Genomic DNA, 230,686 nt, shown 5'->3' with positions numbered 1-230,686 from the left:
GCATCAACACATAACAAGCATGTAACGAACGTACGTCGAAACGGCATCGGAAAGTCTCTACCAGCACAAACGCTAAAATTTTGGGTCGAGAGCAGACCAGACAGTCCGGAAAATTGCGAATCGACCCTCGTTCGACGCTCCCGTACGGTCGGTCCCGGCCCGAATCAACCGGGCGAACGCCGACCCGCCGCTGCTCCACTCTGCCCCGCGGGATCGGAACCCCCGAAACCTTCGAGGGGCAGAGACACGGAGAGACAAGCGCCCGGGAAAGTCAGCATCATCGCCGACCCGCAGGCCCGCCGATGTCAGCAAGCGCGGAGAGGATTTACCCCGACATGACGTACACCAGCATCAGCAAGCGTGCATTCGGCACATTGGCAGTAGCCGGCGCACTTGTCGCAGTGCCCCTCACCATGAGCACCGGCACCGCTTCCGCAGCCACCCACAACTGGGACGGCGTCGCACAGTGCGAGAGCGGTGGCGACTGGAACATCAACACCGGAAACGGCTACTACGGCGGCCTGCAGTTCTCGCAGAGCACCTGGACCGCCAACGGTGGCACCGGCTCGCCCGCCAACGCTTCCAAGGAAGAGCAGATCCGCGTCGCCGAGAACACCCTGCAGAGCCAGGGCCCCGGCGCATGGCCCGTCTGCGGCCAGCGTCTGACCGTCGCGAGCGAGCCTGCAGTCGAAGAAGCTCCCGCCGCAGCGCCGGCTCCCGTCGCCGAGGCACCCGCAGTTGCTCCCGCCATCGAGATCCCGGCCGAGCTCAAGCCCGCCGCACAGCAGGCTTACGACACCGCTCGTGACCTCGCCGGCCAGTACGGCTTCGCCGCACAGTTCCAGCAGCTCTCCGATGCCAACGCACCGATCGTTGCAGCACTGCGCTGATTCAGCTCGTACAGCTTCACCTGAGCACACAAGAAGGCCCACCATCCGATCGGATGGTGGGCCTTCTGCTATTCATGAACTGACGCCGCTTACCTCGGCAGCGCCTGGTACGCGTCAACAGCCTTCTGCAGGCGGTCGAGCGCAGCACCGTAGCTGGTGAAGTCACCGCTCTGTTGCGCCGACTTCAATGCCGCCATTGCCGAATTGACCTCGGCCAGCGCCTTCGTGACGTCATCCGAAGAAGCCGGCGGGGCCGGTGCCGTCGGAGTTGTCGGCGTTTCCGGTTGCGCTCCGGTATCCGGATCGGGTGCCGGCTGGGTGACCGTCGCTGCCGAACCTGCGCCCGGCCAAATCTGACTGATCGCCTCGGAGACGGTCGGTGCATAACCGATCCGAATGCCGTTGGTGTCGCTGAAGCTCACCAATACACGCGCCAACTGAGGGAACGCGTTCTGCGAGTTTCGCTGCGAGTACAAAGGCTCGACATAGAGGATTCCGCCCTCGGCAATCGGCAGAGTCAGCAAGTTTCCGTACTGAATCTTGTTCGACTGCTTGAGCAGGGACACTTCCGAAGCAACACGCGAATCCGACGTCATCGCAGACTGAGCCTGCTGTGGACCCTGAGTCTGCGTATCGGTCGGCAACTGCAGCACCGTGAACTTGCCGTAGTTCTCCTTGTCGTTCGCCACCGAGATGTAGGCCGACAGCAACTCACGACTGAACCCGACCATCGGACTGGTCAGACGGAAATCCGCCTTCGCGGTGTCCTTGTCGCCCACCAGCACGTAGTACGGCGGCTGGTTGGCCGACGTGTCGATCGTCGGATCGCTCGGAACCGACCAGAACGCGTTGTTGGTGAAGAACTCACTCGGATCGTCGACGTGGTACTTCGCCAGCATCTCTCGCTGAACCTTGAACATGTCTTCCGGGTAGCGGAAGTGTGCCTGCAAGTCGTCCGAGATTTCGCTCTTCGGCTTCACCGTGTTCGGGAAGACCCCCATCCACGCCTTCAGAACCGGATCCTGCTCGTCGACCTGGTACAGCGTGACAGTGCCGTCGTAGGCATCGACCGTGGCCTTCACTGAGTTACGGATGTACGAGAACTCCTGGCGCGGAATGAGGCGCCCGGTCGTCTGGTCGATACTGTCCTCGACCAACCCGTCGAGCGAACTGCGCTGCGCGTACGGGTAATCCTGGGCCGTGGTGTAGCCGTCGATGATCCACTGCATCTTGCCGTCGACCACTGCGGGGTAAGCAGCGCCGTCGGTCGTCAGCCAAGGCGCGACCTCCTCGACCCTTTCCTTCGGATCACGCTTGAAGATGATCTTCGAGTTCGAGCCGATTGCACTCGAGAACAGGATGTTGCGCTCGGTGTACTTCGCCGCGAATGCAAGACGGTTGAACCAGTTGCCGATCGAAACGCCACCCGAACCTGTGTAGGTGTACTTCGAGGTGTCGGTGTCGTACTCACGAGGTCCCTCGCCGTCGACAGAACCGACGATCGAGTAATCGGCGTCCGACTGACTGATCACCTCGCCGTAGTACGAACGAGGATTGTCCACCTTGAGATTCTCGTTCTCGGGCGTGGTCGTCAGGTCGCTCACCGAGTAGATCGGGTAGCCACCGGTGTTGTTCTGACTGTCGCCCTGCACGGCCGTGACTTCGTTGGCCTGGGCGGCGACGAAACCGTTGCCGTGCGTGTAGACCGTGTGCTTGTTGATCCAGTCCGTCTGGTTGCCGGAAAGGTTGTTCGGCGACAGCTCACGCGCGGCGACAACGAAGTCGCGCAACTGGCCGTCTTGTTCGTAACGATCGACGTTGAGCGTCTGCGGGAACCCGTAGAAGTTCTTGAGCTGACGCTGAGCGGTGAACGTCGGCGACAGAATGGTCGGATCCAACAGGCGTGTGTTCGCGATCGTGGTCCGGTCTGCCGGAACGTCCTGTGGCTGCTTGGTGCCAATTCCCGGATAGTCGACGTAGTCGACGTTTTCTTCCGTGATCCCGTACGCCTGACGGGTCGCTTCGATGTTTCGTTCGATGTACGTGCTCTCCTTCTGCGCCGCATTGGGCTTGACGGAGAACTGCTCGACGATCATCGGGTAGACGGCACCGACGAGGACCGACGAAAGAACCAGTAGAGCGACTGCCATGGCCGGTATCCGAAGATCCCGCGTGAAGATCGAGGCGAAGAACGCCAAGGCGCAGATGACCGCAATGGACAACAGAATGAGCTTCGCAGGCAGAACCGCATTGATGTCGGTGAAGCCCGGGCCGGTGAACGTCGGTTCCTTACGACTACTCGACATCAACGAGTACCGATCAAACCAGTACGCCACCGCCTTGAGAAGCACAAAGGTGCCGGCGATGACAGCCAGCTGAATACGAGCGGCCGTGGTGAACGTCCCATTGCGCCCGGCCAACTTGATCCCACCGAAAACGTAGTGGGTGACCAGGTTTGCCACGAAGGCAAGCAGAATCGAGACGAACAACCAATTCAGAACGAAACGGTAGAACGGCAGATCGAACGTGTAGAAGCCGACGTCCAAGTTGAACTGCGGATCGGTGATCCCGAAAGCCTGGCCGTTGAGGAACAACTGGATAGTGACCCAGTTGGCCTGTGCGATGAGACCGGACAGGATGCCGATCGCTACCGGAATGATCACGCCGAAAAGACGAAGACGCGACATAACGGTGGTGCGGTAGCGCGCGATCGGATCATTGGGCCCGGAGACCGGGACGAACACCGGGCGTGCGCGGTACGCGAGAAGCATCGCGAGCCACACGATGGCGCCGACGACAATTCCGACGACCAGGAAGAGCACGAATCGCGTCAGCAGAACCTTGGTGAAGACACCGCGGAAGCCGACTTCGCCGAACCACAACCAGTCCGTGTACATGCCGATCAGTCGCGGCCCCACGAGCAGCAAGGCCGCCACTACGACAGCCACCACCAACAAGATTCGACTGCGTCTGGACAGAGAGGGTAAACCTGCGGGGGGCCGCATGCCCACGTGCCACGCTCCAAGATTTGGCGACGCCGTGGCGTCGCAACCGATTGCATCGATCACTGCGGCCACGCCCGAGTGGACTTGGCCGTTTCCGACCACTCTACGTAACAACGGTCACGGGTTGACAACACGGAGAGCGGGGAGCCGGACAGAAGGTGGGAGGATGAACGTGTGAGTGAAGAGAATATGAGCAGATCACCGAGTGCCCTCGCCCGGTGCGTTCATGAAGTTGTCGACCACATCGACGCCGAAGGCTGGGATCAGCCGCCGAAGCTGTACGCGTTGGTACCCACCGAAATGCTCGCCGCGGCCGAACCCGGACTGCTCGACCAACTCGCCGAGGGCGCCGAATACACACCGATCGAACAGGAATCGCTTCCCGAGGACATCATCGGCGGTTCACGGGCACTCGACGAGTTCCTGGCGACGACGCATTGGCCCGAGTCCGTGCAGGGTTGCATCCTGGTGCAGGAGATCGTCGTCCTGCCGCCCGAGGCGGAATCGGATCTCGACCACGCCACGGCGCCGGTGTTGACCGATCAGCACGCGGCGGACGAGGTCGCGCGGCTGACGGCCAACGCGCATCCCGATCGACGCGAGGCTCGACTGTTCGTCGGCGTGCTCCGTGACGGTCCCTCGCTGTCGCTCCTACAGATGCGTCCCGACGAGGATGCGGATCCGTACGGTGACTTGGAACTGCTCACCTACGACGGTCTTGCACCTCACCTCGTGCACGCCCTGTACGCGACGCTCGACGAGGTCGAAGAAGACTGACAGAGTCGTCGGCGGCCAGGCAGCTTTCAGCAGCGGGGTGCGTCGCCGCCCGTGTTGAGGCTCTCGAGTGAGTCCACTGCGCCGGGCAGGTTGTCGACCTTGACGAGTCGAAGCCCGTCCGGCGCATTCTGTTTCGCCTCGTCACAGTTCTGGGCCGGCACGAGGAAGGTCTCAGCACCGGCTTGGGACGCGGCGATCAACTTGTACCTGATGCCGCCGATCGGACCGACCTCGCCGTCGGAGTCGATGGTGCCCGTTCCGGCTACGAACTTTCCGCCGTTGAGCTCCCCCGGAGTCAGCTTGTCGACCAAGGCCAGTGTGAACATCAGTCCGGCAGAAGGACCGCCGATGTCGGCGAGATTGAACTGCACGGTGAAGGGAACGTCCGGGACCTCGCTGGGTGTGACGCCGAGGTAACCCGATTCGGGCTTGTTGGGCCGCGCCCCGACGGTGACCGGCACAACGGTCTCCACACCCTCACGAAGGACGGTGACGTCGATCGCGGTGCCGGGCGCGATCGCACCGACCGTGTCCTGAACGCCGGTGATGGTGGTTACCGGAGTGTCGCCGATCTTGACCAGGACGTCGCCTTCTTGCAGGGCACCCGCAGCGGGACCGTCCGGAGTCACCTTCGAAACAGTCAGTGCCACCGGCTTGCCGAGAAAGTGCAGTGCCGCCAACTCGGCACTGTCCTCGGATTGCTGGAAGTCGGCCGTGTTGGCCTGCTGAATCTCTTCCTTCGACTTCTCGGGCGGATAGATCTCCGAGCGAGGGACGAGTCCGTTGCTGCCACTCGCCCACAGTCCGAACGCTTCGAAGATGTTGAGGCCGTCGCGAACCGACACCGTTGTCATGTTGAGGTTGCCGTCGGTGGGATCGACCTCGGTCCCCTGGATGTCCACGACGGGCTTACCGTCGACGTCGCCGAGCGTGTTGAAGGTGGGGCCCGGACCGAGTGCGACATAAGGAACAGTGACCATTGTTCCGACGACTCCCAACACGACGATGGGTGCGAGTGCGGCCAAGAGCGTCACTATCCGTCGATTCACCTGATCCAGAGTAAAGCGCGAAGGCTCCGGAGCACCGATCGCACCGCCTGAGCGCCGTGCGTGTTCGCCGTCAGCGTGACTCGGAGGGCGACTCCGACCGCTCGAGCCTTGTACCGTTGAGGTATGAGCAATATGCCGTTCGGCTTCTCCAACTCCGACGACGATCCCGATCGCGACAAGAACGCGGCGGGTGGCAATCCGTTCGGGGGTGGTGACATGCCGTTCGGGTTCGGCGCGGGCGGTGAGGGATTCGATCCGGCTCAGCTCGGCCAGATGCTCACCCAGTTCGGGCAGATGCTAAGCGGAATGGGCTCGTCGATGGGCCAGGGCGGTACGTCCGGCCCGGTCAACTACGACATCGCCAAGAAGCTGGCACGCCAACAGATCGGATCGGTCACACCGATCACCGAGGGCAACGTCAAGGCGATCGCCGACGCCGCGCACCTGGCCGAGATGTGGCTGGACGCCGCGACAACGCTCCCTGCCGGAGCGAGCCGCACTCTTGCGTGGACTCCGAACGACTGGCTCGACAACACGATCGACACCTGGAAGCGACTCTGTGATCCGGTGGCCGAGAAGGTAGCGGGCATGTGGGTCCAGGGTCTTCCGGCCGAAGCACAGCAGATGGCTGGCCCGATGCTGGGCATGCTCGGCCAGATGGGCGGACTCGCGTTCGGCTCGCAATTGGGCCAGGCACTCGGCCAACTGTCCACCGAGGTGCTCTCCTCCACTGACATCGGCCTGCCCCTCGGCCCCGAAGGCACCGCGGCCCTTCTCCCGGCTGCGGTTCAGGCTTTCAGTGAGGGTCTCGAACAGCCGCATCAGGAAGTTCTGGTCTTCCTCGCCGCGCGGGAAGCCGCTCATCAGCGCCTTTACAGTCACGTTCCGTGGCTGCGCCAGCGTGTTCTCGCGACAGTGGAGGAATACGCCCGCGGAATCACCATGGACTTCTCGGCGATGGAAGAATTCGCCAAGGACCTCGATCCATCCGCTCTCACCGATCCGAGCAAGCTCGAAGCGTTGATGCAGCAGGGCACGTTCGAGCCGCAGAACACACCGGAGCAGAAAGCCGCTCTCGAACGTCTCGAGACTCTGCTTGCGCTGGTCGAGGGCTGGGTGGAGACGGTCGTCACCGCCGCACTCGGCGAGCGACTGCCTGGTGTTGCCGCGATGAGCGAGACGTTGCGGCGTCGCCGTGCCACCGGCGGCCCCGCCGAACAGACCTTTGCGACGCTGGTCGGACTCGAACTTCGTCCTCGCAAGGTCCGTGAAGCGGCCGGTTTGTGGCAGAAGCTCACTGCGGAAGCCGGTATGGACGTTCGCGACGGCGTCTGGTCGCATCCCGACCTGATGCCCGATTCGAGCGATCTCGACGCACCGGACGGATTTGTCGCCCGTGTCCTCGGCGCCGGCGAAGCCGGTAATTTCGACGACCCGATAGCCCAGCTCGAAGCCGTCGAGGCAAAAGAGCGTGCGGCCGAGGCAGCGATGGACAAGACCCGCGAGGACGACGAAGAGAAGTAATCCCTTCTCGACCGATTTTCGCAGATCAGCCGCGATGACGGCCTGTGGATAACTGCCGCTGACGTGGACTCGCCGAGGGCCCGTCGTGCCAGCATCGAATGATGACCAGTCACACGCAAGACGACGCCAGACAAGACAGCACTTCACAACGATCCGCGGGACCCCGATGGGACCCGCGGATCGCTGTTCTGTCGCGCCCGGACGGTCGACTGCAGCTGGGATGGACCCCCGGACATGCCGTCCTGCTGACTCTGCCTGTCGGGGTCGACGATCGCGCGGTGAAGTCGATCCTGCGCAAAATGGACGGCTCGAGATCCCGCGCAAACATCCTCTGGGAAGCGTCGAGGCGCGGGATTCCCACGTCGGTGACGGAGGAGTTGCTCGAGCAACTCGCCGATTCCGGTTTCGTCCACACTGCCCGCAGAAGCACCGCGACGGTACGGATTCACGGTGTCGGTCCGCTCTCTGACGCCATCGAGCGCGCACTGGTCGCCGGCGGGGTCAGCACGCGTCGCTCGCGCGGGTATCGCAACACCGACGTCGTGCGCACGTGGAACGAACAACTGGTGGTCCTGGCCGACGACGTCGTAACTGATCCTCGTCTGGTCAGCGATCTCGTTCGCTGCGGACTCCCCCACCTTTCCGTCCGCATCCGCGACGGCAACGGTGTGGTCGGTCCTCTTGTCCTGCCTGGTCAGTCGAGTTGCCTGCGGTGCGCAGACATCCTCCGATCCGAACTCGACCCTCATTGGCTTCATCTGTCCGCGCAGCTACTCGGCAGCGCAGGCCACGCGGAATCGGCGATGATCCATGCAAGTGTCGCGCTGGCCCTGGCCGAGATCGACTCCGCATTATCGGAGACAGCGGCGACGCATGCGGCGAGTCTGTCGTCGACGCTCGAGATCGCGCTCCGTCCGTATCGGATCACAACCAGGCGCTGGCCTCGGCAAATATCCTGCAGTTGCCAATACCTGGCACCTGTTTCGGGCAAAGGACGCCCCAGTCAGACATGATGGTGTGGTGTCCGAGATCCCACGCAAGAGTTCTGCCCGTACTGCCAAACTCGCGAGCATCCCCCTGGGGATGGCCGGTCGCGCCGCCATGGGCTTCGGACGCAAGCTCGCCGGCGGCGACAAAGGCGAGATCGACGCGCAGTTGAGCGCGAAGGCGGCCGAGCAACTGTTCGCGGTGCTGGGCGAACTCAAGGGCGGCGCGATGAAGCTGGGCCAAGCGCTCAGCGTCATGGAGGCGGCAATTCCGGAGGAATTCGCCGAGCCGTACCGCGAGTCGCTGAACAAGCTCCAGGCCGCCGCCCCGCCGCTGCCGACCAAGCAAGTACACAAGATGCTCGACCAGCAACTCGGAACCAAGTGGCGCGACCGATTCCAGTCGTTCGACGATGAACCGACCGCGTCGGCAAGCATCGGGCAGGTTCACCGAGCCGTCTGGGCGGACGGCCGCGACGTAGCCGTGAAAGTTCAGTACCCCGGCGCCGACGAAGCTCTACGCGCCGATCTCAAGACCCTGGGCAGATTTGCCGGTCTCTTCGGTTCGGTCATGCCCGGTGTCGACGTACGGCCCGTGATCGAGGAGTTCACCGCGCGCACGGAGGAAGAACTCGACTATCGGATCGAGGCGAACAATCAGCGAGCTTTTGCCAAAGAGTTCGACGGAGATCCCCAATTCGTGATCCCGCACGTCGTGGCGAGCGCGCCGAAAGTGGTCGTGACCGAATGGATGACGGCAACCCCGTTGACCAGAATCATCGAGAGTGGAACGCCGGAGCAGCGCAACGCGGCCGGTGCACTACTCGCCGAATTCCACTTCGCGTCTCCGGCCCGTGTCGGATTGCTCCACTGTGACCCGCACCCCGGCAATTTCATGCTTCTCGAGGACGGCCGACTCGGCGTCATCGACTTCGGTGCTGCTGCGCCGTTCCCGAACGGACTGCCACGGGTTCTCGGCACTATGGTGCGCTTGGCTGTCGAGGAACAATTCGACGAGTTGACGGAGTTGTTGCGCGCCAACGGTTTCGTGATCCCCGGACGCACGGTGACCGACAAGGAGATCGCGGATTACCTGCGACCCTTCACCGACCCGATCCAGACCGAGTCATTTCACTTCACTCGGGCATGGCTGCAAAAGGCCGCCGGAACCGCCACTGACTTCAACAGTGCGCAGTTCCGAACGGCCCGTGCACTCAACCTTCCGGCCGAGTATTTGATGATCTTCCGTGTTCTTCTCGGTTCGGTCGGCATATGCGCCCAGTTGGACGCATATGCCCCGTACATGGAAATCCTGACTCGTTGGTTGCCAGGGTTCGCGGAGCCGGTTCTGGATGACACCGGCTCCGCCGACTAAGACACCGGCTCCGCCGAATAGGGCTCTCACGCGCACACGAGTTGCTTGCGTGGGCGCCCTCTCGGTCTCTTGCGCGCTATGACGGCCCCCTGATCGAGGATCTCGCCTCCCCACACCCCCCATGGCTCGGCGCGGTCGAGAGCCGCACTGAGACAACGGGAACGGATGGGGCACTGCGCGCACAGTGCCTTGGCCTGCTCGAGTTCGGCCGGAGCTTCGGCGAACCAGAGATCGGGGTTGGATGCCCGGCACGGCAGGTCGCGGCGGGTGGACGCGACCTCGATGAACGTGACTGCAGCCGAAGTGACGTCGGTGGAAGTTACTGCAGTGGTGGAGTTTTCGGATTCCACGCGGATTGTCTGGGCAGACAACTCGGTCTCCTAGTGCTCGGATGCGAAACTGTGTCGCACGATATGGGTTCGATGGGTGCGAACCTGAGCCGAGTCGGAAACCAGATGAAGAGGGCTATCCAACACAAAGGCCACGGTCCGCAGGGGCTGCGGGTCCGTGGCCGTAAGTGAACGGATGTGTCCTACCGAGAAATACCTCGATGGCTTAAGAACACGGACTCGACAGCTGCTTTCTTTGCTGCTGCTTGAGGGCGCAGGCGGAGCGCATGCTGCGCCCATCCCGCTGCACGCGGCAGCATGGGGGCGGCAACAGCGAACTTTGCGCTTGCGCACGCTTCGTAAGAGATCAAGTTCGTCATTTTTTTGCCACCTCCATTTCGTGTCGGTCCGGATAGTTTCTGCGCACAGGTTGCCCCGTAACACTGAAAACCAGAGTAGAGAATCTGCCGAATCTGCACAACCTATTTTTGACCTGCGGTTATGTAACTCACCGTTGTCGATTCGGATGTGTTGTCAGATATCGAGTGTTGCCGCTCGCAGTTCACCGCGAATGACAGCTAGTACGTCTTCCCCGAAGTTGTCGAGTTTCTTCGGCCCGATTCCAGGGATCGAAACCAGTCCACGATTATCTTGTGGTCGTTGTTCGGCAATAGCCATCAGTGTGTTGTCACTGAAGACGACATAGGCCGGAACTTTGAGTTCTCGGGACTTGTCCAGACGCCAGGCCTTGAGGTGCTCGAGCAATTCCAGGTCGACATTGGACGGGCATTTTTCGCAGCGCCCGAGCATGGTCGCCGACGTCCCGATCAACGGTTTGCCGCAGACGCGGCAGCGCGGACGCTTCTTGTTTCCCGACGACGGCGCGGCGACGCGCGAGGCCTGCGAGTCCTCCGGGATTAGTCCGTTGAGAAATCTCGACCGGCGACGGGACTTGCGTCCACCCTCATTGCGGGCCAATGCCCACGACAGCTGCAGATGCTCGCGGGCGCGAGTAACCCCCACGTAGAGAAGCCGACGCTCCTCCTCCACCGCGACGTCGTCGGCGCCCGAATTGGCGTCGCCGAGAACGTGTTGGATAGGCAGGGTGCCGTCGTTGAGGCCGACCAGGAACACCGCATCCCATTCGAGCCCCTTGGCCGCGTGGAGGGAGGCCAGCGTCACACCTTGCACGGTCGGTGGGTGCCGCGCCTCGGCTCGGGCCGTGAGCTCCTGTAGAAGCCCGGTGAGCGTCAGTTCAGGTTCGTGGACAAGTTGTTCTTCGGTGAGCGCCACGAGAGCCGAGAGCGACGCCCAGCGCTCGCGTGCCTGAGTACCCGAAGGCTCTTCGTTGGTCAGGCCGAGCGGCGCGAGCACAGCGCGGACGAGTGAGACCAGCGCTTCGCCGTTGTCTGCACCTTCGGGGAGGTCGTCGCGTCCAGCTGCCTGACGCAGCGCTGCCACCGCCTGACGTACCTCGGTGCGAGTGAAGAAGCCCTCTCCACCGCGCACCTGGAACGGGATGCCCAGCTTCGTCAGGGCCTGCTCGTGCGCCTCCGACTGAGCATTGATCCGGTACAGAACAGCGATCTCGGCCGCAGGGGTGCCTGCCGCGATCAGCCGTTTGATCGCCCGCGCAACGCCGAGTGCTTCGGCCGGCTCGTCGTCGAACTCCATGAACTCCGGCTCAGGCCCCGGAGCGCGCTGCCCGATCAGCTGCAGACGCGTCCCGGCGATCCGCCCGCGCGCGGCACCGATCACGCGGTTCGCCAACGACACGACCTCAGGGGTGGAGCGGTAATCCCGTTCGAGCCGAACGACGGTCGCTTCGGGGAATTTCCGGGAGAAGTCCAACAGATAGTTGGGGGTGGCTCCGGTGAAGGAGTAGATGGTCTGATTCGCATCGCCCACCACGGTCAGATCGTCTCGGTCGCCCAGCCAGGCGTCGAGCACACGCTGCTGCAGTGGGGTGACGTCCTGATACTCGTCCACGACGAAGCAGCGATACCGCTCGCGGAACTCGTCGGCGACTGTCGAATGCTCTTCGAGAGCTGCCGCCGTGTGCAGTAGGAGATCGTCGAAATCAAGCAGCATGCCGTCCTGGCCGCGTGCTTTCAGCTCTTCGTATGCGGCATACACCTGGGCCACCTTGGTGGCATCGACCGGTGCCTCACGGCGAATCTTGGCGATCGCGCGTGGGTAATCCTCCGGCGCGATCAGCGACGCCTTCGACCACTCGATTTCACTGGCGAGGTCGCGGACGCTTTCCGTGCTGGTGGACAATCCCACCCGGGCTGCGGCACTGCTGACAACCGCGAACTTTCGGTCCAGCAGACGCCACGGCGTGTCGCCGACAACCTGCGGCCAGAAGTACTTCAGTTGACGGAGAGCAGCAGCGTGAAAAGTTCGAGCCTGCACCTGCGGCCCACTCCCGCCGACGCCCAGCTCACGGAGACGTCCACGCATTTCCCCGGCCGCACGAGCGGTGAACGTCACGGCAAGCACCTGACCGGCCGACACGTGACCGTCGGCAACCAGATGAGCGATCCGGCGCGTGATGGTGCGGGTTTTGCCTGTTCCAGCGCCCGCGAGGACACATACCGGGCCGCGTGGCGCGAGCACGGCGGCCGATTGTTCTGGATCCAGTCCGGTGTCCGCAGGCATGGGGACCATCATGGCAGGACGTTCCGACACTCCATTCGCCGCGCCCGACGGTATGTGGGCAAGAGAACACGGGCCGATACGGAACAACGCTCTCGGTCGTGGTGTTATATCGGCCGTGACTTCTACCGAAAATGCGCCTGCCCTGACCATCTACTCGACCACGTGGTGCGGCTACTGCCGTCGCCTCAAGACGCAGCTCAACGCGTCGGGGATCGAGTACACCGAGATCGACATCGAGAACGATCCGGCAGCAGCCGATTTCGTCGGCAGCGTCAACGGTGGCAATCACGTCGTTCCGACCGTGAAGTACGGCGACGGCAGCGTTGCGACCAACCCGTCGCTCAACCAGGTCAAGCAGGCTCTGGGTCTGTAGACCTTCTCCGGCTGCTACTTGACCCAGCTCTCGAGCATTCCGCGAGCGATGGAGATCGACCCGGGCAGCAACAGTGGCGCGTCCGCTTCCGAACCCCAGTCGCCGAGTTCGAGAGCGGCGCGCACCTCGTCCTTCGTGAACCAGGTGCCCTCGGCGATCTCGCCGTCCGCGAACAGCAGCGGAGCGGCGGGGTCGCCGATTGCGGCGAAGCCCAACATCACCGAGCGAGGGAACGGCCAAGGCTGGCTCCCGAGGTATCGAACGCTGTGCACGTCGATACCGACTTCTTCCTTGATCTCGCGGACAACACACGTTTCGAGTGACTCCCCGGCCTCGACGAATCCCGCGAGAATCGAGAAACGGCGCTGCGGCCAGGTCGGCTGACGCGCGAGTAGAACTCGATCGCCGCCGTCGTGCACCAGGCAGATGACCGCCGGATCCGTTCGGGGAAACTCCTCGTGGCCGGTGGACGTGGAAATGCGTGACCAGCCGGACATCGTGGGTTCACTCGGTGCGCCGTCGATAGCGCTGAATCCGGCACTGTCGTGCCAGTTGAGAATCGCGACGGCACCGGTCAACAAACCGGCGTCCGCGTCGTCGAGTGTTCCGCCGAGCATCCGCAATTCAGACAAAGTGCCCGCCAGCAGCGACACCCGCACCGCCCAGACGTGGCGATTCTCCCGAATTCCCAGGAAGACCGCGCCGCGCACCGGTTCGGGCCCCAACTCGGTTGCCTCGGCGAAGACCAATTGACCTTCCGGCGACACCTTGACCTGACCCCGTGAATTCACACGGAGGAGCAGTGCGTCCGCCCAACCCGTCGTCAGTGCAGCGGCGTCCGACCGCAATTCCTCGGCGCGGCCGACGCTCGAGCGTGAGAGCAGAGGTGTTTCGGTCAGCTGGAAGTCGTTCACGCTCACGACATTACTGCGCGCACGAAGCTCGGTAACACTCAGTTCGTGACGCGGCGAATGTAGAGCAGTCGATCGTTCTCTTCGACGGCGTCCACCTCGGGTGAACCGACGCGAACCAGACGGCCGTCACGAACGACCCCGAGCACGATGTCGGAGAGATGACGCGGAGAGCCGCCGACCTCGTCGCGCTCGACGGCACGCTCGGCAATCGCGAATCCGGCCTCCGGAGTCAGCAGGTCTTCGATCATCTCCACGACGGTCGGCGTCGTGGTCGCGATGCCGAGGAGTCGACCCGCCGTCTCCGAGGACACGACGACGGAGTCTGCGCCGGACTGACGCAGAAGATGCGCGTTGTCGGCTTCACGGATGGCTGCGGCGATCTTGGCTTTCGGCGCGATTTCGCGGGCTGTCAGCGTCACGAGCACTGCGGTGTCGTCACGGTTGGTTGCCACGATGATCGACGACGCATTCTGCGCACCTGCCAACCGAAGTACGTCCGATTTCGTCGCCGAACCGAATACCGTCACCAGGCCTTTGCTCGCCGCCGAATCGAGGACGGTCTGATCGGTGTCCACGACCACGATCTCCGACGCCGGTACACCGTCACCGAGCATTGCTTCGATTGCCGTCCGCCCCTTGGTCCCGTATCCGACGACGACGGTGTGATTACGCACGTGCTGCCTCCAACGCTGAATTTTGAACGCCTGACGCGAACTCTCGGTCAGAGCTGAAAGTGTGGTTCCGACCAACACGATCAAGAAGAAGATCCGAAGTGGCGTGATCAACAGGACGTTGACCAGGCGCGCCGACGGCGTGAACGGAGTGATATCGCCGTAGCCGGTGGTCGAGAGCGAAACCGTCGCATAGTAAATGCAGTCGAGCAGCGACAGCTCGTTGTCCTGTGCGTCCCGGTATCCCGCGCGATCGATGTACACGATCAACACGGCGGCGCCGAGAGCACCCAACGCGATGAGAACTCGCTTGTAGATGGCCCGCGCCGGACTTGTCTGTAGCTGGGGAATGCGCAGCACCCCGACAAGGGCGAAGTCAGGCTGATCGGTCAATGCTTCCGACCTGGTCAAACGCGCCCGGAGCTTACCGGCCATACATCGACTCTCTCACTCGAACTTACGAAATACCTACACGGACATCGGCAGGCAGCGTAACCCTCGAAGATCGACTTCGGAACTCGGGCGCCGAATAGCGCGCGGGTCGTGGCGCCGGTAGTGGCAAGAAGGTCCACCGTGAGGCAGGCTGGGCAAATGCCTTTCACCGGTTCGACGTCCACTCCCAGCCAAGCGGCCGCTCTTCGTTTGTCGGCCCTCCTTCTCGGCGCCGGCACCATGCATTTCGTGGCGCCTTCCTTCTTCGACAGCACCGTTCCCCGCCAGCTTCCCGGACAGGCCCGCACCTACACCCAGGTGTCCGGCGTCGCGGAACTGGCGATCGGCGCTGCCTTGGCCGTGCCGAAGACCCGCAAGCTCGGCGCGGGCCTTGCCGCCGCGCTCTTTGTCGCCGTGTTCCCCGCCAACATCCAGATGGCGATCGACTGGTGCCGAAGCCCGAAGACGTCCACACCGCAGAAGATCGGTTCGATCGCACGTCTTCCCCTGCAGGTTCCGCTGGTGACCGAAGCACTCAAGGCTCGTCGAAACGCAAGCTAATCTTGCGCGCCTGCCGTTCGGATGAGGCGAGCGAGAGCCTCACCGTCCGGCAGGTTCTCGGGTGCGATGGTGCGACCCGATCGAACGTAGTGAAACGCCGCCCGGACCTTGTCGGCCGGAAACTGTTCGTTGCGCCCCGCCGAACGGGCTCTGGCTGACATCAATTCGGCCCAGGCCACCCGATACGCGGCCAACTGCATCACAACAGCGTCCTCGTTGGCGGCCGACGGTTCGGCACCGGTCTTCCAGTCGATCACCGTCCATCCGCCGTCGGGATCGGCGAACACAGCGTCGATGCGACCCCGCAGAACCGTTCCGGCAATGGATGTTTCGAAAGGAACTTCCACTTCGATCGGGCTGCGATTGGCCCACGGGGACCGCAGGAACGCATCCTGAAGTTTCACCAGATCGGTCTCGGGACCCGCGCCGGTATCCGCGGCGCCGGGTAGTTCGTCGAGATCCAACAGTCGGGTCGCACCGAACCTTCGCTCGATCCAGGCGTGAAAAGCCGTGCCGCGCCGAGCGAGCGGGTTCGGTGGGTACGGCAGTGGTCTACGCAGCCGTGCCGCGAGTTCATCCGGATCTGCCTTGAGGTCGACGAGCTGAGTCACCGAAAGCTGCGCCGGGAGAATCACTTCGGCACGCGCGTTTGCCCGGGCTTCGCGCTCGGCCAGGAGAACGTCGACGTCCGAGGCCCAGTTCTCCGGATCGTCCTCCGGTTCTTCCGTCTCTTTGCTGTCTTGCGGCAGCGATGCAAGTGCGGACAGGACGCTCGCGGCTCCGGCCTCGACCGCGCCGCGACGCGCACCCAGCGGGTCGGGCGGCCACTGCGCCGTACGGGGTGTGGAGGCCAACGGGTTCTCGGTGTCGGGTTCCGGTGCAGGCGCCCATTCCTCCACGACGCCGATCGCACCGCGTGAGTCTTCTTCACCGGCATCGTTTTCGGCCGTGACCATCTGATGCAGCTCGTCCAGGAACTCCGAAGGCCCCTTCGGTTCCGAACCGGATTCCGCCCAGTGATGCGCCGAGATGAACAGCGCCCGTTCGGTTCTGGTCAGCGCGACGTAGAACAGTCGCCGGTCCTCGTCCAGTCGACGGTTGGACAAGGCCTTCTTGTGCGCCGTGATCGCGTTCTCGAGGTCCTTGCGGTTGTACAGCTCCTCGAGGTCGAGCACCGGAACTCCGTCGGCCGAATCCGCGTCGACCGCCCGGTCACCACGCAACGACGGTGGCAGTTCGGCGAGCGCCCCGAGCCACGATCCGGACGCGGTGGACGAGGGGAACACCCCGTCGCTGACATGCGGGATCGCCACTACTTCCCATTCGAGCCCCTTCGCCGAGTGCACGGTCAAGATCTGCACGCGATCCGGCGCCACCTCCACTTCGCCCGGAGTGAGGCCCTTTTCGATCTGTTCGGCGGCCGCGAAGAATGCGAGCATCCCGGGCAGATTGGCTGTTGGACGCGTCGCGTAATTGGCGACGACGTCGGCAAATGCGTCGAGATGCTCGCGGCCCGCGGTCCCGACGACACCGACTCGAGTTCGCGCGCCTGCCTCGATTCCGATACCGAGCACCCGCTCGACCTCCGCCACCAGTTCGGTGAGCGGCTGGCCGATACGTTCGCGCAACGACGCCAATTCTGCCGCTATCGCGTTGATGCGTGTGTACCCGAGAGCTGAATAGCGTTCTGCCGGGCCTGGATCGGAGATCGAATCGACCAATCCTGCTTGCTCGGCGTTCTCCCCCGGCAGCGCGTCCTGAACTGCCGAGGTGAGCGCCTCGGCGTCGGTGACCGCACCCGCTGTTCCGTATCCGGCGGAGATGGCAAGTTCGCGAGAGCGTTGCGAGAGTGCGGCGAGGTCCTTCGCGCCGATCTGCCATCTCGCTCCGGTGAGCAGCCGAACGGCGGCGCTACCCGCCAGCGGATCGGCGACCACTCGGAGCATGGCGATCACGTCCGCCACCTCGGGTGTGTGCAGGAGCCCACCGAGTCCGACCACTTCGACTGGCAGACCCTTGGACCGCAAAGCCTCGGCCAGCGGGGCAGCATCGGCGTTGCGGCGGATCAACACCGCTGCCGTGGGCGTCGGGCGGTCTTCGGCACGTGCCGCCTCGTACTCTTCGGCGATCTTCTCCGCAACCCACTGACGTTCCTGTTCGACGTATCCCAGCAGCGCCAGTCGAACGTCTCCGGCGACGGCTCCCGGCCGCGCACGAAGTGTGCTGACGGCCACACCGCGTCGGCGCAACGGTGCGGACGACAGGTTTGCCAATTCGAGAGCCTCCGGCGGGTTACGCCAACTGGTGAGCAGTTCGAGTGTCGGAGCCGGCTTTCCGTTGGCAAGCGGGAAGTCGGTTGCAAACCGTGGCAGGTTGGCCGCCGACGCGCCTCGCCAACCGTAGATCGACTGCATCGGATCGCCGACGGCTGTCAGCGCCAACCGGCCGTCGGCTCCCCCACCGAACAACGAGGACAACAACACTCGCTGAGCGTGACCGGTGTCCTGGTACTCGTCGAGAAGAACTACCCGAAAGCGCTCACGCTCGGTTTGCCCGACCTCGGGATGTTCGGAGGCGACACGGGCCGACAGCGACATCTGGCTGCCGAAATCCAATGCGCCTTCACGCCGCAGCGTCTCACCCAGCCGGGCAACGAGGGGCAGTAGCTCGATGCGTTTGTGTTGCACATCAAGGTAATTCAACAGCTCTTTGCTCGGCCCACCCCGCTGTTTCGGACCGGCGGGCAGAGTATGAATCAGCTTGTCCAACTCGGTGTGAGCCTCGAGCAACTGCTCGGGGTCGACCAGGTGCTCCGCCAACTGACCGGCAAGGGCCAGAACGGTTTCGGTGATGGACCCCGGATTCTTGTCGGTGTCCAGATCACTGTCCCAGCCGCTCACGACGCGGTGCGCAACCTGCCACAGTTCGGTCTCGGACAACAGCGTCGCCGAGGGTTCGATCGGCAACAGCAGTCCGTGCTCGGACAGCAACCGTCCCGCGTAAGCATGGTAGGTACTGACTTCGGGTTCCCCGGCCAGAATCCGGGAACGCACTCCGCCGGTCGGGTCGAGTGCCCGCAAAACGTCCGAACCCGCCAGTCGCGCCAAGCGCTTGCGGATTCGCGACGTGAGCTGTTGTGCCGCTTTGCGCGTGAAGGTCAATCCGAGAACGGCCTCGGGATCGACGAAGCCGTTGGCCACCAGCCACACGACGCGAGCAGCCATCGTCTCGGTCTTACCGGCACCGGCACCGGCGACGACCAATGTCGGACCGAGCGGTGCGGCGATGACTGCCGCCTGTTCCGGCGTCGGCGGGTGTTGACCGAGCGCGACCGCCAGGTCGACAGGATCGATCTTCGGTCGGCGTGCCTTCTGCGTCGCGGCAGCCACTTAGTTACTCACCTGTCGTCCCTCGTCGTGTGCCGGGCAACTCGAGCGCACCGGGCAATGTCTACATCCGTCGTTGACCCTGGCCAGATACTGCGGCCCTTGGGTCGCTGCCGCTGCGTTATGGATGACGTCTCGCCACATCTCGACGGCTTCGGCCGTCAGCGGCGGCTGAACTCGCTGCGCCGCACCGTCTTTCTTGTTGGACTTGGCCACGAATACCAGGCGTGCACCGCCGGGTTGTGTGGCCGGTTCGCCGGCAATCGCACCTTCGGCCGCTGCGACCTGGTACGCCGCCAACTGCGCGTGAGATTGCGCGGCCTCGTTGCTGACAGGGTTTCGCGCAGTCTTGACGTCGACAACCACCGGACGGCCTTCGGTGTCGCGCTCGAGCCGGTCGATCCGGCCACGAAGCTTGACCGCAGGCGCTCCCTCCTCACGTGGTTCGAGGACCCCCTCGACCGCGACCTCGACGCCGACTTCGGTCAGTTCACCGCGAGTTGCGTTCATCCAGGCGGTGAACGTCGCCAGCATCTCCCGAGTTCGATTGAGTTCGCGGCGCGAGTACCACTGCGATCCCAGATCGATGGATTCCCAGGCATTTTCGAGTGCCTTCTCGACCTGATCCGGTGGAATCCGGCCGGCCAATGCCTGCACCAAAGTATGGACCAGCGTACCGGCGATCGCATGAGTGTTGTCTCCGTCGCTGCCGCCATGACGCTCGAACACCCATCGGAGAGGGCATGTTTCGAGAAGCTCGATGGTGGACGGCGATAGTGAAACCGGTCCGTCCTCGGGCTGCCACATGGGAGCAGCGGTACTCGGCTCGGCTGTGCCGTACCACTGATCCGGGTGCGCGCCGCGTACCCCGGCAGCAGCCAGACGTGCCAACTGGCGAGCGGCCCGGGAATGCTTCTCGGGGTCGAAATGCGCGATGTCGGGATCACACACGACGCTGCGAAGCTGTGCGACCAGTGCAGGCAGCGACAGAACCCGGGTATCCCCGGTCTCGGGTGCAACGACGTCGAGATCGGAGGACGGATCGTCCGAGTACGCGTCACCACGGATCAATTCGTCCACGAACCGCGAAGGCACCAAGTCGGTGTCCCCCGAAGCCGATTCGACTGCGGTGATCAGCAGACGGCGACGAGCACGGCTACAGGCAACCAGGAACAACCTGCGTTCTTCGGCCAGAAGCGGTGCGGTTCGCGAGAGTCGTTCGGCAGCCGAGTCACTGCCGTCGGAGACTCCGTTGACCAGGTCGATCAGCGCTTCGGTACGCAGTAGCGATCCGCGTGCCCGCAAACTCGGCCAGAGCCCCTCCTGCACACCCGCCACCGCCACGACCGCCCATTCGCGACCCGCCGCGGCGTGAGCGCTGACCACGGTGACGGCGTCGGGAGTGATGACCGACCGGCTCCGCGAGTCGGTCGGTATCTCCTGGCTGGTCAAGTAGTCGACGAAACCGGCGAGTTGCGAACGCGGCAACCGGTCGACGTAGTTGGCGGCCGCGTCGAAAAGTGCGACGACTGCGTCGAGGTCTCGATCGGCCTGTGAGCCGATAGGTCCGCCGCGCGCCGACGCAGCCGCCCAGCGTCGTTCCAGCCCCGTCGCCTGCCATGCTGCCCACAGAACTTCTTCGACCCCGAGACCTCGCTCGAGAGGCACTCGGGCCTTGCGAAGGACCGACAGCACGCGATTGAGTGCCGCAGCTTCGACGTCTGTCAACTTGCCCATGAGGCGCTTGGACTGCGCACGATCCTCGTCGATCAGAATGAGCCGCAACAACTCCGAGGAGTCCCGATCACTTCCCGATGCCAACTCGACCCGGCGCAGGCCACGACGCAACCGGCGCAGGGTGACCGGCTCGGCGCCGCCGATGGGACCGGCTATCAGGGCAAGCGCGTCGTCGCCGGTGAACTGATCGCCGCCGAGCGCCCGAAGGACCAGCAGCAGGCCGGACACTCCGTGTTGCCTGGCCAGCGGCAATTCGGTGGCAGCGGTCGTGACGGGTACCCCGGCCGCGAGCAGGGCTCGCCGGAGAGGGGCGAGAGTACGCGGCACCGACCGCACGATGACGGCCATCTCGGACCAAGCAATCCCGTCCAGCAGATGCGCCCGGCGCAAGGTATCTGCGACGACTGCCGCTTCTTTGGCCGTCGTACCGAGAACCCGCACCGACGCCCGCCCCGGGTCCTCATCGGTGAGATCGGATGGAACCGCGATGCGATGAGCAAGGTTGCCGGGCAGCCGCGCAGCGATCTTGGCCGCGATCGACGCGACGTCGGCGTTGTTGCGAAACGTGGTGGGCAGGACGATCTGGCGCTCGTCTCCGCGCTCGGCGAGTCCGAGTAGGAACGCCGAATCCGCACCGCGGAACCCGAAGACCGACTGATCGGGATCACCGGCGATGACCGTGCCCGCAGTTGCGGTTCCGATCAGCCGAACCAGCTGCGCCGCCTGCGGATCCAGATGTTGTGCGTCGTCGACGAGTAGGTGCCGGATCCGAGCGCGCTCGGAGCGAAGCAATTCGGGATCGGTGGCGAACGCGGTCAATGCCGCACCGATCAACTCGGCCGCGTCGAGTGCCGGCGCCGTCGCCTCCGGAGCCTCGACACCGACACTGCCGCGTAGCAGCACGCCTTGCTCGTAGGCCTCGGCGAACCGCCCGGCCGCCACCCACTCCGGACGGCCACGCTTCTTGCCGAGCTTGACCAGATCTTCGGGACCGAGTCCGCGCTCGTTCGCTCGCAGCATCAGATCTCGAAGTTCGACGGCAAAGCCGTTCAAACCCAATGCGGGTCGCAGGCGCTCCGGCCACCGGAGCGCACCGTCTTCTATGTCGCCGCGCAACATCTCTCGGAGCACCGAGTCCTGCTCGGCGCCGGTGATCAGGCGTGGCGGCGCGTTGCCGTGCGCTGCGGCTTGAAGCCGGAGTACGGCAAAGGCGTACGAGTGAACGGTGCGGACCAACGGCTCACGAGTTGCCTGCGGTCCGCGTTCTTGTTCGTACCCGAGCAACCCGGCCGTGATCTGCTCGCGGACCTGCGTCGCTGCCCGGCGCGACTCGGTGAGCACCAGGACCGATTCAGGATCTTCGCCACCGGAGATCTTCTGCACTGCCAGATCCACCAGAAGGGACGTCTTGCCGGTTCCGGGGCTGCCGAGTACCTGCCAGGGACTCCAGGCGGCCCCCGAGCCGAATGAAACAGGGCCGAACGCGAGTTGGAACGGATCCTCGGACGGCGGCGCGAACAGCCGGGCCGTCCCTTCGTCCCACGTTCGGGGTATCGGAGACGGCGCAGTTCGGTGCACCAACCGCGCCCGCGGGATGGTGACCTTGCTGCGTGTTGCCGTCTCACTCACCCAGGCATTCCACCAGAGCGCACCGACAACTCACACATCGCCTGCATCCGGCATGATTGACCTCGTGTCTGCACTCCATACGTATCTCTACGGACCCGTCGGGGCACCGGAGATCCTTTCGCTGCACGGTCTGACCGGTCACGGCCGACGTTGGCAGTCGATGGCCGAGAACCAACTGCCCGAAGCGCGCTGGATCTCGCCGGATCTACGCGGTCACGGGCGTTCCACCTGGGCTCCTCCGTGGAACATCGAATCCCACGTGGCGAGCCTGCTGGAGACGCTCGACGAACATGCCACCGGACCGGTGGTGATCGTCGCGCATTCTTTCGGCGGAATGCTGGCGCTGCACCTCGCGGCCACCGCACCGGAACGCGTTCGTGGGCTCGTCCTGCTCGACCCGGCGATCGGGTTGGATCCGACTTTCATGCAGGAAGTGGCCGAACTCACAATCGGCTCACCGGATTACACCGATGCGGCAGAGGCATACTCCGAGAAGATTCACGGCTCGTGGGGTGAGGTTCCCACCCAGGACCTCGACGTCGAGATGGCTGAACACCTGATCGAACTGGGCAACGGACGCGTCAACTGGCGCCTGTCCACGCCCGCGATCGTGACCGGGTGGGGCGAACTCGCTCGCCCGATCGTGCTGCCTCCGTCGTCGATGCCCACCGTGCTGGTTCAGGCGATGAAGGTCCAACCGCCGTACGTCACCGCCGAGCTCCGGGCAGCACTCACCGAGCACCTCGGTGAAAATCTGACCGGTGTCGAATTCGACTGTGACCACATGGTCCCGCACGTACGGGCCGACGAAGTCGCCGCCCTCGTTCGCAGCATGCTCTGAAGGAACAGACATGGCAGCCACCACCGAAGAGCAGATCGAAGAGGTACGGCGCCTCATCGCGTCGATTCCGGCCGGTTTCGTGGCGACGTACGGCGATATCGCTGATGCTGCAGGACTTTCCAGTGCTCGCACGGTCGGTTGGATCATGCGAACGGACTCTGCCGACCTGCCGTGGCATCGGGTTCTCGGCGCCTCCGGCAAACCGTCGGCGCACCTGGCTCATCGTCAGATCGCCAAGCTCGAACTCGAAGGCGTGCCGATCAAGGACGGTCGGATCGACCTGAAGAAAGCTCGGTATCACTTCTGATTCACGTGTCACCGGTCGTCGTGACGCGGGCGATGGGGCAGCATGGAGGTATGACCGTCACGCCGCCGACAGCCGCCCTCATTCTGGCGGGTGGTCGCGGGACCCGAATGGGTGGTGTCGACAAACCCGGCCTGCTCGTTCACGGCCGCAGGCTCCTCGACATCGCGCTTTCAGCGACGGCGCATCTGGACGCCGTCGTCGTGGTCGGTCCACATCGCCCTGAACTTGATCCTGGCATCACTCAAACTCAGGAAACTCCGGCCGGAGCCGGCCCTGTCGAGGCGATCTGGGCCGGATTGTCTGCGACCCGGTTACCCGACGACGCCGTGGTGGTGGTCCTGGCGTCCGATCTGCCGCACATCGAGGCCGTATCAGTCGACGCTTTGATAGCTGCCACGTCGACGGACAGTCCGGTGACGTGTGCCGTGGACGAGAACAACCGAACCCAATTCCTGCTCTCCGCGTGGACATTTCGCGAGCTCCGGCAACGCCTGTCCACATTGCGGGAGAGTTCGGGGTTGGAGAATCAACCTATGAAAGCGATTGTCACCGAACCGTTCTCGACGCTGCGTGTCACTGGTACCACTGACTGCGACACACCGGCGGACATCGACCGCGCGCGAAACCATCCGCGCCTGACGATCGAGCAAGCCCGCGCCGCCGTCAGGAACTCACTGACAGCATTGTCACCACACCGGGCCGCCCTCGCCGACAGTCTCGGAGCAACGCTCGCGCAGCCTCTCGTCGCCCTGGGTGATCTTCCTCGATCCGATGTCTCGGCGATGGACGGGTACGCCGTCTCCGGCGAGGGTCCCTGGCGAATCCGCACCGAGATCCGTATCGCGGGCGCCGACGGGCAACTCGAACTCGGTGAAGGCGAAGCGATTCGCATTGCCACGGGAGCACACCTGCCCCTCGGCGCCACCTCGGTGATTCGTGACGAGTATCTGTCCGTCGACGAGCCATCTCGGATGGTACGGAGACTGCCGGATGCGCCGCACCGCAACGACGCTCGACCACGAGGGGAAGATTGGACCACCGGATTCACGATCGCCCCGACTGGTACCGCGGTGACTCCGGCGGTGGTCTCCGCAGCTGCCAGCGGTGAAGTGTTCGACGCCCTCGTCCGTGGTCCGGTACGGGCACGCGTGATAGTCACCGGCGACGAGATCCGGCGGACCGGTCCACTGCGTGAAGGTCAGACCCGCGACTCCGTCGGTGGGATTCTCCCCTACCTACTGGAAAGCAACGGCCTACGGTGCGTGGCGGATTCGCACCTGAGGGACACGGCCGACAGTTTCGAGCGTGTACTGGCGGATGCGACTGAACAGGACCTGCTTGTTGTCATTGGTGCCACGGGCGGCGGCGCTGCCGACGAAATGCGCAGTGCGCTCGATCGACTCGGCGCTCGCACGATTGTCGGGCGAGTCGCCTCGCGCCCGGGCGGATCTCAGATAACGGCTGTCCTGCCCAGTGGTCGGGTGGTTCTCGGCCTCCCCGGCAACCCGTACGCCGCAGTGACCACCCTGTTGACGATGCTGCCCACCGTCGTGGCCGCCTTGACGGGAAGCGACACCCCACCGCCACTGCTCGGCATCATCGAGAACGCCGCTGCGGTGACTTCCGATGCGGTACGCCTACTGCCGGTCACACAATCCGCCGACGGTCGCTGGCGCGCCGAACCGTCTGTACGTACCGCACACCTGGCGGGGTTGATCGGGCGCTCCGCGTTTGCACTCGTTCCGCCACACGCGGAAGACGATGCCGTCGCCGAAGTGGTTGTCCTCCCACGCTGATCGGGTCAGTCGTTTGGGCGCCTACGCCGGTTGACCCCGACCACGCCGACCACTATCGCAAGCACCAGCGAATACACGCCCCACAGCACCAAGAACGGCAGCAGCCACCCGGCATCAACGGTCTGACCGCGCGGTCCGACGCAATACAGCGTGAAATTGGTGGACGTACCGTCGCCGTCGGAAAAGGTATCCGAGACGACCATCGCGCTCGATGTGGGAGCTTCACAGAAAATCGGCGCCAAATGAGCGACCTGTCCTGGCCAGATCACCGAAGACAGTAGTGCAGCAAAGATTCCCACGACCACGATCACCACTACGGAGATCAGCAACGGAGCGATACGGCGGCTCACAGCGGGTGCACCAGGAAGGGAGTTCCGTCAGGCTCGAAGACCACCAGCGCCCGCGAGCGTGGAGATTCCACCATCACGGATGCGCGAATCGCCTCGGTGCGACTGACCGAGATCCCGGTGACTTCGCCGTCGTCGACACCGCTGTTCTCCAGCGCGTCGTCGACCAACTTCTCGAGGTTCGTCAATGCCGGCACTTGATCCAGCGTGAACGATCGTGCATCGAGATCGTCGGTGACACTGACTTGCACGGGGATGGGCTCGCCGAGAATGACTCCGTCGAAAGAGAATCTGTCGAGCTGGGTCGGCTTCCCGGGGTCTCGAACGGTGACTCCGAGCGTCTCGATCGGGCTGATGTCGATGCTGGTCACCGATACCGCGTCGACGCCGTATCTATGTGCGAGGCTGTCGAACCCGCCTCGCACCAACTCCGACGTCATCCCACCGCCACGTTCGCGCATCTGATTGTCGAAATCCATCCGATCGACGGCACCGATACATCCGCTCAGACTCGTGGCCGCCAAAGCGATGGCTACCGTCCACAGCGCCGACCGCACCTGCGAGGACGCGAATTTCATGAGCGGAGCGTACCGCGAGTGTCCGGTTCCATCACGGTGGACTGCGCGTCGCACGAATTACTGTCGGCGACTCGTGGGATCATCGCGCCATGAATCGTGTCGACGAAGGATTCGAACCGCCGGACGCATTGGTCGAGTGGTGCCGCTCCCGCACCTTTCCACTGCACGTCCTCGACGACGAAGCCACCGTCGACCTGGATTGGTGGAACGCACACCTGAAGGACGCCGGCCACACCATCAGCCTGCGCGGGCGTGATCTCGACGGCAAAGTGATCACCGAAGGTCGAGCCATCGTTCAACGCAACGACCTTCGCCCGTCGAGCGATCTCGTTGTCGCCCAGCACGACGGCCTCGGACTACTGTTTCTCTGCGCGGCCTGGCAGGGCTCGCACGAGAGCCGACGTTTCACACGGCGGTTCCCCAACGTCTTCAATCCCCATCACCGCGAGGACGAGGATCCGCTGACCCAGATCACAGCCATTCTCGATCACTGCTCGAAAAACAAGTCGATGCCCGTCGTCCGGCGCGACACCTGGTCCGGGTGGCCACTCACCCCCGGTGTCGGGGTATCGCTGATGGCCGCTTTCATGTGGGCAGTGGGCGTACAGGACGAAGGCCGACGCGCTCAGATGATCGACCAGTACGGAGTCTCGACGCTCATCCACGAGGGCTGGCTCGAGGATCCTTCCGTCACCGGCTTCACGACGCGTCGCTACCGCCGGTACTGCGAACTTCTCGACAGCTGGGCCTATGCCGCCGGCACCCAACCCGAGATCGTCGAGATGTGGTTGGTGAAAAGGTGGAGTGCGCGGTTGGCCCAAGCACGCAACGACGTGAGCGCCCCCACCCTGTTCTAACTCTCAGAACGGCTGCATCTCAGAACGGCCAGGCAGGGAGAGTCGGCAGCCCCACCCTCGTCGGCCTCCCAACCAACCAGGCCAAGGTCTCCGCGTCGGACAGTGACGGCACTCGTACACCCGGGACCGCCGTCTCGAGTGCGCCCAACTGACTGGCGAGAGTGAATTCCACGAACTCGGCAGGCCAGTCGTGGCAGGTGTAACCGATGTCGAGGTCCATCAGGTGAATCTCGATCTCGTTCCAGCGCAGGATCGGTAGATCGAATGCCGTCACAGGTTTGCGCCACGGCACCGGTGTGTCCAGTCGATCTGTCGGGATCTCGCACAACGCGTCGACCAGCCTCGTTCCCGAGAAGCGGTAGTCGAGGGCCAACAATTCAGCCGGGCGATCTGCGCCCTCTTCGATTGCAGCATTGCGCGCATCCGGCCCCCCTGGATACATCTCCCCCGATTCGCCGCCCTGCACGCCGGCAACAAATCTGCCCAGCGCGTCGGCGTTGCGCGACATGTGCGTCACGACGTGTCCCCGACTCCACCCGGGGAGCCCGGAGGGCTCCCGCGCCTGCTCTTCGGTCAGTGCACCGATGAGAGCCTGTGCCTTGACGTCGGATTCACAAACTGCTGCGACCAGGTCGGCATACGTCGGCGTTACGGAGTGAGACGTCATGCAGCGATACTAGTTCCCTTCGCGCACTCTCATACCGATTCACGACAAGGTCCACCACTCCCGGATCGACGCCGAGCGGTTCGGTCACACCATCGGCTCCTGCAGCGTGCAACCTTTCGTGGAACAGCCCGTGCGCGAGGAGGTACGAGGCGACAAAAACTCGCTTCGCGCCGCGAACGCGTGCTGCTGCAACAACATCGGCTACCTTCGGCTCCCCGGTCGCGATGTACCCGATGTCGACACGAGTCCCCGCCGCTTCGGCAAGCATCAGCGCAGCACGCTCGACGTCTCGCAGCGCCCGCGCATCGGACGACCCGGCGGCAGCAAGCACTGTCGCGTCACCCGGATTCCACCCCGCTTCGGTCAAGCGCCGAAGCAACACGCGTGCAAGCGCCGGATCGGGTCCGAGTGCGGGCGTCACACTCACAGCCGAGTGCTCACTGAGCGTCACTTCGCGTCGAACATCGGTGTGAACGTGGTAGCCGGACGCCAGGAACGCCGGTACGAGAATCGCTCGCCCCGGAGTGTCCCGGAGGACTTCCGAAGGTGACGGACCGAGCACATCGACAAAGGCAACGCGCGTGCGTCCGACGCGCGTGCCGACGGCTTCGGCCAGGGCGGCAACCATTTCCACGCCACGTGCACTACGCGTGCCGTGAGCTACCAGTACGAGTACATCGTCATCGCGTTGCATAGTCACCGGGATTCTGTACGTAGTCGCCGGGGTCGAGGGCAAGTCGATAGCCCCGCTTGACCACCGTCTGAACGGCTTTGGGCGCACCGAGGCACGCGCGCAATCGGGCGACGGCGGTCTCGACGGCGTGGGTGTCGCCGCCGCCGCCGGGAAGAGAAGCCAGAAGTTCGTCGCGGGAGACGACTCGACCGGGACTCGCACCGAGAGTGCGGATCAACGACATCGCAGCCGGCGGCAATTGCTTCACTTCACCGTCCACGACTACGCAACCGCCGCGAATGCTGATTTCGTGTTCGCCGGCTTGAATCTTGTTGGCTCGCTGCGGGAGTTCGTCGACGATGTGTCTCGCGAGCGCGCCCAGACGTGCCCGCGCCGGGGCTGTGGTCGGTACATTCAAGGCTTCGAGCGGCGCCGAGGTGACCGGGCCGACGCACATGGCCGCCACCGGACCCCGCATCGCGTCGAGAATGTCTCCGAGATCCCCGGTCTTGTCGGCGCGCATCAACATCGAGGCTACGGCCGGTGCACTGGTGAAACTGACGGCGTCGATTCCGGCTGACGCTATGGCGTCGATCATCCGGTCGAGCAGCGTCGGATCCTCCGGCGGTTCCCATCGATAGACGGGCACCGCGATGACCTCGGCGCCGGCCTCGCGCAACACCTGACAGAAGTCGGGAATCGGCTCCCACTCGGTGGTCGCACCATGCAGTTGTACAGCGATCCGCTTTCCCGAGACACCCTCTGCCAGAAGATGTTCGAGCACCTCGGCGGAAGACTCGGATGCCGGTGACCATTCCTCACGAAGGTCGGCCGCGCGGATTGCTCCCTTGGCCTTCGGTCCTCGCGCGAGTAGACGAGCCGAACCGAGCGCAGAACCGAGACTTTCGGCTTCGCCCCATCCGTCGGCGGCTTCCAGCCAACCCCGGAATCCGATCCCGGTGGTGGCGACAACCACCTCGGGAGGATCCGAGATGATCTGCTGTGTCACCCTTTCGAGCTCACGGTCGTCGGCCAACGGAATGATTCGAATCGCCGGAGCGTGAACGACATCCGCTCCCCGACGAGTCAGCAAGGTCGCGAACTCCTCGGCGCGGCGCGAAGCAGTGATACCTACCGTGAATCCAGCCAACGGCATGTCGTCACTCACGAGACTGCATCGGAGACAGTCGAGCGAACGCCCTGCATCTGCAAGCTGTGTACCTGAACGACTCCAGCCCACACGCGAACGCCGTACACCGGCAGCGCAACCGACAAGTCGTCCAGCGCCCGGCCGTCGACCAGCGAGAACGCCTGCTTGAGCAGTGGCGAGACCACGATCGGTTCACCGTCCCGGTCGCCGACGAGTCCGCGAGACATCACCGCGGCGCGGCCGTACGGATCGAAGTTGCTGACAGCCCGGAGTGTGCCGTCCTCGAGTAGGAACAGTGCCACCTGCTCGCCGCCGCGAAGAAGCACGGCAACTCCGCGCCCAGGGATCAGATGGCTCAGCGGGCAGGCCGACGTCCATTCGAGTCGATCCGAATCCAGCTTGGCGATCTGCGCATCGATGACACTCATCGAAGTCCTCCTGTCGATCCGGCGACAACGTCGCGCGGGTTCTTGTCTACGTTTCTACGGATCCCGTGTTTCCCACGGGTTACGCGACTATTACCGGCGCGTGGGGATGCTCGGCATGCCCATCAGGACCGGAACCTTGCGCACTCCGGTCTCGTCGAACACAACCGTCGGGTCGGCTTCTTCCGGTGCGTTGACGAACGAGACGAACCTCGACAATTTCTCCGGATCACCCAGCACACCGGCCCATTCGTCCTGGTAACCCTCGACGTGCTTGGCCATCAGTGCCTCGAGTTCCTCGCCGATACCCAGGCTGTCTTCACAAATCACGGCCTTGAGGTGATCGAGTCCGCCTTCGAGTGATTCGACCCACGGCGCCGTGCGCTGGAGGCGATCGGCAGTACGGATGTAGAACATGAGGTAGCGGTCGATGTACTTGACCAAGGTCGCGTCGTCGAGGCCTCCGGCAAGCAACTGAGCGTGTTTGGGCGACTGTCCGCCGTTACCGCCCACATACAGATTCCAACCGTTCTCCGTCGCGATGACGCCGACGTCCTTGCCTCGCGCTTCGGCACATTCACGGGCGCAACCCGAGACGCCGAACTTGATCTTGTGCGGCGAACGCAGACCGCGGTAGCGATTCTCGAGGTCGACGGCCATACCCACCGAATCCTGGACACCGTAGCGGCACCAACTCGAACCGACGCAACTCTTGACCGTCCGGAGGGACTTGCCGTACGCCTGACCCGATTCCATCCCGGCGTCGACGAGGCGCTTCCAGATCGCGGGCAACTGTTCGACGCGGGCACCGAACAAGTCGATGCGCTGACCGCCGGTCACCTTCGTGTACAAGCCGAAGTCTCGCGCGACTTCTCCGATGACGATGAGTTGCTCACCCGTGACCTCGCCGCCCGGCATCCGAGGTACCACGGAGTACGTACCGTTCTTCTGGATGTTCGCGAGGAAGTGATCGTTGGTGTCCTGCAACGACGCCTGCTGGCGGTGCAGGATGTGATCGGAGTCCGTCGAGGCCAGAATCGAAGCGACTACGGGCTTGCAGATGTCGCAACCGGCGCCCTTGCCGTACTTGGCGATCAGCGCCGAGAAAGTTCTGGTCTGCGTCGACTGGACGATCTGGAACAACTCGGCCCGCGACTGCGCGAAATGTTCGCACAGTGCCTTCGACATCACGACGCCGGAATCGGCCAGCAGCTGCTTCACGGTGGGAAGGCAACCGCCACAAGTGGTTCCGGCGCTGGTGCACGCCTTCACAGAAGCGATGTCGCATGCGCCGGCTGCGATTGCACCGCAGATGGCTCCCTTCGTCACGGCGTTGCACGAGCACACCTCGGCGTCGTCGGGCAGCGAGCCTGCACCCGGCTTCTCCCCCGCAGGCGAGATCAATGTCGCCGGGTCACCGGGTAGTTCGCGACCGACCAGCGGGCGCAGCGACGCGTAGGCCGATGCGTCACCGACAAGAATGCCGCCGAGCAGGGTCTTCGCGTCGTCGGAGACCACGAGCTTTGCGTACGTCCCCTTGGACGCGTCGCTGAGGACGACTTCGAGGGCGCCCGGTGAGGTCGCCATCGCGTCACCGAAACTGGCGACGTCGACGCCCATGAGCTTGAGCTTGGTGGACATGTCCGCGCCCGGGAAATCCGCGGCGCCGCCGAGCAGACGATCGGCCACGATCTCGGCCGTCGTGTAACCGGGAGCGACCAGACCGTAGCAACGGCCTTCCACCGCAGCACATTCGCCGACTGCGTAGACGTTCTCGTCCGAAGTCACGCAGCCGAGGTCGGTCAGGATGCCACCGCGCTCCCCCACTGCGATCCCGGCGTCGCGGGCCAGCTGATCACGCGGACGTACTCCGGCGGAGAAGACGAGCAGCGCGGCGTCGATGGTGGAGCCGTCGGAGAGTTCGACCACGATTCCGTTGTCGGCCTGCGAAATTCCCGCCGTCCCGACACCGGTGTGGACAGTGAGCCCGAGTTCGGTGACGAGGCGAGCGAGCAGTGCGCCGCCACCCTCGTCGACCTGCATCGGCATCAATCGCGCATTGTGCTCGACGACGTGTGCCGTCATCCCCATGAGCGAGAGAGCATTTGCGGCCTCGAGTCCAAGCAAACCTCCGCCCACCACGACGCCGACAGCGCCAGGACCAGCCTTCTCGGCGGCGGCCCGGATACCGTCGAGGTCGTCGAGGGTGCGGTAGACAAAACATCCGTCGCCGTCGTGCCCCGGTACGGGAGGCACGAACGGATACGAACCGGTCGCCATCACCAGAGCGTCGTAGGAGATCGTCTCGCCGGTTGTCGTCGTGACCGTGCGTGCATCTTTGTCGATCGCGAGCGCGCCCTCCCCCACACGGAGGTCGACCAGGCTGTCGCCGACGTAATCGTTGCCGGCCAGTGCCAGTTCCTTGGGGTCCCACGCTCCGACGTACGAGGACAGCCCGACTCGGTCGTACGCTGCGTACTGCTCGTCGCAGAGTACGGTCACCGACCAGTTGTTCGCTTCGTCGCGCGAACGCAGTGCCTCGACGAATCGGTGTCCGACCATTCCGTGTCCGATGACAACAACCGACTTGCTCATGACGCCTACTTCCTGAGGTACGAGATAGTTCTGAGATTCTGCGGACCGCTCACGCCGTGACTGCGACCTTCGCCTCGTCGACGTCTGTGGTCAGCGTCGACGGCTTGCGCAGGAAGACGAACCAGGTGACTGCGATGCAGGCGATGTAGAAGGCCAGGAACACCCAGAAGGCCATGGTCGCCGACTTCGCGGGGCTGCTGTACGACGCGCGCAGCACCAGGTTGATACCGACGCCGCCCAAACCGCCTACCGCACCGGCAAATCCGATGAGAGCGCCGGAGATACTGCGCGACCACGTTGCCTTCTCGCTTCGATCCATGTGATCGAAGCTCTGAGCCTTCGCCTCGAAGATCGCCGGGATCATCTTGTAGACGGATCCGTTTCCGATGCCCGAGAGCAGGAACAGGGCGATGAAGCCGAGAACGAATGTCACCATGATCCCGGCGCTGGCGACGCCGGCGGTGTTGTCGTCCATCGTTCCGGCCGTCACGAGTATCGATGCCGCGAATGCCATGGCGACAAACGTCCACATGGTGATCTTGCCGCCGCCGATGCGGTCGGCCAGTTTGCCACCGAGCGGCCGGGCGATCGAACCGAGGAGTGGTCCGATGAAGGCGATCTGTGCTGCATGCAGCGCCGCCGCGGCCGGAGTGGCACCGCCGGCGAGGAAGTTGATCTGCAGAACCTGACCGAAGGCGAAGCTGAATCCGATGAAGGAACCGAACGTACCGATGTACAGGAAGCTGATCACCCACGACTCGGAGAACTTGAGTGCCTTGGCCATCGAGCGCAGGTCCGACTTCTGGTTGCCCAGGTTGTCCATGAACAGCGCGGCACCGACGGCGGCGGCCGCAATGAACACGAGATAGACGGCGCAGACGATCCACGGAGCGCGGTTACCGACGGTGGCGATCACCAGCAGACCGATCAGCTGAATCATCGGCACACCGATGTTGCCGCCGCCGGCATTGAGACCGAGCGCCCACCCCTTGAGGCGTTGCGGGTAGAAGGCATTGATGTTGGTCATCGACGACGCGAAGTTGCCGCCGCCGATACCTGCAGTGGCCGCTACCAACATGAACGTGGTGTACGACGCACCCGGGTTCATCATCAGGTAGAGCGTGAGAAGTGTTGGCACGAAGAGGAACAGCGCACTCATGACGGTCCAGTTACGACCGCCGAACCGTGCGGTGGCAACCGTGTAGGGAATGCGGAGGACCGACCCGACAAGTGTGGGCACTGCGACGAGGAAGAACTTTCCGGCCGCGTCGATGCCGTAGATATCCGTCGGCATGAACAACACCATCACGGACCAGATCGACCAGATCGAGAAGCCGACGTGTTCGGCTACCACTGACCAGATCAGGTTCCGCTTCGCGATGTCCTTGCCGCCGGATTCCCAGGCGTCGACGTCCTCTGCATCCCAATGCTCGATGTAATGACTCACCAGGGCCTCCTGAATATGTTGGAGACCCAAAGGTAGAAAATGGTTATTGCGCCGGTGCTGCGTGCGATGACCACGAAGTCAATTGATCCTCACCCGGTAACAAGACCGGGTGTGAGCTAGTTTTTCGCAGGTGCGTGCCAGGAATCCTCGAGCATCCGAGGCTTGCATGCCTGGTAGGCGCCCAGGAGCACCACGATCACAGCGACGACGAGCAGGCCGAACGGCGCAGCGTATCCACCGGACACGTCGTGGAAAACGCCGAACAGGAGCGGACCGAGGCAGGCAACGGAGTAGCCGATGCCCTGGGTGAAGCCGGACAGTGCCGAGGAACCGATGTGCGAACGAGTACGCAGGTTGATCAGTGTGAGCGACATCGGGAACGTGCTCGGACCGAGGCCCAGGACGACAACCCACACGACCGGCGCCGCCATCGGGGCAAAGTACAGCCCGCCCATGCCGACCAGGTAGCAGACGGCACACGCGATCACGACAGGGAAGGGATTGGCCATGCGGGCGCACAGCGTCGGTGCACCGAAAGCTGCGACGAGCCCGATCACCGAGAACATTCCGACCATCGTTCCGCCGAAGGCGTCACTGGCTCCGGCGTCACGAAGGATCGAGGGAATCCACGTGAACATCGAATACGTGATCAGTGAGGTCATGCCGAACATGCCGGCCATCCCCCAGGCCACGGGAGAACGCCAGACCTGACCGCGTGGCTGTTCTGCCACTGCCGCAACCGAATCCGATGCATTCTCGACGGACCCGGCTTCGTTCGCGCGAGCCTTGCGCGAGCGAGCGAGGGTGATCAACCACGGCACTGCTGCGGCGAAGCCGAAGGCGGACCACCAGCCGATCGAGAACCGCCACCCGAAGGCGTCGGCAACGGGGACTGCGACGAACGCCGGAACGATGGTGCCGATCTGCACGGCCACGATGTAGACCGAACTCATGGTGGCGAGGCGATCCGAGAAGTACCGCTTGACCAACGGCGGGATCACGACATTGCCGATTCCCATGCCTGCCAGTGCCAGAGCCGAGAGGGCCAGCAACGACCATGTCTGAGACATCATGGCGCGCAACAGCATTCCGACGCCGGCCATGAGCATCGCGACGAGGGCCGTCCGCTCGAGCCCGATACGTTTCGCGATGGCGGGAGTGACGAGACCGAAGATGGCGAACATGGCGGTCGGAACCATGCCGAAGACACCGACGATCGAGGCGGAGAAGCCGATCTCGTCGCGAATCTCGGCCGCCAAGGGCGAGAACGAGGTCACCGCAAGTCGAAGTACGAGCGCAGACATCGCAATCGCTGCGAAGACGAGCACACGGCCTTGTACCAACGAGCGGGTTTCGGTTCTCTCCAGTTGAGCAGTCACCGGGAAATCATAGGATGACCGGACGAACTCGCACAAGCGCGGTAATCTAACGTCACATTCACACCACTTACCCGGACCCGAGGAAACAACCACGTGCAACCCGTTCGACGCGCAAGTCTCATCTCGCAGGTCACCGAACAACTCCGCAACGAGATCCGGAGCGGAACCTGGCCGATCGGTTCCAAAATCCCCACCGAATCGGAACTGTCGGAGCTGACCGGGACCGGTCGCAATACCGTGCGCGAGGCAGTCCAGGCGCTCGTACACGCCGGAATGCTGGAACGTCGTCAGGGATCGGGCACCTACGTCGTTGCTGTCTCCGACCTCGGTGGCACTCTCGGCAACTACTTTGCCGGTGCCCACCAGCGGGATGTACTCGAACTTCGGCGCGCACTCGACATCACTGCAGCCACCCTCGCCGCCGCACGGCGAACCGAAGACGACATCGCCGAACTGACGCGGCTACTCGAGCTTCGCACCGCGTCATGGGAGGGTCAGGACGTCGACGCTGCCACCACCGCGGACGTCGCCCTGCACCGAGCAATCGTCGCGGCCAGCCACAACGAGGTCTACCTGGAGTTCTACGACTCCCTGCTCCCGGTCATCGAGACCACGATCCAACAGCACATCGATGCAACCGGCGAAGGATTCCACTCGCAGCACGCGAACCTCGTCAACGCTGTCGTCGACGGGAACACCGTGGCCGCCTCGAACGCCGCACGCGAGCTGTTCGAGGGCCTGGTCTCGGACTTCGGTACCGGCGCCCCGATCTAGAGCAGCAAGCGCACGATGTCGGACGTACGGGCCAACCCCGGGAACGCGTCCGCCGTCGAGCGAGGATGCAGAACATGAACCGCCAAGCGGAACATCACCGCACGTAGAAGCATCTGCGGCCACTCGGGGAGATCTTCCCACCGGCCGACCAGTGCCTCGTCGGCACCGCCCCACGAGATCGCGTCGACCACAGCGACGGCGGCGGCCCACGCAGCCGGCCGCCAATACGGCGTGATGTCGGTGATTCCGGGCGCCATACTGCCCGAGAACAGCACTGTCCCGAACAGATCGCCGTGCACGAGCTGGTCCGGGCTCTGCACCGGCTTACGCAAAGTAGCGAGCCCGGCGATCAGTTCCAGACTTTTGCGACCGTCAGGAGTGGGCGTCTCGAGTTGCTCGACGCCCTTCGCGATCCTCAGCGGAACCGTTTCCCATGCCGCGCGATCAGCGGCGACGAATACGTCGACCTCGGCCCACGGCGGCACGGGCGGTTGCGCAAGGAAGCGCGGGCGCTCGAGCGAGGCCGTCGCCGCATGCAGTCGGCAGGACATCGAGACCACTTCGTCGTGACGTGGTTCCGGCGATCCGACGATGAAGGTGTCGGCACGCCAGCCCGAGACGACGTAACGACCGTCGGTCGAACGCACCGGTCGAGCCAGCCGAACGCCGTCGACTTCGAGGTTCTCTCGCACCTTCGCCGACCACGCTGCGCGGGCATGATCCGCGACTGCTGAAAGGACAACGTCTCCACACAGCCACCCGCCGTCCCAATCCGCACCGAGTGGGATGGGATCGACTTCACGGAGGCCGAAGGTGGAGCACACGTGCTGGGGAGGTTGGCCTGTGCTCACACCCCAACGCTACCGGTGCGCGGCGCCGCCTCCCGCGAGGCGCGCCTAGTAGACCGGCAGACTCGCATCCACCTGGTTCGCCCAGGCGATCGCGCCGCCTTGAACGTGGACCGCGTCGGAGAAACCGGCGTTCTTGAGAAATGCGAGTGCCTCGGCGGAACGAATGCCGGTTTTGCAGTACAGCACTATCTGCTTGTTCTGCGGCAACGTCGCCAGAGCTTCACCGGACAGGATGCGGTCCTTCGGGATCAGCACGGCCCCCGGCAGATGCATGATGTCCCATTCAACCGGTTCTCGTACGTCGACCAGCTCGATCGACCGTCCCTCGCCGATCATGGCCTCCAGTTCGGGCGCCGTGATCGTCGAACCGACAGCAGCGGCACTCGCCTCTTCGGACACGACACCGCAGAACGCGTCGTAGTCGATCAAGGCGGTGACCGGCACGCGGGTCGGATCACGCTGAAGGCGGATCGTCCGGAACGTCATCGCAAGTGCGTCGTAGATCATCAGGCGTCCGAGAAGCGGTTCGCCGATCCCCGTGATGAGCTTGACCGCCTCGGTCGCCATGATCGAACCGACGGTCGCGGGCAGGACTCCGAGCACACCACCCTCGGCGCACGAGGGGACCATGCCTGGCGGCGGCGCCTCCGGGTAAAGATCGCGATAGTTCAGTCCCGCGCCGTCCGGGGCGTCTTCCCAGAAGACCGAGACCTGCCCTTCGAAGCGGTAGATCGAGCCCCACACGTACGGCTTTCCCGCGATGACGGCAGCATCGTTGACGAGGTACCGCGTCGCGAAGTTGTCCGTACCGTCCAGGATCAGGTCGTACTCGGAGAACAGTTCGACCGCGTTGGAGTTGTCGAGGCGGAACTCGTGCAACCGGACGTCGACGTGCTCGTTGATTTCGAGAATCGACTCCTTCGCGCTGAGCGCCTTCGGGCGTCCGACGTCGGAGCGTCCGTGAATCACCTGACGCTGCAGGTTCGACATGTCGACCTCGTCGAACTCGACGATCCCGATGGTGCCCACTCCTGCGGCCGCGAGGTAGAGCAGTGCCGGTGAACCCAATCCACCGGCGCCGATGAACAGGACTCGTGCATTCTTGAGCCGCTTCTGACCGGTCATGCCTACGTTCGGGATGATCAGGTGCCGGCTGTATCGGGCAACTTCCTCCCGGCTCAACTCGGCTGCCGGCTCCACCAGTGGTGGCAATACGACGGGTGTTGCAGACACCGCGAAACACTCCTAGTTCAAGACGAGATCAGGGATTCTCGATCCGGTCACGCTCGGGGGTACGGCCACGGATTGAAGCGGCACGTGAGTCCGTTCATCGGAACGACGCCCTCGGGATCAAGCCTAGCGATGTCGTTGTTCGCGGTTCCGAAGGTCTGCTGCATCATGATCGGTGCGAGTCCGCCTTCGGTCTCGCACGGCTGATGAGCGGCGTATCCGATGGCATGGCCGACCTCGTGATTGATCTGATACTGCCGATACGAGCCGATGTCGCCCTGGAACGAAATGGCGCCTCGCACCCATCGCGGTTCGTTGAGCAGGACTCGGTCCATGCTCGGGTTGTAGCAGGATCCTTCGAGTTCGATTTCGTATCCACAGCCTTCGCGGATCGTCATCTGTGAGGTCAAGGAGATCCGGAAGTCCGGCTCGCCGGCGTCGACGCGCCGGAACGCGACCTTGGGATCGTTGGTCCAACTCTTCGGATTGGCCAGTGTCTGGTCGACCATGCGTCCGTACGATTCGTCTCCGCCGAAGCCGGTCGTGTCGACGCCGTCCTCGATCTCGACCGTGTACGTGAACTCGCGTTCGGTTCCCTGTCCGACCTTGCCCGTCGTACCTGGTACGACGTGCCACGTTCCACCCCCCGCGACGGTGAAGGGACCACCGTCGGGAAGGGCACCGGACGGTATCGACGAGGCAAAAGTTCCGTCTCCGGCCGGTGGGGCGCCGATGACGTCGGTTCCGTCGGTGCTGTGCGCGAGGTCGGCGGTGGCCGACGTCTTGCTCGCGGAGTCTGTGGCGTCCGGCCGTACCGCATCGACGATCACAAGAATGGTGAGCACCACGAGAACCGGAATCGCGTAGGCCCGCCAACCGTAGGTCGAGACGAAGCGCCCGAGCTTGCTCTGCTTTCGCGCTGCCCGGTCCGGTCGCGGATTACGCGGGGTTCGGCCCACTTCTCGTTTGGTCGGATCCCATTGGGCGCGCAAAGGCTGATGGGAGGAAATGCCGCGATAGTCGCGTTCGCCGTAGGCACGATCATCCGGCACCTCCGGCCGACGTTCGTCGCGAGGCGCTCCAGTTCCGCTACGCATTCGACGTTCCTCACGTTCAGGGTTCTGCGTAGTTCGTCCACGCATGCGCGGTCCCCCTGGGTCAGTCACGTCGTCCAGAATCTCACACACGGCAAGTCGCTCGCCCGGGCTGACCGAAACTTGCTGGTCCTGGCGTGTCATGGCAGCCCGTCCTGTAACGAGAAAGACCGCTGGTCTCGCTCACCGAGGCACGCGCGACTCGCCCGGGCGACACACGGTATCGTTCATTCGGCTACGACCGGTGTGACGGAGGATACTGGCGGGTACGCACACGCGACTCGCGGATCCGCGCGCCGACCGAATTACTTTTGCTCAGATTGGAAGCGACATGACAGAACTCGCGGATCGGACTGACTCCGATCGCGGTACAACGGCTGGCAAGCCTGCCGGAACACGTCGCAGCACCCGCCTCCCCCGCGATGCGCGCCGCCTCCAGCTCCTCGCAGCTGCAAGTGAGGTATTCGTTGCGAACGGGTACCACTCGGCCGGCATGGACGAGATCGCCGAATGTGCCGGTGTCAGCAAGCCAGTTCTGTACCAACATTTCCCAGGCAAACTCGAACTGTACGTCGCAGTCCTGCAGAGTTACGTCGACAGCCTCATCTCGGGTGTACGCCAGGCCCTGCGATCGACGACGGACAACAAACAGCGTGTCCGCGCCGCGGTCCAGGCGTTCTTCGACTTCGTCGACAACGACTCCCAGGGCTTCCGCCTGGTGTTCGAGTCCGACATCATGGGCGAACCTCAGGTCCAGACACGCGTCGAACAAGCCACCGAAGCCTGCGTCGACGCCGTGTTCGACCTGGTGAGTCAGGATTCCGGACTCGATCCGTACCGTGCGCGCATCCTTGCGGTCGGTCTTGTCGGTGCCAGCCAGTTCACTGCGCGGTACTGGCTCGAGGCCGCGCGGCCGATCCCGAAGGAAGAAGCCGTGGAAATCACCGTGACCCTCGCGTGGGGCGGTCTCTCACACGTGCCGCTGCAAGCCGAAACGAAGTAACCGGAACCCGAACGAGAATGGGCGGGCAGTCTCACGACTGCCCGCCCATTCTGCTGTTACAGCTACGCGTCAGACGGTAGGCGCGAATCCGACCTTGCGGATATCGGACGGACCGATCTCCACGTACGCCACACGAGAAGCCTGCACCAGGAACTTGCGGCCCTTGTCGTCGACGAGAGCCAGAACCGGCTCGCGGCCACCGAGGACAGCCGCGACCAGTGTCTCGACCTCGTCAGGGGTCTGTTCGCTGTTGACGATGAGCTCACGCGGGCTGTCGATTACACCGATCTTGACCTCCACGGTCAACCTCCGAACTGTTCGTGAATTACATCCGTTGTCGACGCAAGGCTAATGCAGCAACGACCGCCCACGCTCCTCTGCACGCTGTGCCCAGAGCGAACAGGCACCTAGACGAGTCCGAGAATCGCCATCCGCTCGGCATGCTTCGCCTGCATGCCGTCGAACAACGCGACAACTCCGTTGAGGTCGCCGGAGGCGGAGATCACCAGATCGGTGAGATCTTCACGCTGCGCCAGCACGAACTGTGCCTGCGTGATTGCTTCGCCCAGAAGACGGCGTCCCCACAGCATCAACCGGTCCTTGGCCCGAGTACTGGCCTCCACTGCTGCCTTCACCTCGAGCACCACGAACTCCGAGTGGCCCGTCTGGGACAGCACGTCCTCGACGATTTCCGCGACATCCGCCGGGAGGGAGTGCCCGATCTCGCGATAGAAGTCGGCAGCGATTCCGTCGCCGACGTACGCCTTCACGAGCGATTCCAGCCACGTCGACGGTGTCGTCGACGCGTGGTAGTTGTCGAGAGCTCGAACGAACGGGTCCACGACGGCGAAGATCTCGTGGCCACGTTCCGTCAACGCCGTTTCCAGAGTCTCGAAGTGGTCCATCTCGGCGGCGGCCATGCTGGCGAACGCCACCTTGCCTCGCAGGTCCGGTGCCATTTGTGCGTCCTCCGCCAAACGGTAGAACGCCGAAATCTCGCCATACGCGAGAACGGCAAACAAATCGATCACGCCAGGGTGATCGGAAGCGACTCGGCCTCCGGTTCCAGCGTCCGTCGAAGCATCAAGATCGTGTGCGCCCATGACTACGAACTGTAGTGCTTCGACGGCCGACGCGACCGGCAAGGACCGCATGTCCGATTCGGTGATCTTCGACATGTCATCGCGAGGGACGGACAACGTGCAGCTACAATGGTCTTGGGAGTTCGCCAGTTCCCCCGGGCCAATTGGTTAGCCGGGACGGCTGTATTCACACGAACCCCACCGATAATGTGCGCGCACCTGCATCGACGGTTGTCGCCCGCTTCGCCGAGATCTCCGGACGGTTCGAATTCGTCCGAGGGGAATTCAGTGCTGAGGCGTAGGCATGACCGAAGAAAAAGAGGGCATCGACATCGGCCGACTTACGGCCTGGCCCCTTACCTTGTGCGTGCGTACCGCCACGAGGAAAGGCTAGTCCCCTGAGCAAGATCACTGTCGACCACGAAGACGAAGCAACCGAGAACACCGTTTCCGTCCAGCTCGACGACACCCATGTACCCCCGAGCTTCGCCGAACTCGGTGTCCGCGACGAAATCGTCCGCGCACTGAACGAGATCGGCATCGAGCGCACCTTCGCCATCCAGGAACTCACCCTTCCGTTGGCTCTCGCCGGTGACGACCTCATCGGTCAGGCCCGCACCGGAATGGGCAAGACCTTCGGTTTCGGCGTCCCGCTCCTGCATCGCATCGTCACCGCCGAGAACGGCACAGCTGTTCTCGACGGCACGCCCCGCGCTCTGATCATCGTTCCCACCCGCGAGCTGTGCATCCAGGTTGCCCGCGACCTCGAGAACGCCAGCAAGTACCTCCGGGTCGGCGACCGCGGTCTCCAGGTTCTGCCCATCTACGGCGGCCGTCCGTACGAGGCGCAGATCTCGGCACTCCAGAAGGGCGTCGACGTTGTCGTCGGCACCCCGGGTCGCCTGCTCGACCTCGCCAACCAGTCGCACCTGATCCTGGGCAAGGTGGGCGTTCTCGTCCTCGACGAGGCCGACGAAATGCTCGACCTGGGATTCCTCCCCGACATCGAACGCCTCATGGGCATGGTCCCCGACAAGCGTCAGACGATGCTCTTCTCCGCGACGATGCCCGGCCCGATCATCACCCTGGCGCGTACCTTCCTGACGCAGCCGACGCACATCCGCGCCGAAGAGGCCGAATCCTCCGCGGTGCACGATCGCACCAGCCAGCACATCTACCGTGCACACGCGCTCGACAAGGCCGAGATGGTCGCCCGCGTCCTGCAGGCCGAAGGCCGCGGCGCGACGATGATCTTCACCCGCACCAAGCGCACAGCCCAGAAGGTGGCCGACGATCTCGCGGAACGCGGCTTCTCCGTCGGTGCCGTCCACGGTGACCTCGGACAGATCGCCCGTGAAAAGGCGCTGAAGGGCTTCCGTAACGGCAAGGTCGACGTTCTGGTCGCCACCGACGTCGCTGCCCGCGGTATCGACATCGACGACGTCACCCACGTCATCAACTACCAGTGCCCCGAGGACGAGAAGACCTACGTCCACCGCATCGGTCGTACCGGCCGCGCCGGACGCACCGGCATCGCCGTCACGCTGGTCGACTGGGACGACATCCCTCGCTGGCAGCTCATCGACAAGGCACTGAGCCTCGGAATCCCCGACCCGGTCGAGACCTACTCCAGCTCGCCGCACCTCTACGAAGAGTTGTCCATTCCGGCCGATGCCAAGGGCACTGTTCGCAAGGCCAAGGCCGCACCTGAGAAGGCAGCAACGGACAAGGCAGCAACGGAAAAAGCAGACGCGCCGAAGTCGACCGACTCGGACGGCAACGAAGAGAAGGCCGCTCCCCGCCGCAACCGGACCCGTCGCCGCACCCGCGCCGGCGCTTCGACCGACGCCCCGACGTCCACCACCGCCGGCGCCACCACAGCTCCCCCTTCGGCACCCGCGGCAACCGCTGCCGAGAACTCGGACGAAGACGGAGCGGCCAAGCCGCGTCGCCGTCGGCGTCGTCGCCCCGCGGCTTCCGCGACGGCAGGCGCCGCAGAGTAAGCTGCCGATGTGCTGGCTCCCGAAAGGCGTACTCGCTCAGATGTGATCGGTGCGCTGGCAATCGCGCTGGCCGTAATCGTGGCGGTGACCGTTGTGTGGTTGCGCAGTGATGCGCGCGGAACCACCTCGGTCACCGCTGAATCTCCACTCCCACCTCTGTCGACGTCGGTGTTGTTACCCGACATCCTGAAGCAGACGTGGGAATCTCCCAGTGCCGACTCGACGGCACCGATCACCGTCGGAAATGCCGTCGTCACCGCCGACGGCTCCGAGGTGATCGGCCGCGATCCGGCAACGGGCGAAGAAGTGTGGCGATACGCGCGCAACATTCCGCTGTGCGGCGCGATCGGTTCGTGGGATCGCGTCGTCAGCGTCTATCAGGACGATCGCGGTTGCTCTCAGGTCACGTCGCTGGTCGCCGACACCGGCGCCCGAAAGGACCAGCGCAACAGCGACGCCGATTCTGCGGTCAGCCTTTCAGCGGACGGCACCTACCTGATTTCGCGCGGCAGTGAGCGAATGGAGCTGTGGCGCTCGGACCTCGTCCGAACCCTCGAGTACGGCCGGGTCGACGCGAAGGTCAACCCCAACAAGCAACCCCGCACCGGATGCACGCTGCTCGACGCTGCGTCGAGCGCCAACCGAGTCTCGGTACTCGAGCGCTGCCCCGGTGAAGCCTCCAACAGGTTGACGGTGATGAATCCCGCACCCAAGGACGCCCAGGAACCCGAAGAGTACGGATCCGCGATTCTCCTCGACTCCGAGGGCGCCCGCCTGCTTGCCGTGGCCGGCGAAAAGACGGCCGTCTACCTCCCTGCCGCCAACGGAACCGTTTCTCGCATCACCATTTTCGACGGATCCGGCAATCCGATCGTCGACTATCCGATCGAGGGAACGGTGACCGAAGGCGCCCGCACCCACGCCGACAAGGCTTCGATCACGTGGTGGACCGGCTCGCAGACCGTCAACCTGCGCCTGAGCGATCTGGCTCCGACGTGGATCGTCAACGGAACGTCCGGACCCGGAAGCATGGTTGCCGGTCAGATGCTCATCCCCGTTCCGGGCGGCATTGCAGCCGTCAGTCCGTCGGACGGAGCGGTGCAGCGCATGATCGCAGTCGACCGCGGTGAGACGGCGACACCGATCGTGCTCGCCAGTGCGGGCGAGACGATTCTGGAACAGCGCGGCGATACCTTGTTCGCGCTGCGCTAGAAGCTCACCTTCCTCAGATCGCCAGCTCCGGCGCGAAAGTCACGACTTCGTTTCCAGCCCAATGCTTTACGAGATTGTCCGCGAGTTCACGATAGGCATCCGCACCCTTGTTCTTTCGTCCGGCGAGGACCGTCGCGCCCGACGCGGACGCCTCGGCGAACTTGACGGTGCGTGGGATCGGAGGCGCCAGAACGGCCAGGGAGTAGCGGTCGCTGACGTCGGCGAGCACGTCGCGACTGTGCGTGGTTCGAGCGTCGTACAGAGTCGGAAGTGCGCCGAGCAGAACAAGATCCGGGTTGGTGATGGCTTGGACTTCACGAACCGTACGCAGCAGCTGTCCGACGCCGCGGTGTGCGAGGGTTTCGCATTGCAGTGGAACCAGAACCGACTGCGCCGCAGTCAATCCGTTGAGTGTGAGCACACCCAACGACGGTGGGCAGTCGATGATGATGACGTCGTAAGAGCCCAGGAGCGGAGACAGCGCCCGCTTGAGCGCGAACTCTCGACCGGGTCGCATCAGGAGCAGCGCTTCGGCGCCCGCGAGATCGATCGTGGCCGGCAGGAGATCCATACCGTCGTCCGTCTTCAGCACGGCGTCGACCGCGTCGAGATCACCCGCCAGGACCTCGTTGACCGAACGCTCGAGGCGATCCGGGTTGTGTCCGAGCGAGAACGTCAGGCAGCCCTGCGGGTCGAGATCCACCACCAAGACTCGTTGTCCGAGCGCGGACAAAGCCGCACCGAGAGAAGCGACGGTAGTGGTTTTAGCCACGCCGCCCTTTTGATTCGCCACTGCGAGAACCGTCGTCACACGTAGATCCTTGCGCACTTCGCGCCAGGAGGCGAGCTACACACGCGAGGCAGCCTGCAATGATGGTCGACATGACGTCCCAGTCCGCCCCCTCGTCGATCCCCCTCGGTGCTCGCGTCGTACTCATGCGACACGGTGAAACCGAGTGGGCACGCACCGGGAAACACACGGGCCGGACCGAGGTTCCGCTGACTCCGCTCGGCGAGATGCAGGCAACCGCGACCGGAAATCGCTTGCGAACCCTCGACCTCCGGAACCCCATGATTCTGACGAGTCCGCGGCTGCGCGCACAGTTGACGGGCGATCTCGCCGGCCTGCCGGAAGAGCGAACCTGGGATGCACTGTCCGAATGGGACTACGGCGATTACGAAGGCCTCACGACGCCCGAGATCCGCGCAACGGTGCCCGATTGGACCGTCTGGACGCACCCGTGCCCCGGCGGCGAGCAGGCCGATCAGATCCACGCCCGGACCGACATGGTGCTGTCGATGGTGCGTTCGCAACTACCCGAACGCGACGTGATCCTGATCGGGCACGGCCACTTCTCACGCGCACTCATCGCCCGCTGGCTCGAGCTCCCGGTGACGGAAGGAAAGCGTTTCGCCTTGTCCCCCGGCGCTTACTCGGTTCTCGGTTACGAGCACGGCGCCACCCACCTCGTCCATCACAACGTGCCGCCGCTCGTCGAGGCTTGAGGCCTAAGATTCTCCCTATGATCCGACGCGCCACGCCCGCAGACGTCCAGCCGATCACCGACATGATCTACGAGTTGGCCGACTACCAGAAGGCCCTCGACGAGTGCACCGTGAAGGCGGAACAGATCGGCGAGGCGTTGTTCGGGCCGGCCGCGACGGCCTTCGCGCACGTCGCTGTGAATTCGGCCGACGACGTCGTCGGCATGGCGTTGTGGTTTCGCAATTTCTCGACGTGGGACGGCGCTCACGGCATCTACCTCGAAGACCTGTACGTCAAGCCCAGTCAGCGCGGATCAGGCCACGGGAAGGCTCTTCTAGCCGCGCTCGCCAAGGAGTGCACCGACAACGACTACACCCGGCTGTCCTGGTCGGTGCTCAACTGGAACACCCCCTCGATCAAGTTCTACGAGTCACTCGGTGCCGACGCGAAGACGGAGTGGACCACGTATCGCCTGACCGGTACTCACCTCGGAGCTCTCGCCGCCGAAGCTGAGTAGGACCGAAGCAGGGTAGGCGTTCCGTCCTACTTGTCCCGCGGCTCTTCGGTCTCGTCCGGGCGTCCCTCTTCCGGCGACACCTCGTCTGCGTACGCTCCGTACTCCGCTGCCATCCATCGAGACGTCGGAGCCGAGAACAGGCAGCCCAGAGCGCCGAGAACGACGACACCCAGAACGATGCCGAGCGGCACCTGATGCGAATCGGTCAGGAGCGACCAGGCGACCGGCAGGAGCAGCAACTGTGCGACGACGGCGATTGCCCGGCCCCACCGGCGGCCCGTCAGCAAAGCGATACCGGCAGCCAACACCGCGCCGCCGAGGATCGCGACCCAGGCGGCAAATCCGTATCCGTTGGTGACGCTCTGATCGTGGCCGGTTGCACCGCGAATCACTGCGACGATCGCGAACCCGGCGGCAACCAGCCCTTGAAGCGTCACGAGGGCACCCGCCCATGTGACTGTCTTGGGCAGGGCGTTCGGACTGGCGGTATTCGGCACGAGGCCAGCCTAGAACACGACACCGGATAGGCTCATGCCCCGTGCGCGCACTGCTGATCGTCAACCCCAATGCCACCTCCACCACCGCTGCCGGTCGTGACCTGTTGGCACACGCCCTCGAGAGTCGGGTGCGACTTACTGTGGCGCACACCACACATCGGGGTCATGCTGCCGAACTGGCGCGCGAAGCCCACGAAGACGGCTTCGGCTCGGTGATCGTCCACGGTGGCGACGGAACGGTCAACGAAGTGGTCAACGGACTGCTCGGGTCACCGCATCCCGCGTCGATGAAATCGGTTCCGGTCGGTCCGATCCCGACGATCGCTGTCGTCCCGGGAGGCTCGGCAAACGTTTTCGCGCGCTCACTCGGTATTGCCGCCGACCCGATCGACGCTACGAACCAACTCGTCGACCTCCTCACCGAACGGACCAGGCGCCGAATCGGGCTCGCACACTGCGACAACCGTTGGTTCACGTTCAATGCCGGAATGGGCCTCGACGCCGATGTGTGCGAGGCCGTCGACGCCAGCCGTAAGAACGGTGACGCCGCCACACCCGCCCGGTATGTCCGAACCGCGATCGCGGCGTTCTTCCGTGCCAAGCGAGCCGAACCAGCGCTGACCGTCCACCTTCCCGATCAGGATCCCGTCTCCGGAGTCCACTACGCATTCGTCTCGAACTCGAGTCCGTGGACATATCTGGAAGAGCGTCCCGTCCACACCAATCCGGGAACGACCTTCGACAGTGGACTCGGCATCTTCGCCATGACGAGCACCAAAGTTCTGCCGTCCCTGCGGGTTGTGCGGCAACTACTCGCACGCGGCGCGGAGCCGAAATCGAAGGTCCTCTTACGCACCGACGACGTCCCGACAATCACCATCGAATCGTCGCGACCGATCGGACTCCAGATGGACGGCGACTACATCGGACTTCGTGAAAAGGTCGAATTCACCTCGGTCCCGGATGCACTGGAAGTGTTCGCACCGATTACGACGTGAGTCAGGCAACACGTTTGACCTGCAAAAACTCTGGTGCCAAAAGGTCGAAATCGGGTAAAATGCCGGTGACGCCCAGGTGGCCGTCAGGTGTGTCACAAATTAGTGAGTTGGCCCACGAACCCGTTCAAACCTATTGACATACCGCGAGTTCGTGAAAGCATTCACAAGTAACAGTGCGGAAACATTGATGACGCACACACAAACTCATTGGTACCAAATGGTGTGAATACACACCCAATTAAGGAGCGAAAAAAGATGGACTGGCGCCACAACGCAATCTGTCGCGACGAGGATCCCGAACTGTTCTTCCCTGTGGGAAACAGTGGACCGGCCCTCGCTCAGATCGCTGATGCCAAGGTTGTCTGCAACCGCTGCCCCGTCACCGCCGAGTGCCTGTCGTGGGCTCTCGAGTCCGGCCAGGATGCAGGCGTCTGGGGCGGAATGAGCGAAGACGAGCGTCGCGCACTCAAGCGTCGTAACGCACGTACCCGTGCACGCACTTCCGTCTAGGTAGAACCGAGACGTTCGACTCGCTGCGGAGAACAGCCCCTCTGCACAGTCGAAGACGACAGCCCGGCACCACATGGTGCCGGGCTTTTTGTCTGCTCGAATCGCTAACGCGGCTCGAATCAGTAACGCGCAGAACGTCTACCGAGCGGCACACGCAGAACCGCGTCGGTACCGCCTCCGCTTCCCGGGTGCAGTCCGAGCGAGCCACCGAGTTCGGCGCCCAGCAAAGTCCGCACGATCTGGAGTCCGAGGCGATCGGATTTCTCGAGGTCGAAGTTCTCCGGCAGGCCGCGCCCGTTGTCGTGGATGATCACGTCCAACCAGCGTGCAGAACGCTCGGCACTGAGTGTGACCGTGCCGGTCACACCCGGATCGAAAGCGTGCTCGATCGCGTTCTGCACCAACTCCGTCAGCACCATGACCAGCGGGGTGGCGCGCTCGGCGGAGAACACTCCGAAACTGCCCTCACGCCGAATCGTCACCGGCACACCTACTCCCGCGACATCGGAGAGCATGGGAACCAACCGGTCGATCACCTCGTCGAGATCCACCTCTTCGTCCACCGACATCGACAAGGTGTCGTGAACGAGGGCGATGGACGTCACGCGTCTCACCGACTCTGTCAACGCTTGTCGCGCTTCGTCGTTGCCGGTTCGCCTGGCCTGTAGACGCAGAAGCGCCGCGACGGTTTGCAGATTGTTCTTCACTCGATGGTGAATCTCGCGGATGGTTGCGTCCTTGCTCAGGAGAGCGCGATCACGACGCTTGACCTCGGTGACGTCGCGGACGACGACCGCAGCACCGACATGCCGGCCGCCAGGCTTGAGAACCAGGGCCCGCAGCAGAACGGTCGCCCCGCGCGCCTCGATCTCCATACGGCGACCGGGCTTGTCCGCCAACGTATCTCGGATGTATCCCGCAGCTTCCTGAGACTCGAACGGGTCGGTGACCAACGAACGGGTCAGCGCTGCGAGGTCTTGGCCCACCAGATCCGAACTCAGACCCATCCGGTGATAGGCCGAGAGCGCGTTCGGGCTGGCATAGACGACTGTGCCTTCGGTATCGAGACGGATGAAGCCGTCGCCCGCACGTGGGCTCGAGTTCGTGTCGGAGCGCGATTCTCGGATCGGGAAGGTTCCGTCGCTGATCATCTGACACAGGTCTTCGGCGCAATCGAGATACGCGAGTTCGAGCGGACTCTGCGCTCGCTGGTGCGACAGGTTGGTGTCGCGGCTCAGAACAGCGATGACTCGCCCGTCCAGACGCACCGGAACGGCTTCCCGACGCGGCGGCATTCCTTCACGCCACGTCTCGTCTTCCCCGCGCACGACGCGGCCCTCCACGAGAGCGCGAAGAACCTGCGGGTGCTCGGACTCGGAAACGACCGTTCCGACCGCATCCTCCGGAAAAGCCGTCGATGCCGTTGTCGGCCGGCAATGCGCGACGCAGATGACCGTCCCCTCGGATCGGTTCTTCTCCGATTCGGTGCCCACCCACAAGAGAACGTCGGCAAAGGAGAGGTCGGCGAGCAGTTGCCACTCCCCCACGACGCGCTGGAGATGGTCGACCGCCGCACCGGGAAGATCGGTGTGTTCGGCGAGGAGGTCACTGAGAGTGGACATCGTGCGGCTTAGGAGATCACGGCGATCAGATCGCCTTGCTGAATCACGTCGCCGACCTTGACGCCCACCGTCGTCACCGTTCCCGGAACCTCGGCCAGGACGGGAATCTCCATCTTCATGGATTCGAGGATGACCAGGGTGTCGCCGTCCGCAACGACGTCTCCCTCGCTCACGACGACCTGGTAGACCGTCGAAACCATCTCGGCGCGCACGTCTTCTGCCATCGTGAACCTCACTTCTGTCGGAACTGCACTCTGACCACGAAAATACGTCGACGGATCACTCGATCGACCTGCCAATGGAACCACACCGGCATCGGCGTGAAACAATGACGCGAAAGAAACAGAAGGGAGACCAATCATGGGTAAGCGTGGTCGTAAGAAGCGCAGCCGTAAGGGCAACGCCGCTAACCATGGCAAGCGTCCAAACGCCTGACATGTAGCGCAACAAAACGTCCGAGGGGCGGGGAAGCATTGCTTCCCCGCCCCTCGGCGTTACTGCCTTCCGACTGCTGCCGCTCAGATCTTCGCTGACGGGCTAGCTGTCGGTTTCGGTAGTCGTTATGACGATGGTCCGACGCAACTCGACGGTGAGCCTCTGACGCAGGCTTTCCGGCGCATGGTCTCCGCCGCACTTACGGTTGATTAGGCTCTTGACCTTCTCTTCGATCCCGTAGGCCTCGAGGCACGATCCACAATCGTCGATATGACGCTGCAGGCGAGCACGACTTGAATCGTCGCATTCACCGTCGAGCATCAACCAGACGTCGGCGATGACTGCCGAGCAGTCGAGCCTTTCGAATTCGTCCTGCTCACTCATCGTGTGACACCTTCCGTCTCGGTGGCTGCGACTGTGGCTGTGTCGACCGCGCCGTCCCGATTGAATCCCCGGTCTTTTGCGACATCGGCCAAAAGACCACGCAATTGCTTGCGACCACGGTGCAGTCGCGACATCACCGTTCCGATGGGTGTGCCCATGATCTCCGCGATCTCCTTGTACGGGAATCCTTCGACATCGGCGTAGTACACGGCCATACGGAATTCCTCGGGAAGCGACTGCAGCGCCGCCTTGATGTCGTCGTCAGGCAACGCGTCGAGCGCCTCCACCTCGGCCGATCGCAGCCCCGTCGAAGTGTGCTCGGCGGTGGCGGCCAACTGCCAGTCGGTGATCTCGTCCGTCGGATACTGCGCGGGTTGGCGCTGCTTCTTGCGGTACGAGTTGATGTAGGTGTTCGTGAGAATCCGGTACAGCCAGGCTTTCAGGTTGGTACCGGCACGGAACGAACGGAAAGCGGTGTACGCCTTGACGTACGTCTCCTGCACGAGATCCTCGGCATCAGCCGGATTCCGCGTCATGCGCAGGGCAGCGCCGTACAACTGGTCGAGCAGCGGGAGCGCGTCGCGCTCGAACCGGGCAATCAACTCATCCGCAGTTTCGGGCGTTTCGGACACTGCGCCGTCGATAGGTTCAGCTACCCCTGACGGTTCGTCCTTGGGCCGGTCGTGTTCCAGCACTCTGATCCCTTCACTAGCCGTAGGGATCAAGGTTACCGCCAACTGAAGATCCGACCCACGGGCCGGTGGTGGCTCACACACAGCCAGCACGGTCGCTCCTTCGCTTCTCGGGACAAGTTTCATCAACTGGTACCAACACGGGAGTCAGCGACTCTGTTCCCGGCCTGGTCGAATGCACCTGTCGGCGATCCACATAGGGTGTTCCACATGGCCGGAACAGCGACCCCTGCGACCGTACTTCTCGACAAGTCGAAGACACCGCACCGCGTCCACAGCTACGACCACGATCCTCGCGCCGAATCTTTCGGCGACGAGGCGGTCACTGCACTGGCAGAGTCGACAGGCGTCGAGGCCGCCCAGATCTTCAAGACCTTGGTCGTCAAACTCGACACCGGCAAGCTCGCCGTCGCGGTCCTGCCGGTCCCGGACAAGCTCTCGCTCAAAGCTGCAGCCGCTGCCCTCGGTGCGAGCAAAGCCGTCATGGCCGATCGCGCCGAAGCCGAGCGCTCGAGCGGCTACGTCTTCGGCGGTATCTCACCGCTCGGCCAGCGCAAGAAACTGCCGACAGTGATCGATGCGTCGGCGCTCGACTGGGACCGCATTCTCTGCAGCGCCGGCCGACGCGGGCTCGAAATCGAGCTGGCTCCGACGGACCTCACGCAGCTCAGTGGCGCGGTCACGGCGCAAATCACGGCGGGCTGAGTATCCGGTCGCTACGGTCTCACCATGCGACCACACCTGAAAACTCTTGCACTGACCGCTGCAGCGGCAGCCCTCACCGTCTCGCTGACGGCCTGCGGGAGTTCGGACAATGCCGCCAAGGAAGTCACGGTAGTCGGATCAGGGCAGGTCCGCGGGGCGCCGGACATCCTTAATGCCGACATCGGCATCGAGGTGGTTGCCCCGGATGTATCGGGAGCGGTCTCGGAGGCGAATGACAAGGCCCGTCAGATGATCGACGCGATAGTCGCCGCCGGGGTTGCCCCCGAGGACGTGCAGACAAGCGATCTGTCCGTCCAGCCGCAGTACGACGCCAGCGGCGGACCGTTCGTCGGCGGCAACGTGACCGGCTACCGGGCGACCAACTCGGTACGAATCGTCGTCCGCGATCTCGACAAGGCCTCTTCTGTCCTGGACGCCGGCATCGCGGCGGGCGGAAACGCGGCACGGCTCGGTAACGTCGCCTTCGCCATCGACGACGACTCTCAGCTTCTGGCCGACGCTCGCACCCGTGCCTTCGAGGACGCGAAGAACCGTGCCGAGCAGTACGCGGATCTGTCCGGTACGTCGCTCGAGAACGTCGTGACCATCACCGAGGCACACGACACGAGTGGCGGTCAGACCATGCGCGCTCCCGACGCCTCGATGTCCGACATGGTTCTCGCCCCGGGAACCCAGCAGGTCTCGTTCGAAGTGACCGTCACCTGGGCTCTCGGCTGACTGCTAGAGCAGGCTGATCTGCTCGCCGGCACGGTCGACGTCCGGCTCGATCAACTCGTGTCCGTTGTTCTTGACACTGTTGACCAGCGGCCGGACTCGATCGACGTCGATCCGCTCGAAGAGGTCCGGTACCGGCTCGAGCAGGGCCGAATCGACGGTGTTGTCGGGATCGAGCCACGCCTCCCAGCGGTCACGAGGCAGGGCGAGGGGCATGCGGTCGTGAACCTGCTCGAGGTGACCGAGAGAGTCGACCGTGACGATCGAGCAGCTCAGGACGGGGCTCGCGTTCTCGACCCTCGGGTCCCGCCAGGCAGACCACACGCCCGCCATGAACAGCCGTGATCCGTCGTCGGGGTGCATGTAGTAAGGAATCTTCGCTGCCTTTTTCCCGCCGGTGGCCTCGGTCTGCCACTCGTACCACCCGTCCATGGGGACCAGGCAACGCTTGAACTTGAAGGCGGTCCGAAACGCCGGCTTCTCCGCCAGCGAGTCGGCGCGGGCGTTGAACAGGACCGGGCCTTTGCCCAGTTCCTTGGTCCACGACGGCACCAATCCCCACCGCATCCGCCGAATCCTCTTGGTCGGATCGCTGTCGGGGTTCTCCCGATCGTGGCGTTCGACGACGGTCAACACCTCGGTCGTGGGGGCCACGTTGTAATCGGCTTCGACGGGCGCCGAGTGGTCGGTCTCGTCGAGCGCGTCGAGTTCCACCGCCAGGGTGGCCGGGTCCGCTGTGGTCGCATACCTTCCGCACATGACACCCAGGGTGGCACGGTTTCGACCATTCCCCCACCGATGAGAGAAGATGGACCATGTGAGTCTGAGTCTGTGGAGCGCCCCGAGGGCCCAAACACCCGTCGATGCAGTGGTGATGCTGCCCGGATCCAAGTCCATCACCAATCGAGCTCTGATTCTGGCCGCACTTGCGGATGGCCCGTCCACGATCACCGGTGCACTCCGCAGCCGTGACGCCGACCTGATGATCGCAGCTCTGCGTGACCTCGGCATCGGCGTCGAGGAAGCCGGTGATGCGACCACGCTTCGCATCACCCCTGGACCCCTGCGCGGCGGCGAGGTCGACTGCGGCCTGGCCGGCACCGTGATGCGCTTCCTGCCGCCACTCGCCGCGATGGCCGACGGCATCGTCCACTTCGACGGCGACGAGCAAGCACGCACACGACCGCTCGGCACCATCTTGGAAGCACTGCGCGGTCTCGGCGCTCGGATCGAGGGTGACGCACTCCCGTTCACCGTCACCGGAACCGGATCCCTACGCGGCGGGACGGTCACCATCGATGCATCCGGTTCGTCGCAGTTCGTCTCCGGTCTCCTGCTCTCGGCTGCTGCGTTCGAAGAGGGTGTCACCGTTCACCACGACGGCAAGCCTGTCCCGTCCATGCCACACATCGACATGACCGTCGAGATGCTCCGCGAGGCCGGAGTTTCCGTGACGACGCCAGCCACGGGCGGTGACGCGGATACCTGGCGTGTGGCACCGGGGCCGGTGCGCGCCGTGGACTGGGCGATCGAACCCGATCTCTCCAACGCCACACCGTTCCTGGCCGCTGCCGCAGTGACCGGCGGAACCGTCAGCGTCCCGATGTGGCCGTCGTCGACGACGCAACCCGGCGACGCGATCCGCGGGATCCTCGCCTCGATGGGGGCCGACGTCACTCTCGCCGATGGTGTCCTGACCGTCCGCGGCCCGGAGAAACTGCGCGGCATCGACATCGACCTCCACGACGTGGGAGAGCTGACCCCCACCGTGGCGGCCCTGGCGGCCCTCGCCGAGGGCACCTCGCATCTACGAGGAATCGCGCACCTGCGCGGGCACGAGACAGACCGTCTCGCCGCCCTCGCCGACGAGATCAACAAACTCGGCGGCTCCGTCACCGAAACCGATGACGGCCTGACGATCGTTCCCGCGGAACTCCATGGCGGACAATGGCTCTCGTATGCCGACCACCGCATGGCAACAGCCGGCGCCATCATCGGCCTGGTCGTCGACGGTGTCGAGGTCGACGATGTCGGAACCACGGCCAAGACACTGCCGGGCTTCGAGAACATGTGGATCGACATGCTCGAGAGTTCGCCGGCGACACCGAAGGCAAGCTTCTGAGTCCGCGGCAGTACGACGAGTCCGACGTCCGGGTACGCCCGGGGCGCGGATCCCGCCCCCGTACGAAGACTCGGCCCGAACATCTCTCGGCCGAATCGGGGATGGTGGTGTCGAAGGATCGTGGCCGTTGGGGTTGCGTCCTCGGCGGCGATCCCGACCGGCTGATCGTCACGATGCGCGCCCGCGAACTTGGCCGAACCCCCATCGTCGTCGGCGATCAGGTGGACATAGTCGGCGATCTGTCGGGCAAAACCGACACCCTGGCGCGCATCGTCCGGGTCTCCGAGCGTTCGACGGTTCTGCGACGGACCGCCGACGACACCGATCCCTTCGAACGTATCGTCGTCGCGAACGCGGAGCAGCTTCTCATCGTCGTGGCACTCGCTGATCCCCCACCGCGCACCGGCTTCGTCGAGCGCGCACTGGTCGCCGCCTACGTGGGTGGCCTGACGCCGATCGTCTGCCTGACCAAGAGCGACCTCGAACCGCCGGAGGAATTCGCGAGCACGTTCGCCGACCTCGACATCCAAGTGGTCGTCGCCGGTCGCGACGATCCCCTGGACGAACTGACGCAGATCCTCGAGCACAAGTTGACCGCCCTGATCGGACATTCCGGCGTCGGAAAGTCGACACTGGTCAATCGCCTTGTCCCCGATGCCAATCGAGCGGTCGGCATCGTATCCGGCGTCGGCAAGGGCCGGCACACGTCGACGCAATCGGTGGCACTCCCGCTCGCCGGTGGCGGCTGGGTGATCGACACCCCGGGCATCCGTTCGTTCGGTCTGGCGCACATCTCGCCCGAGAACGTGGTGGCGGCGTTCTCGGATCTCGCTGCGGCGATCGAGGATTGCCCGCGCGGATGCACGCACCTCGGACCGCCGGCAGATCCCGAATGCAAGCTCGACCTGCTGGAGGGCAAATCAGCTCGACGCGTCGTCGCTGTGCGACAACTGCTGGAAGCGATCAAGTCCAACGATCAGTACTGAGCGCCCCCGAGCGACGTTCCGGGCGAGAACAGCAAGCGGCCCGACACCATCGAATGGTGTCGGGCCGCTTGCTGTCTACGGTCAGCGCAGTCGACGATCAGCGCAGGCCGAGGAGGCTGCGCAGCTTTCCGCTCTTGCGCTTACGTGCGATGGCGCTCTTGAGGCCACTGCGACGCCCGGTCACGGGATCGACAGTCGAGGTCAGTTCGCCGTCGAACATCCGCTCCGACGCCGTCTCGGGCGCATTGTCGACGGTGTCCTTGAGGTACTTGTTGGGCAGCGACAGCTTGGCGATGGTTCGCCAGGACTTGGCGTACTGCACGGCAAGCGGGCCGGTCGTGTACGGCAAGTCGTACTTGTCCGCGAGCTGACGCACCGTGACCGCGATGTCCTTGTAGCGGTTGCTGGGCAGATCGGGGAACAGGTGGTGCTCGATCTGGTAGCTCAGGTTGCCCGTCATGAAGTCCATGAGCGCGCTGCCCTCGATGTTGGCGCTGCCGAGCATCTGACGCAGGTACCACTGAGCCTGCGTTTCCTTGTCGATGTCTTCCTTGGTGAACTTCTCGGCACCGTCCGGGAAGTGGCCGCAGAAGATGACCGCGTTGGTCCACACGTTCCGCAGAGTGTTGGCGGTGAAGTTGGCCGACAACGTGCTCTTCCACGCCGGGCCGGTGATGGCCGGGTAGATGACGTAGTCGCGCAGGACCTGCTTGCCGATCTTCTCGCCGACCTCACGGAGCTTGCGCTGCGTCTCTTCCTTGTCGGCGCGGCCCTTGGCCACCTTGCCGAGCTCGAGGTGCTGTGCGGCGATGCCGTACTCGAAGAACAGCGCGAGCAGCGTGTTGTAGACCAGGTTGCCGGCGTTGAAGGGCTTCCAGCGCTGATCGCGGGTGACGCGGAGGAGTCCGTATCCGACGTCGTCGTCCATTCCGAGGACGTTGGTGTACTTGTGATGCAGGTAGTTGTGGGTCTGCTTCCAGTGCGCAGACGGGCCGGTGACGTCCCACTCCCACGAGGTGGAGTGGATCTCCGGGTCGTTCATCCAGTCCCACTGCCCGTGCATCACGTTGTGCCCGAGTTCCATGTTCTCGATGATCTTCGAGAGCGTCAGCAGGCCAACTCCGGCGAGCCACGCCGGACGACGACGGCTGGCGAAAAGCACTGCGCGGCCGCCGATTTCGAGCGAACGCTGCAGACGAATGACGTTGCGCACGTATCGCGCATCCTTCTCGCCGCGCGACTCCTCGATGTCGCGACGAATCGCGTCGAGTTCGCGGCCGAGCGCTTCGATGTCGGCGTCCGTGAGATGTGCGTATTCCTTGACATCTGCAATCGCCATGGAAAGCCTCCTAGCAGTGAGTTAGGCGCAAAGTAGTAAGTGCAGAACGATCATCGATTCGAATCGTTCAGATCAACTGCACCTACTGTAGCGTAACTTACGGCACCGTAGGTTAGGTTTTTCCCGATGTAACCTATATCACTTCCGGCGCTTCGGCATGCGGGAACGGGCCTGCGACTTGAGTGCGGTCAACAAACCGAGACGCTTACCGGTGATCGGATCGGTACGAAGGTCCTCGACCATCGCCATGGCTGCGTCCCGGAATCCCGAGTCGCGGAACCGCAGTTCCGAAGACGTTTCCGGAGCATTGTCCGAGGTTGCGGTCAGCCACTTGTCCGGCAAAGCCAACTTGTGGATGGTGCGCAGAGCCAGAAGATACTGCTTGAAGAGCGAACCGGTGGTGTACGGGAGATCGAACTTCTCGCACAATGCACGCATCTTCACAGCGATTTCGGGATAGCGGTTGCTCGGCAGATCGGGAAACACGTGGTGCTCGATCTGGTAGCTCAGATTGCCGCTCATGAGTCCCATGAGCTTGCCGGAATTGAAGTTCGCGCTACCGAGCATCTGGCGCAGGTACCACTCGTGACGAGTCTCCTGCTCGAATTCGGCAACCGTGAACTTCTCGGCACCGTCCGGGAAGTGGCCACAGAAGATGACGACGTACGCCCACAGGTTGCGCACGAGGTTCGCGGTCGCATTGGCCGACATGGTCGACTTCCACGCCGGCCCCGTCAGCGCCGGGAACAAGATGAAGTCCTTGCCCACCTGACGAAAGATCTTGCGCGCGAAGTCTTTGTTCGCCTGCGAGTTCAGCTGCCCCTTTTCCGCGCCCTCCAACTCGGCTGCCGCCGTGAGGTCGTGCAGCGCGATGCCCCACTCGAACGTGGCCGCCAAGATCACGTTGGCGATCGGCTGGAAGAGGTTGATCGGCTTCCACGGCTCGTCACGAGTCATACGCAGAATCCCGAAACCGAGATCCTCGTCCATGCCGACGACGTTGGTGTACGTGTGGTGCTGGTAGTTGTGGGCGCGCTTCCAATGCTCGGAAGGACCGGTCTGATCCCACTCCCACGAGACGGAGTGAATCTCGGGATCGTTCATCCAGTCCCATTGCCCGTGCATGACGTTATGCCCGAGCTCCATGTTCTCGATGATCTTCGACAGGCTCAGCAGGGTCGTGCCGACCAACCATGCCGGTCGGTACCGACTGCCGAACAATGCGATACGCCCGCCGAGCTCCAACGCCCGCTGGACGCGAATGACGCGACGAATGTAGCGGGCGTCCCGGATCCCACGAGAGTCTTCGATGTCGAGTCGAATCTGATCGAGTTCACGTCCGAGAGCTTCGACATCGGCCTCGGTGAGGTGCGAAAACTCTTTGATATCGGTGATGGCCACCGTGGTCCTCCGTGTGCCTAGAAGCTATGCGTCCAGCGTACAGTCGCCGGCGGCGGCGGAGATGCACGTCTGGATGCGCTCGCCCTCCGCGTGCTGTTTCCCCGAGCGTAGGTCGATCGCGTGGCCGGCAACGAGAGGTACGACACACGTCTGGCAGATGCCCATGCGGCAACCGAACGGCATCAAGGCACCGGACTGCTCGCCTGCCTCCAGAAGCGTCGTCGCACCGTCGACGGTGATCGTCTTACCCGACTTCTCGAACGTGACCGTGCCACCGTCGGCCGAAGCATCGATGCGCGATACGGCGAACCGCTCCATGTGGAGTCGATCCTCGATGCCTTCCGCCTTCCAGACGTCTTCGAGCTCGTCGAGCAACGGAAGGGGTCCGCACGCCCAGGCGTGGCGCTCGCGCCAGTCGGGGCAGACCGTGTCGAGAGAACTGAGTTTGAACTTTCCGTCACGGCGCGTGAGTTGAACGTGGCTCACGAAGTCCTCGTGCTCGGCGTGCAGTGCTGTGAGTTCGTCGGCGAACATCACGTCGGATTCCGTCGGCGCCGAGTGGATGTGCATGACGTCGGGCAATTGACCGCGCCGGTTCATCGTCCGCAACATGCCCATGACCGGAGTGATGCCACTGCCGGCGGTGATGAACAGGATCTTCTCCGGTGGCGGATCCGGCAACGCGAAGTTGCCCGAAGGCGTGGCCAGTCGAACGATGGTTCCCGACGGCACGGCCCCGCTGACGAGGTGGCTCGAGAGAAAGCCCTCGGGCATGGCCTTGACCGCGATGGAAATGCGCTTGTTCTCCCAGTTGGGAGGCGAGGTAAGTGAGTACGACCGCCAATGCCAACGGCCGTCGATATGCAGACCGATGCCGATGTACTGCCCCGGCTGGTAGTTGAAGTCGAATCCCCAACCCGGCTTGATGACGATGGTCGCCGAGTCCGTGGTCTCGGGCCGGACTTCGACGATCTGGCCGCGCAGCTCGCGGGCGGACCACAACGGATTCGCGAGGTGCAGGTAGTCGTCGGGAAGCAATGGTGTGGTCAGCCGAGCCGCCGCACCGCGAAGCAGATTGAGCTTCGACCGCGCTGCCGGAACTACCGACGCTGCCGGTGCCTCGATCCAGTCCTTCAGACCCATCAGACCTCCACCTCTCACCTTCCGAACCCACTGCCTACGGTACCGTAGGTTATCAGGTTACGGTACCGTAGGTTACTTCACGGTAAGCACATTCACAGCAGGTCGAGCAAGAACGGCAACTCTTGCGCGGCGTACCACGCCAACTCGTGGTCCTCCGCGTCACCGAGCGTGAACTCGGCATCGGCGTCACCGAGATCCGCCGCGTCGACTATGCCAGCAGCGCGCTCGATGTCCGATTCTGCCTGTTCGAGGTCGACATGCACAGATGCAACCTGAGCCATCGTGACAGGACCCGCCAATCGGACTACCGAATCGTCGAGATCTGGCCGTAACTTCACATCGGCATCGTCGACGTCGGCAGCGACGACAGCACGCCGGAAGGTGACGTCACCCTCGGTTCCGGCGATCAGCCGCAGCGACGCACGCGCAGCCTCACCCATGGCGACCTCGGCCAACTCGTCGTCGTCCCCCGCCGCGTACGACTCACGCAGAGTCGGGGTGACCGCAAAAGCCGTCCGGCTCATCGGGTCGAACTCCTGATCTGCGACCAACTGCTGCAAAATCTCGACCGTCGCCGGTACGTACACCCTCATGAGACCACCTTCATGCTCGTTCGTCACCGACTCGCATCCGTCAATTCCTCGAGTGACTCGAAGATCAGCGAACGAACGACGTCGACGTCCGACATCGCGTCACGGTCGGCATTCAAACCGTAGTAGACATTTCCGTCGTACGACGTCAGCGCGATGCTGAGTGTCTGATTCTTGAGTAGTGGCGACACGGGATACATCTCGAGCATCCGAGCCCCACCGAGGTAGAGCGGAAATTGCGGCCCTGGCGCATTGGTGATCATCAAGTTGAACATTCGCTGCGACAGACTACTGGCCGCGCGGGAGCTCATCGCATGCAGCGTCGCCGGCGCAAACCCGGACATTCGCACCATCGTCTGCGCGGTGACCCGCCGACCCTGACGCGCGAATGCCTCCGTCGCATGGGCCACGTGCGAGAGCCGAACCACCGCGTTGGGTTCACCGACAGGCAGGTCGATGAGGAACGAGGAAACATGTCCGGGCGCTTGCGGATCGTCGACGTCAGGACTCTCCGGGCCGTCGGTGTAGACCGACATGGGCACCATCGCTCGCACGATGGTCGCCTCGGTCACCGGTTCACCGCGCGAGAGCAACCAGTTCCGCATCGCACCTGCGATGACGGTCAGAATCACGTCGTTGATCTCGCACCCGTACCGCGCACGAATGCGTCGATAGTCCTCCAGAGACGTCTTGGCCACCGCAAGGCGTCGATTGCGCGAAATGGTGGCGTTGAGCGGGCTCGACGGGGCTACCTGAGTCGCCGTTCGAACCACTTCCGCGAGTTTCCCGAGTGCACTCACAGCCTCGGTGACGGATGTGGTCACGTCGTTGAACGCTGCACGCGCCCGTGCGATCCCCTCCCCCGGGCTCGTCACGAGATCTGCCAGTGCACTGACCAACAAGCTGGTATCGCTCGGCGGCCTGGCGGGCATCCACAATTCTTCGGGGCCTGGCGCTCGATTCTTCTCCGGATCGAAGATCACCTGACTGATCTCTGGAGCCGCCTCGCCGTCCACCAACGACGAATGAGACTTCGTGAAGATGGCAAATCTGTTTCTGGTCAGCCCCTCGACCAGGTACATCTCCCACAACGGCCTCGTGCTGTCGAGTGGTCTCGACGTCAGCCGCGCGATCAGATCCATCAGCTGTTCGTCGGAACCCGGTTTGGGCAGAGCAGATCGGCGAACGTGATAAGTGATGTCGAAATCCGAGTCGTCCACCCATACCGGGCGGGCCAGACCGAACGCCACCTCGCGAACTCTCTGTCGGTACCGCGGAACCGATCCGAGCCGCTCTTCGACAAGTCGAAGCAACTCCTCGTGATCGATCCCGTTTCGCAGTTGCCTGAAGATCCCCAACGAGCCGACATGCATCGGCGTCGTCCCGGCTTCGAGGAAGTAGAAAGCGGCATCCTGAGTCGTCAGTCTGTTCACCATGGCTTCGTGTCCCCTCCTTCGCCGAGATCGAACAGAATCGACAACTCCTCGATGGTCGATTCCGAGCCGACGTGATGGACCCCGACCATCCCGACGGCCACAGCCGCCCGGACGTTGATTTCGAGATCATCCACGAAAACGAAATCCTCCGGCTCGACGCCCAAACGACTCGCTGCCAACAGATAGATCTCGGCGTCGGGCTTTGCCATCTCGACATCACCGGACAAGATCACGTCGTCGACCAAGACCCCGTCGCCGAGATCCCGCAACCACTGAGCACTGGCGCCGCCGGGATCGTTGCTGACGATTCCCGTCACGATTCCGCGGGCCTTCACCGCGCGCACGACCGCGCTCAAGCCGTCGAGATCCGATCCCGGACCGAACAGCACGCCACCGACATCCAACAGAAGTCCCCGCACGCCATCACCCTAAGTCGCGATGGTGATCACGGCGACATCTCGAGCGATTCGTGTCATGCTTCTCACCATCGCTCGGGGGAGCGAAGTCCGAGACAGCTGTCTCGGACGCAGGATCATCCGGGGGGATGTCATGGAGCAGGACTGCAAGATCGTTCTCGAGCCGGCGCCGCAATTCGAGCCTCACCCGCATACCGTCGTGCTGTCGCGGCCACAGTGCCGGCCAGACCGAACGCAGTGCCGAACAGACCGGATGCTGCGTCGCCCGCGAAAGACGCCACACAACGGAACGTCGCCCAGTACCGGGTTCACTCACGCTCCGGAACCGCGGCTGGTAGGTGCCGACATCTTCTGGAACCGATCACTACGTCTGGTTCTCGAAACCGTCGACCGACGACGAAATCCACGGCAACTCAAGGGCGTGTTGACGCCGTCCGTCCTGGAAGTTGTTGCGAGACTTTACACTTCGGATTTCTCGGCCCGGAAGCTGGGCGGCGCGGCCGTTCACCGCACCCACGTTCAAGCAGTGTCGGAGAGTACCGCCGAAGTCTGTGCGACGTACACACGAGGCACGCAGACTTTTGCCGTCGCAGGCCGGATCGACCACACAGACGAAACAGGCTGGACGGTCACCGCACTACACGTGGTGTGACCGTCCAGCCTGCCGAGTACTGACTGCGCTAATACCTCAGCGCTTGCGCTTGGACTTCGGAGCTCGATTGCTCTTCGACTGCGTCCGTGCTGCTTCACGACGTTCGCGACGAGAGGCGGCACCGTCGCCGGTGTCGGCAGCCGAGTCACGTGTTGCCTTTGCCTTGCCGTCCTCGTCCGGGCCGGTGTACGTCAAACGCGACGGACCTTCGTCGTCAAGTCCCTTGGCGCGCAACGCCGTCGGGGCAGCAGTTCCGGCAGTCCTGGCCGCAGCTTCCTGCGTGGGGAGCGGCTTGGGCGCCGTGGCGGACGCCGCGGCGGCAGAGCCCGCGGTGACGGAAATTCCACTTGCGGGCTGCGCCGGAGCTGCTTCGACCTGCAGGTTGAAGAGGAATCCGACGGACTCTTCCTTCAATCCGTCGAGCATGCCGATGAACATGTCGTAACCCTCGCGCTGGTACTCGACCAGCGGATCGCGCTGGGCCATCGCACGCAGACCGATTCCCTCCTTGAGGTAATCCATCTCGTAGAGATGCTCACGCCACTTACGGTCCAGGACCGAGAGGAAGACACGACGCTCGAGTTCACGCATACCGTTTTCGCCGGCGATCGCATCGATCTCGGCTTCGCGCTTCTTGTACGCCGCGTGGGCGTCTTCGAGCAAAGCGGTTCGCAGGTCGTCACGGCTCAGGTCACTGTTGATGCCTGCGCCGTCCTCCCCGGCCAACGTCTTGTGATCGATGCCGACCGGGTACAGCGTCTTCAGCGCAGTCCACAGCTGCTCGAGATCCCAGTCCTCGACGTATCCCTCGGCGGTGGCACCGTCGACGTAGGCGGTGACCACGTCAGTGATCATCTGCTCGACCTGGCCTTCCATGTCCTCACCCTCGAGGATCTGGCGGCGCTCCTTGTAGATGACCGTTCGCTGCTGGTTCATGACCTCGTCGTACTTGAGGACATTCTTGCGAATTTCGAAGTTCTGCTGCTCCACCTGGGTCTGAGCGCTCTTGATGGCCTTCGAGACCATTTTGGCTTCGATCGGGACGTCGTCGGGCAGGTTCAGGCGCGTCATGATCGACTCGAGTGCCGAACCGTTGAAACGGCGCATGAGCTCGTCACCGAGCGAGAGGTAGAACCGCGATTCGCCGGGATCACCCTGACGTCCGGAACGACCACGCAACTGGTTGTCGATTCGGCGCGATTCGTGACGCTCGGTGCCCAGGACGTACAGGCCGCCGGCATCGCGGACCTTCTCGGCGTCTGCCTTGACCTCAGCCTTGACCTCGTCCAGGACTGCGTCCCAAGCTGCCTCGTACTCGTCCGGCGTCGTGACCGGGTCGAGGCCCTTCTTGCGCAGCGCGATGTCCGCGATGATGTCCGGGTTACCACCGAGCACGACGTCGGTACCGCGGCCGGCCATGTTGGTCGCGACGGTGACCGCGCCGGAGCGACCGGCCTCGGCGATGATGGTCGCTTCCTTCTCGTGGAACTTGGCGTTGAGGACGTTGTGGGCAACGCCGCGCTTGGTGAACTGCTTGGACAGGTACTCCGAGCGCTCGACGCTGGTGGTACCGATCAGGACGGGCTGGCCGTTCTCGTGGCGCTCGACGACGTCGTCGACCACCGCGTCGAACTTGGCTTCCTCGGTCTTGTAGATGAGGTCGCCGTTGTCGACTCGGACCATCGGACGGTTGGTCGGGATCGGGATCACACCGAGCGTGTAAGTCTGGTGAAGCTCGGCAGCTTCCGTCTCGGCGGTACCCGTCATGCCCGACAACTTGTCGTACAGACGGAAGTAGTTCTGCAGGGTGATGGTGGCAAGGGTCTGGTTCTCCGCCTTGATCTCCACCTTCTCCTTGGCCTCGATCGCCTGGTGCATGCCCTCGTTGTAGCGGCGGCCGACCAGCACGCGGCCGGTGAACTCGTCGACGATGATGACCTCACCGTCGCGGACGATGTAGTCCTTGTCCTTGGTGTAGAGCTCCTTGGCCTTGATCGCGTTGTTCAAGTAGCTCACCAGCGGCGAATTCGCGGCTTCGTACAGGTTGTCGATACCGAGCTGGTCCTCGACCAGTTCGACGCCCGCCTCGTGCACACCGATGGTGCGCTTGCGGATGTCGACCTCGTAGTGAACGTCCTTCTTGAGCAGCGGCGCGATGCGCGCGAACTCGCTGTACCACTTGCTGGAGCCGTCGGCCGGGCCCGAGATGATGAGGGGGGTTCGGGCTTCGTCGATGAGGATCGAGTCGACCTCGTCCACGATGGCAAACGCATGGCCACGCTGGACCAGGTCGTCCAACGAATGCGTCATGTTGTCGCGCAGGTAGTCGAAGCCGAACTCGTTGTTGGTGCCGTAGGTGATGTCGGCTGCGTAGGCGACGCGGCGCTCGGCCGGCGTCATGCCCGAGAGGATCACGCTGGTCTCGAGGCCGAGGGCGCGGTGAACGCGGCCCATCCACTCGGAGTCGCGCTTGGCAAGGTAGTCGTTGACCGTCACCACGTGGACGCCGTCACCCGCGATCGCGTTCAGGTATGCCGGAAGAACACAGGTCAGGGTCTTGCCCTCACCGGTCTTCATCTCGGCGACGTTGCCGAAGTGCAGGGCCGCGCCGCCCATGATCTGCACGTGGAAGTGCTTCTGGTCGATCACGCGCCACGACGCCTCGCGGGCAACCGAGAATGCCTCGGGCAGCAACTCGTCGAGAGTTTCCCCGGCGGCATAGCGCTCACGGAACTCGGTGGTCTTGGCTTTGAGTTGCTCGTCTGTCAGGCCTTCGACATCGGGCGACAGAGATTCCACATGCTCGGCGATGTGCTTGAGCCGCTTGACCATGCGACCTTCACCAACACGGAGCAGCTTCGATAGCGACAGCGACGGCACAGTCTTCTTCGTCCTCAATCTTCGGCGACAGGGGGTCACACACTGAAAATCCGGCCGGGGTCCGAAAACTCCGGCCGGATTCCATGGTAGGCGCTACCGGCGGCGAGCGAGCAAACCCACCACCGATTGGGTCATGTCAGGCGGATCAATCCGTAGTCGAAAGCGTGACGACGGTAGACGACGGACGGCTTGTCCGACTCCTTGTCATGGAAGAGAAAGAAGTCGTGTCCGACCAGTTCCATCTCGTAGAGAGCGTCGTCGATGGTCATCGGCTCGGCCGGGTGATCCTTCGTGCGGACCACGCGTCCCGGGCCGTCGTACTCGTCCGGCTCTTGACCGTTCAGCGAAATGTCCGGTGTGACTCCGAGTGAGTCTGCGTCGACGAGGGAGGCGGTTGCCTCCGCGACGGACACCGGTCGCTTGTCGCCGTAATGGACCTTCTTGCGGTCCTTGGTTCGACGGAGGCGACTCTCGAGCTTGTCGATCACCGATTCGAAGGCGGCGTAGAAGCTGTCTGCGGACGCTTCGGCTCGGGCCACCGGGCCTTTACCTCGAGCGGTGATCTCGACGCGCTGGCAACTCTTGGCCTGTCGTCGGTTGCGTTCATGTTGGAGTTCCACGTCGAAGTGGAATATGGAGGGGTCGAAGTGTTCGAGTCGCGCCAGCTTTTCCGAAACGTAGATTCGGAAGTGATCGGGGATCTCGACATTTCGTCCCTTGACTACGACGTCGGATCTCGGAGCTGCGGCATTCTCGGAACGCTCGATGGTGGCGTCCTCGATGAAAAACGAGGCTTGCGAAGGGGTCGTCACTCGTACCTCCCAATTACGGCCCCGCCCCACGGTGGGCGGCGGCAAATTCTGCAAGTACCGAGAGGGGATCCGCCCGGCACCAGTATCGAAGTACCACCTCCTACCAGTATTTTCGGGTGTGCCGCCGACGCTAGTACGTAACGCGCGCGAGTGCCACTGTTCCAACGAAATTCATCTAAGCCCCTGCAAGGACAAGCACGAGAGTTGTCCGAATCCCACTGAGCGAGAGGGCCCGAACCGACTCTGCCGCAGTCGCTCCCGTGGTGAGGACGTCGTCGAGCAGGACGATGTCACTGTCCCCGGCAATCGAAGAGATCGCAGTGGTGTCGAGAGACACATGACCGTTCACGTTGGTCACCCGGTCGGCCGCGGACAGTCCCACCGAGTCACGTACACCTCGCGTCATCCGGAGAATCGGACAGACACGTACCGGACGACCCGCGACATAACCAATTTCCCGCTTTCCGCGCATACTTTCGGCTATCCGGCGAACCGGATCACCCCCGCGAGATCGCGCCGCTCGGGCGCGCGTGGGAGCCGGCACCAGCACGATCGGCGGACGACCCCCGCTGCCGAGCTCGCCCCACCGTTCCAGAGTGGCCAACGCGTCGGCCACAGCGATCCCCAGAGGCATCGCGAGGTCCCGACGACCCCGTTCCTTCATCTCGATCACACTGCGCCGCCTGGGGCCGTCGTAGCGGCCGAGTGCCCAGACGGGCACGCCCGGATCCACGCGCGGACTCAGTTGAAGCGGATGATCGCGCAGCAGTTCCGCGCACTCACCGCACCACAGAGTCCCCGAGCGGCCACACCCACCACACTCGCGTGGCAACAGCAGGTCGAGCAGACCGGCACCGAATTTCTTGTCCCCCATGGCCGAATCATGAACCTGAGCACCGACATGCATCAGAGCGCAGACATTCACCAGAGCGCAGAGGCGTCAGCCAGGCAGAACCGGAATCGCCTTCTGTCCGGTCAGCACGGTCACCTCACGCCAGCGGCGATCCCCGGCGGGGTCGTTGTTGTTCAGTTGGAACACCGCACGCGCGTCGGCGACGTACTCGGTGGTCGGCGATGCATCCACGGAGGTGACGGGAGCGGTCAGGTTTCCACTCGGCAGCGCGTCCATTCGTGAGCCGTCGATCGCGACCTGGACGACCGGTATGTCGGCTCCACTGCGCGCGATCACGATGGTGTCGCTGTTGCTCCAGTCGAGTGAGAGCGCTGTACTGCCCAAGCCGGACGCCACTGCGCGTGGACTCGTCAGGGCGTAGACCCCGCTGGCGGTGCGCACGACCACAGCCAGGTAGACCTTGCCGTCGATGATCATCGCCGCTCGCACGCCGTCCCGCGACAGACGCAGTTCCGAGATCGTCGAACCGACCGACGTCAGGGCCCCGACATCGACGTTGGTGACCGACACCCGGCCAGTGCCTGGTTCACGGACGACCCGAACGACGGTATTGCCGTTCACAGCCGTCCAGACCGCGTTGTTGTCCAACTCCCACGAAGGCCTGGTGATGGCGCTGCCTTCGAGTACCGGAACGGACCCTTCGCCGTATGTCCCGAGCGACAAGTCGAATCTTGTGCCGGGATCCGGCCGAGCGGTGTCCGCGACGGCTGCCACCAACTTGCCGTCCCGTGAGAGAGCAGCCGCCGTGAGGTTGCCCGCATTGCCCGCGAAACCGGGCACCGGAGTCGCCTCTTGCTCGGTGACACTCACCAGTGAACCGTTGCGCAGTGCGTGCAGTCCGACGGTTGCACTCGTGGTGGCCAGTGGGTTGGTGGATGCGACGTCGGCGGTGGTCCAGCCGTCGGCATGAGCCGCGTCCAGCGGTTCGCCGTCGATCTCCAGAACGTACGGCCCTGCCACATCGGCGTTGGCGAGCGTCCAAATGACCTGTGCTGCAAACAAACCGCGAGTAGCAGCATCCATCGGGTTGTCAAGGCGGAAGTTGATGCGCACACCACCGAGACCGACTCCGACCTGCCCCGGCTTACCGTCGGCCTTGGTGATCGGACCGATCACCGACACGCCATTGCCCAGTTCGTTTCGCACAGCCGGCGCCAGCGCTGCCTTCGGTCCGTCGATCATCAGACCGATCAGCTGAGCCGCCACCTGGTCCTGCCCGCCGGAGATCCAGCGAAGATCGGGGACGACCGTCTGGCTGGTGGGGTCGAGGAAGAACAACGACTTCCGCTGGTAAGCGCCGAGGAACTGCGGACGCTCCATGATCACGCCGGGAGGCAGATCACTGATCCGCCATTCGCCGTCGGTCAACGCCAGGGTCATCCTCGCTTCGAAGCTGCCCTCTTCGGGAACGTACAGTCCTCCCGGGTCGAGGCGACCGACCTTGTTCACACGAATCGTGTAGACGGCTTCGGTGCTGGTTCGAGAAACCGAGAGCACATCGACCTTGTCGACGATGACAGCACTTGCCGCGTCGTCCCAACGCGCCGAAGCGTCCTTGGTCAGGTACTGACGGGCTGCGGCGTGCCGGTTGGACGGATCGGTACTCGCCTTGACGAAGTCACGTACCAGCAGGTCCGGCTCTCGCCCCGATGCCGGTGATTCGACGGAGGTTCCGGGCACGGCTGTCGCCAGAGTTCCGATTGCTTGTGGCGACGAGGACTCCGGCAAACTCGCGCATGCACCGGTCAGCAACAGAACGCTCAGGGTTGTTGCGAGAAGTCCCAGACGACGGCGGGTTCCGATCATGATCGATCCCCACCGTTGGACTCGTTCCGTGAGTCAGTTTCGCGCGGAGTCGGCAAGGACGATGTGACCTCGCCGACGGTATCGGCGACGATGTCGGCTTCGCTCGGCGTGCGGACGAATTTGGTGGTCGTCGGCTTGAGTGGCAGCGGACTCGACACGACTTTCTTGCCACGGGTGCGCGAGAGCGTCAGCCGGAAGCAGGCTCCGACTCCCGGTTCGCCCCAGGCCTCGAGCTTGCCGTCGTGCAGATTCGCGTCTTCGACGCTGATCGCGAGGCCGAGTCCGGTGCCGCCACTGCGGCGCACGCGGGACGGGTCCGATCGCCAGAACCGGTTGAAGACCAACTTCTCCTCGCCCGGACGCAACCCGACGCCACTGTCGCGGACGATGAAGGCGAGGGCATTGTCGTCGGCGCGAAGGCGAAGCAGAATCGGCTTCCCCTCACCGTGGTCGATGGCGTTGGCCAGGAGATTTCGCAGGATGCGTTCGACGCGGCGCGGATCGACATCTGCCATGACGGGCTCGTCGGGCATGTCCACGATCAGTTCGGTGCCGGATTCGCGGGCGAGATGGCGAACTGTGGAAACGGCCGCTCGCGCACACATACGCACGTCGAGTTGTTCGGATGCGAGTTCCGCGACACCGGCGTCGTGACGGGAGATCTCGAGGAGGTCCGCCAGTAGCCCTTCGAACCTGTCCAGTTCGGCGACAAGCAGTTCCGACGACCGACGCAGCATGGGGTCGAGGTTCTCGCTGCCGTCGTAGATCAGGTCGGCTGCCATCCGGACCGTGGTCAGTGGTGTGCGCAGTTCATGGCTGACATCGGAGGTGAAGCGCTTCTGGAGGCTGCCGAACTCCTCCAGCTGGGTGATCTGTTTGGACAGACTCTCGGCCATCTCGTTGAAGGACATGGCCAGGCGCGCCATGTCGTCCTCGCCGCGGACCGGCATTCGTTCCTTGAGTCGGCCGTCTGCGAAACGCACCGCGATTCGCGAGGCCGATCGGATGGGAAGCACGACCTGTCTGGCAACCAACAGCGAAATCGCCGCCAAGAGCACCAGCAACACGGCTCCACCGATCAGCAGGGTGCTTCGAACAAGAGACAGACTTCGGTCTTCGCTGGCGAGCGGGAAGATCAGATACAGCTCGAGTCCCGATATCGACGACGCGGTGGGGCTACCGATGATCAGCGCGGGTCCGGAGTAACCGTTCGGGTTGGACACCGTCGCGAATTGGTAACTGATCTGGCCGCGTTTGACGAACTCGCGAAGGTTGTCGGGGATCTGATCGACCGGTCCCGAACTCGTCGGCTGGCGCGGCCCGTCCCCTGGCACGATGAGCACCGGGTCGAAGGTTCCGGCCGACCCGGAGGCCTGGCCCGAGGTCTGGTTTCGACGGCTGGTCAGTCCGGATGCAGCGCTTTCCAATTGAACGTTGAGCGCCGTCGAATCGTCGACGCCCGCGAGTTGGTCTTCGACGATGCCGCGGGCTCGGTCCATTTCCTCGGTCGCCGCGGTGATCTTCGTTTCCAACAGCCGATCGGTGATCTGGCTGGTCAGCACGACACCGAGAATGACGATGACGATCAAGGACAACGTCAAAGTCGAGACGACCACTCGCAATTGGAGCGAGCGTCGCCACGTGTGCGCGAGGGTGTTGCTCATCGAGTGACACCACCGCAGAAATGGCGTCAGCCGTCGGTTGAGACGACGACGCCACCTGGAAACTCCGCTCACGGCGGTCCGGCCTTGTAGCCGACCCCCCTGACCGTCAGAACCACTTCGGGATTCTCGGGATCAGTTTCGACCTTGGCGCGCAAACGCTGAACGTGCACGTTCACCAGGCGGGTGTCGGCGGCGTGGCGGTATCCCCACACCTGCTCGAGGAGGACTTCACGGGTGAACACCTGGCGCGGCTTGCGCGCCAATGCGACCAGCAGGTCGAATTCGAGTGGTGTGAGCGAGATCTGCTCGCTGCCGCGGCTGACCTTGTGTGCCGGAACGTCGATCACGATGTCGGCGATGCTCAGCAGTTCGGCCGGCTCCTCTTCCGTACGGCGCAGGCGAGCACGCACCCGCGCCACCAGCTCCTTCGGCTTGAACGGCTTCATGATGTAGTCGTCCGCGCCGGATTCGAGGCCGAGTACGACGTCGACGGTGTCGGTCTTGGCCGTCAACATCACGATGGGCACGCCGGAATCCGCACGCAGAACTCGGCATACGTCGATCCCGTTCATTCCGGGAAGCATGAGATCGAGCAGGACGAGGTCGGGCCGGGTCTCACGCACTGCCGCGAGCGCCAGGGTTCCGTCGCCTACCACGTAGGGATCGAAACCCTCACCACGCAGCACGATCGTGAGCATCTCGGCGAGTGCCGTGTCGTCGTCGACAACCAGAATCCTTGGTTTCATATCCCTATCGTTGCATCTCGGAGCGATGAATCAGACCGTTACGAGGCCGTGCGGCGTGCCGCGTCTTTCCCTCTACTGTGCCGGAAAGTTCGAATCCCGGCCGCAAGGGTGACCGATCACGCGAAATCCGCGAGCCTGCGCGCCAGTTCGCCCGGGTCCGTCTCCGGCCCCACGATCCACCAGGGCGAGACCCAGTCCGTCGCTGCCAACTGCTTGTAGAGCTCACCGGTTCTGGCCTGCAGGCCGCCGTCGCGCTCGTAGGCGTCGAGCTGACGCGACGCGTCCTCGGCCTCACGCGAGCGAGCACGCTGCTCGGCCAGAGCTACCGGTACGTCTAGGTACAACTGCAGATCGGGAGCGGGAAGAGCGAGTCGACCCAACTCCAATTCACGGACCCAGGCGACCATCTCGCCGTCCACGCCCTGATGCGCGCGCGCCGCGTTGTAGGCGGCGTTGGACGCCACGTAGCGATCGAGGAGAACAATGTCGTTGGCGGACAACAGGTCCGAGATCCGATCCGCCGCACCCGCGCGGTCCAGGGCGAACAGGACTGCCATCGCGTTCACGGATTCAGCCAGGTCTCCGTGCGATCCTTTGAGTGCCTCGGCAGCAAGATCCGCGTGGATCGACTTCCCGTACCGCGGAAAATCCAGAGTCGCGATCGATGTGCCGCCGCGGCGGAGTTCGCTCTCCACTTTGCCGATCAACGTTCGCTTTCCAGCGCCGTCGAGGCCTTCCAATGCCACCAGTGTTCCCACGGCGGACAAGCCTATCCCCCGGCCTGCTTGCGCAGACCGGGGGACGGCGGACACTACATCCTCAGCGACGAATCACCGGGTCAGTAGCGGTAGTGCTCGGGCTTGTACGGGCCTTCGACGTCGACGCCGATGTACTCTGCCTGATCCTTCGTGAGCTTGGTCAGCGTGCCACCGAGTGCCTCGACGTGGATCTTGGCGACCTTCTCGTCGAGGTGCTTCGGGAGGCGGTAGACCTCGTTGTCGTACTCGTCCGGCTTCGTCCACAGTTCGATCTGCGCGATGACCTGGTTGGAGAAGCTGTTGCTCATCACGAACGACGGGTGGCCCGTCGCGTTGCCGAGGTTGAGCAGGCGGCCCTCGGACAGCACGATGATCGAGTGGCCGTCGGCGAACGTGAACTCGTCGACCTGCGGCTTGATGTTGATCCGCGTGACGTCGCCGGACTTCTCGAGGCCGGCCATGTCGATCTCGTTGTCGAAGTGACCGATGTTGCCCAGGATGGCCTGATGCTTCATGGCCTTCATGTGCTCGAACGTGATGATGTCCTTGTTACCGGTGGACGTGATCACGATGTCGGCCCAGCCGATGGCCTGCTCGACTGTCTTGACCTCGAAGCCGTCCATGAGCGCCTGCAGGGCGTTGATGGGGTCGACCTCGGTGACCGCGACGCGAGCGCCCTGGCCGCGAAGTGCCTCGGCACAACCCTTGCCGACGTCTCCGTAACCGCAGACCAGCGCAGCCTTGCCGCCGATCAGAACGTCGGTGCCGCGGTTGATGCCGTCGAGCAGCGAGTGGCGCGTGCCGTACTTGTTGTCGAACTTGCTCTTGGTGACCGAGTCGTTGACGTTGATAGCGGGGAACGTGAGTTCACCGGCAGCGGCAACCTGGTACAGGCGCAGAACGCCCGTGGTGGTCTCCTCGGTGACGCCCTGGACGGACTCGGCGATTGCCGTCCACTTGCCCTTGTCGGACTCGAGGGACTGACGCAGAAGTGCAAGGAAGACCTTGTACTCGTCGGAATCCTGGTCGTCGTCCGTCGGCGGGACGACGCCGGCCTTCTCGAACTGTGCGCCCTTGAGCACCAGCATGGTGGCGTCGCCGCCATCGTCGAGAATCATGTTGGCAGGCTCACCCGGCCAGGTCAGCATCTGCTCGGCTGCCCACCAGTACTCTTCGAGGGTTTCACCCTTCCAGGCGAAAACCGGAACGCCCTTGGGCTCTTCCGGGGTGCCGTGCGGACCGACGACGATGGCGGCGGCAGCGTGATCCTGCGTGGAGAAGATGTTGCATGAAGCCCAGCGGACCTCGGCGCCGAGCGCGGTCAGCGTCTCGATCAGCACCGCGGTCTGAATGGTCATGTGCAGCGAGCCGGAAACGCGAGCGCCCTTGAGCGGCAACACCTCTGCGTATTCGCGACGAAGCGCCATGAGGCCGGGCATCTCGTGCTCTGCCAGACGGATTTCCTTGCGACCGAACTCCGCGAGCGAAAGATCTGCAACTTTGAAGTCGATGCCGTTACGGCTCTCGGCCACGGGCGTTGTTGAAACTGAGGTCGTCATCTGCCTCTCCTGGTTGACGTGCATACTCTGCACAAGCCTATCGGTGTACCAGGCTATCGGTTAGACGCCCTCTCCCGCCCGCCCCTCTACTGCGCGGCCCTCGCGCGCCACGTCGATGAACGGCCCGAGCAGTATGCCCAGATCCTCCGCCACCGAAGCCTCGGACTCCGGCGGCATCGAAATGTAGCTCAGCCCGAGACGCGCAATCGCCCTGGCCAGAATTCCGGCGTCGGCGGGTGACGCCTGAATCCACCCTCGCTGGAAACTCTCCGCAAGCCGCGACGACGCGCGCTCGATGATGACCGCACTGTCGGTGGTGATCAGGCGAAGCAGGTCCGGCTTGGCCTCACCGGTGAGCAGAGAGATCACCAACGGGTCGGTTGCACTGGAGGCGAAAAACGATCCGAAACCCGCCGTCAATGCCTCGACTGCACGTCCGTCGTTCGCCACCATGGCCTCGTCCACCGCGTCGACGAAGCGGTCAGCAAGGCGAAGCGCGTACGCCTCGGCAAGCCCTTGCCTCGAGCCGAACTCGTTGTAGAGCGTCTGACGACTCACACCGGCATGCTTGGCCAGAACCGTCAGCGTCACCTCGGACCAGTCGCGCTCGGTCAACAACTCACGCATCGAATCGAGCACCGACGTACGCAGCAGCAGGCGCGACGCTTCTTTCTGCGGCAGACGAGTGGGCGTCGAAGTCATGGTGACGACACTACCGCCGCACCTAGGTCCGTTCGACGCCGACGCATCTCACCGTCGTTCGACCTCAACCATGAAGAAGTCGCTCTTCGCCGCCCCGCAGTCCGGGCAACTCCAGTCTTCGGGAATGTCGTCCCAGCGAGTGCCCGGTTCGATACCGTCCTCCGGCCAGCCGACTGCCTCGTCGTACTCGAAGCCGCATTGCGCGCACTGATACAGCTTGTAGTCGTTCATGATTCACTCCCCGCCGTTGCCGGCTTCGGCTCGAAGTCCAGCTTTTCCCTCACGCCGCAGTCCGGACAGCACCAGTCGTCCGGCACGGCATCCCACGGCGTGCCCGCCGGAAACCCTTCTCGTGGTGCACCCTTCGATTCGTCGTAGACGTATTCACAGACCGGGCATCGATAGCTGCTCATCACGCTGCTCCGTACCGAGCAAGGATGCGATCACGCTTGGACGGCTGAACATTGACGCGGGTGATGTCGCCGCCGTAGTGCGCAAGGACTTTGGGATCCATCACTTTTCGCCACAGCGGTGGAACGTAGGCGAGGATGATCATGCTCGCGTACCCACTGGGCAGGTTGGGCGCACCGTCCATGCTTCGAAGCGTCTGATAACGACGCGTCGGGTTCGCGTGATGATCGCTGTGACGCTGGAGGTGATACAGGAAGATGTTGGTGCAGATGTGATCACTGTTCCAACTGTGCTCCGGTGCTGCACGCTCGTACCGCCCGCTGTCCAGACGACGACGCTTCAGTCCGTAATGTTCGAGGTAGTTGACGGTTTCGAGCAGACAGAATCCGAACACGGCCTGCAGCACCAGGAACGGCAGTACCGAGAGGCCGAAGACGGCGACGAGGACACCGAACAGTACGACGGACATCAACCACGAATGCAGGACGTCGTTGCGAATTGTCCACGGCTTCTTACCCAGTCGATCGAGTCTGGCCTTTTCCAGGGACCACGACGAGCGCAGAGATCCCCACACACTGCGCGGCAGGAAGGTCCAGAAGCTCTCACCGAAGCGAGACGACGCCGGATCCTCGGGCGTGGCGACGCGCACGTGGTGTCCACGATTGTGCTCGATGTAGAAGTGGCCGTAAAACGACTGCGCCAGAGTGATCTTCGACAACCAGCGTTCGAGATCGTCCTTCTTGTGACCGAGCTCGTGTGCGGTGTTGATCCCGATTCCTGCGACACAACCGATACTGATCGCCAGACCGATCTTGGAGATCAGCCCAAGTCCCCCGTCGATTCCGAGCCAGGACAGATCGGTCGCCGACCAGAGGTAGCAGGCCAGGACCAGGCTGACCAACTGGAACGGTATGTAGATGTACGTGCAATACCGGTAGTACTTGTCGTTCTCGAGGCGCTCCATCACTTCGTCCGGCGGATTCTCGCCATCCGGGCCGAAGAAGACGTCGAGGATCGGGAGCAGGATGTAGACGAGAAGCGGCCCGATCCACCACCACACCGGCGAGACCGCATTCCATCCGAGACTGTTGAACAACGCGACCAATCCGACGGCGATGAAGACCGCCGTCGGCGGCACGAGGCCGAGCAGCCAGAGGTATCTCTTCTTGTCACGCCACTGCTCGGGCGGGAGCGTCTGGCCGGATTGCGAGTCCACGTGCGTCGACACGGTCTACCTCCTCGATTCGGACCGACCCGAAAACTGTGAGTCAGTTCACTATGAGGTAGACAGTACTACTGATTTTGTACAAGTGATAGACAAATCATAAACTTTGTACATTTACTCGATTTCGCCGCGTTCACGCTTCCCGATCATCGAATGCTGCCTGCTGTAGGCAAAATAGATGACAACGCCGAGGGCCATCCAGACCACGAACCTCATCCAGGTCTCCACCGACAGGTTGAACATCAGCCACAGACACGCGAGGACGGCCAGAATCGGGACCAGCGGGACCAGCGGCACCCTGAATCCGCGAGGTAGGTCGGGACGCGTCCGACGGAGCACGAGAACCCCGATCGAGACGAGAACAAAAGCGAACAGTGTGCCGATGTTGACCATTTCCTCGAGGGTGCCGATCGGAAAAACGCCGGCGAGCACCGCGACCACGACGCCGACCAAGATCGTGATCCGCACAGGGGTTCCGTGCTTGCCGGTCGGTGCCAGGCGTCGTGGCATCAGACCGTCGCGTGCCATCGCGAAGAGCACCCTGGTCTGCCCGAGCATCAGCACCATCACCACTGTCGTGAGACCGGCCAAAGCGCCGAACGAGATGACGTTTTTCGCCCACGTGATGTCGTGGAAAGCGAATGCCGTTGCCAGGTTGGAGGTATCGCCCTCGAGCTCGGTGTATTTCACCATCCCCGTCAGCACCAGTGTCACCGCCACGTACAGAACCGTGACGATCAGGAGAGAACCCAGGATGCCGCGTGGCAGCGCCTTCTGCGGCTCCTTCGCCTCCTCCGCCGTCGTGGCGACGACGTCGAAGCCGATGAACGCGAAGAACACCAGACTGGCTGCCGCGAGCAATCCGTACCACCCGAACGTGCTGCCACCGGCCCCGGTCACGTACGAGAACAACGACTGGTGGATGCCCTCTCCCGTCGAGCCCGGCTCCGACGGCGGAATGTACGGCGAGTAGTTGTCGGTGTCGATGTAGAACAGACCGACGATGATCACCAGCAACACCACCGCGACCTTGATCGCCGTGATCACCAGTGACACCCTCGACGAGAGTTTTGTGCCGGTCGCGAGCAGGATCGTGATGACAGCGATCACCAGCACCGCACCCCAGTCGAAGGATATCGGCCCCAACTCGACGATCGGGCTGCGTGAGCCCATCACTTCGCCGAGGTACAGCGACCAGCCTTTGGCGACCACCGAAGACGCCAAGGCGAATTCGAGGATGAGATCCCAGCCGATGATCCAGGCGACGAATTCGCCGAACGTCGCGTACGAGAACGTGTACGCGCTACCGGCAACCGGGACCGTCGACGCGAATTCGGCGTAACACAGCGCTGCCAGTCCGCAGGCGATGGCGGCAATGACGAACGCGAGCGAGACCGACGGCCCGGCGACATTTCCCGCCGTCCGAGCCGTGAGTGTGAAGATGCCCGCACCGATGACGACTGCGACACCGAACACCGTGAGATCCCACGAGTTCAGTTCTTTCCGGAGTTTGGTTTCCGGCTCGTCGGTGTCCTTGATGGACTGCTCGATCGATTTGGTTCGAAACAGCTTCGACCGTCCAGATCCGGCCTGCTCGTCCTTGACAGCCATTGCCGCCTCCTTGCTGGGGACCAGCAGGTCCCACCATGGGCAAGTAGAGAGATGGCATCAGCCTAAGCCTGCAGGCGCAGCTTTGTCCAGGGTTTGTCGGGAGCCTGTAGATCTGTTTCAGGGCGATCTCCTGCGCTGAGACGATCCAGGTCCGGCTCGAGGTAGATCACCCGCGCCGCAGGCACTGCAGCGCGCACGCGAGACTCGGCCTCGTCGATCGCCGTCGCCACGTCCGAGATCGTCGATCCGATCGGCACCGCAACCTTGGCAGCAACAAGGATCTCCTCGGGACCGAGGTACTGCGTCTTGCAATGAATGACGCGTTCGATACGAGTTCCGTCGACCAGGGCGTTGAGGATCAGTTCGGTCTCCACCGCCGTTGCGCCCTCACCGATCAGCAGCGACTGCATTTCGATGATCAGAATGACCGCGATGATGCCGAGCAGGACACCGATGCACAGAGTTCCGATGCCGTCGAAGACCGGATTTCCGGTCACCATCGTGAGACCGACGCCGCCGAGTGCAAGGACGAGACCGATCAATGCGCCGGTGTCCTCGAGCAGCACAACCGGGAGTTCCGGGCTACGAGAGGTTCGGATGAAGTTCCAGCACGACGCATTTCCCTTGAGCGGTCGTGATTCCTTCGCTGCGGTCCGGAAGCTGTAGCCCTCCAGACAAATCGCTATGACAAGAATAGCGATTGCCACGAAAGCCGAATTGAGTTCTTCCGGATGCTGAATCTTGTGAATACCCTCGTAAATCGCGAACAGCGAACCGAGGGTGAAGAGCACCAGTGCAACGACGAACGAATAGAAGTATCGGTTGCGCCCGTAGCCGAACGGGTGCAGTTGATCCGCGTCACGTTCTGCCTTCTTCTGCCCCAGGAGCAGCAAACCCTGATTGGACGTGTCGGCCACCGAGTGCACCGATTCGGCGAGCATCGACGACGATCCGGTGATCAAGAATCCGGCGAACTTGGCTACGGCAATTCCGGCATTGGCTCCGAGGGCCGCCAGAATTGCCTTCTTGCCACCATGAGCCGACACAATGTCTCCTAGTTTCCGACTACGGCACTGAAAACCTGCGCAGTCGGGGTCCGTGTGCTCAGGTGTATCGCGGGCTCGTCGGCAGCGATCCACGCCGCTCGGCCTCGATCGAGGTCGAGAGTGTCGGCGCCGCACGTCGCAGTGACCGCGCCGTCGGTGCAGATCAGAATCCGCGGGCCTGAAGCGTCGACGACGATGTCCGTGGAATTCGCGTCGAACTCCAGACGCGTCAAACGAAATTCGGGCGCCGGCGTGACGTACTCGTATCTACCTGATCCTGACTGACCTGATCCAGATGACGGGGCCGGATCGAGCACTTCGATATCGGCCCCGACGAAGTCCAGAACCCTCAGCAATTCGGGCACGTCGACGTGCTTCGGTGTCAGCCCACCGCGCAGCACGTTGTCGGAGTTGGCCATGATCTCGACCGCGAGTCCATGGAGATACGCGTGGAGATTGCCGGCAGCGAGAAACAGTCCTTGGCCGGGCTCGAGGGTGACGCGGTTGAGCAGCAGTGCCGCCAGAACACCGGCGTCGCCGGGGTACGCCTCGCTCAATTCCAGCGCGGTGCGGATCTCGGTCACGAATTCGGCGTCGTGGTGCGCGACGTAGGTGATGCACCCGGCAAGTACGGCAGGGAGCAAGGTCCCGAGCACCGTGGACGGCAGCGTGATCCACGTCGTGAACAACGCCCGCAGTCCGTCGGAATCGGGTTGGCCTTCGAGCAGACCGATGTACGGCTCCAACTCGTCGACGGCCAGAGCGCGCAGCAGTTTGACAGTCCGCGTCGGCTCGCGGAATCCGGCAAGCGCTTCGAATCTGCTGAGCGCGACAACGAGTTCGGGCTTGTGGCTGCCGTCCTTGTAGTTGCGAATCGGCGATTCCATGGGAACGCCGAGTGCGTTCTCACGACGAAATCCCTCGTCGGCTTGAACGGCGCTGGGGTGCGCTTGAAGCGACAGCGGTTCTTCCGCCGCAAGCAGCTTGAGCAGGAATGGGAGTCGCTCACCGAATGCCTCGAGGTTCTCACGGCCGAGTTCGCGTTCGGGTTCGCGGTGCAGGACTTCGAGCAACGACTCGCTTCCGGATTCGGTGATCACGCGCGCCGGGTCACCCGGGTGCGCGCCCAACCACAATTCCGCTTCGGGATGATTCGACGGAGTCGAAAGACCGCGTAGTTCGGCAATTGCCGTTCGCGAGCCCCACGCGTAAGAACGAAGTGCACCTTCGAGTTCACGCACTTACTTCGCACCGCCCGTCAACTGCACGTACGCCGCGGCCATGTCTACTCGAGACGCCAACACGAATACCTGCTCCATCTCCGATATGACCACGTTGGTCTGGTCTTCGTCTGCCGCAACCACCAGGTCGGCGTCAGCCAGTGCGTCCATCCGGCGCCTCGCCTCCCCGCGCGTGGATTCGGTCGCGAAGACGAACGCGCGCGCCGGCGGGGTCGGCAGCGCGCCGTCGAGTTGCGGATCGTGAAAGAAGGGGTCGTGGAACACCGAATCACGTGAAGCTGCGTCCGGCGCGAACAGTGCTCGCGCCGAACGAATCACCTCGGACATCTCGGCGGCAGCGGCGTTCAGGCCGGAGCTCATCAGCGCAACGCTCGAGAACTCTGCGAGTGCTGTTGTCACGGAACCACTTCCACACAGAACGACTCGCCGGCCGCTCATCCTGGTGGCCAACGACTTGGCCGGGTTGTGGAATACCTCGTTGGCCGGTCCGTCCCGCAGCGCCTCCGCATCAACTGCGTCGGCGATTCGACCGAGCACCGCCGAACGGTCCTCGATCGATCCCTTGCCCTCGATCTCGGCGGCAACCGCGAGGAAGACGGCGAGGAACCGCGTCATCGTGTGCCGGGGCGAAGCGTAGAGCCGCGGCGGCAAGGGCATGGTGCGCCCGGCCGCCACGGCTCGCATGGGCCCCTCGTCGGGAACGGCGACAACAACCTCGGCGCCGCGGCGTACGGCACTGTCAACGGATTCGACGAGGCGTGGATCACCGGCATCGTCACCGGCGACGACGATCACATCCAACGGCCCGGCCCACGACGGCGTCCGGTCGAGAACGAGGAGCGGGCAACCGACCGAATCTCCGACGAGAGCAAGCGCGATCCTGGCTCCATGCCGGGCGCCACCCGCGCCGGCGATCAGTACGACGCTGCGCGGACGCAGACCGGCCAATCGGGAGATCACACCCTCACCGACGGCCGACGCGGTGGCCCGAATCTGTGCGCCGCCCATGGCTACAGACCGCAGTAGCCCTTCCGAATCGGCAGCTGACAAACCCTCGCTGTCGTCGAGGTCGAGAAGCGGCATCGGCGCTGTCATCTCACCGCACCCCCTTCTCCGTTAGCAGTTCCCGCACCATCCAGCATTCCAGCTCCACGCGGTCCGTGGTGGCAAAGCCCTCGTTCCCGAGGCCGTCGTTCCTGAGATAGTCCCCCAACTATCCCAGGGCTTCGGCTCACCGACAAACCGATCAGACTCGGATTCAAGCCCGGACGATCGCCAGAATTTCGTTCACCAATGCGTCGACATCGGCGGACGTGGGTGCTTCGACGTTGAGTCGCAGCAGTGGTTCGGTGTTGGACGCGCGCAAGTTGAACCAGGCATTTCCCTCGAGACTGACCGTGACACCGTCGAGGCGATCCACCGACTCGGTGCGGTCGGCAAATGCCGCCAGTACAGCGGCCGTACGATCTGCCGCGTCAGCCACGGTGGAGTTGATCTCGCCCGAGGCCGCGTAGCGGGTGTACTCCGCCATCAACTCGGAGAGCGGACGATCCTGCTCGCCCAGTGCGGCGAGTACGTGCAGCGCCGCGAGCATGCCGGAGTCGGCGCCCCAGAAGTCGCGGAAGTAGTAGTGAGCGGAGTGCTCGCCGCCGAACACCGCACCGGTCTCGGCCATCTCCTGCTTGATGAACGAGTGGCCGACTCGGGTACGAATAGCGACGCCGCCGAGTTCTTCGACCAGTTCGGGCACTGCCCGTGACGTGATCAGGTTGTGGATGATCGACGCGCCCGGTTCCTTCGCGAGTTCGCGCTTGGCGACAAGTGCCGTCACCGCGGACGGCGAGACCGGGTCGCCCTTCTCGTCTACGACGAAGCAACGGTCCGCGTCACCGTCGAACGCCAAGCCGATGTCCGCTCCGGTTTCGCGCACGTAGGCCTGCAGGTCGACGAGGTTGGCCGGATCGAGCGGATTGGCTTCGTGGTTGGGGAACGTGCCGTCGAGCTCGAAGTACAGCGGCAGGACGTCGAGGGGCATCGGCCCGAATACGGCCGGCGCGGTATGGCCACCCATACCGTTGCCTGCATCGACTGCGACCTTCAGCGGGCGCAACGCAGCCAGGTCGACCAATCCGCGGAGGTAGCTCGCGTATTCCTCGAGGACGTCCTTGGTGCTGGCGGTGCCTGCCGGTCCGTCGTACGCGGGAACACCCGAGACGACCTCGGCGGAGATGACTGCGAGGCCGGTGTCCTGACCGACCGGCTTGGCGCCGGCCCGACACATCTTGATGCCGTTGTACTTGGCGGGATTGTGGCTCGCCGTGAACATCGCGCCCGGGCAGTTCAGCAAACCGGATGCAAAGTAGAGCTCGTCGGTCGACGCCAATCCGATGTAGACGACGTCGAGCCCTTGAGCAAGCACGCCGTCACCGAAAGCCGAAGACAGTGTGGGCGACGATGCGCGCATGTCGTAGCCGATCACAACCGTCGTGGCGGCGCCGGCCTCGTCGCGGACCAGGCGGGCGAACGACGCACCGACGTCGCGGACAAAATCTTCGTCGATCTGCTCACCGACCACACCGCGTACGTCGTACGCCTTGATGATTGCAGCAACCGACTCGGCTGTTCGCCCCACTGAAAACTCTCCTTGTGCATGCACCCTCACAGACGGGAACATCCGGGCGCATGGCGTCCGGAGATTCGCAGTACTCGGGTGTGGAAGTACTCGGTCGAGCCTAGCGTCTACGGCGACGAATCTCGCGTCAGTTGGACGGGTCGGGCAGAACGCGTAGGTGTCCACGACGCCCTGTACGGGCAGTACTCGGAGCTGCGGGACGTATGTCCTCATCTGCATCGACGTTGGACTTGCTGCGATCTCCGAGACCGGCCTCCCGTACAGCTTCGGCCAAAGCGGTCAGATCGTCTTCGTCGGGAGTACTCGACGCGAATCCGCCTTCGTGGCGGACGAGTTCCCACCCCTTGGGGGCGGTGATTCGAGAGCCGTGAGTGTCACACAAATCCCATGAATGGGGCTCGGCGACGGTTGCCAGCGGCCCGACAACCGCAGTGGAGTCCGAGTAGACATACGTAAGCGTCGCGACGGCGGGGTTCTTGCACCCGGGGCGGCAGCAGCGACGCAGAGATCTCACAGGTACGGAGCCTAGCCCTCCCCACGTCCGGAACCTACTCGGACACACCGAGCAGTTTCTCCTGTCGTAATCTGGCGCCATGCCACAAGCCCGCCGCCGACGCTCGGTCACCACTCGTTCCATCGAGCGACACGGCCGTGGCCTGCGCGGACCGCTACTTCCCCCGGAGGTGCCCGCCAGGCGTACCCGCGCGGAGAAGTTCGATCTCCTGGTGCTCGACGCCTTCTCTCCCGTCGACCTCGCATGGCACGACCGGCTGACGAAACTCGACATCGCAGTGGACGAAGTTCCGAAGATTCACGCGCACGATCCGGAGTCCGTCACATGGCCGCCGGAGGTCATCGCAGACGGCCCGGTTCCACTGTCACGACTGATTCCGGCCGGAATCGACCGTCACGGAAATACGACTCGCGCAAGAATTGTGCTGTTTCGCCGCCCATTGGAGCAGCGAGCGAAGGATCCGGAAGAACTCACGGATCTGGTGCACGACGTGTTGGTCCATCAAGTCGGCACGTATCTGGGCGTCGACCCACAGGTCATCGACCCCACGCTGCCCGACGAGGACTGATACTGCCCGACGAGGACTGACGCACTGTCAGACGAAAAAACTGATGTCACACGAAGAAGTAAATCCACACGAAGAACAAAACAGTCGTTGCTTGACCTGCAATTCCCCGTTGCAGGTCAGACTTTCGAAGACCGCCCGTCAGCCCCGACGCTGACAGAACCGATTCAGCAGCAGATCAGATGATCCCCCGCTTGAGTCGCCGACGCTCGCGCTCGGACAACCCTCCCCAGATTCCGAACCGTTCGTCGTTCGCGAGCGCGTACTCGAGGCACTCGTCACGAACTTCACAACCGAGGCAGATCCGTTTTGCTTCCCTCGTCGATCCTCCCTTTTCAGGAAAGAACGCTTCGGGATCGGTCTGCGCGCAGAGAGCACGCTCCTGCCACTGATCCTCGATGGTGTCGAACAATTCTTCGAAGCCGGTGACGAGACTCAGCACTGGCCGAGTACTCATACCGTCGAACTCACTGCTGCAGGCACCTTCTGCTGCGCCTGCTCGGGAATCGGTCTGCGGTTCGTCGCTTACTGTCATTGCGAGAGAACTGATCTCGACATTTTCATTGGGCATCGTTCCGCCTCCTCACCTGTAATAGCGCAGAATTTTCACTCCATCTTCAACCCCACCCCGTCGACCGTTCGAAACTGTGTTCGAAACCGGCCCCGCTGCAAGTGAACTCACAAGTAGCGGTTGGAATGACACATTTGAGATTACACACGTCCAGCGTGTCGCGGTCAAGCTAAACGAGATGAATCCATTAGTATTCCGGCCCTCAATTGACGGGACCTTCTGCCCGCCAGACACGACGACGCGCCGACCGCCTAGGCTCTGTTGTCGTGAACGTGACTGTATTGGTTGGCGGCGTCGGCGGGGCCCGTTTCCTTCAAGGTGTTCAAAACGCGCTCGGAATCGCCGGTGGTGAATCCCTCGAGAAATACGAAGGCCCACATCGCATCACGGCCGTCGTCAACGTCGGGGACGACGTGTGGATGCACGGTCTGCGCATCTGCCCCGATCTGGACACTTGTATGTACACACTCGGCGGCGGCATCGACACCGAACGCGGGTGGGGGCACGCCGGCGAAACCTGGAATGCGAAAGAAGAACTCGCCGCGTACGGCGCGAAGCCGGACTGGTTCGGCCTCGGAGATCGCGATATCGCAACGCATTTGATTCGCAGCCAGATGCTCCGCACGGGATATCCGTTGTCCGCGATCACCGAAGCGTTGTGCAATCGCTGGAATCCCGGTGTCGCACTGCTTCCCGTGAGCGACGACCGCAGCGAAACACACGTCGTGATCACCGATCCGGAAGACGGTGAGCAGAAGGCGATTCATTTCCAGGAGTGGTGGGTACGCCATCGGGCACAGGTGGAAACGCACAGCTTCGCTCACGTCGGCGCCGAGCAGGCCAAGCCTGCGCCAGGGGTAGTCGAGGCGATCGACGGTGCCGACATCGTGCTGATCGCACCGTCCAATCCCGTCGTGAGCGTCGGCGCGATCCTCGCGGTGCCCGGCATTCGCGGTGCCCTGCGAACAACCGCGGCCAAGGTTGTCGGCCTCTCCCCCGTCATCGGCGGAAAACCGTTGCGCGGCATGGCTGACGAGTGCCTCGAGGTGATCGGGGTCGAGACGACTTCGGAGGCGATCGGTCGCCACTACGGAGCTCGTTCGATCAACGGTATTCTCGACGGCTGGCTCGTCGACGAAGGTGACACGGCCGACATCGACGGGGTGGACGTGCGAAGCATCCCACTTTTGATGACGTCCCCCGAAGAGACCGCCAAAATGGTTCGCACGGCTTTCGAGATCGCCGGAGTCGAACTGTGACCGAGCCCGGAACCGAAGCAAGCCGCGACAGAAATCACTCTCCCGGTGATCACTCCCCCGGCGCCGCAATCGAAGTCATTCCCGTGCTCGGGCTTCCCGAGTTCCGGCCCGGGGACGACTTGGCCACCGCTGTCGTCGACGCGACGCCGTGGCTCGAAAGCGGCGACGTCGTTGTCGTCACGAGCAAGGTGTTCTCCAAAGTCGAGGGTCGCGTCGTTTCCTCACCGACCGATCCGGAAGAGCGCGACGCGGCACGACGCCTCCTGGTGGATCAGGAAGCCGTCCGCGTCGTGGCACGCAAGGGCCGCACTCTGATCACCGAGAACAAACTCGGAATCGTGCAGGCCGCATCGGGCATCGACGGCTCCAACGTCGACGGTGCCGAATTGGCGCTACTCCCCGTGGATCCGGATGCGAGCGCTGCGGGTCTGCGCGCCCGAATTCTCGAGAGCACGGGCAAGTCCGTCGCCGTCGTCGTCACCGACACGATGGGTCGTGCGTGGCGCAACGGGCAGACCGACGCCGCAATCGGTTCGTCCGGCATTCCGGTCCTGCACGGCTACCTCGGAGCACAGGACAGTCAGGGCAACGATCTGATCGTCACCGAGATCGCGATCGCGGACGAAATCGCCGCTGCGGGCGACTTGGTCAAGGGCAAGCTGGGCGGCGTTCCCGTCGCCGTCGTTCGTGGGCTTCGGTTCGAGGACGACGGTTCGAGTGGCCAGGATCTGATTCGCCGCGGCCCGGACGATCTGTTCTGGCTGGGCACCGAGGAAGCTACGGCGATGGGCCGTGGCCAGGCGCTGCTGTTGCGTCGATCGGTCCGACAGTTCGCAAGTGATCCCGTCGACGCGGAGATCATTCGCAGCTCGATCGCCGAGGCACTCACCGCTCCCGCACCGCACCACACGAGACCGGTTCGATTCGTGTGGCTACGCACGGAGTCGGTCCGCACGGCTCTCCTCGCGCAGATGCGCGAGAAGTGGGCCGCCGATCTTCGCGCCGACGGTCGCAGTGACGAATCCGTCGAGGCCCGGGTTGCCCGCGGAAACATCCTGTTCGACGCCCCCGAGGTCGTCATTCCCTTCTGCGTGCCCGATGGCGCACACAGTTATCCGGATGCCGGACGAACCGCGGCGGAGTCGACGATGTTCACGGTCGCCGCCGGCGCGGCAGTGCAGGGACTGCTGGTCTCGTTGGCCACCCGCGGCGTGGGAAGCTGCTGGATCGGATCGACGATCTTCGCCGCCGATCTCGTACGCGAACAACTCGATCTCCCGGCGGATTGGCAGCCACTCGGTGCCATCGCAATCGGGCACCCCCTCGAACCACTGACTCCGCGCTCTGTCTCCGCCCCCGGGGACGCGTTGGTGGAGCTGTAGGTCCATGTCAGCCGAATCGCTGCACGCCTCCGCCAAGGGCGTCCTGGAGGGCTGGGAGACGTCCTCCGAAGCGGACGAATCGTTGCGGCACACGATGCTCGCGTTCCTCGATTCGGCTCCGGACGGCTGCCTTCGTCGCCACGCACCGGGACACATCACCGCGTCGTCTCTCGTTCTCGACGAGAGTGGCTGCCACGTCTTGCTGACCCTGCATCCCAAGGTGGGCAGGTGGATTCAGCTCGGCGGCCACTGCGAGCCCGACGACGAGACGGTGGTAGATGCGGCATTGCGGGAAGCTCGCGAGGAGTCCGGAATTCACGACGTTCAGATAGACGCGGACCTACTCTCCGCCCACACGCATCCGATCACGTGCTCACTCGGAGTACCGACTCGACATCTCGATCTACGGTTTCTTGTTGTGGCGCCGGACAATTCACATATCGTCCGCAGCGCAGAGTCCACCGACCTCAGATGGTGGCCGGTGGACGCGCTCCCACCTACAGCGGAACGCGAGACCATCGACCACCTGGTCGCGCTCGCCCGTCAGCGCAAGAATCAGGACTGAATCGGAGAAAGCTGGGGCTGCTTGGCGCTCACGCCGTCGCCCGACGATGTTCCCTTCACGCGCCGAGCTACCCACGGCACCAAGAACTCTCGCGCCCATTGACGATCCTCGCGACGAGTTTCGGCTTTCGTGAGGACCGGCGCAGGCCCGAGATCGGGCGGGGTCAATCCGTGTTCGACGCCGAGCACGTCGAGCACACGCGTCGCCATGTTCTCGTGCCCGGAGGGCGACATGTGGAGGCGATCCCAGTCCCACATCCGAAGGTCCTGATATTCGGAGAATCGCCAGAAGTCGACGAGGGTCGCGTCGTGGCGGTCGGCCACCTCGCGAACAAGCTCGTTGTAGATCGCCAGACGTCCGCGGAGCTTGCCGAAGAAGGCGGACCATCCGGTGTCGTACGCGGTGAACATCAGAACCCGAGCGCCGGATGCAGTGAGCTGACCGATTGCCGAATCGTAGCGGGCGACCATCGCATCGATGTCGAGCTTCGGACGCATCATGTCGTTTCCGCCGGCGTAGATGGTCACCAGATCGGGCTTCAACGCCAGAGCGGGTTCCAACTGCTCGTCGATGATCGGTCCGAGTAGGCGACCACGAATCGCCAGGTTGGCGTAGCGGAAGTCGGGATTGTTCACCGCCAGCTGCTCGGCCACTCGGTCTGCCCACCCGCGCAGACCGTTGGGGAATCGTTCGTCGGCGTCGCCGACGCCCTCGGTGAACGAGTCACCGAGGGCAACGTAACGGCTCGGAAGAGAAGTCATACCCGCCAGTATTCCAGTAGGTCAGCTAACGATCACACATCTGTGCTGAAGCGCACGCCACCGTCCGGCAGCGTCACCCCCGGCCACACGCGTGCGCCGCGCAACAATTCACACCGCGCACCGATGTCCGCACCGTCTCCGATGACAGCGTCGCGGACCAGCGCTCGGGGTCCGATACGGACGCCGAATCCGAGGATCGATCGTTCGACCACCGCCCCGGCTTCCACAACGGCGCCGTCGAAGAGAATTGCACCGTCGAGGCGAGCGCCTGCACCAACTTCTGCGCCTCGACCGACAACCGTGCCGCCGATCAGAACAGCGCCCGGCGCGATTCCGGCTCCGGGGTGAACCAGCGACTCGCCGCGCGGACCTTCGAGAGCCGGCGAAGGTGCGATACCTCGCACCAGGTCGGCGGAACCGCGAACGAAGTCCTCGGGGGTTCCCATGTCACGCCAGTACGACGAGTCGACGTGGCCGAACACCCGCTTGCCCTCGGCCAGCAGATTCGGGAACACCTCGCGCTCGACCGACACCGGTCGTCCTTCGGGGATCTGTTCGATGATCTCGCGCTTGAAGACGTAGCAGCCGGCGTTGATCTGATCCGTCGGCGGATCCTGGGTCTTCTCCAGGAATGCCGAGACTCGTCCGTCCTCGTCGGTCGGAACACAACCGAATGCTCGCGGGTCTCCCACACGAACCAGATGCAGGGTCACGTCGGCGTCCGTCTTCTCGTGGGTCTCGAGAATGCCGTTCAGATCGGTGCCACCGAGCACGTCGCCGTTGAACACCATGACGTTGTCACCGCGCAACTTCGGCAGAACGTTGCGGATTCCGCCACCGGTGCCCAGCGGTTCGGTCTCGAAGACGTAGTCGATCTCGAGGCCCATCTTGGAGCCGTCGCCGAAGTAGTCCTCGAATACCTCTGCCTTGAAGGACGTTCCGAGCACGACGTGCTTGATTCCGGCTGCCTCGATGCGGGCGAGCAGGTGCGTCAGGAACGGCAGGCCGGCGGTCGGAAGCATCGGCTTGGGTGCCGACAGCGTCAGCGGACGCAGCCGAGTGCCTTTGCCGCCTACCAGGATTACGGCGTCGGTCGGATTCGGATCGGACATCATTTTCCCCCGTGGTTCGAAACTGATGGGTTGTCGGTCGAGTTGTCGGTGCGAGCGCGCTCGCGAACTGCAGAAGCTACGGCGATCTTGGATCGCACCGCGAGGCCACCGCGCAAGGCAAGTCGTAGCGGAGCCTGCCACCAGTGCGGATGGCGATCAGCCTGGAACTGGTACGCACTGCGATGATGGGCAGGCAACATCAGTTCCGGATGACGTCCTGCCGCATGGCCTTTGGCATGGGTGACGACGGCCGAGGGGACGAATACGTTGAGCCACCCGGCTTTTCCGAGGCGGTCACCGAAGTCCACGTCCTCCATGTACATGAAGTAACGAGAGTCGAAACCTGAGATGGTGTCGAAGGCGTCGCGTCGCACCAGCAGGCACGACCCGGAAAGCCACCCCACTGCACGCTCGGTGACGGCCTCGTTCTCCTGACGGTAACGAGCAGTCCACGGGTTCTTCGGCCATACGGTACCGAGCAACGCGTGCCCGACGCCCGAGGTGATGTCGGGCACCGTTCGCGCCGACGGATAGACACTGCCGTCCGGTTCGAGGACCTTCGGCCCCAGTGCACCGGCCCTTGGCCACCGATTTGCCGCAGCCACCAATTCGTCGAGTGAACCGGGTGCCCATTGGACGTCCGGGTTGGAAATCACGACGAATTCGATCGACGAATCGATCTCCGCTACAGCCCGATTTATCGCTCCCCCGTACCCGATGTTTCCGCCGGTTCGAAGCAGACGGACATGCTCGTACTTGGCATCGGCGGCCTCGGGGGCACCATCGGTCGACCCATTGTCGGCCATGATGACCTGGGGTTTTTCTGTCGTCGCCACAGCGAGCGTGCTCAAGAAATTCTCGAGATGCTCGCCTGGCGAGTAGGTCACCGTTACCACGGCCAGCTTGGGACTCACGCCGGTCAGCCTAGCCGTCCGCGGCCACTGTCCCGAACAATGCTCACGCCAGAGCGGCGTGCAGAGCCTCTCGCCACGGACGCAGCGGCGTCATTCCCGCGGTAACCCACGCGCGCTCGGACAAGACCGAATATGCCGGGCGCGGGGCAGGGCGTACGAACTCCGCACTACTGCACGGGCGCACCCGAGCAGGGTCTGCTCCGATCTCCTCGAAAACAGCTCGCGCCAACTCGTACCAACTTGCTTGCCCGCCATTGGTCACGTGGAATGTCGACGCACCCGTGAAGTCCAGCAGCGCGAGTTCGACGATGCCGCCGGCCAGATCGACGCTGTACGTGGGTGACCCGATCTGGTCGTCCACGACGTTCACGAATTCGCGTTCGGCTTCGAGCCTTCTCATCGTGGCGACAAAATCCGTGCCGACACCGGAATACACCCACGCGGTGCGGACAACGGCCGCGTCAGCCCCCGACTCTCGAACAGCGATCTCGCCGTCCAGTTTGGTTCGGCCGTAGACCGTCGCGGGACCGGTCGGTGCATCGACGTCGTATGGCGAGCTTGCATCGCCTGGAAAGACGTAGTCTGTCGAAACGTGGATCAACCGCGAACCCGCCCGCGCACAGGCTTGCGCGAGATTCCGCGGTCCGATCTCGTTGACCGCGCTCGCCGCCTCCTGGTCGGTCTCGGCAGCATCGACGGCCGTGTACGCAGCGCAGTTGATCAGCACCGAATCAGGCGAGACGAAGTCGTCAACCGCGCGGCTGTCGGTGATGTCGAGCTCGCGGGAACCGACGGCCGTCACAGTGTGACCCGCCGACGTTGCGAGAGCATCGATACGTGTTCCGAGCTGCCCTCGGGCGCCGGTGAGCAGGATATTCGTCACACGGTTGAGTCTGGCACGCCGCGTCGAGGTACCCGCGGCCGAGCATCGGACCAGTAACCTGAAGGGGTGTCCCACCAGCAACCGCAGCGCCGCGCGCGTCCACGACCTGCGCCGATTCGGACCAAGACGAGCCCGGCTCGCATAGCGGTCGCGGTGCTGTCCGTGCTCGTACTGCTGGTCACCGGGTTCGCATGGCGGGGTGTGGACTCGTTGAGAAACAGCCTTGCCACTGCCAGCGGACTCGGCCTCGGTGGCGGCAAGGACGGAGCAATCGACATTCTGATGGTGGGAACGGACAGTCGAACCGACGCGCACGGCAACCCGCTCTCACAAAGCGAGCTCGACTCGTTGCGCGCAGGTGAGGAAGTTGCGTCCAATACCGACACCATCATCTTGATCCGCGTCCCCAACGACGGGAGTTCCGCGACCGCGATCTCGATTCCCCGCGACGCGTACGTCAACGTCCCGGGTATCGGTATGTCGAAGATCAACGCCGCGTTCGGTGCCACCAAGGAAACCGAGCGGCTGAAGTTGGTCAACAACGGGTCGTCCGACAGCGACGCAGACAAGAAGTCGACGGAAGCCGGCCGGACCGCGCTCATCGGAGCGGTGGCGAATCTGACCGGCATCACCGTCGATCACTACGCCGAAGTCGGACTACTCGGATTCGTCCTGCTGACCAACGCAGTGGGCGGAGTCGACGTGTGCCTCAACGCGCCGGTAGACGAACCGATGTCCGGAGCCAATTTCGCGGCCGGGAAACAGACACTCGACGGCGCCGACGCGCTGAGCTTCGTGCGACAACGACACGACCTTCCTCGCGGCGACCTGGACCGGATCGTTCGCCAGCAGGTGTTCATGGCTTCTCTCGTCAGCAAGGTACTCAGCGCAAAAACCCTCAGTGACCCCGGCAAGCTCAGTCAGCTGACCTCGGCTGTCCAGCGTTCCGTCGTGATCGACGACGACTGGGACATCATCGAGTTCGCCAAGCAGTTGCAGAATCTGGCCGGCGGCAAGGTGCAATTCGAGACAATTCCCGTTCTCGACATCAACGGCATGACCGATTACGGCGAGTCCATCGTCAAGGTCGATCCCAAGGCCGTCAAGAAGTACATCGCGGGATTGGTCGGCGCCGACAGCGAGGACTCGGAGGAGACCTCCGAAGCACCGACCACGGTGAATGCGTCCTCGATCACGGTCGACGTCGCAAACGCCAGTGACATCGCAGGGTTGGCCAGCGGTGTTTCCGAAGCGTTGAGTGCCCTCGGGTACAAGCAGGGTCAGGTCGGCAACAACACCGGCTCCGACGTCACCGAATCGACGGTGTTCGCAAAGTCCGCGGACGACGACGCTGCACTCGCGGTCGCCGAGGCACTCGGCGGTCTGACGGTCAAGGAGGATTCGTCATTGTCCTCGGGCAAGGTTCGGGTTGTCATTGCCGAGGACTACAGCGGCCCGCAGTCCGCGGACGCGGTATCCCCGTCCGAAGGAGCGACAAGCACGACTGAATCGTCGAGCACCACCGAGACCAGCCCCACTCCCGCCCCTCCCGGTCCGCCGATCGACGCGGCCTCCAACGGCCCGCGCTGTGTCAACTGAAAAATTGTGTGAACTGAGCGGCTGCGTAAGCTGACGACGTGCCTTCGCCTGTAGACAACCTGACCGACGCCCTCCTCGGACCGATCCTGGCTGCCGACCCGGCCGGCCCTCGCGTGACCTACTACGACGACGCCACCGGCGAGCGCATCGAATTGTCTGCGAGCACTCTGGCCAACTGGGCGGCAAAGACAGCGAACATGGTTCGCGACGAGTTCGCTCTCGAGCCCGGCGGCAAAGTTGCCGTGCTGCTTCCCGCGCACTGGCAGAGCGTCGCCGTCTTGCTGGGTGTGTGGTGGGCAGGCGGTGAGGTGGTCCTCTCCCCCGACGCCGACGCCGAACTGGCTTTTGTCACTGCCGACCGACTGGACGATGTTGCGGACGTACCGGAGGTAGCCGCACTCTCCCTCGACGCGTTCGGCAAAGGTTTGAGCGATCTTCCGCTCGGCGTCGCCGACTACGCAACCTCCATCCGTGTGCACGGCGACCAGTTCCGTAGCGCCGGAACCGGTTCGGCGCTCGAAGGCCGGTCCGTAGCGGACACGATCGACGCGGCACGGGCATCGGCGAAGAACGTCGAATTGGTGTCGACGGATCGTGTCCTCTCCAGTCGCACGTGGGACACGGCAGACGAATTGATCGACGGGCTTCTGGCAGTTCTCGCCGCGGGCGCCTCACTCGTGCAGGTGGCCCACCCGGACGCGGAAGCTACCGCGCGCCGAGTGGGCACCGAGAAGGTCACGAAACAGTTCTGAACGCTAGCTCGCGAGAGCTGTCACCGGTGACACCAGCCCCGCCCGCCTAGCGGGGAGCAGTGACGCGATCACACCGCAGATTCCGCCGATCAACACGATGGCTACCAACTGCACCCACGGCACTGCGCTGAGGGCGACGTCCTCGATCCCGAAAACCGATGCGGTACCGGCTACACCGAACACCATCCCGAACAGCACTCCGATCACCGATGCGACTCCTGCCACCAGCAGTGCTTCCCAGATCAACATGGCTCGAATTCCCTTCTTGGTCAGTCCGAGTGCGCGAAGCAGTCCGGATTCGCGGCGCCGTTCGAGAACGGACAGTGCCATGGTGTTTCCGACGCCGATCAAAGCGATCAACACCGCTACCGACAGCAATCCGGCAACCACCATGAGCATGGTGTCGAGGATCGAATCGAGAGCTGAACGCATCTCGGTCATGCCCTGAACATCGCTGCCCGGCGCTTCCTGGCGTGCCAGTTCCGTGATGCGGTCGGTGGCGGCCAAAGCCTGTTCGTCAGTATCCGTCCCCAGCCTTACCCAGTACGAATCGGTGGTCGGCGCGGTGGCCGCTGCACCGAGATCGCCTCGATCCAGTAGTGCTGGTTGACCTTTCACGCCCTCGACCACGCTGACGTTCACGACGCCGCGATCCCCACGCACCGTCGCCGTATCGCCCGCCGAGAGCTTGTATTCGGTCAGGTCAGCGGGCGAGAGCACCAACTGACCGGCCGCGGGTACCGAGATCTCGGTACGCAGAACATCTTTCACCCGAGCAGCGTCGACGCCGAATCCGGCCAACGAACCGCGCCCGTCGATCGTCAGTTCGGCCTTGTCCAGACCGCTCACCGCGCCGACACCGTTGACCGCGGCGATGTCTGTGCCCAACCCTGCGGGAAGCGGTGCCGAACCTGAACTGCTCACCATGACGTCGACGGGGAATTGACTGTCCATCGCCGCGGGTGCGGCTTCCTTGACCGTCGCGATTCCCACGACGAGCGTGCTCGTCAAGGCCACACCGATCAACAATGCGGTGGCTGTCGCCGAGGTGCGGCGTGGGTTCCTACCGGCGTTGCCTGCTGCCAGGCTTCCCACCGGACCGATCAGTCTCGCCAACACTCCGCCGGCCGCATTGATCAGTGCAGGCACGATTCGACCGGACAGCGCCGCGATCCCCAGGAACGAGAACAGTCCACCGGCGGTTGCGGCCGGCACCTGCTGATTCGTCACTCCCAGGACGGTCATCGCGATGCCCGCGAGCAGGGTCACGACGCCGAGAACCCGGCGCACCACCGATACCTGAACGCTCTCAGGCTTGGACTCCATCGGCTGCAGTGCTGCCAGCGGGGAGAGCCTCGTTGCCGCCCGCCCGGGCGCAGATGCAGCGAGCATCGTCATCACGATGCCGACGGCAAGACCGACGAGCACGGTCACCGGGGTGACGCTCAGTGACGAAAGAGGAACCGGCACATCTGCGGCCGTTGCTACGCGACCGATTGCCCAGGCAAGTCCGACACCGAGTCCGACGCCGATCACCGAGGCGATCACGCCGACCGCCGCGGCTTCACTGCGAATGCTCCGGCGAACCTGTTTGGCCGTGGCGCCGACGCATCGCAGCAACGCAAGTTCCTGAGTGCGCGCCGCGAGCAGCACGGCAAATGTATTGGCGATCACCAGCGCGGCAACAACAACGGCGATGGCGCCGAAGGCGAGCAACACCGTGCTGAGGATCTTGGTGCCGCCCATGTATTCGGCTGCGGCGTTGTCTGTGGCTTCTTCGCCGGTCAGCACGGTGGAGTCCGCGGGCAACGCGCTCGCGATCGAATCCACGAGTTGTTGCTGAGAGCGTGAACCGTCACCGGCGACACGGAACTCACGTTCGGCACTGTCACCGGCCCACGCGCTCACCTGCTCGGCGGTGGTGAATATCTTGATCCCGCCCAGTCGTTGCGCCGAACCGGAGAGGTCGACCAGTCCGACTACCTCCGCGGTGGGTGCGGCGGCACCGACCGTCGAATCCCGTGCCGTGACTGTGATTCGGGCACCGATCGGTATCCCGGAGTCCGCGCTCACCAACACCTGCCCCAGACCGGCCGGAATCGATCCCTCCGACACCTTCTCCCAACGCAATTCGGGATTGTCGGCAATCGAGAGCGCATCCCCGTAGGACGCGCCCTTTGCCTCGGAGTCGACACGAACATAGGTCGACACGTCGTCGGCCACCGCCGAGACGCCCGGCACCGCGCTCAGCAGTGCTTCTGTCACGCCTGGACCGGACGCGACGACATCTGCGGTTTCGTATTGCGTCGCAAGTGATTTGCTCACACTCGCGTCGACCGTCGAGCTCAAGGTCAAAGTCGCGACGATGTATCCGACGGCGATCACCACCGCGAGTATCGACGCCACATAGCGCCCGGCATGTGCCCGCGCCTGCGCAAAGGCCAGACCTCTCATCGCAGTGCACCCGAAACTGCAGGAACATCGGCCAGGTCGTCGGCACCGAGAGCTCGCATGGCACCGATCACCGAGTCGACGGTGGGATGGTCGATCTCTCCGGCAATACGCCCGTCCGCGATCAACACGACTCGATCCGCGTACGACGCCGCCACCGGATCGTGTGTCACCATCACGACCGTCTGACCGGTCTCCCGGACACTGGTGCGCAAGAGTCCCAGAACCTCTGTCCCGGAACGGGAATCCAGGTTGCCGGTAGGCTCGTCGGCAAAGATCACGTCGGGCTGGGGCAGTAATGCACGGGCGACAGCTACACGTTGCTGCTGACCGCCGGACAACTCGTGCGGCAGGTGGTCGAGGCGCTGCGACAGGCCCAGCTTTCCGATCACCTCGTCCATCCACTCGGGCGAGGGTTCACTACCTGCCAGCTTCATCGGCAGCAGCATGTTCTCCCGAGCAGTGAGCACCGGTAGCAGGTTGAACGCTTGGAAGACGAATCCGATCCGCTCGCGTCGCAGTTCGGTGAGCTCCGTGTCGCCGAGTTTCGTGACTTCGGTGTCGCCCAGGAAAACCTGCCCACCCGAGACCGTGTCGAGTCCGGCCAGGCAGTGCATGAGCGTCGACTTTCCGGAGCCGGACGGGCCCATGATCGCGGTGAACCGCTCGCGACCGAAGTCCACGTCGACTCCGCCGAGCGCGTGAACCGTGGTCTCACCGGTGCCGTACACCTTGGTGACACCGCGGGCAGTGATCGCCGGCACTGCGGCTGGTTCCGTCGTGGTGTGCGCATGCATTTTTTGCCCTCCGTAAAGCTTCTCGCTATGACGGAATCGACGGTATTGCAGCGCAAGTGGTCTCCGCGTCGGAGTGCGGGGCGATCTTGGACAGCCCGGTGTCATCCCGGGGTAGGACTGGACAGGGCGGCGTGTCAGCCCTCGGTGCCGAGGAGATCTGCGCGCCGGACAAGTCCGATCTGGAAGGCGAAGACGACTGCCTGTACACGATCACGAGAATGAGTCTTCGAAAGAACCCGTCCGACATGGGTTTTCACTGTCGTCTCGGAGACGTGGAATTTCGCAGCGATCTCCGAATTCGACAGCCCGTACGCCATGGCTTCGAGCACCTCGACCTCGCGCGGCGTCAACTCTTCGGGCAACTGCGCTTCGGGCGCCGAGCCTTCCAGGAGTGGCCCGACGTGCTGAAGCAGTCGCCGAGTGGCCCGGGCTTCGATCACCGCGTCCCCGCGGTGCACGGTGCGGATGGCGTCGAGCAACTGCTCCGGTGGCACGTCCTTGAGCAGGAAACCACTGGCGCCCGCCCGGATAGCCGACATCACGTACTCGTCGTTGTCGAAGGTGGTGAGCACCACGACCTTCGGCGCATCGGGGTCGGCCAGGAGCCGACGAGTCGCCTCGATGCCGTCCATCTTCGGCATCTGGACATCCATCAGAACGACGTCGACATGACGGGCGGCCAACTCGGTCAACGCCTGCTGACCGTCCGAAGCCTCGACAACCACCGACAGATCCGGCTGTGAGTCGATGACCATTCGAAAGCCTGCGCGGACCAGCTGCTGATCGTCGATCAGTGCCACTGCGATCGGAGCCACGTGTTCGTCCATGCCACTCACCTTAAGACCTTCAGACGTTTCAAGACCTACCCAGACGTTCGTTCATATGGCAGGACGGCCCGGACACTGTATCCGCCGCCTGATTTCGGCCCGGCGGTTACTTTGCCTCCGTGCAGCTTGGCTCGCTCGGCCATTCCGATCAGTCCCTGTCCGCCTGGTGACGATTCGACCAGCGCGGCGCTGCCGCCTCGTCCGTCGTCGGTGATACCGAGAACGAGTTCGGTTTCAGCCCACGTCATCTCGACGCTCGCCTGTGCTCCAGGCCCTGCATGTTTGAGAACGTTCGTCAGCGATTCCTGCACGATGCGATACGCCGTCAACCCCGCACCCGCAGAGAGTTCGCGTGGTTCCCCGGTCACACTGACGGCGATGTCGAGTCCGCTGCTGCGTAACTCGTGGAAGAGACTGTCGATGTCGCCGGCGCCCGGGATCACCGAGAAATCACGGGGCGTGTCCTCACGCAGGACGGACAGCAGCGATCGCATGTCGGTCAACGCTTGGCGGCCGGTGGAGGCAATTGTTTCGAGTGCCTGAATTGCAGCCTGAGGATCCTTGGCCGCGCTGTAGCGTCCACCGTCGGCCTGAGCGATGACAACGGTCAACGAATGCGCGACGATGTCGTGCATCTCGCGCGCAATCCTCGAGCGTTCGCTGATCGTCGCGATTTCCGCTTCCTGCGCACGCTCGAGTTCGAGCAACCGTGCGCGCTCGGTCAGACCTTCCAATTGTTTGGTACGAACTCGACGCAAATCACCGAACGCCCAGACCGCGAGCATGAAGATCATGACGGCCACGGACTGCATGACCTGCGAGGACATCGGGATTCCGTCGTAGCCGAAGTATCGAACAGTCCCGGCAATCGAGCCGAGCAACGCGAGCACCAGCCCGGTGAGCGAACTCCACCGAGCGCCGTAGGCGGCCAGCGCGTACAGGGAGATGGGTACGACAACGGCCGATGCGAGCAGTGTGTTGCCGATGAAGATCACGTGTAGAACTGCGAACCCTGCGATCACCATGCCGGAGAGTTCGGGGCGCGAGCGTCGCCACGCCAACGGAACGGTCATACCCAGCGAGATGAACACCGCCAGCGGACTCGCCTCGACCGCCACGACAACGCTGAACAGTGCGGCAACCGTCGCAATGCAGATGTCCACACCGCGAGCATGTTCCGCGCTCCAGCGGACGAAGCGTTCACTAGTCGGAAAACGAGCCATGCCGCCAAGGGTAGCTTTTACTGACGAGCTTTCACTCAGGTGCGGTAACCGCCGTCTTCGAGACCGGCCTCGATTTCGAAGCGGTTGCGCGGCCCGCGATGACGCAGTTCCTCACGCAGGTACAACAAGCCGAATATGATTCCGTACCTGGCCCATTGGTCTGCATGAACGGCCTCGTGACGAAGGACGGATCGAGTCGTGTTCCGCCGCGTGAGATACACACCACCGAGAGTTGTTCCGCCTCTGGCGAACCCGCAGCGCAGTCCGGAGGCGACAAAGATTCCGGACTCGTCGTCGAAGCGGATGTCCGCGCCGAGAATCCTGGCGTACAGCAGGGCGACGCGGGTGACGAACGCGGACTGCGCGCTGCCCCGACTCGCTCGGATCAGCGGCAGCCCGCGTCGTGCACACACGAGAGGTTCAGCCCAGCAGTTTTTCGCGGAGCGCCTTGTCCTTGTCGAGCACCATCGACTCGAGGCTCTCCTGGAACGCCACCATCCGCTGCTGCAGTGTGGGATCCGAAGCACCGAGAATCCGAGCAGCCAGCAGACCGGCGTTGCGAGCGCCACCGATCGACACTGTCGCCACCGGGACGCCGGCCGGCATCTGGACGATCGAAAGCAGCGAATCCATACCGTCGAGGTACTTGAGCGGCACCGGAACACCGATGACGGGCAACGGCGTGGCCGAGGCAACCATGCCCGGAAGATGCGCGGCGCCACCGGCACCGGCGATGATGACCTTGATTCCGCGGCCGGAAGCTTCCTTGGCGTAGTCGAGCATCCGCTGAGGCGTGCGGTGCGCCGAGACGACACCGACCTCGAAGCGGATACCGAACTCGGCCAAAGCTTCGGCTGCAGCTTCCATGGTCGGCCAATCCGAATCGCTGCCCATGATCAGGCCGACCTGCGCGCTCTCACTCACCGTGTACATCCCATCCGTCGGTCCAAACTGCGTACGAAAGCCAATGTGCTGCGCGCTCGGCGCGTTCCCGAACTGCGGCAACGTAATTCGGATCGTCGATGGATCCGGCGCCGCCCACGATGTTGACGTGTCCGATCTTGCGATCCTTGCGCTCACCCTTGCCGTACAGGTGGATCTTCGCGTCAGGCATCCGCGCGAACAGGTGATGGACGCGCTCGTCCATCGTCATCTCGGGAGCTTCCGGCGCACCGAGAACGTTTGCCATCACCGTGACCGGTGCGATCGGCGAGGTGTCGCCGAGCGGGTAGTCGAGAACTGCACGCAGATGCTGTTCGAACTGAGAGGTGCGTGCGCCGTCCATCGTCCAGTGACCGGAGTTGTGCGGGCGCATGGCCAGCTCGTTGACCACGAGAGTGCCGTCAGTCGTCTCGAAGAGTTCGACGGCCATCGAGCCGACAACACCGAGCTCGGACGCGATGCGCAACGCCAATTGTTCGGCTTCCTCGGCAACGGCACTCGAAAGGGCGGGAGCAGGTGCGATCACGACGGCGCACTGGCCGTTGCGCTGAACGGTCTCTACGACCGGCCACGTAGCGCCCTGGCCGAACGGCGACCGCGCGACCATGGCGGACAGTTCCCGACGCATCGAGACCATTTCCTCGACGATCAGCGGAACACCCTTGTCCAGCTGCTCGGTGACAATGGCTTCTGCTTCGTCCTGATCGTCGGTGATCCAGACTCCGCGGCCGTCGTAGCCTCCGCGTGTTGCCTTGATGACAAGCGGCCAACCGTGTTGGGCACCGAAACGCACGACGTCTTCTGCCCACGTCACTTCGGCGTACGCAGGTACGGGTGCGCCCAGTTCGGCAAGTTTGCGACGCATGAGCAGTTTGTCCTGAGCGAAGATCAGAGCCTGCGGCGGCGGCTGAACGTTCACGCCTTCGGCAACAAGAACCTCGAGGTGCTCGGTCGGCACGTGCTCGTGGTCGAAGGTCAGTGCATTGGAACCGACCGCTGCACGGCGGAGAGCATCGAGGTCGGTGTGGCTGCCGAGCACGACGTCGGGGCTGACCTGAGCTGCCGGCTCGTCCGAAGTCCCGGAGAGCACTCGGAGCGTCTGGCCCAGGGCCACCGCCGCCTGGTGAGTCATCCTGGCCAACTGTCCGCCACCGATCATGGTGACGACGGGCATGGATGCTTTTGCCTGTCGAGGGGTGGTCGGGCGGGCGGGGATCTGCGCGGGATCGTTGTTGCCGGTCACGGCTCTCTATGTTGTCATGTGCCGCGTTCGCCCGTTCATTCAGCGTTCCCAATCTGTGATTCTGCTGATGAATCCGCGGCAAATTGGTGGTAACGCGGTTTCGTTTCGTAAACTCGTCTGTTGTGCCATTTGTCGACGGGGTCATTGCCCGCATACCCCAACCGTTTCGTGACATCGCTCTGCGTCACAGCGAGCTGATCAAATTCGCGATCGTCGGCGGAACGACCTTCCTCATCGACTCGGGCATCTTCTACACACTCAAGCTGTCGATCCTCGAATCCAAGCCGATCACGGCCAAGATCATCGCCGGCGTCGTCGCGGTGATCGCGTCGTACATTCTCAACCGCGAGTGGTCGTTCAAGAACCGTGGTGGCCGTGAACCAGCGCACGAAGCTGCGCTGTTCTTCATCATCAGCGCCATCGGTGTCGTCATCAGCTTCATCCCGCTGTACATCTCCAGTTACGTCTTCAACCTGCGCGTACCCGAAGTCAGCCTGGCGACGGAGAACATCGCCGACTTCATCAGTGCATATGTCATCGGCAACCTGCTGCAGATGGCGTTCCGATTCTGGGCCTTCCGCAAGTTCGTGTTTCCCGACGAGAATCCGGAACCGCTCGAGCTGTCCGACACCACAGGATTGTCCGAAACCACAGCGTTATCCGGAACCACAGCGCCTGAGCCGGTAATTCCTGACGCCGAAGAGGAGCTCGGGCACTCCTGAGTTTTCCGTCTGCGCCGACCTTTCGGTCAGCGCGGTTCGCGGTGCGGAACGACGTCCGCGGTCGGCGCCGTGTTGGCCACCGGCAGGAAGACGGCGAACAAGGCAGGCTTACGCCTCTGCAGTTCCAGGCGGCCCCCGTCGGCTTCGATCAGTGCACGTGCGAGCGCCAACCCGACGCCGGTGGACCCCGCCCCCGAAAATCCTCTGTCGAAGATGTGCGGCGCCAGATCGTTCTCCACACCGGAGCCTTCGTCGGTGACCTCGACGCACACCATCGAGTCACGGCGAGACGAACTGCGACCCGTACCGTCGATCAAACGCACCGACACCGTGCACGTGCCTTCACCGTGTTCGAACGAATTGTCGACCAGAACGGAAACAGCTTCACGCAGACGCGAACCTGTGGTCGCAGCCATCACCGTGCGATCGCCGCGTAGTCGCAGCCTGCGTCCCTCTCCGTCGAACTGAGCCTGCCAGTCGCGAGTCACCTGTTCCAGCTCGCCGACTACCGACACCAGACTCGCCGATGACCCACTGGTGCGCGACGAGCGAATCAGGTCGTCAATTCCGTCGGTGAGCCTGTCCACTTGCGCCATGGCTTCCTCGGCCTCGTTCACGACGTCAGGATCTTCGTGAACGGACAACTCGTCCAGGCGCAGCCGCACTGCAGTCAGTCGACTGCGCAGTTGATGCGAGACGTCCGCAACCAGCGCGCGCTCTCGTTGCAGCCGCACCGAAATCTCCACGGTTGCCGCATCGAGGACGTCGGACACGCGGTCGAGTTCGGGGATGTCGTGCCGACGAGGATCCGGCCGGAAGTCGCCTTCGGCGAGGCGCGCCGCCCGGTCGGCCACATCCTGCAGCGGATCGGCCAGCCGACGCGCAGTGACCACAGCAACCACGGTGCCTGCCGTGATGGACAGAAGCACGAGCACGCCGACAGCCATCACCGCCTGCTTCTGCTGGGTGCGCAGGTTCTCCGACGGCACCTCGAGACGCAACGAGCCGGACGTTCCCATCGCGAGCGATTCGACGAGTGCGTTCTTGACCGTCGCCTCACCGACGTCGACGCGTGCGGCGCCGTCGACGACGGTCGGATACACGACGACGAGGCGCCCGTCGTTCGGGGTGAGAACCTTGAGCGAATCGGTGTTCAACGCACCTTCGACGAGTCCGTTCGTCCCCTCTTGCGCGATGACCTCAGCGGCCATCCGGTCGAGGCGCACCCGGAGATCACTTCGCGTCACGTCCTCCACCCAGAGCCACGCCGTGTAGATCAGCGGAACCCCCAGCAGCAACGCCGTCATGATCACGACAGCGAGAATCGACTGCAATATGCGACGCCGCATGCCGGCAGTTCCTGATTCTCGAGAAGTTAGTCGGTGTTGATTCGGAAACCGACACCGCGGACGGTGGCAATCCTGCGTTCCACGGCGGGGCCCTCGTCGCCGATCTTGCGGCGCAGCCACGACATGTGCATGTCGAGCGTCTTCGATCCACGAAGCTCGACGTCGCCCCACACCTCACGAAGGATCGTATCGCGCGAGACCACTTCCCCGGCGTGCTCGAGGAGGACCCGCAGAAGCTCGTATTCCTTGTTGGCCAAGGCGATTTCGGAGCCGTTGACGAGTACGCGTCGTGCCGCGGGCTCGAGCCTGATGCCACCGACCTCGACGATCGTGTCCTCGCGGCCACCGTGGCGACGCAGGAGTGCTCGCACACGTGCCATCAACTCGGCGAGACGAAACGGCTTGCTGACGTAGTCGTCGGCGCCCGCGTCCAACCCGACCACGAAGTCGACTTCGTCGGTCCTGGCGGTCAACATCAGCACGGCGAGCGAGGTGCGATGCGCACGAATCTGTCGGCAGACCTCGAGGCCGTCCATGCCCGGAAGGCCGAGATCGAGAATCAACAGGTCGAAATCACCTTCGAGCGCCTGCTGCAACGCAGCGGGTCCGGTCGGTTCGACCGTCACCGAATACCCTTCACGCCCCAAGGCGCGGGAAAGGGGTGCAGCAATGGCCTCGTCGTCTTCGGCTAGCAATACGGCAGTCACACGAACAGACTACGGACAACACGCCTTTGCACGTTGATTACCAGCCATTTCGATCATTCGGGTCGTCGTTTTCACCTGACGGCCACTGCGGTGCCTGCGATGGTGGCTGCTGCATGGAATCGAAAACCTGGTGATACAGCAGGGCGTGAACGTGCTCGACGTCAGGAATGTCGTCGAACTCGAGCGGATCGTCACTGGCAGATGCGATGACCAGAGTTCCGGTCTTGAGCATTCGATCGATCAGGCCGTGACGGAACTGAACATTGCTGATCCGTCCCATGGGAATGTCGATACCCGTGTGCGTGAGCACTCCGTGGCGGATGAGCACTCGCCGATCGGTGACGATGAAATGCGTGAACTTCCAAACCGTGAAGGGCGCAACCGACCGCCAGGCCACGACACCGAGCCAGATGATTCCGACGGCAATGGACGACACGGTGCGAGCCGTGCCGTCCAATCTCGTCTGTGCGAGGCCCAACAAGAACCCGGCGACGGCCGTCGCAAGCACGAACGTCAGCGCCGGAAGCACCAACATCTTCCAATGAGGATGGCGATGCAGTATCAGTTCCTCGTCCTGAGCGAGGGCGTCTTCGGGATATCCCATGACGGGAAGTCTGCCACCCCGCACCGACTTTCAGGCATACCGACTTTCAGGCACACCCGCCTTCAGGGCAACGCTCAGGGCTGCGCGAGCTTTCGCAGCACCAACGGGGTCACGACGATGATGATGCCGTACAGCACCATCCACACGCCGACCACGATGCGGAAGACGTCGAGTGAAAGTTCGGGCTGCAGAAGGACGATTGCACCCGCGACGATGCTGATGACTCCGAGCACGATCGATAGACCGCGATCAACGGTGTGCCCGGACGCCGCGTCGACCAGATCGAGAACGCCACGGAATACCCACCAGGCACCGATCACCAATGCGATCAGAACCACCGTCTGCAGAGGGCTACGGAGAACCAGGAATCCGAGGAGCACTGCCAACGCGCCGGAGATCGCGACGAGCGTGCGAGTTCCACCCGAAGCCGTCACGTCCGCGAACGAACGGATGATCTGGACGATTCCGAATCCGAACAGCTGGATCGCAATGACAACCGCGACCACGAACAGGGTGGCATCCGGCCACGCGAGTACCGCGATACCCAGGCCCAATGTGAGGACACCGAGCAGCACCGTCACGCCGGTGAGTACGCGGCGAGCGCTCTCGGCCGTCTCGGCTTCGGTCGGAACAACGATCGGTGTGGTCATGACGCCCCTAGGCAGCTCGGTAAATCCCGCAGTTGAGTGAAATGAAGGACGGACGGTTGGTTCGAAAACCGGTCCGGGCCAAAAATTAGCACTTTGGTGCCAGAAAATCCGGCAACGTTCACGATTCGGTGACCGGGGCGGCGCGAAGGTGCGTGATATCACCTGCTGCGACCGCAAAGGTCTCCCCATCTGTTCCCTCGATTTCGATGACGACGCGTCCGGAAGTGTCGACGTCGGTCGCGATACCGAACACCTCCTTGTCGCCCGGCAAGACCGCGCGGACTCGTTTGCCCAGCGTCCCGCAGCGCTGCCGGTATTCGGCAGCCAACACAGATGTATCCCATTTCGACGATTCCCAAGCACGGAATTGCGTCGCCAATTCACGGGCGATTGCGCGAACGAGAGTGTCGCGGTCGACAGTCGATGCTTCTTCGATCAGCAGTGACGTAGCGGTCGGGACGGGCAGCTCCTCGACGCCGAGGCTCACGTTCAGCCCGATCCCCACCACCACCGCGGGATCGGGCGCCGTCCTCGCCACCTCGGCCAGAATGCCGGCGACCTTCTTGTCACCGATGAGAACGTCGTTCGGCCACTTGAGTTCTGCGGGCACTTCGGCCACGTTGCGCAGCGCGTCGACGACCGCGATTCCCGACAATAGCGGGAGCCAACCCATGTCCGCGAGATTCATTCCGGGCATCGACAGCAGAACCGACATCGAGATCTGCGCTTGCGGCGGACTCACCCACGTGCGCGAATGACGGCCACGGGCACTCGCCTGATATTCGGCGATCAGAACGTGACGGTCGGCATCCGGATCTGCCGCTCGCGCAAGGAGATCCGCGTTCGTCGAACCGGTCTCCTCGACAACGTCGAGGCGGTTCCAGAAAACGCGCGCGTCGTCGTTGTCACTGCGCACGAGTGCGCGTCGTAGGGCATTGCCGTCGAGGGGCGGTCGGTTCAAGTCGGTCCACATAGCCCCAGCCTATGACGACGGCGAGAATGTACTGGTCAGTAGCTTGAGCCTGCAAGACAGCGACAATCGGACCTGCCTTCGAAGCCCCCCACGCACTCTCGTTAAGCTCACGTCCATGACCACTGTCCAAGAGCCGAACGCGCCGGAGGCGGCGGCCGCACCCGATATCCACACGACCGCGGGAAAGCTCGCGGACCTGCGGAATCGCCAAGCCCAGGCGCAGGCACCGAGCGGCGAAGCCGCCATCGACAAGGTGCACGCCAAAGGCAAGCTGACCGCCCGCGAGCGCATCACCGCCCTCCTCGACGAGGGCTCCTTCGTCGAACTCGACGCACTGGCACGGCACCGAAGTGTGAACTTCGGTCTCGCTGACAACCGCCCGGTCGGCGACGGCGTCGTCACCGGTTACGGCACCATCGACGGCCGCGACGTCTGTGTCTTCTCACAGGACGCCACCGTTTTCGGCGGATCGCTCGGCGAAATCTACGGTGAGAAGATCGTCAAGGTCATGGACCTCGCGATCCGCACCGGACGGCCCCTCGTCGGCATCAACGAAGGTGCAGGCGCGCGCATTCAGGAAGGCGTCGTCTCGCTCGGCCTCTACGGCGAGATCTTCCACCGCAACGTCCAGGCCTCGGGTGTCATCCCCCAGATCTCACTGATCATGGGACCCGCCGCCGGCGGCCACGTGTACTCCCCCGCACTGACCGACTTCGTCGTGATGGTCGACGAGACCTCCCAGATGTTCGTCACCGGCCCCGACGTCATCAAGACGGTCACCGGTGAAGACGTCACGATGGAAGACCTCGGTGGTGCTCGCACCCACATGGTCAAGTCCGGCGTCGCCCACTACGTCGCTTCCGGCGAGCAGGATGCCCTCGACTACGTCAAGGACCTGCTCAGCTACCTGCCGTCCAACAACCAGGCAGCGGCTCCCCGCGGCGAGATCACCGACCCCATCGTCGGTTCGATCGAAGACAGCCTGACCGCCGAGGACATCGAACTCGACACCCTCATCCCGGACTCGGCCAACCAGCCGTACGACATGCACGAGGTCATCCGTCGCATCCTCGACGACGACGAGTTCCTCGAGGTCCAGGCCGAGCGCGCGATGAACATCATCGTCGGTTTCGGTCGCGTCGACGGACGCTCGGTCGGCATCGTCGCCAACCAGCCCACCCAGTTCGCGGGCTGCCTCGACATCGACGCCTCGGAGAAGGCCGCTCGCTTCGTGCGTACCTGCGACGCGTTCAACGTCCCGATCATCACCCTCGTCGACGTTCCCGGTTTCCTCCCCGGAACCGAGCAGGAATACAACGGCATCATCCGTCGCGGCGCGAAGCTCCTCTACGCGTACGGAGAAGCAACGGTCGGCAAGATCACGGTCATCACCCGCAAGGCTTACGGCGGAGCGTACGACGTCATGGGCTCCAAGCACATGGGCGCCGATGTGAACCTGGCATGGCCGACCGCTCAGATCGCCGTCATGGGTGCATCCGGAGCTGTCGGATTCGTCTACCGCAAGCAGCTTCTCGAAGCCGCGAAGAACGGCGAAGACGTCGATGCACTGCGCCTCAAGCTGCAGAACGAGTACGAGGACACACTCGTCAACCCGTACGTCGCCGCTGAGCGCGGATACGTCGACGCTGTCATTCCTCCGTCGCACACCCGCGGGCAGATCGTTTCCGCATTGCGACTGCTCGAGCGCAAGGCCGTTTCCCTTCCGCCCAAGAAGCATGGGAACATTCCCCTATGACCGCAACCACCGAGGACATTCTCAGCGAAGATGTCGCACTGGCGGAGACTGCACCGACCAACGGTGCGGTCGTAGAGGGAACCGCGACGGATGCTTCGCTCACGGAGCTGACCGAGACGTCGACCTCCGACGCGTCGGTCATCAAGATCGTCAAGGGTTCGCCCACGGACGTCGAGATCGCGGCACTGGTCAGCGTGCTTGCTGCGGCTGCCGGCAGCGGTCAAGCTCCCGAGTCGAACGTTCCCGCGGAGACCTGGGGCGATCCGACTCAGTTCCACCGCACGCGTGCGCCGTTCTCGCCGTACGCGTACCTGAACCCCGCGATCCGTCGCAGCTGACGATCACTCTGCTGACGTGACTCAACTGGTTCTAGCTTCAGCGTCCCCGGCTCGCCTCGCAGTTCTGCGGGCGGCCGGGGTTTCGCCGCTTGTGCGTGTCTCCGGCGTCGACGAGGACAAGATCGCCGACAACCTCGGACCCGACGCCGCCCCCGAAAAAGTCGTGACGGTACTGGCGGAGGCCAAGGCCGCCGAGATCGTTCCCGGTCTTGCCGCCGACAATCTCACCGACGTAGTCGTTGTCGGGTGCGATTCGATGCTCCTGATCGACGGGCAACTTCAAGGCAAGCCGGGCAGCGTCGATATCGCCCGTAAGCGATGGGCCGCAATGGCCGGACGCAGCGCCACTCTCTTGACCGGGCACTGTGTCCTACGCGTCGCCGACGGCCGCATCGTCCGCATGGCCTCGGATCACAGCGCAACAGTGGTTCATTTCGCGCAACCGTCCACCGAGGATCTCGAGGCATACCTGGCAACGGGCGAGCCGCTCCAAGTCGCCGGAGCATTCACGCTCGACAGTCTCGGCGGCTGGTTCGTGGAGAGGATCGAGGGTGATCCCTCGAGTGTCATCGGTATCGGATTACCTTTGGTACGAACACTTCTCGAGCGTGTCGGGGTTTCCGTCTCGGATCTCTGGCGCACGCAGAGCATCTTCTGACGCGTTTTCTCCAAGCACGTTTTCTCCAAGCACCACTGACCAGCCCCGCATCGGGTCCATGCCGATGCGAAGCTGGTCGTTTTTGTTGTCACCGAAAAGGTTTGACCCTTCAGGTTTTGAAGGTGGTGTTCGCCGGCCTGGGTTGCTGTCCGGGGTCGATCGAGGGCGGCGGAATGAACCAGGGCTTGTTGTCGACACCGATCCGAATCGCCCACTTCCCGACGAACCCTGATTTCCGGTGCATCAACCGGTGGTGCGAACGGCACAGCAGGACCAGATTGTTCATCACCGTCGGGCCGCCGTTGGCCCAGTGCCGGATATGGTGCGCATCGGTCCACGCCGGTACACATGTGCAACCCGGGAACGCACAGCCTCTGTCTCGGGCAATCAACGCCACTCGCTGTTCGGCGGTGACCAACCTCTTCCCTGGTTTCGCATCGAGCGGCGCGCCGTGATCGTCGAGCAGGACGGTGGAGAGGAAACAATCACACCCGAGAAGCCTGGTCTGCGACACCGACAGCGGTCCCAGCCAGGGCATGTGCCCGACATCAAGATCGGACAGCTCCAGTGAGCCGTCATCACCCGAATCCGAAGACTGTGCGGCGCAATCCCGATGCTCCGCCAGATCACGAGCATTGATGTGCACGTTCACATGCGGACGCTGACCACCATCGGTACCAGTCTTGGCGCAATCGAGATAACGCCGGATCAGTTCGGTGAACCCATCCGCGGTCCGTTTCGCCGCCGACCGAGAATCCGGCGTCCCGTCCGGTGCCGGGGTCGGCATCGTCAAATTCGACAACGCCGACAACAACATCTCACCGGTCAGGGCATCGAAATCGCCGCGCACCACCACCCGACCGTTCAACGTCGACGCGATCCGCAACTCATTGAGATCGACATCTTCAGCGGGCGGGATCTCATCCGATTCGAACAACCGCTCCAACGTCGCGATCACGTTCCGCACCTTCGTCGTCGTCGCCTCCACACCCGACGCAGCAGCCAACAACAAATCGATACAGCGAGGGAGCGCGTCCTCCGGCATCCCCTTCGGCGGTGACTCGCAGAACGCCACGATCAACACCGCGTGCTCGAACGAGCAATCCCCGCAATCGAACCGAGCCGCCACCGCCGGAAACGGCCGCAACGCTGCACCGAGAGCGGCGATCTTCTTCCCGTCCCGAACCTGCAGCATCGTGTTGGCCGCCAACCACGCACCCACCCCGCGACTGGCAATCACCTGATCATCCGGGCGCAACGACAACTCGTCCACCACCGCCACACGCACAGCTTCGAGGCGCAGAATCTCCGCACTCGCCGACACCGCAGCAGCGCGCAACTCTGCAGCAGACAACTGCCACAACCGTCCGCGTAACCCCACCGCAGAACCCGACACCACATCCGACAACAAGACACTCATTGAATCCCCCGATCCCCTGCACACAGGGTACTCGAACACCCGTTCGAGTCAAGGGCAATTTTCAGACCGGCGAATTGACCCGCGGCAGAGCAGTCGACGCCAATCCGATACCGAGCGCAATTGCTGCGATGATCGCGAGCACACGGCGCTGCGCTTCGAGAAATGCTTCGCCGGCCGCCGCGCGAGTCGATGCGTACGCGGCATCAACTGCCACCTGAACGGATTGACCCCCGGCACCGGCGGAGCCGTCCCGGCGACATTCCGGCGCCACCTCCATCGGTGTTCCGGATGCCAATTGGCTTGTCGCGCAATCGACAAAGGCCTTTTCGGCGATGTCGATCAGGCCGGGACCAACGCCGGCAGCTTCAAGGTTCGCAACGTACTCGGGCCGCTCCCCCTGCACTGCTTGCGGAGCTTGCCCCGCGACGAGCGAGAAGAACACCACTCCGATCAAGGCCAGTCCGATGGAGCTGCCAACCTGCTGAACGGTAGGAAGCAATCCCGACACCGAACCCGCGTGCGCGGGTTCGACCGTCGCAAGGATCGCGGTTTGCAGTGGTGCCACGAACAGTCCGAGACCTGCGCCACCGAGAAGCAGCGGACCGGCGAGCGCGAGCCAGCGTGGATCGGTTCCTTCGCGTTCGAGGATGATCGACAGCGCGATCAGCGAGCCGGCAAAGACGACCATCCCCAGGATCAGAACACGGTTTCCGAGCATCCGGTACACCGCCGATGAGAGAACCGCCGCCACGCCCATTCCGACGGCCCACGGCAGCGTCATGACGCCCGCTCGCAATGCGGAGAACCCGAAGCCGAACTGAAGGGTGAGACTGATGGTGAAGATCAAGGAAGTCAGGGTTCCGAAGAAAACGAACGCAAGAACCGCGCCGATTGTGAAGGCTCGGTCGCGGAAAAGCTCGAGACGAAGGACCGGATCGCCGCCTCGTTTCGCCAAACGCGATTCGTAGAGCACAAACGCCACTGCCACCGGCGCCGACATCGCGAGCATTACGACAAGACCTGTGGGCCATCCGCGCGCCCTTCCCTCGGCCAGGGGAAGGATCAGCAGGAACAGCGCCAGTGATGACAGTGCGGCGCCGATGAGGTCCAGTGAGCGCACATGCTCAGCGCGAGCATCGACGAGATGGAAATATCCGAGAATCAAGGCGGCGATGCCGATCGGGATGTTGACGAAGAAGATCAGGCGCCAGCCCCAGTCGAACAGATTCCACTCGATCAGCAGCCCACCGATCAGAGGCCCGCTGACCGTTGCGAGCCCGATGGTCGCACCGTAGATCCCGAAGACTCGCGGATGCCTGGCCTTCGGAAACAGGCCCGAGATGATGGCAAACGTCTGGGCGGACATCGAACCGGCCGCCAATCCTTGCAGACCCCGGAAGACGATCAACATCGTCGCGCTCTGCGCGAGTCCGCACAGCAACGAGGCAACCACGAATACGGACAGGGCGGTCAGAAAAACAACTCTACGGCCGAACAGGTCCCCCAGCCGCGCTGCAGTGATCAACGAACACGCGAAAGCCAGGATGTACACGCTGACCATGAGCAACTGCGCCGATACGCCTGCTTGAAGATCGACGGCGATACTCGGAAGCGCGACGTTGACGATGGTCGCGTCGAGCAATTGCATGAATGCCGCCGCCAGACTCGTCGCCAACCCGAGCCAGGGCGTCAGAGAACCAGCTCGCCGCCCGCCCTTGTGGTCGGCGCCGACAGCGTCACCTAAAGGGTCCGGAAGCACCGAATGATCCTAATCGAACACAACGCTTCTAGAACCTGTTCTTGTTTAGATTGTAGTATTTCGGACAATTCAGTCCCCCAGATGGGATAGTTCGTCGTCTGCCCATTTTCAGAGCAGGCTTCTCGACGACACACGCAGGAGTTCTACTCGATGGATCTGAACTTGATCACCCATTGGCACCCGCTTCCTGGGCGGGTAATCGAATGGGGCGTCACGCATGCTTCCGCTCAACGAGCCGCCGAAGCCGAGATCGACCGAGAACTACCCCCGACCACGATGCAGGATCGCCACCTGCGACGCGCCCGCGTCACCGCGGAGAAGGGCGATCCGCAGTCTCCGTGGATCGGTATCGCCTTCGATTTTGCAGGAACACTGGACCGCGACGCCATGACGCGAGCCCTTCAGCGCTACATCCGTCGCCACGACACGCTGCACAGCTGGTTCTCGTTCGACGAAGCAACCACCGACGCTGCGGACACCTCGTTCGAGGTCCGTCGACACGTGGTGCCGGTCGAAAGCATCGAACTCGAGTACCGCGTCGGCGACGACGTCTCCGAATCCGAGGCGATCCGCGCGCTCGTCGCGACCAAGTTCGCCACCGAAACCAGCGCGCTGCAGTGGCCGGCCTTCGTGTTCGGTGCCGTCGAGCACCACCATGCCGACCTCGAAGCCGATCCGAGCTTCACCCTGTTCCATGCAGTCGACCACGCCCATTCGGACATGAACTCGATGGTGCTGATGTACGCAGAATTGCGTCAGCTCTACGCCGCGGAAACGACCGGATCGCATCCCGAGCTCGGGCCGGCCGGAAGTTACGCACAGTTCGGTCGCGTCGAACGCGAGCGAACAACCGAACTGACGATGCAGTCACCCGAAGTGCACCAGTGGCTCGGTTACCTCATGCGCAGCGGCGGCTCGTTCCCCGGATTTCCGCTCCCGCTCGGGGCCGAAGACGCACCCAAACCGGCTATCGGTTCACGCTTCGACCTGGCCGACGACATCGAGTGCGAGAAGTTCGGTGCGGTTTGTAAAGCCAACGGCGCCAACTTCATCGGCGGAATGTTCACCGCGCTCGCGATTGCGGAATTCGAACTCGCCGGACGCGACAAGTACATCGCCCTCTCGCCGGTCAGCACACGAACCGAGGCCGACTCGTTTGCGCAGGGCTGGTACATCAACCTGATCCCGGTCGGCATCGACGTCGACGACAAGCGACGCTTCACCGAGTTGGCAAAGCTCGGGCAGCAGGGGTACCACGACGGCAAGGCACTCCTCGATGTCTCTGTGCAGCAGGTCATCGATCTGGTTCTGTCGAGCTTGGCCGAGTCGGATTCCGCACCCGGCGGACTGTCGAAGACGCTCACCCCGCCGCCGATCGTCTCGTACATCGACGGCCGACGCATGCCGGATCCATACAGTTACGCCGAGACGAAGGCAACGGGAATCGTCGGCGGCAAAGAGACTCAAATCGCGTCGATGTGGATCAACCGGATGCACACCGGAACCTGGATCGCCGTGTCTCACCCCGACACCCCCATTGCCCACGAATCGGCCACCCGCTTCGCCGAGCATGTCTCGAAGATCATCAAAACTGTTGCAGCTCAGGGCGACTACTCGTTCGCGGCACCAGAGGGAGCGGCCTGATGCATGTCACCTCGATCGATCGATACGGACTCGAGCCCGGAATCGTCACCGAATGGTCGCTCCAGCCCGCGGACGGCGCCGTCACCGAGTCGGAAGTACCACCGTCGTACAACCAGCATTTTCACCTCGAGACTGCGCGAACACACGGCATGGGCCGGAGTGTGTGGATGGCAGCCGCATTCGACCTTCCCGGAGAACTGAATCGGCCTGCACTCGATCTCGCGCTGCGCCTGTTCATCAGTCGCCATGACACTCTGCACACAGGATTCGAGGTGGGCGAGTTCACCACCACCCGAATGGGACTCGATCCCGACGGCACACACATCGAGACTTCGGAACCTCTGAAATTCGATTCGACCGAAGACCTCCGAGCGCATCTCAAGAAGCGATTCACGACGGTATGCGATCCACTGACCTTCCCTGCATACACGTTTGCCACGGTCGAACGCGAAGAGCACTACACGGTCCTGAGCGCGTTCGATCACACACTCGTCGACGGCTACTCGTTGGTCATCGCTCTCGGGGAACTGCGACAGATCTACGAGGGACTGATCGCCCTACCCGATCTGACCGACCACGAGGCCGTCGACGCAGTGATGAGCCGACTGGGTGACCCGGGAAGTTTCGTGCGGTACTGCGAACTGGAGGCAGACGCTCTGCTTCCCGTCGACAACGACCCTCGAATCCGAGAGTGGGCAAGGTTCTACGAGATCTGCGGTGGCACATCACCGAGTTTCCCCTTGGATCTCGGCGTCGAGGGCGGAAAGCCCGCGCCGCAGGGCGCCGATGTGCGCGTGCTGCTCGACGAGGAGTTGACGGCGACGTTCGACGAGATCTGCCTATCCGCCGGCGGTAGCGTGTTCACCGGAATCCTCACTGCGATGGGACTTTCCGTCCACTCGTACACCGGGCAGTCGACGCTTCCGCTGCAATTTCCGCTTCACATTCGCAAAGATCCGCGGTGGGCCGACGCGATCGGCTGGCTCACCACCAGCGCGCCGATCACGGTCCAGATCACTCCCGACGCGGATTTCGGTGCATCCCTTGCACATACGCACGCGTCGTTCCGAGTTGCGTTGACGCTCGAGGGCGTCACCATGGCCCAGGTTCGAGATGCTTTGGGCGACAAGATTCGACGCACGCGCACCGACGTCTTCATGGTGTCGTACATCGATTACCGCAAACTACCCGGCACAGACGATCATGATCTCCTCAACGCCCATCACATCAGCAATGTGACGGTCGCCGACGATGCCCAGTTCTGGATTTCGCGAACGAACCGTGGTCTCTCGCTGCGTTCACGCTTTCCCGATACCGAGACGGCAAACGAAACCATGGTGAATTTCCTCACCGAACTCGACCGGATTCTGAGAGAAGTCTGCGCCCGGGGCGTGACGCCGATCGGAAGTGTCACCGAACAATTGAGAGATTCGAGCGTCGGAGCAGGAACACCGAGGATTTAGGGTCGGCAACGGGCACGAGCAGGCAGAACCTGCTTCCGGGCGTCTCACCTTGCGCACAGCGCATAGAATCGATCAAGTCCGTGTTCGAACCGAACGATTCGTCTTCAGGAGTACGCCCGTGCCCGTTGCCCCCGATCCCTCAACCGCGTTTGCCGAGTTCGCGCATCCCGACCGGTTGGTCTCGACGGAATGGCTCTCGGCGAATCTCGGTGCGCCGGGCCTCAAGGTTGTCGAATCCGACGAAGACGTGTTGTTGTACGACGTCGGCCACATCCCCGGAGCCGTGAAGATCGACTGGCATCTCGACCTCAACGATCCGGTCACCCGCGACTACATCGACGGTGCGAAGTTCGCAGAGTTGATGAACCGCAAGGGCATCGGCCGCGACGACACCGTGGTCATCTACGGCGACAAGAGCAACTGGTGGGCGGCCTACGCACTGTGGGTCTTCACTCTGTTCGGCCACGAGGACGTCCGTCTTCTCGACGGTGGCCGCGATGCGTGGATCGCCGAGAACCGCGACACCGCTTTCGACGTTCCCGACATCACGTCAACGGATTACCCGGTCGTCGAGCGCAACGACGCTCCCATTCGCGCATTCAAGGACGACGTTCTCGCGCACTTGGGCGACGGGCCGCTCATCGACGTGCGATCTCCGCAGGAGTACACCGGCGAGCGCACCCACATGCCCGACTACCCCGAAGAGGGTGCGTTGCGTGGTGGACACATTCCCAGCGCGCTCAGCATCCCGTGGGCGAAGGCAGCGGCACCGGACAGCCGCTTCCGCACCCGTACCGAACTCGGCGAGATCTACGGCGACCTGTCGGCCGACGACAACATCGTCGCGTACTGCCGCATCGGTGAGCGTTCCAGTCACACCTGGTTCGTGTTGACTCATCTTCTCGGCTACCCGAACGTTCGTAACTACGACGGTTCATGGACCGAGTGGGGCAATGCCGTGCGCGTCCCGATCGTCCAGGGCGAAGAGCCCGGCGCCGTTCCGTCCTCTGTATCGGCGTCATGAGCGCTCTTCCTTCGGCTCTGGCCGAGATCGTCGACGACTTCGCGGCCGTCGGCGCCTCGGACAAGCTCACCCTTCTTCTCGAGTTCAGCCGAGAGCTGCCGCCGTTGCCGGCGGAGCTCGAGCAGAGCGCGATGGAGCCGGTCCCCGAATGTCAGTCGCCGCTCTTCCTCTCGGTCGACGATTCGGATCGCGACAACGTCCGTCTGTACTTCAGCGCTCCCCCCGAGGCTCCCACGACGCGTGGTTTCGCATCGATCCTCGCGCAGGGGCTCGACGGCCACAGCGCCGACGAGATCCTCGGTGTACCCGACGACTTCTATTCGGCGCTCGGTCTCGCAGAAGCCGTGAGCCCGCTCCGTCTGCGCGGAATGTCGGCCATGCTCGCGCGCATCAAGCGGCACTTGCGGGGCTGAAAACATGGAGTTCACCGAACTGGCCGACTATGCGATTCCGGCCGGCGCACTCGTCGAATGGTTGCCGTGCGCAACCGGGCCCTGGGTTCCGGATCCGCGGCCCGTCTCCTACATTCACGAGGCACATCTCAACCGTTCCGCTGCAGGCGCAGGCGACAAGTCTTGGCTGGGAACAGCTTTCGAGATTTCCGGCCCGCTCGACGTCGATGCGTTCCGAGTCGCTCTCGGCCGGTGGATCGACCGTCACGAAGTTCTGCGCTCACATACCGTCCTCGAACCCTCGAGCGGCGAGATCACCCGGCACACGGTCCCGCTCGGCGGAATCGACATCGGGGTCGTCAGCCACGGCTACGACGCGTCCAGCCAGGACAACTTCGACCACCTTCACCGCCTGTTCGACGATTACGCGTCCCCGCACAGTTGGCCGTCGTACGTCTTCGCGACGTTGACGCCCCGCGGTGGCGACGGTCCGTTCACCGTGTTCTTCGCGGCGGACCACTCGATCATCGACGGGTTCTCGATCGTGCTGGTCGCTCACGAGATCGCTGCTCTGTACCGCGAGGCCTCGACCGGTGGTGCTGCAAATCTGTTTCCGGTGGGCAGCTACGTCGAATTCGGTGCCGTCGAACGCGAGCAGATGGCCGACATGGAAGCCGAGAAGGCTGCGGTCGAGATCTGGCGAAAGGCTCTCGGCACGGACGGTCTACCCCAGTTCCCGCTACCGATCGGTGACCGTGGAACCGATTCTCAGAACGGCCTGTCGACCTGGCTGCTCGACGCCGACCAGTCCAAGGCCTTCAGTTCGACGTGTGCAGCCACCGGCGTGGGGTACTTCGCCGGACTTCTCGGCGGACTTGCCGCTGTAGGTCGCGAAGTCGCGGGATCCGATCGATTCGAGGTCGTGACGCCAGTTCACACCCGCAGCGCTCAGGAGTGGGCGGGTGCGCTCGGCTGGTTCGTCGGACTGTGCCCGGTCGAGTTCGCCGTTGGATCGGACTGTTCGTTCGGCGACCTCGCGACACGCGCCGCCGAATCCATCGCTTCGGTCAAGCCTGCCGCAGCTGTCCCGTTCGATCGGATCGGTGAGCACCTCGAAACCCCGATCCGACCGCGATTCGTCGTGTCCTACATGGACGTTCGCTTCGTGCCCGAAGCCGCACAGTGGCCCGAATGGAACGCCAGAGCACTTCGAAGCAAGGCATATACGCACGACGTCTACATCTGGATCAACCGCACACCCCAGGGACTCAACCTCGCGGTCAGGTACCCAGGCAACGAGACGGCGAACGCCGCGGTTCACGCCTACGTGGCCGCACTGCGCCGGACCATCGAAGAAATCGTCACCGAACCGGACGCCGCCGCCTCCGACAGCTACTCATCGGTAGTTTTCGAAACCGTTTCCTAAGCCGGAGTGGGCTTTAGCGATCCGGTTACAACCAGCGCCGAAGCGATGCATACACTCCGAAGTGATGCCAATCCCCCGATGGTGAAATCCCAGAGGAATACACCGCGGAGACAGACTATGCGAACCACAGGAGGCTCAGTGCCCAGTCATGCCAGCGCGCACATTACGAAGGTGCTTGTCGCGAACCGCGGTGAAATCGCGGTACGGGTCATCCGGGCGGCCAAGGATGCCGGCTACGGCAGCGTTGCCGTTTACGCCGAGCCCGATGCAGACGCGCAGTTCGTGAAGCTCGCAGACGAGGCATTTGCCCTCGGTGGACAGACGTCCGCCGAGTCCTACCTCGTGTTCGACAAGATCCTCGACGCAGCCAAGAAGTCCGGCGCCGACGCCATCCACCCCGGCTACGGTTTCCTCTCCGAGAACGCCGACTTCGCCCAGGCCGTCATCGACGCGAACCTCATCTGGATCGGTCCGTCACCGCAGTCCATCCGCGACCTCGGCGACAAGGTCACAGCACGCCATATCGCAGAACGCGCGAAGGCGCCGATGGCAGCAGGCACCAAGGATCCCGTCAAGGGCGCCGACGAGGTCGTCGCATTCGCCAAGGAATACGGCGTCCCGGTTGCGATCAAGGCTGCCTTCGGTGGCGGTGGACGCGGCATGAAGGTCGCCCAGACCATCGAGGAAATCCCCGAGCTGTTCGAGTCGGCCACCCGTGAGGCCATCGCAGCCTTCGGTCGCGGCGAGTGCTTCGTCGAGCAGTACCTGGACAAGGCCCGCCACGTCGAGGCTCAGGTCATCGCCGACCAGCACGGCAACGTCGTCGTCGCCGGTACCCGCGACTGCTCGCTGCAGCGTCGCTTCCAGAAGCTCGTCGAAGAGGCTCCGGCTCCCTTCCTGACGGACGACCAGCGTGCACGCATCCACGCATCCGCCAAGGCCATCTGCAAGGAAGCCGGCTACTACGGCGCCGGAACGGTCGAGTACCTGGTTCAGGGCGACACCATCTCCTTCCTCGAGGTCAACACCCGCCTGCAGGTCGAGCACCCCGTCACGGAAGAGACCGCGGGCATCGACCTCGTGCGTCAGCAGTTCCTCATCGCCAACGGCGAAGAACTCTCCATCAAGGAAGATCCCACCCCGCGTGGACACTCCTTCGAGTTCCGCATCAACGGCGAAGACGCCGGCCGCGGCTTCATGCCTGCCCCCGGCCCGGTCTCCGTCTACCGTGAGCCCACGGGCCCCGGCGTTCGCGTCGATTCCGGTGTCGTTGCCGGCGACGTCATCGGCGGACAGTTCGACTCCATGCTCGCCAAGCTCATCGTCACCGGCGCCACCCGCGAAGAAGCCCTCCAGCGGGCATCGCGCGCTCTGGCCGAGTTCGAGATCGACGGCCTCGCGACCGTTCTCCCGTTCCACCGCCACATCGTCGAGAACCCGGCGTTCATCGGTGACGGCGAGAAGTTCGACATCTACACCAAGTGGATCGAAACCGACTGGGTCAACCCCATCGAGCCGTACGCAGGCGCCGGTGCTCCCGTAGACGACGAGGACGAGGCTCTGCCGCGTCAGAACGTCGTCGTCGAGGTCGGTGGACGTCGCGTCGAGGTTTCCCTCCCGGGCCAGTTCTCGCTCGGCAACGGCGGCGGCGCTGCCTCCGGTGCGATCCGCAAGAAGCCGAAGGCGCGCAAGCGCGGCGGCGCCGGCGGAGGTGCAGCATCGGGTGACGCTGTCACGGCTCCGATGCAGGGCACCGTCGTCAAGGTTGCAGTGACCGAAGGCCAGGAAGTCGCAGAAGGCGATCTGATCGCCGTTCTCGAAGCCATGAAGATGGAAAACCCCGTCAACGCGCACAAGGCCGGTGTCGTCACCGGACTGTCCGTCGAGCCGGGTGCAGCAATCACGCAGGGAACGGTTCTCGCAGAACTGAAGTAGGGCCTCCGGCCCCCTGCGCCTTTCCGGTAGTCCCCACTACCGGAAAGGCGCACAGTCGTTTGAGTAGGCTGTAACGATGGCTGACGTCCCCGACATTCGCATCGGCACTGCAGAACGCGAGCAGGCACTCGATCTCCTGAGCGAGCACTTCGCCGCAGGCCGCCTCACCGTCACCGAGTTCGACGAGAGAAGCGGAATCATCAGTGCCGCAACAACTCGCAGTGAACTCGTTCCGGTGTTCGCCGATCTTCCGGGCAACTACCAAGCCCCCGGCACCGCTCCCCTGTCGATGGTGACGCCTCCCGACGCACCGGCGGAGCGAGGCTTCAACCCCGACTGGTCCGGTCGCGTCATGGCCGTCGTCCCGATTCTCGCGGTGATCCTGTTCTTCGTCACCGGTACCTGGTTGTGGTTCCTCGCGATTCCCCTGGCCGGTGCACTGCTGTTCGGTACCGACCGGGAACGCAAAGCCAAGCGCCGCCGCGAGCGGGACTCCGACTGATGGAGCCGATCGAGATCAACGCAGGCGGCTGGTATCTACGCGCACTACGCGCAGACGAGCGTGTGGACGACCGCCCCGCCCTTGCCGATGGTGGTATCACCGACCCCGATTACGTGAGTCAGCGAAGCGCTCAGTGGCACGAAAACAGCGTCTACTCCTGGGCAGTGTGCCAACCCAACACCGGTGAGCTTCTCGCCGAGGTCGTTCTGACGCCTCTCGACTCCACCGCCCTGCTCACCGGCTGGGCCCGCGACGGGCACACCGAGGCGCTCACGACGGCCGCCGACGCCGTCACCAGGTTCGCCGAAGGTGCACTCGGACTCGTCGTCGTCGAGGGGCAGACGAATTGAAGAACAACCGATACTGTCCGTTGGCGATCGCCGTGGTCATTGCCCTGATCATGCTCTTCTCCCCGGGTTCCACCGTCCCGTCGAGCCCGGAGAACACCGACAAGATCACTCACACATTGATGTTCGCGGTATTGGCGATCACCTCGTTGCACGCCCGGATCCCTGCGTGGCTCACCGCGGTGTGGCTCGTGATTTTTGCTGCGACGTCCGAGGTTCTTCAAGCAGCGCTGCCCATTTCGCGTTCCGGTTCGATCTGGGACGGCAGCGCCGACCTGCTCGGCATCGCCATCGGGATCGGTATCGTCAGCCTCGTGACGAGGCGACGAACTTCCCGCCGAGACGAGCCGAGCAGGTCCTGATCAGCTGAGCAGGTTGCTCCGCAATTGGTCCTGGGTCGACGCGTCGATCTTCAAGCCGTCGGTGAAGTAGGCCTCGATGGATCCGTGTACCTGCGCGAGCTCTGCCATCGACGCCTCCAGGTACTCGCGCCTGACACCGAGGACACCCTCGAGCAGGGTCGGGTCGATCCCCTTGGCCTCGAATCGCTCGAGGAGCGGCGCGAACATCGGCAACAAAATCTTGTTGGTTTCGAGGTAGTCCGCGAAGACCGCGTCCTCGGAGGCACCCAGGAACAGCAGTAACGCGGCCGCTGCCCAACCCGTGCGATCCTTGCCCGTGGTGCAGTGAATGAGTGCCGGCGAGCTGGGCGGCTGCGCCAAGTCGACGAACAGTTGCCGGTACGACGCGACCGCACTCGGCAAGGTCACGAAATCGCGGTAACTTCCCTGAAAGTACTCGAGCGCCTGGCCGCTGCCCAACGCTTCGGCAGCAAACGCCGGGTCGGCGATCATCTGCTGCATCTGAGCCGGAATGGCGCGATACTGCTTGTCCGCCAATACGTCCAGGCCGATTTCTCGGATACCGTCCGGCGTCAGATCCGGTGCCGTCTCGCGTTCGGATTCGGTGCGCAGATCGTAGATCGTGACGATGCCCAGATCGGCGAGGGTCTGTGCGCCGTCCGCACTGAGCGATGCCAGATCGGTGGAACGAAACACGCTCCCGGTGCGGACGGTGCCACCGAAGCTCGATTCGGGGCCACCGATGTCTCGGAGGTTCGCCAGGGACGGTACGACGGAAGACAGCTTCGGAGTATCGGTCATACCTGAGAATGTATCGGTCGCCGAGAAACCGTGATCGGGGAAGAGCAGCCGGAGAAATAAGATCGAGACACATCATCTCCCGTAATTGCTGCGCTACAGATCCGTAACATGCTCAAGTAATCCTGTGGACATGCCTACAACGAATTCCAGTGGTCTCGGAGCCTTCGATGCGCTCGGTGACCACCAGGCAGTCGCGGCGCTGCTCGAGTGTTGCCATTCCGCCGTGTGGGCACAGGAAATCGCCTCGTCTCGCCCGTTCGCCGATCTGGAAGCTCTGTTCGACAAAGCAGATGCGGTGCTGGCCGAGCTTCCCGAGTCCGAGATCGACGACGCTCTCTCCGGCCACCCACGAATCGGTGAGCGAAGCGAGAGCGCGGCCTCTACCCGTGAACAGTCGGGAGTCTCGTCGGCGACAGAAGACGTACTCGCGGAACTTCGACGGAAGAACGCCGAGTACGAAGAGACATTCGGCCATGTTTACCTGGTCTGCGCGTCGGGGAAATCTGGAACGGAGCTCCTCGACATCCTTCGAGGTCGTCTCCGAAACGACCCGGCGACCGAGCGTTCCATGCTTCGAACCGAATTGGCCGCCATCAATCGGATCAGACTCGCCCGTCTGATCGATGCACTCGCCGGAGGCACAGCATGAGCAAGACCCTCAGCACGCACGTTCTCGACGCGACGACGGGCAACCCCGCGGCGGGGATTCGCGTCGAACTTCGCGATCGAGACGGCGCCTCCGTCACCACTGCGGAGACCGACTCCGACGGCCGCATCCCCGAACTTGCTCCCGGTGGCCTGACCGCCGGTCACTACACCCTGACTTTCGACACCGGAACGTATTTCGAGACCAACGGACAAGAAAACTTCTACCCGGAAGTGACAGTGACCTTCCGGGTGGACGACACGGCACGGGGCTATCACGTCCCACTGTTGCTGTCGCCCTTTGCTTATTCCACCTATCGCGGGAGCTGAACACGTGACTACCGAAAACATCACGACCGGCGACATCACAACCGGCAGTACGAACACCGAACGGTTGAGCGGATCGATCGAACTATCGGGTCACCAGTACGGCAAAGCGGAAAATCGAGTAGTCCGAATCTATCGAGACACCCCCCGTCACGAAATTCACGACATCAACGTCTCCACCTGCCTGCGTGGAGATTTCGCCGACGCATACCTCACCGGTGATCAATCGAAGGTTCTGCCGACCGACACGCAGAAACAAACGGCCTACTCCTACGCCAAGGAAAAGGGTCTGATCTCGATCGAGACGTACGGACTCGAACTCGCCCGTCATTTCGTCGACGACATCGAACCGGTCAGTGGCGCGCGGATCGAGATCGAGGAATACGCCTGGGAGCGTGCGATTGTCGACGGCAGCGAGCACGACTACACCTGGATTCGGAAGGGTCAGGAAGTTCGGACGGCGTCGATCACCATCGCCGATACCGGGACATGGGTGATCGGCGGTCTGAAGGACCTCGTGATCCTCAAATCGACCGGTAGTGAGTTCTCGGGTTTTCTCGAAGATCCGTACACCGTTCTCGAGCCGACCGACGACCGCGTCATGGCGACGACGTTGGTCGCCCAGTGGCGATTCGTCACCACCGACGTCGACTGGGAATCGGTCTACGCGGGCATCAAGGCACAGATCGTCAAGCAGTTCGCACAGGTACATTCACTTGCCCTGCAGCAGACGCTCTTCCACATCGGCAAGGCAATCCTCGAGGAATTCCCGATCATCGCGGAGGTTCGACTGTCCGCACCCAACAAGCATCATTTCGAATATGCACTCGGCCGCTTCGGAGTGGAGAACGACAACGAGGTGTTCCACGCTGCGGATCGTCCGTACGGCCTGATCCAAGCTGCGGTCAGCCGATCCGACGCACCAGACGCGGGACCGTCGTGGACCACCTACGCCGGTTGGTTGTCGTGACCGAATCAGCTCTCGGGGCAACACTCGTCGTGGCGGGCGCTCATGTGGTCACGATGGACGGCGACCGCTCCGAGTACTCCGACGGATATGTGGTGATCTCGGGCAACAAGATCGTCGACGTCGGCGCCGGAACGCTACCCGAATACCCGGGTGCGCAAGTGATCGACGGGAGTGGTTGCCTGATCACGCCGGGTCTGGTCAACACACATCATCATCTCTACCAATGGATCACCCGAGGCCTGGCCGCGGACTCGACGCTTTTCGAGTGGCTGACCACCCTGTACCCCGTCTGGGCGGGTATCGACGCCGACGCCGTCCACGTGGCGGCCACCGGCGGCCTCACGTGGTTGGCGAAAACCGGATGTACGACCACCACCGACCACCACTACGTCGTTCCCCGCGACGCCGGCGACGTTTTCGAGGCCGAGATCACCGCGGCTGCGCAGGTCGGCCTTCGATTCCACCCCTGTCGTGGGTCGATGGATCTCGGCCAGAGTTCCGGCGGCCTGCCACCGGATCACGTCGTGGAAAAACTCGATGACATCCTGACCGGCACGCAGTCGGTGATCGACCGTTGGCACGACCCGAATCCCGGATCGATGCTGCAGATCGCGGTAGCTCCCTGCTCACCCTTCTCGGTGACGGAGGCATTGCTCCGCGAGTCCGCGACGCTGGCCCGCGAAAACGGCGTGCGTATGCACACGCATCTGGCCGAGACACTGGACGAGGAGAGATTCTGCCGCGAGCATTTCGGTTGCACGCCGGTCGAATACATGGAACGAGTCGGCTGGGTGGGCCCGGACGTCTGGTACGCCCACGCAGTCCATCTCGACGACGCCGGTATCGAGACGATGGCGCGAACCGGAACTGCGGCGGCGCACTGCCCGACCTCCAACGCGCGCCTGGGAGCCGGTATCGCCCGTGCCGCCGATCTGGTGAACGGCGGGGTCACCGTGGGGCTCGGCGTGGACGGCGCGGCGAGCAATGAAGCTTGCAGCCTGATCGAGGAGTCTCGTCATGCACTTCTGTTTGCTCGCGCGAAGGGCGGACCGCAGACGATGACGGTGCGAAAAGCCTTGGAATTGGGAACGATCGCCGGCGCACGAGTTCTGGGCCGCGAGGGCGAAATCGGATCGATCGAGGTCGGAAAACTTGCCGACCTGGCGGTGTGGAAACTCGACACCGTCGCGCATGCCGGCATCACCGATCCGGTGGCGGCGCTCGTACTCGGCTCGACTCCCCCGCTGAAGTTACTGCTCGTCAACGGGCGAATCGTAGTTGCCGACGGACGAGTCACCACCGTCGACGAGGACGTCGTGGCCTCGGATGTCGCACGCGCACACCGCGATCTACTCGGAAAGGCTTGAGGTCGCGATGGACCTGCACAGCGTCGACGAAGTTCTGGTGCCGCGGACCCGCGCCGAACTCCCCTGTGCGTCACCCGGCATCGGGTTCATCGGTGGCGGCACCTGGCTGTACTCGGAACCGCAGCCGCACCTGACCACCCTTGTCGACCTTGCGGGCTTCGACTGGGAAGCTGTGGCGGTCGGCGATCTCGGTCTCGAGATCGCGGCCACCTGCACCATCGAGGAACTGTGCCGCGCCGAACTTCCCGCATCCTGGCGCGCCGCAGCGCTGTTCCAACACTGCGCTGACGCACTACTCGCATCGTGGAAGGTGTTGCGATACGCGACAGTCGGCGGCAACATCGCGCTCTCCTTCCCGGCCGGAGCGATGACGACTCTGTGTACCGCTCTCGATGCCGAACTGACGATCTGGCGTCCGGACGGTACCGAATACTCGTTCCCGGTAGTCGATTTCGTTATCGACGATTCTCGAAACGTACTCAGGTCCGGCGAGATCATCCGCAGTATCCGGATTCCCGTGCATGCATTGACTGCACGTACCGCGATGCGAAAGCTGGCTCAGACGTCACTCGGGCGATCGGCCGTAGCCGTGGCCGGACGCTGCGGCGCCGACGGTTTCACGCTGGCGATCACCGCCGCGACCCGCCGTCCGTACGCTCTCAAATTCGACGAACTCCCCGACGCCACAGCACTTGCGGATGCGTTGCGCAGCAGGATTCCGGAAGACGCCTACTTCACCGATGTCCATGGAACTGCGCCGTGGCGGAAGGCGATGACCGAGCTTCTTGCCGAAGAAATCCGAGGTGAACTGGAATGAAGTACTCGGTGGACGGAGTTCCGCGCGACGACCAGCCCCGCCCAGGACAGTGCCTGCGAACTTTCCTCCGCGAGCACGGAGCGAACTCCGTCAAGAAGGGGTGCGATGCCGGAGACTGCGGCGCCTGCTCGGTGCTGGTCGACGGACACCCCACCCATTCGTGCATATTTCCCGCCCATCGCATCGACGGCCGCGACGTCGTCACCGCCTCCGGTCTCGGAACCCCGGAGAAACTTCACCCCATTCAACAGGCATTCGTGGACGCGGGCGGATTCCAATGCGGTTTCTGTACAGCGGGAATGGTAGTCACCGCATCAGCGTTGTCGGTCGAGCAAAAATCCGATCTCGCGTGCTCGATGAAAGGTAACCTGTGCCGCTGCACCGGTTATCGGTCCATTCGTGACGCTCTCGCCGGTACATCCAATACGGAGACTGTCAAAATAGGTGGAGCACAAGGGCGTTCGATCGCAGCACCGGCGTCCGCGCGCATCGTCACGGGAACCGAGCAGTACACCATGGACTTCTCCCCGGGTGAGAAGCCGGTCGACCTGCTTCACGTCGCAGTACTCGGCAGTCCGCACGCACACGCACACATAACGCGGATAGACACGGCAGCAGCCGAAGCGGCGCCGGGCGTCGCCGCGGTCCTCACTTTTCATGACAGTCCGGACGTGCTGTTCTCGACCGCCCGGCACGAGGACCGCAACGACGATCCGGACGACACGCGGGTGTTCGACAGGACCGTCCGTTTCCGCGGCCAGCGCGTCGCCGCGGTCATCGCCGAAACCCCGACGCAGGCGGAACGTGCACTCTCGCTGATCGAAGTCGACTACGAGGTACACGACGCGGTATTCGAACCAGATCTGGCGCGTTCCCCCGGCGCTCCGCTCCTACACGGCGACAAAGACGAGAGCTCGCGGATCGCCGAAGTCCCTCGCAACGTGGTTGCCGCGCTTCACGATGGTGTCGGCGATCTGGACCGTGCGCTCGCGGATGCCACTGCAGTCGTCGAAGGTACGTGGAAAACTGCGCGAGTCCAGCACGTGGCCTTGGAAACTCACGGCGCAGTGGGGTGGCTCGACGAGGACGGCCGTCTCGTCATCAGAAGCAGCACACAGGTGCCGTTTCTGGTTCGGGACGAATTGGCGCACATCTTCGATCTCGATCGCAGCCGAATCCGGGTGTTCGCCAAGCGGGTCGGTGGAGGCTTCGGCGGGAAGCAGGAACTACTCACCGAAGATCTGGTCGCACTCGCCGTCCTGCGAACGGGTAGGCCCGTTGCTTACGAGTTCAGCCGCAGCGATCAGTTCACCATCGCACCGTCACGGCACCCGATGCGAGTTTCGGTTCGCGCCGGCGCCGATGCCGACGGAACTCTCACTGCACTGGCCATCGACGTCCTTTCCGACGCCGGGGCGTACGGGAACCATTCGATCGGAGTCATGTTCCACGGTTGCGCCGAATCCATGGCGGTCTATCGCGCTGCAACCAAACGCGTCGACGCCGAAGCGGTCTACACGAACAACGTTCCGTCCGGCGCCTTCCGTGGTTACGGGCTCGGCCAGATCATCTTCGCCGTCGAATCGGCCATGGATCAGCTCGCTGATCGTCTCGGCATGGACCCCTTCGAGTTTCGGCGGCGAAACGTCGTCGTACCCGGAGACGATTTTGTCGACTGGCACGTCGAGGACGGTGATCTCGAATTCGGCAGCTACGGACTGGACCAGTGCATCGACCTCGTCGACAGTGCACTGTCGAGCGGACGCGGAGAGGCTGCACCGGCAGGGTCGCGTTGGCAGATCGGTCGGGGCATGGCAATTGCCATGATCGCGACGATCCCGCCGCGTGGTCACTTCTCCGACACCACCGTCGCACTCGAGGCCGACGGTCGGTACGTCGTGAACATCGGCACCGCTGAGTTCGGCAACGGAACCACTACGATTCACCAACAGATCGCGGCCACCGAATTGCGGACGACAGTCGATCGCATCACGATTGTTCAATCCGACACCGATGCCGGCGGATACGACACCGGAGCATTCGGGTCGACAGGAACGGTGGTCGCCGGAAAGGCGCTCCTGATCGCCTGCGAGCGCCTTCGCGAGCGGATACTGACCCGTGCGGTGCGATCGAGCGGTCGCGGCGCGCAGATCGACGACCTTTCGCCGGACGGTGTCGAAACGTCCCACGGTTGCCTCGATTTCGCGACGCTACTCGAAGGTGGCCCGCTCGCCGCTGACGGTCGCCACGACGGGACACCGCGCTCGGTCTCGTTCAACGTTCACGGTTTTCGCGTTGCCGTCGACACGAACACCGGCCGGGTGAAGATCCTGCAGTCGGTTCAGGCCGCCGATGCCGGCACCGTCATGAACCCGGCACAACTGCGCGGGCAGGTGGAAGGCGGTGTGGGACAAGCGCTCGGCGCTGCGCTGTCGGAGGAGATCGTCATCGAAGAAGGTCGGGTGATCAATCCGCAGTTGCGCAATTATCACGTTCCCCAGATCGGGGATCTGCCGATCACCGAAGTACTGTTTGCCGACACGTACGACAAGCTCGGGCCTTTCGGCGCGAAATCGATGAGTGAGGCCCCCTTCAATCCTGTAGCACCGGCGTTGGCAAACGCGATTGCCAACGCGTGTGGAGTGCGTATGTACTCCACACCGATGACACCGGATCGAGTGTGGGAACAGCTACAGAGGCCCTAGGTCTCGCGTGCGAGCACGCGCTCGACCGCGTCGACCGCGTCGTCCAGCTCACTGGTGGTCACCGTCAGCGCGGGCCGGAATCTGATTCCCCTCTTCCCGGTGGGCAGTATCATCACGTGCTCGTCTTCACGCAGTCGCTGTACGACGCGATCGCGAAGGTCACTGTCTTCCAGAGTGATCGCGCACATGAGGCCACGACCGCGCGGCTCGGTTGCCGCCGCGTACCGCCCGCAGACTTCGGTCAACCGGGCAAGGAGATGCGCACCCGTGAATCGCACGCGGTCGATCAGTCGGTCCTGCTCGACGACTTCGAGTATCCGCCGGGCACGAACCATGTCGGTGAGGTTGCCACCCCACGTCGAATTGATCCGAGAACTGACGTGAAACACGTTGTCATGCACTTCATCCACGCGCCCGCCGGCCATGATTCCGCACACCTGCGTTTTCTTGCCGAACGCCACCACATCCGGACTCAGACCCAATTGTTGGTAGGCCCAGGCAGTTCCGGTGATTCCGCAACCGGTCTGTACTTCGTCGAGAATGAAGAGGGCGTCGTTTTCGTGGCACAACTCCTGCATCGCCTGCAGAAATTCCGGCCTGAGGTGATGGTCGCCGCCCTCGCCCTGGATCGGCTCGGCGATGAAACAGGCAATGTCGTCGGGGTTGTCGGCGAAAGCTCGGCGCGCTTGATCGAGAGCTTGCCTCTCCGCAGCTTCGACATCGCGGCCGTCTGCCAGGTACGGCGAGTCGATACGTGGCCAGTCGAACTTGGGGAATCGCGCGACCTTGCCCGGTTCGGTGTTGGTGAGCGACATCGTGTAGCCACTGCGGCCGTGAAAAGCCTCGGTCAGGTGCAGGACCTTTGTCCCCAGATCTGCTGACAACCCACGGCTTTCGTTCCACCGACTCTTCCAGTCGAAGGCAACCTTGAGTGCATTTTCCACCGCCAGGGCTCCGCCGTCGACGAAGAACAAGTGTGGGAGTGCCGAATCCCCCAGTACCCGAGCGAAAGCCGCCACGAAGCGCGCCATGGGTTCGGTGTAGATGTCGGAGTTACTCGGCTTGTTGGAGGCCACGACAGCCAACTCCTGTTGAAACTCCTCGTCGCCTGTGATCGCAGGGTGATTCATACCCAGGGCCGAAGAGCCGAAGAAACCGAACATGTCCAGATACTCGGTTCCGTCTCGCAGGTCACGGAGATAGGAACCCCGCGACCCTTCGACGTCGAGAATCAGATCGAATCCGTCGACGAGGATGCTGGCCTTCAACACGTCGTAGACCGGAAAGAGCGCACTGTCACCGAAGTCTCGCATCGCAGTACTCATACGCGAAGGCTATGTCAATTTTCCGGGAGTGTCGATAGAGGACCGTAAAAGTTATTGAACAAGCGTCATTCGTCGTAAAAAGTTTGTAGGATGATGGTGCTTCGTGTGTTGACGTTGGCTGCCGTACGGATCTCCTGCAGCAATCGCTCCAACGCCCGAGGTGACGCCACCCGGACCAGGAGGACGTAGCTTTCGCTCCCGGCCACCGAGTGACACGAGACGACCGCCGGCAGATGACGCAAGCGGGCAGGCGCATCGTCGGGCTGCGAGGGATCGAGAGGAGTGATGGCGACAAATGCGGACAGATTGTGACCGAGTGCCTCCGGATCGATCTTCGCGGAGTACCCACGGATCACCTTGCGAGATTCCAAACGACGCACTCGCGACTGGACTGCGGAGATCGAGAGTCCAGCCTTTTCAGCAAGACTCGCGAGAGTGGCACGGCCGTCCAAGACCAATTCACGCATCAAGAGTCGATCGGTTTCGTCGACCGGAACACCGGCAACGTCACTGGTTTCTGTTTCTCGCACCTGCGCAGGCTAACGCAATCGGACATTCGTATGGTTGAAACCTGGGAGCTACGTGCACGGTTCGCAGCGGCCCTCGCCAAGATGTATGGCGACGAGGTCCCCGCTTACAACACCTTGGTAGATGTAACGATGCAGGTGAACCGTGATTTTGCCGCCGAACATCCGGATTCTGCGGAGCGCCTGGGCAGCCTGGCGAGAGTCAGCGCCGAGCGTCACGGCGCCATCAGACTGGGGACTCTCGACGAACTACGTGACGTAGCCACCGTCTTCGGCGGATTCGGTATGTTTCCGGTCGGCTATTACGACCTCCGGCTCACCGACTCCCCCATTCCCGTTGTCTCGACGGCATTTCGCCCCACCGATCCCGCCGAACTCGCCCAGAACCCGTTCCGCGTTTTCACCTCGGTGCTGACCAGTTCCGATTCCAGGTTCTTCGACACCGACCTCGAGCGTCGGATCACCAGGTTCCTGCGTCGCCGGACCCTGTTCTCTCCCGAACTTCTGCAGTGGGCACGGCAATCGAGTCGCGAGGGCGGGCTGACGGAGCCCGCGGCGACACAGTTCGTCGATGCAGCGACCTCGGCGTTTCGGCTCGGCACCGATCCCATCGACGCGGGCTGGTACCGCGAACTCGCCGCAATCTCGCCGGTCGCTGCAGACATTGCGGGGCAGGGCTCGACCCACGTCAATCACCTCACCCCGCGAGTGCTCGACATCGACGAGTTGTACCGCCGCATGACCGAGCGCGGTATCACCATGATCGACCGCATCCAAGGCCCGCCGAGATGGAGCGGACCACCACTACTTCTGCGGCAGACGTCGTTTCGTGCATTGGCCGAAGACAGACTCTTCCGTCAGTACGACGGATCGGTCACCACTGAGCCCGTCCGCGTCAGATTCGGCGAGGTGGAGGCACGCGGAATCGCGTTGACCCGCAGCGGGCGAGCGATCTACGACCGACTGATCGCCACGCCCGAGGACGCCGATTGGGACAGCGAATTTCCGCACTCCGAAAGCGAACTCGATGCCGCGGGGTTGGCGTACTTCACGTACCGAAACGAAGGAACTGTTGTCGTCCGCGACCCGATCGTCTACGAGGACTTCCTACCTGCCTCCGCGGCCGGGATCTTCGCATCCAATCTCGATTCCGTGACCGGATTCGTTTCCGATGCGCCCGGCGCCGAATACGGGCAGGATCGATTGGAGGGCGCCATCGACCGCACCATCGAAGATCCGTTCGAGCTGTACCGCGCACAACAAGAGGCGTCACGTGCCGTGCTGCCTCCCGCCCACAACAACAGAGGACTCCCCAGTGAACCTGCCTGATTCTTCGAGCCTCGCCGATCGCGCCGAAAGCGCCCTTGCCGCGTGCGGTGTCGAGTGGCCCGCCGGCGACCTGAGCGCACGAACCCCCATCACCGGTACACAACTGCGTACCGTTCGGCAGCACTCCGGCCGAGAGGTCGACGACGCCGTCGAGGCGGCTCATCGTGCGTTCCTCACCTGGCGAACCGTTCCCGCTCCGGCGCGCGGCGCGGTCGTACGCCGGCTGGGCAGCTTACTGACCGAGCACAAGGATGACCTCGCGGAAATCGTGACGTTGGAGGCCGGGAAGGTCACCTCGGAGGCTCTCGGCGAGGTACAGGAGATGATCGACATCTGCGAGTTCGCCGTCGGTCTCTCCCGGCAGCTCTACGGACGCACCATGCCGTCCGAGCGTCCCGGACACCGGTTGACGGAAACGTGGCACCCTCTCGGCGTTGTCGGGGTCATCTCCGCGTTCAACTTTCCCGTCGCGGTGTGGTCGTGGAATACCGCCATCGCTCTCGTGTGCGGCGACGCCGTCGTCTGGAAGCCTTCGGAGACCACGCCGCTGACTGCGCTGGCATGTGACGCCCTCCTCCGACGCGCCCTCGCCGACTGTGATGCACCGATCGACGTGCACCAGTTGATCATCGGCGGACGCGATGTCGGTGAGGCCTTGGTGGTCAACCCACTGGTGGCCTTGGTCAGCGCCACCGGTTCCGTGCGAATGGGCCGCGCGGTGGCTCCGCGGGTCGCCGAACGCTTCGGGCGAAGCCTCCTCGAGTTGGGTGGCAACAACGCCGCAGTCGTCACACCGTCGGCAGATCTCGAGCTTGCCGTACGCGGAATCGTGTTCTCCGCCGCCGGAACTGCGGGGCAGCGGTGCACCTCACTTCGTCGGCTCATCGTGCACGAGTCGATCGCCGATCACGTCGTCGAGCGCGTTGCGGCCGCGTACGCACAGCTCGAGGTCGGCAGTCCCTTCGATTCCGGTGTTCTGGTCGGGCCGCTGATCAACGAAGCCGCGTTCGAGACGATGCAGAAATCGCTCTCGGCCGCACGCGCGGACGGCGGAACTGTGGTGTGTGGCGGGGACCGCGTCGGCGATTCCGGGTTCTACGTGACACCTGCCCTCGTTCGTATGCCCGCACAGACCGAGGTGGTGCGGGCGGAGACTTTTGCACCCATCCTCTACGTCTTGACCTACACCGACTTCGACGACGCCATTGCGCTGCACAACGGCGTACCTCAAGGACTCTCGTCCTCGATCTTCACACTCGACCAGCGAGAAGCAGAGCGCTTCCTCGCCGCCGACGGCTCCGATTGCGGCATCGCGAACGTGAACATCGGAACGTCCGGTGCGGAGATCGGCGGCGCATTCGGCGGGGAGAAGGAGACTGGCGGCGGACGCGAATCGGGTTCGGATTCGTGGAAGGCATACATGCGCCGAGCCACCAATACCGTCAATTACTCGGACCAGCTTCCGCTGGCTCAAGGGGTCGAGTTCGGCTGAACACCTGCCGGGCGAAATCGGTGATCGCGTCGATCAACTCCGGGAGCGCCGACAACTGCGGTGCATGGTCGGTGCCCAGGCTGACCACCTGGGCACCGGGGACAAGTCTCTGCATGGCGCGTTGAGCCTCGATCGGCACGGTTCGATCCAGCGTGCATTCGACATACAACCTCGGCACGGTTCCGAATCGCTCTTCCGTCCAGACCGGTGCCATCAGGCGGGCTGACTCCAGTTGTGGAACGAGCATGCGCGCGGCGAAGATCGCATCAGCCACCGGCGCTTCGTGGAAGAACACAGCGGCACCGGCTTCGGGCGGTACCACCGTCGCATCCCCGTCGTCGGCGGGGACCAACCAACGTGAGATCCCGACCGGACTTTCCAGACCGAGTTCGATGCAGAGCATCCCGAAGTCCGTCTGCGATGGAAGCATCATCCCTGCGACGTACACAAGACCCGTTACCCGCGAAGGCAGCAACTCAGCCACCTGTGAGGTCACGATGCCACCGCCGGAGTGACCAACGAGGGCGCACTGCCCGTCCAAGGACTCGACAACTGCCACAACATGTTCGGCAACGACATCGAGATCGATCATGTCGTCTGAGTTCCAACTTCCCGAGCCGGGAAGCTCCACCACAACAGGATTGAAGCCGGCCGATTTCAGTGGGCCACACACACGATCCCAGACCCAACCGCCGGCCCATGCTCCGTGGATCAGGACGATGTTCCGTGCACTCACTGCTTGACCTCGAGCTCTGCAGCCGAAAGTACCCGAGCCGCCTCACGACCTGCGGCGGCGTTGGACTTCCCCTGCCTCGACCCGGCCAATTTGGCCTTGATGTGATCGCGAACCGTAATGGGTTCGTACTCCAAGCCGGAGTCGTCCTGAAAACTCGGCAAGGTCGCAATCACCGCGTCGACGTTTCCGTCATGGAAGAAGGCCGCCGATCGCCGGCGCTTGATGGTGCCGTTCACCACCGGAGGCGCAACTCGGTGCAGCGTGGACATCCACCTGTCGTTGGTCAGTCGCGCGGTGAGATCCCCGAGGTTGACCAGTAGCGCGCCGTCGTGCGGCCAGACATCGTGCCAGCGTCGGTCGGTCCCGAGCACTTGCAAACCTTCGACCTGATCCGCCCACAGCACGGTGACCAGCCCGAAATCGGTATGTTCGCCCATCCCCTTCAACTCACCGTCCAACGTCACTGTCCCTTCGGGTAACGCGTAGTTGTTCATCCGCAGTACGTCGATGGAGTGGTCGGTGATCGACTCGAAGAATCCTGGGGTCAGCCCGAGCGCGTCTTCGAAAATGGTGGTCAGTGTGCGTGCCACCCGCTCGCCATGGGCGTAGTAATTCTCCACCCGCTCCGTGAAACCAGACACTGCGGGCCACAGGTTGATTCCGTAATCGTCCTCCGACAGTTCGAGTTCGGTGAATGATCGGGCTTCGGTTCCGACGTTGAAGGCCTCGAAAAAGTCGTTCATTCTGGTCGCGGATTCGACGCCGAGGCTCAGGCTCAGCGACTCACTCTTGGGCGGGCTGTACCCACGATTCGCGCCCTCGATTCGGTAGCCCGACTTCGTCTCCATCGGCAGCCCGAAGAAGTCGTCCATCGCTTCGGCGAGGCCGGAAGAAACAGCGGCCGGAACACCGTGGCCCCGAATCTGCATGAAACCTACAGTCCGACAAGCATGGTCGACTTCGGCAGCCACTCGCGCCTTGTCTTGGTCGGCACCACCGAGCACGTAAGGCGAGATGTCGACGACGGGCACTTCGAAGGGATCAGACTGGGACTGTGACACTGGCGTCTCCTGCAGAGCTGGTGGCGGGTTCAGATTTTGCAGTAGCATGGAGGCTCTCTCGCGATCGCCTCGCGAGTTCACCGAGTCGGGTGTGATTGAACAGCAGATTGAGCGAAAAGGCCGAGGCCGCAGCCAAGGTGATGCCGCTACCGAGGAGGATCTGAGCCGAGGAGGGGAATCGCTCGAACATCCCCTCCGCAAATTCCGGAAGAATACCGATCCCCACCGATACAGCGGCGATCGTGGTGTTGATCGGGTCGCTGAGATCGACCTTGCGCAGCGTGTTGATTCCGACCACGGCGACAGTGGAGAACAAGATGATTCCGACGCCGCCGACCACCGGATCAGGCAGGGCTGCAACCACTTCACCCATTCGCGGGATGAGGCCGAGGACGATCAGAATGGCACCGCTGGTAGCGGTCACGTACCGGCTGTACACCCGGGTCGTGGCAACGGCGCCGACATTCTGCGAGAAGACGGTGTCGACAAAGGCATTGAAGATTCCGCCCAGAACTCCCGACATCCCGTCGGCCACCAGCCCTCGTGCGAGATCTGCTTTCTTCAAAGGCTTTCCGGTGATCTCGCTGACTGCCAGCATGCTCGCCGTCGATTCTGCGAAGACGACTGCCATGACGATACTCATCGCCACCACGGCGGTGACGGGAAACTCCGGAGCGCCGAAGTGGAACGGCATCGGGAAGCCCACCCAGGCCGAGCCGCCGACGCCACTCAGATCGATCAGGCCCATCGGGATGGCGATCACGGTGCCGATCACTAGTGCCATCAGTACACCGAGCTGCGTCCACATCCCGCGGCCGAGGCAGATGAAGGCCACCGCGACCACAACGACTGCGGCAGCCAGCGCCAGATTCTTCGGGTCGGCGAACGACGGGGAGGTGGGGTCGTTTCCGACGATCAGTCCTCCTGCGACACCGATCAACGAGATGCCGATGACTGTGAGGACGACGCCGGTAACCAGGGGTGGGAAGTATCGGACGATCTTGGCGAACGGCACGGCCAAGGCAATGCCGACTACGCCACCGACCAGCATGGACCCGTACACCGCCTGCAGGCCGTACTCCTTGGCGATCAGAATCATCGGCGTCAGCCCGGCGAAGGTCGCCCCGCAGACGATCGGCAGCCGGACACCGGCGACCTTCCCGACGCCCAGGCTCTGAATGATCGTGATGATGCCTGCAACGAGCAAGTCCGCGCTGATCAGCATCGCGACTGTGCTGCGGTCCAGCCCTACGGCGGCACCGAAAACCAGCGGAACCGTGATGCAGCCGGTGTACATGATGAGGACGTGCTGAAGAGCAAAAGCAGACTGGCGGGCAAATGGGAGCCGCTGGTCGACAGGATGGATGGCCATGCGCCGATCTCCGTCCGAAGCTGGAAGTGTTTCGTGTACGGGACTATTCAGCACGTCGATAATTTCTTACCGTGGTCGAATTTGTTTCGTCTGTGTAATCAAAACTTTCACCAGAGCACTGCTATCTTCGGCACATGGACGACGACCAGAAGGCGATAGCGACCGCAATCGGGGCTGCCGTGCGGACGGCGCGAAAAGAAGCCGGACTGACGTTGCGCGAGGTTGCCGTGAAGTCGGGCTTGTCCCAGCCCTTCCTGAGCCAGACCGAAAACGGCCACGCAGTACCCAGTGTCATGAACCTTCATCGCCTCGCGCAATCGCTCGGCACCACGGCGCACGCACTCTTGGCACAGGGTGAGCGAACTCCGTCCAGCCTCGTCCGCGCCGGCGAGGGGCGAACCTTCGAACTGGCACACGATTCGGTGATTCGATTCTGCTCCACCGGCTCACGGACCATGGAACCCAACGAGATCACGGCAGCACCTCATTCCGAGGCAGGTGAGCACACCGAGCACGCCGGCGAAGAGTTCATTCATGTTCTCGAAGGATCTGTCGAGGTCGAGGTGGGACTGGACGAGCATCACGTTCTTCACGTAGGCGACACCCTCCTCTACACCTCGACCATCCCGCACCGGTGGTTCAATCGCACCGATGCGGTCGCGAGGTTCCTCATCGTGAGTTCGCCGCCCTCGTTCTAGATGCGCGGCTGAGGTTCCACACCACAACCCCCCGCTCACGGCTTACCCTGACAGCGTGACCATGTGGCCGGAACTTGCGCGCGAAATCGCCGATACCGTTCTGTTTCCCGTCGCCGACAGCGTCGACGCCGACGGAGAAATCCCCAGCAGCCATTTCGACGCGCTCGCCGCCGACGGCTTCTACGGCATCGCCGCCCTCGGTGAGGGTGGCCCCAGCAGCGAAGAACTGGTCGAGGTCCTCGAAACCTTGTGCGGCGGTTGCCTCGCGACGACGTTCACCTGGATGCAGCATCACGGCGTCGTCGGAGCCCTGGCGGCGAGTCCCAATGCACCTCTGCGCGAACAATACTGGGACGGTCTGGTTTCCGGCACGATTCGCGGTGGGGTTGCCTATGCCGGCGCCATCCCCCGCCCACCGCTCCTGTGGGCGAAGCGGGTGAACGACGGCTACGTCCTCGACGGGATCGCCCCCTTCGTCACCGGTTGGGGCATCGTCGATGTTCTCTTGGTGTCGGCGCGCGACGAGTTCGACAATTCCATCGTTCATTCCGTCGTACCGGTGGGCGAGGCCCCGGGTCTGACGATCGAGGAGCTTCCACTGATCGCGGCGCGCGGAAGCAACACCGTCCGAATCGTGTTCGACGCTTTCGAAATTCCCGATACCGACGTCTGTGCTGTCGTCAGCGACGAACAATTCCAGAGCACCCAGCTCCCCGGCTTGTGGCTCAACGGCGCGATGGCCATGGGCATCACCCGCCGCGCTGTCACCGAACTTGCGGATCTGGGAGTCGACACCGACGCGTTCGAGGAACAAGCCACCCGGGCGCGCGCCGATCTCGATGCAGCACTGCGCGACGGCGGCGACATGTCGGCCGCCCGCGCCCGAGCGTCGGAACTTGCGATACGCGCGTCGGCCGCACTCGTGGCTGCGACCGGAAGCCGCGCTCTGGTCGGCAGCAACACCCCCGAGCGGCTCATGCGTGAAGCCACCTTCACTCTTGTCGCGGCTGGTCGCCCGGAGATCAAAACGGCTCTCGTGGAACGACTCACCGGATACTGAGTACGCAAGGTTGTACTCGATTACGCTGGGATTCATGACCAGTGGAGAACCAGTACTCATCCCGGCCGGAACCGTGTTCACGGCGGAGGACCTGACGTTCTATGCCGATCGTGACTCCCGCAGTCTCGACGACGCCATCGCCGACGCCGACCTTCTTGTCAGTTGCCCACACTCGGGTTCCGCGATTCCAGCAGAACTCTCACGCTTTCTCGCACCCGAGTTCACACAGCGGCTGCAGTTCGACTTCACCGACATGTCCACCAGTCCCATCGTGCGCCGTTGGGCCGAAATCGATTCGCGCATCGTGTACGTCGAGAATCCGCACCCTCGCATGATTCGCGATCCCAACCGTGCGAAGCCCGAAAACCTGGAAGCGTCACTGCGCGAGGCCTTCGCCCGCGTCCACGAGGCCGGTGCCGGCAACAAAGCGGACCTCGCCGGTGTCGACGCAGTTCGCCCTGTCACCTTCTCGTTCTACCCCCTGCTGCTCGAGCCTACCGACGACGCGGGTTGGAAGGACCTCGCCGAGACCTTCACCGAGACAGCTGAACACGGTTTGGGCGTCTACGAGAGAACTCGCGACGCACTGATCGAAGCCATGGTGGCGAAGAGCTTCGAACTCGGTCGATCGTTCACGACCTTGTCGTTCCACGACACGATGAACCACACCACCCGGCAGGACGGCGCCGTCAATGTCGAACGGCCGGAAGCAGATCGGCTCCCCGACGTCGTCGCGCTCTCCAATCGTGGCGACCACGACGGCAATCGACGCGGCGACAATCCCGTGACGATGGATCCGGAGCTCATACGCACACTTGCGATCTCACATCGCAAGGGATTTCAGGTCGACGATCCGGATGCCGTCGCTCTCAATCAGCCGTACCTCGGCAGTTTCGAAATCATCCGAGCCGGAGCGAGATTCGCCGAATTGAGCGCCCGCGCCGCCGAAGCCGGGATCACGTTGAGCGCGGTTCAGGCCGAATTCAAACGAGAATTCCTACTGGGAGACGAACTGGCCGCCTACATCATGGAACCCGGCGTCGACTGGCCGACACCCGATGCCGAGCGGGTGGACCAACTCGCCCACGCGTGCAAGGCGAGCTGGGACCACTACCGCAACAGCTGACTCAGCGCTGTTACTCAGGGCTGACTCAGCCGCAATACTCAACCGAGCACCACTCCGAACAACGCGCCGGCCGCAATCGTCGTGACGGCCAAGATGATGGTCGGCAGGAAGAACGAGTGGTCGACGAGCTTGGAACCGAGCTTCGTGCTGCCCGAGAGGTCGAAGTTCGCAGCCGCGATCTGCGAACCGTTTGTCGGCAACAGATAGACGCCGGCAAACGCTCCGGCCCACATTCCGCTCACCAGACCGGGTGCAATCCCGGCAGCGAGACCGATCGGCACGATGGTCCTCGTAGCGGTCGACTGACTGGTCGTCAGTACACAGACCAGGAAGACACCGAGCGCGAAGATCCACGGCGCGGCGTTGACCCAGTCGCCGACGGTGCTCGTGATCAGCTCGGAATGGGCGCTGATGAACGTGTCCGTCAGCCATGCCAGACCGAACAGCGCGATGGCCGAGACCATACCGGCACGGAACACCGTCGACGACGGCACGTCGGCGACATTCGGGCGGCACACCAGCAGGATCAACGTACCCACGACGAACATCAGCATTTCGATGATCGGTGTCATCCCCATCGGAGTACCGTCGGCAGCTTCGGGACGAATCCCCTTGAACAGGCCGAAGATCACGATAGCCAGGACGCCGGCCAGGAAGATCAGTGCCGCGTTTCGTCCGGTCTTCGTCGAGACGAGTTCGGTCTTGGAAGCTGCACCAGGTCCGGCCAATTCGCCCGACTTCATCTTCGCCTGTATCTCCGGGTCGTCGTCGAGATCTTTGCCGAGTCGGTTGACCGCGATGGAGGAAAGGACGATGCCGACAACAGCAGCCGGGAAGGTGATCTTGATGATGTCGATGAGTTCGAAATCGTAGGGCGGCACGTCGGTCAGCGTGACCATTGCCGCCATTGCCGCGGACACCGGACTACACGCCAGCGCCACACCGGTCGAGACAACTGACAGCGACAGCGGTCGTGACGGCCGCACACCGTTCTTGTACGAGACGTCGTAGATGACGGGGAGCAGTGGGTAGAGGATGTTGGACGTGCCGGCACCGACCGAGAACAGGAATGACACCAACGGCGCGATCAGCGTGATCTGTTTCGGGCGAGATTCGATCAACTTGGCCGCGATGGTGACCATCCAGTCGATACCACCGGCCGCCTGCATCATCGACGACGCGAGGACGACGGACAGGACGATGAGGAGAGCGTCGACCGGCGGACTGCCGACGTCCTCTCCGAAGACGAACACGAGGACGGCAACACCTGCGCCGCCCCACAGACCGAGAGCGACACCGCTCGATCTGGTACCCATGACAATCGCCCCGAGCACTACCGCCAGCTCGAGGACAATCTTGACTGCTTCCATCAGGCACTCGCCTTCTCGATAACAAGAGAATCGCTATAACAGGGCAAATAGTATGCTCTGCACTTCGGCTGCAGGCACGAACACGCTGTCGGTGGGAAGGGGCAATATGGTGGTCGTGACCAACGTCCTCGGTAGGTTCTCGCCCGCCACACGCGAGTGGTTCGGCGGGGCTTTCAGCGCGCCGACTGCTGCGCAGCTCGGTGCCTGGGAATCCATCGCGAGTGGCTCTCACACTCTTGTCGTCGCACCCACCGGCTCCGGCAAGACATTGTCGGCGTTCCTGTGGGCGCTCGATCAACTCGCCGCCAAGGACGAAGGCGAACGCGCCACCAAAGTCCTCTACATTTCGCCGCTCAAAGCGCTGGGTGTGGACGTCGAGCGGAACCTTCGCGCGCCGCTGGTCGGCATCACGCAGACGGCGAAGCGTCTGGGCCTCACCCCGCCCGAGATCACCGTCGGTGTCCGTTCCGGCGATACGTCCCAGGCCGATCGACGCTCGTTGATCAAACGTCCTCCGGACATCCTGATCACCACGCCTGAGTCGTTGTTCCTGATGCTCACCTCCGCTGCCCGGGAAACACTGGTCGGTGTCGACACCGTGATCGTCGACGAGGTTCACGCGGTGGCGGGTACCAAGCGTGGCTCGCACCTTGCGCTCTCACTGGAACGCCTGGACGGCTTGCTCGAGCGTCCGGCGCAACGCATCGGATTGTCGGCCACTGTCCGTCCGCACGAGGAGATCGGGCGGTTCCTCGCCGGTTCGGCACCGATCCGAATCGTGGCACCGCCTGCCGCCAAGACATTCGACCTCACGGTCCGTGTTCCCGTCGAGGACATGACCGAACTGGGGATCGCGACGCCGGACGACGGCTCCGAATCTCCCACCCCGCAAGCCGGTTCGATCTGGCCCCACGTCGAGGAACAGATCGTCGACCTCGTTCTCGACCACCGATCGTCCATCGTGTTCGCCAACTCTCGCCGCCTCGCCGAACGATTGACAGCCAGGCTCAACGAGATTCATGCAGAACGCATCGGTCTGGCCGTCGAGAAAACATCTCGCCCGCCCGCGCAGATCGGGGCTCCCACCGAGGTCAACTACGGCGCAGAACCCCTCCTTGCTCGCGCCCACCACGGATCGGTCAGCAAAGACCAGCGAGCCCTCATCGAAGACGACCTCAAATCGGGTCGATTGCGATGCGTCGTCGCCACCAGCAGTCTCGAACTCGGAATCGACATGGGCGCCGTCGACTTGGTCATCCAGGTGGAGGCACCGCCTTCTGTTGCCAGCGGCCTGCAACGTGTCGGTCGCGCCGGCCACCAGGTCGGCGAGATATCGCGAGGCGTCGTCTTCCCCAAGCATCGCACCGACCTGATTCATTGCGCGGTGACCGTCGAGCGCATGGTCGAAGGCAAGATCGAAGCGATGGCCGTTCCGGCCAATCCCCTCGACATCCTCGCTCAGCAAACTGTTGCGGCCACCGCTCTCGAACCGATCGACGTCGACGACTGGTTCGAGACGGTGCGCCGAAGCGGTTCCTTTGCAACGCTTCCCCGTTCGGCGTACGAATCGACTCTGGACTTGCTGGCGGGGCGGTACCCCTCGGACGAGTTCGCCGAGTTACGTCCTCGCCTTGTCTGGGATCGTGAGTCCAACACGCTCACGGGCCGCCCGGGTTCGCAGCGTTTGGCCGTCACTTCCGGCGGCGCAATCCCCGACCGCGGCCTCTTCACCGTCTACATGGTTGGCGAGAAAGCGTCCCGCGTCGGCGAACTCGACGAGGAAATGGTCTACGAATCCCGGGTCGGCGACGTCTTCGCGCTCGGCGCCACCAGTTGGCGGATCGAGGAGATCACCTTCGATCGGGTTCTGGTCAGCCCCGCCTACGGCATGCCGGGTCGTTTGCCCTTCTGGCACGGCGACGGACTCGGTCGCCCCGCCGAACTCGGACAGGCGTTGGGGCAGTTCGTCCGCGAAACGGCTCTCGGCAACGAAGCCGACGTCGTCGAGCGTTGCCGCGTGGGCGGGCTCGATCACAACGCCACAACCAATCTGATCCAACTCGTCGGTGAGCAGAAAAATGCCACCGGGCAGGTGCCGTCGGATCGAACCCTGGTGGTTGAACGCTTCCGCGACGAACTCGGTGACTGGCGTCTGGTGCTGCATTCCCCGTACGGCCAACGGGTTCACGCACCGTGGGCCCTCGCCATCGGGGCGCGCCTGCAGGAACGATACGGCGTCGATTCCAGCCCGACGGCCTCCGACGACGGCATCATCATCCGACTCCCCGACACCGAGAACGAACCTCCCGGCGCCGAACTGTTCGCCTTCGACGTCGAGGACATCGAAGATCTGGTCACCCAAGAGGTGGGCGGCTCCGCGCTCTTCGCTTCCCGATTCCGCGAATGTGCCGCCCGCGCACTGCTTCTCCCCCGCCGCAATCCCGGAAAACGTGCACCGCTGTGGCAGCAGCGTCAGCGGTCGGCGCAACTGCTGGACGTCGCCCGCAAGTTCCCGACCTTCCCGATCCTGCTCGAGACCGTACGCGAGTGCTTGCAGGACGTTTACGACCTGCCTGCACTGAAGGAATTGTTCGGCAAGATCGAGAAAAGGCAGATTCGAATCGTCGAGGTGGAGACGGCCTCTCCGTCTCCGTTCGCCAGTGCGCTCCTGTTCAACTACGTGGGTGCGTTCATGTACGAGGGCGACAGCCCCCTCGCCGAGCGACGCGCCGCCGCTTTGTCCTTGGACTCCACGCTGTTGGCCGAACTCCTCGGCCGCGTCGAACTGCGCGAGCTCCTCGACGCCGGAGTGATCGAGCAGGCCGAACGTGAACTGCAACGGCTCGTCCCTGACCGAAAGGCCAAGGACCTCGAGGGTGTTGCCGATCTCCTCCGCATGCTCGGCCCGCTGACCACCGAAGAAGTCACCGAACGCTGTCTCGAGGACCCGGTCTCATGGCTCGAGAAGTTGGTTACGGACAAACGCGCCCTCCACGTCTCGTATGCGGGCGAGAGCTGGTGGACCGTCGTCGAAGATGCAGCGCGGCTTCGCGATGGACTCGGCGTTCCCCTACCCATCGGCGTTCCGGCCGCGTTCATCGAGCCGGTCGATCAACCACTCGACGACCTCCTGAGCCGGTACGCCCGCACCCACGGTCCCTTCACTCTCGCCGACGCGGCTGCACGCTTCGGTCTCGGAGTATCAGTCGCGCGTGACGTTCTCGGTCGGCTCGCGCTCGAAAAGCGGGTCCTGGAAGGTGAATTCCGCCCGTCTGCAACCGGGAGCGAATGGTGCGACGCCGAGGTCCTGCGTCGCTTGCGGCGTCGCTCGCTCGCCGCGGCACGGCAGGAGGTCGAGCCGGTCAGCACCGCGACCCTCGGGCGATTCCTTCCCAGTTGGCAGCACGTGGGCGGCACGCTGCGAGGAATCGACGGTGTTGCAACGGTGGTCGATCAACTTGCCGGCGTTCCGATTCCGGCGTCCGCTCTCGAATCGTTGATCCTGCCGAGCCGAGTTGCCGACTACTCTCCCGCGATGTTGGACGAACTCACGTCGACGGGTGAAGTCCTGTGGTCCGGATCGGGAGCTATCTCGGGCAAAGACGGGTGGGTAGTGCTGCACCCCGCCGACCTGGCACCGATCACGCTCAATTCGCCCGCCGACACCGACGTCTCGGAATTGCAGAAGCGCATCCTCGACCTGCTGTCCGGCGGCGGTGCCTACTTCTTCCGCCAGTTGGTCGACGCGTTGCGAACTACGGAGTCGGCTGCGGACACGGTCGACAGTGCGGTGACAACGGCACTGTGGGAGTTGGTGTGGCTCGGACACATCGGTAACGACACCGTTGCGCCGCTGCGCGCACTTCTCTCCGACACCACCAGAACAACAACCAGTCACCGATCACCTCGCCGTGTTCCGCGGGCCCGTCCGTACCGCGGAATGGCCCGCGCTTCCACGCCCGCGCGCACGGGACCGGCAACCGCCTCCGGTCGGTGGTTCCAGCTGCCAGGTATCGAACCTGACCCCACTATCCGGGCGCACGCCACGGCTGATCTGCTGCTCGAACGATACGGCGTCGTCACCCGCGGTTCGGTGATGAGCGAGAACGTGCCGGGCGGTTTCGCGTTGATCTACAAGGTACTGAGCACGTTCGAGGACAACGGGCGCGCTCGACGCGGATACTTCGTGGACACCCTGGGCGGCGCTCAATTCTCGACGCCTCCCGTGGTGGACCGCTTGCGGACGTTCGGTGATTCCATCGAGGGGCGCCACACCTCCTCGGCTGCAGTCACTCTCGCGGCGTGCGATCCGGCAAACCCGTACGGCGCGGCGCTGCCGTGGCCGGCGTCGGGGGGCGAAGAGTCACCAGGACACCGACCCGGGCGCAAAGCCGGCGCATTGGTAGTTCTGGTGGAGGGTGAGTTGGTTCTGTTCGTCGAGCGCGGCGGTCGCACGATCCTGACATTCACCGACGACGGCGGAACGTTGCGCCTGGCAGCACTGTCACTTGCTCAGAAGGTGACTTCTCGCGCCATCGACAAGTTGGTAGTGGAGAAGGTCGACGGAGAGACCATCCACGGCAACGATTTTGCTCCGGTCCTGGTCGAAGCCGGCTTCGCGGCCACCCCTCGCGGATTCCGGTTGCGGTCATGAGGATTGGGGTCATGATGATTGAGGTCATGATGATTGAGATCGTGGAAGTTGAGATCCTGAAGTGTGGGTGCGGCGACCATGCCTGAGGGCGATACCGTGTGGCGGGCCGCCAATGAACTGCGCGCTGCCCTGGCCGAGAAGGTACTCACCACCTGCGACGTCCGCGTTCCTCGTTACGCCACGGTTGATCTGTCGGGCCATCGCGTGGATTCCGTCGCCAGCCGCGGAAAACATCTCCTGATCCGAGTGGGCGATGCGTCCATTCACACGCATCTGAAGATGGAAGGTCAGTGGCAGATTTATCGCCCCGGCGAGCGCTGGCGCCGACCCGCCCATCAAGCGCGCATCATCTTGGCCACCGAAGACTCTGTAGCAGTTGGCTTTTCACTGGGAATCACCGAGATCCTCGAACTCGGGCAGGAACAGGAGGCCGTCGGACATCTCGGACCGGATCTGCTCGGGACCGATTGGGACAGTTCCGTGGCCGCCCGAAATCTACGGGCCGCCGACTCCGTACCGATCGGAATCGCGCTCCTGGATCAGCGGGTGATGGCCGGACTGGGCAACGTGTACCGAAACGAGATCTGCTTCCTACGAGGTATTCACCCGAAAACGCCGACACATCTCGCGGGGAATCTCGACGCGATAGTGGATCTGTCTTTTCGCACCATCAACGTCAACAAGTCACGTCGCATCCGGGTCACCACCGGCGACACCCGCCCCGGTAGGCAGACATGGGTGTACGGCAGACGCGGAAAACCATGCCGCCGTTGCGGAACTCGCATCAGAGAAGACACCCTCGGACCGGATCAGCTCACCGAGCGAAATATCTTCTTCTGCCCGGCCTGCCAGCCCTTCACGCCTGGTTAGCGTTGATCAGCAGCCTGACGCAGTGGCGGACAAATCGATCACGGTCCACGACGATCGTGCCGTCCAGATAACCGATGAACAGTGTGAACAACGCCCCGACCAGTCCGACTGCCACCAGTTGCTTGTCCACGGGATCAGCGATCTCGGACAACTGGTCGTACACCAGGTCGACGAACGCCGGCATCGATTCGATACCGCGGCCGCTCAGAACGGGTTCCGAGAGCGGGGCGATCAGGAGCACTCTCCCCATCGCCGGATCGTCGACCATCAGCTTGACGAAAGCGTCGACCGCAGCGGTGGCGACGGCCTCGGATGTCGTCTCCGACTCCACTGCCGACGCAAGCGCCGACTGCGCGCGCTCGGCGACAAACGTGTGGACCGCGACAACGTACTGATCGCGATCGGTGAAGCTTTCGTAGAAGTACCGCTCGGTCAGACCGGCAGCCTTGCAGACCGCACGCACGTTGACGGCCGGACCGTCGACCGCACCGAGCAGTGTCACTCCGACGTCGAACAACGTCGCCTTTCGAGTGGCCCTGCGTTCTTCGATGCTCACAACTTCCCCACTTCGCCGACACTTGATCTTCAATGCACCCGGTATTCGATCCTTGACTACCGCTGTTGTCGATCCTAATCTGACAACATGCGTAGTCAACTTGACGACAGCAGCACCCCGGTTCCCCTCGGTCCGGATTCCCTGACGTGGAAGTATTTCGGCGACTGGCGCGGGATGCTGCAAGGCGTCTGGGCCGGTTCGATGCAGAACATGCACCCCGGCCTCGGCGCCGGAGTCGAGGAGCATTCACAATTCTTCGACGAGCGGTGGGAACGGCTGTACCGCTCGCTGTATCCCATTGCAGGCGTGGTCTTCGACGGCGATCGCGCGCAGCAGACAGCCGAAGAAGTCCGCGGCTATCACACACGAATCAAGGGCGTCGACAAGTTGGGGCGTCGGTATCACGCACTCGATCCCGATACTTTCTACTGGGCGCACGCAACGTTCTTCATGGGCACCATCGTCACTGCCGAGAACTTCTCCGGTGGCTTGACCGAGGCCCAGAAACGTCAGCTCTTCACCGAGCACATTCAGTGGTACCGCCTGTACGGGATGAGCATGCGCCCTGTTCCCGAGACCTGGGAAGCATTTCAGGAGTACTGGGACCACATGTGCCGCAACGTACTCGAAGACAACAAGGCGACCCGCGACGTCCTCGACCTGTCGGGACTCGGCAAGCCCCCGTACATGACGTGGCTACCCGATCCGTTGTGGCGGCTCGCCCGAATCCCCCTCGCCCGCGGATTCGTGTGGCTGACGGTCGGAATGTACGACCAACCGGTTCGAGACCTACTCGGCTACTCGTGGACCAGTCGCGATCAGAAAATTCACAACGCTGTCGGCCGCACCGTCAACGCCGTCTTCCGTCTGGTGCCGTGGCGATACCGGTATCAGCCACGTGCTCGCGCGGGATGGGATCGAGCTGACGGCCGAATCCCCGCCGATGCACCACTGGTCCACACACCGGCGCGCAACCTGCCCCCGCTCGAGCAGCGAGATAACCCGATGCACTACAGCCCCAGGGTCTGATCTGCCATGCTCTGAACATGGAGTGGGACCTGCGAACCCTGCTGAACCGTCCGATCACGTCTCACGGTGCGCCGCTGGGACAAGAACGTGTGGCGGCGAGGACCACCGCGTACATCTACGGCAACATTCTTGTCCTCGCCGCACTCATACCGGTGACGAAATCTCAGGAATCGCTCGGCGCCGCGATTGTGGTCGGCACGGCATTGTCGACATACATCGCCCACACATTTGCCGAGGGAGTCGGCGAGAGCATTCGCAACGATCGCCGACTGACGACCGCGGAGAGAATCGACTCGCTTCGCGATTCCGTCCCGATCCTCACCTCTGCGGTTGTTCCTGTCGTCATTCTCGCGACGGCGTGGTTCAACTTCCTGGAACCACGGACGGCGCAGTTGATCGCGGAAATCGTCTTGATCCTGCGGATCGGTTCCACCAGTTACGTGATCAGCCGACTGCACGGCGAGAAAGTCAGTACGAACACCCATCTGGCAGCCTTCGGCCTCGCTGCCGTCGCCACCCTCATAGTCGGCTTGAAGATAGTGCTCACTCATTGACGAGTCCCCCGATCGCGAATCCCCAGGCCTGAAGGGGTACTGCCGTTACCCGGCTGAGCAGTCACTCCCGCCGAACCCCCGGCCGCCGCTACCGTGGACGACATGAGCATCCCGAGTCTGAAACTGAACAACGGCGTCGACATCCCCGCGCTTGGCTTCGGCGTGTACCAGACGCCGCCGGACGAAACACTCGCCGCCGTCGAGTCCGCGCTGTCGACGGGTTATCGCCATATCGACACTGCCGCGGCCTACGGCAACGAGAAGGGCGTCGGTGAGGCGATCCGGCGATCCGGACTCGATCGCGCGGACATCTTCGTCGAGTCGAAGGTCTGGATCACCGACTACGGATACGACGAGACTCTGCATGCCTTCGACAAGAGCGCAGGCAAACTCGGTGTCGAACAACTCGACCTCCTGATCCTCCATCAGGCGTTGCCGAGCGAGTTCGAGCGCACGATCGACGCGTACAGGGCATTGGAAACGCTTCTGGCCGACGGCAAGGTCCGCGCCATCGGAGTCAGTAACTTCATGCCGGATCACCTCACCCGACTCCTGGACGCAACGTCCGTGGTGCCGGCGGTCAACCAGATCGAGGTTCATCCGTACTTCAGGCAGTCGACTTTGCTCGAGGCCGACGCCGATCACGGGATTCTGTCTCAGGCATGGTCACCGATCGGCGGAATCACGTTCTACCGCGACGGCTCCCACGGCTCGACCCTCGAGGACGCCACCATCGGCGCCATCGCGACCGCTCACGGCAAGTCGCCTGCACAGGTGATGCTACGCTGGCACCTCCAGCAGGGCCGCCAGGTGATCCCCAAGTCGGTGACTCCCTCGCGGATCGCGGAGAACTTCGACGTGTTCGACTTCGAACTCACCGCCGAAGAACTCTCCGCAATCGACGCACTCGACACCGGAGTTCGCGGCGGTCCCGAACCCGAGGTCATCACCCGCGAGAAGTTCGGAATCGAGATTCCCGAAGCCTGAACCCGGCAGCTTGAACAACACAGCAGCCCCAGTGATCTAGCTGGCGCTCCACCCGCCGTCGATGGTGTACGAAGCCCCCGTCACCATCGACGCCTCGGTCGATGCCAGCCACCCCACCAGCGATGCCACTTCTGCGGGCTCGACCATCCGTTTGATCGCGCTCTCGGTGAGCATCACCTTCTCGACAACCTCGGATTCACTGATTCCGTGAACCTTTGCCTGGTCGGAGATCTGGGATCGCACGAGTGGTGTCAGGACGTAGCCCGGATTGACACAGTTACTGGTGACACCGTGTGGGGCACCTTCGAGCGCAACAACTTTCGACAGGCCTTCGAGTCCGTGCTTTGCCGTGACGTACGCACTCTTGAATGCCGAAGCGCGGAGCCCGTGGACCGAGGAAATGTTGACGATGCGCCCGAATCCTTTGCGGTACATGTACGGCAGGGCCGCTCTGACCAGGAGGAACGGCGCTTCGACCATGAGGCGTTGAATCTTCCGGAAGTCCTCGACGTCGAAATCCTCGATGGGACTGACCCGTTGAATGCCGGCGTTGTTGACAAGTATGTCCGTCTCGAGTGCCAGATCCACGAGTTGGTCGGTGTCGAGGAGATCGACGGCCCACGCAGTGCCGTCGATCTCGTCGGCCAGCGCCTTCGCGGCGACGTCGTCGAGATCAGCGACGGTGACGTGGGCGCCGCGGGCGGCAAGGAGTCGAGCACACGCCTCGCCGATACCGCTGGCACCACCGGTGACCAGTGCCGTTTTGCCGGAGAGCGTCATGCGGAAACACCGGCCCGCTCGTCGGCGAGCACTCGTGCGTCGGCGGCATCGACGGACTCGAGCGAGATTCCCTTGGTCTCCCGCGCGAAAACGACTGCGACGATGGTGACCAGGGATGCCAACAGGAGATAGATCGCGATGGGGACCGAGGAGTCGAACTTGCTCAGCAGTCCGGTCGCGATGATCGGAGCCAGTGAACCTGCCACGATCGACGTGACCTGATATCCCAGGGAGACACCGGAATAGCGCATCCGGGTCGGGAACATCTCGGCCATGATCGCGGGTTGGCCGGCGTACATGAACGCGTGGAACACAAGCCCGATGATGATTGCCGACAAGATGACTGCATTGTGCCCGCTGTTCATCATCGGAAAGGCGAAGAATCCCCATGTTCCGGCGGTGACGGCGCCGATCATGTACACCGGGCGTCGACCGATCGTGTCGGACAGTTTGCCCACCAACGGAATCACTGCGAAGTGCACGGCATGTGCCATCAGCATCCACCAGAGGATGTGCGCCGTGTCCGCATGAACGACGACCTTGAGGTAGGTGATCGAGAAGGTCACCACGAGGTAGTACATGACGTTTTCGGCGAAACGCAGGCCCATCGCGGTCAACACTCCGCGCGGGTAACGCTTGACCACCTCGAAAACGCTGTACGAGGTTGCCTTGACCAGTTCTGCTTCCTTCTGCGCCGCAATGAAAATGGGAGCGTCGGTGACCTTGGTCCGAACGTAGTACCCGACCAGAACGATCACCGCGGAGAGCCAGAAGGCAACGCGCCAGCCCCAACTCATGAAGGATTCGTCCGAGAGCGTCGACGTCAGGATCAACAGCACGACAGTGGCCACCAGGTTGCCCATCGGTACGCCGGCCTGAGGCCAGGACGACCAGAACCCGCGAGATCGATTCGGGCTGTGCTCGGCGACAAGGAGTACCGCCCCTCCCCATTCGCCGCCGACAGCAAATCCTTGGATGAAGCGCAGCGTGACCAGCAGTGCCGGCGCCCAGTAGCCGATCTGACCGTAGGTCGGTAGGCAGCCCATCAAGAACGTTGCGGCGCCGACCAGCAGCAAACTGAACTGCAACAACTGCTTCCGGCCGAACTTGTCTCCGAAATATCCGAAGACGATTCCGCCGAGTGGCCGGGCGGCGAATCCGACGGCGTAGGTGATGAAAGCCGCGATGATCGCATCCAGCTCGTTGCCGCCGCCAGGAAAGAAGACTTTGCTGAAGACCAGAGTGGCCGCCGTGCCGTACAGAAAGAACTCGTACCACTCGACCACGGTGCCCGCCATCGAGGCGCCGACCACCTTCTTCAGCCCCGATGGTGGGGCTTGGCTCTCGGGTTTCGGCATGTTGTCGACACTCATCGTGGACTCCCTCGTCTTCAGTTCGCGATTCGCCTGCTCTTCACGATCAGGAATGTGACCGCTCGCACATTTTTTGTGACTCGATGAGTATCGGTGCAGATTCTTGGCACGACAATGACAAATCTCGCACCATACAGGTGCAAAAATGCAGATATGACACTCGGACTGAGCCCGGACGACCTACTGGTGCTTCTCGCGGTCGGTCGCACCGGCCGCTTCAACACCGCCGCCGACGACCTGGGCCTCAACCACACCACCATTTCGCGCCGCATCGCCTCGCTCGAGAAGAGCCTCGGCGGCCGTGTACTGGTCCGCTCGTCCGGCGGCTGGGAGTTGACCGACCTGGGCAGACAAGCCCTCAGCGCGGCCGAGCGCATCGAGGCCGCGGTGAACGAACTGGCACTCGACTCCACCGGTCAGCAGCAACTCGACGGCGTCGTGCGGGTCTCGGCCACCGACGGCTTCAGCGCATACATCGCGGCCCCCGCCGGCGCAGCGGTTCGCAGACGCCATCCTCGCGTGAGCGTGGAGATAGTCGTCGCGACCAGAAAGGCGTCGCAGATACGCTCGGGGCTCGACATCGAGGTTGTTGTCGGCAAACCTCAAGTTCACCGCGCCGAGGCCGTCCATCTGGCCGACTACGCGCTGGGTTTGTACGCCTCCCGAGAGTATCTACGTCAGAATGCAGTGCCCGAAAGTGCCGAAGAGCTGGCCGAACACTCGCTCGTGTATTTCATCGACTCGATGCTGCAGGTCGACGAACTCGATCTGGCCCGCAAGCTCACGGTTTCCATGCGCGAGGCCGTCACGTCCACCAACGTGTTCGTCCACATCGAGGCAACGCGCGCGGGTGCCGGCATCGGCCTGCTCCCCTGCTTCATGGCCGAGCAGCACGACGATCTGATTCGCGTGCTGCCGACTCACATCGAAGTCAGACTTTCGTACTGGTTGGTGGCTCGTTCTGAATCCTTGCGCCGACCGGAAGTCGCAGCGGTGGTGACGGCACTTCGAGAGACGGTGGATCGCAAGCGATCTCAACTCCTCGGCTCTCCCGGGGCGAACGAAGCGCTCAGTCCAGAGTCGAACGATGCTGGACGATGACCTTGCGCGCCAACTCGGCGATCTTGACATTCATGTTCTGCGAGGTTCGCACCAGAATGTCGAAGGCCTCGTCGTCGGACACCCGATGCAATGCCATCAGCAGACCGACGGCCTGACCGATTTCGCGACTGCTCGCCAGACCTCGCCGCAGCGAGTCGGCATCCTCTCCTCGGTTCAGCGCGGTGACGGCCACAGATGCAAACGATGCCAACATGATCGCGTGGTCGGCAACAGTTTCCGTGAATGCTCCCGGAGTGTCGGAGAAGAGGTTGAGGGCACCGAACTTCTGACGATCGACCATCAGTCGGAACCCCATCGAGCCACGAATGGGTGTCTCTGCCACTACTTTCCGAGCGAACTCGGGCCACTGATTCGGAGTGCGAAGATCTGACTCGAGCTGCGGCGCCTCCGTGTCGAGGGCGTCGATGCACGGCCCCTCGCCAGTCGCACGTTCGAGATCGTCTGCATGCTCGGCGATCTCGTCGCTTGCCGCTACCGTGACGTTGGTGTTTCCCCGTCGCAGCATCAGGCTTGCGTGATCGCAACCGGGAATCAACTCGACAGCCGCCGAACAGATCGCGGAGTACACCTCGGCGCTGTCTGCGGCGGAGTAGAGGATCTCCGCCAACGCCGCGAACACTGCCGTGGGTTCTGTCAGTGCTTGGTCGCGCTCAGCCATCTCCATACACCTCGGGGTCTACCGTTCATCGAATTCTTCACCGAACGGTACAAACCTTACTTACTCGAGCGGATGGGGTCGCCGCCGCTCGCCGATTCCCGCCCGTCCGTCCCCTGAAAAGCTTCCGTGGCCGCGCGGTGATGCAGAGCCGTGACGGTGGTGATCTGCTTGGACACCAGGTCGTTGAGCTCGCGGTACTGCTCCTCCGTCTCCCCGGCCGGAATGTCTCTCAGGACCTCCCACATCGCACTCTTGCCGCACAGAGCGGTCCGCATGATCTCGAGAGTTGCCAGCTTCACGAGACGGTTGCGCCAGATGGCGTCGACATGGACGAGGCGCCTGATCCGATTGACCGTCGCGTCGATCTTGGAGTACCGCGGCAGAGATATGCCCTGGGTGTCCTCGATCAGTTGCAGCAGCTGCTCGATCTCGTACTCGAGCTCACCCGGCAACGAGTCCAGCTCACCGTCGGCCCAAGCGCCGTACGAGTCCGAGAGTGACCGCGAGAGTTGCAGCCCTACCATCGCTCCGCACAGGTGAGTGACCAGATAAGCAGTGGCTATGTGTTCCTCAGCAGATCTCGACCGACTACCGAACATTGGGATCCTCCTGGGCGACGCTCGACCGGTCTGTGCTGACACGGGTGGTGATTCGACATCCGCCTACCCGCGACAGACCGAGAACAAACGACGGGCGACTCAGACCCGATCCGGCACCACGACGACGGGTTCGAGGATCTCGGCCCGAGACTCCGGCGCTGCGGCGCGCAAGGCGTCGGCCGACTCGTCGTCCGGCTGGGTCTGCGACTCGATCTCCGCTTCGACGCGCGCTCGGTACGTGTCGACCTCGCGCTCGACGGTGGCGGCATCCCAACCGAGAATCGGGGCAACCAATCCGGCAACCTGTTGCGCACAGTTGACACCACGATGCGGGTACTCGATTGCGATGCGCATGCGGCGAGCCAGGATGTCGTCGAGGTGCAATGCACCCTCGGCCGCGGCGGCGTACACAGCCTCGACCTGAAGGTAATCGGGGGCATCTGTGATGGGCTGCAACAACTCCGGCGTCTGTCGGCCGAGTTCGAGGACCTCCGTGATGAGTGAACCGTAGCGGTCGAGCAAGTGCTTGACGCGATACGGATGCAAGCCGTACTGCTCGCCCAGTTGCACAGTCTGATTGATCAACGCGAAGTATCCGTCGGCGCCGACGAGCGGCACCTTCTCCGTGATCGACGATGCCACTCGCGCCGGAATGTCTTCTGCTGCGACGTCGACGGCGTCTTCCGCCATGACCCGATACGTCGTGTACTTTCCACCGGCGATGGCGACCAGGCCTGGAGCCACACGGGCAACGGCGTGCTCGCGCGAGAGCTTCGACGTCTCGTCGCTCTCACCGGCAAGCAGCGGACGCAGGCCTGCGTAGACACCGTCGATGTCGGCGTGCGTCAGCGGCGTGACCAGAACGGAGTTCACGTGGCCGAGGATGTAGTCGATATCTGCTTTGGTTGCCGCTGGGTGAGCGAGATCCAAGTTCCAGTCGGTGTCCGTGGTGCCGATGATCCAGTGACTGCCCCACGGAATGACGAACAGCACCGATTTCTCGGTACGCAGGATGATGGCGGCTTCACTGACGATGCGATCGCGCGGGACGACGATGTGTACGCCCTTCGACGCTCGCACCCGGAACCGTCCGCGCTGACGTGAGAGGGCCTGGATTTCGTCCGTCCAGACACCGGTTGCATTGATGACGACGTGACCCTTGACCTCCGCGGTACGGCCGTCTTCGCAGTCGCGAACACGAACTCCCGAGACCCGGTCCGCTTCACGCAGAAATCCCACGACCTGCGTCGACGTTCGGACGACCGCGCCGTAGTGGGCGGCGGTCCGTGCAACGGTCATGGTGTGCCGAGCGTCGTCGACGACGGTGTCGTAGTACTGGATGCCACCGGTCAGTGAACTGCGCTTGAGGCTCGGCGACATGCGCAGTGCGCCCGCCCGCGTCAAGTGCTTCTGGGAGGGGACCGACTTGGCGCCGCCCATTCGGTCGTAGAGGAAGATTCCCGCGGCCATGTACGGGCGCTCCCACACGCGGTGAGCCAGAGGGAACAGGAACTTCAGCGGCTTGACCAGGTGCGGAGCGAGCGTGGTCAGCGAGAGCTCGCGCTCACGCAATGCTTCACGAACGAGGCCGAATTCGAGTTGCTCGAGATAGCGGAGACCGCCGTGGAACATCTTCGACGAGCGACTGGACGTACCGGATGCGTAGTCACGGGCCTCGACCAACGCAACCTTCAGCCCGCGGGTGGCCGCATCGAGGGCCGCTCCGACACCGACGACACCACCGCCCACCACGACGACGTCGAATTGCTCGGTCTGAAGTTGTTCCCAAGCAGCTTCGCGCTGCTGCGGGCCGAGAAACTGCGCACCTTGCTGCTTACTCAACCCGGTCTCCTGTAAGTCGACGACGAATCCGTTTACAGGCTAGTAGCTTGATCCACATACTGCGACAGCGCACGGATTACTGCGAACACGCCCGAACCTAGGAGCACAGTGAATCAATACATCGCCGCCATCGACCAAGGCACGACGTCGAGCCGCTGCATGATCTTCGATCACGACGGCGCCGTGGTGAGCGTTGCGCAGAAAGAACACGAGCAGATTTTCCCGCGAGCAGGTTGGGTCGAGCACGATCCGGCGGCGCTGTGGATCAACACTCGGGAGGTGGTGGCCGGCGCTCTCGCGAAGGTCGATCTCACGCGGGCCGACATCGCTGCCGTCGGAATCACGAATCAGCGTGAGACGACCGTCGTTTGGGAGCGTTCGACGGGTGAGCCGATCTACAACGCGATCGTGTGGCAGGACACGCGCACGGATCAACTGTGTGTCGAACTGGGCGGCGACGAGGGTCCGGACAAGTATCGAGACAAGACCGGACTACCACTCTCGACCTACTTCGCCGGGCCGAAGATCCGCTGGATTCTCGACAACGTCGACGGTGCGAAAGCAAAAGCGGAGGCCGGCGAATTGTGCTTCGGCACTGTCGACACGTGGATCGTGTGGAACCTGACCGAGGGCGTCCACGTGACAGATGTCACCAATGCGTCACGCACGATGCTGATGGATCTCGAGACCCTCCAGTGGGACGAATCGATCTGTGCGGACTTCGGAATCCCGATGTCGATGCTCCCGGAAATCCGTAGTTCCTCAGAGGTCTACGGCACAGGACGTCCACGCGGCAATCTCGCCGGTGTGCCGGTCGCCGGAATCCTCGGTGACCAGCAGGCAGCCACATTCGGCCAGGCCTGCCTCTCCGAGGGTGAAGCCAAGAACACCTACGGCACCGGCAATTTCATGCTTCTCAATACGGGCACGAAGCCGGTGCACAGCAAGCACGGACTACTGACGACCGTCTGCTACAAACTCGGCGAAGCCCCAGCCGTGTACGCACTCGAAGGTTCCGTCGCCGTGACGGGTTCCTTGGTCCAGTGGCTTCGAGACAATCTCGGAATCATTCAGAACGCCAAGGACATCGAGCCGCTCGCCGCAAGTGTCGACGACAACGGCGGCGCCTACTTCGTGCCCGCGTTCTCCGGGCTGTTCGCACCTCGGTGGCGACCGGATGCCCGGGGTGTCATCGTCGGTCTGACGCGGTTCGTCAACAAGGGACACCTGGCCCGCGCAGCGCTCGAGGCGACGGCATACCAGACCCGCGAGGTCATCGACGCCATGCGAGCGGATTCGGGAGTCGAACTGTCCGCACTGAAGGTCGACGGCGGCATGGTGGTCAACGAAACCCTGATGCAGTTCCAGTCGGACATCCTCGGAGTTCCCGTCATCCGCCCGGTGGTCAACGAAACGACAGCTCTCGGTGCTGCATACGCAGCGGGCCTCGCCATCGGTTATTGGGCCGACACCGAAGACATCCGCAACAACTGGGCCGTCGGCCAAACCTGGGAACCGGCGATGGACGAGTCCGAAAGGTCACGGCTGTACGCGGAGTGGAACAAGGCCGTCGAGCGGACGTACAACTGGTCCGAGTAATCACCCCGATCCTTCCATACCGGAAGAGCTGATCATGGTCGCCTATTGATACTCCTGAGGTATCAATAGGCGACCAAGTTGGTATTGGACGTGACCTACACCACTCTGCGAATCTCATTCAGGCACGCCACGTTTCGGCGCCACGAATGTTGCAGAGAAAGGTCGCCACGCATGAGTTCACCCACTCGCAGTTCCGAGGAGATCAACGCCAAGGCGCGAAGAGCCGGTATCGCTTCGTTCATCGGAACCACTATCGAGTGGTACGACTTCTACATCTACGGCACTGCCGCTGCCCTGGTATTCGGCGACATCTTCTTCTCCGACACTCTCCCGAACGGAGTCGGAACTCTCCTCGCCTTCATCACACTCTGGGCAGGCTTCCTCGCCAGGCCGATCGGCGGGATCATCTTCGGTCACCTCGGCGACCGGATCGGACGCAAGAACACTCTCGTCATCACCTTGATGATGATGGGTGTCGCCACGGTAGGCATCGGACTCCTCCCCACCTACGCACAGGTCGGGATCTGGGCGCCGATCGGTCTGGTCACCCTTCGCGTCATCCAAGGAGTCGCGGTCGGTGGCGAGTGGGGCGGCGCAGTGCTCATTGCCAGCGAGAATGCACCGAAGGGCAAGAGCATCCTCTACTCCGCGTTCGCCCAACAGGGCTCACCCGCCGGAAATCTGTTGGCCACCATCGCGTTCTTCCTTCTGTCCTCGATGCCGACGCCGTCGTTCCTCCTGTACGGATGGCGCATCCCGTTCATCATCTCGGCGGTGCTGGTCATTCTCGGGATGATCATTCGCCTCAAACTCGAAGAGTCGGACGAGATGAAGGCCGTTCTCGCACGCAAGAAGGTCGTCAAGCTTCCGCTCGCCGAAGTCTTGCGCAAGCACTGGGTACTGGTTCTCCTCGGCGCCGGCGCACTCCCCCTCGCCCAGGTCACCTATTTCAAGAACACCTTCGCATTGTCCTGGGCTACAAAAGAACTCGGATACGATCGAGGAACCTTCCTGGCCGCCATCGCGATCGCGCTCGTCGTGCAGTTCATCGTCCAACCTTTCGGTGCCGTCCTGGTCTCCAAGATCGACATGCGAAAAGCCATGTGCCTGATGGTGATACCGGAGTTCGTCCTCATGCCCGCCATGTTCTTCGCGATCCGAACCGGGAACTTCACCATCGCAGTCGTCGCGATGTGTCTGGCCACGATCCCGCACTCGATGTTCTACGGCGCCATCGCCGGCGTTCTCGCTCGGGCCTTCCCCGCCAACATCCGTTACACCGGTCTGTCGACGGCGTACCAATTGTGTTCCCTTGTCGTCGGCGGCGGAACTCCCGTACTGGCGCAGTGGATGCTCAACACGTCAGGCAATATCGTCGGGGTCGCGATCGTATCCGGGCTGTACGCCCTTGTCTCGCTGATCTGCACCCTGCTCCTGCTCCGACGTACCGGCTACAACGCGGGCGAACTCTCGACGGCCGAACAAGCGGACTACGACGAACTCGAACTCGAAAACACTCTTGTCGATATTGCGAACTCGCCGAAGTCCGAAGCGGGTGAGATTCCTACCGGTCGGGCAACCGTCTAGGCCAGGGACGGCAGCGCCTGCTCGGACAATTTCAACACTTCGAGAAGAGCAGGTCTGTCGTCTCCCTCTCGCCAGGCGATACGCAGTTGAAGAGGAGGAGGTGGGTCCATGACCGGAACAAAGACAACATCAGGATTCACGATGCTCTGGGCCACCGAGGAAATGGTCAACGAGCATCCGATTTCCGCGGACACCAGCGCGATCAACGACATCGAATCCGGTGCCGTCTGCACGATGCGAGCCAGGAACCCTGCGTTCTTCGAGGCAGTGAGCAGAGACTCCCGCAGAATCGAACCTGGCTCCGCCGGAAGCGTCACCCAATTCTCGGACTCCAATTCGATCAACCGAACCGAGTCCCTCGACGCCAACGGGTGGTCTTTGGACATGGCCACCAGAAAGTTCTCCTCGGCGATCAATCTCGACGTGATCCCGAGCGGCGGTACGGTCCACCGCACCATCCCGATGTCGAGTCGTCGATCGAGCAGCATCAACAACGCCTCGTTCGCGAAAGCAGAACTGTCGAGCACGAATTCGATACCGGGATTGGTCTTTCTCACCAATTTCGCCCACCGCCCGACGAGCAGATGCGAAGAAGTCCCCGCGAAACCCAGGCGAACGCGACCTGTCGTTCCCTTGCCTGCCGCAGACACCGCGATCTCGGCCATCCGGCACGCGTCCAGAATCTCGCGCGCCGGAAGCAGCAGCGCTTCACCGGCAGCAGTGAGCCGCACAGTTCGAGTGCTCCGATCGAACAACGGCGAACCGAGCTGTTTCTCGAATTGCCTGATCGTTCGACTCAGCGGCGGTTGCGCAATCCGAAGCCGCTGCGCCGCACGGCCGAAATGTAGCTCCTCAGCCACCGCGAGAAATGCGTTGATCTGATGAATTTCCACCCGACATTGTTGCGCCACACCGGCCGAACATGTCAAGTTCCGAAACCGACCGAGTGCGCGAAAGAACAAGAAGAGGTACACACGTGGACAAGACCCTCTCGATGAAAGAGGCCGTCGGCCGATACGTCGAAGACGGGATGACCGTTGCGCTGGAGGGATTTTCGCATCTCATTCCTTTTGCCGCGGCACACGAGATCATCCGGCAGGGCAGAAAGGACCTCACCCTCTGCCGGATGACGCCGGACATCGTTTCCGATCAACTCGTCGCCGCCGGCTGCGTCCGAAAGCTGGTTGCCTCGTTCTTCGCCAGTGGCTCCGCAGGTTCTCTGTACGAGTTACGCAGACGCATCGAGAACCAGGACCCGCTCCCCCTCGAAGTCGAGGAATACAGCCATTACGGCATGGTGTGCCGGTATCAGGCGGGAGCGGCCAGACTTCCCTTCTTCCCGCTGCGGTCGTACGCCGGTAGTGATCTACCCGCACTCAACCCACAACTGAGACTCGTCGAGGATCCGTACGGAGGCGGGAGCGTCTACGTTGTGCCGCCGTTGAATCCGGATGTGACGATCATCGGCGCACAGCGAGCGGACACGTCCGGGAACGCACAGATCTGGGGCATCGCCGGGGTGCAGCAAGAAGCCGTTTACGCCGCGAAGAAGGCGATCGTCGTTGTGGAAGAGCTTGTCGACGACGAGGTCATCAGGTCAGATCCGAGCCGAACTCTGATTCCCTCGCACGCCGTCGACGCGGTTGTCGTCTGCCCGCGCGGCGCGCACCCGTCGTACGCACAGGGATACTACGACCGCGATTGCGGCTTCTACCGACGCTGGACCGAGATTTCCAAAGACCCTTCGTTGCTGAGAAATTGGCTCGACGAATGGGTGTACACACTCGGCGATCACGACGAATATCTCGCCAAGCTCGGAGCCGACTACTGGTCGGATCTCGAGGTCGGATCAAAACTCTCCACACCTGTCGACTACGGGAGCAGACTGTGACCACCACGATTGTCAGCGGTAACACCACCTCCACCGAAACGATCGTCGCCGTCGCGGCACGCGAGTTGGCAGGTAAGCGCCGGGTCTTCGCCGGAGTCGGGCTCCCCACGCTCGCAGTCGATCTCGCGCGCCACACGTCGAATCCGGACGTAGAACTGATCTACGAATCCGGAGTGTGCGGCGCGCATCCGTCGGCGATGGCCGAAGGTATCGCCGACTCCGTCGTGGTCTCCGGCGCCGAATCCGTGCTCAGTATGGCCGCACTCTTCGGTTATGTCCTGCAAGGTGGCAACGTCGACGTCGGTTTTCTCGGGGCGGCTCAAATCGATCGAACGGGAAGCCTGAACACAAGTTTCATCGGTGACTGGAAGAACCCGACGGTCAGACTGCCCGGAGCAGGCGGGGCCGTCGAGATCATCGCGAACGCGGCCGAGATCTTCGTCGTGATGCGTCGCCACGACCTCAGTTCCTTTCCGGCCGAGCTCGACTTCTGCACCTCACCCAGCCCCGCCCGCGCCCACGCCAGCGGAAAGGGCATCATGCCGGCAGGTGCAGGAGTGACAAAGGTGTTCACCAACCTCGGTGTCCTGACACACCAGGGCCCCGGCGGCGAGTTGGAGCTGACCAGTGTCCACGAAGGCATCTCGGTCGATCAGGTGCGAGAGGCGACGGGATGGGATCTGGCCGTCGCCGACCACGTCACCGTCACCACCCCACCGTCCGGTACGGAGATCGATCTGCTCCGCAACACTATCGACAAAGTCAGGCTGTACCTGCGGTGACACTGTCCCGGAGCCTGCCGACGGCGTCGACCAGCACCGCTTCGGGATACGTCGCGAAACACAGTCGAGCGCTTCGACCAAGGTCCGCTTCGACCGCGAAGGCCGAACCTGGGACAAATGCCACGCCATGCGCGAGCGCGGCACCCAGGAGTTCGGTGGTGTCGACGTCGTCGAGGAAATCCATCCAACAGAACATCCCGCCGCGGACCTCGGAAAAGCGTGCACGCCCACTCAATTCCGTCTCGGCGGCCGTGACCAACGCCTTCGCCCTCGCGCCGTACCCCGCTCGAAGCACGTCGAGATGCGCGTCGAACCATTCGACGTCGGAGAAGAGGTCTGCGGCGATCTGCTGGGTGAGCGAAGACCCGCACAGGTCAGCGCCTTGCTTGATCAGTTCGACCGCCTCGCAGACCTTTCGGTCGCCGTGCAGCCAGCCGACGCGCAGCGCCGGTGCCAACACTTTGGAAGCACTGGACAGCCGAATCACACTGTCCGACAACGCCGCCAGCGGTGCTGGCGGTTTCTCGCCGAAGTACAGTTCGCCGTACGGGTCGTCCTCGAGCACCCAGAACCCGTATCGGTCCGCCAGTGCCGCCAAGTGCGCTCGCCGCTGCGCCGAAAGCACCGCGCCGCGCGGGTTGTGGAAATTGCTCACGGTGTGAACAACTTTGGGCCGAAGACCGGCGGCGAGTTCCGTCTCGAGCGCGTCGGTATCCATTCCGTCCTCGTCCAGCTGGACCGGAACGAGACGGGCCTGCGCCGTTCGAAAGACCTGCAGCGCACCGGTATATGCCGGTTCCTCCACGACCACGACGTCACCGGCGTCGAGGAGGACCTGCGCGAGCAAGCTCAAACCTTGCTGAGAACCGTGGGTGATCACGACTTCGGACACGTCGAGTGTCCGCCCGATCTTGGATGATTCGCGCTCGGCGATCACCTCACGGAGGCGCAGCAGGCCGGAGGTCTCGCCGTACTGAACGGACGAGGGGTCACCGAGTGCGTCGTGGGCTGCCTTCGAGATTCGCTCCCGCGGAATGAAATCGGGATCGGGCAGTCCGCCGGCCAAGCTGATGACGTCAGGCCGGGCAGTCAGGGTGAGCAGATCGCGAATTGCAGAACTACGGAGTCCGTCCATGCGAGCGGACAGCGCGGCGTGTGTCATATGAAGCTCCCAGGCACGCAGAATGAAGGTCAGAGGAAAAACACCCTGAGCCGTCCTGGGTCAACGGGGCGGGAGAGCGCCGAGATACCGACCCTTGATTCGGTCGGTATCTCGACTATCCCACCAATACTTCAGTATGTGAAACAGAGTTCCCACATTGTAAGAAGACTCTGGTCGGTTGTCAGTCCAGGTCGTCGTGACGCATGAGCTGACGAGCAGCCTCGGTGATCGATCCGGTCAGCGACGGGTACACCGAGAACGTCTGCGCCAGGTCGTTGACCGTCAGGTTGTTCTGTACGGCGATCGCGATCGGCAGGATCAGTTCCGAAGCAGTGGGTGCGACCACAACACCGCCGATGACCACGCCGGTAGCCGGGCGGCAGAAAATCTTCACGAATCCGCGACGCAAACCGGACATCTTGGCGCGCGGGTTGGTGTTGAGCGGCAACATGACGGTGCGCGCAGGCACCTCTCCGTTGTCGATCGCTGCCTGCGAAACACCCACCGTTGCAATTTCGGGGCGTGTGAAGACGGCCGACGCGACGGTCTTCAACTTGATCGGGCTGACGCCTTCACCCAGTGCGTGGTACATCGCGATACGTCCCTGCATCGCAGCCACCGACGCGAGCGGGAGCAGTCCGGTGCAGTCACCGGCAGCGTAGATACCGGAAACCGTGGTGCGCGAGACCCGGTCGACACGCAGGTATCCACCCTTGTCCAACTCGATGCCGACCCGCTCCAGGCCGAGACCGTTGGTGTTGGGGACGGAACCGACGGTCATCAGAGCGTGGCTTCCTTCGACCGTGCGGCCGTCGGAGAGCTTGACGACGATGCCCTTCTCGGTGCGCTCGACGGCGTCCGCGCGGGCGTGCTTGACGAGGGTGACACCGCGCTCGGCGAGGGCGTCCTCGAGCACGAGCGCCGCATCGGCATCCTCGCCGGGCAGAACACGGTCGCGACTGGACACGAGCGTGACCTTGACGCCCATCTCGGTGTATGCGGAGACGAACTCGGCACCGGTGACACCGGAACCGACCACGACCAGGTGCTCGGGAAGCTCGTCCAAGTCGTAGAGCTGGCGCCACGTCATGATTCGCTCACCGTCGGGCTCGGCTCCCGGGATGATGCGGGGGCTGGCGCCGGTGGCGATCAACACGACGTCTGCGTCGATGGTCTTCTGCTCGCCGCTTCCGAGCGTCGCGCGAACCTGGTGTGCTGCCATGCCGAGGAGTGGATCGGTCAGTTCGGCGGTGCCGGAGAGAACCTCGACGCCTACCGTCTGCAACCGTGCGCGAATGTCCGAGGACTGGGACAACGCGAGACTCTTGACTCGGGAGTGGATCTTCGGCAGTGACACCGAAGCCTGCTCCGGATCCAGAGTGATGCCGAGGTCGGATGCACGACGCATGTCGGTGCGGATCCCGGTGGACGCGATGAACGTCTTCGACGGGACACAGTCGAACAGCACACACGCACCGCCGACGCCGTCCGAATCGACCAGGGTGACCGTGGCCCCGTGCTGCGCGGCTACCAGTGCCGCCTCGTAGCCGGCGGGTCCGCCACCGATGATCACGATCCGGGTCATGTGTCCTCCAAGTCCTCGCGTGGCCGGCAGGGGTCTCCCGTCGACCAGTGTCACGCTATTCGAGCACCACGTGTCGCGCAGTGCTTGTACCAGATTACTTGCGTCCGGTGGTCCGCTTCGCCACACCCTCGGACCACGGTTTAGGCTTGCGCCCGTGTCGATTTATGCCGCCTACGGTTCCAACATGCATCCCGAGCAGATGTTGTTGCGCTGCCCACACTCCCCCATGTCCGGGACAGGGTGGCTGCGAGGCTGGCGCCTGACCTTCAGCGGCGAGGACCTCGGCTGGGAGGGTGCTCTCGCCACCGTGGTCGAAGATCCCGATTCCAGTGTTTTCGTGGTGCTCTACGACGTCCCGGAAGAGGACGAAGTGAGTCTGGACCGCTGGGAAGGTGCCGAACTGGGTCTGCACCGCAAGATCCGCGTGCGGGTCGACACCGCCGGCGACGCGGTACTTGCGTGGCTCTACGTCATGGATGCGTACGAAGGCGGACTGCCGTCGGCCCGCTACATCGGCGTGATGGCCGACGCCGCCGAGATTGCCGGAGCGCCGGCCGAGTACGTACGAGAGTTGCGGACGAGAAACAGCCGCAATGTCGGTCCGGGTAACGGTGTTACCGATTAGATAGCTGTCCTGCTCAAAGCAGCAGGAAATACGCGAGCACTGCCAGTGCTGCGAGCACCACCACAACCGTCACGCCGATGAGCACACGCTTGGAACCGCGCGACTCCGATTCGCCTGCGACAACTGCAGTTTCCGGCTCGGCGGTCGCCACCCCGGCAGCGGTTTCTGCCGCCACCTTCTCGCGTCCCAGGGTGTCGAACACCTCGGTCACGTCGTGTGAAGGCGGCAATCCGATCGGCACGATAGCGTGCGACGTCGAGGTGAATCCGGCAGCCAGAATTGCGGCTCCCAGCGCAGCCGACTGCTCAGGCCCGGGACCGAGTTCACATCTGACACCGAGCTTTTCGGCAATCCCGGCCGCTATGGACATCATGGCCGCTTTGTCTGTCGCCGGTTCGCCGTCACCGGTGACGACGACGGCGTCCAAGTTCTCCGGCATCCAACCGAACGCACCCAGAGCCGTCGCGAGGCGTGAACTCGGCGAACTCCCGTCGCCGGCAAAGCCGAATGCACGGCCGGCCGCGACACCAGAACGCACGAGGGTGACCGCTGCCCCGGTGTCGTCCACGTGATAGATGCCGATGAGCGTGCCGGCGAGTGCCGCGATTTCCGACTCGAACCACGCCGACACGGCCTCGGCATCCGAGACGAGTGTGACCCGTTCGAGGCCCGCGTAGACCAGCGAATCCTGCATGAGTGCCGCTGTCGACGAGTCCCAGCGTGACGGGTAGGTCGCGACGATGTCGGGCGCTCCCCCGCTTCGACCACCACGATCGGGCAGCGGCTCGCATTCCTGCAACAGACAGCGAATCGAGGTCGCCACCAAATCCTCGGCGCGGTAACGAGTATCGGCAGTTCCCGCGACGCCACTCGGGTCCCCGACGCGACCGACAAAGCCCGACCAGCTCTCGGCGAACTCACGGCCGGCACCCAGTTGCTCGGTGCCACCGAGCACCGTCGTTCCGTCCTTGCGTTGATTGAGGATCGTGTCCCGAACCAATACCACCGGATCGGCCGAACCCGGATCGTTCGACGCAACGACAGCCGTCGACACCAATGTGCCGATTCGCACTCCCACACCTATGGACATGCCCGTACCTTCACTCGAACGACACGAAAAACGGTACCCCCGACGGGAACCGGAACTATCCCAGAACCAGGCTCGTCAGAACCTTCACACCGACGCCGAGTGCTCGCTCGTCGAGATCGAAAGTGGGTTGGTGGATGTCGAGCTGATCGCCCTCACCCGACCACACGCCGAGCCGCGCCATGGCACCCGGCACGGTTTCGAGGTACCACGAAAAGTCTTCGCCACCACCGGATTGCGGGGTGTCCGCCAAAGCATCTTGTCCGACGGTCGCGATGGCGTCCTCGAATATCCGAGTGGACACCTCGTCGTTGACGACCGGAGGCACTCCGCGACGATAGTTGAGTTGGTAGCGAACTCCGGTGGGTGCGAGCAGTCCGTGGACGATTTCTTCCACGAGCGGTTCGAGCAACTCCCAGGTGTCGTGATCGCCGGTACGTACCGTGCCCGTCATCATGCCGGTCTGCGGAATCGCGTTGGGCGCCTGACCTGCGCTGACCGCGCCCCACACCATGACGGTTCCGGTACGCGGATCGATACGACGGCTGAGCATTCCCGGCAGCCCGGTCACGACGGTGCCGAGCGCGTAGATCAGATCCGTGGTCAAATGCGGCCGCGACGTGTGCCCACCCGGAGAGTCGAGGACGACCTCGATCGTGTCGGCAGCAGAGGTGATCGCGCCCAGGCGCATTCCGACCTGGCCTGCCTCGAGTCGCGGATCGCAGTGCAGAGCAAAGATTCTGGACACACCGTCGAGCGCGCCCGCGGCGATGACGTCGAGTGCTCCGCCAGGCATGACTTCCTCGGCGGGCTGGAATATCAGCCGAACCCCGACGGGAAGTTCGGGCAGCGTGGCCAGAGCCAGTCCGGCGCCGAGCAAGATGGTGGTGTGGGCGTCGTGCCCGCATGCATGGGACACACCGGGGACCGTGGACGAGTACGTCGCCCCGGTCGCTTCCTGCATCGGCAAAGCGTCCATGTCGGCGCGCAGTGCGATTCGTGGACCCTCCGGTCCGATATCGCACGTGAGACCGGTGCCACCGGGAAGGATCTTCGGCGACAATCCAGCGGCAGTGAGGCGGGTGGCGACGAATTCGGTGGTCGCGTATTCGCGGCGAGCCAACTCCGGGTTGGCATGGATGTGTCGACGCCACGCGACGAGGTCGTCGGTGTGCGCGTGAATCCACGTGTCGATTGCCGCGTTCACCGGCGATCTACCCCTTCCAACAGACGGGCGCGTTGTTCTGGATCGGACGCTACCCGGACAGCAGTGCGGGCCAACGCAATTGCACCGTCGACTACCGCTCGATCTGCGGAGGTGGTGATACACGCAGCCGCGAACTCCGGCTGATGTGTCACTGCCCCCGATGAATCCAAGCCTATGACCGGGTGAATTCCCGGAATCACATTGGTCACATTACCCATATCCGTACTACCCAGTGGACGGGAGCGCTCCCATTCCGCTGCCAGTGGCACCCGCCCGAGATCGACGATCTGTTCACGGTACGCCGCCGCCAGCCACGGATCGGGGGTCAGCTCGGTGTAAGTAGGCGATACCGTGCGGATTTCGTGGGTGCACCCGGTGCCGAGTGCACCCGAGGCGAAGCACGCGTCGGCACGCTCGGACAGATTGGCCAACGACGCGGCCGTTTCGGCACGCAGGTAGTAGAGCAATTCGGACCGAGCCGGAACGATGTTGGGAGCCGTGCCGCCGTCACTGACGATTCCGTGAATCTGTTGACCTGGCTGCAGGTGCTGACGCAACAGTCCGACCGCCACCTGAGCGAGCGTCGCTGCGTCGGCGGCGTTACGACCGAACTCCGGCGCAGCAGACGCATGCGCCTCGCGACCGTGATAACTCACGGCGATGTCCGCCAAGGCCAGCGAGGTCGCACCGATGATGTCGATCGGCCCTGGATGAACCATCATGGCCGCGCCGACGCCGTCGAATGCACCACGCTCGAGCATCAGGACTTTGCCGCCACCGGTTTCCTCCGCGGGAGTACCGATCACTCGGACGGTGATCCCCAGTTCGTCGGCCACGGTAGCCAACGCGATGCCGGCCCCGACCGCGGCGGCGGCAATGATGTTGTGCCCACAGGCATGACCGATCTCGGGCAGCGCGTCGTACTCGGCGCAGATCGCGATGACCAACTCTCCGCTGCCGTAGGTGGCATCGAAAGCTGTCGGCAGATCGACGATCCCGCGAGTGACCGCGAAACCGTGCTGCGCCAGCAGGTCCGACACTTTGGCAGCGCTGCGGAACTCCTCGAAGGCGAGTTCCGGGTCGCTGTGAATCGAATGCGACAGCGCGATCAGATCGGCCTCTACGGACCTGACTGCGCTGTCGACATTCTGGTTCACGCGATCATTGTCTCACCCGAAGGAGAAGTTGCTCTTGTCAGTCACCTGAGCGAGGTCTGCAAGAGCATCGCGGTGGATGCCTGCCTTGATTCCCGCCAAGTTCTTGCCGTGAGTCGACGTCAGTGCCGACGCCTTGGCCACAGCAGCGGCGAGTACTCCGTCGCCGTCGACCGTTTCCTGCACGATGCCGGCAGCGAGTGCGTCGGCGCCGCCGAAGCGACGCCCCGTCGTCATGGCATCGACTGCCGTCTGCTTGGGCAGACGACTGTTCAGCAGTGCAGACATCCCGACAGTGAACGGCATGTTCAGTCCCACCTCGGGCAGGCAGTAGAAGCCGCGGTCCGCGCGCATGATCTGGAAATCGTGCGAGGACGCGAGCATGGCGCCGGCGCCGAACGCGTGCCCCTGCACGGCCGCGACCGTGGCCATCGGGAAGGTCAGCAAACGGCTGTAGATGGTGTGGACCTTGTCCAGGTAGCCGGGGAGACCGTCGAGATTGCCGAAGATCCACGTCGTGTCCAGGCCGTTCGTGTAGAACTTGCCCGTCGCCGTCGTCACCAGGGCTGCGGGCCCCTCGTGCGCTTCGACCTCGTCCAACTTGCTGTGAACAGCGTCGATCCACTCAGGGCCGAAGCGGTTCTCGTTGTCCGTTTCGCCCTCGTTGCCGAGGTACAGGATGAATACGTCGCCGTCGCGTTCGAGATAAGGCATGGATGGGAGAGTAACGCCCGCCAACTCACCCGGCGAACCGACCCGACTCCTCAGTAGGGTTGCTCACATGGGAACGATCGCCGAGGCCGCCGCCGCTGCTCTGTCCGCCATGACTGGCTCTTCGTCACCGTCAGTCGCCATCGTGCTCGGGTCGGGGTGGACCGATGCCGCAGACGTGTTCGGCGACGCCGGTGCGGACGTGACAGCCGAAGTCTCGATGGCGGATCTTCCCGGCTTCGCCCCACCGTCCGCCCTCGGCCATGCGGGCACCATTCGTTCGGTGCGCGTCGGAAACACCGAAGTCCTGCTGCTGCTCGGGCGCGCGCACGCATACGAGGGCCACGATCTCGGTACCGTCGTCCACCCGGTCCGGACAGCCATTGCTGCCGGCGCCGACACCGTCATCCTCACCAATGCGGCCGGCGGTATCCGCGAGGACTACGCAGTGGGACAACCAGTGCTGATCAGTGACCACCTGAACCTAACGGCCCGCTCTCCCCTCGTCGGCGCAGAGTTCGTCGACCTGGTCGACGCCTACTCGCCGGAACTGCGTGCGCTGGCTCGCTCGATCGACCCGGACCTTGCCGAGGGTGTTTACGCCGGGCTTCCCGGTCCGCACTACGAGACTCCAGCCGAGATTCGAATGCTTCGTACACTCGGCGCCGATCTGGTCGGCATGTCGACAGTTCACGAGACCATCGCGGCTCGCGCGCTCGGCGCTCGCGTTCTCGGCATCTCCATGGTCACCAATCTGGCCGCCGGAATCACGGGCGCCCCGCTCGACCATCAGGAAGTGCTGGCGGCAGGCAAAGCTTCGGCGGCCCGGATGGGAGTGCTGCTGCGCCAACTGGTCGAGCAGCTGTGACACCACTGAACGTCAACGAGTGGATCGACGCCGATCCGGACCCAGTTACCCGCGCAGAGTTAGCCGCCCTTTCCGAACATGAACTGGCCGAACGCTTTTCCTCACCGCTGACGTTCGGCACTGCTGGGCTTCGCGGGCCGGTACGCGGCGGACCCAACGGCATGAACCTCGCGGTCGTCATCCGGACCACGGCCGGTCTGGCGGCCTGGCTGACAGCTCGCTGCCAGGGCGGGTCCCGCGTTGTGGTCGGCCGCGACGCCCGGCTCGGTTCAGAGGCATTTGCTCTGGCCGCCGCCGAGGTCATGGCAGCGGCCGGGTTCGAGGTGACCCTGCTCCCCCGCCCACTGCCGACACCGCTGGTGGCGTTCGCGGTGCGCAGGCTCGGGGCAGCGGCAGGTATCCAGATCACCGCCTCCCACAATCCTGCCGCCGACAACGGTTACAAGGTGTATCTCTCGGGCGGAGCGCAACTCGTCTCCCCCGCCGATCGTGAAATCGAGAGCGAGATCGCTCGCATCGGTAGTGCCGCCGACGTCGCGCGAGCATCGGTGATTCCGGCCGACGATTCTCTGGTCGAGGAGTACATCGCCCGCATCGCGACCCTCCCGCACGGCGACGCCCGCTCGATCCGGATTGCGCTCACGGCAATGCACGGCGTCGGGGGTGAGACTGCGACCGCGGCTCTGCGAGCAGCAGGATTCGAGGACCTGCACGTCGTGGCGGAGCAGTTCGATCCCGACCCCACGTTTCCGACCGTCGAGTTCCCCAATCCCGAAGAGCCCGGCGCCGCAGACCGCCTGCTCGCCCTTGCCCGAAGTGTCGACGCGGATCTGGCGATCGCACTCGACCCGGATGCCGACCGCTGCGCCGTCGGAGTTCGCGACGGTGATCAGTGGCGCATGTTGCGCGGCGACGAAACCGGGGTGCTCCTGGCCGACCACGTACTGAGCACGGCGCCCGAAGATTCGTTGGTGGCGACGACGATCGTCTCCTCGACCCTGCTCTCGAAGTTGGCGAAAGCCCGCGGAGCCAGGTTTGCGCAGACACTCACCGGATTCAAGTGGCTCACGCGCGCCGGCGACGGACTCGTCTACGCCTACGAGGAAGCGATCGGGCACTGCGTCGATCCGGATGTGGTGCGGGACAAGGACGGAATCTCAGCTGCCGTTCTGGTGGCTGACTTGGCTGCCACCCTCGCGGGCAGCAACAGAACCCTGTTGGACGTTCTAGGCGACTATGCCGTCGAATTCGGACTGCATTGCGGGGACCAAGTATCCCGCCGCGTCGAGGACTCGAGTGACATCGCGGAAATGATGAAACGGCTACGCGCCGATCCGCCAAGCCAACTCGCGGGCGAGCCGGTCACGACCGAGGACTTGTCCCTGGTTCGCGGTGGTATGCGCACCGACGCAGTGATATTCGACGGGCCGTCGATCCGCGTGGTTGTTCGACCGTCCGGAACCGAGCCCAAGCTCAAGTGCTATCTCGAAGTTGTCGTCCCGGTGGCGAACCGCGCCGACCTCGCGAACGCAGTAGAGCAGGCGAAGGCCCGGCTGGCCGAACTCCGAACCTTCGCCCTTTCGCTCTAGCGGGGTCCGAACTGCCGATCGCCGGCGTCACCGAGACCGGGGACGATGAAAGCGTTCTCGTCGAGTCCGTCGTCGATGCTCGCGATGACCAGACGAACCGGGTGGCCGGACGCTGCCAGCGCGTCGACGCCGGCCGGAGCGGCCACGACGCACACTGCCGTGACATCCGTCGCGCCACGCGCAACCAGCAAGTCGATGGTGTGCACCATCGAACCACCGGTGGCGAGCATCGGATCGAGCACGAACACCGGGATCCCGGACAGATCCGCCGGCAGGGATTCGAGGTACGGAACCGGCTGATGAGTCTCTTCGTCACGTGCCATTCCGACAAAGCCGACGCCGGCCGACGGAATCAGCGCACTCGCCTGTTCGACCATGCCCAGACCGGCCCGCAGCACGGGTACCAACAACGGCGGCTTCGCGAGCCGGATGCCCGTCGTCGCTGCCACCGGGGTGTCGACCGGGAACTCCTCGACCTCCGCGTCACGCATGGCCTCGTAGACCAGCATGTGCGTGAGCCTGCGAAGTGCGGAACGAAAAGTTGCGTTCTCACTGCGTGCATCACGCATTGTCGTCAAGAGGGCCGCCGCGAGCGGATGGTCGACTACGTGCGTTTGCATGACCATCAGAATAGTTCCTCGGGAACCGGAGCACCCCGCGCGGCGTCCAAGAAGGAGTAAGCGCAACGGGGGGAAGACAAAGTTGACAAATCTGGATCTGGACACTGAAAGCATCGCGGAGTTCGCCACGCGGTTGGGCACTGTTGCCGACAACGTCGCGCAAGCTCGACAGGACGCGGCGGGTGGCGATCACTTGGCTCTGTCCACTGTGCTGGGGCTGATCGGCGGCGACTTCGTCGATGTCGCGAGCCGAGCACAGCAAGCGCACATCGACGACATCGATCGACTGTCCGCTGTGATCTCCAGCGTCCAGTCAGCCACCCGCGACGCTCACGCCGTCTATCTCGACTCCGAGGAATCGGTAAGAAGGACTCTCGCTGAAGCCGCACGCTCATGATCGACGTCGACGCACTCGCACGACCGATCATCGACCTGGTCGACACTGTCGGGACTGGTGTCCCCAGCACAAATGGACCCGACGTCGGCATCCGAATCGCCACGGACGCCCTCGAGATCGCCTACCAACTGGGAAGCGCGGCACTGAGCGAACTGGCGTCCTCTCAGAGCTCGTCCACGGCACTCACCGCTGCGGTGACCAAAACCGAGCAGACGCAGACGTCGACGCGAAACCTCGCCGATCGTGGGACCGACATCGCCGGCGTCGTGGACGAAGCGACAACGTCCGTGTACGCGGGAATGACCGAACTCGGTGAGATTCTCCAGTCGTTTCTGACACTCGCGATCAAGGCCGGGCCGACGCTGATGACACCGACGGGCCAATTGATGTTGTTGTCGGCCGCGTTGGAGCACCTCGGACGCGCGGTATCGGTTATCGAGCGGGTACGCGGTGAGTTGGCCGGGTCGACCGACAAGATGTCCGCACTCGTCCCGTCCGTCCCGATACCCGATCCCGCACCTGGGGTCTCCGAGTCGGCGGGTGGTTCCGGTTCCGCAAGTGGTTCCGGTTCCGTCGGTGGTTCCGGTTCCGGTTCCGCAAGTGGTTCCGGTTCCGTCGGTGGCGTTGAGGTCGAACTTCCCGACGGCTCGATTGCCACCGCACCGAACGCCGAGGCCGCTGCTGCCGTACGCAACGCGCTCACTCAACAGGGTGTCCCGTACGCCTGGGGAGGCACGACGCCGGGAGTCGGTCTGGACTGCAGCGGGCTGACTCAATGGGCGTACGGCCAGGCCGGAGTCGATATTCCGAGGTTGGCTCAGGAACAGGGAATCGGGAACCAGGTCGATCAGAACAATCTGATGCCGGGCGACCTCGCGGTCTGGGACGGACACGTCGCCATGGTGATCGGCAACGGTCAGATGGTCGAAGCCGGCGATCCTGTCGAGATCAGCGCCATCCGAACCACGAACAGCGGCATGGGCTTTCACGGCTTCTACCGTCCGACGGAATGACAGGGAATCATGCCCGAGAACAAGCGCGAATCACCGCCGATCATCACAGCCGTAGCCGTCAACCGCGCCGGAACCATCGCGGTCCGCGCCACGGAGCACGCCGTGCCCGTGGACCTGCGGATCAGCCAGGACGAACTGCGGTACGGCGGGCAGCGGTTGGCGCAACAGATACTCACGCTGTGTTCGAAAGCAGCAATCGAAGCCGGCGCCCGCCATCGTGTGGAGCTCGAGGAGACCGGAGTCCCGGCAGCGATCCTCGATCGGCTCGGTCTACCGACCCGAGACGAACTGGCCGATGTCGACGCCGCCGAGGGCCAGAACCTTCCGTCGAGCTGGATGCGTTCGATATGAGCGAGATTGATCGAATCATGGAGCTGGCGAAACACCGGACGGGACTCTTGCAGGACGCCGTCGACGGGGTCGGCGCTCTTCGGGTAGTCGTCTCGAGCGAGGGTGGGATAGTCACGGCGACTGTCGACGGGCTGGGCGCTCTGGTCGACCTACGGATCACCGACGCAGTCACCGCGATGAATTCTCAGACGGTGGCCGCATTGACGGTGGCCACGATTCACCAGGCAGTTCGACAGTCCAACGACGAACGCGAGCGACTGGTCAGTGAGCTCCGAGTAGCCCTGAAACAAACGTGACGAACCCCCGCTATGCCTTTCGCGCTGCGGTGGATAGGCTTCCGCCCATGGCTGGAGACATCGTCCCTATCGAAATCGGACTCACCGACGGAGACCTCGTCACTTTGTGGGCACCTCGCTGGCGCGAGGGCGACGACGAGTGGGAAGCGTTTCTCGGCCATGAGGAAGACCTCTACGGGTTCTCCTCCGTCGCGGAACTCGCGGCCTTCATCCGAACGGACTCCGACAACGACCTGGTCGAGCATCCGGCGTGGGCCGTCGTCTCCGGACTGTCGGCAGCCGAGTTGGAACCGGAAGAGAACTTCACGTTCGATTTCGTCGGCGTGCCGGAACTGGCCGCAGGTGACCCTGAGGCACTGGCGGTCTCGGAACTCGAAGACACCCTGAACATGGCTCGCAACATCGGTGAGGTGTGCGAACTCGACGCGGTCATCCGCTTCTTCAGCGGCCATCCGGTACTCGGCGCGCTTGCCACCGGCGCCGGCACCTTCGAAGGCCGCGAAGGCCTGGAGTTGTGGGACCAGGTCGGCGCTGCGATCGTCAAGGACTGGGACGCCGTTCTCGACGCCATCGACAAGGTGGTCACCTCCCCGAAGGTCGATGCAGCCGCCGTCGCGGTCGCCGAAGCTGAACTGCTCGCTGCCGCCGAGAACACCGTCGACGCCGACGATGTCGCCGAGGAGGGCGAGGACGAGGAATTCGACGAAGACGACCTCGAAGAGGACGAAGACGAAGTCGAGACCTTCTGGGGTGAGGTCGGTGTCGACCCGATCCGCATCATCACCTCGGCCGAGACGTTCTACACTCTGCGCTGCTACATGGGAGATCAGGCGATCTTCCTCGGCAAGGACGGACTGATCACCGTCTTCCGTAGCGAGCGCGCACTCGCTCGCTACCTCGCCGACAACCACGAACACGATCTCTCGCAGGTCAGTACGTACGGCGAAATTCAGAATGCGGCCGTCGACGGTTCACTCGAAATCGAGGTCACGGACGAGAACGTCTACGTTCTGCCCGGTATCGCCGACGACCTCGCCCAGGGCCCGGACGTCGTAGATGCCGAGCAGCTGGAACTCGCGGTCGAATTGTTCACCGATGCAGCAGATTTCGCCGACGACGACTCCACCGAGGAGGCTCTGTCCGCGTCGAACGAGCTGGGTTGGTACGTCTCGTACCTCCTCAACCCCGATCCGTCGCGGATGGCTCCGAGTGCGCCGTTCACCAAGGAATCCGAGGCCTGGCGCGAACTCGAGCGCGAGTTCGAGGCCCGGCTTCGATCTGAGTAGTCGGGCGCACGTCATCTAGCCGATGAGCACGGCGTAGCCCGGCTTGATGACGTCGTCGATCAACGCGAGGCGCTCGTCGAACGGAATGAAGGCCGACTTCATCGCGTTGATGGTGAAGCGTTCGAGATCGGTCCATCCGTAACCGAAGGTCTCGACCAACGCGGCCATTTCCCGGCTCATGGTGGTGTCGCTCATCAGCCTGTTGTCGGTGTTGACGGTCACTCGGAAGCGCAAGTCCGCCAAGAGTCCGAACGGATGGTCCGCCAGGGCGGCTACGGCTCCGGTCTGCACGTTCGAACTCGGGCACAGTTCCAGGGGAATGCGCATGTCACGGACGTAGTTCGCGAGCCGACCCAACTCTGCCCCACCTGGCACGCCTACGTCGATGTCGTCCACGATCCGCACGCCGTGGCCCAACCGATCCGCTCCGCAGAAGGCGATGGCTTCGTGGATCGACGGCAACCCGAAAGCCTCACCCGCGTGAATCGTGAAGTGGGCGTTCGCGTCACGCATGTACTCGAACGCGTCGAGGTGCCGGCTCGGTGGGTTACCGGCCTCGGCACCGGCGATGTCGAAACCGACAACCCCGCGGTCCCGGAATCGCACAGCGAGTTCGGCGATCTCCCGCGACCGCGCGGCATGCCTCATCGCCGTGAGAAGACAGCCGATTCGGATCTCCCGTCCCGCGACCCTGGCAGCGGATTCGCCGGCCCGGAAACCTTCGAGAACGTGCTCGACGACCTCGTCCAAACTCAGGCCTTGTTCCAGGTGCTGCTCGGGCGCAAAACGGACCTCGGCATAGACGACGTTGTCGTCGGCCAGATCCTCGGCACACTCACGTGCCACCCGTGCGAGCCCTTCGGGGGTCTGCATCACGGCGACTGTGTGCGTGAACGTTTCGAGGTAGAGCTCGAGTGATCCACTGTCAGCGGCAGTTCGGAACCATTGCGCCAGTTCGGATGCCGTAGTCGCCGGAAGCTCGTCGTAGCCACATTGCTCGGCCAGTTCGAGAACGGTCTCGGGTCGGAGTCCTCCGTCGAGATGATCGTGGAGAAGAACTTTGGGTGCGCTGCGGATCGTGGTCAACTCCGGTGCGTTCATTCGCCAACGCTAACGCGAATCACCCACAATTCGCTCGATGAGCAATGGTCGCGAAACGGTGTCGGAATCGGTCCCGATCGACCATCCACCGCCGAGGCTTCGTCGCGCTGCATCAAATCTCTCGGGAGTGTCGGTGTGCAATGTCATCAGCGTCTGCCCGGCACGGACCACGTCGCCAGGCTTTGCATGCATCTCGATGCCGGCACCGGCCTGAACGGCTTCGCCCTGCCGTTCGCGTCCGGCTCCCAGTTTCCAGGCCGCGATGCCCACCGCCATGGCGTCGAGTCGGGTCAGTACGCCGTCTCGGTCCGCGGTGACGACGTCGCTGTGCCGGGCCACCGGCAGCGTCGCGTGTGGGTCCCCACCTTGGGCGGCGATCATCACGCGCCACCGGTCCATGGCTGTGCCGTCGGCCAGTTTGTCGGCGGGGTCGATACCGTCGATCCCGGCCGCTGACAGCATCTCCCGCGCCAGGACCAGGGTCAGCTCGACGACGTCCGACGGCCCGCCGCCTGCCAGCACCTCGACGGATTCACGTACCTCGAGGGCGTTGCCCGCCGTCAATCCGAGCGGGGTGTCCATCCCGGTGATGAGAGCGCTTGTACGCACGCCGGCGTCGTTGCCAAGCTCGACCATCGTGCGTGCCAACTCTCGCGCGTCGCCGAGGTCCTTCATGAACGCTCCGGAACCGACCTTGACGTCGAGCACCAGGGCGCCGGTTCCCTCGGCAATCTTCTTGCTCATGATCGAACTTGCGATCAGCGGAATGGATTCCACCGTTCCGGTCACGTCGCGCAGCGCGTAGAGCTTCTTGTCCGCGGGGGCCAGATTCGCTCCGGCAGCGCAGATCACCGCGCCGATTTTCGGATCCGAGAGAATGTCGACCATCTCCGTCGCCGTGAGCTCGGCTCGCCAACCTGGAATGGCCTCGAGCTTGTCGAGAGTTCCACCGGTGTGGCCGAGTCCGCGGCCCGACAACTGCGGGACTGCAAGACCACAGGCAGCGACGAGGGGTGCGAGCGGAAGGGTGATCTTGTCCCCCACTCCACCGGTCGAATGCTTGTCGACGGTGGGCAGCGGCAAGTCCGAAAAGTCCATCCTCCCGCCGGATTCGATCATCGCCTCGGTCCATCGACCGGTCTCTGCTCGCGACATTCCGCGGAAGTAGATCGCCATCGCGAGCGCCGACATCTGCTCGTCGCCGACGATCCCCTGTGTGAACGCCTGAACTATCCAGTCGATCTCGGTTCCCGACAGCTCGCGGCCGTCACGCTTGGCGCCGATGATGGAAACTGCGTCAAACATGGCGGAGCCCCTCTGCTTGTTCCGGCCCGAAAGCATCAGGCAACAGCTCGCTCAGCGGCTTGAACCCACTGCTCGTGTCGACAAGCATCTCACCCCCGCCGTGCTCGAGGAGAAGCTGTCTGCACCGGCCGCACGGCATCAGAATCGAGCCCTTCGCGTCGCAGCACGTGAAGGCAAGCAGCCGGCCACCCCCGGTGGCGGCCAAGTTACCGACGAGTCCACATTCGGCACACAGGCTCAAACCGTATGAGACATTTTCCACATTGCATCCTGAGACGATCCGACCATCGTCTACCAGGGCCGCTGCACCCACCGCGTACCCCGAGTACGGCGCATAGGCGTGCCGCATGACCACTTGCGCGTTGTGCCGCAACAACTTCCAGTCGATGTCACCCATGGTTCGTTATCCAATCACGCCGACTGAATGGATGCAGAAACCACACCGAAACCGTCTCGGCGAGATTGGAAAGGCAAACCTTACAAAGAGTTTGGTACGCGTACGAATCCCGCATCTGATTAGTTCCCGGTTTCACATAGGTTTAGAGTCTGAGTCAAGTCGGTTCAGGATCCCGTCGAGCCCGGGCTGAGGTACATCGAAGCTCTCTGCAGGCTCGACGCGTCCACCAATGACGTTGGAGGCACAGCACTCGATGAGTACTACGACTGAAGCCGCTCCTCAGAAGGAGCGCACGAGGTCGCTTTACCGGGGCGACCCCGGAATGTGGTCCTGGGTTCTACACCGGATCACAGGCGTCGCTACTTTCTTCTTCCTATTCGTACACGTTCTCGATACGGCACTCGTTCGGGTCAATCCCGATACGTACGACGCCGTCATCGACACGTACAAGAACCCCCTCGTCGGCCTCATGGAGATCGGCCTCGTCGGCGTAGTCCTCTACCACGCCCTCAACGGCGTGCGCGTGATGTTGGTGGACTTCTGGTCGAAGGGCCCGAAGTACCAGCGCGTCATGCTCTGGACCATTCTGACGATCTGGTTCCTGGTGATGATCCCAGGCGCCGGACGCATCCTCATCAACATGTTTGCGGAGCACTGACATGGCGACTACTCACGGACCCGAAGCCAAGAGCCTGGGCACCTCATACGACCGTCCCGCAAGCCTGGACAACCCGCGGTCCCCGCGCGCGAAGGCTCGGAACAATTTCGAGTTGTACGCATGGCTCTTCATGCGCTTCTCCGGCGTCGCCCTGATCGTTCTGGTCCTGGGCCACATGTTCATCATGCTGATGCTCGACGGTGGCGTTCACCGTTTGAACTTCGCGTTCGTCGCAGGTCGCTGGTCCAGCCCGTTCTGGCAGTTCTGGGATCTGACGATGTTGTGGCTGGCACAGCTGCACGGCGGTAACGGTCTGCGCACGGTCATCGCGGACTACTCCCGCAAGGACTCCACGCGCTTCTGGCTGACCACGATCCTCGTTCTCTCGATGATCCTGATCATGGGCCTGGGCACGTACGTCATCTTCACCTTCGACCCCAATATCTCGGCGAGCTAGGGGAGCACAGACTTCATGCAGGAACATCGTTATGACGTGGTCATCGTCGGCGCCGGTGGCGCAGGCATGCGTGCGGCAATCGAAGCTGGCCCCCGTGCCCGCACGGCCGTACTGACCAAGCTCTACCCCACCCGCAGCCACACCGGCGCGGCCCAGGGCGGCATGTGTGCCGCACTGGCGAACGTGGAGGAAGACAACTGGGAGTGGCACACCTTCGACACCGTCAAGGGCGGCGACTACCTCGCCGACCAGGACGCCGTCGAGATCATGGCCAAGGAGGCCATCGATGCGGTGCTCGACCTCGAGAAGATGGGTCTGCCGTTCAACCGCACGCCCGAAGGCAAGATCGACCAGCGTCGATTCGGTGGCCACACACGCGACCACGGCAAGGCACCCGTCCGCCGTGCGTGTTACGCCGCCGACCGCACCGGTCACATGATCCTGCAGACGCTCTACCAGAACTGCGTCAAGCACGACGTCGAGTTCTTCAACGAGTTCTACGCGCTCGACATCGCCATCACCGAGACCGAGGACGGCCCGGTTGCCACCGGTGTCATCTGCTACGAGCTCTCGACCGGCGAGCTGCACATCTTCCACGCCAAGTCGATCGTCTTCGCGACCGGCGGCTCGGGACGCATGTACAAGACGACGTCCAACGCGCACACCCTCACCGGTGACGGCATGGGCATCATCTTCCGCAAGGGCCTGCCCCTCGAGGACATGGAGTTCCACCAGTTCCACCCGACAGGACTCGCCGGTCTCGGCATCCTGATCTCGGAAGCCGTCCGCGGTGAAGGTGGCATTCTCCGTAATGCCGACGGTGAACGCTTCATGGAGCGATACGCACCCACCATCAAGGACCTCGCTCCGCGTGACATCGTGGCCCGTTCGATGGTCCTCGAGGTTCTAGAAGGCCGCGGCGCCGGCCCGAACAAGGACTACGTCTACATCGACGTGACGCACATCCCCGAGGAAGTTCTCGACGAGAAGCTCCCCGACATCATGGAGTTCTCGCGCACCTACCTCGGCGTGGACCCCGTCAAGGAGCCCGTGCCCGTCTACCCGACGTGCCACTACGTCATGGGCGGTATCCCCACCAAGATCAACGGTGAGGTGCTGCGCAACAACGACGAGATCGTCAAGGGTCTGTACGCGGCCGGCGAATGCGCCTGTGTATCCGTACACGGTGCAAACCGTCTCGGTACCAACTCGCTCCTCGACATCAACGTGTTCGGCCGTCGCGCCGGCATCGCTGCCGCCGAGTACGCGAACTCCACCGAGTTCGTCGACATGCCGGAAACCCCGGCCGCGATGGTCGAAGACTGGGTCGGCGTCATCCTGTCCGATCACGGCCACGAGCGCGTTGCGGACATCCGCACCGAGCTTCAGCAGTCGATGGACAACAACGCCTCCGTCTTCCGCACCGAAGAGCGCCTCACCCAGGCACTCAAGGATGTGCGTGCTCTCAAGGAGCGCTACAACCACATCACGGTCCAGGACAAGGGCAAGCGCTACAACAGCGACCTGCTCGAGGCCATCGAGCTGGGCTTCCTCCTCGAAATGGCAGAGGTCACCGTCGTCGGCGCCCTCAACCGCAAGGAATCGCGTGGCGGCCACGCTCGCGAGGACTTCCCGGATCGCAACGACGCCGAGTACATGAAGCACACGATGGCGTACAAGGAGGGTGACGGCCTGCTCTCCGACATCCGTCTGGACTACAAGCCGGTGATCCAGACCCGCTACGAGCCGATGGAGCGTAAGTACTGATGTCTGCGCCTGCTGTAGATGCACCCAAACTCCCCGCTGTTCCCGAGGGGGCCGTCATGGTCACTCTCAAGATCGCGCGGATGAATCCCGAATCGGGCGAGGGCCAGCACTGGGACAGTTTCCAGGTCCCGGCACTGCCCACCGACCGACTGCTCAACCTGCTCCTGTACGTGAAGGGTTACCTCGACGGCACCCTCACGTTCCGTCGCAGCTGCGCACACGGAGTCTGTGGATCGGACGCGATGCGGATCAACGGTGTGAACCGTCTGGCCTGCAAGCTGCTGATGAAGGACATGCTGCCCAAGGACGGCAAGCCGGTCACCATCACGGTCGAGCCCATCAAGGGCCTGCCCGTCGAGAAGGACCTGGTTGTCGACATGGAGCCCTTCTTCGACGCATTCCGCGCCGTGAAGCCGTTCCTCATCACCAGTGGCAACGAGCCCACTCGCGAGCGCATCCAGAGCCAGCACGACCGTGCTCGTTTCGACGACACCACCAAGTGCATCCTCTGCGCATGCTGCACCACGTCGTGCCCCGTGTACTGGAGCGACGGCAGCTACTTCGGTCCCGCTGCCATCGTGAACGCACACCGGTTCATCTTCGACAGCCGTGACGAGGCCGCTTCCGAGCGTCTCGACATCCTGAACGACAAGGACGGCGTGTGGCGTTGCCGCACCACGTTCAACTGCACCGACGCGTGCCCCCGCGGCATCCAGGTGACAAAGGCTATTCAGGAAGTCAAGCGAGCGCTGCTCTTCGCTCGATAGTCAGGCCTTCGGCCCTGTGCGCGGTTAGGGAGTCTCCGGACTCCTTGACCGCGCACAGCTATGTCGGGGGCATGTTGAGCGGTGTCACGACTTGGACCGGTGACGTCGTAAAGCCGAAGTGAGCGCCCATGGCGCCGTGTTCCTTCATGACCACCTGACAGGCAGTGCGAACATCCGCACGCAGATCGTGGTGGAGCACCGCCGATATTCGCTTCTCCCCCAGCAACTTTCGATTGTCACCGTCGAGATCGTGGGCGATGAAGACACTGCACTCCCGGTTCAATTCTTCGAACGCGTCGACCGTGGCCAGGTTGCCACCACCGATCGAATACACGGCACGGATCTGCGGATCGGATTCGAGTGCCGCTCGCACCAATTTCCTACTCGTCTGATCCAGACCGTCACTGTTCGGAATGTCGATCAACCGTCGATGCGGAGCCGAGACTCGCATGGCGGAGCGAAATCCCATCTCCCGTTCTTCCTCCCCGCGGAAGAACCCACTGCTCATGCTGACCAGCACGTTGCCTTCCCGATCCCCCAGCCACTGATCTATCAAGTACGCGGCGGTGGCTCCAGCGGCTCGGTTGTCGATGCCGATGTAGGCGGCTCGCCTGCTGCCGGCAACGTCGGTCACCAACGTGACGACCGGAATCCTTGCCGCCACCAACCGGTCGATCGCCGCCACGACTTCCGGAGTGTCGGGAGCCTTGACGATGACTCCGTGGGAGCCACGCCGGCGAATCTTGTCGAGCGTCGACGTCATCGCTTCTACCGAACCGGTTTCACGAAAGTGAAACCTGGAACGAACTACAGCGGGTGCAAGGGTGGGCAGTTCGGCCTCGAGCGCGTCACGGACTGCGTCGGAAAACCTTGCGGGAGTTTGCAACACGACGTCGACGATGAACGTGCGCCCGACCAGTTTCAGTTGCGAGCGTTGACGTTCCAGGTCCGTGATCGCCTGGCGAACCTCCGATCGTGTGCCCTCCCGAACTCCAGGACGGTCGTTGAGCACCCGGTCGACGGTGGCCTCACTCAGGCCCGACTGCTGAGCGATCTCCCGTACTTTGAATCGATGCGCCACAACTACCTCACGATGATGGATATTTGATGGTTTTTCGCTGTTGCTCGAGGTCTTCGTCACAGCCAGACTAAACCCATGACTTCTCCGCCGGGCGTAACCAGGCCCGCACTCCTAGCCGACACCGTCGTACTGGTCAGTGGCGGCTCGCAAGGCGTCGGCGCCGGCGTCGTTCGCGCCGCAGTCCGTGAGGGCGCTCAGGTGGCTTTCACCGGCCGACGCCCGGACGTCGGAAAGGCTCTCGAGGCAGAACTTCCGGGAACCCACTTCATCGAAGCCGATGTGGCGCAGACCGATTCCGCGCTCGCCAGCGTGGCCGAGACGATCTCTCACTTCGGCCGCGTGGATGCCCTCGTCAATTCTGCCGGACTCACCTCGCGCGGCACGCTGCTCGACACCACCGAGGAACTCTTCGACCAGCACATCGCGGTGAACCTCCGCGGTCCGTTCTTCACGATGCAGGCAGCCGTCAAGGACATGCGCGAGCGTGCGGTCCCCGGGTCCATCGTCAACATCATCTCCACGTCCGAACTCGGCGGGCAACCGTATCTCGCGCCGTACGTGGCAGCGAAGGCCGGGCTGGCGGGGCTGACCCGCAACGCCGCCCATGCGCATCGCTGGGATCGCATCCGGATCAACGGTCTCGACATCGGGTGGACACAGACCGAGGGAGAAGACCTCACGCAGAGAGCTTTTCACGACGCCGGTGACGAATGGCAGGAACGTGCGGGCAGCACCCTCCCCATGGGCAAACTCGGACAGGTCGACGAAATCGCCGACTTCGTCGTCTTCCTGCTCTCCGATCGCAGCGGAGTCGTGACAGGTTCGATCATCGACTGGGACCAGAACGTCTTCGGAGGGCTGGACTGATGGGCGCTCGCATCGGAGTCATCGGGCTCGGACGAATCGGCAGCTACCACGCCCGAAACCTGCTGACGATGGACGGCGTCGACGCACTGATTGTCACCGACGTCGACGCACGTCGAACCTCGGACGTGGCAAGCGAACTCGACGTGGAGTCCGCTGCCGATCCCGACGCGCTTTTAGCGTCAGGCATCGACGGCGTTCTGATCGCCGCGTCGTCGAGTTCGCACGCCGACCTGATCGAAGCCGCTGTCCGCCGAGACATCCCGACGTTCTGCGAAAAGCCGGTAGCCGACTCGATCGAATCCTCGGTTCGTGTCCTCGCGACTGCCGAGCAGACGTCGGTACCAGTCCAGATCGGATTTCAGCGCCGATTCGACCCGTCATTTGTGGCGGCGTACGACGCAGTTCGATCCGGAGAACTCGGTTGGATCCACACTCTCCGATCGACCACCCTCGACCCCGCTCCCCCGCCGATCTCGTACATCGCACACTCCGGCGGCATCTTCCGCGACTGCTCGATCCACGATTTCGACATCGTCAGGTGGGTCAGCGGCCGCGAAGTCACCACGGTTTTTGCCACCGGCTCGAATCAGGGTGATCGCGGGATCGCCGATGCCGGTGACGTCGACACCGCCGCAACGGTTCTCACTTTCGAAGGCGGAACCATCGCGGTCGTGTCGAATACCCGCTACAACGGCCGCGGCTACGACTGCCGACTCGAGGTACTCGGCTCGGCGGACTCCGTCGTTGCCGGGCTGGACGACCGCTTGCCGCTCCGCTCGCTCGACCCCGAAACATCGTTCCCCGCGAAGGCGCCGTACACGTTCTTCATGGACCGCTTCACCTCCGCCTACCGTGCGGAACTAGAAGCATTCCTCGACGTAATCGCCGGGCGGCGGGAATCGCCCTGTACCCCCGCAGATGCGGTCGAGTCGGCCTGGATCTCCGAAGCTGCAACGCACTCTCTGCGCGAGGGTCGGCCCGTCACGATCACCGAAGTCAAAGATCTGTTCCTTCACGACAAGAATGAGGCACACACATGAGCACTCCTCGCATCGCCGGCGCACCGATCTCCTGGGGCGTGTGCGAAGTCCCGGGCTGGGGCTACCAGCTCGACCCTGCGCAAGTCCTCCGGGAAATGCGCGAAGTCGGTCTGGCGGCAACGGAAATCGGACCGGAGGGCTTTCTGCCGACTGCACCCGCCGAAATGGCCAAGGTGCTCGCGGATCACGATCTGAGCGCAGTCGGCGGGTTCGCACCGGTACTGCTGCATGATCGCGATCATGATCCGGTTCCCGGCATCTCCCCCATCCTCGACGGTTTCGTCGCCTCGGGTGCCGAAGTTTTGGTCCTGGCCGCCGCGACGGGTTCCGACGGCTACGATTCACGCCCGGAACTGGACGAGCAGAGTTGGAAAACCCTGCTGCACAATCTCGATCGCCTCACCGACGCCGCGGCCGAGCGCGGAATCAGGGCAGTTGTCCACCCTCACGTCGGAACGATGATCGAGCAGCGCGACGAGGTCCTGCGAGTGCTCGACGGCTCGGCCATCCCCCTGTGCCTGGACACCGGCCACCTGTTGATCGGCGGCACCGATCCGGTCGACCTGGCGCGTCAAGCTCCCGAGCGCATCACCCACGTGCATCTCAAGGACGTCGACGATGCCCTCGCATCACGCGTTCGCAGAGGTGAGCTCACCTACACCGACGGCGTGAAGGCGGGAATGTACCGTCCACTCGGTGGCGGCGACGTCGACATCGCCGGTGTCACAGCCATATTGCAGCGCCACGGTTTCGACGGGTGGTACGTGCTCGAGCAGGACACCATTCTGGCCGAAGCGCCGTCGGACGAGGGACCGGTGCGCGATGTGCGAGCGAGCGTCGAGTATCTGCGGTCGGTTCTGTGACACCTACCCCGCTGCGGATAGGCATTCTGGGAGCCTCACGCATCGCCGAGAACGCGATGATCAAACCTGCAACGGCCACCGGGCACCGCCTGGTGGCCGTTGCCGCACGCGACCCCGAGCGGGCCAGAGCCTATGCGGCCCAGCATGGGATCGAACGGGTGGTCGGTTCGTACGCCGAGCTGATCTCGGATCCGGAGGTGGACGTCGTCTACAACGCGCTACCCAACAGCCTGCACGGACCGTGGAATCTCGCCGCCGTTCAGGCCGGCAAGCACGTGCTGACGGAGAAACCGTTTTCGAGCAACGCGGTGGAAGCGCGTGCTGTAGCCGAGGCAGCACGCGTGAGCGGCGTGACGCTGCTCGAGGGGTTCCACTACCTCTTTCATCCGGTGAACCGGCGCCTGCTGGATCTGGTTCGAAGCGGCGCCGTCGGCGCGGTCACTCGGGTGGAAACCGTACTGCGGATGCCCACACCATCCGAGAACGACCCGCGGTGGGAGCTCGCCTTGGCAGGCGGGTCACTGATGGACCTGGGCTGCTACGGGTTACATGCTTCCCGGACGCTGAGTGACGTCTGTGGCGGTGCGCCAGTGGTGACCGGGACCCGCCACGAGGAATACGCTCCGGGGGTCGATTCGTGGTTCGACATCGAACTCGAATACCCCAGCGGCGCCACGGCATCCGTGGTGACCACGATGTTGGACGAGCGGTATCACTTCACCTTCCGAGTATTCGGCACTGAAGGAGACGTCCTGGTGCACAACTTCCTGCAGCCGGACATCGACGACCGTGTCTCCGTCACGGCCGGTGGGCGCACGAGCGTCGAGCATCTGGGCACGAAGTCGTCGTACACCTATCAACTCGAAGCGTTCGCCGATCATCTGTCCGGGGTCTCGGCGCTGCCGATCGGGCCGGGCGACGCGGTAGCCAACATGACGATGATCGACGAGGCGTACATGCATTCCGGCCTCGGGGTTCGGCCGACGGCCATCCTCTGACGAAACGACTACAGCCTCGGTTCGATTCGAACCGAGGCTGCAGTCGCGAGGTTTTGATCTAACGGCGAAGCTCGTGGGTCAGCGTCTCGAGCTCGTCACCGCCCGCCATCTCCTTGGTCAGTTCTTCGAGTGAGATGTCGTCGTACTTGGCGTCGAGCTTCTGCCTGCCTCGGTTGAGGAGCACGAAGTGATCGCCGACCATGTACGCGTGGTGCGGATTGTGCGTGATGAAGATGACGCCGAATCCCTGTTCCTTGGCAGCGGTGATGTAGCGCAACACCATTCCCGACTGCTTGACGCCGAGCGCTGCTGTCGGCTCGTCGAGAATCAGCACGCGCGCGCCGAAGAAGATGGCGCGGGCGATGGCAACACACTGACGCTGACCGCCCGAGAGACTACCGATCGGTGCGTCGACGTCAGGCAGTTCGATGCCCATCTTCGACAGTTCCGAAAGAGTCGTCGCGCGCGACGGATTGGTCCTGGTACTTCGAGCCGAGGCTGGTGCCCAGTTCACCCATCCGGCGGTAGTCCCAGAACACGGCACCTTTCGTGCCGTGAATCTCGAATCCGTAATTGTTCTGCTCTCCCACGGCGACGCGGCATGCTTCGAGGGTGCACCGGCCACCCGACCCGAGGCGCAGCAGTGCGCTGACGAAGTCTTCGTTCTCGACAGCCCCCATCTCCCCACCGCTGGCCCGCGCATGTCCACTGGTAGCGGCGGACGGACGCGCACGCTCCGGGATGAAGATCGCAGTATCCGCAACGAGAGCGTCGACGTCACCGAGAAGATGACGAATCAGATCGATGCCGTGCGAAGCCAAGTCGCCCAGGACGCCGGCGCCGCCGCGCTCCCGCTCGTATCGCCAACTCAAAGCACCTTCAGGGTGGGCCGCATAGTCGCTGAGGAAACGAAAACGCGAGTGCGTGATCGTGCCCAACTCCCCTGAGTCGATCAGGCTTTTTGCCAGGGCCACAGCCGGCGCGTTTCGGTAGTTGAAGCCGACGGTCGACTGCACACCGGCCTTCGAGACTGCTGCGGCAACAGCTTTGGCGTCTTCCGTGGACAAGCCGACGGGCTTCTCGATCCAGATGTGTTTGCCGGCTTCTGCCATTGCGACGCCGATTTCACGGTGCAAGAAGTTCGGGGCCGTGATGCTCACCGCGTCGATGGCCGGATCGGCTGCGATATCGCGCCAATCCTGGGTGAAAGCTTCGAAACCGAATTGGTCCGCTGCTTCCTCCCCTCGGCCAGGCACCTCGTCGGCGACGGCGGCCAGGCGGATCACGGGAAACTGGGGATAGTGTTGCCGCAGACGCAGATACGCCTGCGTGTGGACGCGGCCCATCCATCCGAATCCGGCAACTGCTACTGAAATGCCTGTCATGAGGCTCCGTTCGGGTCAAATGATCGAAGGATCGCAGAAATGCTGGGATCACAAATCACCCCCACTGACTCGGTCAGGCGGGTACTCGTGTCACCGGGATCGAGATCTAGCGGTCGACCACGGTGGTGTCGAAGTAGTAACGCGACGCTCGGTAGCAGTGGCTGCCGTACTCGACGGCGCTACCTGAATCGTCAAATGCAGTGCGGCTCATGGTCAAGAGGGCAGCACCCACTTTCTCGTCGAGCAATCCTGCTTCTTCGCGAGTCGCCGCCCGAGCGCCGATTCGCTGCCGCGCCACACGGATGTGAACGCCGCGAGTTCGCAAGGTTTGGTACAGCCCCTGCGTCTCCAACTCCTCGGGATCGGGTGCGATGTCCACCGGAATGTAGTTGGTCATCACGGCAAGCGGTTCGCCGTTGGTGCTTCGCAGACGCCTGATGGTGGCCACTTCGGCGTCAGGTTCGAGGTTGAGTTCCGCGGCAACGTCCTCGGCGGGAACTCCCACCGTGAACTCGAGCAGCTTGGTCGTCGGCGCCTGGCCGGCCCTCGCAAGGTCGTCGAACAGGCTGGTGAGCTCGACCGGGCGGTGCACCGGACTTTGCACCACCTGAGTTCCGACTCCCCGCTTACGAACAAGTAGTCCCTTGTCCACCAGTTCCTGGATCGCGCGTCGAGTGGTCGGACGTGAGAGATTGAGCCGTTTGGCCAACGCCAGTTCGTTCTCGAAGCGATCACCTGGGGCAAGTTCGCCACCGAGAATAGCGCCCTCGATTGCCTGTGCCAGCTGAAAATACAGCGGCACCGGGCTCGAGCGGTCCAACTCGACGGCGAGTGCTGCGACCACGGCCAACTCCGATCTGTCTTGGGAAGGCGCCGTATCGACGCTACTTCTCTCGGCAGTGTATGCGAACACTAACATTCACTTGACCGCAAGTCATAATGTCCAGACAAACTATTGACAATCGCTGTGTCGCGGCGCACAGTTTCAGTCATACAACGGTGCCCTGCGTGGGCAACCCACCACGAACTCTCGGGAGTCAGTTTTGACAAGCATCAACACTCACCAGAGCGGGTCACACATCCCTGACGCACCCTTCGACGTGCTCGCCATCGGCCGATCGGGGGTGGACATCTACCCACTTCAGACCGGTGTCGGACTCGAGGACGTCGAGACGTTCGGCAAGTTCCTCGGCGGCAGCGCAGCCAATGTCTCGGTGGCGGCCGCGCGCCTCGGCCGGCGAGCAGCACTGATCTCCGGCGTAGGCAGCGATCCTTTCGGGAAGTTCGTCACACGCGAGTTGGCACGTCTGGGCGTCGACAACAGGTTTGTCGTCACCAATTCCGAGTACCCGACACCGGTGACGTTCTGCGAGATCTTCCCTCCTGACGACTTTCCGCTGTACTTCTACCGCAAGCCGCATGCGCCCGATCTTCGGATCACCCCGGAAGACATCGACCTCGACGCCGTTCGAGCATCGTCCCTCTACTGGTCGACTGTGACAGGGCTGTCCGAAGAACCGAGTCGCAGTGCACACTTCGCTGCCTGGGAAGCCCGCGAACGACGCCCGCTGACGGTCCTCGATCTGGACTACCGCCCGATGTTCTGGTCGACGCCCCAAGAAGCAACAAATCAGGTGCAGCGCGCTCTGGCGCACGTGACAGTAGCCGTCGGAAACCGCGAAGAGTGCGAGATCGCGGTCGGTGAGACCAATCCGAACAAGGCCGCCGACGCGCTTCTCGACCTCGGCGTCGAACTGGCCATCGTGAAGCAGGGCCCGAAGGGCGTACTCGGCAAAACGCGAAAGCAGTCGATCACCGTGCCGCCCAACGCCGTCGACGTGGTCAACGGGCTTGGAGCAGGCGACAGCTTCGGCGGATCACTGTGCCACGGACTGTTGGCCGGGTGGCCGCTGGAGAAGGTACTGCGGTACGCCAACGCGGCCGGCGCGATAGTCGCATCTCGGCTCGAATGCTCCACTGCGATGCCGACCGCCGAAGAAGTCCACGATCTCGCCGAAGCCACAGCCACGGAGGCAGTCAATGTCTGACAAGCTCGCCGCCCGCCCCCTCGCCACCACCTACGCCGAAGTGACGGAACTGCGTGCGAGCGATCCGCAGATCATCGAAAAGGCGTGGGCAGCGCGAACTCCTCGCGCCACTGTTCGAGGCAATGGTCGACTGATGATCGTCGCTGCCGATCACCCGGCCCGTGGGGCACTGTCTGTCGGTGGCAAGCCGACAGCGATGAACAGTCGTACAGATCTGCTCGACAGATTACGCACTGCGCTCGACAATCCCGGAGTCGACGGCGTTCTCGGCACCGCGGACATTCTCGACGATCTGCTCCTCCTCGGCGCCCTCGACGACAAGGTCGTCTTATCGTCGATGAACCGCGGCGGCCTGGCAGGCGCGAGCTTCGAACTCGACGACCGCATGACGGGATACACCGCGGCGGGCACCGCGAAGTTCGGAATGAACGGCGGAAAGATGCTGCTACGCATCGCACTCGACGACGCGGGCACTCTGCCCACCATGACGGCATGTGCCGAAGCCGTGGACGAACTGGCCGCGGCCGGACTGATCGCGATGCTCGAGCCGTTTCTCTCCAGCCGCGTGAACGGCAAGGTCGTCAACGATCTCAGCCCCGACGCCGTCATCAAATCCATCCACATCTCCCAAGGTCTCGGCTCCACCTCGGCCTACACGTGGATGAAACTGCCGGTCGTCGACGAGATGGAACGCGTCATGGATGCGACCACCCTCCCGACGCTCCTCCTGGGGGGAGATCCGCAGATCGCGCCGGAAGAAACGTACGCAAAGTGGGACGCTGCACTTCAGCTGCCGTCCGTGCGCGGACTGATCGTCGGACGCGCGCTGCTCTACCCACCCGACGGCGACGTCACCGCGGCCGTCGACACCGCAGTCAAGCTCGTCCACTAGAACCGACCTGGCAGGAGCAAGATGTTCAGCAAGTACTACGTCCCCGCCGGATCGTCCGCCGACCGTGATTTCACGACAGTGGTCACGCCGGAGTCCGCCGGGTGGACCGAATCCAGCTTGTGGACACTCGAACTCGCCCCGGGTGCGAACGTCCACCTGCAGTCCGGCGAGAACGAGATCATCGTCGTTCCACTGGCGGGTTCGGCCGTCGTTGTTGCCGAGGGGACGGAGATTCCCCTCACTGGCCGCGCATCGGTTTTCGACGGTCCGAGCGATTTCGCGTACGTCGGTCGCGACGCCGACTACTCGGTCAGCAGCACGGGCGGAGGCCGCTTCGCCCTGTGCGGAGCGCGCGCCGGCGCCAAGCTTCCCCATCGATACGGTCCCGCGTCCGGAGTCGCGGTCGAACTTCGCGGCGCCGGAAACTGCAGCCGACAGGTTCACAACTTCGCCACCGCAGACACTTTCGAGGCAGACTCCATCATCGCGTGTGAGGTCATCACCCCCGGCGGGAACTGGTCGTCGTATCCCAGCCACAAGCACGACGAGAACAGCGACGTCGAATCGGCCCTGGAAGAGATCTACTACTTCGAGATCGACAGAAGCCCCACCGGGACCGAAGGTTTCGGCTACCACCGCGTGTACGGAACCGCCGAGAGACCTATCGAGGTGCTCGAGGAAGTCCGCTCGGGCGACGTCGTCCTCGTGCCGCACGGCTATCACGGCCCGTCCATCGCAGCGCCGGGCCACCACATGTACTACCTCAATGTCATGGCAGGTTCGGGCGAGATCCGGGCGTGGAACATCTGTGACGATCCGCAACACACCTGGCTACGTGGAAGCTGGGATCACCAGGACATCGACCCTCGACTGCCGTTGCAGTCCCACAACTGACGGAAGTGAAAGCTGTGGCACCCACCAACAACGCAACCGGCAATCGTCCACCTCGCGACGAGCCGACCGTATACCTCACCGTTTCTCAAGCTGTCGTCCGCTTCCTCGCCAACCAGTACACCGAACGCGACGGCCAGCGCACCAAGCTGTTCGCCGGCTGCTTCGGAATCTTCGGGCACGGCAACGTCGCCGGACTGGGGCAGGCACTCTTGCAGGCCGAGATCCAGGATCTCGACGCCGGCCGTGAGCCGACACTCCCCTACGTGCTCGGCCGCAATGAACAGGCGATGGTGCACTCGGCTGTCGCGCACGCCCGCATGAAGGACCGCCTGCAGACGTGGGCGGTCTCGTCCAGCGTCGGCCCCGGTGCCACCAATATGATCACCGGCGCGGCACTGGCCACCATCAATCGTCTACCTGTATTACTCCTTCCCGCAGACACTTTCGCGACCCGCGCCAGCGCCCCCGTCTTACAGGAACTCGAACTCCCGTCGAGCGGCGACGTCACAGTCAACGACGCTTTCAAACCCGTCTCACGATACTTCGATCGGGTATGGCGCCCGGAGCAGTTGCCGAGCGCTCTGCTCGCCGGGATGCGCGTTCTCACTGATCCCGTCGAGACCGGCGCGGTCACCATCGCCATCCCGCAGGACGTGCAGGCCGAGGCTTTCGACTGGCCCGAGTCCTTCTTCGCCGAACGGGTGTGGCACGTGGCCCGCCCGCTCCCCGAACGATCGGTGATCGAACGCGCCGCCGCGATCATCCGCTCGGCTCGCAAGCCACTGATCGTCGCCGGCGGCGGCGTGATCTACAGCCAGGCCACCGACTCTCTGGCAGCGTTCTGCGCGCAGACCGGAATCCCCGTGGGGCAGAGCCAGGCCGGCAAGGGTTCATTGGTCTACGACCATCCACAATCCGTCGGGGCGGTGGGGTCCACCGGCACTACGGCTGCAAACGCACTGGCCACCGAGGCTGACGTCGTCATCGGAATCGGTACGCGGTACAGCGATTTCACGAGCGCGTCCCGCACCGCGTTCACCAATCCCGACGTTCGCTTCGTCAACATCAACGTCGCATCACTGGACTCCGTGAAGCAGGGCGGAGTCAGCGTTGTCGCCGACGCACGTGAGGCACTCGACGCGCTGGCACTTGCACTGAACGACTACCGGGTGGACGACGAATATGCGTCCAGGATCGGTGACCTCGCTCGCGATTGGGATGCGATCGTCGAATCCGTCTACAACCCAGCCGAACCCGCTGCCGACGGGTCACTGAATCAGAATCAGGTGATCGGCCTGGTCAACACACTGTCCGATCCACGTGACGTCGTGGTGTGCGCTGCCGGGTCCATGCCGGGTGACCTCCACAAGCTGTGGCGAACCCGTGATTCCAAGGGGTATCACGTCGAATACGGGTACTCGTGCATGGGATACGAAGTTGCCGGCGGTCTAGGCGTCCGCATGGCGTGCCCCGATCGCGACGTGTTCGTGATGGTCGGAGACGGTTCCTATCTGATGATGGCCACCGAATTGGTCACCGCCGTACAGGAACGCCTCAAGGTCATCGTCGTCCTGGTGCAGAATCACGGATTTGCCTCCATCGGTTCACTGTCCGAGTCGCTGGGTTCCCAGCGCTTCGGCACGCAGTACCGCTACCGCTCGAATGACGGACGTCTCGACGGAGGGGTTCTCCCGGTCGATCTGGCCGCGAACGCTGCCAGCCTCGGTGTCGACGTCATCCGCGCCAACACCGCTGCCGAGTTCGCCGACGCGATCAAGGTTGCCAAAGCAAGCGACACCAGCACCGTCATCCACGTCGAAACCGATCCGCTGATCGGCGCCCCGGACAGCGAATCCTGGTGGGATGTACCGGTATCGGCCACCTCCGAACTGGAGTCCACCAAGAAGGCACGGACAACTTACGAGTCCTGGAAGAAGATCCAGCGACCGTACCTCCGTCCATCCGAATGAAAATTCCGCACAACCACACCCCATAAAGCTTGCCCGCGAAAGGAATCTAGACATGAGCGCGATTCGCGTCGGATCAGCCCCCGACTCCTGGGGCGTGTGGTTTCCGGACGATCCACAGCAGACCCCTTACACACGATTCCTCGACGAGGTATCCGCGTCGGGATACGAATGGATCGAACTCGGCCCGTTCGGATACCTTCCGACCGATCCAGCCAAGTTGACGGACGAACTCGGCGCCCGCGGCCTGAAGCTTTCGGCCGGTACCGTTTTCGAACACCTGCACCAGGACGATTCCTGGGATGCCGTCTGGAATCAGATCAAGGACGTCGCCAAGTTGACCGCAGCCGTCGGCGGCAAGCACGTGGTGGTCATCCCTGAGATGTGGCGCGACCCTTCCACCGGAGCGGTACTCGAAGACCGCAATCTGACGCCCGAGCAGTGGCGTAAGAAAACCGACGGCATGAACGCTCTCGGGAAGGCAATGCTCGAGGAGTACGGCGTCATGGCGCAGTACCATCCTCATGCCGACAGTCACGTCGACATCGAAGACAACGTCTACAAGTTCCTCGAAGGGACCGACGAGCGTTTCGTGAATCTGTGTCTCGACACCGGCCACATCAGCTACTGCGGCGGCGACAATCTCGCAATTATCAACAAACATCCGGAGCGCATCGGGTACCTACACCTCAAACAGGTGGATCCGGCGATAGTCGCCAAGGTTGAGGCGGAGGACCTGCCGTTCGGTGAGGCCGTCAAACTCGGTGCCATGATCGAACCGCCGCGCGGAATCCCCGACATGCCGCCGCTTCTGGAGGCCATCGAGAAGCTCGGCATCGACGTGTTCGCGATCGTCGAGCAGGACATGTATCCCTGCCATCCCGACACACCGCTGCCCATCGCAGCGCGCACTCAGAAATACCTGTCCACCTGTGGCGTCCCCGCCGTCCGTTTCAACTGAGCAACACAATCGAGGAGTACCACCGCATGTCTGACAACCAGGATCTCCGGATCGCAGTGCTCGGCGTCGGCATCATGGGGGCCGATCACGTCGACCGCATCACCAACAAAATCGGCGGTGCCCGCGTCACCGTCGTCAACGACTACTCTCTCGCCCGCGCCGAGGAAATCGCAGCACTGACGCCAGGGGCGCGCGTCGTCGTCGATCCGTTCGATGCCATCGCAGCCGAGGACGTCGACGCCGTTGTTCTCGCAACCCCGGGCCCGACCCATGAGAAGCAGGTTCTTGCCTGCCTCGAAGCGGGCAAGCCTGTTCTCTGCGAAAAGCCGCTGACCACCGACGCGGACAGTTCGCTCACGATCGTCAAAGCCGAAGCAGCGCTGGGAAAAAGACTGATCCAGGTTGGTTTCATGCGCCGGTTCGACCACGAATACACCCAGCTCAAGGATTTGATCGACAGCGGCGATCTCGGTCGCCCTCTCGTTGTGCACTGCGCTCACCGCAATCCTGCGGTTCCGAACGGCTTCGACAGTGCGATGATCGTCAAGGACTCACTCGTCCACGAGGTCGACGTGACACGATTCCTGCTCGACGAAGAGATCACCTCGGTGCAGATCATCCGACCGGCCGCGAATTCGCTTGCTCCCGAGGGCATTCAAGACCCACAGATCGCGATATTCGAGACCGAGTCCGGCAGACACGTCGACGCCGAGGTGTTTGTCACCACCGGAGTTGCCTACGAGGTGCGCACCGAAGTTGTCGGCGAACTCGGAAGCGCGATGATCGGACTCGACGTGGGACTGATCCGAAAGACCAAGCCCGGCAACTGGGGTGGGCAGATCACCCCAGGATTCCGCGAACGCTTCGGGCAGGCCTACGACACCGAGTTCGCCCGGTGGATCAAGGCAGTGAAGACGGGCGCCGGCACCGGCAACTACATCGACGGACCAGGTGCTTGGGACGGGTACGCCGCGGCCGCTGTCTGCGCCGCCGGTGTGAAGTCTCTGGAGACGGGTCAGCGCGTCGACGTGGACATGGTTGCGCGCGACTCTGTGGCCGGAGCTTAGCGATGAAGGTCGCACTCGACCCCACACCTTTCCATCACGATTACTCACTACTCGAGCTACCTCAGGTTGTTGCCGATCTCGGGTACGAGTACCTGCAGCTCACACCGCACGTCGACATGATCCCGTTCTTCAATCACCCGAAAGCCGACGACGCGCTCGTCGCCAAATTTCGGAAAGCTTGCGCGAGTGCTGGGGTCGGCATCGCGTCGGTACTCCCGGTCCTTCGCTGGTCCGGCCCGGACGAGGACGCCCGCGAAGCAGCCGTGCGTTACTGGAAGCGGGCCATCCAGATCACGGTCGATCTCGGTGTCAACGTCATGAACACCGAATTCTCCGGCCGCCCCGAAAAGGCCGAAGAGTCCGAGCGTGCGTTCTATCGTTCGATGGAGGAACTGGTTCCGATCATCGAACGCGAGGGAATCGACGTCCTGATCGACCCCCACCCGGACGATTTTGTCGAAGACGGACTAGCCGCGATCCGCACGATCCGTGGTGTGAACTCCAAGAACCTCGGCATGGTGATCGTGGCGTGCCACCAATTCCACATGGGTGGGGACCTTCCCGCCATCATGGAGGCCGCCGGCGACATGGTCCGACTCGTTCACGTGGCGGACACCATGGATCATCACCGTTCCCACGGACTGCGCTACATCACCAACCCGCCAGGCAATGCCGTTCGAGTGCATCAGCATCTCAAAATCGGTGACGGAGACGTCAACTGGGACGAATTCTTCGGCGGTCTCGGCAAACTCGGCTTCTACGAACGTGAGAACACCGTGATGGTGTCGAGCGTCTTCGCCGAGAACGAAAACGCGCACGAGGTTTCCCGGTACCAGCGCGAGACGATGAACGACTACGTCGCCAAGTACACCTCCCCGAACTCCTGAGTCACCAGACCACTAGGAAATACCATGACCAGCACTGATACTCGCGTCATCGCGCACTGGCTGGACGGCAAGCCGTTCGCCGGAACGTCCGAGGACACCGCCACCGTCACCAACCCCGCCACCGGACAGATCACCGGCCGACTGGCCCTGGCGAACCTCGAGGACGCCCGCGCTGTCATCGACGCGGCTGCGGCGGCCTTCCCCGCCTGGCGTGACACCTCACTGGCCCGGCGCACACAGGTACTGTTCAGCTTCCGCGAACTCCTCAATGCTCGCAAAGGTGAACTCGCCGAGATCATCACAGCCGAGCACGGCAAGGTTCTCTCCGACGCCCTCGGCGAAATCAGCCGCGGGCAGGAAGTTGTCGAATTCGCTTGCGGAATACCGCATCTCCTCAAGGGCGGATACACCGAGAATGCATCGACCAAGGTCGACGTCTACTCCATCCGCCAACCCCTCGGCCCCGTCGGCATCATCTCGCCCTTCAACTTTCCCGCGATGGTCCCCATGTGGTTCTTCCCGGTCGCCATCGCCGCCGGGAACACCGTGATTCTCAAGCCCTCGGAGAAGGACCCCACCGCGGCGATCTGGCTCGCCGAACTCTGGGCCGAAGCCGGTCTGCCCCCCGGCGTCTTCAACGTCCTCCAAGGTGACAAGCTCGCCGTCGACGAACTTCTGGAAAACAAAGCAGTCAAAGCGATTTCGTTTGTCGGATCCACCCCCATCGCCCAGTACGTCTATGCCACCGGCACCGCCAACGGCAAACGCGTGCAAGCACTCGGCGGCGCCAAGAACCACGCCATCGTTCTGCCGGACGCCGACCTCGACCTCGCCGCCGACGCAATGGTCAACGCGGGATTCGGCTCCGCGGGCGAACGATGCATGGCGATCTCCGCCCTGGTCGCAGTCGGCGACATCGCCGACGAACTGGTTGCCAAGATCGTCGAACGCACCACTCCCCTCGTCACCGGTGACGGCACCAAGAACTCCGACATGGGTCCGCTCGTCACCAAGGCCCATCGCGACAAGGTCGCGTCCTATGTCGATGCCGGGGAGAAGGACGGTGCCACGATCGTGGTCGACGGACGCACAGTTCAGGCCGATGGTGGACCGGACGGCTTCTGGCTCGGGCCCACCCTCATCGACCACGTCACCACCGACATGTCGATCTACACCGACGAAATCTTCGGGCCTGTCCTGTCCGTCGTGCGTGTCGATACCTACGACCAAGCCCTCGAACTGATCAACAACAACCCGTACGGAAACGGCACCGCCATCTTCACCAACGACGGCGGCGCTGCCCGACGCTTCCAGAACGAGGTGGAGGTCGGCATGATCGGCATCAACGTCCCCATCCCGGTTCCCATGGCCTACTACAGCTTCGGCGGCTGGAAGAACAGCCTCTTCGGTGACACCCACGCTCACGGGACAGAAGGTGTTCATTTCTTCACGCGAGGTAAAGCCGTCACCAGTCGCTGGCTCGACCCCAGCCACGGCGGCATCAACCTCGGCTTCCCCGAAAACAGTTAGCCGGCAAGACATCTGTGGCCGAGACTCTCGAAGAGGCTCGGCCACAGATGTTTTCAAGAGGTCTACGTGACCGTGGGGTGGTACGTTAGTACCTGAACTCCGGATTCGTACCGACGATCGTCCTTCAATTCGAGGACGATCTTGTCGGCCGATTCGGGGAACACTCTCCCGCCCGACCCGAGAATGACCGGGAAGACCATCAGGCGCAACTCGTCGACCAGACCGGCCAGCAACAACGCGTGGACGAGCGTCCGACTTCCCGCGACCAGGATCTCGCCGTCGATCTGCTCCTTGAGCTTCGGGACAGATTCCTCGATGGGACCGTCGAGCGCCGTCGAGTTGTTCCATTCGAGCGGTTCGGTCGAACTCGTGACGACGTACTTGGGCATCTCGTTCATCTTGTCCGCAAAGCCTTGGTCGTCCTCGCGCTCAGGCCAGGCACCGGCGAAGCTCTCGTAGGTCCGCCGCCCGAGTAGAAGGACGTCCGCGGCGAGGGTTTCGTCGAGTTTGAACTTCATCTGATCGCCCTCCTGGTACGGAAAGACCCATCCAGTGTGCGCATAACCCGGTTCGCCACCGGGCGCTTCCATGACCATGTCCAAAGACACGAATTCTGTCACCACGATCTTGCCCATACCGATCCCCTGTCGTCAGTGCGTGTGCGCCATTCGAGTAGCCGACTACCCCACTGTTACAGACTCTGCGTGGTGGTGGAACTCATCGGCGGCGATCGTCCACTATGACCGATGTACAAACCGAATCGCCTGTTTTCGATCCCTCTGCTTGCGTGGCGATTCGGACGTTCCCTCAGGTTCGCATACCCTCGTATATCGATGATGTGGCGTCGAAAGTGTGCAGTGGCAGTAGCCGGAACAGTGCTCTCAGGGAGCATTGCGTTTACCGGTGTCGTAGGGACCTCGGGAATGGCCGGCGCCCAACCGGCCCCGCCGCCCTCCACCACCACCGAGGCACCGTTCACAACACCCAACACCGACAGCTGCCCTTTCACGAGTAGCCCGGCACCGGCGATCGATCTCTCCGAAGCACCCGCGCCCGGATCTACGGCCCCGACTGCTGTCCCGATTCCGGAAAGCCCTGTCGGTGGAGACAAGCTCGGCGAGTGCGGTGTTGTACTCCCTGATGGCGCTCCCCCGCTCCCGGCGGATATCGCGGCATCCGGATGGGTACTCGCGGACGCCGAAACCGGTGAGGTCCTCGCCGCGAAAGATCCGCACGGTCGCTACCGACCGGCCAGCACCATCAAGATGCTCTTGGCTCTTGTCGCGCTCGACGAACTCGATCTCGACACCGAAATCACCGCAACTGCCGAAGACGCGGACGCTGAAGGTAGCGCTGTCGGCATCGGCAAGGGCGGCAAGTACACCAACCGGCAACTGATGCAGGGTCTGGTCATGGCGTCGGGAAACGATGCCGCGCATGCTCTTGCCCGCCAACTCGGCGGTGACGCTGCAGCCGTGTCGAAAATGAACGCGCTCGCGGCCGAACTCGGCGCCCTCGACACTCGCACGGCAACTCCATCCGGACTCGACGGCCCGGGGATGAGCAGCTCGCCGTACGACCTGGCCGTGATTTTCCATACCGCCCTGCAGAATCCGACGTTTGCCGGTCTGATCCATACCGAGACCGTCGAATTTCCCGGCTTCCCCAAGGATCCGACGATTCCCGACGATCAGGACCGCCCCGGATTCACTCTCGCCAACGACAATCAGCTGCTCTACAACTACGACGGCGCATTGGGCGGCAAGACCGGCTTCACCGACGACGCCCGCCACACGTATGTGGGTGGCGCGGAGCGTAACGGCCGGAAACTACTGGTGACATTGATGGGCGGCGAAGCCAAGCCGATCCGTCCGTGGGAACAAGCTGCCCGTCTACTCGACTACGGATATGCACTCCCCGCGAGCACAACCGTCGGCTCGTTGACGGACCGATCCACCGACGATTCCAGTCCCGATGTCACTCGCACACCGTCTGCCGCTGCACCAGGCTCGATCTCGGCAGCACCCACCGCTACCGACGCCGAATCCGACACCACTGACCGCATCCTCATCGGTGCTGTCGGTGGAGTAGTGGTGATCGCGCTGGTGGCGGGAGCCGTTGCCCTCAACCGTCGGAGGCGCTAGCGCGGCCGACGACGCATGAAGCCCGAAAGACCCAGGCCGGCAACCGCACCCGTGGCGATCAGCGCAGCCACGCGAGACGGTGAAGCACCGTCACTGACAACGATTCGCGGCGAGATCACTGCGGGATCCGGCGGCGGAACGAACGCCAGGGCCATACTTTCCTTGGTCGTCGCCGCCCACGCCGTGCAGAACAGCAGCATCCGTGACGCCGTGAACACGAACACGAGCAAACCGATGATCGGACCGAATGCCACGCCCGCTGGTCCGTTGGTGACGGCAGCGAGGTAGATCGCACCCACCTGCTTGAAGATCTCGAACACAATCGCGGCGATAACCGCTGCCTGCGCAGCGCTACGCAGCGTGACAGGCTCGCGCGGCAGTCGGGCGATCACCCACAGGAACACCGCCCACGTCGCCAGGAGTGAGAGCAACAGTGAAGCAACTCTGAGCCCCACGCCGACACCGGTGATGTTCTCGAGGTTGAGCCATTTCACGATCTGAGTCGCAACCGGCCCACTGCTCAGCGCCGACATTCCCAGTGAGACGACCATGGCGAGAGCCAGACCGACGAGGGCCCCTGCGTCACCAAGTTTGGTACGTACGAAACCCTTCGGCTCGCGCTTGCTCTCCCACATCGCCGTCAGCGCGTCTCGAACGTTTGCCATCCAACCGAGACCCGCGTACGCAGCACCCAGGAGGCCGAAGATTCCGACGCTCGCGCGCGAGTCGATGGCCGAATCGATCAGCGTGTTGATGGTGTCACCCAAGCTGCCCGGAATGCTCTTGGTGATCTGCTCCTGAATCGACTCCAGGTACTCGGGATGCCCGGCCAATACGAAACCGGCCACTGCAAACGCGACCATCATGATCGGAATCAACGCGAGAACGCTGAAGTACGTGATACCAGCAGCGTAATAGTCGCCTTTTTGCTCTTGAAACCGTCCGGCCGCGCGAACCAGATGATCGAGCCAGGGTCGCGCTGCCCGTTGCTTCTCGAGAAAGCTCGGTGCGTCGTCGTCCGTGTCAGCCATTGCCGTCCCCCTCATGTTCGGTCAGGCGTCGTGAGTCCGAATTCGCGTAAGTCAGCCCTTCGGTGCCAGGAATCCGACCTTGTCATAGACAGCGGCGAGAGTGCGTGAAGACACCTCACGGGCGCGGTGCGCTCCAGCCGCGATGATGCGATCCAGCTCTGCCTCGTCGGCAAGGTAACCGTCGACCTTCGCCTTGAGTGGGGTGACGAACTCGGTCAGCACGTCAGCGGTATCGTTCTTGAGGTCGCCGTACCCCTTGCCCTCGTAACCGGCCACCAGAGTCTCGATCGGTACTCCCGAGAGAGCCGACTGAATGGTGAGCAGGTTGCTGACGCCCGGCTTGGCCTGCGGGTCGAAACGAATCTCGCGCTCGTTGTCGGTGACGGCCGACTTGATCTTCTTTGCCGACACCTTCGGATCGTCGAGCAGATTGATCAGTCCGGCCGCACTGGCGGCGGACTTGCTCATCTTGGCGGTCGGATCCTGCAGGTCGTAGATCTTTGCCGTGCCCTTGATGATCTGCGGCTCGGGAACGACGAACGCCTTGCCGTAGCGGGTGTTGAACCGGCCGGCCAGATCGCGTGCGAGTTCGAGGTGCTGACGCTGATCCTCACCCACGGGGACGCGCTGCGGGCGGTACAGAAGGATGTCCGCGGCCATCAGAACCGGATACGTGAACAAACCGACACTGGCGTTGTCGCTGCCTTGCTTGGCGGACTTGTCCTTGAACTGCGTCATACGGCTGGCTTCACCGAAACCGGTGATGCAGTTCAGGACCCACGCCAACTGTGCGTGCTCGGGAACCTGACTCTGTACGAACAGCGTCGCCCGATCCGGATCGATCCCCACCGCAAGGAGCTGAGCCACCGCAACCTTGGTGCGACGACGCAATTCCTTCGGGTCCTGCGTCACCGTGATGGCGTGAAGATCCGGAATGAAGTAGAAAGCGTCGAAATCGTCCTGCAACGGAACCCACTGCTGCAGCGCACCCAGGTAGTTGCCGAGGTGGAAAGAATCCGACGTCGGCTGGATTCCGGAAAGCACGCGAGGCTTTGCGGTGGGCTTCTGTTCTGCAGGGGTCGACATGGTTCCGATCTTTTCACGAGTGGAAATCAGTGCAGTGGCGTGGTGCCCGGGTAGTCGAGTTCGACGAGGTCTTCACCGTGGGCGGTGAGGTCCTCCGCACCGAACTGGTAGACGGTCCGGAAAACGACGGGTTCCCATTCTTCGGCGTAGAAGTCCATCGTTTCGCGGAACCACTCCAACTGATCCTGTTGCTCGGACAGTAGAGAACCCGCACCTCGGACCACAACTACATATCCGGCGCCGAGTCCGAGGACGTCGTCGAGATCGCGCATGACATCGTCGAAAGCGTCTTTGTTTCGCCCGAAGTGGGACGGAAACTGGAAGGCTGCCGCAAACTCGTCGAAGACCTGCGCCGTTGTCCGCATGTTCTCTCCGCGAACCACCCGAACGATAAAATTCTCGGCACGGAGTTGACGTGCAAGATCATCTGCAACGGCCGGGTCGCTCTGCAGCGCCACCGAAACCACATCCGAAGACGGATCCAGCCACTGCGCCACGCTGACCGTAGACGAATCGGACATCAGCGAATCCTCACAAACGTGTCGTAGTGATCGAGGGTGTACCACGCCGAACCGTCGTTGCCGGTGACGATTCGCTCGGCGTCGCGTCCTTGGCCGTTCTTCTTCGGGTTCACGTCCCATTCCTGATAGACGACACGTCCGCCACCGGCACCGACAGCGGGTAGGCGGCCTTCGCTGTTGCGGAAGGTGATGCCGCCCTTGGTGCCCGGCGCATTGGCGGAATCCGGCCACCTCCCGGCGTCGATCTCGACCAGCGTGGCGAGCACTCGCGCCGGCGCATCGGTGCTTGTCTGCTGCGTTGGCTTGGCAGCGGAATTCGAGGGCGCGGAACTCGACGGCGCAGCCTTGGTGGTGGCGCCGGGCTTGGCTTGAACACTCGAGGACTGAACGCTCGAGGACTTCGTACCCGACGACGCCGAACTGTCGGAGTCACGTGAAGAAAGGGTGACCGCCAGTACGAGCGCAACCACCGCCACCACGACGGTGATGATGGCGTTGCGCGTCTTTGCGCTCGGCATTTTCAGACCTTCAGACATACGCGTCTCTATCGGTACGAGACGGTGACAGGCGCATGATCCGACCAACGGAGGTCGTAGGACTCAGCGCGTTCCACGAGCGCGACCTTGGCCCGCTCGGCGTATCCGCGAGTGGCAACCTGGTAATCGATACGCCAACCCGAATCGTTGTCGAATGCCTTTCCGCGGTACGACCACCACGAGTACGGGCCGTCGACACCCGGATGGAGGGTGCGGAAGACGTCCACCCACGCGGAATCTTCGGCGAACAGCAGATCCATCCAGGCGCGCTCCTCGGGGAGGAATCCCGAAGACTTCTTGTTGGTCTTCCAGTTCTTGAGGTCGAGTTCGGTGTGCGCGATGTTCCAATCGCCGCTGACCACCACGTGACGATCGGCAGCCTCGGCCGCCGCAGCGGTGGTAGCGAGGTGAACTGCGAAGGACGCCATGAACCGCTCCTTCTCCTCCTGCTTCGGCGTGAGCGCCTCACCGGAGGGCAGGTACAGGCTCGCGACGGTCAGATCCGCGAAGTCGGCTTCGATGTATCGACCGGCGTCGAGAAACTCGTCGTCCCCGTGACCGATCCGCACCGCGTCAGGTTCCGTGCGTGAGAGCACCGCGACTCCGTTGCGTCCCTTCGCGGACGGCTCGGCGGAGACGAGGAACCATCCGTTGCCGAGCGCTGGTTCGAGAGTCTCGCGAAGCTGATCGTCCGACGCACGCGTTTCCTGAAGGCAGATGAAATCCGCCGACGTCTTCTCCAGCCAGTCGAGCATGCCCTTGCGGGCAGCTGCTCGAACGCCGTTGACGTTCACGGACGTGATGGTGTGGGGCGCAAGAATGTGGGAGTCAGCAGTTTGTGGCACGGCAAGCACCGTAGCCGATTCCACCGACGCGGATGGGCGCCCAGGTCAGCGCGCGACCCTACGCTGCAGAATCACCGCTACCGCCAGCACGACGAGACCCGCGACGGCCAGCAACGACCCCACCGCTGCCGGCGCGGTGTACCCGTAACCGGCTGCGATGACGACGCCGCCGATCCACGCTCCGAAGGCGTTGGCGATGTTGAGTGCGGCGTGATTGAGAGACGCGGCCAAGGTCTGAGCATCCTCGGCGACATCCATCAACCGTGTCTGGAGGCCAGGCACCATCGACGACCCGGCGAGCCCGATGAGGAAGACGAAGATCAGTGCCGTGTACGGATTGCGCACGGCGATCACGAAGACCGCGAGGATCACAACGAGGGATCCCATCGACAGGAACAAGCCCTTCATCAGTGCGCGATCCGCGAGGTATCCACCGACGAAGTTGCCGGCCACCATACCCAGTCCGTACAGCATGAGTGCGAGGGGAATGAACGAAGCGCCAAGCCCGGACACGTCGGTGAGAGTCGTACTGATGTAGGTGTAGACGGCAAACATCCCGCCGAATCCGACCATGCCCACGATCAAGGTCATCCACACCTGAACGCGGCCCAGTGCCCCGAGTTCGGTGATCGGATTCGTCACCGGCATACCGTCCAACCGCGGAATCCAGACGAACAGCGAAGCAACCGTTGCCACTCCGATCACCGCAACCAAGGCGAAGGCGCTGCGCCAGCCGAGTGCCTGGCCGATCCAGGCCGCGACCGGCACACCGATCACGTTGGCCACGGAAAGACCCATCATCACCATGGCGACGGCCTTCGCGCGTTTTCCCGGTTCGGCCAGGTGAGCTGCGACCAGTGCGGCGACTCCGAAATACGCGCCGTGCGGCAATCCGGCGACGAAGCGGGCCATCATCAGCGTCGTGTACGAGGGCGCGAAAACCGAGGCGGCATTGCCGACGGTGAACGCGACCATGAGTGCGATCAACAGGGTGCGGCGCGGTACTCGTGCGGTGAGTGCAGCGATCAGCGGAGCGCCGACGACAACCCCGAGCGCGTACGCCGAGATCACGTGACCCGCGACGGGTTCCGAGACGCCGAGTCCGGATGCCATTTCCGGGAGCAACCCCATGGCGACGAACTCGGTGGTGCCGATACCGAAACCGCCGAGAGCGAGAGCGAGCATCGCCGGACCTCTGGCGGAACGAACCCCGGGTGTCGAGGTGTCAGAACGGGAGAGGGTAGACGAAGTCACTGATCAATTGTGGTCTCACACCTGGTTGAACTTCCAAGTGAGAGCGGGTGAGTTCACTCACGTGAGACCGCGAACACAAATGGGACGCCCGGTTTCCCAGACGTCCCATTTGACAGGTGAAGCGGTGAATCTACTTCGCGGCCATGGCCTTCTGCAGGTTCACGTCGAGCGCGCCGAGGAACTCCTCGGTGGTCAGGTAGCCCTGATCGCCGCCGACCAGCATCGAGAGGTCCTTGGTCATCTGGCCGCTTTCGACGGTCTTGATGACAACGTCTTCGAGCGCCTGCGCGAAGCCGATGACCTCAGGGGTGCTGTCGAGCTTGCCACGGTGCTCGAGTCCGCGGGTCCACGCGAAGATGGACGCGATCGGGTTGGTCGAGGTGGGCTTGCCCTGCTGGTGCTGACGGTAGTGACGCGTCACGGTGCCGTGAGCAGCCTCTGCCTCACAGGTCTTTCCGTCCGGTGTCAGCAGAACCGACGTCATGAGGCCGAGCGAGCCGAAGCCCTGGGCCACGGTGTCGGACTGGACGTCGCCGTCGTAGTTCTTGCATGCCCAGACGTATCCGCCCTCCCACTTGAGAGCGGAAGCGACCATGTCGTCGATGAGGCGGTGCTCGTAGGTCAGACCTGCAGCATCGAACTCAGCCTTGAACTCGGTCTCGTAGACGTGCTGGAAGATGTCCTTGAAGGCACCGTCGTACGCCTTGAGAATGGTGTTCTTGGTGGACAGGTACACCGGGTAGTTCTGCTGCAGTCCGTAGGTGAGCGACGCGCGAGCGAAGTCACGGATGGACGTGGTGAAGTTGTACTGCCCCTGGACGACGCCGCCCTCTTCGGGGAAGTTGACCAGTTCGTGCTCGATCGGTGCGCTGCCGTCCTCAGGCGTGTAGGTGATCATCACCTTGCCGGGGCCGGGGACCTTGAAGTCTGTGGCGCGGTACTGGTCGCCGAATGCGTGACGGCCGATGATGATCGGCTTGGTCCAGCCCGGAACGAGTCGCGGAACGTTGGAGATGATGATCGGTGCGCGGAAGATCGTGCCGCCGAGAATGTTGCGGATCGTTCCGTTCGGGGAACGCCACATCTTCTTGAGACCGAATTCCTCGACACGTGCCTCGTCCGGCGTGATCGTGGCGCATTTGACGCCGACGCCGTGCTTCTGGATCGCGTGCGCTGCGTCGATGGTGACCTGGTCGTCGGTCTCGTCGCGGTACTCGATACCGAGGTCGTAGTACTCGAGGTTCACATCGAGATACGGATGGATCAACTTGTCTTTGATGAACTGCCAGATAATGCGCGTCATCTCATCGCCGTCGAGTTCGACGACGGTGCCCTCAACCTTGATTTTGGACATGGGTGCTTCGCGTCCTCCTAGGAAGTTTCCCTGGTTACACGGTTGCGGTCACACTTTGTGAGTGGGTCCGCGAACGGTTCGATTATCAAACCTAGACGGTGTGGACTGATCTCGGGAGATGAGTCCCAAACAAGACAAGCGTACTGCTAACCCGTGAGGCCGCAACCGGCAGGTCCACTCATCGGTCTCTACTCGCGAGTAACTTTTGCCTGCTAGTGGGCTGCGTCGCTCTGCCTCGCGTGCGGTTGCGGCTCACATTTCGCCCCGTGTCAGGACTGCGCTCACTTCCCGGTAGAATCCGACTTGGTCATGAGTGCCAGCGTCAAGCCCCGGCTCGCTGGACGGCAACCCTCCAACCGCGGTGGGGTGCCCCGGGTGATGACCAGGTTTCCCGACGTGGATCTGCTCGCGCAGTTCCACCGCAATTCGGGTGACAAGCGCGGGTCCGACAGGGACGGACCCCAGACCGGGCCGAGCCCCACGGAGGTATTTCAGTATGTGTCGCACTTGTAGATAGACCCCAGCACGGGGCGGCGATCATTCGCCCCCGTCCGACATCTATCCGTCAGACCACTGGAGTGAACAAATCATGACCGACAACACAGCCGACGCCGCAGCAACTTCGGATCCGACCGCGAACTGGTCGTTCGAGACCAAGCAGGTGCACGCCGGACAAACAGCGGACACCGCCACCAACGCGCGCGCTCTGCCGATCTACCAGACCACCAGCTACGTCTTCGACAGCACCGATCACGCTGCGGCACTGTTCGGCCTCGCCGAGCCGGGCAACATCTACACGCGGATCATGAATCCCACACAGGACGCCGTCGAGCAGCGCATCGCTGCCCTCGAAGGCGGAGTCGCCGCACTCCTCCTCTCCTCGGGTCAGGCCGCCGAGACCATCGCGATCCTCAACATCGCCGAGGCCGGCGACCACATCGTCTCCAGCCCGTACCTGTACGGCGGCACGTACAACCTCCTGCATTACACCCTTCGCAAGCTGGGTATCGAAGTCACGTTCGTCGAGGATCCCGACAATCTCGAGCAGTGGCGCGAAGCCATTCGCCCGAACACGAAGGCGTTCTACGGCGAAACGATCGCCAATCCGAAGAACCACATCCTCGACCTACCCGGTATCTCGTCACTGGCCCACGAGAACGGTCTTCCGTTGATCGTGGACAACACAGTCGCGACGCCGTACCTGCTTCGCCCACTCGAACACGGCGCCGACATCGTCGTTCACTCCGCCACCAAATACCTTGGTGGACACGGCACCGCGATCGCCGGCGTCATCGTCGACGGTGGCACTTTCGACTGGACGCAGGGTCGCCACACGAACTTCACGACGCCTGATCCCAGCTACCACGGCGTCACCTTCGCGGACCTCGGCGCGCCGGCGTTCGCACTCAAGGCCCGCGTCCAACTGCTGCGCGATCTCGGTTCCGCCGTGGCGCCGTTCAACGCGTTCCTCATCGCGCAGGGTATCGAAACCTTGAGCCTGCGCATCGAGCGCCACGTATCCAATGCACAGAAGGTCGCCGAATTCCTCGACGGTCACGTCGAGGTCGCCTCCGTTTCCTACGCGGGACTTCCCTCCTCGCCATGGTTCGAACGTGGAAAGCAGCTGACGCCCAAGGGAACCGGCGCAATCGTCACCTTCGAGCTGCCCGGCGGTATCGATGCGGGCAAGACGTTCGTCAACGCCCTGACGCTGCACAGCCACGTCGCCAACATCGGTGACGTTCGCTCACTCGTCATCCACCCCGCCTCGACGACACACTCGCAGCTCACCCCCGAAGAGCAGCTCGCCTCCGGTGTCACACCCGGGCTCGTCCGCCTCGCGGTCGGCATCGAAGGAATCGACGACATCCTCGCCGATCTCACCGTCGGCCTGGCAGCGGTGGCAAACTCGTGACCGTGAACGAATTGGAGCCCAGGATCGACCTCCTGCCCCCACCCGACGGCCAGGTGGGGTTCGTCGACATCGGTGCCTTGGAACTCGAGAGCGGCGCGGTGCTCCCATCGGTTTCGCTCGCCGTTCAGCGGTGGGGTGAGCTTTCCCCGAACCGCGACAACGTCGTACTCGTCGAGCACGCACTGACCGGAGACTCACACGTCACCGGACCGATCTCCGCGAATCAGCCCTCCCCCGGCTGGTGGAACGGGATGGTCGGCCCCGGCGAACCGATCGACACCGGCGAATGGTGCGTCATCGCAACCAATGTCCTCGGTGGTTGTCGCGGCACGACCGGTCCCAGTTCGCCGGCCGACGACGGCAAGCCGTGGGGCAGCAGGTTCCCGGAGATCTCCATCCGGGATCAGATCGCGGCGGAGAAGAAGCTCGTCGATCTCCTCGGGATCGACCAGTTGGCCTCGGTAGTCGGCGGATCCATGGGGGGCATGCGCACCCTCGAATGGGCAGTTACCTACCCGGATGGCATTCGCTCCGCGTTGGTTCTCGCAACCGGTTCACGGGCCACTGCAGATCAGATCGGCACCCAGACGACGCAGATCGCTGCCATCGTCTCCGATCCGGATTGGCAGGGCGGTGACTACCACGGAACGGGGCGGGCACCTCGCACCGGACTCGGCATCGCCCGTCGCATCGCGCACCTGACGTACCGCACCGAGTCCGAACTGGACGCACGCTTCGAGAACTCCGCTCAGAACGACGAAAATCCTTGGAACGGTGGACGATACGCCGTACAAAGTTACCTGGAACATCAGGCAGACAAGCTGGTCGACCGCTTCGACCCGAGCACGTACGTCCTACTGACCGAGGCCATGAACCGGCACGACATCGGTCGTGGACGCGGCGGTGTTGCGGCGGCGTTGGCATCGATCACGGCACCGGTCGTGGTGGGCGGCGTCGACTCGGATCGGCTGTATCCCCTTCGCTTGCAGGAGGAGATCGCCGACGGAATTTCCACGTGCAGCGGCCTCGAGATTCTCAAGTCCAAGGACGGCCACGACGGCTTCCTGACGGAGGCGGACGCCGTCGCCGGACTGCTTCGCCGAACGATGGAGTTCGCACGTACGGCTCGCTGATTCGGCACAGAGCCACGTTTTCAGGATTCGTCAATGTCGGGAAAACCACAGCTGATCTGCGGGTTTTCCCGACATTCTCATTGGCGAACGTGAGCCGGCGCGGCTAGCATCGGCGAACGTGAATCAGCCATGCTCGACGCGCCTGCAGGCTACGTACATTCCCGAGCACATGTCCTTCGCGTTCTGGGGTGACGCAGACCCGGCAGCGCGGCTGTCGGCACTGGGGATGCCGACCGGGTCGCCGGGCGTGTGCAGGCTTGCGATCCCGGTCGACGAGTCGATCACAGCAACCGACGTCGAAGCGCAACTGCTCGACCTCACCACCGCGATCGACGCGTTCCACAACCTCGATGCTGGTCGCGGCGACCCCGGATCGTCGCTGCTCGCGTGGAAGCGCGTCATCGACACCGGCGCACATGACATTCCGACCGCAGCGCATGCCGCTATCGAGCGCGACGACACGAAGATCCGAAGCGCCGCGTCCACGGTGCGGTTGTTCACGGAAGCGCGCGCGGCCATCGAGAGTCTTCGCCGAGCAAAGATTCAGGCGACTCTGCGCCCGTATCAAATGCAGGGTGTTGCCTGGCTGACGGCTCTGTCGGGTTCGGGCGGTGGGATCTTGGCCGACGAGATGGGTTTGGGTAAGACACTGCAAGCGATTTCGATGATCGCGATCCGCGCCGGCGACGGTCCGCATCTGGTTGTGTGTCCCACCTCGGTGATAGGAAACTGGCGCCGCGAGATCGAGCGATTCGCTCCGCATCTGCCACTGCACGTTCATCACGGGGCCGCCCGTGCACTTCCCACTCGTATCCCCGCCGGCACTACGGTTCTGACCAGCTACAGCGTCTTGCGTTCCGACGCAGCCCAATTGGCCCCGGTACATTGGAGTTCAGTGGTCTTCGACGAGGCGCAACAGATTAAGAACCCCGCTTCCCTCGCCGCGAAAGCAGCAATGCAGTTGTCGGCGGACGTCAAGGTAGCGATGACCGGCACGCCGGTGGAGAACCGTCTCGAAGAATTGTGGTCGCTCTTTCGCGTCGCCAATCCCGACGTCCTCGGAACTCGCGCACGGTTTCGTCAACGCTTTGCCGTACCGATCGAATCCGGTCGATCGGCCACCGCGGCGACCAGGCTTGCCGCGGTCATCGATCCCTTCATTCTGCGCAGAACCAAAGACACAGTGGCAAAGGATCTTCCGCCCAAGCAGTTCTCCACGGTCTCGTGCACTCTGACGTCGGAACAGGCGCGCATCTACCGGTCGGCAGTTGCCGATGCGTTCGACTCCGGATTGGGCACGGGAATTGCCCGGCGTGGCAACATCCTTGCGCTTCTGACCACTCTCAAGCAGGTATGCAATCACCCGGCGCAGGTCACCGGCGATACGGACGACCTCTACGGAAGATCCGGAAAGCTCGACCGCGCAACGGAAATGATCGCCGAGATCGTCGACGACGGCGATCGCGCGCTGATATTCACGCAGTACCGGACGATGGGCGAGATGCTCTCGCGACACCTGGGAGCCGAACTGGGAATCGGCGCCGTGCCTTTCCTCCACGGCGGCCTGAACACCGACAAACGAGACGCGATGGTCGACGCGTTCCAGAACGAGACGGATTCACCACCGGTTCTGATTCTGAGCTTGCGCGCCGCCGGCTTCGGCCTCAACCTCACGCGCGCAAGTCATGTCGTGCACTACGACCGGTGGTGGAACCCAGCCGTCGAGGATCAAGCAACCGACCGGGCACACCGCATCGGCCAGAAACGCACCGTCAACGTCCACACCTTGGTGACGGGCGGTACCGTGGAGGATCACATAGCAGCGATGCACGAGTCCAAACGAGTTGTGGCCGATGCTGTCTCCGGGAACGTCGAGGCCGCGCTGGCCGATCTCCCCGACACCGAACTGCGTGAACTTCTCGAACTCGACGGCGCGGTGATCATCTGATGGCCAACGAATTCGGCGTCACCGCTTGGGGTCGAGCGTGGCTGCGCACGGTGGAGCGGACCGCGGCGTCCGGTCCGAACCCGTCCCTGCCGACGGCTCGCACCCTGGCACGCAACGGTTCCGTGGAGTTCACCGTCGTCTCGTCGGGGACCGTCGTCGCCGAGGTGAGCACCAAGGCAAAAACTTCGTCAGTGACGATTGGTGTCCCGCTCTGGACCAAATCCGAGATCGCTGCAGTGAAGAGCCTTCTCCGTTCGGCTGGAAAGGCGAACAGATCCGTCTCCACCGGCGAACTGCCGGACAGCATCGTCACCGAACTGCAGGCTCGAAATATCGCAGTAGCCGTTGATCTTTCGGAGTGCACTGCCAGCTGCGACTGCTCAGGTAGACGCTCGCCGTGCGTTCACCATCTCGCCGCGATCTACGCCCTCGCCGGGCGAATCGACGAGGAACCTGCACTTGCGGTGACGTTACGGAGTGCAACGGTCAAGGCTGGAAAGAAGTCGACATCCGCACATTCACCGGAGTGGATCCCTTTGAGTGATATCGACATTCGCTCGTTCTACGGGGACTGATCTTCTCAGTCGGTACCGAGCGGATCGATGGTCAGGGCGAGCGTCGCGATCAGCACACCCATAACGCCCATCGCCGCAGTGTCGAAGACCCTTCCACGCACCGCGAGCAACCCCACACGGTTCTCGGGAACGAACCACCGAGCGGCAGCTCCGATGATGACGGCAACACCGAAGACGAGGGCGCCGCGGCGCCACCGGTCGGCCAGCACGAGAACCACGGCCGCCGCGATCACGGCGAGGACCGCGAGCATGGGCAGATTCTTCTTCGCGAGGCCGACCAGTGAGGACATCGGACTCAGACTCCGGCCAGAACCCGCTCGGCGCGCTCGACCACGTTGGTGATCAGGAACGCGCGGGTCAGCGGTCCGACACCACCGGGGTTGGGTGAGACGAAGCCGGCGACCTCGTTGACGTCGGCTGCGACGTCGCCGCGCAGGCCGTCGTCGGTGCGACTGACGCCGACGTCGAGGACCGCTGCCCCGGGCTTGACCATGTCTGCGGTGATGAGGCCGGGAACGCCGGCGGCAGCGACGATGATGTCGGCGCGGCGAACCTCGGCCGCGAGATCGCGGGTACCGGTGTGGCAGAGCGTGACCGTCGCGTTCTCGCTACGACGCGTCAGCAGCAATCCGATCGGGCGACCGACTGTGACGCCTCGTCCGACTACCACCACGTGTGCGCCGGCAATAGGGACCTCGTAGCGGCGCAGGAGATGCAGGATTCCACGCGGGGTGCACGGCAGCGGGGCTTCCTTGCCCAACACCAGTCGACCGAGGTTGACCGGGTGCAAGCCGTCGGCGTCCTTGTCGGGGTCGATGCGCTCGAGGGCTGCGTTCTCGTCAAGGTGCTTGGGAAGCGGCAACTGCACGATGTAGCCGGTGCACTCGGGATTGGCATTGAGCTCGTCGATCGTCGCGTTGAGCTGCTCCTGCGTGATGTCGGCAGGCAGGTCGCGTCGCAAAGAATTGATGCCGACCTTGGCGCAGTCGTTGTGCTTGCCGCGCACGTAAGCCGCGGATCCGGGGTCGTCGCCCACCAGGATGGTACCCAAGCCGGGTGTGATGCCCTCTGCCTTCAGAGCGCTCACCCGCACCTTCAGGTCTTCGAAGATTTCGTCGCGGGTAGCTTTGCCGTCGAGGATCGTTGCAGTCACGGCGACCATTGTTCCAGGTTAGGGTCGATGAGTGACAACGGCTCCGGAACTACGCGGCCCGAGGGTGCTCCTCTCCCCCGTCGCGCCCGATCATCACGCCCGTCTGCGGGCAATTCACCTGCACCCGGACGTCGTGCAGTGGTGGCAAAATCCCGACGACGACTGGCCTGCGGCGCCAGAAGCCGGAACCACGCACTACAGCATCTTCCACGGCGACCAACTGATCGGCTTCATCCAGTGGTACGAAGCGGAAGACAACCCCGACTTCCGCCACGCCGGGCTCGACTTGTTCCTCGATCCCGACTTCCACGGCCGAGGGTTCGGTCGCGAATCGATTCGCGTGCTGTGTGCCCACCTGATCGACGACCTCGCATTCCACCGTCTGGTCATCGACCCGGAGGTCGACAACTCCGTCGCCATCGCGTGCTACCGATCGGTGGGGTTCAAAGACGTCGGGGTGATGCGCGAGTATTCGCGAGATCGCCATGGTGTGTGGAAGGACGGACTGCTGATGGATCTGCTCGCACGGGAATTCATCCGCTGATCGACTGGGACGAGTTCGAAAGGACCGACATCATGTTGCTGGACAAGGAATTCACGGCCACCCTGCAGAAGAGCGACGCCAAGGGCGGGTGGACTTATGTGATCTGGCCGGAGTCCGCCGAGTTCTTCGGCACCCGCGGCCTGGTCAAGGTACGCGGGACGATCGACGGACATCCGTTCCAGAGTTCGTTCATGGCGTTGGGAGACGGTAACCACAAGCTGCCGGTCAAAGCCGATCTTCGCAAAGCCATCGGCAAGGAGACCGGCGAGCTGGTGACGGTGCGCCTCGAGGAGCGCTTGGAGAGCTAGGCGCTGCTACTTCATGTCGACGACAAGACCGTGCGCCGACGCGTACGCCACCGCCTGCATCAACTCGATCTGCGCGTTTCCGACGGACGCGGACGTCCACAGGCTCGGATCGATCCGTGCACCGCGCAGGTCTGCACCTTCGAGTTTGAGTCCACCCGTACGAGCACCGGACAGATCCGCCGACGCCAGCACCGCGCCCCGCATGTCGGCCCGAACCAGGTTCGCTTCACGGAAGCGGCATGAGGTGAAGTCGATCTTTCTCAGGTCCGCCCCGCCGAGTGAGGTCAACGAGAAGTCGACTTCGTCGAGCGTCAACGGCCGGATGCGGCAACCGTCGAACGTCGACCCGAGCAGACTGCAGTTTCGGAACGTGCTGTGCCACAGGCTGGTCCGGGCAAAATTGCACGAGCGGAACGCAGTTCCCGTGTGCACGGACTCCCCCAGATCGGTGCCGGTGAAATCACAATCCGTGAACACCACCGACTCCGTCGTGAGTCCGGTGAGGTCGGCGTCTCGGAAATTGCAGTTGGTGAAAGTGCGCTGACGCCACTTCTGCCCGGCCAGCCGCGCGTCTGAATAGTCTTCGCCGACGACATCGTCGGATTCTTCGGGGAGCATGCCGTCCATACTGCCCCGCCGCACCGACACCGGTTCGATCGCCTAGGTCTCGCAGGCCACGCCGTCACCGTCACGATCAAGCTTGGACGAATAGCCGGGATCGCCGCGGTAGATCGGGGCAGCACCGGCCGCTCGCACGGCTGCACAGTTGGCGTAATACACCCCCGCGTCAGGCACCTTGGCCGGCGGCGGAACGTAGGCGGGTTCCGTTGTCTTCGGGGGCGTGTACGCCGGAGCGGGCGGAACGTACGGCGTTGTCGTGGTCTCCGGAACCTGAGGCACCAGCGGCACGATTGCCACGGTGGTTGTCGTGGTCGGCAGCGTCGTCGCGGTAGTCGTGGTCGGCGGGGCGGACGACGTTGTGGTCTTTGTCGTCGACGGGACAGTGCTCTTGGTTGTCGTCGCTGCAGCTGTCGCCGAAGAGGTCGCAGCAGGCGTCGTCGATTCTTCCGACTTGCCCGCTCCCGTCGCCGCGGCGATGGCAACCAGCCCCACGACTGCCGCGCCGGCGATCCACGGCCACTTACGCCGCGTCTTGCCTTCCTCGGCGTTAGTGTCCGGCGCCGCCGATCCGGGTGCGCCGAAGACCTGCGTGGGAGTGCCGAAAACCTGAGTGGGTGCGTCGACGCCCTTGGGCCGTGTCTGCGCGGTCCACTGCTGACCGTCCCAGTAACGGTCGATCGTGGGGTCGAAGGGGTCGGGGTTCCAACCGGCGGGAGGGTTCATCAAAATGTCCGTTCTGCGAAGAGTGCCGGAAATAGATTCGCACGGACTGGCCGGTTTGTTACCAATTCGCCCACACTTCCCGACCGGTCTTCTCACGGACGTGGGCACCGATACGTCGCCCGGTACAGTTCCTCGAGTGTTCCGAGTGATGTTCCACGAGCCCCGCATCCCACCCAACACCGGAAACGCGATCCGCATGGTCGCGGGCACCGGTTGCGAACTCCACCTGGTCGGCCCTCTCGGGTTCGACTTGTCGGAGCCGAAGCTCAAGCGCGCAGGCTTGGACTACCACGACCTGGCGACTGTCACGGTCCACGAAAACCTGACCGCTGCCTGGGAAGCCGTCACCCCCGCTCGCGTATTCGCCTTCACCGCGCACGCGACCACGTCGTATGCCGATATCGCCTACCAACCCGGCGACGTCCTGCTGTTCGGACCCGAACCCACCGGACTGTCCGAAGAAGTATTGGCGGACGAACACGTCACCGAGCGCCTGCGTATCCCGATGCTGCCCGGACGCCGGTCCCTCAACCTGTCCAACGCTGCCGCCCTCGTGACGTACGAGGCCTGGCGTCAGCACGGGTTCAAGGGCGCTGTCTGATCGACGTCAGTAGACGTCCCGGACATAGCGCTTCTCCGCCGAAAGAGCCTTCACGTATGCCTCGGCACTGCGAGGAGCCAGTTTTCCGTGTTGAGCGACCACCCCGTTGAGGGCACTGTCGACGTCCTTGGCCATCCGGTTGGCATCGCCGCAGACGTAGAAGTGCGCTCCTTTCTGCAACCACTCCCACAGCAGCGCACCCCGCTCACGCATCCGGTCCTGCACGTAGACCTTGTCGGCTTGATCCCGGGAAAACGCGAGGTCGAGTTCGGTGAGGAATCCGTCTTTCCGCAATTCTTCGATTTCTTCGCGGTAATAGAAGTCGGTCGCGGCGTGCTGTTCTCCGAAGAACAGCCAGTTCGGACCCGTGTGCCCCAATGCCCGCCGCTCATGCAGGAAGGCACGGAACGGTGCAATGCCGGTCCCCGGACCGACCATGATCATCGGGGTTTCGGGATCGGAAGGTGGCCGGAAGTGGGTCGACTTCTGCACGTAGATACCGATGTCGTCATCGTGAGCGTGGTCGGCGAGGTAAGTCGAGCACACTCCACGCCGTGGGACACCCGCAACGTTGTATCGCACCGCGGACACCGTCAACTGCACTTCGCGTGGGTTCTCTTTCGGGCTGGAAGAAATCGAATACAGCCGCGGCTGAATCGGTTTGAGCAGCGAGAGCCATTCGTCTGTCGAGGCACGAACGGGCGACTGCGCGAGAATGTCGACGGACTGTCGTCCCCACGACCAGTCTTTGAACGTGGAGACATTCTCCGGCTTCAACAACTCGGCCAGGTCCGAATCGCGGGTTCGTTGATGCACGAATCGAATCATGTCGGTCGAGATTCGAGTGATCTCCAAGCGCTCGGTGAGCGCGGTACGCAGCGTCATTTCCCCGTACTGCCCCAGTTCGACGGTCTCGTCACCGTCGAGGCCGGTAAGGGTGAGCCACTCGTCGACAAACGGAGAGCTGTTTCGGGGCCAGACTCCGAGAGCGTCGCCGGCTTCGTAACTGACCGTGTCACCTGGAAGGTGAAAGCCCAACTGCCGCACGTCTTTGGAAGAACCCGGACGGTTGAGCACGACATTGCGCGTCAAGGCTGTGGTCAGCGGCGCCTTCTTGTTGTATCGCAGCGGCGGCGACATCGCCGGTGAAATCGGCGCGGCTGCAACGGTTGTCCCAGAATTCTTCTTTGCAACGAGGACGTCGGTCGTCTCGCCGGCCACCGAGCTCCGAAGCTCAGCCGTGACCGCCTCCAGCCATCCAGCAGCGGTGTCCTCGAAATCGGGCTCGCAGTCGGCGCGATCGACGATACGACTGGCTCCCAGTTCGGCAAGGCGGGCGTCGAGCTTTCGTCCGTGTCCACAGAAGTCGGCATAGTTCGAGTCGCCGAAAGCGATGACTGCATAACGTGTCTCGGACATGCGGGGCGCCGTGTCAGCAGACAACGCATCCCAGAAACCGCTGCCGTTGTCCGGGGATTCGCCGTCACCGGAGGTACTGGTGATCAGCAGGACCTCTCTGGTAGCTGCCAGGTCGGCGGCCGGGAATTCGTCCATCGCGTGCATCACCACGGGTAAGCCGATTCCCCCGAGACGAGTGGCGCACTCAGCAGCGAATTCTTCCGCGTTTCCGGTCTGCGATGCCCAGAGCACCACGATCGGCGCGCGCTCGGATCCAATACTCGGACTCGATGACAACGCAGGCCCGTCGGTGTCAGGAAGTGAGATCCGCGAGTACAGGCCGGCCAGAACACCGTCGACCCACATCCGCTTTTCGGCATCGAAGGGTGCCGTCGACGGCAAGGTAGGTACCCCGGCAGTGCGATCGGCGTCCGCACGCAACGCTGCGAGAAGGCCGGCCAGGTAGCTCTGCTGGAGCGCATCGAATACCACTGCAGGTGTTCCTGTTTGACCGAGGACATCTGCGAGGACATCGGTTCGCGACAACGCCCGATCAGCTGGCGCGGGAGCCAGCAGCGCCGCCTCGGCGAGCACTGTTTCAGGTGTGTTCACGGCGACCTTCGTCATAGTGACAGCGCAGGCTTTGAACTCCGGTTGCTGCGAGGCAGGGTCGATGGCGTCGTTGGTGACGGCGTTGATGGACAGATATTCGCCGAAGGCGTCGTTCCAGTGAAATGGGGCAAAGCAGTTCCCCGGACGCACTCGGTCGGTGACAACAGCCGGAAGCACAGCGCGACCGCGGCGTGAGGCAACCTCGATCGCATCCTGGTCGACGATGCCGAGCCTGGCGGCGTCGTCGGGATGGATCTCGACGAAGGGACCTGGGTTGAGCTTGTTCAACTTGGCCACCTTGCCGGTCTTGGTCATGGTGTGCCACTGGTGCGCGAGACGACCGGTGTTGAGCAGGAAGGGGTAGTCGTCGTCGGGCATTTCGGCGGGAAGCATGTGCGGCCGTGCGAAGAACATCGCACGGCCAGTGGCGGTGGGAAATGCGAGCCGCGGAGTGCTGCCGTCCTCGCGGATCAGGAGCCTTTGACTGACACCGTCATTGACGTATCGGATGGGATGACGGTCCTGATCACTGTCTGGCGGGCATGGCCACTGAATCGATGTCTTGCGGAGGCGCTCGTAGGTGACGCCGCGTAAGTCGTAGCCGGTCTTCGGATTCCAGAACTGCTTGATCTCTTCGAACACCTCTTCGGCACAGGTGTAGGTGAACGCTTCGGCGTACCCCATCTCGCAGGCGATCCGGGCGATGATCTGCCAATCAGGCAGCGCCTGCCCAACCGGATCCAGTGCCTGCTGAAAGAGCGTCAGGTTGCGTTCGGAATTGATCATCACTCCGTCGGACTCTGTCCACAGCGAAGCAGGCAGCAGAACATCGGCGTATTCGTTGGTCTCGGTGCCCAGGAAAGCATCCTGGGTGATGACGAGGTCGGCCTTCTCCAAGCCGTCGATGACGGTCTTGCGGTTGGCTACCGTCGCAACGGGATTGGTGCAGATGATCCAGCACGCTTTGATGTCGCCCGCCGCCATTCGGGAGAACATGTCGATGGTGCCACCGCCGATGTCGGTGCGCAGCGAGCCCTGCGGGATCCCCCATCGGTCCTCGACGAAGTCGCGATCGGCGTCGACCATCACGGCGCGCTGACCTGGCAAACCTGGCCCCATGTAGCCCATTTCACGCCCACCCATGGCGTTCGGCTGACCGGTCAACGAGAACGGACCGCTGCCGGGCTTGCAGATCGCACCGGTCGCGAGGTGAAGGTTGCAGATGGCGTTGGTGTTCCACGTGCCGTGGGTGCTCTGGTTCAAACCCATTGTCCAACAGCTCATCCAGTTGGCGGCCTCACCGATCCACTGCGCTGCCGTGTGGATGTCGGCTTCGGAGATACCGGTGATCTCGCTGACCTTCGCAGGCGTGTACTCCGCGAGGAAACTGGGCATGACCTCCCAGCCTTCGGTGAAGTCGGCGATGAAGTCCGGATCGGTGTGGCCGTTTACGACGAGCAGGTGGAGTAGTCCGTTGAGTAGCGCGAGATCGGTGCCGGGAGCGATCTGCAGGAACAAGTTCGCCTTGTCGGCGGTGGCGGTGCGTCGAGGATCGACGACGATCAACTTCGCGCCCGCCTTGACCCGCTCCTGCATTCGAAGGAAGAGGATCGGATGGCAGTCCGCCATGTTCGCGCCGGTCACGAAGAACACGTCGGCATGTTCGAAGTCCTGATAGGAACCGGGCGGTCCGTCGGCCCCGAGCGATTGCTTGTATCCGGTGCCGGCACTTGCCATGCACAGTCGGGAATTCGATTCGATCTGATTGGTCCCGATGAAGCCCTTGGCCAGTTTGTTCGACAGGTACTGAGCTTCGAGTGACATCTGCCCGGACACGTACAACGCAAACGCGTCGGGACCGTGCTCGTCGATGATTGCCCGCAGGCGCTGGGCGGTGTCAGTGATGACTGCGGCCATGTCCGCCGCTTCGATCGCATCACCTCGGCGCGGACGGCGATATGCAGATTCCATGCGCCCCGGGCCTGCGAGCATGTCTGCGGTCGTGGTGCCTTTGGTGCACAGACGCCCGAAGTTGGTGGGATGTGTCTTCAGACCGGAAGACTTCGCAGCCTTCCGACGTCCCGTCTCCGGATCGGTGATGATGTCGAGGACAAGACCACAGCCGACCCCGCAGTACGCGCAGAGTGTGTCGACACTGGTGGTGGTGAGTTGAGCGCCCATCGATTCATGCATCCCTTCGACCGAGGATCAAGGTCGACTTCTATCTTCGGATGCAGTTGTTTCGGGAGTTCATGCTCGATGTTGCGTATCAATCACTCTTTCCTCACCGCGCCCTTCGGACCGATGTGCGGTCCCGGGACCGGCGGTCGTCGACGGGCAGCTGTACGCGAATGCCCAGTTCTACGCTCTGCCGCCGAATCGAGCGATGTAGTGCCAAACCTTCTTGACGTCCTGCGGATCGAAGGATGCACCCCGTGCGAGCCCCAGTACGGCAGGCGTCAGCCGCCTGCCGTGCGCAATTTCTCGGGCAAGGTCGATCACGGCCGCTCCCCGGTATTCGGGATGTTCGGCTATCTCGTCGACATCGACCGCGTATCCCTCGTGCCACAGCACCGGGCACGTGAGCGAGTGGGCGATCTCTTCGATCAGTGTGCCCCGGTAACTCGGATCCAGAACGAGCGCCTCGACGTCCGTTCCGATGTCGACGGCGCCGTGGACGTGCGCCTCGATGTAGTGGTCGAGCGGATCGTCGAGCTCGGCAGCCCGTGCGGCGTCGACCAAGCTCATCGCTTCGGCCGTTCCGAAGAGATCAGGCTCGAAGACGCTGTCGGGAAAGCAGAAGGTGGTGCGGTCGAGTGTGTGCTCGGCAAGCCGGAAGTAGGACGAGCCGAACCGAGGGGATGCCCCGTAGGGATCGGCGGAGAAGTTCAACGATCCGTACTTCGCCCGTTCCGAGGGCTCTCGCTCGTCGTAAGCTCCGCCGAATATCCGACTCTCCCAACGCCAACGATCGCCGCCGTGATGCGCCGTCAGTCCGCCGTTGCTCGTTCGAGTCTCGAACTGGGTCACATAGGTGCCTTGACGTGCGATCGAGGCCAGTGTCAGACCACGTTCAGACGGGAGGTCCGGATGAAAGTGCAACGTCACCCGGTGATTTCGATCCAACGGGCCGCCCTTCGAGAGACCGCTCACGTGCGCAATCGCGGCAGACCAAGGAGTGGAATCAACAGGCATTCGCCCATTATCCGGATATGGAAGCAGCGCCGGTGAAGAAATCGACCAGTGAATACGGTGTGCCTTCACCGAGGCAGAGATCAAGGATCACGTGCGAGTCCGCGGCCTCGGATGCGCTGCGCACGAACATCGCTTCTTCGTACTCGGCGAGTGCCCCTTCGATGTCGTCGGGGTGCGTGGCGATCGCCTTTCCCAGTTCGGCGCCGTCGAACATCGCCAAGTTCGCACCCTCACCGGACGGGGACATCAGGTGCGCCGCGTCACCGAGGAGCGTCACCCCAGGCACGCGATCCCATCGGTGCTCGTCGGGAAGTGCATGGATCGCGCGCGGAATCGGAGCGGTTTCGCCATCGGTGATCAGCGCCGTGAGTTCCGGTGCCCAACCGTCGAACTCGGCCGCGACCCGCGCTGTCGCAGCGGCGGCGTCGGTGAAATCGATACCGGCAAACCACTCCGCCGGACGGTTCAGCTGAACGTAGGTGTGCACGATGTCTCCCGCCTCTCGATGCGCGGCGATCGCATTTCCTGGTGCGGGCGCGTACATCGCCCCGTCCCCGACGGCTTCGGCTGCAGCCGAATGCTTCTCGTCGACGTCGTAGAGGTAGGTCTCGACGAACGTGGTGCCGACGTATTCCGGCTTCGCATCGGAGAGCAGCGGCCGGACCTTCGACCAGGCACCGTCTGCACCGACGAGAAAGTCGGTGGTCACTGTCGAACCGTCGACGAAGGTCAACTCGTGGCGATCATCTCCGAGCGAGCGCACAGTGTCGACTTTGCGTCCCCATTCGATCGTGTAGTCCGGAAGGGAATCAATCAGGATTCGACGGAGGTCGCCGCGCAGCACCTCGGGACGTGCTCCCGTGCCGTCGTCGGGTTCGTCGAGGAGCACGGCGGCGTGTTGATCGAGTACGCGCGACGCGGCGCCGCCCGCGTGGATGATCGCGCGGAACTCGTCGGTTAGGCCGGCAGCGTCGAGCGCGGCCTGACCGTTGTGTTCGTGGATGTCGAGTTGACCGCCCTGCGTGCGAGCTTCTGCCGACAGTTCCGCCTCGTAGATCTTCGACCGAATTCCATGAACGTGAAGGACACGCGCGAGGGTCAGACCGCCGAGGCCCGCCCCGATGATCGTTATCGAGTTGCTCATGTTTGTTTCCTTTCAGGCTCCGATTGGAACGTCGTTCCAATGACATCTTGGAACGGCGTTCCAGATATGTCAAGATGGTTCGCATGGCGACCAGGAATCAGCGGACCGAACGACGTACGGATGCGCTCTCGAAGGAGCGAATCGTCGAGGCTGCGATCGAGATCCTCGACGACGAGGGCGAAGCCGCGCTGACATTTCGCGCACTCTCCGCACGCCTGGCAACAGGTAGCGGGGCGATTTACTGGCACGTTGCCAACAAGAGCGAACTGCTCGCCGCGGCGACCGACGACGTCATCGCCCGCGTGACAACCGGTGCAACCGAAGGCGCAGCCCCACGGGAGGCGATCCGGACCATCACCCTCGGCGTGTTCGACGCGATCGACGCCCACCCCTGGGTCGGCACCCAACTCTCACGTGAACCGTGGCAATCAGCGGTGATGCAGATCTTCGAAAGTCTCGGCGAGCAACTCCAGGCGCTCGGCGTTCCCGAATCGGCACAGTTCGACTGCGCGTCCGCGCTCCTGAACTACGTGCTCGGTCTCGCCGGACAGTACGCCGCGGGCGCCCGTCTGCTCCCCCGTGAGACAGATCGGTCCGCTTTCCTCGCGGGCGTCGCCACGCGATGGGAAGAACTCGACTCTGCGAAGTACCCGTTCCTCAATCAGGTGACGGCGCAGTTGCGCGACCACGACGACCGAGAACAGTTTCTGGCAGGCATCAACCTCATCCTCGCGGGGATCGACACCGTCCGATAGCGGCCGTAGCCGTCAGCGTGAATGAACAGCGGTGTTGGATCCGAGCGCTATATCGAGGAAATCTCTTGCCGCACCGCGCAATCCGCGATCGGGATCCCAGACGGCTTGGAGTCGACGCGGCATCCGCAAGCCGTCGACGTTGACCGCGACCAGTCGGCCGTCCGTCAGGTCGGCGGCAACTGCCAGCGACGACAGAACAGCCGGGGCGTTGCCTGCCACCACCGCAGCCTTGACAGCGGTACACGAGGTGAGCTCGAGCAGCGGCGGCACACAATCGGGAACAGCATTCTCGAGCGTCAGGCGCGTACCGGACCCTGATTCTCGCTGAATCAGCGGTGTGCGTGCGAGTTCCTCGACCGGAACGGGCACACCATTCGCCCAGTCGTGTCCCGGCGGCACAACCACGACGAGGTGATCACGCGCTACTTCGCACGACGCGAGCGCCGACGGCACATCCGGCCCTTCGACAAATCCGATATCGGCCTGGCCGGCCTGAACTTGAGCAGAGACGTCCGAGGAATTGTGCAAGCTCACCGACGCCACGACGTTGGGGAACTTGTGCCGCATCGCGACCGTCCATCCGGGAACCAGATACTCGGCGATGGTCATGCTGGCGGCAACCGTGACGGCAGCATCACGTTCACCGCGAAGTGCGGCAACTCCCGATGCCATTTCCTCGGCACTGACGAGGATGTGACTTGCCCACTCGAGAATCAGACCGCCCTCGGCGGTGGGACGAACACCGGTCGCCGCTCGATCGAACACCTTGATTCCGAGTTGGCGTTCGACCGAACGCACCCGGGCGCTGACCGCCTGCTGACTGAGTCCGTGCTCCCGGCCGGCAGCACCCATGCTGCCCAGACGCCCTACGGAAAGGAGGACGTCGAGGGCACTGAGTTCCGGCACCCGAGGAGACAACGACATAGTCCCAAGATTAGACCCACAAGGCGAGTTTGTGGGCATTCAAGAACAACCGGTCTACCGGTACGGACCGGATGAGACGACAGTGAAATACATGACCACCACAACGAGTTCCACCTTCGCCCACATCACTCCGAACTGGTTCGCGGCAGCGATGGGAACGGGAATCGTGTCGGTGGCCGCCGCTTCGCTCGAACCGGAGATCGAGGGCTTGAAACTGGTCTCCGAGATCTTCTGGGTTCTGGCGGTTCTCGTACTGTGCGCCTTGATCGGAGCATTTGCCACCCATTGGTCACAACATCGATGTCAGGCCCTCGCCTACCTGCACAGCCCCGCGATGTTCCCCTTCTACGGCGCCGTCGCAATGGCACTGCTGACCGTGGGATCCGCAACCGGCATCACCGGCCCGGACTTCCTCGGCCACGACGTGGCGATCACCGTGTCGCTGACACTGTGGACACTCGGCACGGCACTCGGCCTGGTCACCTACGTCGTGATGATGATTCGACTCGTTCGAGATGCCGGGATGGCGACGGCAATGCCGTTCTGGCTCATGCCCGTCGTACCTCCGATGGTCTCGGCCACCACCGGCGCAGCGGTCAGCACCCACATGCCCGAAGGCGCTCCACGCATCGCGGTACTGGTTTTCTGCTACATCCTGTTCGCTCTGGCGCTGACCGCCGCCATCGGCATTCTGGTAGCCGTCGCCAGGCAGTTCGCACGCAACCGTTCGGCCGGCGTCGACGTGATCCCGTTCAATGCCATTCCCTCACTGTGGATTCCGTTGGGCGTGATCGGACAGTCGATCGCGGCATCCAACCTGTTGGCCGCCGCCTCACGGCATGCACTCAGCCCCGAGCATGCCGACACCCTGCACGAATTCGGGATCGCCTACGGAACCGTCGTCGGAATCATCGGCGTGATCGCGTTTGTCACCGTCACCGTCGTCACCATCCACGCACTGCGCCGCGGCTTGGACTTCTCGCTCGGCTGGTGGAGCTTCACCTTCCCCATCGGAGCATGTGCCGTCGGAGCGAATGCCTTCGGAGTCGCCACCGGTTCCACCCTGATCCTGGGAATCGCACTTGCCCTGCTGACCGTGCTGATCCCCATCTGGGCAACCGTCGCGGTCAGGACCGTCCGGTCGATCCGCAGTGGAGTTCTACCGGCGGCTGCATGAATTCGCACCGATGAGTTTTGGCTCGCCGTACGGTCTGTACTCACGTAGACCATTGTCGAGAGCAGGAGTACACGGTGAGTCAGTTATTGCGAGTGCAGAATTTCGGCGTTTCGAGTGACGGAATAGCCTGCGGTCCGGACCAGAGCTTCGAGAGCCCGTTCGGCCTGGACCACGGTGAAATGTTTGCGTGGGCAGGAGCTACGGCCAGCTGGCCCAATCGCACCGATCCCGGCGGCAGCCGAGGCCTCGACGACTATTTCACGCGGGACTTCTCCAACAACATCGGCGCCGAAATCATGGGCCGCAACAAATTCTCACCCTACCGCGGCCCTTGGGAGAATCTCGAGTGGCAGGGCTGGTGGGGCGACGAGCCACCGTTCCACACCCCGGTTTTTGTCTTGACCCACCACGTGCGGCCGTCGTTCACGCTATCGGACACGACATTCCACTTCGTCGACGCCGACCCCGCGACGGCCCTCGCGCAGGCACGTGAGGCAGCGCAGGGCAAGGACGTTCGACTCGGCGGCGGAGTCAGCACTATCCGTGAATTCCTCGACGCCGATCTGGTCGACACGATGCACATCGCTGTCTCCCCGATCGAATTCGGATCCGGTCTACGACTGTGGGAGACACCTGACGAGTTACTCGACCGCTTCAACCTCGACGTTGTGCCGAGCCCGAGCGGCGTGACGCACCACCTGTTCTGGCGGAAGTGACGTGTTGGGGCAGCTCCGTAAACGGGAGCTGCCCCAACAGTTACGCACTATTCGCCGGTCTCGACCTGGCGCCCCGACTGGTACCACGCCATCGTTCCACCGGCCACCGAAACGGCATTGATGCCGCGAGCCTGCAGATACTCAGCGGCTTGCAAGCTCCGACCACCGACGGCGCAGATGATGTACACCGTTTCCGCGTCCGGAATTTCACCCACGCGAGAGACGAATTCGCTGAGCGGAATGAGCGTCGCACCGGGAACTCGGACCTGAGCGAACTCGTCGGCCTCACGGACGTCGATCAACGGCTCACCCGCTGCCAAAGCCGTGTCCAGTGCATTCAAATCGACTTCCAACATTTCTTCTGCGCCTGCCTTCGTGTTCGCTGCTGTCCGAATAGACGGTACCCGCGCGTTTTCGTGCAGCTCCCTTTACGATCTGACAATGACCAATACGGTTCCCGAAAAGTCCGGTTTTTGGAGTCGCCCCACCGTATGGAAAGTGCTCCTGCTGATCGTCGTCTACCTGGCGTTCTATCTTGCTGTCGGGCAGGTTACCTCCAGAGTTTTTGCAGACCAGATCGACACGGACAATGTCGTGGCAAGCGCCTCCAGCATCCTCCTCGGCGTCGCATTGCCCATCGCGATCGGCGGGATCGCCCTGCTGGTTTTCACGACAAAGGTCGGCTGGCTGCGCGGCGTCTTCGGCCCACAACCCATTCGTGGGCGCGGTTGGATGTGGATCGGTCCGATCATCGTGGTCGCCGCCATTGTTGCGCATCTGGCGGGAACCGATTGGAGCGCCTGGACCACCGGCGAGGTAATCGCCCTGCTGGTGCTCGGTGCGTGCGTCGGCCTGACCGAGGAATTGGCCACCCGTGGCCTGGCAGTGAAGATGCTGCGCGACGCCGGCCACCGCGAGCGCTTTGTCGCCGTCGTGTCTTCACTGGTGTTTGCACTCATGCACACGGTCAACCTGATCGCCGGGATGAAGCCGTCGACCGTCCTTGTCACCGTGGTCTACACCTTCGGTTTCGGTATGTGCATGTACCTGACAATGCGTGTGACGGGCACGATCTGGGCCGCAATCGTGTTACACGGCCTCACCGACCCCACCACAATTCTCTCGACCGGCGGGCTGGACACTTCGGTGACCACGGAAGTGAGCGGCGCCGCCGCCATCACCTCTCTACTGACGGTCCTCTTGGTCGTCTTCGGGGTGATCGCCGTCTTCCTCATCCGAGATCGAATCGGCGAAGAACGGCACACACCCGTCTCGGCCTGACCGACCGCGACCGTACAAGACATACTTGTGCCCATGCCTTCTCGAACCAAGTACTCGTTCGCCGTCGTGACTGCATCGTGTGTGCTGGCACTCTCCGGTGCCGTCACTCATGCCACCGCGGGGGTTCCGACAACTCCCGAAGTCGCGACCACCGAATCCATCGCGTCGGAATCGATCAGCGATCTGTATGCAGCCCAGGGCGCGCACGAAGTGGCTGCCGATTCAGTTCCCGGGTACCAACTGTTCTACCCAGCCGACTTGTCGTCTGATGGCAATCGGCATCCCGTCGTCACCTTCGGCAACGGCAGCTATGCGACTTACGAAGAGTACGAAGCGCTCCTGCAGCATCTCGCTTCTTGGGGTTTTGTCGTTGTGGTGGCCGACAGCAGCGTCACCGGCGACGGGACGGAGATCTTGGGGGCTGCCCAGTACGTCGTCGATCAGAACACCAACGCTGAGAGCATTTTTCACCAGCGGATCGACACCGACAACATTGCCTCGGTCGGACACTCCCAGGGCGCCGGTGGCGCGATCAACGCGGCAACCCAGTCCGCGAATCTGATCACCGCCACGGCGGTACTCGATTTGCCTGACCCGTGGTGGGCCTCGCGACCTGTCGACGTGATCGACGTGGCCCAGTTGACCGGACCGACGTTCTTCATGACCGGCGCCGACGACCCGGTCTCCACCGCCGATCCGCAAGCTGAGTACTTCGACAAAACCGCCGGACCGGCGGTCCGCGGCAGACTGCTTGGCGTCGGCCACAATTGGGCCGCAGATGGCGAAGGATTCCGGGGCTACCTCACCGCATGGCTGAGATTCACCCTGAGCGGCGACCAGACTGCCGCACGTGCATTTGTCGGCGACTCGGCGGAAATCCTCACCGATCCCCGTTGGGACCGGCAAGCGATCAAGGGTTTGTGATGACGATCTTGCCGTAGGCCTGCCCGGATTTCTGCTGCTCGAAAGCGTCAGCGAGGCGGTCGAGGCTGTAGGAAGAATCTATGACGGGACGAAGCGCCAGGCTCTCCAGCCCGGCGACCATCTCCTCCTGATGTGCACGACTGCCCACCAAAACACCTTCGATGGTGACCTGTTTGGTCAGTAGCGAAGTCAGGTCGATCGACGACGAGGGGCCGTTCATGATGCCAAGCGCGCAGATTCGCCCGCCTGGTCGGACTGCCGCCAGAGATTGGCCGAGGGTGGACGGCCCGCCGACGTCGAGGACGAGGTCGATCCCGCCGCTGAGCCGCATCGCTTCCGAACCCCAGTCCGGGCGCTCACGGTAGTTGACCACGTGATCGGCACCGAGCTCGACCAATCGTGCCATCTTGTCGGGGGCCGACGACGTTGCGATCACCTGAGCTCCAACAGCTTTGGCCAGCTGGACGGCAAACAGCGCCACCGTGCTGGTCCCAGGGATCAACACCGACGACCCTGGGATGATCGGGACTCCGGCAAATAGTGCGCGCCACGCTGACAAACCTGCGGTGGGCAAGGTAGCGGCTTCCTCGTAGGTGTAGTTTCGCGGCATCACTGTCACAGCAGATACCGGCACGGTGACGGTGTCGCGGGCGAACCCGTCGACACCGTCACCCGGCGAATTTCCGAATCCGTCGAAATCCGGTGTGCCGCTCCGCCAATGCGGCAAATAGGTGCTCATCACGCGATCTCCGACGCTGAACTGCGTTACGCCGTCTCCGACCGCAACGACCTCCCCGGCAGCATCGGACAACAGGATCCGCGGACCGTCGGTCGCTATCTCTCCGGTCGCCACGAGGTAGTCATGGTGGTTGAGCGAATTCGCGTGGATCGCGATCGTCACCTCACCCGCACCCGGGCCCGGGGTCTCGATCGTCCTCGATTCGAGGTTGTTCAATCCTCCAGGCGGGAGTACGTACACGGCGCGGTTGGTCATGGTGTGGATCCTCGCACGAATGGTGATCGGGTGACGTTCGGAAAGGGTTCTGCTGCTCAGAGGAGAGAAGCGGTGAACCCTCCGTCGAGAACCAGGCTGCTGCCGTT

219 protein-coding genes, 2 pseudogenes and 1 riboswitch (1 of these 222 cut by a window edge) are annotated in these 230,686 nt (G+C 63.3%); of the genes and pseudogenes, 102 read left to right on the top strand and 119 right to left on the bottom strand.

All coding sequences use genetic code 11. The features are described 5' to 3' along the window. Nucleotides 1-335 precede the first annotated feature (335 nt). Nucleotides 336-890, top strand: coding sequence for a transglycosylase family protein (locus tag GN300_RS21910; protein WP_003942299.1), 555 nt, complete (start codon nucleotides 336-338; stop codon nucleotides 888-890). An 89-nt stretch (nucleotides 891-979) separates the two neighbouring features. Here the strand turns inward: GN300_RS21910 and GN300_RS21905 are convergent, their stop codons facing one another. Beyond that, nucleotides 980-3,895, bottom strand: a complete 2,916-nt coding sequence (locus GN300_RS21905) for a UPF0182 family protein (protein WP_207623849.1) — start codon at nucleotides 3,893-3,895, stop codon at nucleotides 980-982. Between the two features lie 174 nt (nucleotides 3,896-4,069). Between GN300_RS21905 and GN300_RS21900 the strand changes: the two genes are divergently transcribed. Further along, nucleotides 4,070-4,672, top strand: a complete 603-nt coding sequence (locus tag GN300_RS21900) for a PPA1309 family protein (protein ID WP_019747831.1) — start codon at nucleotides 4,070-4,072, stop codon at nucleotides 4,670-4,672. A 26-nt stretch (nucleotides 4,673-4,698) separates the two neighbouring features. On the opposite strand, the gene GN300_RS21895 is transcribed toward GN300_RS21900, so the two are convergent. Continuing rightward, entirely contained in the window at nucleotides 4,699-5,721 is a 1,023-nt protein-coding gene (locus tag GN300_RS21895; protein ID WP_054187616.1) for a PDZ domain-containing protein, read from the bottom strand. Nucleotides 5,722-5,844: 123 nt separating this feature from the next. Between GN300_RS21895 and GN300_RS21890 the strand changes: the two genes are divergently transcribed. From GN300_RS21890 to GN300_RS21880, 3 genes are all read left to right on the top strand, one after another. Then, nucleotides 5,845-7,245, top strand: a complete 1,401-nt coding sequence (locus GN300_RS21890) for a zinc-dependent metalloprotease (RefSeq protein WP_063316619.1) — start codon at nucleotides 5,845-5,847, stop codon at nucleotides 7,243-7,245. Nucleotides 7,246-7,343: 98 nt separating this feature from the next. Continuing rightward, on the top strand, nucleotides 7,344-8,258 hold the full coding sequence (locus GN300_RS21885; RefSeq protein ID WP_063316620.1) for a hypothetical protein: 915 nt from the start codon (nucleotides 7,344-7,346) through the stop codon (nucleotides 8,256-8,258). A 4-nt stretch (nucleotides 8,259-8,262) separates the two neighbouring features. After that, a complete protein-coding gene (locus GN300_RS21880; protein ID WP_172403528.1) occupies nucleotides 8,263-9,606 on the top strand; it encodes an AarF/ABC1/UbiB kinase family protein in 1,344 nt (447 codons plus the stop codon). 26 nt (nucleotides 9,607-9,632) lie between these two features. On the opposite strand, the gene GN300_RS21875 is transcribed toward GN300_RS21880, so the two are convergent. Together GN300_RS21875 and GN300_RS21870 are read right to left on the bottom strand one after the other, a co-directional pair. Next, nucleotides 9,633-9,956: a WhiB family transcriptional regulator gene (locus GN300_RS21875; RefSeq protein ID WP_003942321.1), complete on the bottom strand. Its 324-nt coding sequence runs from the start codon at nucleotides 9,954-9,956 to the stop codon at nucleotides 9,633-9,635. A gap of 513 nt (nucleotides 9,957-10,469) precedes the next feature. Next, a complete protein-coding gene (locus GN300_RS21870; protein ID WP_063316621.1) occupies nucleotides 10,470-12,608 on the bottom strand; it encodes an ATP-dependent DNA helicase UvrD2 in 2,139 nt (712 codons plus the stop codon). A 103-nt stretch (nucleotides 12,609-12,711) separates the two neighbouring features. Here GN300_RS21870 and GN300_RS21865 point away from each other — a divergent pair, with 103 nt between their 5' ends. Then, a complete protein-coding gene (locus GN300_RS21865) occupies nucleotides 12,712-12,969 on the top strand; it encodes a mycoredoxin (protein ID WP_003942350.1) in 258 nt (85 codons plus the stop codon). Between the two features lie 14 nt (nucleotides 12,970-12,983). On the opposite strand, the gene nudC is transcribed toward GN300_RS21865, so the two are convergent. Further along, nucleotides 12,984-13,883 carry an NAD(+) diphosphatase gene (gene nudC / locus GN300_RS21860; protein WP_007731249.1) on the bottom strand — a complete coding sequence of 300 codons (900 nt, stop codon included), beginning with the start codon at nucleotides 13,881-13,883 and terminating at the stop codon, nucleotides 12,984-12,986. A gap of 38 nt (nucleotides 13,884-13,921) precedes the next feature. Further along, entirely contained in the window at nucleotides 13,922-14,989 is a 1,068-nt protein-coding gene (locus GN300_RS21855) for a TrkA family potassium uptake protein (protein WP_003942296.1), read from the bottom strand. A gap of 156 nt (nucleotides 14,990-15,145) precedes the next feature. Here GN300_RS21855 and GN300_RS21850 point away from each other — a divergent pair, with 156 nt between their 5' ends. Next, the gene (locus tag GN300_RS21850) at nucleotides 15,146-15,547 is read left to right on the top strand and encodes a hypothetical protein (RefSeq protein ID WP_003942341.1); all 402 of its coding nucleotides are present in this window, start codon (nucleotides 15,146-15,148) and stop codon (nucleotides 15,545-15,547) included. Here GN300_RS21850 and GN300_RS21845 read toward each other — a convergent pair. Both GN300_RS21845 and GN300_RS21840 read right to left on the bottom strand, forming a co-directional pair. Next, nucleotides 15,544-18,936, bottom strand: coding sequence for an ATP-dependent DNA helicase (locus GN300_RS21845; RefSeq protein WP_063316622.1), 3,393 nt, complete (start codon nucleotides 18,934-18,936; stop codon nucleotides 15,544-15,546). The genes GN300_RS21850 and GN300_RS21845 overlap by 4 nt on opposite strands. Beyond that, nucleotides 18,937-22,299 (bottom strand): ATP-dependent DNA helicase, encoded by a 3,363-nt coding sequence (locus GN300_RS21840; protein ID WP_063316623.1) that lies wholly within the window; start codon nucleotides 22,297-22,299, stop codon nucleotides 18,937-18,939. It abuts the gene before it with no gap. Between the two features lie 52 nt (nucleotides 22,300-22,351). On the opposite strand from GN300_RS21840, the gene GN300_RS21835 reads away from it, so the two are divergent. The 3 genes from GN300_RS21835 to GN300_RS21825 are packed head-to-tail and all read left to right on the top strand — an operon-like array spanning nucleotide 22,352 to nucleotide 25,243. Beyond that, nucleotides 22,352-23,140: an alpha/beta hydrolase gene (locus GN300_RS21835; RefSeq protein ID WP_063316624.1), complete on the top strand. Its 789-nt coding sequence runs from the start codon at nucleotides 22,352-22,354 to the stop codon at nucleotides 23,138-23,140. 10 nt (nucleotides 23,141-23,150) lie between these two features. Beyond that, complete coding sequence (locus GN300_RS21830; RefSeq protein ID WP_003942322.1) at nucleotides 23,151-23,447, top strand: MGMT family protein; 297 nt, start codon at nucleotides 23,151-23,153, stop codon at nucleotides 23,445-23,447. Between the two features lie 50 nt (nucleotides 23,448-23,497). After that, the gene (locus GN300_RS21825) at nucleotides 23,498-25,243 is read left to right on the top strand and encodes an NTP transferase domain-containing protein (RefSeq protein ID WP_063316747.1); all 1,746 of its coding nucleotides are present in this window, start codon (nucleotides 23,498-23,500) and stop codon (nucleotides 25,241-25,243) included. A gap of 5 nt (nucleotides 25,244-25,248) precedes the next feature. On the opposite strand, the gene GN300_RS21820 is transcribed toward GN300_RS21825, so the two are convergent. Together GN300_RS21820 and GN300_RS21815 are read right to left on the bottom strand one after the other, a co-directional pair. Continuing rightward, entirely contained in the window at nucleotides 25,249-25,593 is a 345-nt protein-coding gene (locus GN300_RS21820; RefSeq protein WP_007731243.1) for a hypothetical protein, read from the bottom strand. After that, nucleotides 25,590-26,168 (bottom strand): hypothetical protein, encoded by a 579-nt coding sequence (locus tag GN300_RS21815; RefSeq protein ID WP_054782230.1) that lies wholly within the window; start codon nucleotides 26,166-26,168, stop codon nucleotides 25,590-25,592. The genes GN300_RS21820 and GN300_RS21815 overlap by 4 nt, the downstream gene beginning before the upstream one ends. 89 nt (nucleotides 26,169-26,257) lie before the next feature. Between GN300_RS21815 and GN300_RS21810 the strand changes: the two genes are divergently transcribed. Next, the gene (locus GN300_RS21810) at nucleotides 26,258-27,025 is read left to right on the top strand and encodes a hypothetical protein (RefSeq protein WP_003942311.1); all 768 of its coding nucleotides are present in this window, start codon (nucleotides 26,258-26,260) and stop codon (nucleotides 27,023-27,025) included. A gap of 19 nt (nucleotides 27,026-27,044) precedes the next feature. Here the strand turns inward: GN300_RS21810 and GN300_RS21805 are convergent, their stop codons facing one another. The 7 genes from GN300_RS21805 to GN300_RS21775 all read right to left on the bottom strand — a co-directional run bounded on the left by GN300_RS21805 (nucleotide 27,045) and on the right by GN300_RS21775 (nucleotide 35,361). Next, nucleotides 27,045-27,692, bottom strand: coding sequence for a maleylpyruvate isomerase family mycothiol-dependent enzyme (locus GN300_RS21805; RefSeq protein ID WP_063316625.1), 648 nt, complete (start codon nucleotides 27,690-27,692; stop codon nucleotides 27,045-27,047). Next, complete coding sequence (locus GN300_RS21800; RefSeq protein WP_063316626.1) at nucleotides 27,637-28,386, bottom strand: sirohydrochlorin chelatase; 750 nt, start codon at nucleotides 28,384-28,386, stop codon at nucleotides 27,637-27,639. Before GN300_RS21800 ends, GN300_RS21805 begins: the two co-directional genes overlap by 56 nt. After that, nucleotides 28,373-29,533, bottom strand: a complete 1,161-nt coding sequence (locus GN300_RS21795; RefSeq protein ID WP_007731238.1) for a uroporphyrinogen-III synthase — start codon at nucleotides 29,531-29,533, stop codon at nucleotides 28,373-28,375. Before GN300_RS21795 ends, GN300_RS21800 begins: the two co-directional genes overlap by 14 nt. Then, complete coding sequence (gene nirD, locus GN300_RS21790; protein ID WP_007731236.1) at nucleotides 29,530-29,943, bottom strand: nitrite reductase small subunit NirD; 414 nt, start codon at nucleotides 29,941-29,943, stop codon at nucleotides 29,530-29,532. The genes GN300_RS21795 and nirD overlap by 4 nt, the downstream gene beginning before the upstream one ends. A 90-nt stretch (nucleotides 29,944-30,033) precedes the next feature. Continuing rightward, nucleotides 30,034-32,535, bottom strand: coding sequence for a nitrite reductase large subunit NirB (gene nirB / locus GN300_RS21785; protein WP_054828127.1), 2,502 nt, complete (start codon nucleotides 32,533-32,535; stop codon nucleotides 30,034-30,036). 49 nt (nucleotides 32,536-32,584) lie between these two features. Continuing rightward, a complete protein-coding gene (locus GN300_RS21780; protein ID WP_085989607.1) occupies nucleotides 32,585-33,985 on the bottom strand; it encodes a nitrate/nitrite transporter in 1,401 nt (466 codons plus the stop codon). Between the two features lie 113 nt (nucleotides 33,986-34,098). Beyond that, on the bottom strand, nucleotides 34,099-35,361 hold the full coding sequence (locus GN300_RS21775; RefSeq protein WP_063316627.1) for an MFS transporter: 1,263 nt from the start codon (nucleotides 35,359-35,361) through the stop codon (nucleotides 34,099-34,101). Nucleotides 35,362-35,454: 93 nt separating this feature from the next. On the opposite strand from GN300_RS21775, the gene GN300_RS21770 reads away from it, so the two are divergent. Further along, nucleotides 35,455-36,135 carry a FadR/GntR family transcriptional regulator gene (locus GN300_RS21770; protein ID WP_063316628.1) on the top strand — a complete coding sequence of 227 codons (681 nt, stop codon included), beginning with the start codon at nucleotides 35,455-35,457 and terminating at the stop codon, nucleotides 36,133-36,135. Here GN300_RS21770 and GN300_RS21765 read toward each other — a convergent pair. From GN300_RS21765 to GN300_RS21755, 3 genes are read right to left on the bottom strand one after another with little or no spacing between them, the layout of a single operon-like run. After that, nucleotides 36,132-36,986 carry a TIGR02569 family protein gene (locus GN300_RS21765; RefSeq protein WP_007731227.1) on the bottom strand — a complete coding sequence of 285 codons (855 nt, stop codon included), beginning with the start codon at nucleotides 36,984-36,986 and terminating at the stop codon, nucleotides 36,132-36,134. The genes GN300_RS21770 and GN300_RS21765 overlap by 4 nt on opposite strands. 45 nt (nucleotides 36,987-37,031) lie before the next feature. Further along, complete coding sequence (gene moeZ, locus GN300_RS21760) at nucleotides 37,032-38,219, bottom strand: adenylyltransferase/sulfurtransferase MoeZ (RefSeq protein WP_003942292.1); 1,188 nt, start codon at nucleotides 38,217-38,219, stop codon at nucleotides 37,032-37,034. Between the two features lie 47 nt (nucleotides 38,220-38,266). Then, nucleotides 38,267-39,313, bottom strand: coding sequence for a DUF3152 domain-containing protein (locus tag GN300_RS21755; RefSeq protein WP_007731223.1), 1,047 nt, complete (start codon nucleotides 39,311-39,313; stop codon nucleotides 38,267-38,269). Between the two features lie 328 nt (nucleotides 39,314-39,641). On the opposite strand from GN300_RS21755, the gene GN300_RS21750 reads away from it, so the two are divergent. Next, on the top strand, nucleotides 39,642-40,313 hold the full coding sequence (locus GN300_RS21750; protein WP_003942309.1) for a TetR/AcrR family transcriptional regulator: 672 nt from the start codon (nucleotides 39,642-39,644) through the stop codon (nucleotides 40,311-40,313). 69 nt (nucleotides 40,314-40,382) lie between these two features. On the opposite strand, the gene GN300_RS21745 is transcribed toward GN300_RS21750, so the two are convergent. Continuing rightward, complete coding sequence (locus GN300_RS21745) at nucleotides 40,383-40,613, bottom strand: DUF3107 domain-containing protein (protein ID WP_003942312.1); 231 nt, start codon at nucleotides 40,611-40,613, stop codon at nucleotides 40,383-40,385. Between the two features lie 107 nt (nucleotides 40,614-40,720). Then, nucleotides 40,721-41,416 (bottom strand): ferritin-like fold-containing protein, encoded by a 696-nt coding sequence (locus GN300_RS21740; RefSeq protein ID WP_063316748.1) that lies wholly within the window; start codon nucleotides 41,414-41,416, stop codon nucleotides 40,721-40,723. Between the two features lie 377 nt (nucleotides 41,417-41,793). Here GN300_RS21740 and GN300_RS21735 point away from each other — a divergent pair, with 377 nt between their 5' ends. Next, nucleotides 41,794-43,398: a DEAD/DEAH box helicase gene (locus tag GN300_RS21735; protein WP_063316629.1), complete on the top strand. Its 1,605-nt coding sequence runs from the start codon at nucleotides 41,794-41,796 to the stop codon at nucleotides 43,396-43,398. A 9-nt stretch (nucleotides 43,399-43,407) separates the two neighbouring features. After that, nucleotides 43,408-44,610, top strand: a complete 1,203-nt coding sequence (locus tag GN300_RS21730) for a PQQ-binding-like beta-propeller repeat protein (RefSeq protein WP_030534999.1) — start codon at nucleotides 43,408-43,410, stop codon at nucleotides 44,608-44,610. A gap of 13 nt (nucleotides 44,611-44,623) precedes the next feature. On the opposite strand, the gene GN300_RS21725 is transcribed toward GN300_RS21730, so the two are convergent. Next, entirely contained in the window at nucleotides 44,624-45,421 is a 798-nt protein-coding gene (locus tag GN300_RS21725) for a ParA family protein (RefSeq protein ID WP_030535000.1), read from the bottom strand. Between the two features lie 71 nt (nucleotides 45,422-45,492). Between GN300_RS21725 and GN300_RS21720 the strand changes: the two genes are divergently transcribed. Together GN300_RS21720 and GN300_RS21715 are read left to right on the top strand one after the other, a co-directional pair. Beyond that, on the top strand, nucleotides 45,493-46,116 hold the full coding sequence (locus GN300_RS21720; RefSeq protein ID WP_080552758.1) for an acid phosphatase: 624 nt from the start codon (nucleotides 45,493-45,495) through the stop codon (nucleotides 46,114-46,116). Between the two features lie 17 nt (nucleotides 46,117-46,133). Next, nucleotides 46,134-46,613: a GNAT family N-acetyltransferase gene (locus tag GN300_RS21715; RefSeq protein ID WP_003940724.1), complete on the top strand. Its 480-nt coding sequence runs from the start codon at nucleotides 46,134-46,136 to the stop codon at nucleotides 46,611-46,613. Between the two features lie 26 nt (nucleotides 46,614-46,639). Here the strand turns inward: GN300_RS21715 and GN300_RS21710 are convergent, their stop codons facing one another. After that, nucleotides 46,640-47,110 (bottom strand): membrane protein, encoded by a 471-nt coding sequence (locus GN300_RS21710; RefSeq protein WP_019747799.1) that lies wholly within the window; start codon nucleotides 47,108-47,110, stop codon nucleotides 46,640-46,642. 41 nt (nucleotides 47,111-47,151) lie between these two features. On the opposite strand from GN300_RS21710, the gene GN300_RS21705 reads away from it, so the two are divergent. Both GN300_RS21705 and GN300_RS21700 read left to right on the top strand, forming a co-directional pair. Beyond that, complete coding sequence (locus tag GN300_RS21705; RefSeq protein WP_063316630.1) at nucleotides 47,152-48,108, top strand: diacylglycerol kinase family protein; 957 nt, start codon at nucleotides 47,152-47,154, stop codon at nucleotides 48,106-48,108. 255 nt (nucleotides 48,109-48,363) lie between these two features. Then, the gene (locus tag GN300_RS21700; protein ID WP_003940950.1) at nucleotides 48,364-48,618 is read left to right on the top strand and encodes a WhiB family transcriptional regulator; all 255 of its coding nucleotides are present in this window, start codon (nucleotides 48,364-48,366) and stop codon (nucleotides 48,616-48,618) included. Nucleotides 48,619-48,737: 119 nt separating this feature from the next. Here the strand turns inward: GN300_RS21700 and GN300_RS21695 are convergent, their stop codons facing one another. Both GN300_RS21695 and GN300_RS21690 read right to left on the bottom strand, forming a co-directional pair. After that, a complete protein-coding gene (locus GN300_RS21695; RefSeq protein WP_003940890.1) occupies nucleotides 48,738-50,240 on the bottom strand; it encodes a sensor histidine kinase in 1,503 nt (500 codons plus the stop codon). A gap of 8 nt (nucleotides 50,241-50,248) precedes the next feature. Further along, nucleotides 50,249-50,464 carry a biotin/lipoyl-binding carrier protein gene (locus tag GN300_RS21690; protein ID WP_007731208.1) on the bottom strand — a complete coding sequence of 72 codons (216 nt, stop codon included), beginning with the start codon at nucleotides 50,462-50,464 and terminating at the stop codon, nucleotides 50,249-50,251. Between the two features lie 136 nt (nucleotides 50,465-50,600). Here GN300_RS21690 and GN300_RS30020 point away from each other — a divergent pair, with 136 nt between their 5' ends. Further along, entirely contained in the window at nucleotides 50,601-50,675 is a 75-nt protein-coding gene (locus GN300_RS30020; RefSeq protein ID WP_022597109.1) for a 50S ribosomal protein bL37, read from the top strand. 102 nt (nucleotides 50,676-50,777) lie between these two features. Here GN300_RS30020 and rsrA read toward each other — a convergent pair whose 3' ends face one another. Both rsrA and GN300_RS21680 read right to left on the bottom strand, forming a co-directional pair. Further along, complete coding sequence (gene rsrA, locus GN300_RS21685) at nucleotides 50,778-51,059, bottom strand: mycothiol system anti-sigma-R factor (RefSeq protein WP_003940722.1); 282 nt, start codon at nucleotides 51,057-51,059, stop codon at nucleotides 50,778-50,780. Further along, a complete protein-coding gene (locus GN300_RS21680) occupies nucleotides 51,056-51,754 on the bottom strand; it encodes a sigma-70 family RNA polymerase sigma factor (RefSeq protein WP_042922166.1) in 699 nt (232 codons plus the stop codon). The genes rsrA and GN300_RS21680 overlap by 4 nt, the downstream gene beginning before the upstream one ends. Nucleotides 51,755-51,961: 207 nt before the next feature. Here GN300_RS21680 and ybaK point away from each other — a divergent pair, with 207 nt between their 5' ends. Together ybaK and GN300_RS21670 are read left to right on the top strand one after the other, a co-directional pair. Beyond that, complete coding sequence (ybaK, locus tag GN300_RS21675) at nucleotides 51,962-52,456, top strand: Cys-tRNA(Pro) deacylase (protein WP_047271686.1); 495 nt, start codon at nucleotides 51,962-51,964, stop codon at nucleotides 52,454-52,456. Nucleotides 52,457-52,480: 24 nt separating this feature from the next. Next, nucleotides 52,481-53,194 (top strand): SIMPL domain-containing protein, encoded by a 714-nt coding sequence (locus tag GN300_RS21670; protein WP_021332569.1) that lies wholly within the window; start codon nucleotides 52,481-52,483, stop codon nucleotides 53,192-53,194. A 3-nt stretch (nucleotides 53,195-53,197) separates the two neighbouring features. On the opposite strand, the gene GN300_RS21665 is transcribed toward GN300_RS21670, so the two are convergent. Further along, nucleotides 53,198-53,950, bottom strand: coding sequence for an SOS response-associated peptidase (locus tag GN300_RS21665; RefSeq protein WP_020969226.1), 753 nt, complete (start codon nucleotides 53,948-53,950; stop codon nucleotides 53,198-53,200). 49 nt (nucleotides 53,951-53,999) lie between these two features. Between GN300_RS21665 and aroA the strand changes: the two genes are divergently transcribed. After that, nucleotides 54,000-55,313: a 3-phosphoshikimate 1-carboxyvinyltransferase gene (gene aroA / locus GN300_RS21660; RefSeq protein WP_063316631.1), complete on the top strand. Its 1,314-nt coding sequence runs from the start codon at nucleotides 54,000-54,002 to the stop codon at nucleotides 55,311-55,313. Then, complete coding sequence (rsgA, locus tag GN300_RS21655) at nucleotides 55,262-56,299, top strand: ribosome small subunit-dependent GTPase A (protein WP_007731200.1); 1,038 nt, start codon at nucleotides 55,262-55,264, stop codon at nucleotides 56,297-56,299. Before aroA ends, rsgA begins: the two co-directional genes overlap by 52 nt. Before the next feature lie 97 nt (nucleotides 56,300-56,396). On the opposite strand, the gene GN300_RS21650 is transcribed toward rsgA, so the two are convergent. The 6 genes from GN300_RS21650 to GN300_RS21625 all read right to left on the bottom strand — a co-directional run bounded on the left by GN300_RS21650 (nucleotide 56,397) and on the right by GN300_RS21625 (nucleotide 62,627). Next, nucleotides 56,397-57,638 (bottom strand): fatty acid desaturase, encoded by a 1,242-nt coding sequence (locus tag GN300_RS21650; RefSeq protein ID WP_003940700.1) that lies wholly within the window; start codon nucleotides 57,636-57,638, stop codon nucleotides 56,397-56,399. A 138-nt stretch (nucleotides 57,639-57,776) separates the two neighbouring features. Continuing rightward, entirely contained in the window at nucleotides 57,777-59,039 is a 1,263-nt protein-coding gene (locus GN300_RS21645) for an acyl-CoA desaturase (protein ID WP_003940901.1), read from the bottom strand. Nucleotides 59,040-59,063: 24 nt separating this feature from the next. Then, complete coding sequence (locus GN300_RS21640; protein ID WP_042450110.1) at nucleotides 59,064-60,182, bottom strand: ferredoxin reductase; 1,119 nt, start codon at nucleotides 60,180-60,182, stop codon at nucleotides 59,064-59,066. Between the two features lie 92 nt (nucleotides 60,183-60,274). After that, nucleotides 60,275-60,775, bottom strand: a complete 501-nt coding sequence (locus tag GN300_RS21635) for a hypothetical protein (RefSeq protein WP_030535010.1) — start codon at nucleotides 60,773-60,775, stop codon at nucleotides 60,275-60,277. A 23-nt stretch (nucleotides 60,776-60,798) separates the two neighbouring features. Next, the gene (locus GN300_RS21630) at nucleotides 60,799-62,208 is read right to left on the bottom strand and encodes a wax ester/triacylglycerol synthase family O-acyltransferase (protein WP_007731194.1); all 1,410 of its coding nucleotides are present in this window, start codon (nucleotides 62,206-62,208) and stop codon (nucleotides 60,799-60,801) included. Next, entirely contained in the window at nucleotides 62,202-62,627 is a 426-nt protein-coding gene (locus tag GN300_RS21625; RefSeq protein ID WP_003940859.1) for an HAD-IA family hydrolase, read from the bottom strand. Before GN300_RS21625 ends, GN300_RS21630 begins: the two co-directional genes overlap by 7 nt. Nucleotides 62,628-62,757: 130 nt before the next feature. Between GN300_RS21625 and GN300_RS21620 the strand changes: the two genes are divergently transcribed. Further along, nucleotides 62,758-63,276: an Rv3235 family protein gene (locus GN300_RS21620; protein ID WP_228402140.1), complete on the top strand. Its 519-nt coding sequence runs from the start codon at nucleotides 62,758-62,760 to the stop codon at nucleotides 63,274-63,276. Between the two features lie 36 nt (nucleotides 63,277-63,312). Here the strand turns inward: GN300_RS21620 and secA are convergent, their stop codons facing one another. The 18 genes from secA to GN300_RS21530 all read right to left on the bottom strand — a co-directional run bounded on the left by secA (nucleotide 63,313) and on the right by GN300_RS21530 (nucleotide 83,796). Then, nucleotides 63,313-66,156 (bottom strand): preprotein translocase subunit SecA, encoded by a 2,844-nt coding sequence (gene secA, locus GN300_RS21615; RefSeq protein WP_007731191.1) that lies wholly within the window; start codon nucleotides 66,154-66,156, stop codon nucleotides 63,313-63,315. A gap of 131 nt (nucleotides 66,157-66,287) precedes the next feature. Further along, on the bottom strand, nucleotides 66,288-66,968 hold the full coding sequence (hpf, locus tag GN300_RS21610) for a ribosome hibernation-promoting factor, HPF/YfiA family (RefSeq protein WP_003940893.1): 681 nt from the start codon (nucleotides 66,966-66,968) through the stop codon (nucleotides 66,288-66,290). 175 nt (nucleotides 66,969-67,143) lie between these two features. Further along, on the bottom strand, nucleotides 67,144-67,875 hold the full coding sequence (locus tag GN300_RS21605) for a ComF family protein (protein ID WP_063316749.1): 732 nt from the start codon (nucleotides 67,873-67,875) through the stop codon (nucleotides 67,144-67,146). A 33-nt stretch (nucleotides 67,876-67,908) separates the two neighbouring features. Next, complete coding sequence (gene lpqB, locus GN300_RS21600; RefSeq protein ID WP_042450111.1) at nucleotides 67,909-69,687, bottom strand: MtrAB system accessory lipoprotein LpqB; 1,779 nt, start codon at nucleotides 69,685-69,687, stop codon at nucleotides 67,909-67,911. Next, nucleotides 69,684-71,423 (bottom strand): MtrAB system histidine kinase MtrB, encoded by a 1,740-nt coding sequence (mtrB, locus tag GN300_RS21595; RefSeq protein ID WP_042450112.1) that lies wholly within the window; start codon nucleotides 71,421-71,423, stop codon nucleotides 69,684-69,686. Before mtrB ends, lpqB begins: the two co-directional genes overlap by 4 nt. Continuing rightward, nucleotides 71,420-72,097, bottom strand: coding sequence for an MtrAB system response regulator MtrA (gene mtrA, locus GN300_RS21590; protein WP_003941013.1), 678 nt, complete (start codon nucleotides 72,095-72,097; stop codon nucleotides 71,420-71,422). Before mtrA ends, mtrB begins: the two co-directional genes overlap by 4 nt. A 116-nt stretch (nucleotides 72,098-72,213) precedes the next feature. After that, nucleotides 72,214-72,855 carry a dTMP kinase gene (locus GN300_RS21585; RefSeq protein ID WP_007731190.1) on the bottom strand — a complete coding sequence of 214 codons (642 nt, stop codon included), beginning with the start codon at nucleotides 72,853-72,855 and terminating at the stop codon, nucleotides 72,214-72,216. A gap of 80 nt (nucleotides 72,856-72,935) precedes the next feature. After that, a complete protein-coding gene (gene ahcY, locus GN300_RS21580) occupies nucleotides 72,936-74,414 on the bottom strand; it encodes an adenosylhomocysteinase (protein WP_003940766.1) in 1,479 nt (492 codons plus the stop codon). Nucleotides 74,415-74,474: 60 nt separating this feature from the next. Next, complete coding sequence (locus GN300_RS21575; protein WP_063316632.1) at nucleotides 74,475-75,116, bottom strand: TetR family transcriptional regulator; 642 nt, start codon at nucleotides 75,114-75,116, stop codon at nucleotides 74,475-74,477. Between the two features lie 48 nt (nucleotides 75,117-75,164). After that, a complete protein-coding gene (locus GN300_RS21570) occupies nucleotides 75,165-75,347 on the bottom strand; it encodes a rubredoxin (protein ID WP_003940894.1) in 183 nt (60 codons plus the stop codon). Beyond that, nucleotides 75,344-75,529: a rubredoxin gene (locus GN300_RS21565; protein WP_082845798.1), complete on the bottom strand. Its 186-nt coding sequence runs from the start codon at nucleotides 75,527-75,529 to the stop codon at nucleotides 75,344-75,346. The genes GN300_RS21570 and GN300_RS21565 overlap by 4 nt, the downstream gene beginning before the upstream one ends. Beyond that, entirely contained in the window at nucleotides 75,529-76,755 is a 1,227-nt protein-coding gene (locus GN300_RS21560; RefSeq protein WP_054781789.1) for an alkane 1-monooxygenase, read from the bottom strand. The genes GN300_RS21565 and GN300_RS21560 overlap by 1 nt, the downstream gene beginning before the upstream one ends. Before the next feature lie 111 nt (nucleotides 76,756-76,866). Further along, complete coding sequence (locus tag GN300_RS21555; RefSeq protein ID WP_030535015.1) at nucleotides 76,867-78,363, bottom strand: amino acid permease; 1,497 nt, start codon at nucleotides 78,361-78,363, stop codon at nucleotides 76,867-76,869. A 62-nt stretch (nucleotides 78,364-78,425) separates the two neighbouring features. Continuing rightward, a complete protein-coding gene (locus GN300_RS21550) occupies nucleotides 78,426-79,409 on the bottom strand; it encodes a cation diffusion facilitator family transporter (protein WP_063316633.1) in 984 nt (327 codons plus the stop codon). A gap of 8 nt (nucleotides 79,410-79,417) precedes the next feature. After that, nucleotides 79,418-80,650, bottom strand: a complete 1,233-nt coding sequence (manA, locus tag GN300_RS21545; protein ID WP_063316634.1) for a mannose-6-phosphate isomerase, class I — start codon at nucleotides 80,648-80,650, stop codon at nucleotides 79,418-79,420. Further along, nucleotides 80,651-81,745, bottom strand: a complete 1,095-nt coding sequence (locus tag GN300_RS21540) for a hypothetical protein (protein ID WP_030535017.1) — start codon at nucleotides 81,743-81,745, stop codon at nucleotides 80,651-80,653. Between the two features lie 163 nt (nucleotides 81,746-81,908). Beyond that, nucleotides 81,909-83,282, bottom strand: a complete 1,374-nt coding sequence (locus GN300_RS21535; protein ID WP_003941022.1) for a phosphomannomutase/phosphoglucomutase — start codon at nucleotides 83,280-83,282, stop codon at nucleotides 81,909-81,911. Nucleotides 83,283-83,409: 127 nt separating this feature from the next. Next, the gene (locus GN300_RS21530; protein ID WP_007731177.1) at nucleotides 83,410-83,796 is read right to left on the bottom strand and encodes a DUF3499 domain-containing protein; all 387 of its coding nucleotides are present in this window, start codon (nucleotides 83,794-83,796) and stop codon (nucleotides 83,410-83,412) included. A gap of 79 nt (nucleotides 83,797-83,875) precedes the next feature. On the opposite strand from GN300_RS21530, the gene GN300_RS21525 reads away from it, so the two are divergent. Further along, on the top strand, nucleotides 83,876-84,364 hold the full coding sequence (locus GN300_RS21525; RefSeq protein ID WP_003940797.1) for a metallopeptidase family protein: 489 nt from the start codon (nucleotides 83,876-83,878) through the stop codon (nucleotides 84,362-84,364). 175 nt (nucleotides 84,365-84,539) lie between these two features. Here the strand turns inward: GN300_RS21525 and GN300_RS21520 are convergent, their stop codons facing one another. Further along, a complete protein-coding gene (locus tag GN300_RS21520) occupies nucleotides 84,540-84,818 on the bottom strand; it encodes a WhiB family transcriptional regulator (RefSeq protein WP_020907098.1) in 279 nt (92 codons plus the stop codon). A gap of 380 nt (nucleotides 84,819-85,198) precedes the next feature. Here GN300_RS21520 and cofD point away from each other — a divergent pair, with 380 nt between their 5' ends. From cofD to GN300_RS21505, 3 genes are read left to right on the top strand one after another with little or no spacing between them, the layout of a single operon-like run. After that, nucleotides 85,199-86,191 (top strand): 2-phospho-L-lactate transferase, encoded by a 993-nt coding sequence (cofD, locus tag GN300_RS21515; RefSeq protein WP_003940958.1) that lies wholly within the window; start codon nucleotides 85,199-85,201, stop codon nucleotides 86,189-86,191. Then, nucleotides 86,188-87,573 carry a coenzyme F420-0:L-glutamate ligase gene (locus GN300_RS21510; RefSeq protein ID WP_063316635.1) on the top strand — a complete coding sequence of 462 codons (1,386 nt, stop codon included), beginning with the start codon at nucleotides 86,188-86,190 and terminating at the stop codon, nucleotides 87,571-87,573. Before cofD ends, GN300_RS21510 begins: the two co-directional genes overlap by 4 nt. A gap of 4 nt (nucleotides 87,574-87,577) precedes the next feature. Further along, nucleotides 87,578-88,138 (top strand): NUDIX hydrolase, encoded by a 561-nt coding sequence (locus GN300_RS21505; RefSeq protein WP_063316636.1) that lies wholly within the window; start codon nucleotides 87,578-87,580, stop codon nucleotides 88,136-88,138. On the opposite strand, the gene GN300_RS21500 is transcribed toward GN300_RS21505, so the two are convergent. From GN300_RS21500 to rfbD, 4 genes are read right to left on the bottom strand one after another with little or no spacing between them, the layout of a single operon-like run. Then, on the bottom strand, nucleotides 88,129-88,899 hold the full coding sequence (locus tag GN300_RS21500) for an SGNH/GDSL hydrolase family protein (RefSeq protein ID WP_003940765.1): 771 nt from the start codon (nucleotides 88,897-88,899) through the stop codon (nucleotides 88,129-88,131). The genes GN300_RS21505 and GN300_RS21500 overlap by 10 nt on opposite strands. A 32-nt stretch (nucleotides 88,900-88,931) precedes the next feature. Beyond that, entirely contained in the window at nucleotides 88,932-90,014 is a 1,083-nt protein-coding gene (locus GN300_RS21495) for a sugar phosphate nucleotidyltransferase (RefSeq protein ID WP_037125580.1), read from the bottom strand. Further along, the gene (locus tag GN300_RS21490; protein WP_003940999.1) at nucleotides 90,011-90,925 is read right to left on the bottom strand and encodes a glycosyltransferase family 2 protein; all 915 of its coding nucleotides are present in this window, start codon (nucleotides 90,923-90,925) and stop codon (nucleotides 90,011-90,013) included. The genes GN300_RS21495 and GN300_RS21490 overlap by 4 nt, the downstream gene beginning before the upstream one ends. A 43-nt stretch (nucleotides 90,926-90,968) precedes the next feature. Continuing rightward, nucleotides 90,969-91,808 carry a dTDP-4-dehydrorhamnose reductase gene (gene rfbD / locus GN300_RS21485; protein ID WP_063316637.1) on the bottom strand — a complete coding sequence of 280 codons (840 nt, stop codon included), beginning with the start codon at nucleotides 91,806-91,808 and terminating at the stop codon, nucleotides 90,969-90,971. A 114-nt stretch (nucleotides 91,809-91,922) separates the two neighbouring features. Between rfbD and GN300_RS21480 the strand changes: the two genes are divergently transcribed. Both GN300_RS21480 and GN300_RS21475 read left to right on the top strand, forming a co-directional pair. Then, nucleotides 91,923-93,407 (top strand): LCP family protein, encoded by a 1,485-nt coding sequence (locus tag GN300_RS21480; protein ID WP_063316750.1) that lies wholly within the window; start codon nucleotides 91,923-91,925, stop codon nucleotides 93,405-93,407. A 38-nt stretch (nucleotides 93,408-93,445) separates the two neighbouring features. Further along, nucleotides 93,446-94,159: a TIGR03089 family protein gene (locus GN300_RS21475; RefSeq protein ID WP_063316638.1), complete on the top strand. Its 714-nt coding sequence runs from the start codon at nucleotides 93,446-93,448 to the stop codon at nucleotides 94,157-94,159. Between the two features lie 3 nt (nucleotides 94,160-94,162). Here the strand turns inward: GN300_RS21475 and GN300_RS21470 are convergent, their stop codons facing one another. The 7 genes from GN300_RS21470 to GN300_RS21440 all read right to left on the bottom strand — a co-directional run bounded on the left by GN300_RS21470 (nucleotide 94,163) and on the right by GN300_RS21440 (nucleotide 101,573). Next, nucleotides 94,163-96,613: an ABC transporter permease gene (locus GN300_RS21470; RefSeq protein WP_063316639.1), complete on the bottom strand. Its 2,451-nt coding sequence runs from the start codon at nucleotides 96,611-96,613 to the stop codon at nucleotides 94,163-94,165. Continuing rightward, nucleotides 96,610-97,407: an ABC transporter ATP-binding protein gene (locus tag GN300_RS21465; protein WP_042450120.1), complete on the bottom strand. Its 798-nt coding sequence runs from the start codon at nucleotides 97,405-97,407 to the stop codon at nucleotides 96,610-96,612. Before GN300_RS21465 ends, GN300_RS21470 begins: the two co-directional genes overlap by 4 nt. A gap of 134 nt (nucleotides 97,408-97,541) precedes the next feature. Continuing rightward, the gene (locus GN300_RS21460) at nucleotides 97,542-98,234 is read right to left on the bottom strand and encodes a response regulator transcription factor (protein ID WP_003940960.1); all 693 of its coding nucleotides are present in this window, start codon (nucleotides 98,232-98,234) and stop codon (nucleotides 97,542-97,544) included. Between the two features lie 35 nt (nucleotides 98,235-98,269). Beyond that, nucleotides 98,270-99,457: a sensor histidine kinase gene (locus GN300_RS21455; protein ID WP_063316640.1), complete on the bottom strand. Its 1,188-nt coding sequence runs from the start codon at nucleotides 99,455-99,457 to the stop codon at nucleotides 98,270-98,272. A 35-nt stretch (nucleotides 99,458-99,492) separates the two neighbouring features. Beyond that, nucleotides 99,493-99,870, bottom strand: a complete 378-nt coding sequence (locus tag GN300_RS21450; RefSeq protein WP_054187635.1) for a hypothetical protein — start codon at nucleotides 99,868-99,870, stop codon at nucleotides 99,493-99,495. Nucleotides 99,871-99,877: 7 nt separating this feature from the next. Beyond that, nucleotides 99,878-100,390 carry a 5-(carboxyamino)imidazole ribonucleotide mutase gene (gene purE / locus GN300_RS21445; RefSeq protein WP_063316641.1) on the bottom strand — a complete coding sequence of 171 codons (513 nt, stop codon included), beginning with the start codon at nucleotides 100,388-100,390 and terminating at the stop codon, nucleotides 99,878-99,880. Continuing rightward, on the bottom strand, nucleotides 100,374-101,573 hold the full coding sequence (locus tag GN300_RS21440; RefSeq protein WP_245361607.1) for a 5-(carboxyamino)imidazole ribonucleotide synthase: 1,200 nt from the start codon (nucleotides 101,571-101,573) through the stop codon (nucleotides 100,374-100,376). Before GN300_RS21440 ends, purE begins: the two co-directional genes overlap by 17 nt. 191 nt (nucleotides 101,574-101,764) lie before the next feature. Between GN300_RS21440 and GN300_RS21435 the strand changes: the two genes are divergently transcribed. After that, the gene (locus GN300_RS21435) at nucleotides 101,765-102,364 is read left to right on the top strand and encodes a GtrA family protein (RefSeq protein WP_063316643.1); all 600 of its coding nucleotides are present in this window, start codon (nucleotides 101,765-101,767) and stop codon (nucleotides 102,362-102,364) included. A 26-nt stretch (nucleotides 102,365-102,390) separates the two neighbouring features. Here the strand turns inward: GN300_RS21435 and GN300_RS21430 are convergent, their stop codons facing one another. The 5 genes from GN300_RS21430 to GN300_RS21410 all read right to left on the bottom strand — a co-directional run bounded on the left by GN300_RS21430 (nucleotide 102,391) and on the right by GN300_RS21410 (nucleotide 106,647). Beyond that, complete coding sequence (locus GN300_RS21430) at nucleotides 102,391-103,713, bottom strand: HAMP domain-containing sensor histidine kinase (RefSeq protein ID WP_007731154.1); 1,323 nt, start codon at nucleotides 103,711-103,713, stop codon at nucleotides 102,391-102,393. A gap of 26 nt (nucleotides 103,714-103,739) precedes the next feature. Beyond that, nucleotides 103,740-104,420: a response regulator transcription factor gene (locus GN300_RS21425; RefSeq protein WP_003940916.1), complete on the bottom strand. Its 681-nt coding sequence runs from the start codon at nucleotides 104,418-104,420 to the stop codon at nucleotides 103,740-103,742. Nucleotides 104,421-104,457: 37 nt separating this feature from the next. Next, nucleotides 104,458-105,024, bottom strand: coding sequence for a PH domain-containing protein (locus GN300_RS21420; protein ID WP_003941034.1), 567 nt, complete (start codon nucleotides 105,022-105,024; stop codon nucleotides 104,458-104,460). 74 nt (nucleotides 105,025-105,098) lie between these two features. Beyond that, entirely contained in the window at nucleotides 105,099-105,674 is a 576-nt protein-coding gene (locus GN300_RS21415) for an HdeD family acid-resistance protein (RefSeq protein WP_007731150.1), read from the bottom strand. Nucleotides 105,675-105,792: 118 nt separating this feature from the next. Beyond that, entirely contained in the window at nucleotides 105,793-106,647 is an 855-nt protein-coding gene (locus GN300_RS21410) for a biotin--[acetyl-CoA-carboxylase] ligase (RefSeq protein WP_003940755.1), read from the bottom strand. A gap of 115 nt (nucleotides 106,648-106,762) precedes the next feature. On the opposite strand from GN300_RS21410, the gene GN300_RS21405 reads away from it, so the two are divergent. Genes GN300_RS21405 through GN300_RS21395 form a run of 3 tightly spaced genes read left to right on the top strand, consistent with a single transcriptional unit; the run spans nucleotide 106,763 to nucleotide 109,399 of the window. After that, entirely contained in the window at nucleotides 106,763-108,403 is a 1,641-nt protein-coding gene (locus tag GN300_RS21405; RefSeq protein ID WP_003940853.1) for an acyl-CoA carboxylase subunit beta, read from the top strand. Then, nucleotides 108,400-108,741, top strand: coding sequence for an acyl-CoA carboxylase subunit epsilon (locus tag GN300_RS21400; protein ID WP_007731147.1), 342 nt, complete (start codon nucleotides 108,400-108,402; stop codon nucleotides 108,739-108,741). The genes GN300_RS21405 and GN300_RS21400 overlap by 4 nt, the downstream gene beginning before the upstream one ends. Nucleotides 108,742-108,757: 16 nt before the next feature. Then, nucleotides 108,758-109,399, top strand: a complete 642-nt coding sequence (locus tag GN300_RS21395) for a nucleoside triphosphate pyrophosphatase (RefSeq protein ID WP_007731146.1) — start codon at nucleotides 108,758-108,760, stop codon at nucleotides 109,397-109,399. A gap of 109 nt (nucleotides 109,400-109,508) precedes the next feature. On the opposite strand, the gene GN300_RS21390 is transcribed toward GN300_RS21395, so the two are convergent. Continuing rightward, complete coding sequence (locus GN300_RS21390) at nucleotides 109,509-110,819, bottom strand: HNH endonuclease signature motif containing protein (protein WP_063316644.1); 1,311 nt, start codon at nucleotides 110,817-110,819, stop codon at nucleotides 109,509-109,511. Between the two features lie 61 nt (nucleotides 110,820-110,880). Beyond that, nucleotides 110,881-112,578 carry an MFS transporter gene (locus tag GN300_RS21385; protein WP_042922151.1) on the bottom strand — a complete coding sequence of 566 codons (1,698 nt, stop codon included), beginning with the start codon at nucleotides 112,576-112,578 and terminating at the stop codon, nucleotides 110,881-110,883. A gap of 150 nt (nucleotides 112,579-112,728) precedes the next feature. Here GN300_RS21385 and GN300_RS21380 point away from each other — a divergent pair, with 150 nt between their 5' ends. The 9 genes from GN300_RS21380 (at nucleotide 112,729) to GN300_RS21340 (ending at nucleotide 121,673) form a co-directional block, all read left to right on the top strand. After that, nucleotides 112,729-114,222, top strand: a complete 1,494-nt coding sequence (locus tag GN300_RS21380) for a condensation domain-containing protein (RefSeq protein ID WP_063316645.1) — start codon at nucleotides 112,729-112,731, stop codon at nucleotides 114,220-114,222. Further along, nucleotides 114,222-115,685: a condensation domain-containing protein gene (locus tag GN300_RS21375; RefSeq protein ID WP_030535028.1), complete on the top strand. Its 1,464-nt coding sequence runs from the start codon at nucleotides 114,222-114,224 to the stop codon at nucleotides 115,683-115,685. Before GN300_RS21380 ends, GN300_RS21375 begins: the two co-directional genes overlap by 1 nt. 118 nt (nucleotides 115,686-115,803) lie before the next feature. Then, complete coding sequence (locus GN300_RS21370; RefSeq protein ID WP_003940962.1) at nucleotides 115,804-116,709, top strand: sulfurtransferase; 906 nt, start codon at nucleotides 115,804-115,806, stop codon at nucleotides 116,707-116,709. After that, entirely contained in the window at nucleotides 116,706-117,122 is a 417-nt protein-coding gene (locus GN300_RS21365; RefSeq protein ID WP_003940804.1) for a SufE family protein, read from the top strand. The genes GN300_RS21370 and GN300_RS21365 overlap by 4 nt, the downstream gene beginning before the upstream one ends. A gap of 4 nt (nucleotides 117,123-117,126) precedes the next feature. Continuing rightward, nucleotides 117,127-118,527 carry a condensation domain-containing protein gene (locus GN300_RS21360; RefSeq protein WP_063316646.1) on the top strand — a complete coding sequence of 467 codons (1,401 nt, stop codon included), beginning with the start codon at nucleotides 117,127-117,129 and terminating at the stop codon, nucleotides 118,525-118,527. Nucleotides 118,528-118,665: 138 nt separating this feature from the next. After that, nucleotides 118,666-120,462, top strand: a complete 1,797-nt coding sequence (locus tag GN300_RS21355; protein WP_030535031.1) for an acetyl/propionyl/methylcrotonyl-CoA carboxylase subunit alpha — start codon at nucleotides 118,666-118,668, stop codon at nucleotides 120,460-120,462. A gap of 76 nt (nucleotides 120,463-120,538) precedes the next feature. Further along, complete coding sequence (locus GN300_RS21350; RefSeq protein WP_063316647.1) at nucleotides 120,539-120,964, top strand: DUF1707 domain-containing protein; 426 nt, start codon at nucleotides 120,539-120,541, stop codon at nucleotides 120,962-120,964. Beyond that, a complete protein-coding gene (locus GN300_RS21345; RefSeq protein ID WP_003940792.1) occupies nucleotides 120,964-121,314 on the top strand; it encodes a hypothetical protein in 351 nt (116 codons plus the stop codon). The genes GN300_RS21350 and GN300_RS21345 overlap by 1 nt, the downstream gene beginning before the upstream one ends. Further along, on the top strand, nucleotides 121,311-121,673 hold the full coding sequence (locus GN300_RS21340) for a VanZ family protein (RefSeq protein WP_063316648.1): 363 nt from the start codon (nucleotides 121,311-121,313) through the stop codon (nucleotides 121,671-121,673). The genes GN300_RS21345 and GN300_RS21340 overlap by 4 nt, the downstream gene beginning before the upstream one ends. Here the strand turns inward: GN300_RS21340 and GN300_RS21335 are convergent, their stop codons facing one another. Then, nucleotides 121,674-122,474 (bottom strand): tyrosine-protein phosphatase, encoded by an 801-nt coding sequence (locus tag GN300_RS21335; RefSeq protein ID WP_007727222.1) that lies wholly within the window; start codon nucleotides 122,472-122,474, stop codon nucleotides 121,674-121,676. A 130-nt stretch (nucleotides 122,475-122,604) separates the two neighbouring features. Between GN300_RS21335 and uraD the strand changes: the two genes are divergently transcribed. From uraD to GN300_RS21305, 6 genes are all read left to right on the top strand, one after another. Further along, nucleotides 122,605-123,123 (top strand): 2-oxo-4-hydroxy-4-carboxy-5-ureidoimidazoline decarboxylase, encoded by a 519-nt coding sequence (gene uraD, locus GN300_RS21330; RefSeq protein WP_058039126.1) that lies wholly within the window; start codon nucleotides 122,605-122,607, stop codon nucleotides 123,121-123,123. After that, nucleotides 123,120-123,449, top strand: a complete 330-nt coding sequence (gene uraH / locus GN300_RS21325; RefSeq protein ID WP_007727227.1) for a hydroxyisourate hydrolase — start codon at nucleotides 123,120-123,122, stop codon at nucleotides 123,447-123,449. The genes uraD and uraH overlap by 4 nt, the downstream gene beginning before the upstream one ends. Before the next feature lie 64 nt (nucleotides 123,450-123,513). Continuing rightward, nucleotides 123,514-124,416 carry a factor-independent urate hydroxylase gene (gene pucL / locus GN300_RS21320; protein WP_030535035.1) on the top strand — a complete coding sequence of 301 codons (903 nt, stop codon included), beginning with the start codon at nucleotides 123,514-123,516 and terminating at the stop codon, nucleotides 124,414-124,416. Nucleotides 124,417-124,469: 53 nt separating this feature from the next. Continuing rightward, nucleotides 124,470-125,783 (top strand): 8-oxoguanine deaminase, encoded by a 1,314-nt coding sequence (locus tag GN300_RS21315; RefSeq protein ID WP_233405709.1) that lies wholly within the window; start codon nucleotides 124,470-124,472, stop codon nucleotides 125,781-125,783. Between the two features lie 7 nt (nucleotides 125,784-125,790). Continuing rightward, a complete protein-coding gene (locus GN300_RS21310) occupies nucleotides 125,791-126,600 on the top strand; it encodes an FAD binding domain-containing protein (RefSeq protein ID WP_030535037.1) in 810 nt (269 codons plus the stop codon). Further along, the gene (locus tag GN300_RS21305; protein WP_063316649.1) at nucleotides 126,597-129,305 is read left to right on the top strand and encodes a molybdopterin cofactor-binding domain-containing protein; all 2,709 of its coding nucleotides are present in this window, start codon (nucleotides 126,597-126,599) and stop codon (nucleotides 129,303-129,305) included. The genes GN300_RS21310 and GN300_RS21305 overlap by 4 nt, the downstream gene beginning before the upstream one ends. On the opposite strand, the gene lat is transcribed toward GN300_RS21305, so the two are convergent. Beyond that, nucleotides 129,302-130,630, bottom strand: coding sequence for an L-lysine 6-transaminase (gene lat, locus GN300_RS21300; protein WP_042922145.1), 1,329 nt, complete (start codon nucleotides 130,628-130,630; stop codon nucleotides 129,302-129,304). The two genes, GN300_RS21305 and lat, sit on opposite strands and share 4 nt — an antisense overlap. Before the next feature lie 65 nt (nucleotides 130,631-130,695). After that, a complete protein-coding gene (locus GN300_RS21295) occupies nucleotides 130,696-131,160 on the bottom strand; it encodes an Lrp/AsnC family transcriptional regulator (RefSeq protein ID WP_003940830.1) in 465 nt (154 codons plus the stop codon). Nucleotides 131,161-131,190: 30 nt separating this feature from the next. Between GN300_RS21295 and GN300_RS21290 the strand changes: the two genes are divergently transcribed. Next, complete coding sequence (locus tag GN300_RS21290; RefSeq protein WP_063316650.1) at nucleotides 131,191-132,486, top strand: 2-oxoadipate dioxygenase/decarboxylase family protein; 1,296 nt, start codon at nucleotides 131,191-131,193, stop codon at nucleotides 132,484-132,486. Further along, entirely contained in the window at nucleotides 132,473-133,978 is a 1,506-nt protein-coding gene (locus GN300_RS21285) for an aldehyde dehydrogenase family protein (RefSeq protein ID WP_063316651.1), read from the top strand. Before GN300_RS21290 ends, GN300_RS21285 begins: the two co-directional genes overlap by 14 nt. On the opposite strand, the gene GN300_RS21280 is transcribed toward GN300_RS21285, so the two are convergent. The 3 genes from GN300_RS21280 to GN300_RS21270 are packed head-to-tail and all read right to left on the bottom strand — an operon-like array spanning nucleotide 133,929 to nucleotide 137,147. Next, nucleotides 133,929-134,714 carry an alpha/beta fold hydrolase gene (locus GN300_RS21280; protein WP_063316652.1) on the bottom strand — a complete coding sequence of 262 codons (786 nt, stop codon included), beginning with the start codon at nucleotides 134,712-134,714 and terminating at the stop codon, nucleotides 133,929-133,931. The genes GN300_RS21285 and GN300_RS21280 overlap by 50 nt on opposite strands. Beyond that, nucleotides 134,711-135,775 carry an isopenicillin N synthase family oxygenase gene (locus GN300_RS21275; RefSeq protein ID WP_063316653.1) on the bottom strand — a complete coding sequence of 355 codons (1,065 nt, stop codon included), beginning with the start codon at nucleotides 135,773-135,775 and terminating at the stop codon, nucleotides 134,711-134,713. Before GN300_RS21275 ends, GN300_RS21280 begins: the two co-directional genes overlap by 4 nt. After that, nucleotides 135,756-137,147 (bottom strand): uracil-xanthine permease family protein, encoded by a 1,392-nt coding sequence (locus GN300_RS21270; RefSeq protein WP_007727244.1) that lies wholly within the window; start codon nucleotides 137,145-137,147, stop codon nucleotides 135,756-135,758. Before GN300_RS21270 ends, GN300_RS21275 begins: the two co-directional genes overlap by 20 nt. 134 nt (nucleotides 137,148-137,281) lie before the next feature. Between GN300_RS21270 and GN300_RS21265 the strand changes: the two genes are divergently transcribed. The 3 genes from GN300_RS21265 to GN300_RS21255 are packed head-to-tail and all read left to right on the top strand — an operon-like array spanning nucleotide 137,282 to nucleotide 140,031. Beyond that, nucleotides 137,282-137,845, top strand: a complete 564-nt coding sequence (locus tag GN300_RS21265; protein WP_007727247.1) for a helix-turn-helix domain-containing protein — start codon at nucleotides 137,282-137,284, stop codon at nucleotides 137,843-137,845. A gap of 55 nt (nucleotides 137,846-137,900) precedes the next feature. Further along, nucleotides 137,901-138,905: an acyl-CoA dehydrogenase family protein gene (locus GN300_RS21260; protein WP_082845799.1), complete on the top strand. Its 1,005-nt coding sequence runs from the start codon at nucleotides 137,901-137,903 to the stop codon at nucleotides 138,903-138,905. A 34-nt stretch (nucleotides 138,906-138,939) separates the two neighbouring features. Further along, on the top strand, nucleotides 138,940-140,031 hold the full coding sequence (locus GN300_RS21255) for an N-formylglutamate amidohydrolase (RefSeq protein WP_047271740.1): 1,092 nt from the start codon (nucleotides 138,940-138,942) through the stop codon (nucleotides 140,029-140,031). 38 nt (nucleotides 140,032-140,069) lie between these two features. Here the strand turns inward: GN300_RS21255 and GN300_RS21250 are convergent, their stop codons facing one another. Beyond that, on the bottom strand, nucleotides 140,070-141,401 hold the full coding sequence (locus GN300_RS21250; protein WP_003940851.1) for an anaerobic C4-dicarboxylate transporter family protein: 1,332 nt from the start codon (nucleotides 141,399-141,401) through the stop codon (nucleotides 140,070-140,072). A gap of 106 nt (nucleotides 141,402-141,507) precedes the next feature. Between GN300_RS21250 and GN300_RS21245 the strand changes: the two genes are divergently transcribed. Next, nucleotides 141,508-146,055 carry an ATP-dependent helicase gene (locus GN300_RS21245; RefSeq protein WP_063316753.1) on the top strand — a complete coding sequence of 1,516 codons (4,548 nt, stop codon included), beginning with the start codon at nucleotides 141,508-141,510 and terminating at the stop codon, nucleotides 146,053-146,055. A 78-nt stretch (nucleotides 146,056-146,133) separates the two neighbouring features. After that, the gene (locus tag GN300_RS21240; RefSeq protein ID WP_058039070.1) at nucleotides 146,134-146,925 is read left to right on the top strand and encodes a DNA-formamidopyrimidine glycosylase family protein; all 792 of its coding nucleotides are present in this window, start codon (nucleotides 146,134-146,136) and stop codon (nucleotides 146,923-146,925) included. On the opposite strand, the gene GN300_RS21235 is transcribed toward GN300_RS21240, so the two are convergent. Then, entirely contained in the window at nucleotides 146,912-147,481 is a 570-nt protein-coding gene (locus GN300_RS21235) for a TetR/AcrR family transcriptional regulator (protein WP_007727263.1), read from the bottom strand. The genes GN300_RS21240 and GN300_RS21235 overlap by 14 nt on opposite strands. 87 nt (nucleotides 147,482-147,568) lie before the next feature. Between GN300_RS21235 and GN300_RS21230 the strand changes: the two genes are divergently transcribed. From GN300_RS21230 to GN300_RS21220, 3 genes are all read left to right on the top strand, one after another. Then, nucleotides 147,569-148,510, top strand: a complete 942-nt coding sequence (locus tag GN300_RS21230) for an oxygenase MpaB family protein (protein WP_042449607.1) — start codon at nucleotides 147,569-147,571, stop codon at nucleotides 148,508-148,510. A gap of 17 nt (nucleotides 148,511-148,527) precedes the next feature. Next, on the top strand, nucleotides 148,528-149,064 hold the full coding sequence (locus GN300_RS21225; RefSeq protein WP_003940745.1) for a hypothetical protein: 537 nt from the start codon (nucleotides 148,528-148,530) through the stop codon (nucleotides 149,062-149,064). A gap of 102 nt (nucleotides 149,065-149,166) precedes the next feature. Further along, on the top strand, nucleotides 149,167-150,051 hold the full coding sequence (locus GN300_RS21220) for an aldo/keto reductase (RefSeq protein WP_058226546.1): 885 nt from the start codon (nucleotides 149,167-149,169) through the stop codon (nucleotides 150,049-150,051). A 36-nt stretch (nucleotides 150,052-150,087) separates the two neighbouring features. Here the strand turns inward: GN300_RS21220 and GN300_RS21215 are convergent, their stop codons facing one another. Both GN300_RS21215 and GN300_RS21210 read right to left on the bottom strand, forming a co-directional pair. Next, complete coding sequence (locus GN300_RS21215; protein WP_054781858.1) at nucleotides 150,088-150,831, bottom strand: 3-hydroxybutyrate dehydrogenase; 744 nt, start codon at nucleotides 150,829-150,831, stop codon at nucleotides 150,088-150,090. After that, on the bottom strand, nucleotides 150,828-152,204 hold the full coding sequence (locus GN300_RS21210) for an MFS transporter (protein WP_003940819.1): 1,377 nt from the start codon (nucleotides 152,202-152,204) through the stop codon (nucleotides 150,828-150,830). The genes GN300_RS21215 and GN300_RS21210 overlap by 4 nt, the downstream gene beginning before the upstream one ends. Nucleotides 152,205-152,357: 153 nt before the next feature. Between GN300_RS21210 and GN300_RS21205 the strand changes: the two genes are divergently transcribed. Beyond that, entirely contained in the window at nucleotides 152,358-153,305 is a 948-nt protein-coding gene (locus GN300_RS21205; RefSeq protein ID WP_058039067.1) for a LysR family transcriptional regulator, read from the top strand. Here the strand turns inward: GN300_RS21205 and GN300_RS21200 are convergent. From GN300_RS21200 to GN300_RS21190, 3 genes are all read right to left on the bottom strand, one after another. Further along, on the bottom strand, nucleotides 153,274-153,990 hold the full coding sequence (locus tag GN300_RS21200; RefSeq protein WP_003940742.1) for a GAF and ANTAR domain-containing protein: 717 nt from the start codon (nucleotides 153,988-153,990) through the stop codon (nucleotides 153,274-153,276). The genes GN300_RS21205 and GN300_RS21200 overlap by 32 nt on opposite strands. Before the next feature lie 50 nt (nucleotides 153,991-154,040). Continuing rightward, nucleotides 154,041-154,583: a hypothetical protein gene (locus GN300_RS21195; protein WP_003940921.1), complete on the bottom strand. Its 543-nt coding sequence runs from the start codon at nucleotides 154,581-154,583 to the stop codon at nucleotides 154,041-154,043. Between the two features lie 99 nt (nucleotides 154,584-154,682). Then, the gene (locus GN300_RS21190) at nucleotides 154,683-156,425 is read right to left on the bottom strand and encodes a glycerol-3-phosphate dehydrogenase/oxidase (protein ID WP_003940825.1); all 1,743 of its coding nucleotides are present in this window, start codon (nucleotides 156,423-156,425) and stop codon (nucleotides 154,683-154,685) included. 108 nt (nucleotides 156,426-156,533) lie between these two features. On the opposite strand from GN300_RS21190, the gene glpK reads away from it, so the two are divergent. Continuing rightward, nucleotides 156,534-158,024, top strand: coding sequence for a glycerol kinase GlpK (gene glpK / locus GN300_RS21185; RefSeq protein WP_058039065.1), 1,491 nt, complete (start codon nucleotides 156,534-156,536; stop codon nucleotides 158,022-158,024). 171 nt (nucleotides 158,025-158,195) lie between these two features. After that, nucleotides 158,196-159,611 (top strand): MFS transporter, encoded by a 1,416-nt coding sequence (locus tag GN300_RS21180; RefSeq protein ID WP_042449618.1) that lies wholly within the window; start codon nucleotides 158,196-158,198, stop codon nucleotides 159,609-159,611. On the opposite strand, the gene GN300_RS21175 is transcribed toward GN300_RS21180, so the two are convergent. Further along, nucleotides 159,608-160,504 (bottom strand): LysR substrate-binding domain-containing protein, encoded by an 897-nt coding sequence (locus GN300_RS21175; RefSeq protein ID WP_030535055.1) that lies wholly within the window; start codon nucleotides 160,502-160,504, stop codon nucleotides 159,608-159,610. The two genes, GN300_RS21180 and GN300_RS21175, sit on opposite strands and share 4 nt — an antisense overlap. An 83-nt stretch (nucleotides 160,505-160,587) precedes the next feature. On the opposite strand from GN300_RS21175, the gene GN300_RS21170 reads away from it, so the two are divergent. Both GN300_RS21170 and GN300_RS21165 read left to right on the top strand, forming a co-directional pair. Further along, nucleotides 160,588-161,502: a CoA transferase subunit A gene (locus tag GN300_RS21170; protein ID WP_003940930.1), complete on the top strand. Its 915-nt coding sequence runs from the start codon at nucleotides 160,588-160,590 to the stop codon at nucleotides 161,500-161,502. Further along, on the top strand, nucleotides 161,499-162,284 hold the full coding sequence (locus GN300_RS21165; protein ID WP_063316654.1) for a CoA-transferase subunit beta: 786 nt from the start codon (nucleotides 161,499-161,501) through the stop codon (nucleotides 162,282-162,284). Before GN300_RS21170 ends, GN300_RS21165 begins: the two co-directional genes overlap by 4 nt. On the opposite strand, the gene GN300_RS21160 is transcribed toward GN300_RS21165, so the two are convergent. Both GN300_RS21160 and GN300_RS21155 read right to left on the bottom strand, forming a co-directional pair. Continuing rightward, nucleotides 162,265-163,446 (bottom strand): PLP-dependent aminotransferase family protein, encoded by a 1,182-nt coding sequence (locus tag GN300_RS21160; RefSeq protein WP_063316655.1) that lies wholly within the window; start codon nucleotides 163,444-163,446, stop codon nucleotides 162,265-162,267. The genes GN300_RS21165 and GN300_RS21160 overlap by 20 nt on opposite strands. 181 nt (nucleotides 163,447-163,627) lie before the next feature. Further along, the gene (locus tag GN300_RS21155) at nucleotides 163,628-165,031 is read right to left on the bottom strand and encodes an NAD(P)H-quinone dehydrogenase (protein WP_003940987.1); all 1,404 of its coding nucleotides are present in this window, start codon (nucleotides 165,029-165,031) and stop codon (nucleotides 163,628-163,630) included. 154 nt (nucleotides 165,032-165,185) lie between these two features. On the opposite strand from GN300_RS21155, the gene GN300_RS21150 reads away from it, so the two are divergent. After that, nucleotides 165,186-165,656 (top strand): gamma-glutamylcyclotransferase, encoded by a 471-nt coding sequence (locus GN300_RS21150; RefSeq protein WP_003940753.1) that lies wholly within the window; start codon nucleotides 165,186-165,188, stop codon nucleotides 165,654-165,656. A gap of 13 nt (nucleotides 165,657-165,669) precedes the next feature. Here the strand turns inward: GN300_RS21150 and GN300_RS21145 are convergent, their stop codons facing one another. Genes GN300_RS21145 through GN300_RS21130 form a run of 4 tightly spaced genes read right to left on the bottom strand, consistent with a single transcriptional unit; the run spans nucleotide 165,670 to nucleotide 169,818 of the window. Continuing rightward, the gene (locus GN300_RS21145; protein WP_063316656.1) at nucleotides 165,670-166,746 is read right to left on the bottom strand and encodes a hypothetical protein; all 1,077 of its coding nucleotides are present in this window, start codon (nucleotides 166,744-166,746) and stop codon (nucleotides 165,670-165,672) included. Nucleotides 166,747-166,801: 55 nt separating this feature from the next. Further along, a complete protein-coding gene (locus tag GN300_RS21140; protein ID WP_063316657.1) occupies nucleotides 166,802-167,950 on the bottom strand; it encodes a M20 family metallopeptidase in 1,149 nt (382 codons plus the stop codon). Next, nucleotides 167,947-169,107: a M20 family metallopeptidase gene (locus GN300_RS21135; RefSeq protein WP_050654878.1), complete on the bottom strand. Its 1,161-nt coding sequence runs from the start codon at nucleotides 169,105-169,107 to the stop codon at nucleotides 167,947-167,949. Before GN300_RS21135 ends, GN300_RS21140 begins: the two co-directional genes overlap by 4 nt. Nucleotides 169,108-169,119: 12 nt before the next feature. Further along, nucleotides 169,120-169,818 carry an enoyl-CoA hydratase-related protein gene (locus GN300_RS21130; protein WP_003940710.1) on the bottom strand — a complete coding sequence of 233 codons (699 nt, stop codon included), beginning with the start codon at nucleotides 169,816-169,818 and terminating at the stop codon, nucleotides 169,120-169,122. A gap of 67 nt (nucleotides 169,819-169,885) precedes the next feature. On the opposite strand from GN300_RS21130, the gene GN300_RS21125 reads away from it, so the two are divergent. Next, complete coding sequence (locus tag GN300_RS21125) at nucleotides 169,886-170,683, top strand: purine-nucleoside phosphorylase (protein ID WP_007727315.1); 798 nt, start codon at nucleotides 169,886-169,888, stop codon at nucleotides 170,681-170,683. Then, nucleotides 170,680-172,272: a phospho-sugar mutase gene (locus GN300_RS21120; RefSeq protein ID WP_063316658.1), complete on the top strand. Its 1,593-nt coding sequence runs from the start codon at nucleotides 170,680-170,682 to the stop codon at nucleotides 172,270-172,272. Before GN300_RS21125 ends, GN300_RS21120 begins: the two co-directional genes overlap by 4 nt. Here GN300_RS21120 and upp read toward each other — a convergent pair. Continuing rightward, nucleotides 172,269-172,892 (bottom strand): uracil phosphoribosyltransferase, encoded by a 624-nt coding sequence (gene upp / locus GN300_RS21115; RefSeq protein WP_007727319.1) that lies wholly within the window; start codon nucleotides 172,890-172,892, stop codon nucleotides 172,269-172,271. The two genes, GN300_RS21120 and upp, sit on opposite strands and share 4 nt — an antisense overlap. 82 nt (nucleotides 172,893-172,974) lie before the next feature. Between upp and GN300_RS21110 the strand changes: the two genes are divergently transcribed. The 5 genes from GN300_RS21110 to GN300_RS21090 are packed head-to-tail and all read left to right on the top strand — an operon-like array spanning nucleotide 172,975 to nucleotide 176,235. Continuing rightward, entirely contained in the window at nucleotides 172,975-173,289 is a 315-nt protein-coding gene (locus GN300_RS21110) for a type VII secretion target (RefSeq protein WP_007727320.1), read from the top strand. After that, nucleotides 173,286-174,302 carry a C40 family peptidase gene (locus GN300_RS21105; RefSeq protein WP_063316659.1) on the top strand — a complete coding sequence of 339 codons (1,017 nt, stop codon included), beginning with the start codon at nucleotides 173,286-173,288 and terminating at the stop codon, nucleotides 174,300-174,302. Before GN300_RS21110 ends, GN300_RS21105 begins: the two co-directional genes overlap by 4 nt. 9 nt (nucleotides 174,303-174,311) lie before the next feature. Then, complete coding sequence (locus GN300_RS21100; RefSeq protein ID WP_054188157.1) at nucleotides 174,312-174,653, top strand: hypothetical protein; 342 nt, start codon at nucleotides 174,312-174,314, stop codon at nucleotides 174,651-174,653. After that, a complete protein-coding gene (locus tag GN300_RS21095) occupies nucleotides 174,650-174,949 on the top strand; it encodes a YbaB/EbfC family nucleoid-associated protein (protein ID WP_063316660.1) in 300 nt (99 codons plus the stop codon). Before GN300_RS21100 ends, GN300_RS21095 begins: the two co-directional genes overlap by 4 nt. 47 nt (nucleotides 174,950-174,996) lie before the next feature. Continuing rightward, entirely contained in the window at nucleotides 174,997-176,235 is a 1,239-nt protein-coding gene (locus GN300_RS21090; RefSeq protein WP_063316661.1) for a hypothetical protein, read from the top strand. Between the two features lie 15 nt (nucleotides 176,236-176,250). Here GN300_RS21090 and GN300_RS21085 read toward each other — a convergent pair whose 3' ends face one another. From GN300_RS21085 to GN300_RS21075, 3 genes are read right to left on the bottom strand one after another with little or no spacing between them, the layout of a single operon-like run. Then, complete coding sequence (locus GN300_RS21085) at nucleotides 176,251-177,336, bottom strand: adenosine deaminase (protein WP_063316662.1); 1,086 nt, start codon at nucleotides 177,334-177,336, stop codon at nucleotides 176,251-176,253. A gap of 9 nt (nucleotides 177,337-177,345) precedes the next feature. Then, nucleotides 177,346-178,641: a thymidine phosphorylase gene (locus GN300_RS21080; RefSeq protein ID WP_063316663.1), complete on the bottom strand. Its 1,296-nt coding sequence runs from the start codon at nucleotides 178,639-178,641 to the stop codon at nucleotides 177,346-177,348. After that, the gene (locus tag GN300_RS21075) at nucleotides 178,634-179,038 is read right to left on the bottom strand and encodes a cytidine deaminase (protein ID WP_042923516.1); all 405 of its coding nucleotides are present in this window, start codon (nucleotides 179,036-179,038) and stop codon (nucleotides 178,634-178,636) included. The genes GN300_RS21080 and GN300_RS21075 overlap by 8 nt, the downstream gene beginning before the upstream one ends. Nucleotides 179,039-179,291: 253 nt before the next feature. On the opposite strand from GN300_RS21075, the gene sdhC reads away from it, so the two are divergent. The 4 genes from sdhC to GN300_RS21055 are packed head-to-tail and all read left to right on the top strand — an operon-like array spanning nucleotide 179,292 to nucleotide 182,687. Then, on the top strand, nucleotides 179,292-179,696 hold the full coding sequence (gene sdhC / locus GN300_RS21070; protein WP_020969155.1) for a succinate dehydrogenase, cytochrome b556 subunit: 405 nt from the start codon (nucleotides 179,292-179,294) through the stop codon (nucleotides 179,694-179,696). 1 nt (nucleotide 179,697) lies between these two features. Further along, nucleotides 179,698-180,153 (top strand): succinate dehydrogenase hydrophobic membrane anchor subunit, encoded by a 456-nt coding sequence (locus GN300_RS21065; protein WP_003940699.1) that lies wholly within the window; start codon nucleotides 179,698-179,700, stop codon nucleotides 180,151-180,153. A 15-nt stretch (nucleotides 180,154-180,168) separates the two neighbouring features. Then, nucleotides 180,169-181,920, top strand: a complete 1,752-nt coding sequence (gene sdhA, locus GN300_RS21060) for a succinate dehydrogenase flavoprotein subunit (protein WP_003941011.1) — start codon at nucleotides 180,169-180,171, stop codon at nucleotides 181,918-181,920. After that, nucleotides 181,920-182,687 carry a succinate dehydrogenase iron-sulfur subunit gene (locus GN300_RS21055; RefSeq protein ID WP_003940925.1) on the top strand — a complete coding sequence of 256 codons (768 nt, stop codon included), beginning with the start codon at nucleotides 181,920-181,922 and terminating at the stop codon, nucleotides 182,685-182,687. The genes sdhA and GN300_RS21055 overlap by 1 nt, the downstream gene beginning before the upstream one ends. 58 nt (nucleotides 182,688-182,745) lie before the next feature. On the opposite strand, the gene GN300_RS21050 is transcribed toward GN300_RS21055, so the two are convergent. Further along, nucleotides 182,746-183,768 carry a LacI family DNA-binding transcriptional regulator gene (locus tag GN300_RS21050; protein WP_063316664.1) on the bottom strand — a complete coding sequence of 341 codons (1,023 nt, stop codon included), beginning with the start codon at nucleotides 183,766-183,768 and terminating at the stop codon, nucleotides 182,746-182,748. 75 nt (nucleotides 183,769-183,843) lie between these two features. Here GN300_RS21050 and GN300_RS21045 point away from each other — a divergent pair, with 75 nt between their 5' ends. The 4 genes from GN300_RS21045 to GN300_RS21030 are packed head-to-tail and all read left to right on the top strand — an operon-like array spanning nucleotide 183,844 to nucleotide 187,536. Beyond that, a complete protein-coding gene (locus GN300_RS21045) occupies nucleotides 183,844-184,635 on the top strand; it encodes an SDR family oxidoreductase (RefSeq protein WP_063316665.1) in 792 nt (263 codons plus the stop codon). Then, the gene (locus tag GN300_RS21040; protein ID WP_063316666.1) at nucleotides 184,635-185,675 is read left to right on the top strand and encodes a Gfo/Idh/MocA family oxidoreductase; all 1,041 of its coding nucleotides are present in this window, start codon (nucleotides 184,635-184,637) and stop codon (nucleotides 185,673-185,675) included. Before GN300_RS21045 ends, GN300_RS21040 begins: the two co-directional genes overlap by 1 nt. Further along, complete coding sequence (locus GN300_RS21035) at nucleotides 185,672-186,538, top strand: TIM barrel protein (RefSeq protein WP_007727332.1); 867 nt, start codon at nucleotides 185,672-185,674, stop codon at nucleotides 186,536-186,538. The genes GN300_RS21040 and GN300_RS21035 overlap by 4 nt, the downstream gene beginning before the upstream one ends. Further along, complete coding sequence (locus GN300_RS21030; RefSeq protein WP_082845800.1) at nucleotides 186,535-187,536, top strand: Gfo/Idh/MocA family protein; 1,002 nt, start codon at nucleotides 186,535-186,537, stop codon at nucleotides 187,534-187,536. Before GN300_RS21035 ends, GN300_RS21030 begins: the two co-directional genes overlap by 4 nt. A 58-nt stretch (nucleotides 187,537-187,594) precedes the next feature. Here GN300_RS21030 and GN300_RS21025 read toward each other — a convergent pair. From GN300_RS21025 to GN300_RS21015, 3 genes and pseudogenes are all read right to left on the bottom strand, one after another. After that, nucleotides 187,595-188,011, bottom strand: a pseudogene (locus GN300_RS21025) (ATP-binding cassette domain-containing protein); the annotation flags it as partial. Continuing rightward, nucleotides 188,004-188,921: pseudogene (locus GN300_RS21020) on the bottom strand (Gfo/Idh/MocA family protein); the annotation flags it as partial. The pseudogenes GN300_RS21025 and GN300_RS21020, both read right to left, overlap by 8 nt. 106 nt (nucleotides 188,922-189,027) lie before the next feature. Further along, nucleotides 189,028-189,765, bottom strand: a complete 738-nt coding sequence (locus GN300_RS21015) for a GntR family transcriptional regulator (RefSeq protein ID WP_003941006.1) — start codon at nucleotides 189,763-189,765, stop codon at nucleotides 189,028-189,030. Between the two features lie 199 nt (nucleotides 189,766-189,964). On the opposite strand from GN300_RS21015, the gene iolC reads away from it, so the two are divergent. From iolC to GN300_RS20975, 8 genes are read left to right on the top strand one after another with little or no spacing between them, the layout of a single operon-like run. Further along, nucleotides 189,965-190,969, top strand: a complete 1,005-nt coding sequence (gene iolC, locus GN300_RS21010) for a 5-dehydro-2-deoxygluconokinase (RefSeq protein ID WP_030535074.1) — start codon at nucleotides 189,965-189,967, stop codon at nucleotides 190,967-190,969. Continuing rightward, on the top strand, nucleotides 190,962-191,861 hold the full coding sequence (locus tag GN300_RS21005; RefSeq protein ID WP_063316667.1) for a hypothetical protein: 900 nt from the start codon (nucleotides 190,962-190,964) through the stop codon (nucleotides 191,859-191,861). The genes iolC and GN300_RS21005 overlap by 8 nt, the downstream gene beginning before the upstream one ends. A gap of 21 nt (nucleotides 191,862-191,882) precedes the next feature. Continuing rightward, on the top strand, nucleotides 191,883-192,755 hold the full coding sequence (gene iolB / locus GN300_RS21000; protein ID WP_063316668.1) for a 5-deoxy-glucuronate isomerase: 873 nt from the start codon (nucleotides 191,883-191,885) through the stop codon (nucleotides 192,753-192,755). Nucleotides 192,756-192,769: 14 nt separating this feature from the next. Next, complete coding sequence (gene iolD / locus GN300_RS20995) at nucleotides 192,770-194,725, top strand: 3D-(3,5/4)-trihydroxycyclohexane-1,2-dione acylhydrolase (decyclizing) (protein WP_030535076.1); 1,956 nt, start codon at nucleotides 192,770-192,772, stop codon at nucleotides 194,723-194,725. 52 nt (nucleotides 194,726-194,777) lie between these two features. Beyond that, nucleotides 194,778-195,683, top strand: a complete 906-nt coding sequence (locus tag GN300_RS20990) for a sugar phosphate isomerase/epimerase (RefSeq protein WP_007727370.1) — start codon at nucleotides 194,778-194,780, stop codon at nucleotides 195,681-195,683. 26 nt (nucleotides 195,684-195,709) lie between these two features. Then, nucleotides 195,710-196,750, top strand: coding sequence for a Gfo/Idh/MocA family protein (locus GN300_RS20985; RefSeq protein WP_063316669.1), 1,041 nt, complete (start codon nucleotides 195,710-195,712; stop codon nucleotides 196,748-196,750). A gap of 2 nt (nucleotides 196,751-196,752) precedes the next feature. Further along, entirely contained in the window at nucleotides 196,753-197,637 is an 885-nt protein-coding gene (locus GN300_RS20980; protein WP_063316670.1) for a sugar phosphate isomerase/epimerase family protein, read from the top strand. A 24-nt stretch (nucleotides 197,638-197,661) separates the two neighbouring features. Further along, entirely contained in the window at nucleotides 197,662-199,167 is a 1,506-nt protein-coding gene (locus tag GN300_RS20975; protein WP_003941032.1) for a CoA-acylating methylmalonate-semialdehyde dehydrogenase, read from the top strand. Between the two features lie 62 nt (nucleotides 199,168-199,229). On the opposite strand, the gene GN300_RS20970 is transcribed toward GN300_RS20975, so the two are convergent. Then, nucleotides 199,230-199,802: a dihydrofolate reductase family protein gene (locus GN300_RS20970; protein ID WP_003940686.1), complete on the bottom strand. Its 573-nt coding sequence runs from the start codon at nucleotides 199,800-199,802 to the stop codon at nucleotides 199,230-199,232. 198 nt (nucleotides 199,803-200,000) lie between these two features. Between GN300_RS20970 and GN300_RS20965 the strand changes: the two genes are divergently transcribed. Further along, entirely contained in the window at nucleotides 200,001-201,311 is a 1,311-nt protein-coding gene (locus GN300_RS20965) for a D-alanyl-D-alanine carboxypeptidase family protein (protein WP_063316755.1), read from the top strand. Here GN300_RS20965 and yhjD read toward each other — a convergent pair. The 7 genes from yhjD to GN300_RS20930 all read right to left on the bottom strand — a co-directional run bounded on the left by yhjD (nucleotide 201,308) and on the right by GN300_RS20930 (nucleotide 207,938). Next, on the bottom strand, nucleotides 201,308-202,342 hold the full coding sequence (gene yhjD, locus GN300_RS20960) for an inner membrane protein YhjD (RefSeq protein WP_042449663.1): 1,035 nt from the start codon (nucleotides 202,340-202,342) through the stop codon (nucleotides 201,308-201,310). The genes GN300_RS20965 and yhjD overlap by 4 nt on opposite strands. A gap of 51 nt (nucleotides 202,343-202,393) precedes the next feature. Then, nucleotides 202,394-203,428: a tryptophan--tRNA ligase gene (gene trpS, locus GN300_RS20955; RefSeq protein ID WP_063316671.1), complete on the bottom strand. Its 1,035-nt coding sequence runs from the start codon at nucleotides 203,426-203,428 to the stop codon at nucleotides 202,394-202,396. A gap of 26 nt (nucleotides 203,429-203,454) precedes the next feature. After that, complete coding sequence (locus GN300_RS20950) at nucleotides 203,455-203,949, bottom strand: barstar family protein (protein WP_047271784.1); 495 nt, start codon at nucleotides 203,947-203,949, stop codon at nucleotides 203,455-203,457. Next, a complete protein-coding gene (locus tag GN300_RS20945) occupies nucleotides 203,949-204,467 on the bottom strand; it encodes a ribonuclease domain-containing protein (protein ID WP_054800923.1) in 519 nt (172 codons plus the stop codon). The genes GN300_RS20950 and GN300_RS20945 overlap by 1 nt, the downstream gene beginning before the upstream one ends. 26 nt (nucleotides 204,468-204,493) lie before the next feature. Then, nucleotides 204,494-205,339, bottom strand: coding sequence for an exodeoxyribonuclease III (locus tag GN300_RS20940; RefSeq protein WP_080726638.1), 846 nt, complete (start codon nucleotides 205,337-205,339; stop codon nucleotides 204,494-204,496). Between the two features lie 36 nt (nucleotides 205,340-205,375). Further along, on the bottom strand, nucleotides 205,376-206,584 hold the full coding sequence (locus tag GN300_RS20935) for an MFS transporter (RefSeq protein ID WP_374229177.1): 1,209 nt from the start codon (nucleotides 206,582-206,584) through the stop codon (nucleotides 205,376-205,378). 130 nt (nucleotides 206,585-206,714) lie between these two features. Beyond that, nucleotides 206,715-207,938, bottom strand: coding sequence for an NADP-dependent isocitrate dehydrogenase (locus tag GN300_RS20930; RefSeq protein ID WP_003940772.1), 1,224 nt, complete (start codon nucleotides 207,936-207,938; stop codon nucleotides 206,715-206,717). 305 nt (nucleotides 207,939-208,243) lie between these two features. Then, nucleotides 208,244-208,384: riboswitch (SAM riboswitch) on the top strand. 143 nt (nucleotides 208,385-208,527) lie between these two features. On the opposite strand from GN300_RS20930, the gene GN300_RS20925 reads away from it, so the two are divergent. From GN300_RS20925 to GN300_RS20910, 4 genes are all read left to right on the top strand, one after another. Next, nucleotides 208,528-209,853: a bifunctional o-acetylhomoserine/o-acetylserine sulfhydrylase gene (locus GN300_RS20925; RefSeq protein WP_007727392.1), complete on the top strand. Its 1,326-nt coding sequence runs from the start codon at nucleotides 208,528-208,530 to the stop codon at nucleotides 209,851-209,853. Further along, on the top strand, nucleotides 209,850-210,986 hold the full coding sequence (locus GN300_RS20920; RefSeq protein ID WP_007727395.1) for a homoserine O-acetyltransferase: 1,137 nt from the start codon (nucleotides 209,850-209,852) through the stop codon (nucleotides 210,984-210,986). The genes GN300_RS20925 and GN300_RS20920 overlap by 4 nt, the downstream gene beginning before the upstream one ends. Nucleotides 210,987-211,104: 118 nt before the next feature. After that, nucleotides 211,105-212,934: a DEAD/DEAH box helicase gene (locus GN300_RS20915; protein ID WP_233405680.1), complete on the top strand. Its 1,830-nt coding sequence runs from the start codon at nucleotides 211,105-211,107 to the stop codon at nucleotides 212,932-212,934. Beyond that, nucleotides 212,934-213,509, top strand: coding sequence for a hypothetical protein (locus GN300_RS20910; RefSeq protein ID WP_063316674.1), 576 nt, complete (start codon nucleotides 212,934-212,936; stop codon nucleotides 213,507-213,509). Before GN300_RS20915 ends, GN300_RS20910 begins: the two co-directional genes overlap by 1 nt. 5 nt (nucleotides 213,510-213,514) lie before the next feature. Here GN300_RS20910 and GN300_RS20905 read toward each other — a convergent pair whose 3' ends face one another. Beyond that, complete coding sequence (locus GN300_RS20905; protein WP_003940740.1) at nucleotides 213,515-213,799, bottom strand: DUF3017 domain-containing protein; 285 nt, start codon at nucleotides 213,797-213,799, stop codon at nucleotides 213,515-213,517. A gap of 5 nt (nucleotides 213,800-213,804) precedes the next feature. Next, nucleotides 213,805-214,662 carry a bifunctional methylenetetrahydrofolate dehydrogenase/methenyltetrahydrofolate cyclohydrolase gene (locus GN300_RS20900; protein WP_007727401.1) on the bottom strand — a complete coding sequence of 286 codons (858 nt, stop codon included), beginning with the start codon at nucleotides 214,660-214,662 and terminating at the stop codon, nucleotides 213,805-213,807. A gap of 31 nt (nucleotides 214,663-214,693) precedes the next feature. Between GN300_RS20900 and GN300_RS20895 the strand changes: the two genes are divergently transcribed. Both GN300_RS20895 and GN300_RS20890 read left to right on the top strand, forming a co-directional pair. Next, nucleotides 214,694-215,206, top strand: a complete 513-nt coding sequence (locus tag GN300_RS20895) for a GNAT family N-acetyltransferase (RefSeq protein WP_233405679.1) — start codon at nucleotides 214,694-214,696, stop codon at nucleotides 215,204-215,206. Nucleotides 215,207-215,238: 32 nt separating this feature from the next. Further along, nucleotides 215,239-215,514: a DUF1905 domain-containing protein gene (locus GN300_RS20890; RefSeq protein WP_007727403.1), complete on the top strand. Its 276-nt coding sequence runs from the start codon at nucleotides 215,239-215,241 to the stop codon at nucleotides 215,512-215,514. A gap of 6 nt (nucleotides 215,515-215,520) precedes the next feature. Here GN300_RS20890 and GN300_RS20885 read toward each other — a convergent pair whose 3' ends face one another. Together GN300_RS20885 and GN300_RS20880 are read right to left on the bottom strand one after the other, a co-directional pair. Next, a complete protein-coding gene (locus GN300_RS20885) occupies nucleotides 215,521-216,141 on the bottom strand; it encodes a pentapeptide repeat-containing protein (RefSeq protein ID WP_003940770.1) in 621 nt (206 codons plus the stop codon). 33 nt (nucleotides 216,142-216,174) lie between these two features. After that, the gene (locus GN300_RS20880; RefSeq protein WP_063316676.1) at nucleotides 216,175-216,858 is read right to left on the bottom strand and encodes an excalibur calcium-binding domain-containing protein; all 684 of its coding nucleotides are present in this window, start codon (nucleotides 216,856-216,858) and stop codon (nucleotides 216,175-216,177) included. Nucleotides 216,859-216,994: 136 nt separating this feature from the next. Here GN300_RS20880 and GN300_RS20875 point away from each other — a divergent pair, with 136 nt between their 5' ends. Beyond that, the gene (locus tag GN300_RS20875; RefSeq protein WP_007727408.1) at nucleotides 216,995-217,459 is read left to right on the top strand and encodes a tRNA (cytidine(34)-2'-O)-methyltransferase; all 465 of its coding nucleotides are present in this window, start codon (nucleotides 216,995-216,997) and stop codon (nucleotides 217,457-217,459) included. A 6-nt stretch (nucleotides 217,460-217,465) separates the two neighbouring features. Here the strand turns inward: GN300_RS20875 and GN300_RS20870 are convergent, their stop codons facing one another. The 3 genes from GN300_RS20870 to GN300_RS20860 form a co-directional block, all read right to left on the bottom strand. After that, nucleotides 217,466-221,650, bottom strand: coding sequence for a bifunctional nitrate reductase/sulfite reductase flavoprotein subunit alpha (locus tag GN300_RS20870; RefSeq protein ID WP_063316677.1), 4,185 nt, complete (start codon nucleotides 221,648-221,650; stop codon nucleotides 217,466-217,468). 180 nt (nucleotides 221,651-221,830) lie between these two features. Beyond that, nucleotides 221,831-222,664 carry a DUF3626 domain-containing protein gene (locus GN300_RS20865; protein WP_063316678.1) on the bottom strand — a complete coding sequence of 278 codons (834 nt, stop codon included), beginning with the start codon at nucleotides 222,662-222,664 and terminating at the stop codon, nucleotides 221,831-221,833. Between the two features lie 7 nt (nucleotides 222,665-222,671). After that, nucleotides 222,672-223,808 (bottom strand): NAD(P)/FAD-dependent oxidoreductase, encoded by a 1,137-nt coding sequence (locus GN300_RS20860; protein WP_063316679.1) that lies wholly within the window; start codon nucleotides 223,806-223,808, stop codon nucleotides 222,672-222,674. Between the two features lie 74 nt (nucleotides 223,809-223,882). Here GN300_RS20860 and GN300_RS20855 point away from each other — a divergent pair, with 74 nt between their 5' ends. Then, on the top strand, nucleotides 223,883-224,563 hold the full coding sequence (locus tag GN300_RS20855) for a TetR/AcrR family transcriptional regulator (protein WP_063316756.1): 681 nt from the start codon (nucleotides 223,883-223,885) through the stop codon (nucleotides 224,561-224,563). A 12-nt stretch (nucleotides 224,564-224,575) separates the two neighbouring features. On the opposite strand, the gene GN300_RS20850 is transcribed toward GN300_RS20855, so the two are convergent. Further along, a complete protein-coding gene (locus GN300_RS20850) occupies nucleotides 224,576-225,487 on the bottom strand; it encodes a LysR family transcriptional regulator (RefSeq protein ID WP_030535095.1) in 912 nt (303 codons plus the stop codon). Nucleotides 225,488-225,578: 91 nt separating this feature from the next. Between GN300_RS20850 and GN300_RS20845 the strand changes: the two genes are divergently transcribed. After that, entirely contained in the window at nucleotides 225,579-226,664 is a 1,086-nt protein-coding gene (locus GN300_RS20845; RefSeq protein ID WP_042449826.1) for a TDT family transporter, read from the top strand. A gap of 74 nt (nucleotides 226,665-226,738) precedes the next feature. Continuing rightward, nucleotides 226,739-227,380 carry a dihydrofolate reductase family protein gene (locus tag GN300_RS20840; protein ID WP_003940771.1) on the top strand — a complete coding sequence of 214 codons (642 nt, stop codon included), beginning with the start codon at nucleotides 226,739-226,741 and terminating at the stop codon, nucleotides 227,378-227,380. A gap of 47 nt (nucleotides 227,381-227,427) precedes the next feature. Here the strand turns inward: GN300_RS20840 and GN300_RS20835 are convergent, their stop codons facing one another. After that, complete coding sequence (locus tag GN300_RS20835) at nucleotides 227,428-227,736, bottom strand: rhodanese-like domain-containing protein (RefSeq protein ID WP_003940684.1); 309 nt, start codon at nucleotides 227,734-227,736, stop codon at nucleotides 227,428-227,430. Nucleotides 227,737-227,821: 85 nt separating this feature from the next. On the opposite strand from GN300_RS20835, the gene GN300_RS20830 reads away from it, so the two are divergent. Beyond that, nucleotides 227,822-228,661 carry a CPBP family intramembrane glutamic endopeptidase gene (locus GN300_RS20830; protein WP_003941033.1) on the top strand — a complete coding sequence of 280 codons (840 nt, stop codon included), beginning with the start codon at nucleotides 227,822-227,824 and terminating at the stop codon, nucleotides 228,659-228,661. A gap of 33 nt (nucleotides 228,662-228,694) precedes the next feature. Continuing rightward, on the top strand, nucleotides 228,695-229,585 hold the full coding sequence (locus GN300_RS20825; RefSeq protein WP_058226424.1) for a dienelactone hydrolase family protein: 891 nt from the start codon (nucleotides 228,695-228,697) through the stop codon (nucleotides 229,583-229,585). Here GN300_RS20825 and GN300_RS20820 read toward each other — a convergent pair. Together GN300_RS20820 and GN300_RS20815 are read right to left on the bottom strand one after the other, a co-directional pair. Continuing rightward, on the bottom strand, nucleotides 229,572-230,579 hold the full coding sequence (locus GN300_RS20820) for an NAD(P)-dependent alcohol dehydrogenase (protein WP_007727420.1): 1,008 nt from the start codon (nucleotides 230,577-230,579) through the stop codon (nucleotides 229,572-229,574). The genes GN300_RS20825 and GN300_RS20820 overlap by 14 nt on opposite strands. 56 nt (nucleotides 230,580-230,635) lie before the next feature. Then, nucleotides 230,636-230,686, bottom strand: the 3' end of a protein-coding gene (locus GN300_RS20815; protein WP_003940866.1) for a glucose 1-dehydrogenase. Its footprint extends 720 nt past the window's final position; the window shows 51 of its 771 coding nt (coding positions 721-771); its start codon lies beyond the right edge, outside the window — the gene reads right to left on this strand; its stop codon occupies nucleotides 230,636-230,638.

Origin of the sequence: Rhodococcus sp. Ni2, assembly GCF_021352185.1 — a bacterium.
GTDB lineage: Bacteria > Actinomycetota > Actinomycetes > Mycobacteriales > Mycobacteriaceae > Rhodococcus_F > Rhodococcus_F qingshengii.
This window is presented reverse-complemented; position numbering and strand designations above follow the sequence as displayed.

What these genes read in the sequence shown, in the direction of transcription:
- GN300_RS21750 (WP_003942309.1), top strand. Translation starts at nt 39,642, where the DNA reads ATGACAGAACTCGCGGATCGGACTGACTCCGATCGCGGTACAACGGCT.
- GN300_RS21350 (WP_063316647.1), top strand. Translation starts at nt 120,539, where the DNA reads ATGGCTGACGTCCCCGACATTCGCATCGGCACTGCAGAACGCGAGCAG.
- GN300_RS20850 (WP_030535095.1), bottom strand. Translation starts at nt 225,487, where the DNA reads ATGTCGTTGTCTCCTCGGGTGCCGGAACTCAGTGCCCTCGACGTCCTC.
- GN300_RS21455 (WP_063316640.1), bottom strand. Translation starts at nt 99,457, where the DNA reads ATGGCTCGTTTTCCGACTAGTGAACGCTTCGTCCGCTGGAGCGCGGAA.
- GN300_RS21345 (WP_003940792.1), top strand. Translation starts at nt 120,964, where the DNA reads ATGGAGCCGATCGAGATCAACGCAGGCGGCTGGTATCTACGCGCACTA.
- GN300_RS21805 (WP_063316625.1), bottom strand. Translation starts at nt 27,692, where the DNA reads ATGACGTCTCACTCCGTAACGCCGACGTATGCCGACCTGGTCGCAGCA.
- GN300_RS21650 (WP_003940700.1), bottom strand. Translation starts at nt 57,638, where the DNA reads ATGGCGATTGCAGATGTCAAGGAATACGCACATCTCACGGACGCCGAC.
- GN300_RS21525 (WP_003940797.1), top strand. Translation starts at nt 83,876, where the DNA reads ATGCCACAAGCCCGCCGCCGACGCTCGGTCACCACTCGTTCCATCGAG.
- GN300_RS20950 (WP_047271784.1), bottom strand. Translation starts at nt 203,949, where the DNA reads ATGTCCGATTCGTCTACGGTCAGCGTGGCGCAGTGGCTGGATCCGTCT.
- GN300_RS21315 (WP_233405709.1), top strand. Translation starts at nt 124,470, where the DNA reads ATGGACGGCGACCGCTCCGAGTACTCCGACGGATATGTGGTGATCTCG.
- sdhC (WP_020969155.1), top strand. Translation starts at nt 179,292, where the DNA reads ATGAGTACTACGACTGAAGCCGCTCCTCAGAAGGAGCGCACGAGGTCG.
- GN300_RS21125 (WP_007727315.1), top strand. Translation starts at nt 169,886, where the DNA reads ATGGGAACGATCGCCGAGGCCGCCGCCGCTGCTCTGTCCGCCATGACT.
- GN300_RS21870 (WP_063316621.1), bottom strand. Translation starts at nt 12,608, where the DNA reads ATGATGGTCCCCATGCCTGCGGACACCGGACTGGATCCAGAACAATCG.
- GN300_RS21700 (WP_003940950.1), top strand. Translation starts at nt 48,364, where the DNA reads ATGGACTGGCGCCACAACGCAATCTGTCGCGACGAGGATCCCGAACTG.
- GN300_RS21365 (WP_003940804.1), top strand. Translation starts at nt 116,706, where the DNA reads ATGAGCGCTCTTCCTTCGGCTCTGGCCGAGATCGTCGACGACTTCGCG.
- GN300_RS21205 (WP_058039067.1), top strand. Translation starts at nt 152,358, where the DNA reads ATGACACTCGGACTGAGCCCGGACGACCTACTGGTGCTTCTCGCGGTC.
- GN300_RS20845 (WP_042449826.1), top strand. Translation starts at nt 225,579, where the DNA reads ATGACCACCACAACGAGTTCCACCTTCGCCCACATCACTCCGAACTGG.
- aroA (WP_063316631.1), top strand. Translation starts at nt 54,000, where the DNA reads ATGGACCATGTGAGTCTGAGTCTGTGGAGCGCCCCGAGGGCCCAAACA.
- GN300_RS20880 (WP_063316676.1), bottom strand. Translation starts at nt 216,858, where the DNA reads ATGAACCCTCCCGCCGGTTGGAACCCCGACCCCTTCGACCCCACGATC.
- GN300_RS21755 (WP_007731223.1), bottom strand. Translation starts at nt 39,313, where the DNA reads ATGCGTAGCGGAACTGGAGCGCCTCGCGACGAACGTCGGCCGGAGGTG.
- GN300_RS21100 (WP_054188157.1), top strand. Translation starts at nt 174,312, where the DNA reads ATGCCCGAGAACAAGCGCGAATCACCGCCGATCATCACAGCCGTAGCC.
- lat (WP_042922145.1), bottom strand. Translation starts at nt 130,630, where the DNA reads ATGAGTACTGCGATGCGAGACTTCGGTGACAGTGCGCTCTTTCCGGTC.
- GN300_RS21540 (WP_030535017.1), bottom strand. Translation starts at nt 81,745, where the DNA reads ATGACAGCGCCGATGCCGCTTCTCGACCTCGACGACAGCGAGGGTTTG.
- GN300_RS20860 (WP_063316679.1), bottom strand. Translation starts at nt 223,808, where the DNA reads ATGAGCAACTCGATAACGATCATCGGGGCGGGCCTCGGCGGTCTGACC.
- GN300_RS21520 (WP_020907098.1), bottom strand. Translation starts at nt 84,818, where the DNA reads ATGAGTACTCGGCCAGTGCTGAGTCTCGTCACCGGCTTCGAAGAATTG.
- GN300_RS21620 (WP_228402140.1), top strand. Translation starts at nt 62,758, where the DNA reads ATGGAGCAGGACTGCAAGATCGTTCTCGAGCCGGCGCCGCAATTCGAG.
- GN300_RS21910 (WP_003942299.1), top strand. Translation starts at nt 336, where the DNA reads ATGACGTACACCAGCATCAGCAAGCGTGCATTCGGCACATTGGCAGTA.
- GN300_RS20990 (WP_007727370.1), top strand. Translation starts at nt 194,778, where the DNA reads ATGAGCGCGATTCGCGTCGGATCAGCCCCCGACTCCTGGGGCGTGTGG.
- GN300_RS21240 (WP_058039070.1), top strand. Translation starts at nt 146,134, where the DNA reads ATGCCTGAGGGCGATACCGTGTGGCGGGCCGCCAATGAACTGCGCGCT.
- GN300_RS21155 (WP_003940987.1), bottom strand. Translation starts at nt 165,031, where the DNA reads ATGACCCGGATCGTGATCATCGGTGGCGGACCCGCCGGCTACGAGGCG.
- GN300_RS21555 (WP_030535015.1), bottom strand. Translation starts at nt 78,363, where the DNA reads ATGGCTGTCAAGGACGAGCAGGCCGGATCTGGACGGTCGAAGCTGTTT.
- GN300_RS21835 (WP_063316624.1), top strand. Translation starts at nt 22,352, where the DNA reads ATGATTGACCTCGTGTCTGCACTCCATACGTATCTCTACGGACCCGTC.
- GN300_RS21005 (WP_063316667.1), top strand. Translation starts at nt 190,962, where the DNA reads ATGTCTGACAAGCTCGCCGCCCGCCCCCTCGCCACCACCTACGCCGAA.
- GN300_RS21695 (WP_003940890.1), bottom strand. Translation starts at nt 50,240, where the DNA reads ATGTCCACTCTCAGTGACCTCCTCGCCGAACACACCGATCTTCCCGGT.
- GN300_RS21855 (WP_003942296.1), bottom strand. Translation starts at nt 14,989, where the DNA reads ATGGCCGGTAAGCTCCGGGCGCGTTTGACCAGGTCGGAAGCATTGACC.
- upp (WP_007727319.1), bottom strand. Translation starts at nt 172,892, where the DNA reads ATGCAAACGCACGTAGTCGACCATCCGCTCGCGGCGGCCCTCTTGACG.
- GN300_RS21215 (WP_054781858.1), bottom strand. Translation starts at nt 150,831, where the DNA reads ATGACGCTCTCCGGCAAAACGGCACTGGTCACCGGTGGTGCCAGCGGT.
- GN300_RS21830 (WP_003942322.1), top strand. Translation starts at nt 23,151, where the DNA reads ATGGCAGCCACCACCGAAGAGCAGATCGAAGAGGTACGGCGCCTCATC.
- GN300_RS21605 (WP_063316749.1), bottom strand. Translation starts at nt 67,875, where the DNA reads ATGCATGTCGGTGCTCAGGTTCATGATTCGGCCATGGGGGACAAGAAA.
- GN300_RS20820 (WP_007727420.1), bottom strand. Translation starts at nt 230,579, where the DNA reads ATGACCAACCGCGCCGTGTACGTACTCCCGCCTGGAGGATTGAACAAC.
- nirB (WP_054828127.1), bottom strand. Translation starts at nt 32,535, where the DNA reads ATGAGCAAGTCGGTTGTTGTCATCGGACACGGAATGGTCGGACACCGA.
- GN300_RS21905 (WP_207623849.1), bottom strand. Translation starts at nt 3,895, where the DNA reads ATGCGGCCCCCCGCAGGTTTACCCTCTCTGTCCAGACGCAGTCGAATC.
- lpqB (WP_042450111.1), bottom strand. Translation starts at nt 69,687, where the DNA reads ATGATCGGAACCCGCCGTCGTCTGGGACTTCTCGCAACAACCCTGAGC.
- GN300_RS21420 (WP_003941034.1), bottom strand. Translation starts at nt 105,024, where the DNA reads ATGGGATATCCCGAAGACGCCCTCGCTCAGGACGAGGAACTGATACTG.
- GN300_RS20835 (WP_003940684.1), bottom strand. Translation starts at nt 227,736, where the DNA reads ATGTTGGAAGTCGATTTGAATGCACTGGACACGGCTTTGGCAGCGGGT.
- GN300_RS21825 (WP_063316747.1), top strand. Translation starts at nt 23,498, where the DNA reads ATGACCGTCACGCCGCCGACAGCCGCCCTCATTCTGGCGGGTGGTCGC.
- GN300_RS20890 (WP_007727403.1), top strand. Translation starts at nt 215,239, where the DNA reads ATGTTGCTGGACAAGGAATTCACGGCCACCCTGCAGAAGAGCGACGCC.
- GN300_RS21800 (WP_063316626.1), bottom strand. Translation starts at nt 28,386, where the DNA reads ATGCAACGCGATGACGATGTACTCGTACTGGTAGCTCACGGCACGCGT.
- GN300_RS21470 (WP_063316639.1), bottom strand. Translation starts at nt 96,613, where the DNA reads ATGAGAGGTCTGGCCTTTGCGCAGGCGCGGGCACATGCCGGGCGCTAT.
- GN300_RS21440 (WP_245361607.1), bottom strand. Translation starts at nt 101,573, where the DNA reads ATGCCCGTCGTCACCATGATCGGTGGCGGACAGTTGGCCAGGATGACT.
- purE (WP_063316641.1), bottom strand. Translation starts at nt 100,390, where the DNA reads ATGTACACGGTGAGTGAGAGCGCGCAGGTCGGCCTGATCATGGGCAGC.
- GN300_RS21360 (WP_063316646.1), top strand. Translation starts at nt 117,127, where the DNA reads ATGGAGTTCACCGAACTGGCCGACTATGCGATTCCGGCCGGCGCACTC.
- GN300_RS20910 (WP_063316674.1), top strand. Translation starts at nt 212,934, where the DNA reads ATGGCCAACGAATTCGGCGTCACCGCTTGGGGTCGAGCGTGGCTGCGC.
- GN300_RS20985 (WP_063316669.1), top strand. Translation starts at nt 195,710, where the DNA reads ATGTCTGACAACCAGGATCTCCGGATCGCAGTGCTCGGCGTCGGCATC.
- GN300_RS21715 (WP_003940724.1), top strand. Translation starts at nt 46,134, where the DNA reads ATGATCCGACGCGCCACGCCCGCAGACGTCCAGCCGATCACCGACATG.
- GN300_RS21640 (WP_042450110.1), bottom strand. Translation starts at nt 60,182, where the DNA reads ATGGGTCTGAAGGACTGGATCGAGGCACCGGCAGCGTCGGTAGTTCCG.
- GN300_RS21290 (WP_063316650.1), top strand. Translation starts at nt 131,191, where the DNA reads ATGGTTGAAACCTGGGAGCTACGTGCACGGTTCGCAGCGGCCCTCGCC.
- GN300_RS21720 (WP_080552758.1), top strand. Translation starts at nt 45,493, where the DNA reads ATGACGTCCCAGTCCGCCCCCTCGTCGATCCCCCTCGGTGCTCGCGTC.
- GN300_RS21400 (WP_007731147.1), top strand. Translation starts at nt 108,400, where the DNA reads ATGACCGCAACCACCGAGGACATTCTCAGCGAAGATGTCGCACTGGCG.
- GN300_RS20945 (WP_054800923.1), bottom strand. Translation starts at nt 204,467, where the DNA reads ATGCCGAGCGCAAAGACGCGCAACGCCATCATCACCGTCGTGGTGGCG.
- GN300_RS21505 (WP_063316636.1), top strand. Translation starts at nt 87,578, where the DNA reads ATGTCAGCCGAATCGCTGCACGCCTCCGCCAAGGGCGTCCTGGAGGGC.
- GN300_RS21810 (WP_003942311.1), top strand. Translation starts at nt 26,258, where the DNA reads ATGAATCGTGTCGACGAAGGATTCGAACCGCCGGACGCATTGGTCGAG.
- GN300_RS20930 (WP_003940772.1), bottom strand. Translation starts at nt 207,938, where the DNA reads ATGTCCAAAATCAAGGTTGAGGGCACCGTCGTCGAACTCGACGGCGAT.
- GN300_RS21160 (WP_063316655.1), bottom strand. Translation starts at nt 163,446, where the DNA reads ATGACACACGCCGCGCTGTCCGCTCGCATGGACGGACTCCGTAGTTCT.
- GN300_RS21415 (WP_007731150.1), bottom strand. Translation starts at nt 105,674, where the DNA reads ATGACCACACCGATCGTTGTTCCGACCGAAGCCGAGACGGCCGAGAGC.
- GN300_RS21815 (WP_054782230.1), bottom strand. Translation starts at nt 26,168, where the DNA reads ATGAAATTCGCGTCCTCGCAGGTGCGGTCGGCGCTGTGGACGGTAGCC.
- GN300_RS21885 (WP_063316620.1), top strand. Translation starts at nt 7,344, where the DNA reads ATGATGACCAGTCACACGCAAGACGACGCCAGACAAGACAGCACTTCA.
- yhjD (WP_042449663.1), bottom strand. Translation starts at nt 202,342, where the DNA reads ATGGCTGACACGGACGACGACGCACCGAGCTTTCTCGAGAAGCAACGG.
- GN300_RS21405 (WP_003940853.1), top strand. Translation starts at nt 106,763, where the DNA reads ATGACCACTGTCCAAGAGCCGAACGCGCCGGAGGCGGCGGCCGCACCC.
- GN300_RS20870 (WP_063316677.1), bottom strand. Translation starts at nt 221,650, where the DNA reads ATGGGCGCTCAACTCACCACCACCAGTGTCGACACACTCTGCGCGTAC.
- GN300_RS20965 (WP_063316755.1), top strand. Translation starts at nt 200,001, where the DNA reads ATGATGTGGCGTCGAAAGTGTGCAGTGGCAGTAGCCGGAACAGTGCTC.
- uraH (WP_007727227.1), top strand. Translation starts at nt 123,120, where the DNA reads ATGAGCAAGACCCTCAGCACGCACGTTCTCGACGCGACGACGGGCAAC.
- GN300_RS20825 (WP_058226424.1), top strand. Translation starts at nt 228,695, where the DNA reads ATGCCTTCTCGAACCAAGTACTCGTTCGCCGTCGTGACTGCATCGTGT.
- GN300_RS21065 (WP_003940699.1), top strand. Translation starts at nt 179,698, where the DNA reads ATGGCGACTACTCACGGACCCGAAGCCAAGAGCCTGGGCACCTCATAC.
- GN300_RS20830 (WP_003941033.1), top strand. Translation starts at nt 227,822, where the DNA reads ATGACCAATACGGTTCCCGAAAAGTCCGGTTTTTGGAGTCGCCCCACC.
- GN300_RS20865 (WP_063316678.1), bottom strand. Translation starts at nt 222,664, where the DNA reads ATGCCTGTTGATTCCACTCCTTGGTCTGCCGCGATTGCGCACGTGAGC.
- GN300_RS21630 (WP_007731194.1), bottom strand. Translation starts at nt 62,208, where the DNA reads ATGGTGAACAGACTGACGACTCAGGATGCCGCTTTCTACTTCCTCGAA.
- GN300_RS21380 (WP_063316645.1), top strand. Translation starts at nt 112,729, where the DNA reads ATGGATCTGAACTTGATCACCCATTGGCACCCGCTTCCTGGGCGGGTA.
- GN300_RS20855 (WP_063316756.1), top strand. Translation starts at nt 223,883, where the DNA reads ATGGTTCGCATGGCGACCAGGAATCAGCGGACCGAACGACGTACGGAT.
- GN300_RS21570 (WP_003940894.1), bottom strand. Translation starts at nt 75,347, where the DNA reads ATGAACGACTACAAGCTGTATCAGTGCGCGCAATGCGGCTTCGAGTAC.
- GN300_RS21740 (WP_063316748.1), bottom strand. Translation starts at nt 41,416, where the DNA reads ATGGGCGCACACGATCTTGATGCTTCGACGGACGCTGGAACCGGAGGC.
- GN300_RS21410 (WP_003940755.1), bottom strand. Translation starts at nt 106,647, where the DNA reads ATGTGGACCGACTTGAACCGACCGCCCCTCGACGGCAATGCCCTACGA.
- GN300_RS21095 (WP_063316660.1), top strand. Translation starts at nt 174,650, where the DNA reads ATGAGCGAGATTGATCGAATCATGGAGCTGGCGAAACACCGGACGGGA.
- GN300_RS21090 (WP_063316661.1), top strand. Translation starts at nt 174,997, where the DNA reads ATGGCTGGAGACATCGTCCCTATCGAAATCGGACTCACCGACGGAGAC.
- GN300_RS21335 (WP_007727222.1), bottom strand. Translation starts at nt 122,474, where the DNA reads ATGACCGATACTCCGAAGCTGTCTTCCGTCGTACCGTCCCTGGCGAAC.
- ahcY (WP_003940766.1), bottom strand. Translation starts at nt 74,414, where the DNA reads ATGACGACCTCAGTTTCAACAACGCCCGTGGCCGAGAGCCGTAACGGC.
- nirD (WP_007731236.1), bottom strand. Translation starts at nt 29,943, where the DNA reads ATGAGTGTCATCGATGCGCAGATCGCCAAGCTGGATTCGGATCGACTC.
- GN300_RS21035 (WP_007727332.1), top strand. Translation starts at nt 185,672, where the DNA reads ATGAGCACTCCTCGCATCGCCGGCGCACCGATCTCCTGGGGCGTGTGC.
- GN300_RS21230 (WP_042449607.1), top strand. Translation starts at nt 147,569, where the DNA reads ATGCGTAGTCAACTTGACGACAGCAGCACCCCGGTTCCCCTCGGTCCG.
- GN300_RS20975 (WP_003941032.1), top strand. Translation starts at nt 197,662, where the DNA reads ATGACCAGCACTGATACTCGCGTCATCGCGCACTGGCTGGACGGCAAG.
- GN300_RS21665 (WP_020969226.1), bottom strand. Translation starts at nt 53,950, where the DNA reads ATGTGCGGAAGGTATGCGACCACAGCGGACCCGGCCACCCTGGCGGTG.
- GN300_RS21250 (WP_003940851.1), bottom strand. Translation starts at nt 141,401, where the DNA reads ATGGAAGCAGTCAAGATTGTCCTCGAGCTGGCGGTAGTGCTCGGGGCG.
- rsrA (WP_003940722.1), bottom strand. Translation starts at nt 51,059, where the DNA reads ATGAGTGAGCAGGACGAATTCGAAAGGCTCGACTGCTCGGCAGTCATC.
- sdhA (WP_003941011.1), top strand. Translation starts at nt 180,169, where the DNA reads ATGCAGGAACATCGTTATGACGTGGTCATCGTCGGCGCCGGTGGCGCA.
- GN300_RS21105 (WP_063316659.1), top strand. Translation starts at nt 173,286, where the DNA reads ATGATCGACGTCGACGCACTCGCACGACCGATCATCGACCTGGTCGAC.
- GN300_RS21850 (WP_003942341.1), top strand. Translation starts at nt 15,146, where the DNA reads ATGCCTTTCACCGGTTCGACGTCCACTCCCAGCCAAGCGGCCGCTCTT.
- GN300_RS21670 (WP_021332569.1), top strand. Translation starts at nt 52,481, where the DNA reads ATGCGACCACACCTGAAAACTCTTGCACTGACCGCTGCAGCGGCAGCC.
- GN300_RS21040 (WP_063316666.1), top strand. Translation starts at nt 184,635, where the DNA reads ATGGGCGCTCGCATCGGAGTCATCGGGCTCGGACGAATCGGCAGCTAC.
- GN300_RS21085 (WP_063316662.1), bottom strand. Translation starts at nt 177,336, where the DNA reads ATGAACGCACCGGAGTTGACCACGATCCGCAGCGCACCCAAAGTTCTT.
- GN300_RS21130 (WP_003940710.1), bottom strand. Translation starts at nt 169,818, where the DNA reads ATGCCTTATCTCGAACGCGACGGCGACGTATTCATCCTGTACCTCGGC.
- mtrA (WP_003941013.1), bottom strand. Translation starts at nt 72,097, where the DNA reads ATGAAACCAAGGATTCTGGTTGTCGACGACGACACGGCACTCGCCGAG.
- GN300_RS20905 (WP_003940740.1), bottom strand. Translation starts at nt 213,799, where the DNA reads ATGTCCTCACTGGTCGGCCTCGCGAAGAAGAATCTGCCCATGCTCGCG.
- GN300_RS21465 (WP_042450120.1), bottom strand. Translation starts at nt 97,407, where the DNA reads ATGCATGCGCACACCACGACGGAACCAGCCGCAGTGCCGGCGATCACT.
- GN300_RS20925 (WP_007727392.1), top strand. Translation starts at nt 208,528, where the DNA reads ATGACCGACAACACAGCCGACGCCGCAGCAACTTCGGATCCGACCGCG.
- GN300_RS21430 (WP_007731154.1), bottom strand. Translation starts at nt 103,713, where the DNA reads ATGCGGCGTCGCATATTGCAGTCGATTCTCGCTGTCGTGATCATGACG.
- GN300_RS21565 (WP_082845798.1), bottom strand. Translation starts at nt 75,529, where the DNA reads ATGAGCAGCTATCGATGCCCGGTCTGTGAATACGTCTACGACGAATCG.
- uraD (WP_058039126.1), top strand. Translation starts at nt 122,605, where the DNA reads ATGCCTACAACGAATTCCAGTGGTCTCGGAGCCTTCGATGCGCTCGGT.
- GN300_RS21305 (WP_063316649.1), top strand. Translation starts at nt 126,597, where the DNA reads ATGAAGTACTCGGTGGACGGAGTTCCGCGCGACGACCAGCCCCGCCCA.
- iolB (WP_063316668.1), top strand. Translation starts at nt 191,883, where the DNA reads ATGTTCAGCAAGTACTACGTCCCCGCCGGATCGTCCGCCGACCGTGAT.
- GN300_RS21080 (WP_063316663.1), bottom strand. Translation starts at nt 178,641, where the DNA reads ATGTTTGACGCAGTTTCCATCATCGGCGCCAAGCGTGACGGCCGCGAG.
- GN300_RS21055 (WP_003940925.1), top strand. Translation starts at nt 181,920, where the DNA reads ATGTCTGCGCCTGCTGTAGATGCACCCAAACTCCCCGCTGTTCCCGAG.
- GN300_RS21265 (WP_007727247.1), top strand. Translation starts at nt 137,282, where the DNA reads ATGGACGACGACCAGAAGGCGATAGCGACCGCAATCGGGGCTGCCGTG.
- GN300_RS21390 (WP_063316644.1), bottom strand. Translation starts at nt 110,819, where the DNA reads ATGAGTGTCTTGTTGTCGGATGTGGTGTCGGGTTCTGCGGTGGGGTTA.
- GN300_RS20970 (WP_003940686.1), bottom strand. Translation starts at nt 199,802, where the DNA reads ATGGGCAAGATCGTGGTGACAGAATTCGTGTCTTTGGACATGGTCATG.
- GN300_RS21690 (WP_007731208.1), bottom strand. Translation starts at nt 50,464, where the DNA reads ATGGCAGAAGACGTGCGCGCCGAGATGGTTTCGACGGTCTACCAGGTC.
- GN300_RS21635 (WP_030535010.1), bottom strand. Translation starts at nt 60,775, where the DNA reads ATGAGGGTGTACGTACCGGCGACGGTCGAGATTTTGCAGCAGTTGGTC.
- GN300_RS21495 (WP_037125580.1), bottom strand. Translation starts at nt 90,014, where the DNA reads ATGATGTCCGATCCGAATCCGACCGACGCCGTAATCCTGGTAGGCGGC.
- GN300_RS21500 (WP_003940765.1), bottom strand. Translation starts at nt 88,899, where the DNA reads ATGACTTCTCTTCCGAGCCGTTACGTTGCCCTCGGTGACTCGTTCACC.
- ybaK (WP_047271686.1), top strand. Translation starts at nt 51,962, where the DNA reads ATGGCCGGAACAGCGACCCCTGCGACCGTACTTCTCGACAAGTCGAAG.
- GN300_RS21200 (WP_003940742.1), bottom strand. Translation starts at nt 153,990, where the DNA reads ATGGAGATGGCTGAGCGCGACCAAGCACTGACAGAACCCACGGCAGTG.
- GN300_RS21045 (WP_063316665.1), top strand. Translation starts at nt 183,844, where the DNA reads ATGACTTCTCCGCCGGGCGTAACCAGGCCCGCACTCCTAGCCGACACC.
- GN300_RS21075 (WP_042923516.1), bottom strand. Translation starts at nt 179,038, where the DNA reads ATGGGTGACATCGACTGGAAGTTGTTGCGGCACAACGCGCAAGTGGTC.
- GN300_RS21195 (WP_003940921.1), bottom strand. Translation starts at nt 154,583, where the DNA reads ATGTTCGGTAGTCGGTCGAGATCTGCTGAGGAACACATAGCCACTGCT.
- GN300_RS21890 (WP_063316619.1), top strand. Translation starts at nt 5,845, where the DNA reads ATGAGCAATATGCCGTTCGGCTTCTCCAACTCCGACGACGATCCCGAT.
- GN300_RS21460 (WP_003940960.1), bottom strand. Translation starts at nt 98,234, where the DNA reads ATGGACGAACACGTGGCTCCGATCGCAGTGGCACTGATCGACGATCAG.
- GN300_RS21145 (WP_063316656.1), bottom strand. Translation starts at nt 166,746, where the DNA reads ATGTCCATAGGTGTGGGAGTGCGAATCGGCACATTGGTGTCGACGGCT.
- GN300_RS20885 (WP_003940770.1), bottom strand. Translation starts at nt 216,141, where the DNA reads ATGGACGGCATGCTCCCCGAAGAATCCGACGATGTCGTCGGCGAAGAC.
- GN300_RS21575 (WP_063316632.1), bottom strand. Translation starts at nt 75,116, where the DNA reads ATGACTTCGACGCCCACTCGTCTGCCGCAGAAAGAAGCGTCGCGCCTG.
- GN300_RS21210 (WP_003940819.1), bottom strand. Translation starts at nt 152,204, where the DNA reads ATGAGTGTCGACAACATGCCGAAACCCGAGAGCCAAGCCCCACCATCG.
- GN300_RS21270 (WP_007727244.1), bottom strand. Translation starts at nt 137,147, where the DNA reads ATGGCCATCCATCCTGTCGACCAGCGGCTCCCATTTGCCCGCCAGTCT.
- GN300_RS21255 (WP_047271740.1), top strand. Translation starts at nt 138,940, where the DNA reads ATGACCAGTGGAGAACCAGTACTCATCCCGGCCGGAACCGTGTTCACG.
- GN300_RS21375 (WP_030535028.1), top strand. Translation starts at nt 114,222, where the DNA reads ATGCATGTCACCTCGATCGATCGATACGGACTCGAGCCCGGAATCGTC.
- GN300_RS20980 (WP_063316670.1), top strand. Translation starts at nt 196,753, where the DNA reads ATGAAGGTCGCACTCGACCCCACACCTTTCCATCACGATTACTCACTA.
- GN300_RS21225 (WP_003940745.1), top strand. Translation starts at nt 148,528, where the DNA reads ATGGAGTGGGACCTGCGAACCCTGCTGAACCGTCCGATCACGTCTCAC.
- GN300_RS21310 (WP_030535037.1), top strand. Translation starts at nt 125,791, where the DNA reads ATGGACCTGCACAGCGTCGACGAAGTTCTGGTGCCGCGGACCCGCGCC.
- GN300_RS21220 (WP_058226546.1), top strand. Translation starts at nt 149,167, where the DNA reads ATGAGCATCCCGAGTCTGAAACTGAACAACGGCGTCGACATCCCCGCG.
- GN300_RS21180 (WP_042449618.1), top strand. Translation starts at nt 158,196, where the DNA reads ATGAGTTCACCCACTCGCAGTTCCGAGGAGATCAACGCCAAGGCGCGA.
- trpS (WP_063316671.1), bottom strand. Translation starts at nt 203,428, where the DNA reads ATGTCGACCCCTGCAGAACAGAAGCCCACCGCAAAGCCTCGCGTGCTT.
- GN300_RS21245 (WP_063316753.1), top strand. Translation starts at nt 141,508, where the DNA reads ATGGTGGTCGTGACCAACGTCCTCGGTAGGTTCTCGCCCGCCACACGC.